Annotated in this window: 211 protein-coding genes, 2 tRNA genes and 1 pseudogene (1 of these 214 cut by a window edge); 124 read left to right on the top strand and 90 right to left on the bottom strand. The window is 51.5% G+C overall.

The genetic code is table 11. The features are described 5' to 3' along the window. The 3 genes from FH871_RS11995 to FH871_RS11985 all read right to left on the bottom strand — a co-directional run. Positions 1-602, bottom strand: partial view of a GMC oxidoreductase gene (locus tag FH871_RS11995; protein WP_138991670.1) — the beginning only. Its footprint begins 1141 nt before the window's first position; 602 of the gene's 1743 nt are visible here — the first part of the coding sequence; its start codon is at positions 600-602; the stop codon falls past the left edge of the window. 143 nt (positions 603-745) lie between these two features. Then, complete coding sequence (locus tag FH871_RS11990; RefSeq protein ID WP_138991669.1) at positions 746-1984, bottom strand: RNA polymerase sigma factor; 1239 nt, start codon at positions 1982-1984, stop codon at positions 746-748. Positions 1985-2111: 127 nt separating this feature from the next. Continuing rightward, positions 2112-2465: a YciI family protein gene (locus tag FH871_RS11985; RefSeq protein ID WP_138991668.1), complete on the bottom strand. Its 354-nt coding sequence runs from the start codon at positions 2463-2465 to the stop codon at positions 2112-2114. A gap of 149 nt (positions 2466-2614) precedes the next feature. On the opposite strand from FH871_RS11985, the gene FH871_RS11980 reads away from it, so the two are divergent. The 3 genes from FH871_RS11980 to FH871_RS11970 all read left to right on the top strand — a co-directional run bounded on the left by FH871_RS11980 (position 2615) and on the right by FH871_RS11970 (position 8360). Next, positions 2615-3571: an L-threonylcarbamoyladenylate synthase gene (locus FH871_RS11980; protein ID WP_138991667.1), complete on the top strand. Its 957-nt coding sequence runs from the start codon at positions 2615-2617 to the stop codon at positions 3569-3571. Between the two features lie 134 nt (positions 3572-3705). Further along, positions 3706-6345, top strand: a complete 2640-nt coding sequence (locus tag FH871_RS11975) for a VWA domain-containing protein (RefSeq protein WP_138991666.1) — start codon at positions 3706-3708, stop codon at positions 6343-6345. Between the two features lie 38 nt (positions 6346-6383). Further along, a complete protein-coding gene (locus tag FH871_RS11970; protein WP_138991665.1) occupies positions 6384-8360 on the top strand; it encodes a C1 family peptidase in 1977 nt (658 codons plus the stop codon). A 123-nt stretch (positions 8361-8483) separates the two neighbouring features. Here FH871_RS11970 and FH871_RS11965 read toward each other — a convergent pair whose 3' ends face one another. The 10 genes from FH871_RS11965 to FH871_RS11920 all read right to left on the bottom strand — a co-directional run bounded on the left by FH871_RS11965 (position 8484) and on the right by FH871_RS11920 (position 19659). Next, entirely contained in the window at positions 8484-9491 is a 1008-nt protein-coding gene (locus tag FH871_RS11965) for an NAD(P)-dependent alcohol dehydrogenase (protein ID WP_229317240.1), read from the bottom strand. 339 nt (positions 9492-9830) lie between these two features. Beyond that, on the bottom strand, positions 9831-10040 hold the full coding sequence (locus tag FH871_RS11960) for a hypothetical protein (protein ID WP_138991664.1): 210 nt from the start codon (positions 10038-10040) through the stop codon (positions 9831-9833). Positions 10041-10089: 49 nt separating this feature from the next. Beyond that, positions 10090-10503, bottom strand: a complete 414-nt coding sequence (locus FH871_RS11955; protein ID WP_171062829.1) for a response regulator — start codon at positions 10501-10503, stop codon at positions 10090-10092. Positions 10504-10508: 5 nt separating this feature from the next. Further along, positions 10509-10787: a hypothetical protein gene (locus FH871_RS11950; RefSeq protein ID WP_229317238.1), complete on the bottom strand. Its 279-nt coding sequence runs from the start codon at positions 10785-10787 to the stop codon at positions 10509-10511. A 55-nt stretch (positions 10788-10842) separates the two neighbouring features. Further along, positions 10843-11511 carry a metalloregulator ArsR/SmtB family transcription factor gene (locus FH871_RS11945; RefSeq protein WP_138991662.1) on the bottom strand — a complete coding sequence of 223 codons (669 nt, stop codon included), beginning with the start codon at positions 11509-11511 and terminating at the stop codon, positions 10843-10845. Between the two features lie 140 nt (positions 11512-11651). Continuing rightward, complete coding sequence (locus tag FH871_RS11940; RefSeq protein WP_138991661.1) at positions 11652-12899, bottom strand: efflux RND transporter periplasmic adaptor subunit; 1248 nt, start codon at positions 12897-12899, stop codon at positions 11652-11654. A gap of 2 nt (positions 12900-12901) precedes the next feature. Next, positions 12902-17329, bottom strand: coding sequence for a CusA/CzcA family heavy metal efflux RND transporter (locus FH871_RS11935; protein WP_138991660.1), 4428 nt, complete (start codon positions 17327-17329; stop codon positions 12902-12904). A 181-nt stretch (positions 17330-17510) separates the two neighbouring features. Beyond that, the gene (locus FH871_RS11930) at positions 17511-17897 is read right to left on the bottom strand and encodes a hypothetical protein (protein WP_138991659.1); all 387 of its coding nucleotides are present in this window, start codon (positions 17895-17897) and stop codon (positions 17511-17513) included. Between the two features lie 199 nt (positions 17898-18096). Beyond that, entirely contained in the window at positions 18097-18528 is a 432-nt protein-coding gene (locus FH871_RS11925) for a YopX family protein (RefSeq protein WP_138991658.1), read from the bottom strand. A gap of 336 nt (positions 18529-18864) precedes the next feature. Further along, positions 18865-19659: an NIPSNAP family protein gene (locus FH871_RS11920; protein ID WP_138991657.1), complete on the bottom strand. Its 795-nt coding sequence runs from the start codon at positions 19657-19659 to the stop codon at positions 18865-18867. Between the two features lie 414 nt (positions 19660-20073). On the opposite strand from FH871_RS11920, the gene FH871_RS33120 reads away from it, so the two are divergent. Genes FH871_RS33120 through FH871_RS11900 form a run of 5 tightly spaced genes read left to right on the top strand, consistent with a single transcriptional unit; the run spans position 20074 to position 23576 of the window. After that, on the top strand, positions 20074-20247 hold the full coding sequence (locus FH871_RS33120; RefSeq protein WP_165841034.1) for a hypothetical protein: 174 nt from the start codon (positions 20074-20076) through the stop codon (positions 20245-20247). Beyond that, positions 20228-22810 (top strand): hypothetical protein, encoded by a 2583-nt coding sequence (locus tag FH871_RS33475; RefSeq protein ID WP_138991656.1) that lies wholly within the window; start codon positions 20228-20230, stop codon positions 22808-22810. Before FH871_RS33120 ends, FH871_RS33475 begins: the two co-directional genes overlap by 20 nt. A 23-nt stretch (positions 22811-22833) precedes the next feature. Further along, positions 22834-23088: a hypothetical protein gene (locus FH871_RS11910; protein WP_138991655.1), complete on the top strand. Its 255-nt coding sequence runs from the start codon at positions 22834-22836 to the stop codon at positions 23086-23088. A 17-nt stretch (positions 23089-23105) separates the two neighbouring features. Further along, positions 23106-23357 (top strand): hypothetical protein, encoded by a 252-nt coding sequence (locus FH871_RS11905; RefSeq protein ID WP_138991654.1) that lies wholly within the window; start codon positions 23106-23108, stop codon positions 23355-23357. A gap of 18 nt (positions 23358-23375) precedes the next feature. Further along, entirely contained in the window at positions 23376-23576 is a 201-nt protein-coding gene (locus tag FH871_RS11900; protein ID WP_138991653.1) for a hypothetical protein, read from the top strand. 137 nt (positions 23577-23713) lie between these two features. Here FH871_RS11900 and FH871_RS11895 read toward each other — a convergent pair whose 3' ends face one another. The 5 genes from FH871_RS11895 to FH871_RS11875 form a co-directional block, all read right to left on the bottom strand. Continuing rightward, positions 23714-24829: a caspase family protein gene (locus tag FH871_RS11895; protein WP_171062828.1), complete on the bottom strand. Its 1116-nt coding sequence runs from the start codon at positions 24827-24829 to the stop codon at positions 23714-23716. Positions 24830-24839: 10 nt separating this feature from the next. After that, a complete protein-coding gene (locus tag FH871_RS11890) occupies positions 24840-25598 on the bottom strand; it encodes a YnbE family lipoprotein (protein ID WP_138991651.1) in 759 nt (252 codons plus the stop codon). After that, positions 25595-27241: a LamG-like jellyroll fold domain-containing protein gene (locus FH871_RS11885; RefSeq protein ID WP_138991650.1), complete on the bottom strand. Its 1647-nt coding sequence runs from the start codon at positions 27239-27241 to the stop codon at positions 25595-25597. The genes FH871_RS11890 and FH871_RS11885 overlap by 4 nt, the downstream gene beginning before the upstream one ends. Before the next feature lie 229 nt (positions 27242-27470). Beyond that, positions 27471-28229: a LytTR family DNA-binding domain-containing protein gene (locus FH871_RS11880; RefSeq protein ID WP_229317236.1), complete on the bottom strand. Its 759-nt coding sequence runs from the start codon at positions 28227-28229 to the stop codon at positions 27471-27473. Beyond that, a complete protein-coding gene (locus FH871_RS11875) occupies positions 28220-29845 on the bottom strand; it encodes a sensor histidine kinase (protein ID WP_138991649.1) in 1626 nt (541 codons plus the stop codon). Before FH871_RS11875 ends, FH871_RS11880 begins: the two co-directional genes overlap by 10 nt. Before the next feature lie 402 nt (positions 29846-30247). Between FH871_RS11875 and FH871_RS11870 the strand changes: the two genes are divergently transcribed. The 4 genes from FH871_RS11870 to FH871_RS34155 all read left to right on the top strand — a co-directional run bounded on the left by FH871_RS11870 (position 30248) and on the right by FH871_RS34155 (position 34818). Beyond that, positions 30248-31492, top strand: a complete 1245-nt coding sequence (locus tag FH871_RS11870; RefSeq protein ID WP_138991648.1) for a site-specific integrase — start codon at positions 30248-30250, stop codon at positions 31490-31492. A gap of 341 nt (positions 31493-31833) precedes the next feature. Beyond that, on the top strand, positions 31834-32622 hold the full coding sequence (locus FH871_RS11865) for a hypothetical protein (protein WP_138991647.1): 789 nt from the start codon (positions 31834-31836) through the stop codon (positions 32620-32622). Beyond that, positions 32612-34507, top strand: coding sequence for a 7-cyano-7-deazaguanine synthase (locus FH871_RS11860; RefSeq protein WP_138991646.1), 1896 nt, complete (start codon positions 32612-32614; stop codon positions 34505-34507). Before FH871_RS11865 ends, FH871_RS11860 begins: the two co-directional genes overlap by 11 nt. Positions 34508-34635: 128 nt before the next feature. Further along, a complete protein-coding gene (locus FH871_RS34155; protein ID WP_138991645.1) occupies positions 34636-34818 on the top strand; it encodes a P-loop NTPase fold protein in 183 nt (60 codons plus the stop codon). 102 nt (positions 34819-34920) lie between these two features. Here the strand turns inward: FH871_RS34155 and FH871_RS11850 are convergent, their stop codons facing one another. The 6 genes from FH871_RS11850 to FH871_RS11825 all read right to left on the bottom strand — a co-directional run bounded on the left by FH871_RS11850 (position 34921) and on the right by FH871_RS11825 (position 41298). Beyond that, the gene (locus tag FH871_RS11850; RefSeq protein ID WP_138991644.1) at positions 34921-35724 is read right to left on the bottom strand and encodes an IS3 family transposase; all 804 of its coding nucleotides are present in this window, start codon (positions 35722-35724) and stop codon (positions 34921-34923) included. Between the two features lie 209 nt (positions 35725-35933). Then, the gene (locus FH871_RS11845; protein ID WP_138991643.1) at positions 35934-36221 is read right to left on the bottom strand and encodes a hypothetical protein; all 288 of its coding nucleotides are present in this window, start codon (positions 36219-36221) and stop codon (positions 35934-35936) included. Positions 36222-36304: 83 nt separating this feature from the next. Then, positions 36305-37294, bottom strand: a complete 990-nt coding sequence (locus FH871_RS11840; RefSeq protein ID WP_138991642.1) for a DUF3871 family protein — start codon at positions 37292-37294, stop codon at positions 36305-36307. Beyond that, positions 37269-38126, bottom strand: coding sequence for an AAA family ATPase (locus FH871_RS11835; RefSeq protein WP_138991641.1), 858 nt, complete (start codon positions 38124-38126; stop codon positions 37269-37271). Before FH871_RS11835 ends, FH871_RS11840 begins: the two co-directional genes overlap by 26 nt. A 53-nt stretch (positions 38127-38179) precedes the next feature. After that, positions 38180-38773, bottom strand: a complete 594-nt coding sequence (locus FH871_RS11830) for a hypothetical protein (protein WP_138991640.1) — start codon at positions 38771-38773, stop codon at positions 38180-38182. A gap of 905 nt (positions 38774-39678) precedes the next feature. Continuing rightward, complete coding sequence (locus FH871_RS11825; protein ID WP_138991639.1) at positions 39679-41298, bottom strand: PAS domain-containing sensor histidine kinase; 1620 nt, start codon at positions 41296-41298, stop codon at positions 39679-39681. A gap of 751 nt (positions 41299-42049) precedes the next feature. Between FH871_RS11825 and FH871_RS11820 the strand changes: the two genes are divergently transcribed. The 4 genes from FH871_RS11820 to FH871_RS11805 all read left to right on the top strand — a co-directional run bounded on the left by FH871_RS11820 (position 42050) and on the right by FH871_RS11805 (position 45564). Continuing rightward, positions 42050-44044, top strand: coding sequence for a PAS domain S-box protein (locus FH871_RS11820; protein ID WP_138991638.1), 1995 nt, complete (start codon positions 42050-42052; stop codon positions 44042-44044). A 129-nt stretch (positions 44045-44173) separates the two neighbouring features. Further along, complete coding sequence (locus FH871_RS11815; RefSeq protein ID WP_138991637.1) at positions 44174-44563, top strand: response regulator; 390 nt, start codon at positions 44174-44176, stop codon at positions 44561-44563. Positions 44564-44648: 85 nt separating this feature from the next. Then, positions 44649-45080, top strand: coding sequence for a response regulator (locus FH871_RS11810; protein WP_138991636.1), 432 nt, complete (start codon positions 44649-44651; stop codon positions 45078-45080). A gap of 142 nt (positions 45081-45222) precedes the next feature. Continuing rightward, positions 45223-45564, top strand: coding sequence for a hypothetical protein (locus FH871_RS11805; RefSeq protein ID WP_138991635.1), 342 nt, complete (start codon positions 45223-45225; stop codon positions 45562-45564). Here the strand turns inward: FH871_RS11805 and FH871_RS11800 are convergent, their stop codons facing one another. After that, positions 45565-46833 carry a phage integrase SAM-like domain-containing protein gene (locus FH871_RS11800; protein WP_138991634.1) on the bottom strand — a complete coding sequence of 423 codons (1269 nt, stop codon included), beginning with the start codon at positions 46831-46833 and terminating at the stop codon, positions 45565-45567. A 75-nt stretch (positions 46834-46908) separates the two neighbouring features. Between FH871_RS11800 and FH871_RS11795 the strand changes: the two genes are divergently transcribed. From FH871_RS11795 to FH871_RS33470, 3 genes are read left to right on the top strand one after another with little or no spacing between them, the layout of a single operon-like run. Next, entirely contained in the window at positions 46909-48207 is a 1299-nt protein-coding gene (locus FH871_RS11795; protein ID WP_171062827.1) for a site-specific integrase, read from the top strand. A gap of 2 nt (positions 48208-48209) precedes the next feature. Next, positions 48210-48809, top strand: coding sequence for a Uma2 family endonuclease (locus FH871_RS11790; RefSeq protein ID WP_138991632.1), 600 nt, complete (start codon positions 48210-48212; stop codon positions 48807-48809). Between the two features lie 20 nt (positions 48810-48829). Beyond that, the gene (locus FH871_RS33470; RefSeq protein ID WP_212768221.1) at positions 48830-49201 is read left to right on the top strand and encodes a hypothetical protein; all 372 of its coding nucleotides are present in this window, start codon (positions 48830-48832) and stop codon (positions 49199-49201) included. Here FH871_RS33470 and FH871_RS11780 read toward each other — a convergent pair. Next, entirely contained in the window at positions 49184-49447 is a 264-nt protein-coding gene (locus FH871_RS11780; RefSeq protein ID WP_138991631.1) for a hypothetical protein, read from the bottom strand. The genes FH871_RS33470 and FH871_RS11780 overlap by 18 nt on opposite strands. A 145-nt stretch (positions 49448-49592) precedes the next feature. Then, positions 49593-50021, bottom strand: a complete 429-nt coding sequence (locus FH871_RS11775; RefSeq protein ID WP_138991630.1) for a response regulator — start codon at positions 50019-50021, stop codon at positions 49593-49595. A 751-nt stretch (positions 50022-50772) separates the two neighbouring features. On the opposite strand from FH871_RS11775, the gene FH871_RS11770 reads away from it, so the two are divergent. Further along, positions 50773-51381, top strand: a complete 609-nt coding sequence (locus FH871_RS11770; protein ID WP_229317227.1) for a cupin domain-containing protein — start codon at positions 50773-50775, stop codon at positions 51379-51381. A 624-nt stretch (positions 51382-52005) separates the two neighbouring features. Here FH871_RS11770 and FH871_RS11765 read toward each other — a convergent pair. After that, a complete protein-coding gene (locus FH871_RS11765; RefSeq protein ID WP_138991629.1) occupies positions 52006-52473 on the bottom strand; it encodes a response regulator in 468 nt (155 codons plus the stop codon). 405 nt (positions 52474-52878) lie between these two features. Here FH871_RS11765 and FH871_RS11760 point away from each other — a divergent pair, with 405 nt between their 5' ends. After that, the gene (locus tag FH871_RS11760; RefSeq protein WP_138991628.1) at positions 52879-53133 is read left to right on the top strand and encodes a hypothetical protein; all 255 of its coding nucleotides are present in this window, start codon (positions 52879-52881) and stop codon (positions 53131-53133) included. Positions 53134-53269: 136 nt separating this feature from the next. Here FH871_RS11760 and FH871_RS11755 read toward each other — a convergent pair whose 3' ends face one another. Beyond that, positions 53270-54013 carry an SDR family oxidoreductase gene (locus tag FH871_RS11755; protein WP_138991627.1) on the bottom strand — a complete coding sequence of 248 codons (744 nt, stop codon included), beginning with the start codon at positions 54011-54013 and terminating at the stop codon, positions 53270-53272. A 92-nt stretch (positions 54014-54105) separates the two neighbouring features. Here FH871_RS11755 and FH871_RS11750 point away from each other — a divergent pair, with 92 nt between their 5' ends. Beyond that, positions 54106-54444, top strand: a complete 339-nt coding sequence (locus FH871_RS11750) for a helix-turn-helix domain-containing protein (protein WP_138991626.1) — start codon at positions 54106-54108, stop codon at positions 54442-54444. 141 nt (positions 54445-54585) lie between these two features. Here the strand turns inward: FH871_RS11750 and FH871_RS11745 are convergent, their stop codons facing one another. Next, positions 54586-54936, bottom strand: coding sequence for a hypothetical protein (locus FH871_RS11745; protein ID WP_171062826.1), 351 nt, complete (start codon positions 54934-54936; stop codon positions 54586-54588). Between the two features lie 10 nt (positions 54937-54946). Between FH871_RS11745 and FH871_RS11740 the strand changes: the two genes are divergently transcribed. Beyond that, entirely contained in the window at positions 54947-55831 is an 885-nt protein-coding gene (locus tag FH871_RS11740) for a DNA/RNA non-specific endonuclease (protein ID WP_138991624.1), read from the top strand. Between the two features lie 445 nt (positions 55832-56276). Here FH871_RS11740 and FH871_RS11735 read toward each other — a convergent pair whose 3' ends face one another. The 6 genes from FH871_RS11735 to FH871_RS11710 form a co-directional block, all read right to left on the bottom strand. After that, entirely contained in the window at positions 56277-57785 is a 1509-nt protein-coding gene (locus FH871_RS11735; protein WP_138991623.1) for a hypothetical protein, read from the bottom strand. 105 nt (positions 57786-57890) lie between these two features. Next, the gene (locus FH871_RS11730) at positions 57891-59393 is read right to left on the bottom strand and encodes a DUF3987 domain-containing protein (protein ID WP_138991622.1); all 1503 of its coding nucleotides are present in this window, start codon (positions 59391-59393) and stop codon (positions 57891-57893) included. 7 nt (positions 59394-59400) lie between these two features. Continuing rightward, positions 59401-59673, bottom strand: a complete 273-nt coding sequence (locus FH871_RS11725; RefSeq protein WP_212768220.1) for a helix-turn-helix domain-containing protein — start codon at positions 59671-59673, stop codon at positions 59401-59403. Positions 59674-59917: 244 nt separating this feature from the next. After that, on the bottom strand, positions 59918-60928 hold the full coding sequence (locus FH871_RS11720; protein ID WP_138991620.1) for a hypothetical protein: 1011 nt from the start codon (positions 60926-60928) through the stop codon (positions 59918-59920). Positions 60929-61085: 157 nt separating this feature from the next. After that, a tRNA-Leu gene (locus FH871_RS11715) sits at positions 61086-61169 on the bottom strand. 156 nt (positions 61170-61325) lie between these two features. After that, positions 61326-62564, bottom strand: coding sequence for an ABC transporter permease (locus FH871_RS11710; protein WP_114408919.1), 1239 nt, complete (start codon positions 62562-62564; stop codon positions 61326-61328). Between the two features lie 96 nt (positions 62565-62660). On the opposite strand from FH871_RS11710, the gene FH871_RS11705 reads away from it, so the two are divergent. The 8 genes from FH871_RS11705 to FH871_RS11670 all read left to right on the top strand — a co-directional run bounded on the left by FH871_RS11705 (position 62661) and on the right by FH871_RS11670 (position 70441). Further along, positions 62661-63923: an asparagine synthetase B gene (locus tag FH871_RS11705; protein ID WP_114408918.1), complete on the top strand. Its 1263-nt coding sequence runs from the start codon at positions 62661-62663 to the stop codon at positions 63921-63923. 243 nt (positions 63924-64166) lie between these two features. Continuing rightward, on the top strand, positions 64167-64547 hold the full coding sequence (locus FH871_RS11700) for a cupin domain-containing protein (protein ID WP_138991619.1): 381 nt from the start codon (positions 64167-64169) through the stop codon (positions 64545-64547). A 111-nt stretch (positions 64548-64658) separates the two neighbouring features. Further along, on the top strand, positions 64659-65417 hold the full coding sequence (locus FH871_RS11695; RefSeq protein ID WP_138991618.1) for a hypothetical protein: 759 nt from the start codon (positions 64659-64661) through the stop codon (positions 65415-65417). A gap of 32 nt (positions 65418-65449) precedes the next feature. Continuing rightward, positions 65450-66790 (top strand): glycosyltransferase, encoded by a 1341-nt coding sequence (locus tag FH871_RS11690; protein ID WP_138991617.1) that lies wholly within the window; start codon positions 65450-65452, stop codon positions 66788-66790. 92 nt (positions 66791-66882) lie between these two features. After that, complete coding sequence (locus FH871_RS11685; protein ID WP_138991616.1) at positions 66883-67401, top strand: hypothetical protein; 519 nt, start codon at positions 66883-66885, stop codon at positions 67399-67401. Between the two features lie 152 nt (positions 67402-67553). Next, positions 67554-68093 carry a hypothetical protein gene (locus FH871_RS11680; protein ID WP_138991615.1) on the top strand — a complete coding sequence of 180 codons (540 nt, stop codon included), beginning with the start codon at positions 67554-67556 and terminating at the stop codon, positions 68091-68093. Positions 68094-68107: 14 nt separating this feature from the next. Continuing rightward, a complete protein-coding gene (locus tag FH871_RS11675) occupies positions 68108-69061 on the top strand; it encodes a hypothetical protein (RefSeq protein WP_138991614.1) in 954 nt (317 codons plus the stop codon). 99 nt (positions 69062-69160) lie between these two features. Further along, entirely contained in the window at positions 69161-70441 is a 1281-nt protein-coding gene (locus FH871_RS11670; protein ID WP_212768219.1) for an acetylxylan esterase, read from the top strand. Positions 70442-70528: 87 nt separating this feature from the next. Here FH871_RS11670 and FH871_RS11665 read toward each other — a convergent pair whose 3' ends face one another. Both FH871_RS11665 and FH871_RS11660 read right to left on the bottom strand, forming a co-directional pair. Further along, on the bottom strand, positions 70529-70978 hold the full coding sequence (locus FH871_RS11665) for a helix-turn-helix transcriptional regulator (RefSeq protein ID WP_171062825.1): 450 nt from the start codon (positions 70976-70978) through the stop codon (positions 70529-70531). 174 nt (positions 70979-71152) lie between these two features. Beyond that, positions 71153-72220, bottom strand: coding sequence for a DNA/RNA non-specific endonuclease (locus FH871_RS11660; protein ID WP_138991612.1), 1068 nt, complete (start codon positions 72218-72220; stop codon positions 71153-71155). Between the two features lie 107 nt (positions 72221-72327). On the opposite strand from FH871_RS11660, the gene FH871_RS11655 reads away from it, so the two are divergent. The 3 genes from FH871_RS11655 to FH871_RS11645 all read left to right on the top strand — a co-directional run bounded on the left by FH871_RS11655 (position 72328) and on the right by FH871_RS11645 (position 75241). Beyond that, the gene (locus tag FH871_RS11655; RefSeq protein WP_138991611.1) at positions 72328-73563 is read left to right on the top strand and encodes an NAD(P)/FAD-dependent oxidoreductase; all 1236 of its coding nucleotides are present in this window, start codon (positions 72328-72330) and stop codon (positions 73561-73563) included. A 38-nt stretch (positions 73564-73601) separates the two neighbouring features. After that, positions 73602-74417, top strand: a complete 816-nt coding sequence (locus FH871_RS11650) for a purine-nucleoside phosphorylase (protein WP_138991610.1) — start codon at positions 73602-73604, stop codon at positions 74415-74417. Positions 74418-74515: 98 nt separating this feature from the next. Next, a complete protein-coding gene (locus FH871_RS11645) occupies positions 74516-75241 on the top strand; it encodes a peptidase M10 (RefSeq protein ID WP_138991609.1) in 726 nt (241 codons plus the stop codon). Positions 75242-75269: 28 nt separating this feature from the next. Here FH871_RS11645 and glgP read toward each other — a convergent pair whose 3' ends face one another. Both glgP and FH871_RS11635 read right to left on the bottom strand, forming a co-directional pair. Next, positions 75270-76928 carry an alpha-glucan family phosphorylase gene (gene glgP / locus FH871_RS11640; RefSeq protein WP_138991608.1) on the bottom strand — a complete coding sequence of 553 codons (1659 nt, stop codon included), beginning with the start codon at positions 76926-76928 and terminating at the stop codon, positions 75270-75272. Positions 76929-77073: 145 nt separating this feature from the next. Next, the gene (locus FH871_RS11635) at positions 77074-77400 is read right to left on the bottom strand and encodes a tetratricopeptide repeat protein (RefSeq protein ID WP_138991607.1); all 327 of its coding nucleotides are present in this window, start codon (positions 77398-77400) and stop codon (positions 77074-77076) included. 167 nt (positions 77401-77567) lie between these two features. On the opposite strand from FH871_RS11635, the gene FH871_RS11630 reads away from it, so the two are divergent. The 5 genes from FH871_RS11630 (at position 77568) to FH871_RS11610 (ending at position 82167) form a co-directional block, all read left to right on the top strand. Then, complete coding sequence (locus tag FH871_RS11630; RefSeq protein WP_138991606.1) at positions 77568-78305, top strand: electron transfer flavoprotein subunit beta/FixA family protein; 738 nt, start codon at positions 77568-77570, stop codon at positions 78303-78305. A 143-nt stretch (positions 78306-78448) separates the two neighbouring features. Then, entirely contained in the window at positions 78449-79411 is a 963-nt protein-coding gene (locus tag FH871_RS11625; protein WP_138991605.1) for an electron transfer flavoprotein subunit alpha/FixB family protein, read from the top strand. 113 nt (positions 79412-79524) lie between these two features. Then, a complete protein-coding gene (locus FH871_RS11620; protein ID WP_114408903.1) occupies positions 79525-80121 on the top strand; it encodes a bifunctional nuclease family protein in 597 nt (198 codons plus the stop codon). Between the two features lie 64 nt (positions 80122-80185). Further along, positions 80186-81919 (top strand): glutamine--tRNA ligase/YqeY domain fusion protein, encoded by a 1734-nt coding sequence (locus FH871_RS11615; protein WP_138991604.1) that lies wholly within the window; start codon positions 80186-80188, stop codon positions 81917-81919. Positions 81920-81963: 44 nt separating this feature from the next. Further along, positions 81964-82167 (top strand): hypothetical protein, encoded by a 204-nt coding sequence (locus FH871_RS11610; RefSeq protein WP_138991603.1) that lies wholly within the window; start codon positions 81964-81966, stop codon positions 82165-82167. Here the strand turns inward: FH871_RS11610 and FH871_RS11605 are convergent, their stop codons facing one another. Beyond that, positions 82168-83136, bottom strand: a complete 969-nt coding sequence (locus tag FH871_RS11605) for a YihY/virulence factor BrkB family protein (RefSeq protein ID WP_138991602.1) — start codon at positions 83134-83136, stop codon at positions 82168-82170. It lies immediately after the preceding gene. 252 nt (positions 83137-83388) lie between these two features. Between FH871_RS11605 and FH871_RS11600 the strand changes: the two genes are divergently transcribed. Both FH871_RS11600 and FH871_RS11595 read left to right on the top strand, forming a co-directional pair. Next, positions 83389-83859 (top strand): Dps family protein, encoded by a 471-nt coding sequence (locus tag FH871_RS11600; RefSeq protein ID WP_138991601.1) that lies wholly within the window; start codon positions 83389-83391, stop codon positions 83857-83859. Between the two features lie 214 nt (positions 83860-84073). After that, positions 84074-85144 carry a hypothetical protein gene (locus FH871_RS11595; protein ID WP_138991600.1) on the top strand — a complete coding sequence of 357 codons (1071 nt, stop codon included), beginning with the start codon at positions 84074-84076 and terminating at the stop codon, positions 85142-85144. A 6-nt stretch (positions 85145-85150) separates the two neighbouring features. Here FH871_RS11595 and FH871_RS11590 read toward each other — a convergent pair whose 3' ends face one another. The 3 genes from FH871_RS11590 to FH871_RS33775 form a co-directional block, all read right to left on the bottom strand. After that, positions 85151-87016, bottom strand: a complete 1866-nt coding sequence (locus FH871_RS11590) for a CocE/NonD family hydrolase (protein WP_138991599.1) — start codon at positions 87014-87016, stop codon at positions 85151-85153. A gap of 172 nt (positions 87017-87188) precedes the next feature. After that, positions 87189-89609, bottom strand: coding sequence for an ABC transporter permease (locus FH871_RS11585; RefSeq protein ID WP_138991598.1), 2421 nt, complete (start codon positions 89607-89609; stop codon positions 87189-87191). A gap of 121 nt (positions 89610-89730) precedes the next feature. Beyond that, entirely contained in the window at positions 89731-89835 is a 105-nt protein-coding gene (locus FH871_RS33775; RefSeq protein WP_229317225.1) for a transcriptional regulator, read from the bottom strand. Between the two features lie 457 nt (positions 89836-90292). On the opposite strand from FH871_RS33775, the gene FH871_RS11575 reads away from it, so the two are divergent. Beyond that, complete coding sequence (locus tag FH871_RS11575; RefSeq protein ID WP_138991597.1) at positions 90293-90619, top strand: helix-turn-helix transcriptional regulator; 327 nt, start codon at positions 90293-90295, stop codon at positions 90617-90619. Here FH871_RS11575 and FH871_RS11570 read toward each other — a convergent pair. The 3 genes from FH871_RS11570 to FH871_RS11560 form a co-directional block, all read right to left on the bottom strand. Beyond that, a complete protein-coding gene (locus FH871_RS11570; RefSeq protein WP_138991596.1) occupies positions 90613-92076 on the bottom strand; it encodes a leucine-rich repeat domain-containing protein in 1464 nt (487 codons plus the stop codon). The genes FH871_RS11575 and FH871_RS11570 overlap by 7 nt on opposite strands. Positions 92077-92175: 99 nt before the next feature. Further along, on the bottom strand, positions 92176-94866 hold the full coding sequence (locus FH871_RS11565) for an ABC transporter permease (protein ID WP_229317223.1): 2691 nt from the start codon (positions 94864-94866) through the stop codon (positions 92176-92178). Continuing rightward, complete coding sequence (locus FH871_RS11560; RefSeq protein WP_138991595.1) at positions 94821-95159, bottom strand: PadR family transcriptional regulator; 339 nt, start codon at positions 95157-95159, stop codon at positions 94821-94823. The genes FH871_RS11565 and FH871_RS11560 overlap by 46 nt, the downstream gene beginning before the upstream one ends. A gap of 579 nt (positions 95160-95738) precedes the next feature. On the opposite strand from FH871_RS11560, the gene FH871_RS11555 reads away from it, so the two are divergent. The 9 genes from FH871_RS11555 to FH871_RS11515 all read left to right on the top strand — a co-directional run bounded on the left by FH871_RS11555 (position 95739) and on the right by FH871_RS11515 (position 106769). Then, positions 95739-96128, top strand: a complete 390-nt coding sequence (locus FH871_RS11555) for a BlaI/MecI/CopY family transcriptional regulator (RefSeq protein WP_138991594.1) — start codon at positions 95739-95741, stop codon at positions 96126-96128. Beyond that, positions 96115-98031 (top strand): M56 family metallopeptidase, encoded by a 1917-nt coding sequence (locus FH871_RS11550; RefSeq protein ID WP_138991593.1) that lies wholly within the window; start codon positions 96115-96117, stop codon positions 98029-98031. Before FH871_RS11555 ends, FH871_RS11550 begins: the two co-directional genes overlap by 14 nt. Before the next feature lie 174 nt (positions 98032-98205). Continuing rightward, the gene (locus tag FH871_RS11545; RefSeq protein WP_138991592.1) at positions 98206-99585 is read left to right on the top strand and encodes a glycoside hydrolase family 88 protein; all 1380 of its coding nucleotides are present in this window, start codon (positions 98206-98208) and stop codon (positions 99583-99585) included. Further along, positions 99585-100448, top strand: coding sequence for a sugar phosphate isomerase/epimerase (locus FH871_RS11540; protein ID WP_138991591.1), 864 nt, complete (start codon positions 99585-99587; stop codon positions 100446-100448). The genes FH871_RS11545 and FH871_RS11540 overlap by 1 nt, the downstream gene beginning before the upstream one ends. 45 nt (positions 100449-100493) lie before the next feature. After that, positions 100494-101639 carry a Gfo/Idh/MocA family protein gene (locus FH871_RS11535; RefSeq protein ID WP_171062824.1) on the top strand — a complete coding sequence of 382 codons (1146 nt, stop codon included), beginning with the start codon at positions 100494-100496 and terminating at the stop codon, positions 101637-101639. Between the two features lie 107 nt (positions 101640-101746). After that, a complete protein-coding gene (locus tag FH871_RS11530; RefSeq protein ID WP_138991590.1) occupies positions 101747-102517 on the top strand; it encodes a 3-ketoacyl-ACP reductase in 771 nt (256 codons plus the stop codon). 127 nt (positions 102518-102644) lie between these two features. After that, positions 102645-103949: a Gfo/Idh/MocA family protein gene (locus FH871_RS11525; RefSeq protein ID WP_138991589.1), complete on the top strand. Its 1305-nt coding sequence runs from the start codon at positions 102645-102647 to the stop codon at positions 103947-103949. A 119-nt stretch (positions 103950-104068) separates the two neighbouring features. Continuing rightward, complete coding sequence (locus FH871_RS11520; protein WP_138991588.1) at positions 104069-105313, top strand: MFS transporter; 1245 nt, start codon at positions 104069-104071, stop codon at positions 105311-105313. Beyond that, positions 105297-106769: a hypothetical protein gene (locus FH871_RS11515; RefSeq protein WP_229317222.1), complete on the top strand. Its 1473-nt coding sequence runs from the start codon at positions 105297-105299 to the stop codon at positions 106767-106769. The genes FH871_RS11520 and FH871_RS11515 overlap by 17 nt, the downstream gene beginning before the upstream one ends. Here the strand turns inward: FH871_RS11515 and FH871_RS11510 are convergent. Next, the gene (locus FH871_RS11510; RefSeq protein ID WP_138991587.1) at positions 106766-107311 is read right to left on the bottom strand and encodes an acyl-CoA thioesterase; all 546 of its coding nucleotides are present in this window, start codon (positions 107309-107311) and stop codon (positions 106766-106768) included. The two genes, FH871_RS11515 and FH871_RS11510, sit on opposite strands and share 4 nt — an antisense overlap. A 200-nt stretch (positions 107312-107511) precedes the next feature. Between FH871_RS11510 and FH871_RS11505 the strand changes: the two genes are divergently transcribed. The 5 genes from FH871_RS11505 (at position 107512) to FH871_RS11485 (ending at position 110289) form a co-directional block, all read left to right on the top strand. Beyond that, entirely contained in the window at positions 107512-107961 is a 450-nt protein-coding gene (locus FH871_RS11505; RefSeq protein WP_138991586.1) for a DUF2147 domain-containing protein, read from the top strand. Between the two features lie 127 nt (positions 107962-108088). Next, the gene (locus FH871_RS11500) at positions 108089-108274 is read left to right on the top strand and encodes a CsbD family protein (protein ID WP_114408876.1); all 186 of its coding nucleotides are present in this window, start codon (positions 108089-108091) and stop codon (positions 108272-108274) included. Between the two features lie 359 nt (positions 108275-108633). Beyond that, the gene (locus tag FH871_RS11495; protein ID WP_138991585.1) at positions 108634-109020 is read left to right on the top strand and encodes a hypothetical protein; all 387 of its coding nucleotides are present in this window, start codon (positions 108634-108636) and stop codon (positions 109018-109020) included. 35 nt (positions 109021-109055) lie between these two features. Then, positions 109056-109241, top strand: a complete 186-nt coding sequence (locus FH871_RS11490) for a hypothetical protein (protein WP_138991584.1) — start codon at positions 109056-109058, stop codon at positions 109239-109241. A 133-nt stretch (positions 109242-109374) separates the two neighbouring features. After that, positions 109375-110289 carry an EamA family transporter gene (locus FH871_RS11485; protein WP_138991583.1) on the top strand — a complete coding sequence of 305 codons (915 nt, stop codon included), beginning with the start codon at positions 109375-109377 and terminating at the stop codon, positions 110287-110289. 39 nt (positions 110290-110328) lie between these two features. On the opposite strand, the gene FH871_RS11480 is transcribed toward FH871_RS11485, so the two are convergent. Further along, positions 110329-111090 (bottom strand): SDR family NAD(P)-dependent oxidoreductase, encoded by a 762-nt coding sequence (locus tag FH871_RS11480; RefSeq protein WP_138991582.1) that lies wholly within the window; start codon positions 111088-111090, stop codon positions 110329-110331. Positions 111091-111278: 188 nt separating this feature from the next. Here FH871_RS11480 and FH871_RS11475 point away from each other — a divergent pair, with 188 nt between their 5' ends. From FH871_RS11475 to FH871_RS11460, 4 genes are all read left to right on the top strand, one after another. Beyond that, the gene (locus FH871_RS11475; protein ID WP_229317221.1) at positions 111279-112355 is read left to right on the top strand and encodes a sensor histidine kinase; all 1077 of its coding nucleotides are present in this window, start codon (positions 111279-111281) and stop codon (positions 112353-112355) included. A 128-nt stretch (positions 112356-112483) separates the two neighbouring features. Beyond that, positions 112484-113551 (top strand): sensor histidine kinase, encoded by a 1068-nt coding sequence (locus tag FH871_RS11470; protein WP_138991581.1) that lies wholly within the window; start codon positions 112484-112486, stop codon positions 113549-113551. A 170-nt stretch (positions 113552-113721) separates the two neighbouring features. Continuing rightward, on the top strand, positions 113722-114264 hold the full coding sequence (locus tag FH871_RS11465; RefSeq protein WP_229317220.1) for a gluconate 2-dehydrogenase subunit 3 family protein: 543 nt from the start codon (positions 113722-113724) through the stop codon (positions 114262-114264). A 32-nt stretch (positions 114265-114296) separates the two neighbouring features. Continuing rightward, positions 114297-116000: a GMC oxidoreductase gene (locus FH871_RS11460; protein ID WP_138991580.1), complete on the top strand. Its 1704-nt coding sequence runs from the start codon at positions 114297-114299 to the stop codon at positions 115998-116000. A 364-nt stretch (positions 116001-116364) separates the two neighbouring features. Here FH871_RS11460 and FH871_RS11455 read toward each other — a convergent pair whose 3' ends face one another. From FH871_RS11455 to FH871_RS11425, 7 genes are all read right to left on the bottom strand, one after another. Beyond that, positions 116365-117222: a dienelactone hydrolase family protein gene (locus FH871_RS11455; RefSeq protein WP_138991579.1), complete on the bottom strand. Its 858-nt coding sequence runs from the start codon at positions 117220-117222 to the stop codon at positions 116365-116367. Between the two features lie 41 nt (positions 117223-117263). After that, entirely contained in the window at positions 117264-117956 is a 693-nt protein-coding gene (locus FH871_RS11450) for an NUDIX domain-containing protein (protein ID WP_138991578.1), read from the bottom strand. Positions 117957-118078: 122 nt separating this feature from the next. Further along, positions 118079-119734, bottom strand: a complete 1656-nt coding sequence (locus tag FH871_RS11445; protein WP_138991577.1) for a sodium/sugar symporter — start codon at positions 119732-119734, stop codon at positions 118079-118081. A gap of 48 nt (positions 119735-119782) precedes the next feature. Further along, entirely contained in the window at positions 119783-120481 is a 699-nt protein-coding gene (locus FH871_RS11440) for an L-ribulose-5-phosphate 4-epimerase (RefSeq protein WP_138991576.1), read from the bottom strand. 13 nt (positions 120482-120494) lie between these two features. After that, positions 120495-122138, bottom strand: a complete 1644-nt coding sequence (locus FH871_RS11435) for a ribulokinase (protein ID WP_138991575.1) — start codon at positions 122136-122138, stop codon at positions 120495-120497. Between the two features lie 88 nt (positions 122139-122226). Then, a complete protein-coding gene (gene araA / locus FH871_RS11430) occupies positions 122227-123726 on the bottom strand; it encodes an L-arabinose isomerase (RefSeq protein WP_138991574.1) in 1500 nt (499 codons plus the stop codon). Positions 123727-123944: 218 nt separating this feature from the next. Next, on the bottom strand, positions 123945-125198 hold the full coding sequence (locus FH871_RS11425; protein ID WP_138991573.1) for a DEAD/DEAH box helicase: 1254 nt from the start codon (positions 125196-125198) through the stop codon (positions 123945-123947). 194 nt (positions 125199-125392) lie between these two features. On the opposite strand from FH871_RS11425, the gene FH871_RS11420 reads away from it, so the two are divergent. Genes FH871_RS11420 through FH871_RS11410 form a run of 3 tightly spaced genes read left to right on the top strand, consistent with a single transcriptional unit; the run spans position 125393 to position 127621 of the window. Continuing rightward, a complete protein-coding gene (locus tag FH871_RS11420) occupies positions 125393-126550 on the top strand; it encodes a serine hydrolase (RefSeq protein ID WP_138991572.1) in 1158 nt (385 codons plus the stop codon). Positions 126551-126584: 34 nt separating this feature from the next. Beyond that, entirely contained in the window at positions 126585-127112 is a 528-nt protein-coding gene (locus tag FH871_RS11415) for a DinB family protein (protein ID WP_138991571.1), read from the top strand. Positions 127113-127135: 23 nt separating this feature from the next. Further along, complete coding sequence (locus FH871_RS11410) at positions 127136-127621, top strand: VOC family protein (RefSeq protein WP_138991570.1); 486 nt, start codon at positions 127136-127138, stop codon at positions 127619-127621. A gap of 75 nt (positions 127622-127696) precedes the next feature. Here the strand turns inward: FH871_RS11410 and FH871_RS11405 are convergent, their stop codons facing one another. The 3 genes from FH871_RS11405 to FH871_RS11395 form a co-directional block, all read right to left on the bottom strand. After that, entirely contained in the window at positions 127697-128761 is a 1065-nt protein-coding gene (locus FH871_RS11405; RefSeq protein WP_138991569.1) for an NADH:flavin oxidoreductase/NADH oxidase, read from the bottom strand. Positions 128762-128918: 157 nt separating this feature from the next. Further along, on the bottom strand, positions 128919-129254 hold the full coding sequence (locus FH871_RS11400) for a hypothetical protein (RefSeq protein ID WP_212768218.1): 336 nt from the start codon (positions 129252-129254) through the stop codon (positions 128919-128921). 412 nt (positions 129255-129666) lie between these two features. Then, entirely contained in the window at positions 129667-131136 is a 1470-nt protein-coding gene (locus FH871_RS11395) for a M48 family metalloprotease (RefSeq protein WP_138991568.1), read from the bottom strand. 245 nt (positions 131137-131381) lie between these two features. On the opposite strand from FH871_RS11395, the gene FH871_RS11390 reads away from it, so the two are divergent. Then, positions 131382-132527 (top strand): TlpA disulfide reductase family protein, encoded by a 1146-nt coding sequence (locus FH871_RS11390; protein WP_138991567.1) that lies wholly within the window; start codon positions 131382-131384, stop codon positions 132525-132527. A 127-nt stretch (positions 132528-132654) separates the two neighbouring features. Here FH871_RS11390 and FH871_RS11385 read toward each other — a convergent pair whose 3' ends face one another. Then, entirely contained in the window at positions 132655-135075 is a 2421-nt protein-coding gene (locus FH871_RS11385) for a PAS domain-containing protein (RefSeq protein ID WP_138991566.1), read from the bottom strand. Positions 135076-135086: 11 nt separating this feature from the next. Then, positions 135087-135488: a response regulator gene (locus FH871_RS11380; protein WP_138991565.1), complete on the bottom strand. Its 402-nt coding sequence runs from the start codon at positions 135486-135488 to the stop codon at positions 135087-135089. 170 nt (positions 135489-135658) lie between these two features. Here FH871_RS11380 and FH871_RS11375 point away from each other — a divergent pair, with 170 nt between their 5' ends. Further along, a complete protein-coding gene (locus FH871_RS11375) occupies positions 135659-137365 on the top strand; it encodes an IlvD/Edd family dehydratase (protein WP_138991564.1) in 1707 nt (568 codons plus the stop codon). 100 nt (positions 137366-137465) lie between these two features. On the opposite strand, the gene FH871_RS11370 is transcribed toward FH871_RS11375, so the two are convergent. Continuing rightward, entirely contained in the window at positions 137466-138401 is a 936-nt protein-coding gene (locus FH871_RS11370; protein WP_138991563.1) for a sugar phosphate isomerase/epimerase, read from the bottom strand. A 200-nt stretch (positions 138402-138601) separates the two neighbouring features. Between FH871_RS11370 and FH871_RS11365 the strand changes: the two genes are divergently transcribed. After that, positions 138602-139171, top strand: coding sequence for a DUF4126 domain-containing protein (locus FH871_RS11365; RefSeq protein WP_138991562.1), 570 nt, complete (start codon positions 138602-138604; stop codon positions 139169-139171). Between the two features lie 11 nt (positions 139172-139182). Here the strand turns inward: FH871_RS11365 and FH871_RS11360 are convergent, their stop codons facing one another. Next, positions 139183-140262 carry a dipeptidase gene (locus tag FH871_RS11360; protein ID WP_138991561.1) on the bottom strand — a complete coding sequence of 360 codons (1080 nt, stop codon included), beginning with the start codon at positions 140260-140262 and terminating at the stop codon, positions 139183-139185. Positions 140263-140317: 55 nt separating this feature from the next. Continuing rightward, positions 140318-141034, bottom strand: a complete 717-nt coding sequence (locus FH871_RS11355; RefSeq protein WP_138991560.1) for a membrane or secreted protein — start codon at positions 141032-141034, stop codon at positions 140318-140320. A gap of 277 nt (positions 141035-141311) precedes the next feature. On the opposite strand from FH871_RS11355, the gene FH871_RS11350 reads away from it, so the two are divergent. After that, positions 141312-141626, top strand: coding sequence for a GNAT family N-acetyltransferase (locus FH871_RS11350; protein WP_138991559.1), 315 nt, complete (start codon positions 141312-141314; stop codon positions 141624-141626). A 16-nt stretch (positions 141627-141642) separates the two neighbouring features. Here FH871_RS11350 and FH871_RS11345 read toward each other — a convergent pair whose 3' ends face one another. Next, positions 141643-142536, bottom strand: coding sequence for a sterol desaturase family protein (locus FH871_RS11345; RefSeq protein WP_138991558.1), 894 nt, complete (start codon positions 142534-142536; stop codon positions 141643-141645). 233 nt (positions 142537-142769) lie between these two features. Here FH871_RS11345 and FH871_RS11340 point away from each other — a divergent pair, with 233 nt between their 5' ends. The 8 genes from FH871_RS11340 (at position 142770) to FH871_RS11305 (ending at position 152488) form a co-directional block, all read left to right on the top strand. Next, complete coding sequence (locus tag FH871_RS11340; RefSeq protein WP_114409477.1) at positions 142770-143327, top strand: outer membrane beta-barrel protein; 558 nt, start codon at positions 142770-142772, stop codon at positions 143325-143327. A 124-nt stretch (positions 143328-143451) separates the two neighbouring features. Next, the gene (locus tag FH871_RS11335) at positions 143452-144483 is read left to right on the top strand and encodes a low specificity L-threonine aldolase (RefSeq protein ID WP_138991557.1); all 1032 of its coding nucleotides are present in this window, start codon (positions 143452-143454) and stop codon (positions 144481-144483) included. 96 nt (positions 144484-144579) lie between these two features. Beyond that, positions 144580-146175, top strand: a complete 1596-nt coding sequence (locus tag FH871_RS11330; protein WP_138991556.1) for a bifunctional GNAT family N-acetyltransferase/carbon-nitrogen hydrolase family protein — start codon at positions 144580-144582, stop codon at positions 146173-146175. A gap of 102 nt (positions 146176-146277) precedes the next feature. Beyond that, positions 146278-148209, top strand: coding sequence for a sialate O-acetylesterase (locus FH871_RS11325; protein WP_138991555.1), 1932 nt, complete (start codon positions 146278-146280; stop codon positions 148207-148209). Positions 148210-148363: 154 nt separating this feature from the next. Beyond that, positions 148364-149050 carry an NUDIX domain-containing protein gene (locus tag FH871_RS11320; RefSeq protein WP_114409481.1) on the top strand — a complete coding sequence of 229 codons (687 nt, stop codon included), beginning with the start codon at positions 148364-148366 and terminating at the stop codon, positions 149048-149050. A 195-nt stretch (positions 149051-149245) separates the two neighbouring features. Then, a complete protein-coding gene (gene xylA, locus FH871_RS11315) occupies positions 149246-150577 on the top strand; it encodes a xylose isomerase (RefSeq protein WP_138991554.1) in 1332 nt (443 codons plus the stop codon). Between the two features lie 65 nt (positions 150578-150642). Beyond that, positions 150643-151521: a transketolase gene (locus FH871_RS11310; protein WP_305036397.1), complete on the top strand. Its 879-nt coding sequence runs from the start codon at positions 150643-150645 to the stop codon at positions 151519-151521. A 10-nt stretch (positions 151522-151531) separates the two neighbouring features. Next, entirely contained in the window at positions 151532-152488 is a 957-nt protein-coding gene (locus FH871_RS11305) for a transketolase family protein (RefSeq protein WP_138991552.1), read from the top strand. A 65-nt stretch (positions 152489-152553) separates the two neighbouring features. Here FH871_RS11305 and FH871_RS11300 read toward each other — a convergent pair whose 3' ends face one another. Both FH871_RS11300 and fumC read right to left on the bottom strand, forming a co-directional pair. Continuing rightward, positions 152554-153420, bottom strand: a complete 867-nt coding sequence (locus FH871_RS11300; RefSeq protein WP_138991551.1) for a glycerophosphodiester phosphodiesterase family protein — start codon at positions 153418-153420, stop codon at positions 152554-152556. A 109-nt stretch (positions 153421-153529) separates the two neighbouring features. Next, the gene (gene fumC, locus FH871_RS11295) at positions 153530-154933 is read right to left on the bottom strand and encodes a class II fumarate hydratase (RefSeq protein ID WP_138991550.1); all 1404 of its coding nucleotides are present in this window, start codon (positions 154931-154933) and stop codon (positions 153530-153532) included. Positions 154934-155091: 158 nt separating this feature from the next. Here fumC and FH871_RS11290 point away from each other — a divergent pair, with 158 nt between their 5' ends. From FH871_RS11290 to FH871_RS11280, 3 genes are read left to right on the top strand one after another with little or no spacing between them, the layout of a single operon-like run. Further along, entirely contained in the window at positions 155092-155532 is a 441-nt protein-coding gene (locus FH871_RS11290; RefSeq protein WP_138991549.1) for an antitoxin Xre/MbcA/ParS toxin-binding domain-containing protein, read from the top strand. A gap of 16 nt (positions 155533-155548) precedes the next feature. After that, positions 155549-155998 carry an RES family NAD+ phosphorylase gene (locus FH871_RS11285; RefSeq protein WP_138991548.1) on the top strand — a complete coding sequence of 150 codons (450 nt, stop codon included), beginning with the start codon at positions 155549-155551 and terminating at the stop codon, positions 155996-155998. A gap of 6 nt (positions 155999-156004) precedes the next feature. Beyond that, a complete protein-coding gene (locus tag FH871_RS11280) occupies positions 156005-156622 on the top strand; it encodes a 3'-5' exonuclease (protein WP_138991547.1) in 618 nt (205 codons plus the stop codon). Here FH871_RS11280 and FH871_RS11275 read toward each other — a convergent pair. The 6 genes from FH871_RS11275 to FH871_RS11250 form a co-directional block, all read right to left on the bottom strand. Then, on the bottom strand, positions 156611-157129 hold the full coding sequence (locus FH871_RS11275) for an AAA family ATPase (RefSeq protein ID WP_138991546.1): 519 nt from the start codon (positions 157127-157129) through the stop codon (positions 156611-156613). The genes FH871_RS11280 and FH871_RS11275 overlap by 12 nt on opposite strands. Continuing rightward, positions 157126-157794 (bottom strand): nicotinamide riboside transporter PnuC, encoded by a 669-nt coding sequence (gene pnuC, locus FH871_RS11270; RefSeq protein WP_138991545.1) that lies wholly within the window; start codon positions 157792-157794, stop codon positions 157126-157128. The genes FH871_RS11275 and pnuC overlap by 4 nt, the downstream gene beginning before the upstream one ends. Further along, on the bottom strand, positions 157791-158585 hold the full coding sequence (locus tag FH871_RS11265; RefSeq protein WP_138991544.1) for an exodeoxyribonuclease III: 795 nt from the start codon (positions 158583-158585) through the stop codon (positions 157791-157793). Before FH871_RS11265 ends, pnuC begins: the two co-directional genes overlap by 4 nt. Positions 158586-158610: 25 nt before the next feature. After that, entirely contained in the window at positions 158611-161421 is a 2811-nt protein-coding gene (leuS, locus tag FH871_RS11260) for a leucine--tRNA ligase (protein WP_138991543.1), read from the bottom strand. Between the two features lie 145 nt (positions 161422-161566). Next, positions 161567-163114, bottom strand: a complete 1548-nt coding sequence (locus FH871_RS11255; RefSeq protein ID WP_229317219.1) for a sorbosone dehydrogenase family protein — start codon at positions 163112-163114, stop codon at positions 161567-161569. Beyond that, positions 163111-164184, bottom strand: coding sequence for a plastocyanin/azurin family copper-binding protein (locus tag FH871_RS11250; protein WP_138991542.1), 1074 nt, complete (start codon positions 164182-164184; stop codon positions 163111-163113). Before FH871_RS11250 ends, FH871_RS11255 begins: the two co-directional genes overlap by 4 nt. A gap of 207 nt (positions 164185-164391) precedes the next feature. Between FH871_RS11250 and FH871_RS11245 the strand changes: the two genes are divergently transcribed. From FH871_RS11245 to FH871_RS11190, 12 genes and pseudogenes are all read left to right on the top strand, one after another. Beyond that, entirely contained in the window at positions 164392-165567 is a 1176-nt protein-coding gene (locus FH871_RS11245) for a S8 family serine peptidase (protein WP_138991541.1), read from the top strand. Between the two features lie 131 nt (positions 165568-165698). After that, a complete protein-coding gene (locus tag FH871_RS11240) occupies positions 165699-166757 on the top strand; it encodes a sulfite exporter TauE/SafE family protein (protein WP_138991540.1) in 1059 nt (352 codons plus the stop codon). A 95-nt stretch (positions 166758-166852) separates the two neighbouring features. Continuing rightward, the gene (locus FH871_RS11235) at positions 166853-168046 is read left to right on the top strand and encodes a PLP-dependent aspartate aminotransferase family protein (protein ID WP_138991539.1); all 1194 of its coding nucleotides are present in this window, start codon (positions 166853-166855) and stop codon (positions 168044-168046) included. Between the two features lie 93 nt (positions 168047-168139). After that, positions 168140-169207, top strand: coding sequence for a Gfo/Idh/MocA family protein (locus FH871_RS11230; protein ID WP_229317217.1), 1068 nt, complete (start codon positions 168140-168142; stop codon positions 169205-169207). A 67-nt stretch (positions 169208-169274) separates the two neighbouring features. After that, the gene (locus FH871_RS11225; protein ID WP_138991537.1) at positions 169275-169988 is read left to right on the top strand and encodes a phosphoadenylyl-sulfate reductase; all 714 of its coding nucleotides are present in this window, start codon (positions 169275-169277) and stop codon (positions 169986-169988) included. Between the two features lie 79 nt (positions 169989-170067). Further along, a pseudogene (cysD, locus tag FH871_RS11220) lies at positions 170068-170991 on the top strand (sulfate adenylyltransferase subunit CysD); the annotation flags it as partial. Between the two features lie 12 nt (positions 170992-171003). Beyond that, positions 171004-171237 (top strand): hypothetical protein, encoded by a 234-nt coding sequence (locus tag FH871_RS11215; RefSeq protein WP_138991535.1) that lies wholly within the window; start codon positions 171004-171006, stop codon positions 171235-171237. Further along, the gene (locus FH871_RS11210; protein ID WP_138991534.1) at positions 171237-171665 is read left to right on the top strand and encodes a PIN domain-containing protein; all 429 of its coding nucleotides are present in this window, start codon (positions 171237-171239) and stop codon (positions 171663-171665) included. The genes FH871_RS11215 and FH871_RS11210 overlap by 1 nt, the downstream gene beginning before the upstream one ends. Before the next feature lies 1 nt (position 171666). Next, positions 171667-172920 carry a sulfate adenylyltransferase subunit 1 gene (locus tag FH871_RS11205; RefSeq protein ID WP_138991533.1) on the top strand — a complete coding sequence of 418 codons (1254 nt, stop codon included), beginning with the start codon at positions 171667-171669 and terminating at the stop codon, positions 172918-172920. Between the two features lie 214 nt (positions 172921-173134). Continuing rightward, positions 173135-175279 carry a HEPN domain-containing protein gene (locus FH871_RS11200; RefSeq protein ID WP_138991532.1) on the top strand — a complete coding sequence of 715 codons (2145 nt, stop codon included), beginning with the start codon at positions 173135-173137 and terminating at the stop codon, positions 175277-175279. Between the two features lie 86 nt (positions 175280-175365). After that, positions 175366-176115 carry a uroporphyrinogen-III C-methyltransferase gene (gene cobA, locus FH871_RS11195; RefSeq protein ID WP_138991531.1) on the top strand — a complete coding sequence of 250 codons (750 nt, stop codon included), beginning with the start codon at positions 175366-175368 and terminating at the stop codon, positions 176113-176115. Positions 176116-176238: 123 nt separating this feature from the next. Then, entirely contained in the window at positions 176239-176808 is a 570-nt protein-coding gene (locus tag FH871_RS11190) for a bifunctional precorrin-2 dehydrogenase/sirohydrochlorin ferrochelatase (protein ID WP_138991530.1), read from the top strand. Here the strand turns inward: FH871_RS11190 and FH871_RS11185 are convergent. Beyond that, positions 176805-177140 (bottom strand): hypothetical protein, encoded by a 336-nt coding sequence (locus FH871_RS11185; protein ID WP_138991529.1) that lies wholly within the window; start codon positions 177138-177140, stop codon positions 176805-176807. The genes FH871_RS11190 and FH871_RS11185 overlap by 4 nt on opposite strands. A 90-nt stretch (positions 177141-177230) precedes the next feature. On the opposite strand from FH871_RS11185, the gene FH871_RS11180 reads away from it, so the two are divergent. Beyond that, positions 177231-177692, top strand: a complete 462-nt coding sequence (locus tag FH871_RS11180; RefSeq protein ID WP_229317215.1) for an OsmC family protein — start codon at positions 177231-177233, stop codon at positions 177690-177692. A 161-nt stretch (positions 177693-177853) separates the two neighbouring features. After that, complete coding sequence (locus tag FH871_RS11175; RefSeq protein WP_138991528.1) at positions 177854-178648, top strand: thymidylate synthase; 795 nt, start codon at positions 177854-177856, stop codon at positions 178646-178648. A gap of 4 nt (positions 178649-178652) precedes the next feature. Here the strand turns inward: FH871_RS11175 and FH871_RS11170 are convergent, their stop codons facing one another. Next, on the bottom strand, positions 178653-178937 hold the full coding sequence (locus tag FH871_RS11170) for a 2TM domain-containing protein (RefSeq protein WP_114409509.1): 285 nt from the start codon (positions 178935-178937) through the stop codon (positions 178653-178655). 143 nt (positions 178938-179080) lie between these two features. On the opposite strand from FH871_RS11170, the gene FH871_RS11165 reads away from it, so the two are divergent. The 11 genes from FH871_RS11165 to FH871_RS11115 all read left to right on the top strand — a co-directional run bounded on the left by FH871_RS11165 (position 179081) and on the right by FH871_RS11115 (position 192719). Then, on the top strand, positions 179081-180775 hold the full coding sequence (locus tag FH871_RS11165) for a helix-hairpin-helix domain-containing protein (RefSeq protein ID WP_138991527.1): 1695 nt from the start codon (positions 179081-179083) through the stop codon (positions 180773-180775). A gap of 114 nt (positions 180776-180889) precedes the next feature. Beyond that, positions 180890-183292, top strand: coding sequence for a TonB-dependent receptor (locus FH871_RS11160; protein ID WP_138991526.1), 2403 nt, complete (start codon positions 180890-180892; stop codon positions 183290-183292). A gap of 6 nt (positions 183293-183298) precedes the next feature. Continuing rightward, complete coding sequence (locus FH871_RS11155) at positions 183299-184393, top strand: DUF4249 domain-containing protein (protein ID WP_138991525.1); 1095 nt, start codon at positions 183299-183301, stop codon at positions 184391-184393. A gap of 205 nt (positions 184394-184598) precedes the next feature. Further along, the gene (locus tag FH871_RS11150; protein WP_212768217.1) at positions 184599-185225 is read left to right on the top strand and encodes a hypothetical protein; all 627 of its coding nucleotides are present in this window, start codon (positions 184599-184601) and stop codon (positions 185223-185225) included. A 162-nt stretch (positions 185226-185387) separates the two neighbouring features. Continuing rightward, positions 185388-186410 (top strand): glycosyltransferase family 9 protein, encoded by a 1023-nt coding sequence (locus FH871_RS11145; RefSeq protein ID WP_138991524.1) that lies wholly within the window; start codon positions 185388-185390, stop codon positions 186408-186410. A 17-nt stretch (positions 186411-186427) separates the two neighbouring features. Next, the gene (locus FH871_RS11140) at positions 186428-187300 is read left to right on the top strand and encodes a carbon-nitrogen hydrolase (RefSeq protein ID WP_138991523.1); all 873 of its coding nucleotides are present in this window, start codon (positions 186428-186430) and stop codon (positions 187298-187300) included. Positions 187301-187308: 8 nt separating this feature from the next. Beyond that, positions 187309-188979, top strand: coding sequence for a hypothetical protein (locus FH871_RS11135; protein ID WP_229317213.1), 1671 nt, complete (start codon positions 187309-187311; stop codon positions 188977-188979). Positions 188980-189163: 184 nt separating this feature from the next. Beyond that, positions 189164-189895 carry a hypothetical protein gene (locus tag FH871_RS11130; RefSeq protein WP_138991522.1) on the top strand — a complete coding sequence of 244 codons (732 nt, stop codon included), beginning with the start codon at positions 189164-189166 and terminating at the stop codon, positions 189893-189895. A gap of 30 nt (positions 189896-189925) precedes the next feature. Beyond that, a complete protein-coding gene (locus tag FH871_RS11125) occupies positions 189926-190951 on the top strand; it encodes a hypothetical protein (protein ID WP_138991521.1) in 1026 nt (341 codons plus the stop codon). A gap of 123 nt (positions 190952-191074) precedes the next feature. After that, positions 191075-192109 carry a hypothetical protein gene (locus FH871_RS11120; protein ID WP_138991520.1) on the top strand — a complete coding sequence of 345 codons (1035 nt, stop codon included), beginning with the start codon at positions 191075-191077 and terminating at the stop codon, positions 192107-192109. A 106-nt stretch (positions 192110-192215) separates the two neighbouring features. Beyond that, positions 192216-192719, top strand: a complete 504-nt coding sequence (locus tag FH871_RS11115; RefSeq protein WP_138991519.1) for a hypothetical protein — start codon at positions 192216-192218, stop codon at positions 192717-192719. Here the strand turns inward: FH871_RS11115 and FH871_RS11110 are convergent. Further along, a complete protein-coding gene (locus FH871_RS11110) occupies positions 192716-195877 on the bottom strand; it encodes a leucine-rich repeat domain-containing protein (RefSeq protein ID WP_171062823.1) in 3162 nt (1053 codons plus the stop codon). The genes FH871_RS11115 and FH871_RS11110 overlap by 4 nt on opposite strands. A gap of 186 nt (positions 195878-196063) precedes the next feature. Here FH871_RS11110 and FH871_RS11105 point away from each other — a divergent pair, with 186 nt between their 5' ends. The 8 genes from FH871_RS11105 (at position 196064) to FH871_RS11070 (ending at position 206515) form a co-directional block, all read left to right on the top strand. Beyond that, positions 196064-197143: an agmatine/peptidylarginine deiminase gene (locus tag FH871_RS11105; protein ID WP_138991517.1), complete on the top strand. Its 1080-nt coding sequence runs from the start codon at positions 196064-196066 to the stop codon at positions 197141-197143. Next, positions 197143-197481, top strand: a complete 339-nt coding sequence (locus FH871_RS11100) for a n-acetylglutamate synthase (protein ID WP_138991516.1) — start codon at positions 197143-197145, stop codon at positions 197479-197481. Before FH871_RS11105 ends, FH871_RS11100 begins: the two co-directional genes overlap by 1 nt. Positions 197482-197491: 10 nt before the next feature. Next, the gene (locus tag FH871_RS11095; RefSeq protein ID WP_138991515.1) at positions 197492-198172 is read left to right on the top strand and encodes a hypothetical protein; all 681 of its coding nucleotides are present in this window, start codon (positions 197492-197494) and stop codon (positions 198170-198172) included. Positions 198173-198206: 34 nt separating this feature from the next. Further along, positions 198207-200540, top strand: coding sequence for a peptidylprolyl isomerase (locus FH871_RS11090; protein WP_229317211.1), 2334 nt, complete (start codon positions 198207-198209; stop codon positions 200538-200540). A 100-nt stretch (positions 200541-200640) separates the two neighbouring features. Continuing rightward, the gene (locus FH871_RS11085; protein WP_138991514.1) at positions 200641-202002 is read left to right on the top strand and encodes a peptidylprolyl isomerase; all 1362 of its coding nucleotides are present in this window, start codon (positions 200641-200643) and stop codon (positions 202000-202002) included. 89 nt (positions 202003-202091) lie between these two features. Continuing rightward, positions 202092-203057, top strand: coding sequence for a MoxR family ATPase (locus FH871_RS11080; RefSeq protein ID WP_138991513.1), 966 nt, complete (start codon positions 202092-202094; stop codon positions 203055-203057). Between the two features lie 204 nt (positions 203058-203261). Next, positions 203262-204047, top strand: a complete 786-nt coding sequence (locus FH871_RS11075; RefSeq protein ID WP_138991512.1) for a hypothetical protein — start codon at positions 203262-203264, stop codon at positions 204045-204047. Positions 204048-204064: 17 nt separating this feature from the next. Continuing rightward, the gene (locus FH871_RS11070; RefSeq protein WP_138991511.1) at positions 204065-206515 is read left to right on the top strand and encodes a TonB-dependent receptor; all 2451 of its coding nucleotides are present in this window, start codon (positions 204065-204067) and stop codon (positions 206513-206515) included. Positions 206516-206554: 39 nt separating this feature from the next. Here the strand turns inward: FH871_RS11070 and FH871_RS11065 are convergent, their stop codons facing one another. The 6 genes from FH871_RS11065 to purL form a co-directional block, all read right to left on the bottom strand. Further along, positions 206555-207127, bottom strand: a complete 573-nt coding sequence (locus FH871_RS11065) for a dihydrofolate reductase family protein (RefSeq protein ID WP_138991510.1) — start codon at positions 207125-207127, stop codon at positions 206555-206557. A gap of 112 nt (positions 207128-207239) precedes the next feature. Beyond that, the gene (locus tag FH871_RS11060) at positions 207240-207830 is read right to left on the bottom strand and encodes an NTP transferase domain-containing protein (RefSeq protein WP_138991509.1); all 591 of its coding nucleotides are present in this window, start codon (positions 207828-207830) and stop codon (positions 207240-207242) included. After that, complete coding sequence (locus tag FH871_RS11055) at positions 207827-208804, bottom strand: XdhC family protein (RefSeq protein WP_229317209.1); 978 nt, start codon at positions 208802-208804, stop codon at positions 207827-207829. Before FH871_RS11055 ends, FH871_RS11060 begins: the two co-directional genes overlap by 4 nt. Before the next feature lie 84 nt (positions 208805-208888). After that, positions 208889-209665 carry a tRNA pseudouridine(38-40) synthase TruA gene (truA, locus tag FH871_RS11050; protein ID WP_138991507.1) on the bottom strand — a complete coding sequence of 259 codons (777 nt, stop codon included), beginning with the start codon at positions 209663-209665 and terminating at the stop codon, positions 208889-208891. Then, positions 209662-210267, bottom strand: a complete 606-nt coding sequence (locus FH871_RS11045; protein WP_138991506.1) for a Uma2 family endonuclease — start codon at positions 210265-210267, stop codon at positions 209662-209664. The genes truA and FH871_RS11045 overlap by 4 nt, the downstream gene beginning before the upstream one ends. A gap of 65 nt (positions 210268-210332) precedes the next feature. Continuing rightward, a complete protein-coding gene (gene purL / locus FH871_RS11040) occupies positions 210333-212585 on the bottom strand; it encodes a phosphoribosylformylglycinamidine synthase subunit PurL (RefSeq protein ID WP_138991505.1) in 2253 nt (750 codons plus the stop codon). Between the two features lie 187 nt (positions 212586-212772). Here purL and FH871_RS11035 point away from each other — a divergent pair, with 187 nt between their 5' ends. Beyond that, positions 212773-213567 (top strand): HipA family kinase, encoded by a 795-nt coding sequence (locus FH871_RS11035; protein WP_138991504.1) that lies wholly within the window; start codon positions 212773-212775, stop codon positions 213565-213567. Next, entirely contained in the window at positions 213548-213928 is a 381-nt protein-coding gene (locus FH871_RS11030) for a DUF3037 domain-containing protein (RefSeq protein WP_138991503.1), read from the top strand. The genes FH871_RS11035 and FH871_RS11030 overlap by 20 nt, the downstream gene beginning before the upstream one ends. Positions 213929-213968: 40 nt before the next feature. Here FH871_RS11030 and FH871_RS11025 read toward each other — a convergent pair whose 3' ends face one another. The 5 genes from FH871_RS11025 to FH871_RS11005 form a co-directional block, all read right to left on the bottom strand. Continuing rightward, on the bottom strand, positions 213969-214193 hold the full coding sequence (locus FH871_RS11025) for a hypothetical protein (protein WP_114409533.1): 225 nt from the start codon (positions 214191-214193) through the stop codon (positions 213969-213971). Continuing rightward, entirely contained in the window at positions 214177-214410 is a 234-nt protein-coding gene (locus FH871_RS11020; RefSeq protein ID WP_138991502.1) for a hypothetical protein, read from the bottom strand. The genes FH871_RS11025 and FH871_RS11020 overlap by 17 nt, the downstream gene beginning before the upstream one ends. Positions 214411-214517: 107 nt before the next feature. Next, positions 214518-214745 (bottom strand): hypothetical protein, encoded by a 228-nt coding sequence (locus FH871_RS11015; protein ID WP_138991501.1) that lies wholly within the window; start codon positions 214743-214745, stop codon positions 214518-214520. 107 nt (positions 214746-214852) lie between these two features. Next, positions 214853-214926: transfer RNA gene (locus FH871_RS11010), tRNA-Arg, on the bottom strand. A 74-nt stretch (positions 214927-215000) separates the two neighbouring features. After that, positions 215001-215468, bottom strand: a complete 468-nt coding sequence (locus FH871_RS11005) for a VOC family protein (RefSeq protein ID WP_138991500.1) — start codon at positions 215466-215468, stop codon at positions 215001-215003. Positions 215469-215658: 190 nt separating this feature from the next. Here FH871_RS11005 and FH871_RS11000 point away from each other — a divergent pair, with 190 nt between their 5' ends. Together FH871_RS11000 and FH871_RS10995 are read left to right on the top strand one after the other, a co-directional pair. Beyond that, positions 215659-215898: a hypothetical protein gene (locus FH871_RS11000; protein WP_138991499.1), complete on the top strand. Its 240-nt coding sequence runs from the start codon at positions 215659-215661 to the stop codon at positions 215896-215898. Positions 215899-216330: 432 nt separating this feature from the next. Next, positions 216331-218667 (top strand): hypothetical protein, encoded by a 2337-nt coding sequence (locus FH871_RS10995; protein ID WP_138991498.1) that lies wholly within the window; start codon positions 216331-216333, stop codon positions 218665-218667. A 123-nt stretch (positions 218668-218790) separates the two neighbouring features. On the opposite strand, the gene FH871_RS10990 is transcribed toward FH871_RS10995, so the two are convergent. Further along, positions 218791-219636: a DUF1206 domain-containing protein gene (locus FH871_RS10990; protein WP_138991497.1), complete on the bottom strand. Its 846-nt coding sequence runs from the start codon at positions 219634-219636 to the stop codon at positions 218791-218793. 641 nt (positions 219637-220277) lie between these two features. Further along, positions 220278-220886, bottom strand: coding sequence for a hypothetical protein (locus tag FH871_RS10985; RefSeq protein WP_138991496.1), 609 nt, complete (start codon positions 220884-220886; stop codon positions 220278-220280). A 160-nt stretch (positions 220887-221046) separates the two neighbouring features. On the opposite strand from FH871_RS10985, the gene FH871_RS10980 reads away from it, so the two are divergent. From FH871_RS10980 to FH871_RS10935, 9 genes are all read left to right on the top strand, one after another. Further along, complete coding sequence (locus FH871_RS10980) at positions 221047-221298, top strand: hypothetical protein (protein WP_138991495.1); 252 nt, start codon at positions 221047-221049, stop codon at positions 221296-221298. 932 nt (positions 221299-222230) lie between these two features. Beyond that, positions 222231-222449 carry a hypothetical protein gene (locus FH871_RS10970; protein ID WP_138991493.1) on the top strand — a complete coding sequence of 73 codons (219 nt, stop codon included), beginning with the start codon at positions 222231-222233 and terminating at the stop codon, positions 222447-222449. A 464-nt stretch (positions 222450-222913) separates the two neighbouring features. After that, positions 222914-224425: a serine hydrolase gene (locus FH871_RS10965; RefSeq protein WP_171062822.1), complete on the top strand. Its 1512-nt coding sequence runs from the start codon at positions 222914-222916 to the stop codon at positions 224423-224425. Positions 224426-224495: 70 nt separating this feature from the next. Continuing rightward, the gene (locus FH871_RS10960) at positions 224496-224675 is read left to right on the top strand and encodes a hypothetical protein (RefSeq protein ID WP_138991491.1); all 180 of its coding nucleotides are present in this window, start codon (positions 224496-224498) and stop codon (positions 224673-224675) included. A 67-nt stretch (positions 224676-224742) separates the two neighbouring features. After that, positions 224743-225060 carry a hypothetical protein gene (locus FH871_RS10955; protein WP_138991490.1) on the top strand — a complete coding sequence of 106 codons (318 nt, stop codon included), beginning with the start codon at positions 224743-224745 and terminating at the stop codon, positions 225058-225060. Between the two features lie 216 nt (positions 225061-225276). Beyond that, positions 225277-226146: a hypothetical protein gene (locus tag FH871_RS10950; protein ID WP_138991489.1), complete on the top strand. Its 870-nt coding sequence runs from the start codon at positions 225277-225279 to the stop codon at positions 226144-226146. A gap of 230 nt (positions 226147-226376) precedes the next feature. Next, positions 226377-226595 (top strand): hypothetical protein, encoded by a 219-nt coding sequence (locus FH871_RS10945; protein ID WP_138991488.1) that lies wholly within the window; start codon positions 226377-226379, stop codon positions 226593-226595. A 57-nt stretch (positions 226596-226652) separates the two neighbouring features. After that, positions 226653-228050: a DUF4337 domain-containing protein gene (locus tag FH871_RS10940; RefSeq protein WP_138991487.1), complete on the top strand. Its 1398-nt coding sequence runs from the start codon at positions 226653-226655 to the stop codon at positions 228048-228050. Next, positions 228050-229459 carry a hypothetical protein gene (locus FH871_RS10935; RefSeq protein ID WP_138991486.1) on the top strand — a complete coding sequence of 470 codons (1410 nt, stop codon included), beginning with the start codon at positions 228050-228052 and terminating at the stop codon, positions 229457-229459. The genes FH871_RS10940 and FH871_RS10935 overlap by 1 nt, the downstream gene beginning before the upstream one ends. Here the strand turns inward: FH871_RS10935 and FH871_RS10930 are convergent. Beyond that, positions 229456-230616, bottom strand: coding sequence for a hypothetical protein (locus FH871_RS10930; RefSeq protein WP_138991485.1), 1161 nt, complete (start codon positions 230614-230616; stop codon positions 229456-229458). The genes FH871_RS10935 and FH871_RS10930 overlap by 4 nt on opposite strands. Positions 230617-230686 lie beyond the last annotated feature (70 nt).

Genomic DNA, 230686 nt, shown 5'->3' with positions numbered 1-230686 from the left:
GAGGGAATAACCGGCACACCGATGCTTTTCCCGGCTTTCTTGATCATCAATTCGTGCAGACGTGGTTTGGGTGGCGGCAAAAACCGGCCATCGGGTGCATCCCGAAGCCCTTCTTTCGAGCCAAATACCCCAATCAGATCGTCTACTTTGTCGTAATAGGGCGCGTAATCTTCGTAGCTCAGTGGCCAGTCTTCGCCAATTCCCGTTAAACTTTTCCGTTTGAAATCGTCGGGACCCATCCGTAGGGAAATTCGGCCCCAGTGGTTGGTCCGACCGCCGAGCATCCGGGAACGGAACCAGTGAAATTCGGTGCCTTTGACGGCCGAATACGGTTCCCCTTCAATTTCCCAACCGCCCCAGGCTGCATCGAAATCACCAAACGCACGCGTTGTTCCGGCACCACGACGGGGCGACTCATACGCCCATTTTAACTGGTTAATATACTTAGGATCAGCCGGATCGAAATACCCCCCGGCTTCGAGCAAACAAACCGTGGCACCCGCTTTGGAAAGCTGATAAGCCGCCATTCCGCCCCCGGCTCCTGAGCCAACAATAACAACGTCGTAAACTTTCGCTGCCTTTTTTATTTGTGGAACATCCATTGAATTTTGGTTTAGTGAGTAGGTCACTGAAGTGATTACGTGAATACGCTGCTAAAAGTAATACCGAATGGGATAAATATCCATTTTTTTAACAGAAAAGCAACTATCCACTTCCATCATTACTCCTAAAACCGTTTGGGAGACTACAGCAACGGATCGATTTTTTTGCGGAGCAACTGCTTTTCGGCTCCGGACGAGGTGAGGTGCAGGGCACGGTGGTAATGCTGGCGGGCGCGGTCGGTCTGGTGGAGTTGGGCATACAGGTCACCCAGAATCGCATGATAATACTGATTCGTCTCCAGTTCCTTGATTTGTAAAACCGCCAGCAGGGCCTCCATGGGGCCGTCTACTTCGGCGAGCGCGACTGCCCGGTTCAACGCAACAATGGGGCCGGGTTTCCGGTTGAGCAGCAAATCGTAGTAGCTAAGGATGACCTGCCAGTTCGTTTTCTCGTAGGTGGGTGCCAGACAATGTTGCAGGGCAATGGCGGCTTCGAGGTGGTATTCAGAGAGTTCGCTGCCTCCCGCCGAAGCCGCCAGTTGGCGTTTTCCCTGCGCAATCAGCGCCTGGTTCCATTGCGTCCGGTCCTGGTCTTTCAAGAGAACGATGGCGCCCGTTGCATCCGTCCGGGCTTCGAAGCGGGCCACTTGAAAACACATCAATGCCAGCAGTGCATGGGCCGAAGGGGTGGTGGTCCGGGGTGTTTGGGTGAGGAGCAGCGTCAGGCGCATGGCTTCCTCGCACAAATCCTGCCGGATGAGCGTGTCGGGGTGCGACGAGGTGTAGCCTTCATTAAACAACAAATAAATACTTTTCAAAACCGCATTCACGCGGATGGGCAACTGCAGCCCGGTCGGCACTTCCAGCCGGATTTCTTTGGCCCGAATCTTCTCTTTGGCCCGGTAAATCCGCTTGGTGATGGTTTCTTCGCTGGTCAGAAAAGCGTTGGCAATTTCGCGGATGCTCAATCCGCAAAGAATTTTCAGACACATCGCCACCTGCGACTCGAATGGCAGCGACGGGTGACAGCAGGCAAACAGCATCCGCAACTGGCTGTCGTTGATCTCGTCTTCGAAAAAAAACTGCTCCATCATGTCTTCTTCCTGCCGTTCACTGGCCCAGTCTCCGCTGATTTGCCGGAACAATTTCTCGCGACGAACTACGTCCAGCGCCTTGTTTTTAGCCACCCGGTAGAGCCAGGCCGAGGGGTTTTCGGGAATGCCCTGAAACGGCCAGCTTCGCAGGGCCTGCACCATTGCATCCTGCACAATATCCTCCGCCAGCTCAATCCGGTCGAACCCCAGCATGGCCGCCAATACCGAAACCATCCGGCCTGCTTCATGCCGGAAAAGGTGCGCGACGAGGGTGTTGGGTTCAGACATGGATTGAGAATAATTTCTAATCATAAATGTAAAATGATGAATGCTAAATGTAAAAGTTGGTCGGTGCCCAACTCACTTTTGCATTCGACATTTATCATTTTACATTTATGATTCATTCATCATTCAATTACTCAAATTTCTGAATCTGCCGCACTTCTACTTTTCCGCCGGTTTCAAACATAGGGCAGCCCTGCGCCAGTTCGATGGCTTCGTCGAAGGTGTCGGCGGTTAAGAGCATGTAGCCGCCGACGATTTCTTTGCCCTCCGTAAACGGGCCATCGGTGACCACTTTGCCGCCGTCGGTCAGCACTTTCCCGGCGGGCAACAACGCTTCGGTTCCGATCATCTTTCCCTGAGCGGCAATTCCGCCAATCCAGGTGTTCCATTTCTCGATTTCGGCCTGAAAGTCTTCGGGTGACAGGTCCTGAAAGGCGGTTTCATCCATTTGTTGTCCGTGGAAGATCAGCATGAATTTTTCCATTGGTGTACTTCGGTTTGAGGTGATTATTTGATTTTTGACGCTAAGACGAACGAATGAATGGAAACCGGACAGAAAATTAAAATTATTTTTTGGATGGGGACACCGCCGGGTCGCGGATGCGTTCCCATCCAAAATTGTACCTTTGCGGCATGGCACAAATTGGAACTGACGTTCAGCAGGCAAAAGACTTCCTGGAAGCGGGGAAAGTGATTGGATTGCCCACCGAAACCGTATATGGACTGGCGGGCAACGCCCTGAATCCGGATGCCGTTCTGGACATCTTCAAGGTCAAAAACCGCCCTTCGTTTGATCCGCTCATCGTTCATACCGATTCGATCGACAAGGTCGAGTCGTTCGTGGCACGGATTCCGGAACCGGCGCGTCGGCTTGCAGAGCGGTTCTGGCCCGGCCCGCTGACGATTTTATTGCCCAAAAAACCGATCATTCCGGATCTCGTCACCTCGGGTCTGGAAAACGTCGCGATCCGGATTCCCAACCACCCGATGGCCCTCAAATTGCTGTCTCTGCTCGATTTTCCGCTGGCGGCTCCGAGTGCCAATCCCTTCGGCTACATCAGCCCAACCACCGCCCGGCACGTGGCCGATCAGTTGGGCGACCAGATTCCGTATGTGCTGGATGGTGGCTCCTCCACGGTGGGCATCGAATCGACCATCATCGGGTTTGTCGAAGGTGGTCCGATTGTGTACCGGCTGGGCGGCATGACGCTGGAAAAACTGGAAGCCATTGTCGGGAAGGTATCGGTCCGCAGCCATTCGACTTCCAACCCGAAGGCGCCGGGGATGTTGAGCAGCCATTACGCGCCCCGCAAACCGCTTTTACTCAAAACCCCGGAGCAGGCGCTGGCGACCCACAAACCCGAGCGCATCGGGGTGCTGGCCTTTGATGCCATGACGCGGCTGATTCCGTTGGAGAACCAGCAGATTCTGTCGGTTACGGGTGACGTTTCCGAAGCCGCCAAAAACCTGTTCGCAGCCCTGCGCGCGCTCGATCAGTCGAACGTCGATGTTATTATAGCCGAACTGCTCCCCGAAACCGGGCTGGGCCGGGCCATCAACGACCGCTTGCGCCGGGCTGCGTTCAAATAGAAAGAGTTGTTCGGGGTTTTTCGTAAACGGTAATCGGAACATCGATCAAAGGTTAGAACTTGCAGACCAATTGATTAGCGTCACCATCAGGACGCTTCAACAGACTTTGCTAGCTGCTATCATCCCACCCCACCATGAACACGTCTCTTTTTCTGGCCCTCCTGGCCCTCGGCGCGTATAGTTCGTACAATCCTGAAGAAAAGCCGCCCCAACAGGCACTCAATCAGTACGTTGCCTTCCTGAACCAGTCGGTCGATGTCGTCTTTGACCGGATGCAGGTGCTGCAATCGTATTATGCCGCCACGAAGCAGTTTCGCACCCGGTCGGGCACGCTGATCCGGCTGCCGTCGTCGGGACCGCTGGAAGAATACTACTACCGGAAAGCCCTCGAAACGACCAACAATGGCCTCCGTGCGGAAGAAAGCCAGCAACTCAACGGGGAAGCGGAAGCCCTCTGGCAATTGCTCGAAGCGTTCGACCAGTCGGGCAAAGCGCTGGAAACCTACGTCCGGCTGAACGATTACCAGCGCGACGGCTTAAAAAAATCGGATGCGTTACTGGCCGACCTTCAGAAACAGGCCGGGCAGATCAGCCGCAAAAGGGACGCTTTTTACCGCCAGATTCAACGGATTTACCGCGTTTATCAACCCTACGACGCCACCGATCCGTATCTGAAACTGGAACGGGAAATGGTTCAGATATTGATCCGCGAAAAACAAACGCTGGCGTCCTGGCCGTTTTCCCTCAACGAAGAAGCTCCTTCGGGCTGGCCGGTGGATAGCCTCCGCGATAGCATGCTGCACGACGCCGACCTGCTGGCCGGTTTTGGCAAAAGCGAGTCGGCCATCGCCTACCCGGCTTCCAGCATGATCGGTTCGTTCAAAAGTGCGCTGCAATCCATTCTCGGCCTGAAACAGGACGCCATCAATACCTATACCTTTGAGGCCAAAAAGTCGTCGCAACACGGTAACCGCGTGTATCTTAGCCTGATCAATCACTACAACAACGATCTGCTGTCGAATTACCAGGCGTTTGTGAAGTACAGTATTTCGGCCAAACACCTGCTGGATTACCCCAAATTCTGCCCGGTTTTTGTCCTGGAATCTTCGGGAACGGCAGCACAGAAAACCGCCCGGACCGAACCCTTCCGGGATCTTCCGCTGGTTCCTTTCAAAACCAAACCGTCGACTGCTCCGGCTTCCGACGCTACTTTCCATGCCCTGAACGCCTACATCGACTTCATTAACGAGTCGCTCCGACAGATGAATCACCTCCAGGTTCAGGTGCGCAACTACCAGTCGTCGGCCGAATACCACCGTTATCCCGATCCCAACCGGCGACGGGGTCAGTTGACGTATTCGCATACGGAATACAAAATGCCGCTGGCCGATTACCAGCTTCTCCTCAATGGCAGCAAACCCATCCCGGCGGAGTACCGAACCGCGATTAATGCACAGACGGAGGTGCTGATGAACATGCTGAAGGAAATGGATGGGCTTAGCATCGAACTGATTGGCTACACGCAGGAAAAACAGTATGAACAGGACGGCCTGAAACTTTCCGACGCCATTCTGGACCGCTACGCCGTTTTGTTCGACCTGTTCGATCAAAAAAAAGAGCAGTTGTATCATGACGTCCGGCGGATTCACGAGAGCTACAAACCGGCGAATCCGGCCAGTTCGTGGCACCTCGCCGGCAACGCGCTGCTCAAAGCCATCGACGACAACAAGACAGTTTTGTTCGGCCTTCGGTCGTTCTACGGGAACGAAACCACTCAGCCTCCCGCAACGGAAAAGCTGGAGGAAAACCGCCGGGCGCTGATCACGGATGAATACAAAAACCTGAAAGGATTGACCCGCTACGGTCGCAGCAACGGCCTTTGCCCCTATTCGCCCTACGAGGACGTGGCCGAAAATACCGGGCGGTTTGCCGAAAAAGCCCGAATGGTCAAACCGGCCTCACCGACGGGTTCGCATCCCTACGAGTCGTTCTATTATTTCTACAACAACGAACTGGTTTATCAGTATAACAAGTTCAGCGAACTGGCCAGAACCGGCGTTCTGAAAACGATCATGGAACCCAACCTGTTTGCGTTCCGGCGACCGGTGACTGCCAGACGTGTTGAGCCGGTTGCTGAAAAAGTCGAACCAGCCGCACCCGTTCCGACCCGTCCGGCACCGGTTTCTCTCCCGACACCTGCACCCTCCGAAGCGGCTCCCACGCTCGACGGTTTTGCGACCAACAACATGGTGCTGCTGCTGGATGTTTCGGCCTCGATGGAGTCGCCGTATAAGATGCCGTTGCTGAAAAAATCCATCAAATCACTGCTGCCGTTGCTGCGGCCCGAAGACCAGGTTTCGATTGTGGTGTATTCGGGAAAAGCCAAAGTGGTGTTGCAACCCACCTCCGGGTCAAAAACCGCCGAGATCGCCACGGCCATCGACCAGCTCCGGTCGACTGGCGAAACCGACGGCAACGACGGCATCAAAACCGCATACAAACTGGCCGAAAAGCACTTCATTCCCTGGGGAAATAACCGGATTATCCTGGCCACTGATGGCGAATTCCCGATCAGCGAATCGGTGTATGACTTAGTCGGACAATCAGCCCGTAAAGACATCAATCTTACAGTGTTAACCTTCAGTCGAAACGTAGTTAATTCGGCCAGTCTGAAAAGGTTAGCCACCTTAGGGCAAGGTAGTTATGAGCATGTTACTGAATCAAAAGCTCAGTTACAATTGATTCTCGAAGCCCAGGCCCGAAAAGCCCCCTGAATCTCCATTAATGCTTAACTCCTAACTCTTAACTCCTCATGTCTGCCCCAACCAACGCCGTCGAACGCACGTATAACGCGCGGCCCGACACCCTGGATTTTCGCGATAAAATCTACGTTCCCAATCTGTATGAAGTGCCGATCAAGATCACGCTCAACGACTACCAGGCCTGGGAGGTTCCCATTCTCGACCAGGGTCAGGAAGGCGCCTGCACGGGGTTCGGGTTGGCTACGGTTGCCAATTATCTGCTGCGCCGTCGGAAGGTCGTTGCCGATCCCAATCCGGTCAGTGCGCGGATGCTCTACGAAATGGCCCGGCGCTACGATGAGTGGCCCGGCGAAGAATACAGCGGATCGAGTGCGCGGGGTGCCATGAAAGGCTGGCACAAACACGGGATTTGCGCCGACGAACACTGGCCCTATCAGGCCGCGGCCCAAAACGAGCGATTGACAGAACAGCGAACCTCCGATGCCCTGAACCGCCCATTGGGAGCCTATTACCGGGTGAATCACAAGGATCTGGTGTCGATGCACACGGCAATGGCCGAAGTCGGCATTCTGTATGCGACGGCCACCGTTCACGAGGGCTGGGAGAAGGTTGGTGCGGACGGCTTGATTTCCTTTCCGGGAAAAACCCTGGGTGGTCATGCCTTTGCGATCGTCGCGTATGACCAGAACGGTTTCTGGATTCAGAATTCGTGGGGACCGGATTGGGGGAAAGGCGGTTTTGCCCAGATTTCCTACGACGACTGGCTCACCCACGGCACCGATGTCTGGGTAGCGCGTTTGGGAGCACCCGTAATGTTGTATAAACCCCAATCCATCGCCATCAGCAATTCGGCCTCCTCCGGCAAATCGAACGCCTACGCCTTTGCCGACCTGCGTCCGCACATCATCAGCATTGGCAACGATGGCAAGTTGAACGAAGGCGGCAGCTTCGGAACCTCCGCCGACGAAGTGCGAACGATTTTTCAGGACGATTTTCTTCGCGTAACCCAGAACTGGAAAAAGAAACGGCTGCTTCTATACGCACACGGGGGTTTGGTCGGGGAAGAATCCGCCGTGCAGCGTCTGGCTGATTACCGGGCCTCGCTAATGGATGCCGAAGTGTATCCGGTTTCGTTCATCTGGCATACCGATTTCTGGACAACAACCACCAATATTTTGCAGGATGCCCTCAAACGCCGTCGACCCGAAGGCATTCTGGACGCCAGCAAGGATTTCATGCTGGACCGGCTCGACGACGCGCTGGAACCGGTGGCGCGGATGCTGATGGGAAAAATGCAGTGGGATGAAATGAAGGAAAACGCCTTTCTGGCCACGACGAAGGCAACCGGCGGGGCCCGAATTGCCTTGCAGGAGATTGCCAAACTGGCGAAACAGACGGATCTGGAAATTCATATTGTCGGACACAGTGCCGGTAGTATTTTTCACGCCCCGTTTATCCAGGCACTCACGAACGAATTTGGTTTGAAGATCGAATCCTGCACCCTCTGGGCACCGGCCTGTACGGTCAAACTGTTCAAGGAAGCCTACGTACCCGCTATAAAAGCAAAAAAAATTAACCGCTTTGCGCTCTACACCCTGACCGACCAGGCCGAACAGGACGACCACTGCGCCCGGATTTACAACAAATCACTGCTGTATCTGGTCTCGAATGCGTTCGAAACCAAAGGTCGAATTCCGTTTTTCCGCGAAGGAGAACCCATCCTCGGCATGGCAAAATTCATCACAAAAGTGTTGGACAAAACTGATAAAAAATACTTTGATCAGCATCTATCCGATCTGTTTAAAGCCAAAAATGTCGACTGGGTTCAGTCTCCCAACAACGAGTCCAAAGATCCGAAGAAGCGGTCGACCTCGCTTCATCACGGCGATTTCGACGATGACCGGCCCACGGTGGAGTCTACCCTGGCCCGGATGCTCGACAGTGCAAAACCGGAGGTAAAAACGGAACTGGTTTTCAATCGTTCAGCCTCATCCAACCGGGAGAAGCGGGAGCAGTTGATGCATTGATTGATCGGCTTTTGTTGAAGACGGGTGATGGAAATTATAAATGTAAAATGTTGAATTCTAAATGCAAAAGTACACTGATGTTGACCACATTAACATTTAGAATTCAACATTTTACATTTATGATTAACGATTACCTACCGTAATCACCACATTGCCAACTTTTTGGCCGGTTTCTACATACCGATACGCATCCACGATCTGCTCCAACGGATAATGTCGGTCGATCAGCGGTTTGTATTGACCCGTTTCGACCCGTTTTTTCAAATAGAGCACATCGGCCTGGCTGATGGTTGGAATGGGAAACAACACTTTTTTGCTACCCACAAAAGGAGTTATCAGGGCAAGGAAAGGATTTTGGGACATATATCCCAATTCAGTCGACAGGTAAATACCACCTGTTTTGAGCAGCGGTTTGCACTTTCCAAACGAACTTTTGCCGACCGCATCAAACACCACATCAAACGTTTGGCTGATTTTTGTAAAGTCCTCTTTCGTGTAATCGATGACCACATCGGCCCCCAGGGATTTCACGAGCGCAACGTTTTTCGTATCGCAAACCGCCGTAACGGATGCCCCCAGCACTTTGACCAGTTGGACCGCGGCCGATCCGATGGCACCGGTTGCGCCATTGATCAGAACGGCTTGTCCCTTCCGGATTTTTGCCGCCCGAATATCGCAGAGCGCGTAATGCCCGCCTTCGGTGATCGGGGCAGCCTCTTCGTAGGTCATCGCTGGCGGCATGGGCGCAACAGCGTCATTCTCGGCCATCACCATGTATTCGGCATGGGCGCCAAACTGGCTGTCGTTATACCCGAAAACCCGGTCGCCCGGTTTAAATGCCGTGACGGTTTTGCCAACTTCGGTAACTTCCCCGGCAAATTCGTTTCCTAAAATGGGGTTTTTGGGTCGGAACAACCCGCTGAAGAACCGAACAATGAAATATTCTGCGCTCCGAAACCCGCAATCGGTGCGGTTGACAGTGGTCGCATGAACTTTGATCAGAATTTCATTGGCCTTCGGAACGGGTCTGGCAACTTCTTTGATTTGAACGATTTCGGGAGGACCATAGGCCGTGTAGACGCCAGCCCGCATCGTAGGCTTGTCCGGTATAGTCAGTTTTGCAGGATTCATTTTGGATCATCAGGGTGCTAAGTATCAGTTGTTACCAGTCACGAATGAAACCAATTTTAAAAGATCCTGCCCCGCCAATTGTACGGTCGGTCGCCCGGCGTTACGGTCGGCATCAGGCGGTTTTGCGACGATCGGCTTAGCCTTTTCCCATTTTCACCCCCTCAATTTCCTGAAGACATGGCTGTTGCTTTCTGCTCCGCTTTTGCCCCCGGACTCTAAAGGGAAGCCTGGATCGTGAGAAAACTCCCCCTTTCGGAAACCGGGCTGGGAGGCATTGCCGTAACTGGTCAGCACCATCGCTTTCAGGGTTTGGAAAACCCGATGGCCGCCACGTACCTGTCATTGAATATCTACATGCTTTCTCGCAAAGCGAATAGCCAGGTAAAGATACAGGATTTGAGCGCCCGTCTCCAGCAGGCCCTCCACCCGGTTGTGCCGGTAGACACCGGTTTGAAGATCCCGCACCCAGTCAATGACCGAGGCACAATAGCCTGCGAAACACAGGAGACTCGTTAGTATCAGGACAATAAACCAGAGGGTGTTGCGCATGACTGTTCAGGTCGTTTATGATTCCAGTCCCTTACCGGACAGGTGGTTTTCAGCAATCGGGTACCAGTTTCCAGTCGGATACCAGCCGGAAAACCGTTTTCTTCAGTTCTTCGATGGTCGACGGTTTGATCAGATACGCACTGGCCCCCAGATCGCGGGCGCGTTGTCGGTCCGACTCCTGAACGGAGGTGGTGAGCATCACAATCGGGGTCGTCTGATACATTTTCTTGCTGCGCAACACCTTGAGCGTTTCAAAACCATCCAGTCGGGGCATGTTGATATCCAGAATGATCAACGCGGGATTCGCTCCTGAATCAAGCAAAAGATGGAGCAAATCCAGCCCGTCGATGGCAAATATTGGTGCGGAGTCAAACCCCAGTTCCTGAAAAGCGAATTGCAACAGAAAACGATCATCTTCATCGTCGTCAGCGATAAAAACACAACCGGTAAGTGAATTTTTCAAATGATTTACGCTATTGAAATACCAAATTGATTAAAGTCCGTCTGACTGAGATACCGATCCAGCCGGTCGATGCGCGAAAAGGAACAGATGCAAGTCAGTTTTCCGTTCAAATTATCGTAACACATCTCCACGTAGAACGTATTGAAACTGTATAAATACCGGGTACGGCAACAATCAATACTCCGGGCCAACAGCCCCCCCCAGAGTTCGATGGCTCCCTGGCGAATCATCAGTGGCTGACGATCGTATTCTTCACGCGAAATATACATTGCCGTAGCAGTCATGAACCCAAATCGGGGGTAGTGGATGTCCCTATTTTACGATGGAGTAAACCGGATGTCAGTCGGAAAGGGCGTGAAACGGGAGCTGACGGATTTTCCAGTCGGGAAAACCCTCTTCGAGTCGACTGGCTGCAAAGCCCTGGTTTTGAAGCAATTCCACTGCTTCATCCGCATAGACACAGAAAGGCCCCCGGCAGTAGACCACCACCTCCCGACCCAAAGGCAAACCCGCGATTCGTTCCAGAAGCTGATCGATCGGAATCGACAGCGCGCGGGGAATGTGGCCCGCCCGAAATTCTTTTTCCGGTCTTACATCCAGAATCACCACATTATCCTGCTCTATTTTCAGCAGCAGTTCATCGATCGTAACCGCCTTGAACGCATGTTTCTGTGACCGAAAATCGTTCAGCGTCCGTTCAATTTCCGCCAGCCGCTCCATGCCCAGTTCGCGCAAAGATTGCCAGACGGTAACAACGTTGGCATCGGCCAGGTGGTAGTGCGCATAATGCCCTTCTTTCTGAACATGAACCAGATTGACGCCTTTGAGAATTTGCAAATGCTGGGACGCATTGGCCGTACTGAGGCTCAGTTGGGCCGCAATTTCCTCGACGGTCCGGCTGCTTTGCGCCAACAGATCGATTATCTGCAGGCGGAACGGATGGGCCAATGCTTTCGCCAGCCCGGCCAGTTCGCCGAACACCTTTGCTTTAAATTCCTTTTTTTCCATTCACCTGTGCAAATAAGTAGTAGCAAGATAAAAAATGCTCAATTAATCAATGAATCCATTGAATAGGTTTCCCCATTCTCTTATCCAATGGCCGCTGTAGACTACCGGAGGACGCTATACTGAAGACCTGATGTCTTGTCTTATTCTTCTTCGCTGTTGTTCAGTTTGGACAACAGGCTGTAGGCTCCTTTGACAACGACGGGTGTTTGTTGCGGATCGACACCCGGCGGCAACATGATCGCAATGTACCCGTTTTCCCGGACCCCGGTTTTCACACCAATTTGCCGGAACGCATACGAAACTGGATTCGTCTGTTTTTTCTCCAGCACATAAATAAACGTTTGCCCCCCAAAGCTGACCACCGCCGACTCGGGCAAAGCAGGCAGGGGTTGTGTTTTGATATCAACCTCCGCCGTTACGTAGCCGCCCGGAATAAAACCGTCGGCATACGCGTCGGGATGTGCCAAAACGGACACTGTGCGGTCGGCCGAGAGCGATTTGCCAATCAGGAAAATCGTTCCCCGGTGGATCGGTTTCGAATCGCCCCCAACGCCGAAACGTACGGTTTGCCCGGTATGAATCCGGCTGAGGTCCTTCTCAAAAATACTCAACTGAACGTGCATGTGATCGATGTTGGTGATCTCGACAACCACATCGGCGGGGTTTACGAACCGGCCGTTGTTGACGGGAACTTTGGTAACAAAACCGGACACCGGCGACGGAATCGCCACCAGCCGCGTCAACTGACCGGGGCTGAGTTTGGCCGGATTGATCCGCAACAGAGCCAGCCGCTGCGCCATGCCCGCCAGTTGCGCCTGCAAACTCTGCCGGTTGGAGCGGACCTGCTGAAACACCTTCAGGGCGTTGACGTTGTCACGGCTTAACTCCTGCTGCCGGGCAAACTCCAGATCGGCGTAATCCAGTTTGGCTTTGGTGTCGAGGTAATCCTGCTGAAACTGAATGTATTCCGGATTTTCGAGCACCACCAGTGTCTGGCCTTTCTGAACGCGCATGCCCGGTTCGAGCCTGATTTGCCGGATATAGCCGCCAAACGGGATGGAAACGGACACCACTTGCTGCGCCGGTACGTCGAGCATTCCATTCACTTTCAGGGTGGTGCTCAGAGGTCGCAAAACGGGCTGCCCGAGTTGAATGGCGGCCACGTCGTATTGCGCCTGCGTCAGCGAAACCAGCACCGGTTCAGCCTGGGCCGAATCTCCCGCGACTTCGGTGAACGACGACGTCAGCGGCTGTTCAGCCCGGGCTGTGTCGTCTTCACCCCCGCCCGACCCGCAACCCGACACACCGAGCAGCCCAACCAGTAACACCGGCACAAGGTACTGATTTTTAATCCATTGAATTCCGTATACTTTACCTATTGTTTGCATGATCAGGGATTGCCGAGCAGATAATGGATGGAAAGAACCGATTGATTGTATTGATGAAGCAGGTCGAGGTAACTGGAACGGATGGTCAGCGCCTGCTGCAAGGCGAGCGAAAACTCCACGTAGCCAATGTCGCCCCCACTGAAGGCCCGCCGGGCGTTGGACTGGATGAGCGCAGCCTGAGGCAGTCCGCTTTCTTCATAATAGGCCAGGGCCGTCCGGTACTGGTCAAATTGCTGCACCGCCTGCTTCACCTGCTGATCGAGGAAAAACCGCTGGTTCTGCCAGTCGGTTTGGGCAATTTGTTCGCCAATGCGGGCGGCATTGATCCGCGCTTTCTGTGCCTGCCCCAGCAACGGAAACGAAACGCCGATTTGCCCGCCGTAGAACCGGTGTCCGGCCCCGAAAAACAATTCCCGCCCGTCGATCAGTTGATTTCCGATGAGCGTCTGGCTGAACAACCCCACCGAAAACTCCGGCCTGAGACGCGCCTGCTCGACCTGCCGGTTTTGCTCCACCCACTGAATTTGCTCCTGAAGCTGGCGCAGCAGCGGATTGCGCGATGCCGTCAAGCTGTCTGTCGCGACCGTCAGCGTAAGTTTGGGCAGTGGTTCAGGGCTGATGTCCACCGGCTGTGGGCTGTAGAGCAGGGTTTGCAGCCGGGTCCGGCTGGCCGTCAGACTGGCTTCGTTCTGGGCGAGCCGCACCCGCTGGTCGGCGCGCTGGCTTTCGGCGGTGGCTTTTTCCAGACTGCCCGTCTCCCCGGTTTTGAAACGGAGGTTGGCGGCTTTCACAAATTCCGCCAGCACCGTGTCCTGTTCCCGAAACAGGCGGTTTTTCTGGTACAGGTAATTGATCTCGTAATAAACCGACCGAACCTGATACTGGACGTCGTGACGGGTGACCACCACGCCCGCTTCCTGCACCCGGACGGTCTGGTCATTTTGTTCGGCCAGTCGTCGCATCAGCGTTGGATTGGGGATGGAATGCGTTATGGTCAGGTTGTTATCGAACCGCCGGGTGTTGTACTGGCCCAGCATTGCCGTGGCCGAAAACCGTCCGGCATCGTAGGCCGTTCGCCGGAGCGCCTGCTGCTGGCTGACCGTCAAACCCGCGAGCTGGATTTGCGCATTGCGGGTTCCGGCCTGCTGCAACGCCTGTTCGAGCGTCAGCGTTTGTCTGGAAACGCTGACCTCGCTTGCCGGTTGGGCCCAGCCAACAGACGCCATCAGAAACAGGATTCCGACGGTGGCCGTCACAACGGTTTTCGGTCCGCCCGCTTGCTTAGCCGCTTCCGCTTCTTTCATTACGGCTTTTTTCTCCGACAGGGAATACAGTACCGGTAAGATGATCAGGGTTAGCAGCGTAGCCGTCAGCAGTCCGCCGATGACGACGGTCGCCAGCGGTTTTTGCACTTCGGCCCCGGCTGAATTGGAAATCGCCATCGGAATGAAACCGAACGAAGCCACCAGCGCCGTCATAATCACCGGCCGCAGCCGAACCTCCGCCCCAAGCAGGATGATTTCGGTCAGGTCGGTCAGCCCTTCCTCCTGACGAAGCCGGTTGAACTCGGCAATCAACACAATGCCGTTCAAAACCGCCACCCCGAAAAGCGCGATGAACCCGACGCCCGCCGAAATACTGAACGGCATTCCGCGCAGCAACAGGGCAAACACGCCCCCAATGGCCGCCATCGGAATGGCCATAAAAATCAGCAGGCTTTGGCGGATGGAGCCGAACGTAAAAAACAGCAGGGCAAAAATCAGCGCCAGCGCAATCGGAACGGCAATGGCCAGCCGCTGTTTGGCATCGACCAGGTTCTGAAACTGACCGCCGTAGGTGATGGAATAACCGGGTGGGAATTGAATGCGGGACCCAACTTTTTGCTGCAATTCCGTAACGATGCTTTCCACATCGCGCCCCCGCACGTTGAACCCCAGCGTGATGCGCCGGTGGGTGTTGTCCCGCTGGATTTGGTTGGGAGCCTGTTCGATGGTGACCTGCGCAATCTGGCTCAGCGGTATTTGCTGGCCGGAACCGGATGGGCTTTTTGGCGTAGTTACATACACATTGCGCACGTCGTCTACACTTTGTCGCTTGTCGGCCGCCAGCCGAACCACGAGGTCGAATCGTTTTTCACCTTCAAACACCAGCCCCGCTGATTGCCCGGCAAAAGCCGTGTTGATCACCCGGTTGACGTCGGTTACGTTCAGGCCAAATTTGGCAAGCTGCGCCCGGTCGAGTTTGATCAGGATCTGGGACAAACCGCCCACCTGCTCCACGTAGAGGTCTTTGGCCCCGTCGATGCTTCCGATCAGGGTGCCAACCTGACCGGCCAGTTTGGTCAACTGGCCCAGCTCTTCGCCGTAAATTTTGAGGGCCACATCCTGGCGCGCGCCGGTCATGAGTTCGTTAAACCGCATCTGCACCGGCTGTTGAAAGCCAAACGTAACGCCCGGAACCACCGAGAGAGCTTCGGCCATTTTGCCGGCCAGTTCGTCGCGGGTGGTGGCCGACGTCCACTGATCACGCGGCTTCAGGATCACCATCAAATCGGAAGCTTCGATCGGCATCGGGTCGGTTGGGATCTCACCGGAACCGACTTTGGCCACCACCTGCTCGACTTCCGGAAACTGTTTGAGCAAAATACGTTCGGCCTTCAGGGTGGCTTCCACGGTTTCGGAAAGCGAACTTCCCGTCAAGGTCCGCGTATCGACGGCAAAGTCGCCTTCATCGAGTTGGGGAATGAACTCTCCCCCCATTCGGTTGAAGAGAAAAACCGCAACGGCCAGCAGGGCTCCGGCACTGACCAGAATAACCAGCCGGTGTTTCAGGGCCGCCAGCAGGGCCGGTTCGTAAAACCGCTGAATCCGTTTCATGATTTTGTCCGAAAACGTTTCTTTGTGGACCATTTTCTTGTTCAACATCAGGGCCGAAATCATCGGCACGTAGGTCAGCGACAGGATGAAAGCCCCCAGAATGGCAAACGCAACGGTCAGGGCCATGGGCCGAAACATTTTCCCTTCAATGCCCGACAGGGCCAGAATCGGCAGGTAAACAATCAAAATAATGATTTCACCAAAAGCCGCCGACGACCGAATCCGGGCTGCCGACTGGAAAACTTCGTCATCCATTTCGGCCTGGGTCAGCGTTTTGTTTTTATTTCGGCTGGTAATGTGGTGCAGCGTTGCTTCGACAATGATGACGGCACCGTCCACAATCAGTCCGAAGTCGATGGCCCCGAGGCTCATCAGATTGCCCGACACCCCGAAGAGGTTCATCATCGCAATGGCAAACAGCAATGCCAGCGGAATGACAGAGGCTACGACAAACCCCGCGCGGAAGTTGCCGAGCATCAGCACCAGCACAAAAATGACGATGGTAGCGCCTTCCAGCAGGTTGCGCTCGACGGTTCCAATGGCGCTGTTGACCATTTTGGTACGGTCCAGAAACGGAACGATCTGCACCCCTTCGGGCAGCGTTTTCTGAATTTCGGCAATCTTTTCCTTCACCCGTTTGATAACCGCCGATGAATTTTCGCCTTTGATCATCATCACGACCGCCCCCACGGTTTCGCCCTCGCCGTTGCGGGTGACGGCCCCGTAGCGCACCGCCGAACCGATGTTGACCTGCGCCACATCGCGAATCCGAACGGGCAACGACTGGTCGTTCAGCCGGACAACGATGTCTGCGATGTCGCTGGTCGAGCGAATCAGCCCGTCGGAGCGAATGAAGTAGGCGTTGGGCTTTTTGTCGATATACGCCCCGCCCGTGTTCTGGTTATTCTGCTCCAGTGCCTTAAAAATATCGGTGATCGTGACGCCCATGCTCCGCAGCCGGTCGGGATCAACTTCAATTTCGTATTGTTTCAGCAGGCCCCCGAAACCGCTGATGTCGGCCACGCCGGGGGTTCCGAGCAACCCGCGCCGGATGGTCCAGTCCTGGATGGTGCGCAGGTCGGTGAGTGAGTATTGGGTTTCGTAGCCTTTTTTGGCCAAAACCGTATACTGGAAAATTTCGCCCAAACCTGTCGTCACGGGCGCCATGACGGGCGTTCCGACGCCGGGCGGAATCTCTCCCACCACATTTTGCAAGCGTTCGGCAATCTGCTGACGAGCCCAGTAAACGTCCGTTGCGTCGGTGAACACGACGGTTACAATCGACAGCCCGAAGCGCGAAAACGACCGCAGCTCAGTAATGCCCGGAATATTCGACAGGCTGACTTCAATTGGAAAAGTCACGAGCCGTTCGATGTCTTCGGCCGCCAGCGACGGGCTGCTGGTGATCACCTGCACCTGGTTGTTCGTAATGTCCGGCACTGCATCGATGGGCAGTTGGGTCACCGACCAGGCGCCCCACCCCACCAACGCCAGCACGAACAGGCCAACAATGAGTTTGTTGTGAATGGAAAAATGAATTATGGCATTCAGCATAAGGCGTTATGAAAGAGGAGATTAACGAGAAATCAGGAAGAAAAACCGGCCGGATGGCGGTAACCAGCGAAACGGTTCACACCCATTCAACACCCGTTATGCGGGTAGAACGACAGCATATGCGGCAGAGAAAGCAGGCCCGTTTTCATCAGGACACACCTCGGCCAGGGGCGGCTGGTAACTAGCGTCGGGGGGGATTGATGAGCGCGAAAACCCCGAGAAATGAATACAAATCGGCCTTGCGAAAGAAATCGGCTTCGGAAACAACCAGCACCTGACAGAATGTGGGTGCCGACAGCCAGACGGTGTTGGGGGTAAAAACCGGTGCGGAATGGCCGACCGAAGGTAAATTCTGGTGACTGTGGTTGGGGTGTTTCTGGTGTTCCGAATCAGCCCCGTAATGCATTTTGATGAAGTCGATGAAACTCAGCCGGGCGTCCGTGGCCCGGTGTTGCTGGTAGTGCTGCACCAGATCACCCCAGTGGGAGGTCTGGTCGATGCTGAAGCCGGGGAGCAAACTCCCGCCCAACATCCAGCACGCGAATACCAAAGCAACAAACGGTTTCATAGGGATCTGATCGTACCCGGAAAACAAACCTGACGGGCGAAAGTTTCCCCGAATCATGCCTTTGCCTCAATTTGGAAGTAATCTAATACCAGCCTGCGACTTACGACGTTTTTCGCCCGGATTCCATGAAAAAAGCCGCGCCGGTTGAACGGGCGTGGCTTTTGGAAAGTAAACGGTATGGATATGAGGAAGATTCAGATCAGGCTGCCGCCTGCGACAAAAACCGTTGTTCGAGCAGCTGCGGATGTTCATAGCGGTTTCCCAGTACCCGCAACTGGCGGGCGTGCAGGGCACTGAGTGAAAATGCCGGAAACTCGCCCGTTCCCAGGGGCTGAAAAAGCGCGTAACCGCAACGATGATTCGACCAGCCAATCTCAAAAATCCGCCCGTCCCACTCTACCAGGTCGCTTTCATACAGCAAAATACCCTGCCGATCCGACTGTCCGATAGTGCGCATCAGCCGCCAGGAAAAGCTGGTGGGCTGCGGCAATTCGTCAACCGCCGACACCTGGCTCACCAGGGCAATGGCTTCCTGTAGCCAGATGGATAAATAAGGCTCCGGGGTCATGGGCAGCCCGGCCAGGTAGAGCATTTTCTGGCCGTCCCAAATGCGGGATTGGATTGGTTGCATCGTCCTTTCTATATTTTAGTTATACGATAATGACTAACAAATATATACTATAAAGACGACATTTAGAAGTCAAAAGTTACTTATTTATATCATTTTGTACACATTTAGTAAACGGCACAAGCGTTTCCTTGGACCAATACCCGCAGGATCCAACAAAAGTATGCTATATACAAAAAGAGTCCTGCCTGAACTTGACTGCGTACAATTTTGCCGACCGGTCATTGGCAATCCCGACCATCCAGACAAAAATTACTGAAGGCACAACCGCTTCGTAAAAAAGAGGCTGTGCCTTCGGCAATTTTCATTCAATCACACCATGCTCCTGGTGGGCGTTTTTTAAATCTGCGAGAAGGCGGTCGGAATCAGGAAGGTCCGGGTGATGTTCGAAACGATTCGGGCGTTGGCATATTCAGGCATGGAACTGATTTTTTTCCATTCCGGATCGCTGCCGAACGTCTTCCAGTTCTGATCGTGCTCTTCCATGTTGTCGAACGTCAGCAGGTACGTCAAATTCGGGCGCATGGGGCCAATCAGCGTTTCGCCGAAGAAAACCGGTGTGAGGCCAACGCGCTTGAAAATGGCAATTTCTCCGCCTTCATTGAACATCTCGATTTTCTTCTTCCCGGCGGTTTCGTTGTGGCTTTCGTAGCGACGCAGCTCGAAAATCCGCGTTTTTTTCTCCGGAGCTTCCAGTTTGGGCATGTAGGCAAACGATTTCAGCAACGAGCTTTCAATGCGTTCATAGGCCGGATCGGTTGCCTGCGCCGTCAGATAATCGGCACCCGCCTGTTGGTAAGCGGCATCGCCGGCCAGTTTTTCGGGCAACTTGAAATAATCGTCCAGAGAATTAAACGGGATCACCGTCACCAGTTTCGTGAATCCCTGCGGGAGATATTCCGTAAAAACGCCAATGTTTTTGCTCCCCAGCCGGTTCAGGGCCGGGATGGCGGCATTCTGAAAATAGCTTTCCACCATTTTCTGCTGTTTGCCGTTTTTTAGGGTATAAATCCGCAGCTCATAAAATTCAGAACCGGCGTTTTGATGGGGCGTTACCACCTCACGCAAAGGATTCAGGAAACTGACGGCGGAGGTGGTAACCAGGGTTGTTTTAACAAAATTACGTCTTTTCATAGCGGTTTTTTATACGCGGACTTACGCACGGTTTTACTGTTAGGGAAAGCACGGTCGCCATCTATTCTACCTCATCCGCTTCTTTTTTCACCGGCCCCACCCTCTTCTTCGGGTTTGTTCCGGCCGTCAGAAAGGACAGGCCGGGTGCCCGCTTCCGGCCGGGCGGCAAATACTGCTATTTTTTCCACCGATCCTTATATACTCTTTTAACCGCTCCCTCAAAACTTTGCGGCCTGTTTTGATAATTACGATTACCTTGTTGTCGGTTATTGCGTTACACGCAGGCCCTCCTCAACTGTACCCATCTACGACCGTCTGCTTGGTCCACTCACATCAGGTGGCCACCCGGGTGATTTCCTTTGTATTCTAACCTTTTTTCTGACTACTATCCTCTATCCACAAATCTGTTATGCTATGACCAAACGACGACCTGACGAACCGGACAACAAAGCAGCCGAACGTCTGAAACAGTTTAGAGAAGCCCGTGGTATTCCGGAAAATTTCCCGGAAGAAGAAACTGAATCCCCCGAGGAAAAACCGAAAAAACCAACCAAAACGACTCAGTCAGATGAAGGGACCGAAGGATGACCTCTTGAACCAGGCCGACCAGGCCGCTCCGGCGGTTCGGGGACGGGCCACGCTTCCGAAGCCGCCCACCAGTAAGGTGCTGCAACGGTTGCTCTACTTTTCGGAAGAACGTGGCCTGCCGATCACGGAAGCGGTTGCCGACGAAAAGCCGAAAGCAAACCGACGCCGTTCGGCCACTGCAGCCCTTTCAGTCGAAGGACCACCGGAAGTGGTTTCCAGCTATGCCCAGGCGCTGGTTGATGCCGCCCTGGCCCTACAACCCGCTCTTGTTGAACCGGCAGAAAACGAAAACGGTGAGTCAGAACCGACGGCTGCCATCACGACCCTTTCCGGCCCGTCGCTCTCACCCCCTACCGGCTTCGGTCCTCAATGGCGGTTTCTGGGTCCCACGATGATGTCAAACGGGCAAACCTACGGGGAGAGCCGGGTGGTCGTTTCGGGCCGGATTTCGGCAGTTGCCGTCGACCCCTCCAATGCCAATCATATTTTGTGTGGCGCAGCAAGTGGAGGCATTTGGGAGAGCTTCAACCGGGGAACCTCCTGGAGTCCGCGCACGGATTATGCCGCTACGCTGACGGTCGGCGCACTGGCCTTCAATCCATCGGCTCCGGCCACGGTCTATTGCGGCACGGGAGAAGGAAATTTTTACGCCTGGCTGGGTGCCGGTTTACTGCGCTCGACCAACGGTGGCAGCACCTGGACGATGCACGCAACGGCTCCTTTCGTGGGACAGGGTTTTTATGATTTGCTGGTCGATCCCGCCAACGGCAACCATTTGCTGGCTGCCACCACCCACGGCATTTATGAATCCACCGATGGCGGAACGGCCTGGACACTGCGCCGGTCGGGACGCTGCTGGGACCTGGCCGCTCATCCTTCCGGCGGTGCCACGGCGGAGGTGCTGGCGGGCTGTCAGAGTGGGCTTTTCCGCTCCACAAACGGCGGTCAGACCTGGGCGGCAGTCGCTTTACCGGGTGGCCCGGCGGCCTATGACCGGCTGGCGGTATCCATTTCCCGCACAAATCCGGCCGTTGCCTACGCGTTCGGCGCAGCCGGTGCCACTATGTATCTCTACCGAAGGGCCAGTACGGGTACCTGGGCGCGCATTACCGGACCGGCGGGACTATCGACCGGCCAGGCATGGTATGACTGGTTTCTGGCCGTGGCTCCCGATACGGATGCGGAAATTTACCTGGGTGCCATTGAAGCCTATCGCGGGAACCTGTCGGGGAGCACCTGGACCTGGGTGACCATTTCGAACAAAACCGGTGACGACATTCACCCCGACCAGCACGCCATTACGTTTGATCCCACCAATGCCAACATCGTTTATGTGGGCAACGACGGCGGTTTATTTGTGTCACCCAACCGGGGTACCAGTTGGACGTCGCTCAACAACGGTTTGGGCATTACCGAAATCGAATACATGGCCCAGGATTATGGTTCGTCCCGCTGGCTGATGGCCGGAACGCAGGACAACGGCAGCATCCGCTACACGGGCAATCCGGCCTGGGATCACATTGCCGACGGCGATGGGGGCGACTGCGGGGTACACCGCACTGATCCGAACGTGGTGTTTCATTCCTACTACAGCATGGGCATGGAGCGCTCCACCACCCGGGGAAATTTCGGCTCGTTTGGCTGGATCGGCCCCAATGTTCCCGATGGCTACAGTGCCCTGTTTTATCCGCCGATGGAAGCGAACAACGACACGGTGGCCCAGGCAGGTCAGAGCGTGTACATTTCCCGAAACCGGGGGACCAACTGGACCGAAGTGGCCCTGCCCGCGGGTCAGGTAGCATCGGCGATGTACATTCCCAATCCCGATACGGTTTTTGTCGGAACGACAACGGGTCAGGTGTACCGCATCAGTTGGTCCGGTACAGCCTGGTCATCGGCGACGGCCCTGACAACGCCCCGCGCCAGTGCTTATGTCAGTGATTTACACGTGAATCCGACTAATCTGAACCGCATCTGGGCAACGTCCACCTCGCTGAGTGGCGACCGGGTGTTCCGGTCCGACAATGGCGGCAGCACCTGGGTCAACTGCACGGCGGGTTTACCCAATCTCCCCATCACGGCCGTAGAAGTCGATCCCGGCAATGCCAACCGGGTGTGGGTTGCGGCCGACGTGGGTGTCTACCAATCCCTGAATGCCGGGGCCTCCTGGAGTGCCTTTGCCAATGGCCTGCCGAATGCGCTGGCGGTCGATCTGCTTTATCATCCGCACGCCCGCGTGTTGCGGGTGGGGATGCGCAACCGGGGCGTTTGGGAAATCCCGGTCGATGGCTGGCTGACGGCCCCCATTTGCGGGGTGCAATGGAACGGCAGTTTGGCCCCGAACCAGACCCACCGCTGGTTTACGCATAGCTGGCCGGCGACCTGGCACATCATCTGGACCATTATGCCCACCTCGCCCCTGCCCGGCGCCCCGCAGCTGAGCTGGAAAGTCCAGGTGGAACGGGCCTCCGCCGAATTTGTCACCTACTGGATCAGCGTTACCAACCACACCGGTTCTCCCGTCAGTTTTGAAGGCCGGTATGCCATACTAAGTTTCTACTAATCAACCTTTTACTATTCATACCGATGCGAACAGGAACACAATTTACCGGCACACTGGCCCCCAATCAGACCCACCGCTGGTTTACGCATAGCTGGCCGGTTGGCTGGCATGTCACCTGGTATATGATGCCCACCTCGCCCCGCTCGGGGGCGCCCCAGATCGACTGGGACATTTTCGTGGAACGGGCCAATGCGACGCACTGCACCTACTGGATTACGGTGAAAAACCTGACCAACACGCCCGTCACCTTTGAGGGTCGCTATGCTGTTTTGAACTAAATTAACCGCCTATTCCAATGCGAATTACGATCGAAATCGATACCAAAGACCTGCCCAATGTGAGCGTAACGCCCGAGGTCGACGTTCAGCAAGCAGAGGTCAGCACATCCCGTTCATCGGCTACCGACGCGGGAGCCGCCCCCGGCGCCGGGGTTGAAACGGAAGAGTCGCCAGCAACAGTCCCGCCAGCGGAAGCATCGGCCCAACCGGCGGTCGATATGACCTCGGCGGGGGGCGCGCCCTCGCTCACGAATGATGTCCCATCCTAATCCACTGACCACAAACCCATGTATACATTGATCCGTTCGTTGCCGTGGTTCAGAATCGCGACCGAACAACTCCCGGCTTTGGTGGTGGCGATGCTAACGGCTGAGGTATTTTACAAGTTTCACAGTTTTGTGCTCGAATGCCTCGCGTTTTTGCTGACGTGGTTCATCACCGACGGTTTAATCCAGTTCGGCCGCAAGCTGTTTCGGGTGAGAAAGTAGGTTTTTCGCCCACTGAGAAAGAATGCTAAATAAAAAATGATGAATGTTAAATGTAAAAGTGCTGACTTGGGAATCACTTTTACATTTAACATTCATCATTTTTTATTAGCATTCCCTTTTTTAAATTCTAAACTACCTCACGGTTTGATAACGGGGTTCAAGATGAGTTTGCCCCGTAACCGCCCTTCAATGTAGGGCGGTTGCTGGAACCCCCGCTTTTCAAGGCCCCGATCGATCCGGTCGATCAGTTCAAAAATATCCAGATTCGGTTCTTTGATATTATTCACCAGTTCGCTGGTAAACAGACCGTTTTCATTGCCATCACTGGCGGTTTTTCCCGGTTCGGTAGCATACACGATCAAGGTTCCGACCGGCGGATTGATGGTGGTATAAACCGGTTGTCCGGCACCCCGTGTCCAGGAACGATAGGGATTGTTGCGACAGGCGTCCCAAAAAACCAGATTGGAACCGTTCGGATTGGCGGTTTTCATTCGGGCCACTACGCGTTCCAGCGAGTAGCAAACGTACCGGGCATCCACTTCAGTCGATGGATCGGCGTCGGTGGGTTGAATAAAGTTCTGGTTATCCGCCATGATGCCATGTCCCGCGTAGTAGAACAAGCCCACGTTGTTGCTGTCTAATTCCGAATAAAATTTTTCGAGCGCCTGATCGGTTTCCCGGAGTTTCAGGTTTTCCAGGAGGGTCACCGTAAATCCCAGCTTTTCAAACTGCTCCCTCACGCTGCGACCGTCGTTGACGGGATTTTTGAGCGGGTGTTTTTCATAATTGGAATTGGCAACGATCAACGCCACCCGCTTTTGTCCGATAACCGTATCTTTTTTCGCTTCGTAAACGATGTGCCGCACCGTGGACGTGCTGGTTCCCACCGAGTTGGTGGCCGTAATTTGGAGGACATTGTCGCCCGCCTGAAGCAACACTTCCTGGGAAACCTGTTCACCGCACACCAGGCGTTTCATTCCCCGTTGCTGACCAAACGCTTTCCCGTTTAGGAGCACCTGATGCTCCTTCAACGCTTCAAAGGACTGAACACAGGCCGAAACCGTGAATGCGGCCTGCTTCACCTGCAGGTAATCGGTGCCCGGAGATTGCCAGGTAATCACCGGCGGCAGATTTTTGGGCGCTTCTCCCTTCAGTTTCAGGGGTTGACTTTTTGCGGAAATCACCGTGGGCGACTGGGCTCCGGCCAGGAAATGGACGGTTAAGCCGCCCAGAAGAAGTAGTATTTTTTTCATAAGAGTGTGGTTAAAAAGTTCGACGAATGCCAACGAGGGGTGTGTTGCCCTGAAAGCCCAGGGTAAGCTGATTGGATTTCCTGCGATTACGACTTCCCTTGATAGCGCTGTAGATGACATCCGAAACCAGAATAAGGGCCGCGGCACGGGTCGCAATCAGGTATTGATGGCGCAACTGGTTTGCTTTCGTGAAATACGGTTCTGCCTGGTTTTCATACGGTTGGGACTCATAAATTGCATACTGGTCCATCGCCTTGCTTCGCTGCATGAGCCCATACACCAGCAAGCCCCCGTAAGCAACCGTGATCAACGGGCGGAATCCAATCTTTTTATTCGGTTGAACCAGCACATTGCCGAGCCCCGGAACCAGAATCGAGAGCAGGGCATTGGCGGGGCCACCCCCCAAATCCGGTGGCGCTAGTTTGACATTGACAACCACCTGGACTTCATCTTCCGCCAATAAACCATCCGCCTGAATATCCCAGTAAACCACTTTTCCCTTGCCGGAACCAACGCCTTTTCCAACCGCTCCCGTCACCGACCGGGCGATTAAAACCCGGTTATTCTGATTAACCGCCTGAATAAAAACCGAATCATTTTTTACCAGACTTTCTACATCATACGTAACCTTTATTCTGGTTTCCTGCTGTTCGATTTTGACGTTGGTGACCGTAACTTGACGGGTTGACTGACTCATGGCCGGCGTCAGAATGAAAACGCACAAAACTACCAGGGCGTAGAACATCTTTTTATAAAACATCCTTTTCATAAAGCAAACAGAGATTGAACGTCAACAAGGGTTAAAGCCCGGTTATAAAATCGCAATTCATCCACACTCCCCTGAAATTTATTGGGGAAAGCCTGACTGAGTAACCCAAGCCGAACATCACCACCCGGACAATTATCGATGTTCGAAATCGGCAGATTTTCCCGACTGGCTACCAATTTTCCGTCCAGGTATAATTTCAACGAGCGACCTTCATAAACACCCACCACATGGTGCCAGTTATTGAGCCATTGGGCGACGGTATAACTCGCATTTTCCCAGCCGGCACCCGAAATACAATTGCTGTTTTGTTTGACATCGACGTTCAAAACATGGTTGCTGGAATTGCCCGCCAGGGGACGAATGCTGATGCCATATTGCTCATCTCCACCCGTATAACGCGACTTCACCAGCAGCTGCATCGGCTGGCTGACGGTTCCTGTTGGTTTTACCCAGAAACTGACCGTCATGGCGTTCGTAAACCGCAGGACGGGATGATCCGGAATCTCAACAAAGTCATTGTCACCATCCAGAAAAACCGCACTGTTGGGCGCATCTTTCCGATCCGTAGTCGAGGGCGGTTGATTCACCAGTTTCCCGTGATTGGTACCCGCGAAATCATTCGCATTTCCGTCCAATGGATAATACGCGACCAGTCCGCTCGTAATCGATGAAGCCAGGGTATTGAACGTCAAAACCGCCCCGTATACCGTGCCAGTTGCGTTGATGGCAAAGGCCCGGTAATAATACAACGTATTGGCCTGAAGGCCGGAAACGGTAAAATCGGCTTTGTTACCGGGCAACGAAGGCGCAATCCCCTGCGTATCCGTATTAAATGTCTGATAACTGCCCGTTTTGCCCGGGTCCGTGGAGGTAGAAGACACGTACACCCCGTAGCGCGTTAAAACGGGCGTTCCCGGATTGGTCAGCGACAGGGACAGAACGGCACTGGTACCGGTTATGGCCGTGGCTGCCAAGGTGTTGACAACCGGCTGGGATGTAGTTAAAAACGTCTTGACGACGCCATAGGAAGTACCGGCTTCATTCGTTGCGAAAGCCCGTACATAATAAAGGGTATTGGGCAGCAGTTGAGTGGCCTGAAAAGTCTGATTATTATCAATTACCAGACCCGTTTTTGAGGAAAGGACGGTGGAATTATTAATATCCGGCACACCCACTACGTTCGAATAACACACGCCGTATTGCGAAATGGTAGCGTTTCCGGCATCATTTACTTTTACGCCCATTAACGCCGAATTGCTGGAAACGCCCGAGGGATCGAGTGTCGTGACGGAAGCTAAAGAGGCATTGGTTATTTGGGCGGTCAGGGTTGCTTTGTACGTATCTCCGCAGGGGTTTTTAAGCTCGGCATTGACGGTATAAGTGCCTGCTCCCGAGTACGTAAAGGTCTGCTCCCGTTCGGATGAGGTGACGGGATTACCGGCACCAAAATTCCAGGAAACCGTGGTAAAATCGCCCTGAATATCGACGAGTTTATACGTTACCCTTAATTTTTCAGCCGTAAAAGAAATCTGGGCCGAAGGCTTCGCACAGGATTGAAATGATTTCCGCTCAAAATCCCATCCTTCACATCCGAAAAGAAAAAAACAGACTAAAGTAAAATACGCCGGTAGTCGTAAATTCATACCAAAGAATTAAGAAAAAATCCTTATATACTCCGCAATACTTTTTTTTATAAGTATTTATAGCGTATAAAATTACGACAACTTTAATGCAGTTGGGGAATATTTTCCGTATTTATTTTTAACGGATAAGTAGGCTAATTTTTGATTTAATGACAAGCTTGGTAAAGATCTGAAGTATTGTTTTAAAACAACCTGATTCCCTGTCATTCGACCCGGTGTATGCCCGGCTTTATGACAAACGCAGTGCTTTTCTCAGGTCTTCTTTTTTAGCCCTCGAAATGGGAACTTCGGAGCCATTGGTCAACACCAGAAAGTCGCCGAACTCTTTTTTCCAGCTCCTGATAAACTGCTTATTCACCAGGTGCGACTGATGGCAGCGCACAAAACCGTAGTCCTTCAACAACTCATCATACCCGAAAATGGGTTTACACACCAGCAGGGCTTCTCCATCGATCAGGTAAAACGTCGTATAATTGTTGGACGATTCGCAGCGAATGATTTCACCGGTTTTTACAAACCGCGTTTCCTTTGCCGTCGCCAAAGCAATTCGCGGCTCTTCGGGCGGCTGACCGGCTTTCAGGAAGTGCATCAGGTTTTGCAGGAGTTGATTCTGTTCTTTCAACTGCCGTTGTTGGCGGGCTCTTTCTACGGCCGCCTGTAATTCGTCAATCGCAATGGGCTTCAACAGGTAATCCACCGCGGCAAACCGCAGGGCCTGGATGGCAAACTGATCATAGGCCGTGACGAAAATCACCGCAAAGTCGTAGGCAGGCAGGCTGCGCAACCAGTCGAATCCGTTTTGCCGGGGCATCTGGATATCCAGAAATACCAGATCGGGCTGGAGAACGTGCAGCCGGTTGGTAGCCATTTCCGCGTTCAGGGCCGTACCACAGACTTCTACCTGCGGACAATACGCGGCCAGCAGGGCCTGCAGGTTCTCCAGATTCGGTTGCTCGTCGTCGATCAGCAGTGCTTTCATCAAAACCATGACCCAAAGGTAAGGGTAATCTGCGTTCCCGATGGGGTGGCTTTCTGAATGGACAAGGTAATTGGCCCGTCGGAATGGAGTTTGTTCAAGCGCTCAATTCGGTCGCGGGTGAGGCTCAATCCCAAACCGTTACCGGCCTTATCCTCCATAAATCCGCGGCCATTGTCGGTAATGGTCACGGTCATGACCTGAGACAGCCGACTGAAAACCACAGCAATAACACCCTTTTCCTGTTGGGAAGCGACGCCGTGTTTGACTGCGTTTTCGACCAAAGGCTGTAGAAGCATCACCGGGATAGCCGTTTCATACACATTGATCGCAGCATCGGCGCGGATGGAATACTGAAACCCAAACCGGAGCTGCTCCAGCTTCAAATACGTATCCAGCATCTGGATTTCTTCGTGCAGGGAAAGCTCGTCTTTGTGGGCATGTTGCAGCGACTCCCGCAGGAGCCGGGCAAAATCGGACAGGTACCGGTTGGCCCCTTCGATGTCCTCTTTGTTGATGAGGCCCTGAATCGAGCTGAGGGCGTTGAAGACAAAATGCGGATTGAGCTGGGCGTGAATCGCCTTCAATTCGAGCTGCAAGCGGGTTTTGCCCACCTGTTCCTGCCGGGTTTTCCTCCGTTGCCGGATAAACAACAGCAGGAAAGAACCCGCGCCCAGGAAGGCCGCCACAAACATGCCCGCTACCAACCGAAACCGGTTTGTTTGATACCAGGCCGGTTGAACGGCAAAGCGGTATTCCACAACGTGCTGCGGCTGAGCCGAATACCGAATCCGGATCATATACGCTCCGGGGGGATGCGCTTTGAGCCAGACAAAACTGTTGTTGTATTCATTGTCACGCCAGGGGCTGTAGACGCTGCCGTTTCGGACCAATTCGTACTGAATCTGTTTTTTACTGAATTGACCCTTTTCGAGCGCAAAAATCAGGTTTTCGTTCGTGGATGGAACCGTAAAAACCGGGGAAAAATTGCCCGTGGATTGCCGGTCGGGCAGCCAGGGCGATTGCAACTTCTGAAAAAAATCACCGATCGTTTCGGACGTATACACACTGGTAATCACCGGCTTGACCGACTCCCAGGCCACCAGCGAAGTCGCCACAATCTGGTTTTGTCGGGTGTTTCTGACATCCACGATCAGCATCTTCCCCAGCCGGGTTCTGTAGCCGCCAAGATACGCCATTGCCGGCATCCCCGAATCGTGGATCACGGTTGAATCGGTAAACCGGTCGATGCCCTGCCAGGGAACCAGCACCCGATGGCCCGGATATTCCATCACCCGAAACTGGTACTGCCGGGCCATTTGCGGCCCCACGCCGTGCAGAAAGAACTGCGCCCGCGCCGTATCGAACGTGGTGCGGACCACGAATCCCTGGGGCCGTTCCCGTTGAAAAACCGGGTTTTTCGCCAGATCAATTTCATGGCGGCTCTTGTCCCGGATTTCCCAAAATGCATTGTTCTCTTTTCGAATGGCCAGAATCAAGCCCACCGCTGAGGGCCTGTTTCCGACCTCAGCCGGAAAACTTTGGGAGTAGTCGCCCCAGTTGATTTGCGCCTGGACTGAAGTCAGGGTCAGACTCCCGGCGATGATGGCGAAGATGGTCTTTTTCATGTTGTCGAATTTGAGACATCAAAAAAAGGATCTTTTTTAACCATCATGTTGGGCAATGTGAATTCGGTCAGTCTCAGTGTGAATTCGAACCAGCGATCAGGCTACTCTGCGACTTATCGTGTTTTCCACGGAATATAACAAACCGTTAGAAACCAAAAACACCTTACAAATCACTGAAAATCAGCTTTTCGTAAGGTGTTTATTGTACCGGGAGCCGGACTCGAACATTTACATTAAGCTGCTTTAGTTTATTGCAAAATACCTTCAAATTAGCTCTAAATAGCACATTTTGAAGCAAGTGGAAGAAGGCTTTATCAACCAAAAGTAAGAAATGTTTCAGTAATGTTACAGTAAAATTTCCAAATTGGTTATCTTAGCAAGGCTAACATTTGCTCTAAAAATATGTCTGAGTACGAAGCTTTACCAACAAAAGGCCGCAAGAGAACCAACTCTATTTCCTTTACGGTTGAAATCAGCAACAAGCCTAAAAAGGGAGACCTTTATCCCCTATTTCTGCGGATTACTGAAAATCGAAAGCACCGTCGGGTATATATTGGATTCGATATCCCTCTCAAAGACTGGAACCCTAACAAAAAGGAGGTACGGCGTACATTCCGCCTTCACGCTGTAATTAATGCAAAAATCGATTCTATCAAATCGGAAGCAACCCAGCTAAAAGCCGAAGTCAAAAACGTCTCGTCTGCTGTGATTGCCGAAAACCTAAAAGGAAAGTCTTCAACTTACTTTTTTCAATACGCCTATGGCTATTTAACCAATAAGCCATATAATACTGCCCGAAATGTTCGTACAGAAATCAACAAGTTTTTGGAGTTTATTAAGGAGGAGAAATTACTCTTTGCAGACATTACTGTCAAGGTGCTGACCGATTATGAAAGCTGGCTCCGTAAACAAAAGGGTAATAGCACAAATACAATTTCAAAAGGTCTGTCTAAAATCCGTACTATTTTTAACCAAGCCGTTAAGGAGGGTATTCTCCCAATCCAAGAAAACCCATTCCTTCAAATAAGAATCAAGGAAGGAAAACCCGAAAGAGTAAGGCTCACCGAAGAAGAACTCAAACAATTCTGTGAAATTGCCCTTCCCACCGACTCCCTGCTGTGGCATACCCGTAATTATTGGTTGTGTGCTTTTTATTTAGCCGGAATGCGCTTCAGCGACATTGCCTGTTTGCAATGGAAAAATATCGATAGTAAGCGGTTGTCCTATGTGATGCGCAAAACAAAAAACACCGTTACCCAAGGCCACTCGATTCAAATACCAGCACAAGCAGAAGAAATCATTCAGCAGTATAAACCTTTAAAAACTGATCCTGAAGCCTACGTGTTTCATATCCTCAATCAGAATCGTACCTACACCACTGAAGCGGAACTATTGATCGAAATTAGCCGGAAGAATGCTCTCATTAATAAATACCTCAAAAAGATCTGCTCATTGGCTGGCATTAATAAAGAAGTATCCTTCCACTCTGCTAGGCATACATTCGCTGATCTGGGACGTAGGAAAATTAAGGATGTCTATGCTATCTCGAAGCTGCTCAGACACTCTAAAATCAATATCACAGAGAAGTACCTTTCCGAATTTGATACAGATACAACTGACAAAGCACTAGAATCTATTTTCGGTTGACCTATGTTTCAAAATCATGATTTTGCAGAAATTGCACACTTTGTAAGGTTTGCAACTTTGCAATACGCTAATATTTTATTATTCAATTTCAGCCCAATTCAACTGCTGCCAAGCAGGTTGACTAAGCTAAACACAGCGTCGTCTCAGGGCTTAGTAATCAGATTAATTGTAATTTGCCATTATAGCAAAAGCACTATACATAACAGACTTACTCGCGCATCAATAAAAGCACCACCGTATAAAAAATTTGTTGAGTTGTATATTGATGATTACCAATAAAAAATACATTTTGCACTTGTCAAAAGACAATAACTTTAATTAAACTAATATTCTTCAACCTAATGGGACACGAGCGTATAAGCCACCTTCCAAGCACGAAGCAATGGCGCAACATCGTGGCTCAATTAACCGAATTCTCACCACAGAATAATAATGTGGCTTCTATTGCCACTAACACCACTAAGAATGTAGCCCAGCAGATAGAACGAATGAATCAGGATAAAGGAGTTTTGGCTTCATTTTCCTATTTGCTTATTCTACTGCATGCGTCGAAACAGCGTGATCCACATACTTTTTTACTGCAGAATGGTATCACTTTATCTTCATCATTTTCCTTATTGGAATTAGCTAGGTCGATAAAACAATTCAATCTGACTAATAGCGAAAACACGGAATATGCTACAATATCATCACAAGCACTGATAGATACTGTCAGTATTTGGACAAAAAAGGAACAACAGCAAACAACTCTATTTTTTGGTGGTGATGCCGATCCATTTGAGCCGTGGCGACGGGCAGCTGATGCAGGTGGTTTCAGTGAGATATCGAGGATCTACTTCTCTAATTTCCTGGGCCGATATCTAAAATACTTTCTTGAGCGGGAGGCGTCTGCTTCATTCAACAATCTTTTTGATCGCAGTAATTTTAATAAACGTCTCGATTCTCATTTAGATGACATATCTCGAAATGCATTTGAAACTACTAAGGTAACCCAGCAATTTGCAGCTGGCTGGTACAATAACAATGCCGCTAAACGATTCCCAAAACATTCTGAAATTCAAGGTTTTGTAGGCTACGCATTGAAGAAACTTAAGAGAAACCTCGTGTATAATCTTGATCTTGAAGACTGATACACGACATATTATTCTCTGCGACAACGTAGCACTACCAGACTCCCTGGCTGGTACGACGCCAAATCATCGTATTTTGAAGCTTATAAACCGTGAAGGTCTGGCCAATCGGAATATGATCGTCAAAATTCATAGTTTCGCTTCCCATTTACAATCAAAAATGCCGGATCGAACTCGGGATTTGATCGAAATAGCTGCCTTTATTTACGCAGCTGACAGACAGATAAAGCGTGGGACAACTGATCAAGTCGAATTCACAAGTTGGGCACGTGAACTCATATTTTGCATACCTGTCCGTGATTTATCATTTTGGCAACAAGCTGATATAAACAAGAAACTAGAAGATGCATTGATATTTATTACGGGGGATAAATCATATCAGTTTCATTTTACAAAACGAATCGGATCAGACCCCCTAACGAGTCTATTTCACAATGATGAAATCGTTTCGATGCCGATGAATACAGCAGCTACATACCCAGTAGCTTTATTTTCTGGTGGATTAGATTCATTGGCTGGGGTAGTTTCACTTTTAGAAAAAACGCCTGATAAGGTAATAATTACTAGCCATCGATCTAATTCATCTACAACCCGCGTACAAAGAAGAGTATACGATGCTTTAAAACAAGCCTATCCAAACCGTTTGTTTTATCACCCCCTTGAATGCACACTGAGTAGTGTTCGTGCTAGCGAGGAAACCCAAAGAACACGGTTTTTCCTTTACACCGCCGTTGGATATGCCCTAGCGCAGGCTTACGGACAGAATGAATTAAATATATTCGAGAATGGCATCACATCAATAAACTTAAGTAAGCGCCAGGATGTAATTAATGGTCGAGCCAGCCGAACTACGCACCCAAAAACACTTGGATTACTTCAGGAAGTATTTTCATCTGTAGCGATCAAATCGTTCAAGATTTTACACCCATTCCTTTATTGGACGAAGACTGAGGTTGTTGCTTCGTTAAAACAGTATAATCAGCAAGGCTTAATAGCGGCTACGGTTACCTGCACAAAAACATTTTTGGGTTTTAAAAATCGAACGACAGCCTCTCATTGCGGTTATTGCTCTCAATGTGTTGATCGGCGGTTTGCAATGTATGCCAGTCAATTAGATAAATATGATGCCATATATGATTTCGATTTGGCTACAGAAGCTTTTCCATGCAATGATGCCCGAACGCATGTAGTTGATTATATGCGTCATGCTCATTCCTTTGCTACTACTCATTTCGGTGAATTCTGCGAATCTTACTTAGACCCACTTGCCGACTTAACGGCTTATACACCGACTTTTAAGGAAGAAGAAGAGGTAACAAAATTGCATGATTTATATCAGCGGCATTCGGCTGCCGTACAGCGGGCTTATCGGGGCATGGTCGACACGCACTATTCAATTTATGGACCACCCCTGCCAAATTCAATTTACGAAGTTGTGAATGAACGGCGCTTCCAGCGTGATCAGGCAGAATGTTTGGCTGATGACATTGCTAAAATTTTGATTACTGCCATCCCAATTGCCCTAGCAAGTACGAAAGTTAATCACGAAAATGCACTTAATGATCAAATCCAAGCGCTCTTGAAACGTGACGAAGTCGCCTACGAACGAGAATACCCTGCCGTTCGCTTTTCTTTCTCAACTGTAGTTCCTGACCATTCGTCGACAAATGCCGATTCGGATTTGTTTATTGAAGCTAAATACATCCGTAGAAGCACTCCACCGAGTAAAGTTACCGATCAGCTTGCCGCTGATATAATGAAATACCCGCCAGGAGCCTACAAGCTATTTGTGATATATGATCCGGAAAGGCGCATAAAAGATGATAGAAGTTTCAAACGTGATTTTGAGAAAAGGAGCAATTCTACTATTTGCATAATACGTTGAGTATCGAAGTTTTAAGATTTTTGTTATATACTTAATCCTAATTGATTAACACCTATGTGAGCTGACAACGAATCAACTCTAGATCAGCTAGGGTTTAAAACGCATGCGGAGCTGGTCTACCAATAGTGATGAATGATAAGATCCTTCCTGTTACTATATGTGTATTCGGTGATTGGGGCAGCGGCAAATCAAGCATTATGCGGATGTTAGAAGCAGACCTTGAGGCTAGCCAGGATGATACAGTTTGCCTTTATTTTAATGGGTGGATTTTTGAAGGGTATGACGATGTGTCTCGTCCTGAATTCCGTTGACCGTTGTCCGATCCTGAAAAAAAGTTGTCAGTTTTGTGTCAAAAATTATTCGTCAATCTTAATCCTGATATAGCGTTGTCAATTTAGATAAAACAAATGAACTCACCCAAATTGGCCTTGGTCCTGAACAGACTTTGACCGTTTGTAAACTTTGGGCTTCCAGTGCTTTTTTAGTGGGTGCTCGCTCTGATGAGCCACTGCCGGAGTTAGGTAATCGCAACTCATGTGGGGCCGTAAATGATTATAATTATAGATACTTTTTTCAACCGCTTTCTCAGCCTCCTCAAAATTAACGAACACTCGGTTCAGGCGGAAATCTGTCTTAAGTATTCCGTTTACTCGTTCAGCGATGGCGTTTTCATAGGGATCACCTTGCTGAGTCATACTGATCAAAATGTTAGCCCCTTTTAGCTTACGAACGTAGTCAAAACTACAGTATTGACTGCCTCGATCTGAATGATGGATTAATTCTTCTCCCCTTTCCAAATGGGTATCTAGGGCCATATCCAAAGCTTTAAGGCTGCCTTCTGCCGTCAAGAAGGGATGAAGACGATAGCCCACAATAAGCTTGGAATAGGCGTCAGTTATCAACGACAAATAGCCAAATCCTAAACCGATGAACAGGTAAGTAATATCACTCACCCAAACCTGGCGGAGCGCTGATATCACCCTATCAATAAGTAGGTTAGGGTTCTTATGTAGGCGGTGATTGGAATCCGTTGTTTGAGGTATCTGTCGACCCTGACGGATGATAAACCCGTGAGTCTGTAGGATCTTGTACAACTTATCTCGACCTAACTTGATGCCACTTTGGGCCAGCGGCTCTGCCAGCAAAAGGTGCAATTTCCGGGTTCCCAAGCCAGGAACGTCGCGCCTTAGGACCGTCACCAGGTCTAGTACTAACATCGCATGGCTCACCGAACGCTGGGAGCGTTATTTTCTAGCGTGAAAAGCTTGTCGGCTCACACCCAACAGTCGGCAAAGGCTTCCGACGCTTGCCTTTGCTATCTCGTTCTCACGAAGATTCAGGACCGTTTGGTGCCAGACTTTTTTCGGATCGGCACATTTAGTTCTTTTTCAGCCGTCTCAATCATGGTATTGAGCGCCAAGATTAACTAATTGGCTTGATGTAAAGTCTTCTCCAACTCCTCGTTGCGCTGCTGTAAGGCGGCCATGTCGCGCTTTTGTGCTTGCTTCATGGCGGGTAAAGTTAGCAGACCCGTCTGCATCTTCTGGCGATAGAGTTGCACCCAGCTACGAATCGTGTACCCACTGTGAATACCCAAATCCGTCATCACTTGGTTTACATCTTCTCCGCCGAAGAGAATACGAAATACAGCAGTCTCGCGTAATTGTTCGATGTACTGGAAGCGGCTCAAAAGGTCTCGAATGTGATCTTGCATAGTTGTCGATTTTAGGTGAAAATCTGACAACCTATATCAGGATAAGACAGTAAGCAGGGGCCAAATGACCCCTGCCATATTTTTTATTGCAAAAACCAGCCTTGCGAAGCGTGCAAACCTTGCAAACTCTGCAAAATTCCACCCGTTATCTCCAATGAATTCACATTCCGATCCAGAAACGTATCAATATAACTGCTCTTCACCGCTCCTGTAAACAGATTGTACAGTTTCCACAAACTGATCCGTCCATCAGCTTCCCGGCAAAACGAATGATCCCGGTAGTAATCTCTGGCTATCATACTGATCTGCTGATCCGTTATCAAAAGTGGTGCAATGTCTCGTTTTTGGGCTTGAGGCAGGTAATTGTACAATCGACACCGACCGATCAACTGGGCAAACTGCTGCTCAGTCAAGTAATAACCCGTTAGCTGCCTCATCAACGACAAGTGTTGGTTGAGTTGATACCTACGAATCAAGTCTTCAATTGCCGTAATGAGTTGAGCCACGGACTTTACCCGAAGATCAGCCAGATAACCATCCGTCGAAACACACAGGTTGGTACATACCAGATTTTGAAATCCAATGAAGACTTTGAAATGCTCATCAACACCTTTCTTCTGGTGAAGGCTATCGTGATTGTAGGCCTTGACGCCACCAATGGTTAACGAGAGCTGGTTGTCGCCTACCTTCTCTTGAATTGACGGTATTTCAATCACAAAAGCAGCGCGTTCATAATATAAGGTTCTCTCCCACTCCTCCAGATCTTTCGCTGGTTTGTTACGAGCCGATGGTATACGGCCTTTGATCGGGTGTGACACTCGGATCGATGGTTCCAGGATGCTTTCGTGCGGGAATAACCGTTCGACAGTTTCCAGTGCTGACTCGATAAAATCACCGTGGGAGATTAACGGTTCATTATCTCTACTGTAAACTGGGATAATGTGCTTCTCCTGCATCTCCCGCATTGTTGCGGGTATGGTATTAGCCAATAAAAAAGCCCGTTCCGAAGAAGGGGCTGAGTCGATAACAACGGCTTCGTAGCTTTCTTCAAGCTGCATGATTTGAGTTTCCATAATATTTGGGATGTTTGGGTAATGAGAGTAATTGTAATTGGTTTTTGCGTTCAGTAAACAAGGGCGTTAAAGCCTCCCGGAATTCCGGATACAAGTCGTAGAGGTCTTTTAGTCTGGTCGTATCCTTCGCTGCATTGATCATCTCTTCTACTTGCGCTTGAGTGGTACCCTCCTGACACCAGCGTAGAATCTGATGACCTGTCTTCGGTGAGATGGAGAAATCAGGTTTGTCAGTAAATAATCCAGTACGATCTTTGGTAGCTCGGGCGTAGTGGCGGTTATCCAACTCAAATACCAGCGTGAATTCGTAATCCATCCCTTCTCGGGTAATGCCTTTCATGCCCACTTTTTCAGGTACTTGCCGATGGTTCTTCTCCACCAGGACGTAATCCTGTTTGGCTCGGACGGTAGCAATCAGGTGGCAGTTACTTTGCAGCAGAGCGTTCACAAGAGAATCATGCCGAGGTGTTAATTTACTCCAATTGGTGTAAGAGTTACCACTCATCGCCGAGTGTTCGTCCAATAGGCATTGCCACTCATGAGAAAGCGAATCCAGGATGATCACCTGCACACCTGCCAGTTCACATACTTTCAGTGCTTCGATGTAACGTTCAGGAGTATACGGAGGCTCCAAGACCAGCACTCTATACTTACCTAAATGCTCAAAAAGATCAGCGGATTTGTTCTCCGTGTCGATAATGGCGATACTCGACCAGCTACCCGTGAGACCATAAGCTAGCAGTAATGAAGAGTAGGTTTTTCCAGAGCCTGAAGGCCCTTGCAATAAGACACGTATTCGTGCCTGTCTGCGTTCAGCATAGCGTAAATGCATAAAAAAGGATGGTCAAGTGAATGAAAAAGAAGAAGCCTAATTGAAGATTCTGGTCAGGCAGGTAGAAAGACAAATTCGGCACCGATAAAAAGGATCTCGCTATCGAAATCAGCTTTTATGTAATTGATAAAGTGCTGAGTGATTGAAAGACAAAGCCCATTAGAGGTGATCTCGCCTACCAATTCCATGTACGTGCTAGTCTTCTGCGGATCAGGATAAAACCGAAAACTGATCTTTTTGCCATCGAGTGTGTAGTCTGTAACGTCAGGCGAGACTTCTTGAAGATAATCACCGGAATTGCTATCCAACACTTGTCTAACCTCACCCTTTGTTAAGGTGACCACAAAGTCAGCCTCAAACTTGCAAACCTTGCCAGCTTCGAACAGGAGCCCCATTGAGATACCGGAGATATACCCATTTGGCCCATTGCCTTGATAAGTCCACAGGTACAAACCATCTTCCCGAATACGGTAATTGGTACGCAGGTTCATTCCTTGGTTCTGCTCAATCATCCTGGCCGTTTCAGGATCTTGCTGCTTGAGTTTCTGCCAGTCTTTTTCGGCGTTGTCGGTTAAAAAGTTGTCGTAGATGAATTTGAGGATGAACAGGGCAAACGCGATGCCCAGTACTGTGAAGAGAGTACTCATTTTTCTGAATGTTTTGAATGTGAAAAGATGACTGGAATGAAATTCGTGCCGTAATTAAACACCGGGGGTAGGTGACGACACGAGGTTGAGGCCGGGAGTCGTTAATACCGCCTCGTCTCTTTTACATGTAATTTATAGTTCGGAAGGATATTGCTACCTATGTAGTACTTCACCTAGCGGTCATGGTATAGTGTACTAATAAGCTGTTAGCTCGTACCAGTTCGTCCTCTTCGTACTGGTACGATTGGTTCGACAAGGTACGGGTCTTGGAAACCTTTCAAATTTACCTATCTTGATTATGCGATTTGTCTTTCAAAGAGCCCATTGTGGTTGAGAACCTGAGGCATTTTGCAAAGTTGCAAACCATGCAAACTTGCAAAAACGACAGAAGCCAATCAATTTCCCGTTCTCCAACCCACCCAGATCACTCTACACGTTTTATTCCTGACTGAAGTGCCGGGGATATGCAGCTTCAACCATAGGAATGGGGTAAAGTTAAGACAGGGTCATCCCTTTTACGCCCATGGAATAATTCTGACTCAACAATACTTCATATTAAGTACACAACTTACTCATATTCAATTAATTACTTAATTTTGATTATTTTCTAAGAAGCGAATAATTGTTTTTGAGTAACTAGGTGACGCTTCAACTTGTTAGATTACCTTCAGGGTACAATTATGGTAGTTTCAACATATAATTTCTCAAGGAGCTGTTTGATTTGCTCGAACACGCTCCTTTCGGCAATCAGATAGTTGTAGTAGAACTTAGTAAATAATGCCATAATACGCGAGTAAGTAAGTTACTTTTTGGCGTAGAGGAATTGGCTTAATAGTATACTATAATCAATAGCTGCGCTTTTGTTTGCATATAAACACAAGGGCTTTCATTCTCAGTATTAACCCTCACACTCTGATTCCTAGAGTAGACTTGGGCAACCTGACGGTACATAGAGTATAACAACCTTCTTCACTTTCAATAGTAAGCTGTCCACCATGCATCTTGACAAAGCGGTGCGAGAGCGAGAGCCCTAATCCAGTACCGGGGTAAAGGCTCGTATTCGTAGCCCGGTAAAAACTTTTGTTGACGTGCTTGAGCTCGTGGGCTGGAATTCCGATTCCGTAATCTTTAACGGCTATGATCCATCCATTCGGCGTTTCCTCCAGTTTTACTTCCACAGCCCTATCCGAGTCGGCCGAATACTTTAAAGCATTACTCATCAGATTTTCCAATATTTGTTCCAATAACATGGGATCAGCCCACAGGAACACCGTTTCTCTTCCACTAACAAAATTCACTCGCTCGTAAGAGGGATCATGCTGTCGTTGCTGGTGGATCAAGTTTCGACAATAGGATACAAATTCCAATTGTTCTTGATGAATCTCAACCTGGCCTGATCGAATCCGTTCATTGAACAGCACTTCCGAGATGAGCTTATTGAGCCGGTGAATATCCCGACCAACCTGCTCTGAATACGCCACCACTTTTTGAGCAAAAGTTCGATCATGACATCCTTCACTTAACCGTTTCATGGCCTCCGATTTCAGGTAAATACTGGTGAGCGGATTGCGAAATTGGTGGGAAACCAGGTTCACAAACTCCGTCTTGAGTCGATTCAGTTCACGCTCGGTTTCCAGGGCTTTGCCCACTTCCTTTTCAGCTAACCGGATCCGAACTAAATCGATATCAACCTGATCTTTCGCTTCTTGTAGACTACTCAGCTGTTTCTCCATTTCTAGTTGAGCTTGTTTCTGCTTGGAAACATCCAGACAGATCCACAGCACCTCATTCTCCAGCTTATAAAATGTTCCATCAATCCAGATATCCAGCCCATAGGCGATGTAGTGCCCCGTAAGGTGCTGTGGATGGCCCGAATGGTAACAGGCGATTAACTTTTGCCAAAATAGATTGCCTTCGATGCCAGCGAACTGTGTTTTCAGGGAATACTTCGTTTGCTGCTCCACTGTTTGGGCACTGGTGGCTGCATTGGCGGGGTTAGTTAGTTTGTAGATAAAATCAGTGAGCTGGCCTTGAGAATTAAAAGTGGGTTCTAACAGGGCAATACCCGCCGGTGATTTTTCGACGATCATCATCAACAACCGTTCCTGTTGGTGCTTTTGCTGCTGAGCACTTTCGTACTGCTTGGTACGGGTCAAATCATGGATAATTTTTACGAAGCCTGCCAACTGGTGTTGATGATCATAAACGGGCGTGATAATATGGTTCGCCCAGAAGGAGTCATGACCCTTCTTTATTTGCCAGCCTTCATGCTCGAATCGTCCCTGCTGAAGGGCTCGTTCTAATTCCTCCTTAAATTTGGCTTCCCCTTTTTCAGGCGGGGGATCAAGAATGGAAACCGTTTGCCCAATAACCTCTTGTGTTGAAAAGCCTGTGGTTCGAGCAGCTCCTTCATTCCAGGTCTGGATCAAGCCCTGTGGATCGAGCAAAAAAATACCATATTCCAGGACATTTTCCACAAATAAGCGGTATTGTTCTTCCGTCTGCTGATGAAGGGATAATTTCATGGCGGAAACTACATTTTGCTGAATTCTTTATCTTTATAAATTTATACAATAAATTTATATTATACAATAAGTAGGCACAAAAAGTATTTTGTAGATCTTTCATGATAATGCTAAGAAGGGAGAAGAGTTAGATATTGTGAATGTGTATTCGCTTTTCAAACAAGGTCAACAGAGGCTACTGTTAAGGCTGATAAGCTCGGAATTGGTAGCATGACTTACCGACTAAAGTAACATAAGTTTGTCTGGGCTAGCGCTATTGAACTTAATGGAAAATATTTATCTTGACTCCTCTTTCACACCAAATCCTGTCATCCACGTAATGCTAGTCTGTCGGAAACTTAATTCCGTTCCATGAAGATATGCCCGAACGGTAACGAGTATCAATTTTTGATTACAACTAGTCTTTACGAGTTGAAAGCCTAGGCCCTCCAAAGCAGACTTTACCCTGGATAAACACTCTCTTACACCCAGGTGATGATAAGGTGAAAGTAAATTCTACTTTAATTTCTCATTTTACCGGATCGACTTGCCGGCTTCTTCTGGACTTACGTTCAACCTATACCGTTACTATATAATAGAGGTTTGGGCAACTGTGCATTCTTTCACAGGAAACTTTCGGATGTTATTGAAAACAGGTTGCAATGAGACCATAAAAAAGGATTGCAGACCCGTATGACTACTATTTCGGCATGCATTCATTACTTTGTGATGCTTTCTTTTCCCCAACGGCTTTATAGCCTATGCATCCGTTATGTTCACCCATTTCCACCTGTTACTTCAAAGTGTCAGCGAAGGCGTATTGATGCTGAATCCCGAGGGATATATCACCTATTTCAATCCGGCCCTCACCGCTTTTACGGGCTACACGGCCCAGGATTTGATGAATCAATCGGTTACGCTTCTTTACCCCAATGACGATGACCAGATTAAACTGGAGTACGAGTTGAGCCAGGCCCGAAAAAATGGCAAATTTAGTACCCAGGGATGGAAAGTAAAAAAAGATCAAACGCTGTTCTGGGCAGCGACGACGGTAACGCCCGTTTACGATGAACGAACGACCTTGTTGGGCTATAGCTGCTTCGTACAGGATGCTTCGCTGCAGCTAAAAGAGCAACTCGAACTTCGCCAGCGGGAAGAACGGTTCCGGCTCATGGTCGAAGGAGTAAAGGACTATGCTATTTTTATGCTGGACGGGGACGGAAACATTCTGACCTGGAACGAGGGCGCTCAGCGCACCAAAGGCTATTCGGCCAGTGAAATCATTGGCAGGCACTTTTCCACCTTTTATACCCGCGAGGACCTCGAAAGCCAGAAGCCCGAACGCGAATTGAAGATTGCCAGGGCAACCGGCAAGTACGAAGAAGAAGGCTGGCGGGTTAAAAAGAATGGCTCGCTGTTCTGGGCCAATGTGGTCATCACAGCGCTGTTCAATGACCGCAATCAACTGATTGGTTTTTCGAAAGTGACCCGCGATTTGACCGCCCGCAAAGAGATGGAAGAATCCCTTCGCCTGAGTGAAGAGCGGTACCGCTCCCTGGTGGAGCAGGTAGTCGACTATGGCATTTTCATGATGGATGAAAAAGGCCGCATTGTGAGTTGGAACGAAGGGGCCAAACGCATCAAGGGGTATAGCGAGGAAGAGATCATCGGGAAATACTTTACGATCTTTTATCCTGAAGAAGATATTCTCAATGGCAAACCCGCGCATGAATTAACCATAGCCCGGCAGGTCGGGCGGTATGAAGAAGAAGGCTGGCGGCTGCGGAAAGATGGCAGTCGGTTTTGGGCCAGCATCGTTATCACGGCCATTTACAATACTACCGGTACGCACGTTGGTTTTACCAAGGTATCCCGGGACCTGACGGAACGAAAAAAGGCCGAAAAAGAACTACATGATAGCTATGTTCGGCAGCAGTTGTTGGCGGAGGAATTGAAAGCCATCAATGAAGAACTGGCCGCTAGCAACGAAGAATATGCGGCCCTGAACGAGGAGTTGGAAGAAGCGAATCAGCTCCTGATGCGCTCGAATGAGAACCTGCAGACCTTCGCCTATGTGGCTTCCCATGATTTGCAGGAGCCCCTCCGCAAGATTCAGCAGTTTGGCGACATGCTGAAAGAGCAGCACTGGGAAAAGTTAGGCACCGGACAGGATTACCTGGAGCGCATGCAATCAGCCGCCCATCGGATGTCTTTATTGATCAAAGGTCTGCTTCATTTTTCCCGCATTTCAATCCAGCGGGATCGGAGTACGACCGTTTCGCTGGGTAATTTGGTTAATCAGGTCCTGATTACGCTGGATCTGGCTATTCAGGAATCGGGGGCCCAGGTGAACGTCGGGCCGCTGCCAACGGTTTGGGGTGATGCAACCCAACTGGAACAGCTGTTTCAAAACTTACTGAGTAATGCCCTTAAATTCCGCCGGCCGGATGTGATTCCTCAACTTAGCATTCGTTCAGGCATCGTCCGGCAGGTTGACTTACCTCCTTCGGTGAAGCCTACCCGGCAGGTTGATGAGTATAACCGCATTGATGTGGTAGACAACGGCATCGGGTTCGATGAAAAGTATTTGGGACGCATCTTTCAGGTCTTTCAACGCTTACATACCCAAAAAGAGTTTGCCGGAACCGGTATTGGTTTAGCGATCTGTGAGAAAGTGGTTACCAACCACGGGGGCGCTATTACCGCAACGAGCCAGCCGGGTCAGGGTGCCACTTTTACGGTCTACTTGCCCGTAATCTCACTTTAACCGTAAGCAAATTTAATCATTCCACTACACTTTCTCATTAAAGCAAACAAAGCAGAACATAACCCGTTGTGGTAGAGTATTGTTTTCATCATAAGATGATAAAATTATTTATTTCAACTCTACACGTTAATGGAACTTCCGGTAGTGCTCTTGATTGAAGACGATGAAGATGATTTGTGGATTCTGGAGGAAGCTTTTTCAGTCCTGGAATGGCCGTGTCAGCTAATGACTTTTCGGGATGGCGAATCTGCCCTGACATTCCTCAAAAACACGGCGATATCACCATCGCTGATTTTGCTGGATAATCGAATGCCGGGCCTCGGTGGCCTGGAAGTTCTTTCCCTCCTGCGGCAAATGGCGGGCTTTGAGAATACCCGGGTGATTGTCATGAGTGGAGAGACCCCTTCCTCCTTTGCCTCCAATATTGAACTTATGGGAGCAAATGGGTATTTGCCAAAACCCTCTTCTATGGCTCAGTGGCAGCAAGCTTTACGGCAAATTATTCAGGAACTACCCTAATCAATTAAGACCCAAAGGTAGGTTTAGGGAATTCTAAGCTCTTCCAGCTATCTTTAGCACCGATAACCCTTGCAACACCCTCCTGATGAATACGAAACCCACTTTTGTCATTCTGGCTGCCGAAGATGACGAGGATGATCGCTTTTTATTAAGTGAGGCCTTCGCCCGGCATCAGCCCGGTTGTCAACTCCAGTTTTTCCAGGATGGTCAGCAGCTCCTGGATGCCCTGGCTGAGCAGGAAACCAGTCCGCTTCCTGCCGTTATTCTGCTGGATTTAAACATGCCGGTGTTAAACGGACTGGACACCCTGAAACTACTCAAGGCAGATGTCCGCTTACGTCAGGTGCCGGTTCTGATGCTGACAACCTCCAACCGGGATGAAGATATTGAACAGTGCTATGCTGCGGGCGCCAACGCTTACATGACCAAACCGTCGACGTATTCAGAGTTGGCCCGTCAGCTTGACTGCACCCTGCAGTATTGGTTAAAGACCGTCCAACTACCTTCAGGACGTTAAGGGTGACCGCTGCCTGATTCAACTAAACCTCCGATCAACATATTGCCACTTTTTAACTACCCAACGAACACAGTACAGAAAATCCGAATATCTTACGGGCCCGGTTGATAGCGTCAATTAAACCCGCCTTCCGTATTCCGCAATGACTCGAAAAGATAGACTGGATCGCCAGTCTGAATGTATTTCCGTAGCCCGAACCGTACCAGCGGCCTTCGAGCGGTCAAAGAATCAAACCGGAATCCAGCCAATTACCCCATTCGACCTAACGTCGTACACGCTGTTTTACCATCTGCCAACGGGCGTGGTAACGTTCGATCTGAACTGGAGCCAGGGGGATGCTTTCTCCCCGGCTGAGCAGCAGTACTGCCAGCAAGGCAAGTTAATCGTGGCGGGTTACTTTTCCCAATACGAAATCAGCTCCCTCAATCAGTTTCAACTCGGGGAGCGCATCTACCAGTTCCTGAAATCGGTGAATATGGAGTGATTACCTTATGTAATCTCCCGACCTTGATTCCGAGTCCTGCACCCGTTCCATATTGTCATCGACTACCTCCTGCCAGGTTGTCAGATAATGCCGTTGGAACGTCCTAAAATCCTTCAACCCCAGGATCTTCTGCACCGCTTCCATCCGGTAGCCGCGGTGAATAAACAGTGCTCCTGCCGTTTTACGGCATACTTTGGTGGTAAATCGAAACGGTAAATCCAGCCGACCTTCGATCTTCTTTAGATTCTCATTTAGGCCGGTGAACGAGGGTGCCCGTAAGGACTGCATCCGGGGCAGGAGCCGCTGGGTCTCTTCCAGCAGGGGAATGTGGCAAACCGCCCACTCGGGATACGCCTGATGCACCTGTTTCACTTTCAAGCGCTTCCAGACAATTTTGTCTCCCTGCGGCAAACGGACCAGGTGAGCTTCCGGGCTTTTGGCAATCACGATGGCATCGGGGTAATCCAATCCCGTATAACAGCAAAACAGAGCCCACCAACGAGCCCGATCCAGGGGTTTGGGTAAGTCGAGTTGTTCCAGCGTCTGGAGTTGCACCAACGACAAACAGTGGATCGCTTTGCTCGCCTGCCAGGTCAGCTTCAAAGTACTCAACTTATTTTCGGGGATCAATTCGTTTTCCAGGGCAAACTGGAGAATTTCGCGCACGTTGCCGATCAGTTCCGTTGAATAGTTGATGGCCAGTGGACGAGCCCGGAGCCACTGGTAGTAGTCTTTCGCCCACCCGATGGTAACCCGATTCAAGGGTAATTCGGTCTGGCCGGTGGATTCCAGATACGTTCTCAGATACCGGTAACTGAGTTGCCATTTGTAGAGGGTACCCACGGCCCGGCGCTCCGGCTCGGGCATGGCTAGTAACGTGGTCAGGTATTCATCATAAACGTGGATCAACCGGGGCGCAATGGGTTCCTCGCTGATCCAATGGTGTTGTACGCGCTGGGCATTCACCGGTAGGCCGGCGCGAATCAACGCCTGAAAAATCGAGAGGTGACCCGCCCGAATATCCGAGAGCAATTGACCAACGATGCGCGCTTCGGCGGAGTCTCCATCCGGGCATTGCGTGGTGGTATTCCACAAGGCGGGTAAGATGAAAACACCCGATCCGTAGGCTTCCACCGTGGTCTCATTCACCGTCAACTGGCACTGTAATTCGGCCAGGCCCGGAGGGGAGTGAGCGGCAAAGTCGAACCGTAAAACAAGAGCAACACGGCTGCGAAGGGGTAAGGAAGGGGTTAAGGTCAACGAATCCATGCGGCAAACCTACTAATGAATCGCCGGTTTATTCATATGATTGAAATATATTCGCGCTCATTTTTGTCGAACCCCATGCCCCCACCGTCCCGATTACCACCCCGCCCCTCTCGCCAGCGGGTAAGCCTGAAGCTGACATTTGATTTTCTCCCGAATTCGCAATCGGCTTTTGATGAACTGCAATGCTTTCTGCGCGTCGATGATCAGGATTGGCCACCGTACGGGTCAGGGATCTACCTTTTACGCTCGCTTTGGAATCCTGCTTGTCAGCAGGCCCAGGGACCCACCCGGGAAGCCCGCATTGTCAACCGGTGTCTGTCGGATATTCGGGCGGATCACCGCAGCATCCTGCTGGACTTGCAACGATCAAATCAGGGAGTGTCACCCGCCTTGATTCAACGGTACTGGCTCTCGGGAGAACGAATCTCGGTTCAACTCCTATCGGTGTATGAAGAGTACCTGACGAAATTACACCAGGCCCCGCTACCCGAGCGCGGCTCCCCCGGCACGCTTTACAAGTGGAACCGGGGGTATCACCTCCTGGCCTCGTATTTGAATACGAATCAGCTACCAGATCTGTCGCTGGACGCCATTTCCATTGGCTGGGCAAAAGCCTACTATTCCTGGCTCCGCCAACGCCCCTTATCCGTCGATTCGGCCTCCCGGCACATTGGTCAGATTCGGGAGATTCTGCAATATAGTGTCGAGCAGGAACTGATCGCTCGAAACAAGCTCAGCGAGTTGCACCTAACGGCCGAGCCCGCCAAAACGATATACTGTCTATCTCCCCAGCAAGTTCAACAATTAGGAGAGTTGGTTCTACCCGAACAATTGGACACTGTGCGGAATTGGGGCCTGCTGAGTTGTTACACCGGACTGGATTTCAAAGATGCCGTTAACTTGGCTCGGAATCCGGCGGAACACCTGGTGGAGTTAGCCTTCGGACAAAAGATTGTCATCCGACGGCAGAAATTCCAGGCCGTCCACCAGGCCAGACCCGATTGGGGCGTTTCGCATATTCCCCTCCTGCCCGAAGCCAAAGCCTTGCTGGAGCAGGCTCCTCACTGGCCTGCCGTGACGATTCAGCGGGTGAACCGCAACCTGGAGATCATCCAGAAGATGATGAACCTTCCCTTTCGGTTAACGACCAAGATCTGCCGAAAGACCGCCGGAGCGTTGTTCCTGCTCCGAGGCTACCGAACCGAAGCCGTACAAAAGATTTTAGGTATTCAGCACCTGAGGACCCTGGAACGAAATTATTTGCACATCTTTAGTGAGTTGGTCGATGAGAATATGCAGCGGTTGGGATCAATCAACCGCGCGGAAACCCGGACAACGGAAGAAGAAAGCAATCAATTCTCTATTAACTCCTAACTATGACAACGATCACCGCTCCTTCGCAACTGGATCTGAACAGGCAGTATTCGTATGCTGACTACCTGACCTGGGAGTTTGGTGAATGGTTCGAGATTATTGGCGGACAGTGTTCGGTTTTCAGCCCCCCCGGCAAAACACCTGCTCACCAGCAGGTGGTGGGTCGCATCGGGATGCAGGTAACCCAGAAGTGGCCTGATCCGGCGTATGAAACATGGTCTTTACCCTTGCCACTAATCCTGGGGTATGAAGAGCCCGAAGATAGTTTCAACCTGGTGCTTCCCGATCTATACGTCATTCGGAAAGAATCGCCGAATTACCTGGACGAGCGCGGCTGGCATGGTGTACCGGACTGGATTGTCGAAGTAACCGACGCCCGAACCCAGGAAATAGATCGTTTGGCGAAACACCGCCTTTACCAGTATTTTGGCATTAAGGAATATTGGATTGTTTCACCGGAGAAACGGCAGATCGACCAGTTCGTTTTGAACCCAAATGGGATTTATCAGCCCATAACCAAACAAGACCGTGCAGGCCAACTTCGGGTGCAGACCTTGCCGGCACCGGGGCTGGAGATGGATAGGAATGAAATTTTTAGTTAACTGGCTCTGCCTTTGTTTGCATGAATCGCATCATTGTTTACCTCCTCTCCGCCGTTTTCTTCCTTCTGGCTCCAGCCTCCTGCAAGAAAGCCGATCAGCCGGGTTCGGATACATCCATACCCACCCGCGATGCCAACTTAGCCCTCGGCAACCCCAGCAATGCAAACGCTTCACAGGAAAACAACTACCTCATCGAGCACCCTGCATACGCCCTCAGCTACAACCGCAGCGCCGGTATTGCCAACTGGTGTTCCTGGCACTCGTCGGCCGGACCTGTTTTCGGACTTTTGATTGGTAGAATGAGTTGCTTTTCAGTTCTGAATACCAACACTTTACAGTCCAAAGTTTCAGTCAATTGTCAACAAATCCACGTTTTATGGACGGTTATTTAATATTTTTTTCCATTCTTCCTGAAGCCGCAGAATATAATCCCCCATAGGCTCACCATCAAAAACTTCGATGGGCAATGTTATTTCATTTCCATCAAGCTCCTTTAAACCAGCCGACAGAATGGTATATCCGAGCTTGACATAGTAATTGAGTAGATCAATACTGGCCTCAAGGCGTTCTGAATAAAAAACCAGAGATCGTATATCGCTGTCGTCGGGGTGAAAAACAGTAAAAATAAGTAACAACATTATCTGTCGGTTTATGAGGTGCTAGACCGACAGCATGGAAAACAAGGGCGGAAAAGAGACTCAATGTAAATTGATTAAGCTAAAGTTAATCTATTCAACCCATTAAACAAACCTCCGCATTTTACACACATTAACCAGAAGTTAATCAATATCGAATCAGAGGCTTTTCAGGTAGTTGCACCACCTCAAACCAGTATTCACACAGAATTTCAAGTTGTACGATCATTTCGTCCCATTTATCAGATATTTCAAGGAACGCATTAGCACCCAGCAGGTAGCATTCATGGATTTGTTCGGGAGTTAGGTGACTACTCCATAAGATCACAGGAATGGTTTTCCAATCTATATGGTGCTTGAGTGCGCTTAAAACTTGGATTCCTCCCTGATTGGACTCACGATAGTCAAGCAAGATTAAATCAGGAAAAAGATGACCAATCGATAGAAAGTCAAGTAATGAATCACCGCTGGTGAAAACCTGTAGTCGGTGAGGGCTCTTGATCTGTTTAAAGGCAAGTTGAAGCGTGCTAGCCAGCGCGGTTTCGCCCTCAATAATGAAAATTTGTTTTTGGGGCATCGCTCAATCAAGGTTAGGAACATTTTTAATATCTACCAACTTACTGGGTGGAAAAATAAAGAACCTGCTGTTTTTTTCAAACCATAAAATAAATAAAACGTCCGATATGAAAGTCAAGATCACAAAAAATAAGATTAAGTTTCACGGCTCATTCGGGAAGGGTATAACGCCCCGGCAGATTGCCGAACAATTGAGTATGATCAAGCCTGAAGAATAAAGGCGAGTTCGACGGCATTTGTAACCGTACCGCCTGTGATCGGGACCGGGCTATTTGGTTCAATCACTCGACTGAAAAGTACTACTGTACCAGTTGCGCCCGGTTGATCAATGAAGCCAACCACGCCGACGCTATGCGGATGTACGGCCATGAACTATGTACTTTAACCGAGTCAAAATAACGTCCGTTTTATATTAAGCCCATTTGACGGTTTAGAAAGAAGTACTTCTTATCAATAGCCATATTTGAGTCTATCCATAGACTGATTCAAAAACATCAGGGCGAAGGCAGATGCCCATAGGGTTTATAAGTGTACAAAGACAAATGTCTTTGCACCCTTATAGATTGGAAAATTTCGATCAAAGTCACCTTTGCCTTTCCCTTTGCATCGAGATGGGGGCGGGTTCTAAATTTCATTTTATCCAGGTTTTTTATAAACCATTCGATACGACAAAAATGCAATCTACCTTTTAATAAAAGCTTTACATGTTGACTTTATCTGGAGTGTATCTTTCGTAAGTATCACTTCCTGCTTTGGCATTGGACCAATTCGCCAAAAATGATAGTTTGACTACAATTGGTATGAAACGTAGAAAATTTATTCAGGCCGCCTTGGCAACAGCTCCGCTGACCACGATTGATCCTCCCCTTGCCATCCCGGAGCGAGCGGAAAAAGGCTTTAAAATTTCAAAAGGAGAAGGACGCTATCATGGCCATATCCAACTCAAAGGGGTCAATGCCAATATTCTGGATGTGAAAGTATCTGGAAAAGATACCAACGGTGCGCTGGCCGTATTTGAACAAACTTCGCTTTCACCCAAAAGAGGTACACCTTTGCACGTGCATCCCAATCAGGATGAAGTATTTCATGTTCAGGAAGGCCGTTACGCATTTCTGGTGGGTGAGGATCGCTTTGAACTTCAAACCGGAGACAGTATTTTTTTGCCCCGAAAAGTTCCCCATGCCTGGACGCAGATCAGTGAAAAAGGTCGAATGACCGTAATGCTTCAACCAGCAGGCAAGCTCGAGGAATTTTTTGTAACCATGGCAGGTTTAACGATTGAGCCTTCTCAATCGGAAATATCAAAAATCTTTGCCGACCATGAAATGCAGGTCGTTGGTCCTCCTTTAAAGGTGGATTGACTTCAACAATTTCAGAAATAACATAATTTTTTTGCCAGGATTAGTTGCAAAGGACTTTTAGTAATTCAAAAAAACAGATTATCAAAAATCAAGTTGAACGACTTTTTGATAAACTGTAACTAATTGTCATACTGGATCAGTTTGTCTCGTTCCGCAAGGGGGGCGCTGGTCCAACCAGAACATTGCTTGCCATCCTACAAGGAAAACGTTTTGCGTTTTTTCAGACCCGTATATCAAGATTCCCCTGTTGAGTTAAAAAATGATTGGGATTCATTTCTGAAGTTGCAATCTAACAAATGTCCGAAAAAGAAAATCCGGCCAATAGTCGGATTTGTAGGGGAGAAAATAGGCAGCCCTTGAGGCTTATAATATCTATCGTGTGGATATATACGTAAAAGCGTACGTCTTGAATTTGTGATTCAGAAAAACTTCATACTCTTCATAACAAACCCCGGCCAAATGACCAGGGCTGTTCTCGGAAACGTGTATTCATTTAAGATTACCCCTGCGCATACCTCCATATGGTCGGGGTGCCATACACGCCACTAATATACGTCAACTCTATAAACATCAAATTTTTATTCAATAAAACTTCCGGTATGCGTCCTGTAGCTTTCTAGTTCATTAAATTCTTGAAGGCGCTATAACCTTCTCGATGGTTGCTAAAAGAACATCCGGTTGGAAGGGTTTGATCAAGTAAGGAGTGCGGGAAGACTGTGCTATTGTTTTAGCCGCCATCGGCAGCTCTGCGGCCGACATCAATATGACGGGTATGGCCTGAGGAAGGCCTTTTAGCTTTTCAATTATTTCCAGACCACTCAACTCAGGCATCAATAGGTCCAGCAATAGCAAGTCAGGTGGTCGGTTGGTCTGAAGAAGGCGCAAAGCGTCGCCCCCATTATTTGCAACGACCACCTCATACCCGGCCTTTTCCAGTAGGAGAACCACAAATCGTCGAAAGATCGCGTCATCCTCAGCAAGTAGGATCCGAGGCTTTTGGTTCATTGGTAACATAAAGCTTTTGTTGAGAAAGGTCAGACCTAATGGATTGATCGCCCAATATTGATTAATGATCTTTTCAGAACCAATCATTTACTATAAAATATTATTCATCTATTATTAATATATCATTAAAGTTCAAATTAACCGAATTATGTCAATTTTAACTTTAAATCGGACCGATGACTTAGTACCTGTTGAAGGGCTTTACTTACTGAAAACGTCCAAAAAACGAAACCCGGTAGAATCTACCAGGCTGTAGTTAGAATAAGTGTGTATTAATTTTTCATTCTCAAATGAGCAATTTTGATGCCACTCTGAAGGTCATAATCTGATACAAAAACAAAACCCGGCAAGATTGCCGGGAGCTGTAAGTCGGAAACTTAAATCATTAAAATTCAGGAACAAACCTCCATTTGCCCTTGATGCCACACACGTAATTAAAAATACAGACAATTAAGATACCAGAATTTAATGGGAGCTAAACCTCCGATAACTATGCCACAATTTCAAAAAGGTGCTGTCTTAGTGGAAGCGATGCAGTTCACAGACGAGACAAAGAATCAATGCTTCAACTTCGTAAGCTGTAACAGGTATGCGGAGTTTGATGGAAATGGTCAGCCCGTATTGAGAATCCAAACACCTCACGGCGGAGAGGTTGCGCGTTTTGGGGACTACATCATGAAAGACGAAACCGGATTCTATCCGGTCACTGAATCAGCATTTCTCCAGTCTTACATTCCAGTAAACTAAACCTCCCACTTAAGACGATTGGATCTTCAGGGTTTCTGCTTTAAGAAATAGCTTTTAGGTACACCAGTGCTTGGCTAAAAATTGAAATTACACATGGCCGGAACCCTGTCCGGCCATGTGTAGGCTGATAAATCTATTATTTAAGCATATACTGAATTGATCCCCCGTCAATAGCAATATTAGCACCGTTCACATACCCGGCATCCTCTGAAGCCAAGAACAAAACGGTGTTGGCCACTTCGTCCGCAATGCCCAGTCGTTGAAGTGCACTCCTGGAAGCCAGATAGGCTTGCGTTTCAGTGGTGGCCAGAGAAAGCAAGCCAGGTGTTTGAATCGGGCCAGGGCTGACGACATTCACCCGGATTTTTCGTTCCGCTAATTCATTGACGGCAATATCGGCGATCTTATTCAAAGCCGCTTTGGTGGCCGAGTACACACTGCTTGCTGTACCCGCGGCACTCACTACGCCAGAGGAGGTAAAGATCACCGAAGCCCCATCCGCCAAGTGCGGGATGAGCTTTTGAAGCGTAAAGAAGTGGCCCTTGACATTGGTATTAAATTGCGCATCGAAATCCGCTTCGGTCACATATTGAATTGGGCTATAGATCCCAATAGCGGCATTGAGGTAGAGTACGTCGACGGACTTGCCGCTTTGAGCTACCATATTTTCCAACGCCGTAATTCCGGCCATGTTTGAGGTATCGGCGACCAGCGTTTGTAAGTTTGGGCTATTGATTTCGTCGGCTGCTTTTCGCAGGCTTTCTGCCTTTCTGCCCGTGATCAAAACAGTAGCCCCATGCAGAATAAAGGCTTTTGCTGTCGCTAAGCCGATACCCTGACTTCCACCGGTTATGACGACATTTTTAGTGTTAAAATCCATTGCTTTATTTTTTTTAATTATATCCCAGGAACATTTACTTTGGTAACTAAGTTACCAGAAGTAACGGTATATTTCCGGTAACTAAGTAACTGATGGCTGATCAAGTATGTCACAAAGCAGACATCCGGGCGATCCACGACGCTATGGATGTGTTGAATGGGAAATGGAAGATTTCCATCCTGTCCACAATGTGTTATTATAACAGGCGAAGGTTTTCCGACATATCGACCGATTTGGCGGGTATTTCCAACAAGCAGTTAAGCAAAGAGCTTAAAGAATTGGAACAGAACAAACTCATCGAACGAACCGTCCTGGCAACGCAGCCTGTGACAGTCGAGTATAGTTTGACCGAGTATGGCTGGACCTTACAAGGCATCATTGAGGATTTAGCGAAATGGGGATCAACCCATCGCAAGGTAATCATGGTGTGACCGCTAACAACCAATGTCTCAACTAAAGCTCCCAGCGTGGGACGAATAAGTGCCCGCATTGGGATAACGCAGCCAGATTTAGATTCGATAAGCGACGCTAGCAATGAGCCGCAGCCGTGTTGTGACGCTTGTATTGAGGTGCTATATCTGCTTCGCGTAGCCAAGTCTCAGTAATAGCTTTACCACTGGTGCCATTTTTACTCGTGTAGGCTGCCGCTTTTCGGCTTCTTGTTCAGCGATCTTTTCAGCCGTCAACAGTTTCCCTTCCAGTTCGCCGAAATCGATTTGAATCTCATCGTGAATCGGAATGCCGGATACAAGAGCCAGGATGCGACAGTCCTTTTCGGAGACTTCAACGGCTAACTCGCAGGCTACGCCGTGGGCGAGGAAGGATTTTGAATAACTTTCCATGAAACGAAGATAAGGCTGTAGGGTAATTCTCACGACGGGCAAGAGAATTAAAACGCGGATCTGCTTATTTTGTCGATCCATCCACACGTCTATGAACCGCATCGTCGTTTACCTCCTCACTGCCGTTTTCTTTCTTCTTGCTCCTGCCTCCTGCAAGAAAGCCGACCAGCCGGGTCCGGACTCTTCTAGACCCACCCGAGACGCAAATCTTGCCCTGGGCAACCCCAGCAACGCAAACGCCAGCCAGGAGAATAATTACCTTATCGAGCGTCCAGCCTACACCCTCAGCTACAATCGCAGCACCGGTATTGCCAACTGGTGTTCCTGGCATTTGTCGGCCGCCTGGAAGGGCTCAGCAAAACGGTACGCGGGACTCTTTATTCCGGATCAGGCGTTACCAAATGGCTGGTACCAGGTAAGACATGATGATTACACCCTCAGCGGCTTCGACCGTGGACACCTCTGCCCAAGCGATGACCGGGACTCAACGGCGGAGGAGAACCGCACCACGTTTTTTATGACAAACATCGTACCCCAGGCTCCCCGCCATAACCGCGAAAGCTGGAACCTGCTTGAAGGCTACACCCGGAAGCTCATCGCCGACGGCAACGAAGCGTATATCATTGCGGGGACGTATGGGAAAGGTGGCATAGGCGATAACGGAAAGGCCGAAAGTATCGCAGGCGGCAAAGTCGCCGTCCCCTCTGCGCTCTGGAAGGTGATTGTAGTCCTACCAGTAGGAAGTGACGACCTTAACCGGATCAACGCTCAGACGCGGGTTATTGCTGTGTTTATACCGAATACCAACGCCTTCGGCGAAATGCCCTGGAGTGATTTCCGGGTCAGCGTCGATGAGATTGAGCGGTTAACCGGGTATGATCTGCTGGCTAATGTGCCAGATGCGGTCGAGCACGAGATTGAAGGGCAGTCGGATAAGGTGACGGTGCAGTCTGTCTATCTGTATCCAGATTGGTAAATAATAACTGTGACAACTTCGTTCCCTTTACCTGGGCGTAACTCTATTCAAGTCCGTTACAGCGTAAATGTGATTCGAATCTAAAAAAGCCATTCGAGCCTCAAACTGGTAGCGAAAATTACCGGTTTACCCGACGCCATCCTTAATTATATTTCAAAATAATTTTACTTTTTAGCCAGGCAATACCGAAGTTCATAAAATTTGATGTAAAGAGGAAATAGTTTGGACAATATCGGCTATAAATAAAATCAATAAATTTATCAATTGATCGGATTTTTACTACAATAACACCTAAACTATTTCCTCATAAACCAGAAAATATTTCTGCAAGGCAATCTGAACTAATTTCTTTTTTATATTAGCTCATTTTTAGACTATTTAAGACATTTAAAACTCAAAACATACTCTGTATCAACTTTAATAAGATAATCGATTCTAGGGGTATTTATGAAGCTTTTACGGCATAATCCAAACTCTCTGGTATCCACACTTCTGTTTTAAGGTCAGGAACGACTCCAATTGCCCTCTCAAGCTCCTCGATCATCGTGTGTTTTACATACTCAGCATACTGTTCAGTCGTGGCTAGGCAATCATGGATTGAAAAGAGAGGCACTTCAGGATGTTCATGCGTGATTCGGGAAACAATCCGGTTCAGGAAAACTTCTGCCTCGATCGACTGCAAGAGTAAAGCAAGTGTGCGATGGCTCTCTGATTTGAGCAGGGTAAGACACGCTGAGATTTGTGGAAACACCCGCTCGAACGCCTGCTTTCTTTCTACGATGAAGGATCTCCTTTCATCGTTGCGGGAAAAAAGTACCGAAAAAACCATATTTTTAAGTTGCTGTCTAGACTTTACTTTCCTGTCAGTTATACGCTCAACCTCTTGACCTAAATACTCATAGAATTGCCCTTTACTAATACTTTCAATAAACCTCGTTACTTCTACCAATAATTGCGATTTATCTTCTACTATCTCAACTTTTTCAGGCATTTTATACAAAGTAGTTAAATGATTACTTTCTGAATCTGCGCACATAAGGGTACAGGGGGGAGAGGGAGGGGAAGCATTACTATTAGTAACTATAGTATATACTAGTATAGCAGCAATAATTTCATCAGATAATAAGCCCTGAATATCTTCTGGCAATTGCCTTAAATAAAGCATTTCAGCACTTTCTATTGGTTGATAAAACGCTGTTTTAAGCAAAACAGTCGAAAAGTATGGCTGTGAACAGCTTAGGTCGATACCCACTAATGGCTCTCCTTTATAAGTCAAAAAGTTACGTAACTCTTTTTTTAAATTGGTCAGCGGCGAATGAAACCGATGCCCGCGTTGATCCACCCGAAACTTACCAGACTTCTCGACCAGGTGATTGATCATCGTTTGGTAGGCACTATACCGACTAGCTGCTTTCTCTCTTACCTTTCGTTCCGGTGATTGCGATTCTTGTTCATACAACTGATCGATATATTGCTGAGCTTGTTGTTGGTCAATCTCCAATCCTTCAAAATGGCGAATTAAATGCGGGTACTGCTCATTGGCTACTCGGTCTAAAGCGTGTTCAAGCATTGTCGGCCTAACCAGTTTTGGTGTCGTTAACTCCTCCATTACTGTTCTGACTCGGTATGGCTCTGTAAAGCGGTAGGCTCTTGACTTAAAACCAGCCGTGTAAGAGTTATCGCTCTCCAATACGCCAACTTCTAACAAGTACCGCAGGTAATGTTGATAATCCCGTATCTTGGCTTTCAGCAGAACTGAATACAAAGGAATGAACAAAGCATCGTCAGCTTCGTCGGTGGCCAATAATCGATGGTCGTATGCCGGTAATTCGCTGATTAACCCAATGATGTATTTGAGATTTTCGATTCGTAACGGAACTTGTGGAGGATGTTCTTCTAGAAGCTGCTCCAGGTTTAGGTTTTCCGGTAGTAAGATTATTTTTCTCGTTGTCATTGCTCTGTTTTATTGTATTGTGAATAAATTCATTAGCTTACTAACTTACCGAGTTGCCAACTACCACTTCAAAAGAGCAGGTTGGCAACCCGGTAAGATGCCTACTTATGTTTTTTGGTAGTGACCGTAGCGGGGTTGCATCAGCAACCCTTCGTTAACGAGTCTGGCTAAATAGTTCCCCACCGTTCTTTCACTGACTGGTATGCCACCACCGATCGCGACAGCTTCGTCTCTGGTGAATTCTCTTCCACTCGGCAAGAATTCTAATAACCTACGCCGATCCGTTTTTCTGCCCGAATTTCTTTTGTTAGGTAACCCATCGTAGGTTTCCATGGCGTGCGCATAAAAGATTTTAGCCAGTTCCAACGCTGCTTCAAATTCAGAATCTACACAGGTCAATTTCCCCTCTCGGTAGCTCCCAAATGGTAAGCGGTGAATTGCACTCAACACCATCGCGATTCGGAAGGTCATAAGGCCTAATCTTTTGACGATGCTGGTTGCCGAGGGCCCGAATCGAATCATGCAATCCTCCCATAAACTTCTTTGCTGATCGTTGAGAAGCTTTTCTTGCTCCGGTGTCAACGCAAACTTAATGGGCTGATTCCCCAAGGCCTGAAGTTGATTGGCAACCTGTTCGCCTAGTTCGGTAAACTTCCCCTCTAAATCGGCCTCACCCGCTTCTGAATTATATTCCTTCAACTCGGTTTCCTCGCTAAAACCATAATGCAATACCCGGCTATACATCCCATCGTTCACCGAAGGCATTAACTCGTTCACCTGCCCGGGAACCGCCGTCAACAACATCGACACGCGAGGTCGAGGCACTTCGATATACATTTGCTTAGCCGTTATACGACCGGAGGCAAAGGGCTCGTGATGGAACGCCATTAAGAATAGGTTGGTATGATTTGCCCAACCCTGTTTCAGCGTCTTGGTTAAGGTGGCCGCTTCCGTCTCACAGACGATTCCACAACCTCCGTTTTTCGCTAAGAGGGCAAGAAACATTGCAGAACTCGTATCAGCGGGGATTAATAGAAGGTACGGCAATTCTGACTCCTCAGCCTGGTTGGTTTCTTCTTCTACATTCTGAAATGGGTTACCATTTGACTGCTGGATTCGTTTGTGCCAAGGTTCCACTAATTGCCGGGCATATACCATTGATCCCTTCCCACTGGCAGGAGGTGCAGAAATTAATAGGAACAAGTTGCTGTGGACTCTGCGCCCCCGGTAAAGCCCTGACACATTGTCAAAGCAACCACTGAATAAACCCAGCATAGAAATTAGGACAATGTCCCTCTCCCTGGGATCAGAAAAACAGGCCGCAACATGTCTCATTAACACGGGCAACTTGGGGATTACTTCATCAGGAATGGTGGGACTAGCATCCTGGCTTAACTTAACCTTCTTTATATCAGAATTGAGTCTTAAAAAAGCTAAGATATCTTCCTTCGATTTTCTGGCAAGGAACTCGGCTATGAACTCTTCCCGATCCCCTGTCCAATCGATATTTGTATTGCCACGAAGTTCGCTTTCCGCCGATTCTTCGTCCCTATTCTCATCCTCCGATCCATTAACAGCTAGCTCCTGCTGAGGTTTGCTGTCTGGCATGTTTGACTTACTGATAGCTTCCACGATAATTACTATTAGAACTTTTAACCTTACTTTTTTCCAGCATCTGATTGACCGCCTTTTCGGTATAGTAGATCTTGTGACCGATTTGGCTGAATTCGATCAACCCGTCATCGCGCCAATTCTGAAGGGTACGTTTGCTCACATGGAGCTTTCTGCATAGAGCGTCTGTATCGTAGACGCCTTGTTCACCGCTCTGGGTAATCCGTGTGGCTTCCTGGATCATCGGTACCAGGTTGTTCCTAACCCAGTTTTCCATGTCGGTTTTGGTGACTAACTCAATTGTCATTTAGTTTGATCGCTGCTTGACCGAGCAGCCCGGTTTTGATTGTTTTCGATCAAATAAACAGCAACTACTAGGAAAAATATTAGTGCAGAAAGAGGGGGTTAGAACAGGGTTAGAAAAACGAAAAGACCGAATGGAGCTCCCAAACGGCCTTTATTAAGAGTTTAAATGGATTTTAATACATTTTGAGAATCCTCAAAATGAAAATTTCAATTTTTTATTCTTCAGGCGTTGCCTGATTTGTATCGCCTTTTCTCGCGTGAATGATTGATCTCAATTTTTTATCTATTCCTTCCAAAATGGTTTTAAATGGCTCGACTGCTTTATGACTATTGGTCATAATATCATCTGCATCAAATTCTTTTTTTGGCCTCTTAAAGCATGCCGCTGTAACATGCCAGTGGTTAACACGGACAATCATTCCTGCGTCAATTAATGTCAAAATCAGATTATGGAGATTATTTATAGTACTCTTCCAGATTATTTTCTTGGGTAACGGCTCGCTGAAGGCTCTTTTGAAAAGCACCTTTACATTTCCTACTAATAATTTGTGCTTATCAAGATCTTCATAAACGGCATCAATACATTTTTTTAATTGACGAAGGGTAATATTTGCAATAGTGAACCCTACTACGGGCTCAACCCACTGCTTCTCTAATCGATTTTCATTTAGAACAGTTTTGATGCTTGAACTGCTACTATCAATTATTTCCGGGAAGGTTGTCTCAATTGTTCGCTTTATTGACTGATCAAGTCGACTTAATGAATTAAGAAGCGTAGTTTTGTAATTAAAAGACGAACCTAAAACTAATCGATACAACAAAGTCATATAACCCAAAAGAAAAGGGGCTTGGATCTCAACTTGGCCGGTCGTAGAATCTTGACGAACTTCGGATTCGAACTCATGCTGTGTATTTAATTCAGCTAGCCTAGCAAGCTTCTCAATGTAATTATTAAAATAATTATTTACAATTAACCAAGAACTACCAGACTCTAAAGGAATAGAATCTGCAAACTCATCGTTAAATCCCTCATTATCAACGCTTTCAAATTCAATAAGATCTCTGGTTATTATTAAACCATTTGGTTTGTCAATTTTGAGGATTTCGGAGTATTCTTCAATTCCAAGCACCAATTCTCTTTCAAACTGCCGAAAGTAGTTATCATAGCCTTCAGGAGTTAACAAATCAATGTACAAATCAAGGCTTTGTAAAAATTTTGGTTGCATTTTCCAAATAGAGAGAGCTCAATATATCTTATAAAAATCTTTTGAAAAAGATGGCGAAACGGAGAGATATAAATGAATTGTTTCAGTAATGTTACAGTAACAAACCAAAAACACCTTACAAATCACTGAAAATCAGCTTTTCGTAAGGTGTTACTTGTACCGGGAGCCGGACTCGAACCGGCATGCCCTTGCAGACATTGGTGTTTGAGACCAACGCGTCTACCGATTCCGCCATCCCGGCATTCCTACGGCGCGTGTCGCTCAAGCGAACGTGGGTGCAAAAGTAGGATTAATACTGAATAATGAAACCATTCATGTTGAATATTTTTTTGGGCTTCGTTACTTTCAACCGCCGTTTTGAAGCGCATTTGACGGTTTTGTGCTCATTGACAACCCCTTACTCATACCGCAGGGCTTCGATGGGGTCGAGACGGGAGGCTTTGAAAGCCGGGTAAATGCCCGAAAATAAACCAACGCTCACGCACACCAGAATGCCAATGGCCATCCAGAACCAGGGCACCACGAAGCTGCCGTTGCCCTGACTCACCACCGTCGAAATCAGGTTGCCAATGCCAATGCCCAGAATAATACCGCCGATACCACCCATGATGCAGATGACCACGGCTTCGATCAGAAACTGCTCCCGGATGCGTTTGGGGGTGGCTCCCAGCGATTTCCGGATGCCGATTTCGCGGGTGCGCTCCGTCACCGACACCAGCATGATGTTCATGAGCGCAATGGCTGCGCCCAGCAGGGTGATAAAACCGATGCCGAAACCACCGATCCGGAGGTAGCTCGTGATGTTTTCAAAATCCTTCGCCAGCTCATCCGCCCGCTTGATTTCAAAGGTGTCGGGTTTCCCCAGCGGGTCCCGGCGAATCTGGCGCATCAGCCCCCGGGCCTCGTCCACCGCCGTTTCGGCATCCCCCATATTGGGCACCGAGCCCGTGATGTCGAAGGTAAGCGTGCGCGTGCCGGCCATGGCCCGGGCATTTTCCAGCGGCACCAGCACCATGCGATCGTCTCCCCCACCCGAAAAACCGCCTTTCTTCTCCAGCACCCCCACGACTTTGTATTTCCCACCCAACACACTGATCTCCTTGTTGAGCGGATTCTGGCCCTTATCAAACAGGGTCGTCGCCACTTCGTTGCCGATAATGGTCACGTTGAGCGAATTTTCAAGGTCATTCGGTGAGAAATTGCGGCCCGATTGCATCTTCAGGGCTTTAATGCCCATAAAATTATCATCGATACCGATCAATTGCACGTTGGGATTGGTCTTCTTGGATGCGTATTTAATCTGGGCGGCTCCGGTCACGGCGGCATACACCGCAATGTTTTCGCCCTGCTGAAACCGCCGTTTGAAAGTCATCGCCTGGTGGTAGTCGATCGGCGGCACCCGCTTTTCGGACCGGCCGCCGAACCGCCGGTACATTTGCGGCCCCTGAATATCGAAGGTATTTGCCCCCAGTCCGGCAAAACTATTGTCAACCGAACTTTGAATGCCGTCGATGGCTGTTAAAATCCCAACCAGCGACGTGATTCCGATGGCGATGATAAGCGAGGTCAGAATGGTTCGCAGGCGGTTGGAAATGATGGAGCGCAGTCCTTCGCGGATATTTTCGAGGAGATTCATAGCGTGTCAGGGTGAAGATTTAGCATAAAATTTGCTTATCTTCGTTGAATACGAGTACGTACAAAGCTACTCAAAACAGCTAAAAAACGATTACCGATGAAAAGGCTGCTATTACCGCTCATCCTGATTTTGGCATTGACGACCCCGGTTTGGGCGTCGAAAATCCTGATTCCAATGGATGAAAGTCAGAAGAATCACCTGAAGGCCTACGGCATAGCGTACTGGGTATTACGCCAGTACGACACCGAAGTGGACTGGTTGCTGAATTACCGGGGGGGCAGTTTCATGATGCCGCATACCCAGAAATTTGTCAACGAACTGGTGATCCGGGGCGTCAGCTACGAGGTCATTTCCGACGCGCAGGGCGGGCAGATCATCGCCGAAGTGTCGTCGCCCGATGCCAACATGGACGCCGTCAAATTGCAGAAAGCGCCGAAAGTGGCGGTCTATTCGCCCAAAACCAAGCAGCCCTGGGACGATGCCGTAACGCTGGTGATGACCTACGCCGAAATACCATACGAAACGGTTTTTGACGAGGACGTGATGGATGGCAAACTGGCGCAATATGACTGGCTCCACCTTCACCACGAAGACTTTACGGGACAGTATGGCAAGTTTTTCCAGTTTCGCGACCAGCCCTGGTACCAGGCCCAAAAGCGCGAATCGGAACTGATTGCGAAGAAATACGGCTACACCAAAGTGTCGGAACTGAAACGCAACGTGGTCAAAAAAATCCGGGATTATTGCCTGGGGGGCGGTTACATGTTTGCCATGTGCAACGCCACCGATACCTACGACATTGCACTGGCGACCCAGAACACCGACATTGCGGAGTCGATTTATGACGGCGATGCCGCCGATCCGGCAGCCAACAGCAAACTGGATTACAGCCAGACCCAGGCTTTCCGCAACTTTCAGGTCTACATCAACCCGTACCAGATCGAGTTTTCGAACATCGACAACCAGCCCGAAGAGCGCGGACTGATCGAACAGAACGACTATTTTACGCTGTTCCAGTTTTCGGCCAAATGGGACCCCATCCCGACCATGCTGACCCAAAACCACATGAACATCATCAAGGGGTTTATGGGCCAGACCACCGCCTTCAAGAAAGGATTTATCAAACCGGAGGTGGTGATTCTGGCCGAAAACCGGGCCGCCAACGAAGCCCGCTACATTCACGCCCCCTACGGCAAGGGCTTCTTTACATTCTACGGCGGGCATGATCCCGAAGATTACCGGCACGAGATCAACGAAGAACCCACCGATCTGAACCTGCACCCCAACTCCGCCGGTTACCGCCTGATTTTGAACAACATCCTCTTCCCGGCAGCTAAAAAGAAGAAGCAGAAGACGTGAAAATGGTTTACGGTAGCTGCGCATGCTTGCCAGGCCATAGACTGTAAACCGTAACCATAAACGCGAACAACGGGCATTTTGAGGGAACGGTTTCACGCCTGAAAGTTTCCAGTTCAGGCGTGAAAGTTCCGTGTTCATCGACACGGGTATTGAAAAGACCTCGTTCGTTTTCCAACTTTGAATCATGAAGTATACAACTTCAGATTATTGGTAAACAACAACGATATTCATACTCGGAAACTCATGAACCCTTTTGCCACCACGCAGGCAACGCTGAACCTTTCGCATGTTGCCATCCGCGAGGCCGATCTCGATCTGTCTTCGACCTGCGGTATTAAATACTGGTTTTTGCCAACACTGCCGGATTCGAAAGTCGACACCGGCGTGGTCTGGCTGGCACCCGGAGCCAGCGGAACGGCCCTGCACACCCACTCCGAAGAAGATGAATATTTTTCGGTTGAATACGGCGAACTTGAAATCTATGCCGGCCACCGCTGGGTGCGCCTGACCGCCGGTCAATCGCTGACCATTCCCGCCGGAACCCAGCACACCTTACGCAATCAGTCAGGTCACGCCTGCCTCTACTTTTACAGCATTTCACCCCAATTCGCTTCGCTGATCTAGCGGTTTTCGTTCCCGCCTTATCCTGCGGATCAGGTTCACAGACCCACACTAAAAACCGGTGTGTCAGGACCGTATTGCTTCTGTTTTTTAACGATCCAACAACGTATACCCATGAACGCCAACACGACTACACTGAATGCGTTATTAAATTACCAAAAAACCGCCGGATGGCTGGCCATTCTTTCGGGAATGCTGGGCTTCGGTTCGCTATACATCGGGAGCTGGGCAACCCACTTTAATCCGGATGTATTTACGGATCTGGGTCTGGTTCTGAGCATTCCGAACGTCAATATTGCGGGGGTGCGCTGGTCGATGATCTGCGATATGCTGGGCTATTACCTGCTCCTGATTCCGACACTTTTCCACCTGCACAATGAGCTAAAGTCCCGAACACCCTGGGCCGCGGTAGCCACCTACTGCGGGGGTGCGTACATTCTCATCGGCGCCATTGGAGCGGCCATTCTGGCAACCGTCAATCCTTATATTCTAACCGCGTATTCCCTTGCTTCCGAACCCGACCAGATCGTTCTAAAATACAATTACCTGATTATAAACGAACTGGTATATGGTGGTTTGTGGAATTTGCTGGAAGAACTGCCTGCCGGTATCTGGTGGCTTATCGTCGGAATCACACTTCGTCAGGCGTCGGCATCGCTCGGCTGGGTGACGATGGTACTGGGCATCTGCTCCGCAGCCGACAGCGTTGGCGAGATTCTCGGCATCAAAGCCATTGCCACCATCGGCCTGAACGGTTATTTAGTGCTGGCGCCAGTCTGGGCCATCTGGATGGGCATTCTGCTCGTCAAACGTCGTCAGGGATTATTTTCAACGGGCCAGGTTCCGGGAAGGAAACCAATGGCTATGGTCTAATCAATTTACGCTTACCAACCAAACAACAACTCATGAACGCCAAAAAAATCTTATTCGCTACCATTCCCGCCGATGGTCACTTCAATCCGCTGACGGGCCTTGCCAAACACCTGCAGGAACGGGGGCACGACGTTCGCTGGTATACCGGCGGATCGTATCTCACCAAAGCCGAAAAGATCGGCATACCGGTTTTTCCGTTTAAAACCGCCCAGGTAATCAACCAGGAAAATTTCGAAGCGCTGTTTCCTGAACGGCAGCAGATCAAAGGAACCATCGCCCGGCTTCGGTTCGACATCAACCAGGTTTTTCTGAATCGTGCGCCCGAATTTGTAGCAGACATCGTCGAAATCCATCAGGAATTTCCGTTTGAACTCCTCGTTTGCGACGCCCTCTTTACGGGTGCGCCTTTCATCAAACAGTTGCTCCATGTGCCGGTGGTAACGATCGGCATCGTTCCCCTTTCCGAAACTTCCCGCGACCTGCCACCCGCCGGCATGGGCCTGGAACCGGCAACCGGTTTCTGGGGAAAACGCAAACAGGATGTGATGCGGTATGTAACCAAAAACTTCCTCTTTAAACCGTGTACGGACCTTTACAACCGCTATTTGATCCAGCACGGGCTGACTCCCACGCAGGATTTTGTGTTCGATTCGTTCATTCGCAGTGCCGATGTTTATTTACAAAGTGGCGTTCCCGGTTTTGAATACGCCCGGCGGGATATGAGCCCGAATGTCCGGTTTGTCGGTCCGCTCCTGCCCTATACCCAGGGTGCCCGGAAACCTTTCCGGCACTACGATACGCTCAAAAAATACCGGAAAGTAATTCTGGTAACCCAGGGAACCGTCGAGCGCGATCCCGAAAAAATCATCGTTCCAACGCTTGAAGCGTTCAAGGATTCGTCGTATCTCGTGATTGCCACCACCGGCGGTTCGCAAACGGAAGCCCTCCGCGCGCGGTTTCCGCAACCCAACCTCATCATCGAAGACTTTATTGATTTCAACGAAATCATGCCGTATTGCGATGTTTACGTCACCAATGGCGGTTATGGCGGGGTGATGCTGAGTATTCAGAATGGTCTGCCGATGGTGGCTGCGGGCATCCACGAAGGGAAAAACGAGATTACGGCCCGGATCGGCTACTTCAAACTCGGCGTCAACCTGAAAACGGAAACGCCCACGCCCGACCAGATTCGTACGCAGGTGAAAACCGTCCTGAATAACCCGGTTTACCGCCAGCACATCGCAAAATTGCGTACTGAATTTGCGGAGTACGATCCGAATGAATTGTGCGAAAACTACATCGCTGAGATTCTGGGAGAAACCCTCCGCCCTCACGTCCAGTCCTTCCCTAAAACACAACCTGCTCTGGCGTAACCTTCCCGTAAACCCCTCCCCAAAGGGGCTTTAAATCCAGTCGTTTCAATGCCCCTGTTGGGGAAGGGGCTTACTATGTCTATCACACAACCATGAAAAAAGTAGTTTTAACAGTAATCAGACCGCTCATGGTCATTCTGCTGGTCAGCACGATCATCAGTTGCAAAAAAGAATCCGAACTCGGGCCGGGCGGTTTTGTGCCCAACGATTTGGCGGGTAAATGGCTGCATGGCAACTTTGCGATGGCCAATTTCTGGGGATACGACGGCAGCTACCAGGGCAATCCGTTTGAGCAGTCCGTCGCTTTCGATTTCAAGGCCAGCGGTCATTTCGAAATGTACTACATCGGTGTTGCCAACGACTACGGATGCCGAACCGAAGCCCTTTCTCATTACAAAGGAAAAGTCGATTTTAACGAAGCGGCCAAGACCTTCACCATCACCCCAACCGAAGGCACGTTCCGGGGGTTTTATTCCTGCGCTTCTAACCGGAATTTCAACCGAAAAGCCAGTTCTGACGACCTGAAACCGCAAACCTTTTCGTACGAATTTACCGATGATGGCAAGTGGCTGATGATCAACGGCAGCTCGTTTAAAACCACGAGCTGGTAAGAAAAAGTACAGTTTTATACCCTGCCATGACTCAATGAGCGAGCGGTCGGGACATGTCGTGATTTGCGTGTTTTCTGCGTAAAATGACACGTCCCGTGCCGTTTTTCACCCCTACCTTTGCTGCCAACAAACAACAACTACAACGAACGAAAATGAAAAAATTAACACTCCTCACGATTCTGGCGTGGCTGGTTGCCGTCGCCCTGATGCCTTCTGCCAAGGCCCAAACCATTGAACAAGGCACAAAACTGATTAATGCCGGTATTGGTCTCGGCACGTATACTTACCGGGGTTTGCCCATCGGTGCCTCCTTCGAATACGCGGTCAAAGATAATTTTTCAGTCGGCGGCTCCTTCGATTTCTCCCGTTACGGATACAACAGCGGGGGGTACAAATGGAATTACACATTTCTGTTTTTTACGGCCCGTGGCACCTACCATTTCGGTGAGCTCCTGAACGTCAGCGATTCCAACTTCGATCCCTACGCGGGCCTCTCGCTGGGCGTCCGGACGTCTTCGTACCGCGATTCTTACGGTTCTTCCAGCGATTATTACAGCCCTTACGGCAATTCCCTGTTCCTCGGTCTTCACCTGGGTTCCCGGTATATGTTCTCCGAAAAATTCGGCGGTTTTGCTGAAGTGGGTTACGGCGTGGCGGTTTTGCGCGTGGGTTTGACGGCTAAAATCAAGTAGTCCGCAGCCCGGCCATGAAAAAGAACTTTTTTGTAGTAGCGTTCATAGTGGTCGCCGGTGGGTGGTGGATAGCCGCCCGTCCCGGCGACATTGTGACCGACCTGGGTCTGACCACCGAACAGGTTCAGGAAACGACCTTTGCCAATGTCACGTCCGCGGAGTTCAGCACGCCGTATACCCAGAAGGTCCGGCAACTGGCGAAGAAAATTCCCGAGGGTTCCCGGGCGGCTGCCGTTCAGGCGCTGGGTGCCGTGGTGCGGTCGTATGCCAGCTCCGCTGATTTTAAAAACCGCTATCAGGACTGGCTGAAGAATAAATACCAGATCAGCGACGACCAGACGCGCGAAGCGGCCCAAACTCAGAGAACGACGATGAACGATGTGAAGTCGGCCTACAACCAGCAGGCGGCCATGGTTCAGAATGCTTACAGCCAGATGCCACCGTCATCGCTGGCGATGATGATTCAAAGCCAGATTCAGGTGGCCCAACAGGAACTTTCGGAAACCGAAGGGGCCGAAAAAACCGCCAAGACGCAGGAGCTGACGGAATTGAAACGATTGCAGGCGTTATCGAAAACCAAACCGGACGAGTTCAAAAAACAATACGTGGCCCATTTCGACAAAATGCTTCAGCGCGAAATGGCGAAGAACATGGGCAAGGCAGAGAGCGAACTGAACGAATCGAAGCAGAAGGCTCAGGATTACCAGAAACGACTGGCCGACTACAAAGCCGCCCCGTCGGTCCATGCCGCCCTGAAACAACGCCTGACCGACTTCATTGCTCTGGCTGGCAGCGTTGACTTCGACGCCCAGCTCACCAAACAGGGGTACAAAATGGAGTTTGTCAATCCGCAATACCGCAACCAATCCAGCCAGTGGAAGCTGTTGTATCGGATGGGCAAAGAACCGGTTCTGGCTGCGCGTTCATTCGCTCAAAACTGGGTGAAAGAACTGGAAAGTAAAAAGTAAACGTTGGTAATTAATTTTTCAGGTAAACTGCAGAAATTCTGCCGACACTGTTGGCAGAATTTTCTCTTTTTAGCGGACGTTTTGAGCATGATCCGGAAAATGAGTAAACTGCACGCCATGAAAACCGCCCTTTTCGCCCTTTTCCTGCTTGCCAACAGCCTTGTTATTCAGGCTCAGATCGTTCCCCTGCCCGATCCGTTCACGATGCAAGACGGTCGCCGGGTCACGTCCGTCCACCAATGGAAAACCGCACGACGCCCCGAGTTGCTGGCGATGTTTGCCCATGAGATGTACGGTCAGTCGCCCGCCAAACCCCTGCAAATGACGTTCAGCGTGTTCGATACCGATCCGAAGGCACTGGGCGGAAAAGCAACCCGCAAACAGGTTGCCATCTTTCTGAACGGGCAGGCCGACGGTCCGCGGATCGATGTGTTGCTGTATATCCCGAATCAGGCAAAAAAACCGGTTCCGGCCATTCTGGGGCTTAACTTCTGGGGCAACCACAGCATCCATGCCGATCCCGGCATCCGGATTTCGACGAGTTGGATGGAGTCGAGCCGCCACAATCCGTACGTCGATGTCTCCTGCGTGGTCGACCACCGTTCCACCGAAGCCTGTCGGGGCATCAATGCCCGGCAGTGGCCCATCGACAGCATTCTGGGCCGGGGGTATGCCCTCGTGACGGCCTACCGCGAAGACATTGCGTCCGACGAGCGGACCACCGGCTTTTCGACGGGCGTTCACACGCTCTATCCCGACTTTCAGAAACAGGGCGATAATTTTGGCACCATTGCCGCCTGGGCCTGGGGCCTGAGCCGGATTATGGATTATCTGCAAACCGACCCCGCCATCCAGGCCAAACGGGTGACTTTATTCGGATGGTCGCGGTTGGGAAAAGCGGCTTTGTGGGCGGGGGCTACCGATGAGCGGTTTGCGATGGTGCTCAGCAACGAGTCGGGGGCGGGTGGGGCCAAGCTGTTCCGCCGGGGCGTGGGCGAAAACATCCGACGACTGAATACCGTCTTTCCGCACTGGTTCTGCGGCAATTTTCGGAAATACATGGATCAGGACACGCTGCTCCCCTTCGATCAGCACCTGGTGATTGGCCTGGTGGCCCCGCGACCGGTTTACATTGCCAGTGCCGAGGACGACAAAGGCTCCGATCCGGTGGGGGAATTTGCCTCAGCCCAAGCGGCCGACGCGGTCTACCGGTTTTTAGGGACCGATGGTTTACCAACCCAGACGATGCCCGCCCGCAACGTGTCCGTTCAGGGCCGGATTGGCTACCACATGCGGTCGGGCGGCCACGATGTCTTATGGTACGACTGGGCTCAGTATCTGCGGTTTATGGATAAGCATTTCAAAACCGCTGTCCGGTGATGACGGTTTACGGTATTCGGTTTACGGAGGCTGACGCATACATGTGAACGCGTCAGCCTCCGTAAACCGTAAACCGAATACCGTAAATTAATACGTCGCCAGTTGGTAGGCTTTCGGGTTGTGGCCCGTCCATTTTTTGAAGGCCCGGCGAAATGAACTCGGTTCATCGTAGCCCATAACAAAGGCAATCTCGTTGATATTGTGCTGATTGGTGCGGATCAGACGCAGGGCAATGTCCCGGCGGGCGCGGTCGATAATTTCGCGGAAGGTGACGTCCTCCGCCTGCAACCGGCGTTGCAGCGACCGAACCGACAGCCCCAGTTCGTCGGCCACATCTTCGATTTGAGCGGATTGCTGATTATCGAGCCGGCGCAGCACGATGGCGCGGGACTGCTCGGCGAGGGGCTGGGTTTGCAGGTACCCCGTTCCGTACTCCATCGCCTGACACACATGATCGTATAATTCGTTCGGATTGATGCCCATTCGTTGGCAAATGGCCTCGACGTGGTCTTTGTTGCCGTTCAGAGCAATATTCAAAATCGTTTTTAACGAGTTAAAAGGAGTCGGTCCTGCGTACATGTCGATAAACGGGATGGGTGAATTACTTAAATCGGTTACAAGTAATTCAACTTTCTTCGTCAGGGAAACGCAGAAATCTTTAAAGTGCAGGAATCAGTATCTGAAATGGTATTTTAGGGTGCTCAACCGCTATTAGAAACTAAACCAGTTTGCCACCTGCTGGGAAGGCCGGGCGCTTTCCAGTTGCTGTTCCATTTTGTCGGGAATCGTGGGGAAGAAGTCGATCCCGGTTCGTTTTTCCACTTCATCGACCGTAACCACAAACTGTTTCAGGGAGCGATCCGACTCCTCGTTTTTCAGCAGAAAAGCAATCATACGGATGTCGGGGTTGTTGCAGTACAGGATCACTTTGTAGTAATATTCCGGAACAGCGATCTGGTTTTTCTTGCCGATGGTCGGCAATCCGGGACGCAAAACCGGCCCTGTAACGACATACAGCCCTTTGTCGCGCAATGCCCAGACCCGCACCTGCTCTTCCAGTTTTTTCCAGATGCCCCGGTTAAAATCCGGCACCTGCGGACTGATGTTGCTCATGTAAAACGTTTGCTGCATCATCTCCTTCGAGAATTTGAAGTCGCCCGCCGGGGCCAGGTGACCCCGGTCGTAGCCGGATCGGGTGTAATCCGACGACAGCGCCGAGCCGGTTTCAACCAGCGGATCGGGCTGAAACTGCTCGTTTTTCCGGTCGGCGTCTCCCAGAATCTCGTCTTCCAGCAACGGATACGACACCCAATCGGCCTGTTCGTATTCTTCCCGGTAGCGCAGCGTATAGCCGTCGTGCCGAATGATGGCGTCGGTGGGCTGGAAAGCGGGCAGCGTAAAATCAACGGCCTTTTCAAAATCAAACAGCTTCTTTCGCTCACTTTTTTTCGGATCGGTTCGCGTTGTTCTCCCCTCCGACTTCGCTTTTTCCAGCATCGAACGGTCGTCACTCGCTTCGGTATCGGTGTTGTCCGTGGCCACCTCCGGCGTGGGTTCGGGGGCTTTGTAGGGATTACCCTGCGATTCATGGCGGGGCGATTTGAGGCCCACCAGACTTTTGACATCGTTCCAGAAAGCCACAACGGGCTCAGTCCGACCGCCGTAGTGGAGAAACAATCCAATCAGAAAAAAGACAAACAACAGCAGCAGCGTATTGCCACGCAACCGAAATCCGCGCTGGTGATAGCGTCGGGCACGAAATGACGAACGAAAAAACATGGTGCTAAGTTACGAATACAATCAATAGATGACCGCCGATAATTGTTACCGAATACAAGATAAAGGTTATTAATTTTGTCTTTCTTGCCCACTCCCAGTTGAACCGCATGCCAACCTTAAAAATTGTTGTTATCGGTGGCGGTGCTGCCGGATTTTTTGGTGCCATCACAGCCGCCGAAACCTTTCCGGATGCCGAAATCACCTTACTCGAAAAAAGTAAAGCCGTTCTGAACAAGGTCCGGATTTCGGGCGGAGGGCGCTGCAACGTCACCCACTCGTGTTTCGATAACCGCAAACTGGTCAAAAACTACCCGCGCGGGGAGACTTTCCTGCGGCCGCTCCTCAAACAGTTCGATGCCACCGCCACCGTCACCTGGTTTGAGAGCCGGGGGGTCCGCCTGAAAACCGAAGCCGACGGCCGAATGTTTCCGGTTACCGATTCGTCCGAAACCATTATTTCGTGTTTACTCCAGGAAGCCGCCCGGTTAAAAATCCGGATTCGGACCAGTTGCGGAGTCAAAACGATCACCCGACCGGATGACCAATGGCAGATCGAAACCCTTACCGACGAAATCCTCCTGGCCGACCGCATTCTGGTGGCCGTTGGCGGTTATCCGCAGGCGGCTTCCTACGGCTGGATTCCGGGACAGGATGAACCCGAAAAGGAAACACTCGTTCCGCCGGTGCCGTCGCTGTTTACGTTCAACACCCCCGACAATCCGTTGCTGGCGCTGGCGGGGGTTGCCGTGCCGGACGCGGTGATCCGCATTGCCGGCACGAAGCAGGAACAACGCGGGCCGGTGCTGATTACGCACTGGGGTTTCAGCGGTCCGGCGGTGCTGCGGCTTTCGGCCTGGGCCGCCCGCGATCTGGCGGAGGTGCAATACTGCCACGAAATCCGCATCAACTGGCTCGGTGCCCTGAACGAAAACCAGGTTCGGGAACAGATGCAGGCATTCCGGCAGCAACATCCGAAAAAGCAGGTAGCCACCCAATCGCTCTTTGGCTTGCCTGCCCGCCTGTGGTCGGCACTGGCCACCGAAGCCGGTATTTCGCCAACCGAACGGTGGTCCGATCTCCCCGCCAAAGCCCAGAACCGGCTTATCAACCTGCTGACCAACAACACCCATACGGTTTCCGGAAAAAGTACGTTCAAAGAAGAATTTGTGACCTGTGGCGGGATTCCCACCGACAACGTCAAGCCCGAAACGCTCGAAAGCCGGACACAGCCGGGCTTGTTCTTTGCGGGCGAAGTCCTGAATGTCGACGGGATTACGGGCGGTTTTAATTTCCAGAATGCCTGGACCACGGGGTATGTCGTGGGAAAAAACATTGGATTGTAAACCCTCCATTTTACTGATCATTCAAATCCTAACCTCCTATGATTGAGTCTGTTCTGAAAGCCGTCGACCTCATCCGGTCTTTCCATCCCACGCAACCAGCCATTGGCATCATTCTCGGCACCGGTTTGGGAGCCCTCGCCAACGAAGTAGAAATCGACGTGGCCATCCCGTATGCCTCCATTCCGGGGTTTCCGCTCTCCACCGTCGAATCGCATTCCGGCCAGTTGATTTTCGGCACGTTGTCAGAAAAACCGGTCGTGGTGATGCAGGGACGGTTTCACTATTACGAGGGCTATTCGATGCAACAGGTGACGTTTCCGGTGCGGGTGATGAAGTGGCTGGGCATCGAAACCCTGCTCATTTCCAACGCCAGCGGTGGACTAAACCCTGCTTTCGACGTCAGTGATCTGATGATCATCGAAGACCACATCAGCCTGTTTTTACCCGAAAGTCCGCTGCGGGGTCAGAATTCGCCCCAGTTTGGCGACCGGTTTCCCGACATGAGCGAACCCTATGGTAAGGATATGGTCTGGCTGGCCCGGTCGATTGCGAAAAAACTGGGATTTCCGATTCAGAAAGGCGTGTATGCTGGGGTGACCGGCCCCCAACTGGAAACCAAAGCCGAATACCGGCTGCTTCGCCAACTCGGTGCCGATGCCGTTGGCATGTCGACCGTCCCGGAGGTAATTGTTGCGCACCAGATGGGTTTGAAGGTGTTTGCCTGCTCGGTCATCACGGATTTGTGCATTCCCGAAATGCTCGAAAAAGCCAGCCTGCCGAAAATTCTGGCCGCTGCCGCCGTGGCCGAACCCCGCCTGACGGCCTTGATGAAAGAATTGGTGGCCCGACTTTAAGATGCGTTTTTTTGGGTAAAACGCAGACTGTAACACCATAGCTGCCCCACCATCGTTAGTAGATCAGGTTCAAGTGTGTATCTCTCTGTCGCAGGAAAATGCCAACGCTGTTGCTCCCCCAGATACTGGGAAACTATAATGTTTATAAAAACGAATCCGAACAGACCCTGACGGTTTTCGCAGAACTGTATCTCTACGGGTCGGTTGCTTCGGACGATCTCGCCCAGCGGATTGCCTACAACGTCGGGCGGGTTTGGGATCGCCCCGAAATCATTCTGTCGCTGGATGATACGGATTACCTCATCCGGTTTCAGGTGAGCGGTTTTTACAGCGAAGACCCGCGACCGCTGCTGCACAAAAACCGCGACTATAAAAAGCTGTTTTTCCGGATCGAAACCGAAACCGACAACCCGCTGGGCGGTATTTCCTACATGGATGGCCGCAACAGCAACACCGGTTTTTTCCGGCTCGACAATGTCGGTTTCGACGGTTCGACCACCGAAGCCCACGAAGTCGGCCACGGCTGGGGGCTGGTTCCGGGAACGCCCGACGGCCACCCGCTCGACCTCAACCTGATCGGGAAAGGCCAACCGGGCATCATGTATCCGCGCGGGACGCTGGTCGATCCGCAGTACCAGTGGAACCCCTCAGCCCGGCCCGGTGAGTTTGGCGGCACCCTCAAACCGGACAAACGGATCGTCACCCTGGAAGACATTGCCATGCTGGGCCTCGACCAACTGGACTACGACTGGCAGGGACGCGCCCGGCTGGGCGGTTTGACGAATGTCTACCACGAAGGGCAGTCAACCTGGCCCATTGCCTGATTGCAAGCCCGTCAATACTCACAGCGCATCAATACACTTTCTGATAATACTCCGTCGCCATGCGGTTCGAGTTGAAAAACGCGTTGACGTCGTTCATGCTTTGCAGCGTCAGGCGATGCCAGTCAGCCGGTTTTTCGTAGTAGAGCGGCATGATTTCGTGTTCCAGTTGATCGAAGAAGTGGTTCCGGTCGTGCGCATCCCGTTCTTCGGGCGACAAACCGGGTTGGGCCACCGGCACGATGAACGCATTTTTCTGATGCTCGGCAAACTCGCATATCCAGCCGTCGAAGGTGGAAAAATTGATTCCGGCATTCATGGCTGCCGTCATACCGCTGGTGCCGGAAGCTTCGCGGGTCACCACGGGCGTGTTCAGCCACAGATCAGCACCGTCTTTCAGCTGCTTCGATAACGCCAGTTCGTAGCCCGTCAAAACCGCCATGTTTTTGTGGAGGTGACTCCGGTACACCAGCGAATTGAAGATGTGCGTGGCACTTTCGTCGGTCGGGTACGGTTTTCCGGCCCAGATGAACTGAATGGGATAGTTGGGATGATTCATCAGGTGGTGAAACCGTTCGTCGTCCTGCACCAGCAGATCCGGGCGTTTGTAGCCCGCAAACCGTCTGGCCCAGACAATCGTCAGCACCTCCGGGTCGAACAATTTGCCGCACTGATCAGCCACCGTTTTGAAAAGGGTTGCTTTCAGGCTTTTCTTCCGTTCCGCTATGGCTTTTCCATCGCTCTTTTTTCGGGCCTGTTCCAGTTCTGCGTCAGCCCAATACCGTTGGTTCTGGGCATTGGTCACGTGCGTTATTTCGGGAATGCCGCTGTATGAACCCCACAGGTGCCGCGACACCTCACCGTGCAGTTTGGAAACCGCGTTGGCCTTCCGGCTTAGTCGCAAAGCTGCCAGCGAGTGATTGAACACATTGTCTTCGATACCGGTGATTTCCCGCACGGTTTCGAGCGGTACTTTTCCAAAGAAACTCATGACATTCAACTGGTTGATGTCGTGCTTCTCGTTGCCGGCTTCTTCGGGGGTGTGGGTTGTAAAAACCATCCGTTTGCGCACTTCGTCTGCGCTACCGTATTTCTGGTACAGGTGAAAAGCCGCCGACACCGCGTGGGCTTCGTTGAGGTGATACACGTCCGGTTCGTACGTCAACTCATCCAGCAATTTCGCCCCGCCCAGGCCCAGCACCATACACTGCGCAATTTTAGCCGACGTAATGCTGTCGTATAAACGGTGCGTAATGGAGCGGGCCATCCAGTCGTTGCCTTCAATGTCCGTGGTCAGAAAAAACATCGGAACCGTGTTGAAGTGTTTGGGATTGAGGTAATAGGCCTTGACCCAAACCGGCGTATGGTGGACGTCGATGGTGAATTTGATGTCGGTATCTTCCAGAAAACTGTAGATTTTTTCCCGGAACAGCACATCCATCGCGTTGTCGGTTTTGCGGGTCTGGTCGTAATACCCATATTTCCAGAGCATGCCGATACCGATCACATTCTGCTTCAGTTCATAGGCACTCCGCATGTGCGATCCGGCCAGAAAACCCAAACCACCGGAATAGGTCTTTAAAGCCTGGTCGATGGCAAATTCCATTGAAAAATACGCAACGGATTTCTTGAATTGGGGATCAAATTCGTAAGGGTGGCGAAACGCCTGGGGCAAGTTTGATTTGGTCATTCGGTTAGCATTTGAATGGGAACACGGATTGAACGGATCAAAACGGTTTTTAATCTGTGTTAAACCGTTTTGATCCGTTCAATCCGTGTTCCCATTCCATTAAAATCGTTTTCTGTACAAAGATAATCAAATGGTCAACGCATCGTCAGTAATCGTCATCATCCTGAAACGCCCGGTAAGCCCGGCTCAATTCCTGAACAGCCTTCTCATTTTTTTGCGCTTTGGCGAGTTCAATACCCCGCTCATAAATTCCTTCAGCCCCCGAACGATCCCCCTGTTCCGCCAGAAGTGCAGCCGCGTGGTAATAAGTCGCCAGGTAGGTCGGATGTTCCGCTAGCAACTGTTTGAGATACAGCAGCGCCTGGTCGGGCTGCTCGTCACGGTACTCCATTGCCAGGGCGTAAACATTGAAAGGATCTTCGGGTTGTTCTTCTATGTAGCGAAGCAACAGTTGAATTCGATTGTCATTCATTTTTTCTTTCATTTACAGTTTGCGGTTAATCGGCGTAATACGAACAAAGGGTCTACAAACGGTATACTAAACCCGAATAGCCCATTACCAAATATTAGTATGCACGCATACGTTTTATTGGAGACAAGTTTGTATTTTTGCCGCCATCACCTCTAAACCACAGCAACATGAAGATTTTAGTGTGTGTCACCAGTGTTCCGGACACGATCACCAAAATTACCCTCACGGATAACAATACCAAACTGAATAAAGCCGGTGTGCAGTTTATTACCGGCCCTTACGACGATTACGCCCTTTCGCGGGCCGTCGAGTTGAAAGAGCAACTGGGCGGCACCGTCACGGTTTTGAACGTGGGTGAATCCGACGCCGATCCGGTGATTCGGAAGTGTCTCGCCATTGGGGCCGACGATGCCATCCGAGTCAACGCCGAGCCTACCGACGCCTATTTCGTGGCCGAGCAAATTGCCGCGATTGCCAAAGAAAACAGCTATGACCTGATTCTGATGGGCCGTGAATCCATCGACTACAACGGCGGTCAGGTCCACGGCATTGTGGGCGAAATGCTGGGGCTTCCGTCCATCTCGCCGGTTATGAAGTTGGCCATCGACGGTTCAACGGCGAAAATCACGCGGGAAATCGAAGGCGGTCACGAGGAACTGGAAGCCGGTCTGCCGCTGGTACTGGGCTGTCAGGAACCAATTGCCGAATGGAAAATTCCGAACATGCGCGGCATCATGAGCGCCCGGACCAAACCGCTGAAGGTGGTGGAACCCACGGGTAAAGATACCCTCACCCACATTGCCAACTACGAACTCCCGCCCGCCCGCGGTGCCTGCAAAATGATCCCCGCTTCGGAAGCCGAAACGCTGATCAAGTTGTTGCGAACCGAAGCGAAAGTGATATAAATGAGAGTTATTACACAGGGTTAATCAGAGAAAATCAGACGGGGCCGCCCGGCGGTCAATCAGGTTTTACTCTCTGATAACCTCTGATGTCCCCTGATCACCCTGTGTACTAACCGATTCCCAACCTTTAAAGCCATACTAAAATGTCAGTCTTAATTTTTGCAGAACTCGACGAAGGTGCGTTGAAGAAATCATCGCTCGAAGCTATATACTACGGTTCAAAAGTAGCCGCCCTTACCGGCACATCCGCCACCGCCATTGTCCTGGGCGAAGGCAAGGCCGACGAACTGGCGAAAGCCGGTCGGTTTGGTGCGACCAAAGTGCTGCACGCCAGCGATGCCCAACTGAACGAAGGCAACGCGATGGCCTACGCCAGTGTGGTGGCCGAAGCGGCCAATCAGGAAGGAGCCGACGTGATTGTGCTGGCCAAATCATCCCTGGCCGATTCGATGGCGGCCCGGCTGGCCGGAAAACTGAAAGCCGGCCTGGCAGCCAACGTGATCGAGTTGCCGGATGTGAGCAGCGGTTTTCGGGTGAAGCGCAGCATTTTCACCGGAAAAGCGTTTGCCTTCACGGAATTGACGGCGGAGAAAAAAATTCTGGCAATCAAGAAAAATACCATTACGCCGGAAGAAACCGAAGCCACCGCGACGGTTGAAGCATTCAAACCGGCTTTGAATGACACTGATTTTGCTGTTAAAGTGACCAACGTTGAAAAAGCTTCCGGCGACATTCTCCTGCCCGAAGCGGATCTGGTTGTTTCGGCGGGTCGTGGACTGAAAGGCCCGGAAAACTGGGGAATCGTCGAAGATCTGGCGAAGGCGCTGCACGCGGCCACGGCCTGTTCAAAACCGGTTTCGGACCTGGACTGGCGGCCCCACCACGAGCACGTCGGACAAACCGGGATCAAAATCAGCCCGAATCTCTACATGGCCTGCGGGATTTCCGGTGCCATTCAGCATTTGGCCGGTGTGAACTCATCGAAGGTCATTGTAGTTATCAACAAAGACCCTGAAGCACCGTTTTTCAAATCGGCGGACTATGGCATCGTCGGCGATGTGTTCGAGGTACTGCCCCGCCTGACGAAAGCGGTACAGGAGTTGTAATTTGGGGCATTGGGACGTTTAACGGTTGGCGAATTTGGATTTTTTTAGTTTCTGGTGAAAAAACTCCTAAACCCGCCAACCGCTAAACTCCCAAACTCTATTAACTTTGCGCCGTGGAGAAGATTAGACTTGAAATCTTAGGTTTGTCACCCAGCCAATCGCAGTCGGGTTCGTTTGCATTGGTGTTGGGAGAAGAATATGGGAACCGCCGGTTGCCAATCATCATCGGTATGTTTGAAGCTCAGGCCATTGCCATCGAGATCGAGAAGATTGTGCCCAACCGCCCGATGACCCACGACCTCTTCAAATCATTTGCTGACAAATTCGGCTTTACGGTTCGCGAAATCGTGATTTCCGACCTGCGGGAAGGGATCTTCTTCGCCAGAATCGTTTGCACCGACGGCACACGGGAAACCGTGGTCGATGCCCGCCCGTCCGACGCCATCGCGATTGGCATCCGGTTTAACGTTCAGATTTACACCTACGAATCCATCCTTTCAGAAGCCGGCATCACCGCCAGCGTCACCGACGAAAGCGAGGAACAGGAAGAACTGGTTCCCCAGCCCGCGTCCCGCTCGTCCCGCTCGCTGACCGAACAACTGAAAGACATGACGCACGACGAGTTGCAGCAATCGCTGGATGAAGCCCTGAAAAAGGAGGAATACGAAAAAGCCGCCAAGATTCGGGACGAAATGAGCCGTCGTAATTAGTCTTCCTTTTGCCAAAGCCAACCGAAGGCTGTAAATTAGTCCTTTCACCCCTGATTCAAGCGGTATGCCTGAAGTACCCAACGATACCAATAACCGTATTTCCAACGAATCGGAACGCCGGAGCGATGCCCCTGCGGAACGTTCGCTGAATTTTATCGAGCAAATTGTTGAAGAAGATATTGCCAGCGGTAAAAACGGAGGCCGTGTTCACACGCGCTTTCCGCCCGAACCCAACGGCTATTTGCACATCGGTCACGCCAAATCCATTTGTCTGAATTTTGGGCTGGCCGATAAATACGGCGGAAAAACCAACCTCCGCTTCGACGACACCAACCCCGTTACGGAGGATACCGAGTACGTTGAGTCGATCAAAGCCGATGTCCGCTGGCTGGGTTTCGAATGGGAAAATGAGTTCTATGCGTCGGATTATTTCGATCAGCTCTACGCTTTTGCCGAGAATCTGATTCAGAAAGGATACGCCTACGTCGATGACTCGACGGCGGAAGTGATTGCTGCTCAGAAAGGTACACCAACGGAACCGGGAAAAGATAGCCCGTACCGGACGCGTTCGGTCGAAGAAAATCTGGATCTGTTTCGTCGGATGAAAGCCGGAGAATTTCCCGATGGAGCCAAGGTATTGCGCGCCAAAATCGATATGGCGTCGCCCAACATGCACTTCCGCGACCCGATCATGTACCGGATCAAACACGCCCATCACCACCGGACGGGCGATGCGTGGTGCATTTATCCGATGTACGATTTTGCCCACGGGCAATCGGATTCCATCGAGCAGATTACGCACTCGCTTTGCACCCTGGAGTTTGAAGTTCACCGGCCGGTTTACGACTGGTATATCGAGAAACTGGGAATTTTCCCGTCCCGGCAAATCGAATTTGCGCGGCTGAACCTGACGTATACCGTCATGAGCAAGCGGAAACTGCTGCAACTGGTCAACGAAGGTCACGTCAGCGGCTGGGATGATCCGCGGATGCCAACCATTGCCGGGATTCGCCGTCGCGGCTACACCTCCGCCAGCATTCGGGAGTTTGCCGACCGGATCGGGATTGCCAGGCGCGACAACCTGATCGACGTGGGTCTGCTCGAATTCTGCATCCGGGAAGAGCTGAACAAAACCACAACACGGGTGATGGCGGTGGTCGACGAACAACCGATCAAAGTGGTGTTGACCAATTATCCGGAAGGTCAGGTCGATGAAGTAGCGATTGAGAACAACCCCGAAGACCACGAAAGTGGCCACCGCAACGTGCCTTTTTCGCGGGAACTCTACATTGAACGGGATGATTTCCTGGAAAATCCGCCCAAAAAATACTTCCGGTTGTCGCCCGGCGGCATGGTACGGTTAAAAGGCGCTTACATCATCAAATGCGAGGAAGTCGTTAAGAATGATGAAGGAGAGATTGTAGAACTGCACTGCGTATACATTCCCGAAAGCCGCAGCGGTTCGGATACGTCGGGCATCAACGTGAAAGGTACAATTCACTGGGTTTCGGTGGCCCACACCATCGAAGCCGAAGTCCGGCTGTATGACCGGCTGCTGACGAGTGAAGACCCCTCATCCGAAGACCGTGATTTCAAGGAGTTTATCAACCCCAAATCACTCGAAGTTGTGCGGGCTTACGTGGAGCCTTCCTTGAAAACCGCCCAGGCTGGGGATCGTTTTCAGTTTATCCGCAAAGGGTATTTCTGCATCGATCCGGACTCATCCAACGAAAAACTGGTGTTCAACCGGACCGTCACGTTGAAGGACACCTGGGCGAAAGAGCAACGTAAATCATAACTTTTACGGTTTACGGTTTTCAGTGTATTAAGATTTCTACCCCTATGACTCCACAGCAGGAAAAACTACAGCAGGACGCAGCCGAGGTGATGGAAAAACGCATGCCTTTTCTGAACAAAGAGAAAAAGCATGCCATAACCGTTGAACCGGACGCGTCGGATTTGACCATCGACGGTTTGGACGACGAGGAAGAAACGATTGTAAAGGAAATTCTTCGAAAAGAATACGGGTACACGGACCTGGTCTAATTAGTCTTCTTTGACGGGTTCGGTGTTTTTTTGCGGGGGCAACGTTCGCACTTCCCGCTCTTTCTCCTGTTGTTCGACATACACCGCATAATCCGCAGGCTCGATTTTGATGCCGTAATGCTCTGCATACACCTGCGTGAATTCAGCACCGAAATACAGGATGGCGGCCGTATAATAAATCCAGACCAGAATAACGATTAGTGATCCAGCGGCCCCGTAGGTGGAGCCGGTGCTGGTGGTTTCGATGTAAAGTCCGATCAAATACCGCCCCAGCATGAAGAGCAGGGCGGTGAAAATAGCCCCCCAGCGAATGTCTTTCCAGGCAATTTTGGCATCCGGCAACACTTTGAAGATCACGCCAAATAAAACCGTGATGACAGCGAAGCTGATCAGGAAATTGAGGGCTTCTACAAAGATGATGGCCAGCCCCGGAAAATAGCGGGTGAGCGTGTCACTCAGGGCCAGGACAATCCCATTGACAATCAGGGATACCACCAATAAAAAGCCCAGGCTGACGATCAGGGAAGAGGATAATAACCGATCTTTCAATATTTTAACCCAGCCGCGTTTCGGCTTGGCTTTTACCCGCCAGATCAGGTTGATCGAATCCTGGATTTCCACAAAAATGCTGGTAGCACCCAGGATCAGGGTGAAAATACCGGTAATTAAAGCAATGTTCGTTTTTCCGGAAAGCTCCACACTTTTGATCATTTCCTGGATCTGACTGGCCGCCTGATTGCCGACCAGTCCATTAATCTGCGAAAAAACCTGGCCCCGGATGGCTTCTTCACCGTAAAATATGCTGGTAATCGAAATCAGTAAAACCAGCAGGGGTGCCAGGGAAAAAACCGTATAGTAGGCCAGCGCGGCACTCAGTTTTAAGCCGCGGTCGTCCATAAAACCGTTGAAAGTTCCCAAAAGCAGCGTCCACGCGTCGGTGAAGAACTTTTTGTATTTTGATTGTGCCATACCGTTGTTAAAACTGGATTTCAGAAGTAAGCGTAGAGAAATCCGACAAGAGAAAAACAAACACCGTTCGTCTCATTCCACTGCCCCTTCTCTCCTCCCGCTACTCTTGTCTTTTTTCTTTATACTTCCTGTCTTCTAAACCGGAATGCCAGCCTGTTGTTTGGGTCATTTGATAAACAAACCGGCGTTTCAGTGGTTTTAGAAAAGGCTGCTGATGGAAAGCCGCCCTTTCATTTTAAGACATCACACAACATGAAACTTAACATTGGTCTTGATCAGGACACCCTCAAACAAGTCAACGAGCTGTTGAATGCTCTTCTGGCCGATCAGCATGTGTTATACATCAAAACCCGGAAATACCACTGGAATGTCAGCGGCCCGAGCTTTCTGGAATACCACGAGTTTTTCGAGAAACAATACACCCAGCTTGAAGCGGCCATCGACGAAGTGGCTGAACGCATCCGTACCCTGGGGGGGCGGCCATTGTCGACGATGGAGGATTTCCTGAAACACACCAGTTTAAAGGAAGATAAAAGCAGCGAAGTGAAGACCGAAGATATGTTCAAACGGCTGCTGGACGATCACGAACAATCGATCCGCGAGCTGCGGGAAGACGTCAGCAAGTGTGAGGAACTGGAAGATGCCGGAACCGCCGACTTCCTGACCAATCTGATGGAAGAGCACGAAAAAATGGCCTGGATGCTGCGGAAGTATCTGTCGTAATGCCCCGATTTTGGAGAAAGCCCCGGTTTCCTGACGGATGCCGGGGTTTTGTCGTTTATTTAAGATAGTGCATGCCACCTTCTTGCTCAACTGTCAGATTACCATTCCAGTAATCGTTTTACCGTTTCCTAATAAATACGATTTCCCAGACGAAAAAGAAGGTAGTATTGTACCGATCATACCGGTATGACTTCATCCTAACTCCTTCAAAGCCATGTGGAAACGTCTCGCCTTCGTTGCTTCGGCGCTGCTGATTCTGTCGGTTTTCCGTTGCACGCCCACCCCCCATCAGGTTCCGAATGACTCACTCAAAGTCTGGCTGGTAGGACTGGATGGGAAAACCCTTTTGCTTGATCAGAAAGCGGCTGAATCGGTTCCCCCGCCACCGGTTAAACAGGATAAGAACGGGGGTTATTACGGCACGCGGTTCGCTCTCAGCCCGGAGCAATATTCACGGTTGAAACAGGCCAAAAATCCGGCGATTATCCGGGTTCTCTACGGCGAAAAAGATCAGTTTCTGAGGGCGGAAGCCTTCCCGCTTTCGAAGCTTCTCAAAGAAGGCAACATCGATCTGCCTGATGTCCAGCTCATTCCACCCAAAGCTGTTCAGATTGATTACCAGGTACTGGACTACTCAACCCCCTTACCGTTGCCGATGATTATTCAGGAGTTGGATCTCCGAAAATATCCGTGGAGTATCTATGGAAGGCTTATTATCCGACTTCCGAAAAACATTTATTGCTACTTTACCACCACCTCCCCCTGCGAACTGGAACGCTGCCTGCGGTATCCGCCGGAATTCAATTTTGAAAGCATCGAGATCCTGGCCAATGCCGGCCCGACGGTCATCAAAACGCTGACGTCCGCCGATTGTGCCGTTACCCTGGCAGCCTCCCAGGCTTTCAGCACCGCGGGTCCGAGTGCCACCTTTAAAATCCGGGCTACACTCAGACGCTTACGCGCGGTCCCGGCAAGCCCGGCGCCGGTGTATTCGTTCCGGTTTTCCAACTCAGCCCTGCCCTCGCGTATCGAAGCCTCGAATCTGGTGAGCGTCGATCTATCCAGTCTGGCCACCCTGGCGGTTGGGGCCACCCAAACCGTTGAGTTCCAACTAAGCTGGATTTTGCCCACGGGCATTGGGGCCAAAGATTTCTTTATCGTCAACAATGCCACGTACGACGCGATTGTGGCCAAAGGCGGTTGCACCACCCCCAACACCATGCAATATTATGCCGAAGACCGGTTTCGCTTCAACCTGAACGGAGCCGTTGGTGGCTGTTTGTAAAGGAATTTACTCCACAACCCGAACTTTCAAAAAGCTGCTGCCATACACCCGATGGATGGCTTTTTGAAAGTCGGTTTCGCTGGCATTGTGGATATTGGGAACAAACTTCTGCGGATTACGGTCGTAGAGCGGGAACATCGTGCTTTGCACCTGCACCATGATGCGGTGGCCTTTTTTGAAGGTATGCAGCACATCGATCAGCTCGTAGTTGACGGCGGTAATCTCGCCCGGCTTGAACGGTTTGGGTTTCGTTTTGTCTTCCCGGAACTTGCCCCGGAATGCGTCATGCCGGATCATCTGCTGAAAACTGCTCATCTTCTCGTTTTTAGCGGTATTGGCGTTGTCTTTCGCATCGCCCGGATACACGTCGATCAGCTTCACGATCCAGTCGGCATCAGTTCCGGTGGTCGAGACCTTCAGATTGGCGAGCAGGTTACCGGCCAGCGTGACGTCTTTGTCCAGCACGTCGGTCTGGAACACCAGTACGTCGGGACGGCGGGCGGCAAACCGCTGGTCTTCCACCATATAGTCGCGGTTCATGTCGAGCGAGATGGTTTCGGTAAACGGCACCGGTTTCGCCGGATCGGAGACAAATTCTGAAAAACCGGTGTTTTTTGCCGGAGCTTCAAACGCCAGTTTTCCACCCGGCAGCAGGTATAGGTCCTTTTCGACGGCGGCTTTGGGCGGCCAGGCATCGAAGCTGCGCCATTGGTTCGTTCCGGTTTCAAAGACCTGGGCTTCGGGGAACTTGGCGTCGCCCTCCCCTTTCAGGAAATACGCGAAGAATTTCCGCTCAATGTTTTCCTGAAAATAAGGCCCGGTTTTTTCACCAAAATTTACGCTGCCCAACTGTTCACCCGTGTCGTTCCAGCCGCCGTGCGTCCACGGACCGGCCACCAGAATATTGTAAATGCCGGGGTTCTGCTTTTCAATGGCCGCATAGGTTTTGAAAATGCCGTGTAAATCCTCGGCGTCGTACCAGCCGCCGACAATCATGACGGCGTGTTTGATGCCTTTCAAATGCGGCAAAATATTCCGCGACTGCCAGAATTCGTCGTAATTCGGATGCGCCAGATTGCCGTTCCAGTACGGATCTTTTCCGCCGTACAATTCCGGTTTCTGCGAATTTTTCATCGGGCCGAGGTTCAGGAAGAACTCGTAACCGTCTTCGGTGCCGTACTTAAATTCGGTCGTCGCTGCGGTTTTCGTCGGCTTCCCGTCCGTCCGGTTCGTAAAATAGGGGTAGAAATTGAAGTTATGCGGGATTAGAAAAACGCCATTGTGGTAGCTGTCGTCCCGCCAGAGATCGGCCATCGGGGCCTGCGGGGAAGAAGCCACCAGCGCCGGATGCCCGCTCAAAGCCCCAACCGACGCGTAAAAACCGGGGTAACTGATGCCCCACTGCCCGACTTTTCCGTTGTTGTTCGGAATATTTTTAATCAGCCAGTCCACCGTATCGTAGGTATCCGTGCTTTCGTCTACGTCGGTTTTGGACTTTTTATTGACAAGCTGCGGGGTCATTTCCTGAAAAACACCCTCACTCATCCAGCGACCCCGAACGTCCTGATACACAAAGATGTATTTGTCTTTCATGACAAACTCGGAAGGGCCAAACCGCCGGGTCGGAAACTGGTCTGCGCCGTAAGGCCGGCAGGAATACGGCGTCCGCTGCATCAGGATTGGATATTTTTTTTCGGCCGAAATATCTTTCGGAATATAGACCGCCGTGAACAGTTTGACACCATCCCGCATCGGAATCTGGTATTCAACCTTGGTGTAATTTTCTTTGATGAAGGGATTGGCAACCGGTGCCTGCGCGTAACCGCCAACGGAAATGACCAGGAAAAAGCCTATCAATAATCGTATTTTCATAAATGGATTTACAGATCGAAGTCCGTGAGTTTGGTACTGGTTATTGAATTAGATGATTGGCCGCGTAGCGACGGTCGGCCGTTGCCGTCGAATGTTTATAGCAAATTAGTTACCCGAATCATTATCAACTATTTAACCTTAACGTTAAATCCACAATCGGGGCATTCTAAAATCATTCATTCTGCAACGATTGAGTCGGGTTGGCCAGTGCCGCTTTCACTGTCAGGTAGCTAATGGTTGCCAGAGCGATCACCACCAGAATCAGCATCGGCACCAGCCAGTGAATCGGGTTTAGTTCAATCCGAAAGGCGTAAACCGACAGCCATTGCGTCATCAGATACCACGAGACCGGAATCGCCAGCAGGCCCGCCAGCAACAGCAAGCGGACGGATTCCCAGGCCAGCAACCGCAACACGCTGGTCACCGACGCCCCCAGGACTTTCCGAACGCCAATTTCTTTGGTTCGACGGGCCGTGCTGTAGGACGTCATCCCGAACAAACCCATGCAGGCAATCAAAACCGCCAGCGACGAAAACAGGATAAATGTTCGGCCAAACTGCCGGTCCTGCCGGTATTGCTGGTTGAAAAAATCATCCAGAAAAAAGTAATCCATCGACGATTCCGGAAAAAACCGCCCCCACACGGTCTGCACTTTTTCGACCAGCCCATCTACCTGACTGGTACTGATTTTCAGCGAATAAAAATCTGTCGGCAGCCAGCGATAGTCGGGGTCCATGAACAGAATCAGGGGCGTGAATTGCTTTTGGAGCGACTGCTGGTGGTAATCTTTGACGACGCCAATGATCTCGTTCGGCCGGTCGTGCGTCGATTCCAGCAGCACTTTTTCGCCGATGGCCTGTTCGTTGGACTGAAAACCGAACTGCTTCACCGCCGATTCGTTCAGCACCAGCCCCAGCGAATCGGCGGGGCGGCTGCGGTCGAACGAACGACCCGCGACCAGTTTCAGATCGAAGGTTTTGATAAAATCGAAGTCGATCATCAGCATTTCATACAGCCGGTCGGCGCTGGGTTCTTCGTGCAAACGACGGTTGGCCAGCATCTGCCCCACTTCTTTGCCCGGAACCGCACCCGAACCCGTCACCTCCGTGATCCCCGGAATGGCTTTCAATTCGTTTTTCAGCGTCTGGGTTTTCCGGCTGTAGTTCTCGGTTTTCACCGGTGCTTTCAACACCAAAACCTGATCGACCCGAACACCCAGACTCTGGTTCATCATGAACGAGAGTTGATGCCAGGCGACAAAGGTGCCCACAATCAAAACCATCGAAGCAGTAAACTGAAACACGACCAGTCCTTTGCGCAAAAACGCTCCGCTGCCCGTAAACCGGTATTGCCCCTTCAACGCCAGCGCCGGTTTGACCTGCGACAGCACCAGCGCCGGATAAATCCCGGAAATGGCCACGCCAAACCAGAAAATCAAGGCAAAAAGACCGTACTGGCCGGGTTCCGACCAGTCGAACGATGCGTTTTGCAGATCCAGAAAGACGGGCAAAACGAAATGAGCCACAACGACGAGCATAACCGCCAACACCAGCGCCAGCCCATTGAGCAGCAGCGATTCGAACAAAAACTGAAATACCAGCAGGGCCTTGTGTGAACCTACGGTTTTCCGAATCCCGATTTCTTTGGCCCGATCCATCGCCCGGGCGGTCGAGAGGTTGATGTAATTGACCCAACCGATGATGAGGATCACGAAGGCAATGGCCGACAGAAACTGAACTGCCCGCCGATTGCCTTTCACCTCGATTTCGTTCTGCGTAGCCGGGTTCAGGTGAATGTCGTGCAGGGGAACGAGGTAAATCGCCCAGACATGATCGCGCAGGGCTTCGGCGGTTTTGTATTTTTCGGACAAAGCCGGAAACTTGGCGATCACCCTGGCGGGATCGGCTTGCGGACGAAGCCGTACAAAGGAATAACTTTCGTGCTGGTACCAGAAATCCCAGTTCCGCCGGTTCGACGTAGTCCAAGACAGCAACATGTCGAACTGCATGGTGGAGTTGGGCGGCAGATCGGCAAAAACGCCCGTCACCTGACAGTGGTACGAACTGGCAATGGTGCTGACATCCAGGTATTTTCCCAACGGATCGGTGTTGCCAAAATACCGCCGGGCCGCCGATTCCGAAATCACAATCGTGTTCGGAGACGCCAGAAAAGTGTTGCGATCGCCTTTGAGAACCGGATAATTGAAAAACGTAAAAAAATTGGAATCGGCAAAACAGACGTGGTTCTCCCGAAACTTGGTTTCTTCGTGCCGCACCACGCGGGTCGAACCGCGCCAGGCGATGCGGGTGTAGGTCTCGATTTCCGGAAAGGCCTGCTTCATGGCCGGCACGTAGCCGTTGGAACTGGTGGCCCAGTGATCGGTTTCGGCACCATTCTTGAAAAACACACTTTCGACCCGGTAAATCCGCTCGCCATCCGGGTGAATCCGGTCATAGCTCTGTTCAAAGCGAACGTAACCGGAGATGAGCAGGAAAGCCGCCATGCCCAACGCCAGACCGGTTACGACGATGCCGGTGTAGACTTTATTGCGGAGAATGGTTCTGAAAACAACGGTACAGTAGTGTCGGAGCATTGGCCGGAACGGGAGGATATGAAGATGAAAAGGATTCCAGAACGCTGGAATCGCCTGTTTGCTCCGTAAAGTACAAATTAAATGAGAGAAAAGGCCGCTGACTGACGACAAAAGTTGAAGGTCACTTTTTGATGTATTTTTCCAGCGCGTTTACGTAATTTTCAAAAGCCGTAAGACCCAAATCTGTAATTTCACAAAGGGTTTGGAGGAAATTATCTTTCGTCACTTCAATGTATCCCGCGTCTTACAGTTTGGTAATCTGAACGCTCAGATTACCCGCCGTGGCCCCGTTTTTTCGTGCAGAAACGTAAACACCGCTTCCTGAATGCTGATCAACAAGGACACACGACCAGACGCAACTGCTGATGCAGCAAGGTGTCCCGTTCTTCAAGCATCTCATTTCCTGTCAATTAACCGTATCCAATGCCCGGAAATGATGGAACTGCAGGTAATGCGTCACACTGTCGACTAACACCAGCCAGCCCCACATCAGGTAGAGGGTGCCGTTTTTTCATGATAAAGTGGTTGGTGTATGACATCAACTAAATAGCTGCACTAAAAAATCATCCGGAATGAATATTCCTGACCAAAAGTGAATTAATTTTAGCTACCCGATCGTTGTATTAGCAATTAGTGTATCTACACCTTTTTTGATTTACGGGCAAAATGAAAGGAAAAACCGCATGAAGCAATACCAACATCCCACCATCGACCAGATTACGTTAACCGGTATTTTACACGCGCTGAGTGATCCGGTGCGGCTGAATTTTGTGCGAAGTCTGGATCAATACGCGACGGAGCAACGTTGCGGGGCCATTGCGACCCCCGTTGCCAAATCGACGATGTCGCACCATTTACGGGTATTGCGCGAGGCTGGCATTATTCGCACCCGAACCGAAGGTACGCAGTGCCTGACTTCCCTCCGGCTGGACGAGTTGGAAACAAAATTTCCGGGTGTGGTGAAGTCCGTTCTGAATGCTGTCGACCAGGCCGCGTCCATTCTTCAATAAAAAACCTCCGTTTTGTTCCCTTCCAACTGTTTGATCAGGTTGGCAGAAACGGTTTTTTGCTCGCTGACGGGATTGCCGCGAACGAAAAGTTTCTTAAGCGTTTGAATCCGGGTCAGACTGGAAGGCAGGTCGGTCAGGCGGTTGTGGCTCAGGTCAAGTTCTTCCAGGTAAGGAAGTGTCAAAACCGGGTCGGGAACCGTGACGAAAGCGTTGTGACTGACATCCAGAATCCGTAGATAATAGAGTTTCTGAAGGCTGGCGGGTAAACTACCCAGAAAATTATGGTGCGTATACAGCACCTGAAGTTTCCGCAAACGACCCAGGTTTTCCGGCAATGTATTGAGTTTGTTGTTGGAAATGGCCAGTTGCTGGAGCCGTGGCAGGCGGCACAGGCGATCCGGTAGTGTGCGTAAGTTGTTGTAATACAGATCCAGAACCTCCAGCCGTCGCAGCCTGCGGATTTGATTGGGCAGCACATTCAGCTTCGCTTTGTACAGATTCAGGTCTTTCAGTCGGCGGAGTCGGCGGAAGGGTGCCGTATTGAGTCCTCCCGAAAAATCATTCAAACCGAGCCAGAGACTTTCCAGCCGCCGGTTGCGGGTGACGGCTTTCGGAATCGCCGTAATTTTGGTCGACTGAATATTCAGAATTTTCAAATGTTTGTTGCGGGCTACGTGTAGCCCCTCGTTGCCCAGCGGATTAGAGGAAACATTGAGTTGCTTTAAAGTCGGAATCAGAAACACTTTTTCCGGGATCACGCTGAGGCTGTTGACGCTCAAATCCAGAATTTCCAGATTCGGAAACCGGTAGATCACCTCGGGGACTTCCTTCAGTTCCAACGTATTCAATACCAGATTTTTAACGGTGTCCGGACGAGCGGTTTTTTCGGCTTCTGCCAGCGTAGTCATAATCCCCGGCCCTTTCCGCAGTTTTCTTTTGGAAGGCAGTTTGCCAATCGCCAGCGCGGAGGAAAAGCGGTACGGTTTGTCGCCGGTAACGGGGAAACGATAGGTCGAAAACCACGGGCACAACACCGGGTCGATGCGCGCTTTCAACCGGAGCGTAGCCAGGCTGTCGGAACGCATAACGGAGAAATTCCGGCCCACTTCATAAAAAACCCGGTTTAGGGAGCCATCCGGGTTGGCATACAGGTTGACAATCAGGTAACAGGTGGTGTCCTGCAAGACATTGGCCTGCTTAAACATCTGGTTGAGGTCTTTCCCAAACTGCTCACTCAGTTCATACCATTTTTTTTCGCTCGGCTCCATTTCATCAACCGTCCGAAAACCGGGTTGGCGCGTTCGGAAACCCGGATCGATGATCGTTTGTGCCTGAACGTATTCTTTCGCCAGCTTTTTAGAAGCCGCATCGTGCTCCGCTTTGGTCAGGCAAACGGTTTGGGCCGACAACGTCCCGGTGATCAGGATTCCGGCGAGTACTACGAGGTAATTGGGCATGAGAAAAAGCCTTTAACGTATCGTTTAGGTGAACAACGGTAAATATAGTTGAATTATTGACATCTTCCACTTTTTTACCGTTGCCACCAACGAAAACCGTTATTCCGACCGGAGAGATTTCACCGGATTGGCCAGCGCTGCCCGCAACGATCGATACCCCACAGTGAGGACCGCAATGATAGAAGTGATGGCAATCGCGGGAACGAAAATACCGGCTCCCAGTTCAATCCGGTACACAAAATCATTCAGCCAGCGACTCATGACCCACCACGCCAGCGGAGCCGCCAGCCCGAAAGCGATCAGCAGCAATTGGAAGAATTCTTTCCCAAATAACCACAAAATACCGAAAACGCTGGCTCCCAGAACTTTGCGAACTCCGATTTCCTTGGTTTTCTGGGCAGCCATATACGATACCAAACCGTAGAGACCCAGGCAGCCAATCACGATGGCAATGAGGGAAAAGGCCTGAATCAGCCACAGAATCATGTTGTCGAGCTTGTAAAACCGGGCAATGTCCTCGTCCAGAAACCGGTAGGTAAAAATGGACGAGGGATACATCGCCGACCAGTTTTTTTCAAGCCCGGCGAGGGTCGGCCCCAGATTGGCGAGACTTACTTTTACCCCGCAATGGCTGTAATTCTCGCTGCGTGTCGTGATGCAAAGCGGGTCGATAGCCGCGTGAAACGACCGGTTGTGAAAATCTTTCATGACGCCGACGATGGTTCCCTTCCGCCCGTTGATCGAAGCATCTTTGCCAACAACAGCCTGGTTAGAGGGCAATCCAAGGGCTTTTACGGCACTTTCATTCACGAGGTATTCACGGATCGTGTCCGAAGGATGTAGATTGCGCCCGGCCAGAATCTGCAGACCAAACGTGGGGGCATACTGATCGTCAGCGGCTTTAATCGTTATGGGAAACGTTTCGCTTTCGGTTCGGGTGTCAAAACGGATGCCGGTGCTTCCCGCATCTTCGGATGCGGGGGCGGTATCGAAAAACGTTACGTTTTCAACCCCGGCCACTTCGGAAAACTGCGAACGCAGCGTATTGATGTTCGACTTCTGGTTGTTCGGAACGGGTAAAATGACCATCGCGTCTTTCTGGAAACCCAGATCGGCCTGCCGGGAGTACCGGAGCTGATTCGCAATCACCAACGTACCGATGATGAGCAGTTGCGAAATGGCAAACTGGGTGACGACCAGGCTCTTTCGCAGCGAAAAACCACCCATTTGTCGTGGCGAAATCTTTCCTTTCAACGCCAGCAAGGGCTGAAAACGCGCCAGAATCAGGCCGGGATAAGTACCCGAAAAGAAGATGACGATCAGAAGCAAAATGGGTAAGAAGGTGACCAGATAAACATTCTTCAGTGGATTCAGGCTCAGCTCAATTTCGAACAGGCGGTTCACGGCGGGGAGGGCCAGATAGGCCAGCAGGAAAGCGAAAACCGTAGCCAGCCCGGCCATAACCGCCGTTTCGGTCATAAACTGCCAGAAAAGTGCCCCCCGCCGACTGCCCAGTACTTTTCGAACCCCGATCTCCTTCGAGCGGCCGAGGGCCTGAGCCGTGGACAAATTGATGAAATTAACACAGGTGGTAACGATCAGAAAAAAGCCAATCAAGCCAAAGGCCCAGAGATTTTTTTTCTCGGTGTATCCCTTCAGGTTGGGGTTAAAATGCACATCGGCCAGGGGTTGCAGCTTAAACCGGAAATACTTCGCCATGTCCTGGTTGTAGTATTTATCGGAAATCGCCGAAAGCACCGTGGCATCGATCGTTGCGGCCGATGCGCCCGGTTTCAGCCGGGTGAAGCACTGCATCTCACTATTGACACTAAACCACCAGTCTTTTTCCACCATCCAGGGCGTATGATCTTTCAAATTGTCGAAGGGAATAAACATTTCGGAGCGAAAATCCGTGTTGGGCGGAAGGTCGTGCAGAATGCCCGTGATCCGGACCACCAGGGAGTCATCGACGTGGACAAGTTTGCCGATGGGATCTTCGTCACCAAAATATTTCCGGGCGACCCGTTCTGTTAGAAGGGCGGTGTTCCGTTCGTGCAACACGGTTTTTGGATTTCCCTGCACGAGTGGGAAATTGAAAATGTCCAGAAATTCGGGGTCGGCAAAGGCAATGTCTTCTTCAAATTTCTTCGCTGGCGAAACCTCCACCACTCTTTTTTTCAAAAAAGCGATTCGCCCCACGTGTTCGACCGCTGGATGTTCATTCCGAAAAGTCGTTCCAAGCGGATTGGGAACGCCGGTATTGTACCGGATTTTGTCATCGTGAAATTCCGTGTAAATCCGGTAAATCCGATCCTGGTGCGCGTGGAAGGTGTCGAAACTCAGGTGGTAGGTGATCAGCGTGAAAATCAGAATGACACAAGCCATGCCGAGGCTGAGACTTAACACATTGATGAGGGCATGCGACCGGTTGCGGTTGAGCTTCCGAAGGGCAATTTTGAAATGGTTGCTGAGCATATTCATTAAGGCAGGGTTTGAATAATCAGTGGTTTGAGGATGCCGGGAGTGTTGATTGGCGGAGTTCCGGCGCCAGAGTCGGGGATGCAAAAGCAGCAGCACATCCAGCCCATACAGCCAGCGGGCCTGGGAAGACCCGAAGCGACGAACCCGTTTCTGAAACAATTCGTACAAATCCCCCAGCAGCTCTTCGCGAAGGTGGGGCGCGATGATCCGTTCCAGCAGTCGTTCGGCCCAGCGGGGCGGCTGGGGTGTGTTCGGTTTCTGACTCATGACATACTGCCGCCGAAAGCGGTTTTTGGAATCCCATCCCACAACTCGTTGCGGATTCGTCGCACTTCCTGCAAGGCCTGTTCGCCGGCCACGCTCACGGTAAACAGGCGTTTCCGACGACCCCCGCGCTCGGCAGTCGATTCGCCAAACCGCGAACTGACCAACCCTTTTTCTTCCAGTCGTTGCATGGTGCGATGAACCGCTCCCAGGCTCATGGGCCGCTCCAGTCGCTGGCCGAGGGCTTCCACGACGGCCACGCTGTAGGCATCGTCATACAGAAACGCGATGGTGAGCAATACCAACTCCTCAAATTCCCCCAGTTGATCTCCTTTCATTCGTTCACAATAGTATCTTTCTCTTTTGTATAGCAAATAGCAGACCAATCATTAAAAACAGGGAATAGATTGAAACAAGGCCATTATATAATGGAAAACAGATTGAACGCTGTCCAGAAACGGACAGCGTTCTGTACAAAACTGGACAGCCGAGTCGGGTGATTCAATAAATGTTTATGATAATCCAGCGCACGGTTTTCATGCCACCGTTCTCGCAGCCCGTCGACCTGCCCCGTTAGGGGCTCAACAGCGCAGCGTCGGTAGCACGAAGCCAGGAATCTTCGTCCAGCGTGCCGATAGGTACGCGACCCACCGCCAGTTTAATGCGAATTGTCGCGTACCTATCGGCACGCTGGCGTCAAAAATAACCCCATTTTCTACCGACGCTGCGCTGTTCAATCCCTATGGGATAAATAACGCGGATGAAAAACGGTTTTAACATTTATTACGAAAACTTTCGTATCAAAAACTTGACTTCTACGAAACGATTCGTATATCTTTGTTACGAAATAGTTCGTAGGTTTAAATTCGTTGTCGACAACCGCGCAAACTACCGTTTCGAACAGTAAACAAAAAACCATGAAACCAACCGAATCTGAACTGGAAATCCTGCAGGTGCTTTGGGAAAAAGGCCCCAGCACCGTGCGGCAGGTGAACGAACACCTGAGCCAAACGCGCGACATCGGGTATACGACGACCCTCAAACTGATGCAGATCATGCACGAAAAAGGACTCCTGAGCCGCACCGAAGAAGGCCGTTACCACGTTTATCAGGCTTTGATCGGGGAAGAAGAAACGCAGCAACACCTGCTCGACCGGTTTGTCGATACGGCTTTTCGGGGTTCGGCCATGAAACTTGTAATGCAGGTGCTGGGCAACAGCAAGGCAACGCCCCGGGAACTCGAAGAATTGCAAAAACTGATCAACCAACTGAATCCCGAAAACAACGAACCCGATGAACAACTTTAACGTGTTTTCAGAACCCTTTACGAATGCGCTGGGCTGGGCTTTGGTGCATACACTCTGGCAGGGAACGCTGCTCGTGGCTGCGGCCGCGCTGGCATTGCGACTGACCCAAAACCGCCCGGCCTCGGTGCGCTACGGCATCGGCATCGGAACGCTGTTCCTGCAACTCCTGGCATTTGTGGCAACCTTCTGGCTGGGTTACGAACCCGTCCGAACCACCCTGTCGATCCAGGGCGACCGTCAAACCGCCATCGTTCAGGATTTGTCGTTCACCAGCGATTGGTCGGGTCAGCTGATGAGCTGGCTTCATCCGCATTTGTCCCTGCTGGTGTCGGTCTGGTTTTTGGGTGCGGTTTTGCTGATGGTGCGGTTGTTGGGCGGCTGGGTGTTCGTTCAGCGATTGACGCGGAGGAATAACAGTCCGGCACCGGAAGCCTGGCAGACGTATGTGCAGAAGGTGGCCGATCAGCTTGGCATCATGAAGGCCGTCCGGCTGGTGGAGTCGGCGGAAATAGCGGTGCCGATGACCATTGGCTGGCTAAAACCGGTCATTCTAATTCCCGTCGGTTTGCTGGCCGGTTTGTCTCCCCGGCAGGTCGAAGCCGTGCTGGTCCACGAACTGGCGCACATCCGGCGGTATGACTACCTGGTCAATCTGGTGCAGTCGGCGGTCGAGATTGTGTTGTTTTTTCACCCTGCCATCTGGTGGCTCTCGGCCCGGGTTCGGGAAGAGCGAGAGCATTGCTGCGACGATGTGGCCATTCAGTTGCGGGGCGAGCGCGCCAGTCTGGCACAGGCGCTGGTTCAGATCGAAGAACGTCGGCAGGCGTTTGCTTCGACGCCCACGCTGGCAATGGCTTTTGGTGCCCGCAGGCCATCCTTTGTTCAGCGCGTAAAACGGGTCATCGGCGTGAGTGAACAACCGTCGTCCAAACCGAACGGGTTGCTGGCAGCGGGTTGCCTGGTGTTGCTCGCCGGTTTGGTAACGGGCCAGCGTGTCGATCGTCCGGCAACCACCAGCCGTCTGCAAGGCGACGCCAAGGCGTTCAACGACTGGCATTCAGACACGAACGTTCAACGGTCGGTTCCGGAAGAAATCAGCATCAAGGTCGTTGAAAAACCGGAACCGCTTTCTTTTTCAGTCGATACGGATGCGGTTGACCCTGTGATGCGCATCCGGCTGGAAACAGAACTTGATCACCACCTGGAACAGGTGGAGAGGCTGGGGCGCGAAATGGAGAAAATTCACCTGCCCATGATCCAGCTTGAGAAGCAAATAGAACTGCAAACCAAACTGGAGCAACTGACCGATCAGGAAATGGAAAAGGTAAACCAGCAGATGGCGAAGCTCCAGTCATTGACTGATGGGCAGTTGCGGCTCTTCACCGATTCAATGGGGACTTTTTCGGCGAAAATAGCGGGCATGGCCGAAAAAGCGAGTTTTCATGCCATTGAAGTGCTCCGGTTGCAGGAAAGAGCGCACCGCCTGGATTCAGTGCCAGCCATTGCGCCGGTTCCCGCTGCGCCCCCCCGTCCTGCCCGGATGCCCAAACCGGCGGGTGTAAAAGGGCAGTATTGGTACAACGGCAAACGCTACAACCGTCCGGAAGACATGCCAAAAGCGCCCAATCCACCGGCTCCACCGGCTGCCGCTGACGCCCCCGATCTGCCAGCAGCAGCCATGGCCCCAGTCCCACCCATTCCACCGGCAGCCATGGCTCCCCCACCAGTGGCCCCGGAGCCGCCTGTTCCGCCCGCACCGGCAGAAGGGGATGAAGTCACCACCTGGTCAACGACAGAAGGAACCGTGATTCATATCAAAACGAAGAATGATCCCAAAGCAAAATCCGTGAAAACGGCCAAGCCGGCGAAATCGAAAACCGCTCCGAAAAAGCAGGAAGAGTAGAAAAGGAAAGCGGATCAGTCACCAGAAGGCCCCTGAAAAAGTAGACCCACACCCGTCGGTCTGTTTTTTCAGGGGCCTTGTTTCAACTTATTTCCACCCAAACCGGTAATTCCCGGCCCATCCTGTCTTTTACTGGTAGTTCAATGGATTTCCTTCCGTTTCCAGTATCGACCAATGATTCAAATCAACTACGGCCTTCAACCGGCCGACTTCACAACCCGACTCAAGCAGTTCTGGGATTTATCCGCCCAAAAAATCAACCTGATCGATTCCCATTACGATACCGCCAAAGGGTCACCGGTTTTTACGGTGCAGGGACACTACACCACCCGCGGCTGGACCGAGTGGACGCAGGGCTTCCAGTTTGGCTCCTCCATCCTCCAGTTCGACGCCACCGGCGACCCGCATTTTCTGGAAACGGGGCGGCAAAAAACGCTCGGCGTCATGGCCCCCCACATCAGCCACATTGGCGTTCACGACCACGGTTTCAACAACGTGAGCACCTACGGCAACCTGCTGCGGCTGATGCGGGAAGGCAAAGTAGAATTCGACGAGTGGGAAAAGAATTTTTACGAACTAGCCCTCAAAATTTCGGGAGCCGTGCAGGCCAGCCGCTGGACGACCGTCAAAACCGGTGGATTCATTCACTCCTTCAACGGACCACATTCGCTTTTTGTCGATACGATCCGTTCCTGCCGGGCCGTCGTGCTAAGCCACAGCCTTGGTCACGTTTTTCAGGGGGAAGGCGATGTAAAAATCAATCTGCTCGAGCGGGGGTTGGAACACATGAAAGCAACAGCCGAGTACTCGGTTTTTTACGGCGAAGGACGTGACATCTACGATCTCTGGGGCCGCACGGCGCACGAAAGCGTTTTCAATACCAAAGACGGCAATTTCCGTTGCCCCAACTCCCAGCAGGGCTACACCGGTTTTACGACCTGGACGCGCGGCCTGGCTTGGGCCATGTGCGGTTTTGCCGAACAACTGGAATACCTGAACACACTCGAAGACGTTGATCTGGAACCGTTCGGTGGACGGCAGGTGGTGGAAGCGTATCTGCTCAAAGCCGCCCGCGCCACCTGCGACTTTTACATCGAACACACGCCGATCGACGGCATTCCATACTGGGATACCGGCGCACCCGGTTTGTCGCAAATGGGTAATTACCTCGACCGGCCCTCCGATCCCTACAATGATTTTGAGCCGGTAGACAGTTCGGCAGCCGCCATTGGGGCGCAGGGATTGCTGCGTCTGGGCAACTACCTGACCGAACGGGGCGAAACCGAAAACGGCTCACGGTACTGGCAGGCGGGATTAACGGTGTTAGATTCGCTGTTTAAGGAACCGTATCTCAGCACGGACCCTAACCACCAGGGACTGATTCTGCACTCGATCTACCACCGGCCCAACGGCTGGGATCATGTTCCGGCAGGGAGCAAAATTCCCTACGGCGAGTCGAGCATGTGGGGGGATTACCACGCCCGCGAAGTCGCCTTATACCTGCAACGGGTGGTAAACAACGAACCGTATTACACCTTTTTCGGAGCCCTGTGATGAGCACAACACCACTAGCGGAGTCGACGCCTGGGGAACCGGCATTCCAGGATTTTTCAAAACTGTGCATTCACACCATCACCACCCGCCCGTGGGCCATTGAGGAAGCCGCAAAGCACTATTCCCGATCGGGGATTGGCGGAATTTCAGTCTGGCGGGATGCGCTGGCCAATCGCAACATTCGGGAAACCAGCCAATTGCTGCGGGATCATAACCTGTCGGTGGTTTCTCTCTGCCGGGGCGGTTTTTTTCCGCACCTCGAAGCCGCTGGCCGACAAACCGCCCTGGACGACAATCGCCGGGCGATCGACGAAGCCGCCGAACTGGGTGCCCCCCACGTCGTACTGGTGTGCGGTGCCGCACCAGGTCAGTCCTTGACGGAATCCCGCAAACAAATCCGGGACGGTATTGCCGCACTGCTGCCCCATGCCGAAGCCAATGGCGTCCGGCTGGCGATTGAACCTTTACATCCGATGTATGCCGATAACCGCTCGGCTGTCAACACCTTAGGACAGGCTAATGACATGGCCGAGGAACTGAATTCACCCTACGTTGGTATCGCCGTCGATGTCTATCATTTGTGGTGGGACCCCGATCTGGAACGGGAAATCGCGCGATGCGGTAAAAACGGGCATTTGTATGCTTTCCACATTTGTGACTGGAAAACCCCAACGCTCGATCTACTCAACGACCGCGGACTGATGGGCGAAGGCTGCATCAACATCCGCCAGATCCGGTCGTGGGTCGAAGCTGCCGGTTTTTCGGGTTTCAATGAAGTCGAGATCTTCTCAAACCGGTATTGGGCGGAAGATCAGGCGGAATTCCTGGAAAAAATCAAACACGGGTATTTGTATCATTCGTAAATAACCGCTTAACCATTCAACCATCTTTTAGCCATTTATTTAAAAGTGAAAGAACACAAAGTCGGTATTATCATGAACGGCGTAACCGGCCGGATGGGTACCAATCAACACCTGATGCGTTCCATAGTTGCCATCATCAAACAGGGGGGCGTGAAGGTTGGACCGGACGAAGTCATTATGCCGGACCCCATTCTGGTGGGTCGGGACGTCAATAAACTGGAGAAATTGTGCCAGCAATCGGGGGTGCAGAAAATGACGACCAACGTCGATGAAGCCCTCGCCGATCCCCATAACATCATTTATTTCGATGCCCAGACGACGGGTCGCCGGGCGGAGGGCGTTCGCAAAGCCGTGGCCGCCGGAAAGCACGTCTACTGTGAAAAACCGACCGCCGTCAGCACCGAAGTGGCCCTGGAACTGTATGAACTCTGCAAAGCCGCCGGGCTGAAAAACGGCGTCGTGCAGGACAAATTGTGGTTACCCGGTTTGTTGAAACTGAAACGCCTGATGCAGAACGATTTCTTCGGAAAAATCCTGTCGGTTCGGGGTGAATTTGGCTATTGGGTGTTTGAAGGGCACTCCATTCCGGCGCAACGGCCCTCGTGGAATTACCGCAAGGAAGACGATGGCGGGATCATTGTTGATATGTTGTGCCACTGGCGCTATGTGCTTGACAACGTATTTGGTAAAGTAAAAGCCGTATCTTGTCTGGGTGCAACCCACATTCCGGAGCGCATCGACGAGCAGGGCAAACCGTATGTCTGTACCGCCGACGATGCCGCCTATGCAACCTTTGAACTCGAAGGGGGCGTCATCGCTCAGTTCAACTCTTCGTGGACCACCCGCGTTCGTCGCGATGATTTGCTGACCTTGCATGTAGACGGCACCAAAGGATCGGCGGTGGCGGGTTTGCGGGAGTGTTACATTCAGCATTATGGCAACACACCCAAACCGGTCTGGAACCCCGACATCGAGCAGCCGATCAAGTTTTTTGAAGGCTGGGCCAAAGTACCGGAGCAGGAAGTGGCCGAAAATGCCTTTAAGGTGCAGTGGGAGCTGTTTTTGAAACACGTCGTGAAGGATGATCCATTTCCGTGGGACTTGCGGGAAGGAGCCAAGGGCGTGCAACTGGCCGAAAAAGGCATCGAAAGCTGGGAAAAACGCTGCTGGGTCGACATTCCGGAACTTTAATAGGAACACGGATTGGGCGGATTGAACGGATTTCCACAGATAAAATTTCATAAAAATCAGTGTTGATCCGTTCAATCCGCCCAGTCCGCGTTCCCATCCAACATAAAATGAAGAAAGTAGCATTTATAACGGGCGGAAGCCGGGGAATTGGATACGGGATTGCAGAACACCTGGCGAAAGCCGGTTTCGATCTGGCCATCAATGGCGTACGGCCCGAAGAAGCGGTTGCAGAGGCCCTGACTGGTCTTCAGGAATTGGGCGCTGAAGTGATTTATTGCCAGGGTGATATTGCGTCGAAAGAAGACCGCGTCCGCATGCTGGAACAAATCAAGGCCCGTTTTGGTCGGTTGAACGTATTAGTAAATAACGCGGGGGTGGCGCCGAAGGAACGCCGGGATATTCTGGAGGCAACGGAGGAAAGTTTCGAATACGTGTTGTCGACCAATTTGCAGGGGGCCTACTTTCTGACCCAGGCTGCGGCCAACTGGATGATTGCGCAAAAGGCTGATCAAACGGACTTTACGGGGTGTATAATAACGATTTCCTCGATCTCCTCGACGGTTATTTCGGTGAACCGTGGAGAATATTGCATTGCCAAAGCCGGACTCAGCATGGCCACGCAATTGTTTGCTGCCCGACTGGGTGAATACGACATCCCGGTTTTTGAAGTACGACCGGGCATCATCCGTACCGACATGACGGCGGGGGTCGTCGGGAAATACGACAAACTAATCGATGAAGGGCTGACGGTCCAGAAACGCTGGGGTTTTCCTGACGATGTGGGCCGGGCGGTGGCTGCTTTGGCCCGTGGTGACTTTCCGTATTCAACCGGGCAAGTCATCATGGTCGACGGCGGCCTGACCTTGCCAAGACTGTAAAAGAAAGAGTTGTTTCGCAGAGTTAAGCAGAGTTTTTCTCTCTTTCTCTGCTTAACTCTTTTTACTCCGCTCAACCGCCGGGCGGCCCCGTCTGCGAAATAACTCATTTTCCTAAACCGCTTGATTCATGAAAAACCAATCCGACTCCCGGAGGACTTTCCTCAAAACCGCTGCCACCGGCTCCCTCGCCGTAATGGGATTGCCGACCCTGATTCCGGCCCATGCCTTTGGTGCCAACGACCGCATCCGGGTCGCCGTCATCGGCGTCAACGGACGCGGGAAAGACCACATTTCCAATTTCTCCAAACTGCCGAACGTCGAGGTCGTCACGCTCTGCGACGTCGATAACGTGGTTTCGGCCCAGCGCGCGGCTGATTTTGAGAAAACGTACTCCCGAAAGGTGAAAACCGAACAGGATTTGCGAAAAGTGTATGACGACAAAAACATCGATGCCGTCAGCATTGCCACACCCAACCACTGGCACGCACTGGCGGCCATCTGGGCGTGTCAGGCCGGAAAAGATGTGTATGTCGAAAAACCGGGTACGCACAACCTGCGCGAAGGCAAAAAACTGGTGGAAGCTGCGTCCAAATACAACCGGATTGTGCAGCACGGCGTGCAATTGCGCAGTTCGACCGCCATTCAGGAAGCCATCAAACACCTCCGCGACGGTCTGATCGGGAAAGTGTACATGGCGCGCGGATTGGTCTACAAATGGCGTCCTGACATTGGCAATCAGGGGCCCAGCGCTGTTCCGGCGGGTTTGAACTGGGATTTGTGGCAGGGACCGGCCAAAGCGCGCGAGTTCTCCAAAAACTACGTTCACTACAACTGGCACTGGTTCTGGGACTACGGCAATGGCGACATTGGCAACCAGGGCATCCACGAAACGGATTTGGCCATGTGGGGGCTGGACGTCGGTTTTCCGGAAGAGGTGACGTCGGCGGGCGGCAAATACCTCTGGAAAGACTGCAAGGAAACACCGGAATTGCTGACATCCACCTATAATTACCCCTCGCAAGGCAAAGTGATTCAGTTTGAAGTGCGTCCGTGGATGACCAACCGGGAAGACGGCGTGGAAGTCGGCAACCTCTTTTACGGCGACAAAGGCTATATGGTCATCAACGGCTACAACGATTACAAAACGTTTCTGGGCAAAGAGCGGACGCCCGGACCGGCGGGTCATGCCGGGGGCGACCACTACCTGAACTTCATCGAAGCGGTTCGGGCGCGGGACAAATCGAAACTGAACGGCCCGGTTGAAACCGCCCATTTGGCGTCGGGACTGGCCCACATCGGTAACATTGCCTACCGCCTGGGTCGCACCCTGAAATTTGATCCGAAGAAAGAAGAATTCATCGGCGACTCGGAAGCCAATTCGCACCTGAGCCGTCAATACCGCGCGCCCTTCGCGCTTCCGAAGCAAGTATAATTTACGGTTTATCGGTTTACGGTTTTTAGTTTAGGGTGGCTGACGCGCGCATTTTGAATGCTTCAGCCACGCCAAACTAAAAACCGTAAACCGATAACGATAAAACTGAAACCGAAAAAATGATTGAGCAACCGAAACCCCAACAAAGCCTGAGTAAACAATTGCTTCAAATTCCGGTGCTGGTGGCCGCGCTGGGTTATCTGGTGGATATGTACGACCTGTTTCTGTTTAGCGTCGTGCGGGTTCCGAGCCTGAAAGCCATCGGTGTGCCTGACGACCGGCTACTTCCCGACGGCATCATGCTGTTGAACTGGCAAATGGCCGGGATGCTGCTGGGCGGTGTTTTCTGGGGCATTCTGGGCGACAAACGGGGGCGGCTTTCCGTGCTCTTCGGGTCGATTCTGATTTATTCGCTCGCGAACATTGCCAACGGATTTGTCGACAGTCTGCCCATGTACGCGGCTCTGCGGTTTGTGGCTGGCGTGGGCCTGGCCGGTGAATTGGGAGCGGGTGTCACGCTGGTAACCGAAGTGTTACCGAAGCAGATTCGCGGGTATGGAACCACGATTGTGGCTACCATGGGCGTTCTGGGCGCTATCATGGCCTATTTCGTGGCCGATTTGTTTGCCTGGCGGATCTCGTATTTCGTGGGGGGCGGTCTCGGTTTGATGCTGCTGGTGCTGCGGATGAACGTATTCGAATCCAAGATTTTTGAAGTGGTGAAAGAGCGTCAGGTGAAGCGCGGTGATTTGATGATGCTGTTCAACAACCGGGAGCGGTTTCTGAAGTATATTCAGTGCATTCTGGTCGGTTTGCCCATCTGGTTTGTCGTCGGGATTCTGGTGACGTTTTCGCCGGAATTTGGTCAGGCGATGGGGTTGACCGAACCGGTGGTGGCCGGAAAAGCCGTCATGCTGACCTTCACCGGTCAGGTTTTTGGCGACATTGCCAGTGGATTGTTGAGTCAATATTTCAAAAGCCGCAAAAAAGTCATCGGCAGTTTCATTGCCCTTTCGCTGGTTTTCGTGCTGGTCTACCTGCTGGCTCCCATGAAAGACCTCTCGGTTTTCTACCTGGTTTGTGTTTTCCTTGGCGTTGCCAACGGCTATTGGGCGCTGTTCGTGACCATTGCCGCCGAGCTTTTCGGAACCAACCTGCGGGCTACAGTGGCTACGACGGTTCCCAACTTTGTGCGGGGAGCGGTGATACCGTTAACGTCGCTGTTTGTTTACGGAAAAGGCCAGGTCGGAACGCTGAATAGTGCACTTGGGGTCGGATTATTGACGGCAACCCTGGCGTTTATTGCGCTGTACTTTATGGAGGAAACCTTCAAAAAGGACATGAACTATGTGGAAACAGACTAGAAAACCCGGTTTTTTTTGGGCAGGGTTCCTGGTATTTTCTACCGCGTGGTCCTGGGCGCAAACCTCCGGACCCTTCCGGTTGCATCCGCAGAATCCGCATTATTTTCAATACCGGAACAAGCCGATTCTGATGGTCGGTTCGGGAGAACACTACGGTTCGGTGATCAACCTCGACTTCGATTATGCCCGGTATTTGCAAGCTACAGCCGCCGACGGCATGAACACCACCCGGCTTTTTACGGGGGCTTACATCGAGAAACTGGGTGACTTTGGCATCCAGAAAAACACCCTGGCAGCCGCCGAAGGCCGGTTGATCTTGCCGTGGCGACGGAGCAGCGAACCCGGTTATACGCTGGGCGGAAACAAGTTTGACCTCAACCAGTGGGATGTTGCTTATTTCAACCGCTTGAAGGACTTTATGACCCAGGCCCGCCAGCGGGGCGTAATTGTGGAAGTGAATCTGTTTTCGGCGCATTATAGCGATGGCTGGAAATACAGTGCGCTGAATCCAAAGAATAACATCAATAAAACCGACAGCATCTCATCCCGGTTGGTCAATACGCTGGAGAATGGAAATTTGCTGGCGCATCAGGAAAAATATGTCAGGAAAATTATCCGGGAACTGAACGGTTTCGAGAATTGCTATTTCGAGATTCAGAACGAACCCTGGGCCGATCAGACGGACATTGTTCTGAAACGCAACGAATACGGCCCCGAAAAAGACTGGCGTTCAACCCTGCAGGTGGTTTCGCAACGCTCGAACGACTGGCACCGGCAGGTGGCCCGCTGGATCAAAGACGAGGAAAGCCGACTACCAAACCGGCATCTGATTTCGCAGGATGTCAGCAATTTCCACTATCCGATTGCCAACGCTGATTCCAACATTTCGATTTTCACGTTTCACTACGCCCTGCCCGAAGCCGTCACGGAAAATTACCATTTGAACCGCGTGATCGGATTTAACGAAACCGGTTTTGCCGGTCGTGAAGACGCCACGTATCGTCGGCAGGCCTGGCGGTTTTTGATGGCCGGGGGCGGTTTATTCAACCACCTGGATTACTCGTATTCCGTCGGTGCCGAAACCGGTCAGGACACGTCGTATAAAGCTCCCGGCGGAGGCAGTCCGGCCTTGCGGTCACAATTCAAAGTGATGAAAGACTTTTTTGAAAAGCTAAATTTTGTGACCTACAAACCCGCTCCCGGTCTGGTGGCTTCGGCCCCGGGTGCGCTGACGCAGGTGCTGGGCAACGGGAAAACGGAGTGGGTTCTGTATTACGAACCGATGGCCGTACAACCGCATGACCTGAACCTGAATTTGAAAAAAGGCACCTACCAGGCCGAGTGGCTGGATGTGGTAACGGGACAGAAACTCAAATCGGAAACCGTCATAAACGGTCGGATGGCCGTGCCGGATGGCGCAAATGATAAAGTCGTTATCATCCGGGTATCCCGCTAATCTCCTCCGCTCTCGCCTTCTATTTTGTCCTGCACCAGTTCTTCCTTGATCTGCCGGATCCGGTCGTTGAAATTCAGGTTGTGGAAATCGACGTCGCGCACACAGATGGCCGCGAGAAACGCCATGACGTCGGGATCGTGGGGAATTCGACGGCCCGTTACAACGCTGACATACTTTGAGGTCATCCAAAGCACATTCTTCAACTGCCGGCCGGAATCGTCGGTCATGTAATACTCCGTGACAATCGTATCGTCGCTGACGTAAATGATGCGGGATACGATCCGAAGCCATTCATTGACCATAGCCGGACGGACGTAAGCAATCTGGTGCTGGTAAACCACCCAACTCGTCTTGTATTCACGAAACAACTGCGCCGGGCTGAAGTTATACTGGGTAGCAACCTGGTCTTCGCGTGCGTTGAAATAGTAGTCGAAATACTTCGCGTTGTTGAGGTGCTGCAACGGGTCACAATCCTGAAAACGGACAATGGTGCGCGATTCCGTTTCGTGCGGGTAAGTTCTGGTTGGATCAAGTTTGATCATAGCGTGGTGGTCACTGATGACCTTTTTGGCAAGTTTGGATGCAAAATCCGGCCGGAACGCAGAGGCTGCCGCCGGATTCTGTCCTGCAAAAATCAGTGTAATTCCGCAAACCAGCGTAATCCGGTAACACACATTTTTAATTATTTTTACGTTTTAATCAGTACACTGGTCAACGTTTCCATCAACATCTTAAAAATCGAATGAAGTCGCTTTTTTTTCTCGTTCCCCTTCTTCTGCTCGCCCACTCGCTAACCGCATACACGCCCCAGTTTCATCCGGATGCGGTGGTAGGTACCTGGCTCAACGGCACCAAACAGGGGCAGATCCAGATTTACAAAAAAGGCAACCAGTACTACGGGAAGCTGGTGTGGCTGCGGGAGCCCAACAACCCCTCGACCGGAAAGCCTAAAACCGACCTGAAAAACAGCCAGGCCACGCTGCGTTCCCGGCCACTCATGGGGCTGGATGTGATGCAGGGCTTTGTACACGATGGCGGCAAGGTCTGGGAAGATGGTCATATCTACAACCCCGAAGACGGCAAAGAGTACAGTTGCAAAATGACGCTAAAAAACCCCAATACGCTCGACGTGCGGGGGTATGTCGGAATATCCCTGCTGGGCAAAACCCAAACCTGGACCCGCGTAAACTAACAATTCCGGTGATGGTGCGGCTTTTTTTGGTCCAAAATCTCAAACATTTTCCGCTTGTCGCCGGTTTATACCCTATGATTCGGAAGAATCATTTACTAGATCACTCACGTTATAACGATTATCAATCATGAACGAGACAACCCTTAAAGGCGGATGGAATGAGTTGAAAGGCAAGATCAAACAAGCCTACGGCGATTTGACCGACGACGATCTGACGTATGCAGAAGGCAAGGAAGACGAAATGTGGGGCAAACTCCAGCAAAAAACCGGTAAGACAAAAGACGAAATCCGGAAGGCTGCCGCCGACCTGTAATTCATACAAGTGTCCGAATTGAAAACGCCGGAAGCCACAAGCTTCCGGCGTTTTCGGTTGACAGGACTTAATATTCTTTGGTTAAACGGTTTTCCAAAGGAAGCAGACCGGCAAAAACGATGGTCAATTTGTGGTAGACCGAACGAAATACCGTATTTGTCTTTTGGGCGGGGCGTCCTAATTTCCAGACACTGAGTACACTATTTCCGGATGACGGGTTGCTCCCGAATTTTATTTAAATAGGCGACCGAAATGCGTGTTACTTTTTGGGAGATGTGACATCTAAATGGGTGACGAAGCGGCACAGAGGAATTCCCGGTCCTTCGTTACTTGTCACCAACCAAAACTCCATCCACTGAATGAGTACCTATCAAAGCCCTAATCCACTGATTCATTTTAACAACCTACTGCCCGAATGGGGTCAGGCGGCTGACGAAATCTACCACAATTATCACTTTCTAAACCACGCACTCAGCCAAAGCGACCGCCTGCTGATCCCGGAAGAAGCATTGACCAAACTAGCAGGGTTAAAAGCGACTCTGGTCATGACCCTGGCCCGACTGATTCAGGATTTGCCGCCTTCCACGCACCGCATTTCCAATGAACCGGTTGATTCCATAAGCCGATTTATCGCACACATCAATACATTAAAAACCGTTAATTTACAGACAGATCATACGTTTGATGATTTGCTGCAACAGCATCCCTCGTTAAAGAACTGGTTTGAGTCAGCCGTAAACGATTAAAACGCCCCTATTTCTCTCTCTAAATCCAGGAAAAAATGAACGATACTGTCTACGTAACTGAATTGCTCCGGCGTCTGAAAACCACTGACGATCCAACCCTCTTCAACGCCATGTTTACTCTATACATATACCGGTACCGCCAGGTCCTCAGCAACAGCGTCCAGTTCACGGTCGTCGAAAAAGCCCCTCTATCGCTGTATACAACCGGAAGAGACAACTAAACCATTCGTTAATCCCGTTTTCATTCTGACTATTATTAAAATTAATCACTTCCATTAAAAAAATTTGCGGTTCATCTCTGGAAATATTTCTATTCCTTTGGTGTTGTAAAAACAACCAAGAGAAAAGTGAGTGATGAATCCGGTTTACGTTAATAAAGTACAGCCTCCGCGCCTGACACTTTGGATGGCCCTGATCTCCGTGTATGTTTTGTGGGGGTCGACCTACCTTTTTGTTCATTTCATGACCGAGAAAATGCCGCCCCTGTATATGGCATCTTTGCGGCTCAGTACGGCGGGGCTGATTTTATTTCTGTACGCCCGGCTTACCGGCACCCCCGTTCCGGCTCCGAAGCAATGGCTGTCGGCAGGAATCATCGGGGTCTTGCTGCTCACGATTGCCAACGGCAGCATGTCGGTTGCGCTGCAATACGTGCCGTCGAGCATTGCCGCGCTGTTGGCCGCGCTGGTCCCGCTCTTCATCATTCTGTTCAACTGGGTGGGTTTCGGCCACATCCGACCCACCAACTTATCGCTGGCGGGTCTGGTGCTCGGGTTGATGGGGGTTTCGCTGCTGGTGCAGCCCTCCGGTTCCGGAATGGCGTCGACGGGTAATACCTGGATAGGCGTTGCACTGATCATGGTGGCGAATGTTTCGTGGGCGGTCGGCACGCTGCTTTCTTCCCGGCTTACGCTTCCTTCACAACTGATTTCCAGTGCCATCCAGATGCTGGTAGGCGGTCTGGTGTTGTTTTTACTCAGCATGATCACAGAGAACGTCACGCTGACGAGCATCGGACATGCGCCGGTAAAAGCCATTGGATCTTTGATTTACCTCATCATTTTCGGCTCCATCATCGGGTTTTCGTCCTTTGCGTGGCTGGCCCGGAATGCCCCCCCCCAACTGGTTTCGACCTATGCCTACGTCAATCCGGTGGTTGCCATGCTGCTGGGCTGGGCCTTCGCCGGCGAAACCCTGAACGCGTATTCCATCCTGGCCGCCCTGGTGATTTTATCGGGTGTGGTCTTGATTACCCTGGGCCGGAAATAAATGATCGCTTCGCCCCAACCCCTGAAGGGGGCGAAGCGATCATTCAACCGGTGGCGGACTCACTGCCGTCCAGCCACCATCGACCACCAGGCTTTGTCCCGTGATGTGACGCGATTGGGGTGAAACGAGAAACAAGGCGGCATTGGCAATATCGTCGACGGTGGCGGGTCGTCCCATCGGCGTAATCCGCGACCAGATCGGCACATAGGTCGGATCATCGAGCGTCCGCTCGGTTTGGGTGGCGCCCGGAGCCACGGCATTGATGTTGATGCCGCAGGGCGAAAGATCGAGCACGAGGTTTTTGGCCAGCATTTCCAGCGCAGCTTTGGTCATGCTGTAGGCAGCCAGTCCCGGATGCGCCTGATGGCCCGTGACGGACGACATCAACAAAATGCTGCCTCCTTCGTTCTGGCTCTTCATCTGACGGGCAGCCCGTTGGGTCAGGAAAAAACTGCCCCGCAAGTTCAGATCGACCACTTTTTGAAAGGCTTCGGGCTGGTAATCGAAGAAATCACCAAAGATGGTAATGCCGGCATTGGCAACGACGATGGTCAGTTTGCCGAATTCAGCAACCGCTTTATCGACCATGCCCTGAATAAAGGCGACGTCGGAAGCATCGCCGGGATAGGCCAAACAGCGGCCGCCTTCCTGTTGTATGCGATCGGCTGCCTGCTGAGCCGCTACCTCATCGAGGTCATTGAGTAAAACGGAGGCACCCTGGCGGGCAAGCTGACGGGCAATGGCAAAACCGATGCCGATGCCTGCGCCCGTTACGATGGCAGTCTGGGTTTGGAAAGTCATGAAAAAATGCTGGTGGCAAAAAAGGTTGCTGCAAAGATGCCCCAAATTTGAAAAAAAAGTCAACGTTCCAGTCGAATACTGATCAAATCAGGAAGCCGTTCGCTTTTTCTCCGAATTGAAGCATCCTGTAAAAAACCGTACCTTTAAGCGAAAATCAGCAAAACCGGTAGCCCCGACGGCTTTTTCGAATGATTCCAAGGTCTTCCCGCCGATTGACACCTTTTTTCTCCCGCTGGGAGCTTTGGTACCACATCCTGATGATGCCGGTGTTGTTTCCCGTTGGCAATTATTATTTCGTTGGCCCCCGCTATTTCAGCGATGTGCGGGTCTTTTTGTTGGGAACATCGGTGGTTTTCGGGCTCTACTGGTTTTCGGTCATCACCCTCACGCTGGCCGTTCGCGGGGTCATTCGCCGGTATCCCGACGTACTCCGGGCCACGCACCGCACCCTGGTGATGCTGGCGGTTGTGGGCCTGATCACCGTCGGATTGGCGGTTTTGGATGTGTTCATCTACAGCCTCTTCCCCCTCCTGCATGTCCCGTTTACGTGGGATGCCATCCGTCCCATTCTGATTTTGGGGCTCATTTTCGATCTCTGTTTCTGTGTGGCGCTGAATGTTTTTTATACCTACAACCAGTGGCACCGCGACCAGACCGAAAACGAGCTGCTTCGGCAGGCCACCCTTCAACACCAGCTCGACTCGCTGAAGATGAAAATCAATCCGCATTTTCTCTTCAACAGTCTTACTTCGCTGTCGTCGTTGATTGGGGAGGACCAGAAACAGGCTGAGCAATTTGTCGACCAACTCTCGAAGGTGTACCGGTATCTGCTTCAGGCCAACACCCACGAACTGGTCAGTTTACAAACCGAACTGGACTTTATGGGACAGTATTCGGCCTTATTGCAAACGCGCTACGGCCCGGCCCTGCGCATCGCCCTGCCGACCGATCCAACTTTCCCCGACACCCAGCTTCCTCCGCTGACGCTCCAGCTTTTGATCGACAACGCGATTAAACACAACGTCATGAGCGTCACGAAACCGCTGAAGATCCACCTCGAAATGACCCCAAATGGGCGGCTGCTGGTTCGGAATACGCTCCAGCGAAAATCGGTTAAAATGGATCTTTCGCAGGCCAGGCTGGCTACCCTGATGGCTAAATACCGGCAATTGGGTCTGGAAGAGATCCGGGTGGAAGAAACCGGAACGCATTTTGAAGTATCCCTGCCCCTGCTGCGTTTTACGCCCCCCCACAACGCTCCCTGATGCCCACGGAATCCTTCGCAATTCATCCCGCTTTTTTCGCAGTTCAGACAGCCAATCAACCAATTTACGCACTATCTTCGGGTTTCGCTCATTCAAAATCAGTAGATTAAGGCGAACACGGTCGGTTTATGAAGTCATTTATTTACAGCTTGTTTCGTCATTTTCCGCGTCTTCGGAAACAGAGCCAGTGGCACTTTTTGCTGCTGTTTCCGTGGTTCATCCCGCTTATTTCGTACTGGGTGGTAGGTGATCGCTATCTCGCTCACCTGGGTACTTTTCTGTGGGCCACCCTCCTGAACCTGACCATTGGCAGCCTCTGTTTGTTCACCCTCGATCAGTTGACCCAGTGGGTGATTCAGCGGTATCCGAACCTGGGCCAGACCTGGCAGCGGGTCTGGCGTTTGCTGCTGGTGTTTGTGCTGGTGACACCCTGCTTCGTTCTGGGGGGTATTTTCATCTATGAAACGTTCCACTTGTTTGGGTATCATCACAATCCGGAAGCCACCGGGCAAATCCTGCTGCTCAATCTGGCGGCCAATCTGGTGTCGGTCGGTATTGATGAGAGCGTTTACTCGCTCAATAAATGGCGCGAGAACACGTTGGAAAAGGAGCAATTGAAGAAAGTCAACCTGCAAAGTCAGTACGAAAGCCTGAAAAGTCAGGTCAATCCGCACTTTTTGTTCAACAGCCTCAATTCGCTGTCGTCGCTGATTGCCGACGAACCTGACCGGGCGGAGGAGTTTGTCGATGAAATGTCGAAAGTCTACCGGTATCTGCTCCAGACAAACGAAGGCGAACTGACAACCCTGGAAACCGAAATGACCTTCATCCAGTCGTATTTTCATTTGCTTAAAACCCGCTATGGTGCCGGTATTCGACTGGAAATAGTGATCGCCGAGCCATTGCTTGCCTACCAGCTTCCTCCGCTGACGCTACAGATGCTGGTTGAAAACGCCGTCAAACACAATGTGATTCACGCCAGCAAACCGCTGTTGATCGAGATCAAAACCACACAGGTTGGTCGGCTGGTGGTTCGAAACAACCTCCAGCGGAAAACCGGGCGGGTGGCTTCCAACCAGGTAGGGCTTTCCAACATTCTAGCCAAATACCGCCTGCTGGCCCAAAGTGACCCGATCGTCACCTCCGACAGTTCTTATTTTACCGTAGCGCTGCCGCTGATGGTTCCGCAGCCCTGACATCGGCACTGCTCCCAAGCGCTGGCCTGACGGCTCCGTAAACCGGATTCCCTATCCGCTTTCCCCCTTCTTTTGAACCCCGGTGAGTAAACCGGAAGCATTCCCCGCTTTCCCCCCATAGTAGCTCCAATCTTGCTTTTTACCAACTCTCTATTAAATTGATCCAAGTAATGTCAACTCCTTTCATGCCTCGCCGGGAGGCTTTGCAACGACTGGCTCTACTGGTAGGGGCCACCTTATCACTTCCGGTTCAGGCCGCCCTCCGGGGCGAGCCCACCGCCGGGGTTCCCCTGATCTTTTCGGATGCCCAGCAAAAACTCATGGCGGATCTGGCAGACATCATCCTTCCAACCACGGATACACCCGGGGCGAAAGCCGCGGGAGTTCATCAGTTCATTGGACATGTCATTGGCCATTGTACGGCCCCAGCCCAGCAGGATTTGTTTTTACAGGGACTGCAACAAACCGACGCCCTGAGTCAGGCGGCTTTCCAAAAACCGTTTTCACAACTCGGCATCCCGGAACAAAAGGAGATTGTCAAACAGCTAACCCAGCGCGAAAAGCCCTTTTTCCTCATCCTTCGCGAACTCACCATCGTCGGTTATTTTACCTCGGAAGCCGGGGCCACCCAAACCCTGGCCTACCTCCCCGTTCCGGGCCGGTTCCAGGGCGACGTCCCTTTGAAACCGGGTCAGAAGGTTTGGGCCTTGTAAACGAACAAATGGCTGCTTATCAGTAAAATACTATGAATCTCAACATCGATGCGGTAAAATCACAAACCTACGACGCCATTGTGATTGGGTCGGGCGTCAGTGGTGGCTGGGCCGCCAAGGAATTGACGGAGAAAGGATTACGGGTCCTGATGCTGGAGCGGGGACGTCCGCTCGAACACGTTACGGGCTATACCGAGGCCCTGAAAGCGCCCTGGGAAATGCCGGAAGCAACCCGGCTGGGCGATCTGGCTCAGAAATACCCGCAGGCCCCGCCGGATGCCGCGAAAACCGTTCCGACCTACTGGATGCCCGGTGCCGACGCATCCTACCGGCAGGAAAAACCGTTTCGCTGGCTGCGCCCCGACATCGTGGGCGGCAAATCCATCATGTGGGGGCGGCAGTCGTACCGATTCAGTGACATCGACTTTGAAGCCAATGCCAAAGAAGGCATCGGCATCGACTGGCCGATCCGCTACAAAGACATCGCTCCCTGGTATTCTTACGTGGAGAAATTTGCGGGAATATCGGGCGAAAAGCTGGGGTTGCCGCAACTTCCCGACAGTGAGTTCATCGCTCCGATGGATATGTTCCTGGTCGAAAAAGAGGTCCGGAAAAGCATTGAGAAAAACTATCCGGGCCGGGTGATGACCATCGGACGGACCGCCAATTTGTCGGAAGCCCAAAAAGTCCACGTCGACAACGGCCGGTCGCCCTGTCAATACCGAAACCAGTGCATTCGGGGGTGTCCATATGGCGCCTATTTCAGCACCCAATCCTGCACGCTTCCGCCCGCCGTCAAAACCGGTCGGCTCACCCTCCGCCCCCATTCGGTGGTGACGGAGGTGATCTACGACGCCCAAAAACAACGGGCCTCGGGCGTTCGGGTGAAAGACGCGCAGACGCTGGAAAGTCAGGAGTATTTTGCAAAAATCATCTTTGTATGTGCCAGCGCCATGGCCTCCACGGCCCTGCTCATGAACTCGGTTTCTGACCGGTTTCCGAACGGTCTGGGCAACGATTCAGGGCAACTGGGCCACAATCTGATGGACCACCACTTCCTGATCGGGGCCAATGGGCAGTGGGAAGGCGGACAAGATCGGTATTATTACGGACGACGGGCCAACGGCATTTACATTCCCCGCTACCGCAACATCGGGTCGGACAAGCGTGACTACCTGCGCGGTTTTGGATACCAGGGCGGTGGGGGTCGGCAGGGCTGGCAGCATCAGGTGGCCGAACTGGCTTTCGGAGCCTCGCTGAAGGAAGAACTCACCAAACCGGGGCTTTGGAACATGGGCCTGATCGGGTTTGGCGAGCAACTGCCCGAATACAAAAACCGGATGTATCTGGATAAACGCAAACTGGATAAATGGGGACTGCCGATGCTGGTCTTCGACGCGGAAATTGGTGAAAATGAAAAGAAAATGCGGGTCGATATGCTCAACGATGCGCAGGAAATGCTCGAAAAAGCCGGGTTGATCAACGTAAAAACCTACGACCGGGGTTCGGTCATCGGGCAGGCCGTCCACGAAATGGGTACCGCCCGCATGGGCCGTGATCCCAAAACCTCGGTGCTCAACGGCAACAACCAGATTCACGCGGTTAAAAACGTCTTCGTTACCGACGGGGCCTGCATGACCTCATCGGCCTGCGTCAATCCGTCGCTGACCTACATGGCACTTTCGGCCCGCGCGGCTCACTTTGCCGTTCAGGAGTTGAAAGCGATGCGAATTTGAACGAATTACGTTGATCCAGTTTTATTTTTTTGATAGAAGCAAACCATGTTTCGCCCCGTAGGGGCTCAACAGCGCAGCGTCGGTAGACAAATTTTATTGATGCCGCCAATCAGCGTGCCGATAGGTACGCGACCGTTGCGGTGAAGGGTTACGTACCTATCGGCACGTTACAAGAGAAACATTGCCCCGAATTGCTACCGACGCTGTGCTGTTTCGCCCCTACGGGGTAAAAGCAATTTGGCTACGGAACCCTGCAAAACCGGGCAGGTAATGAAAAATGGTGAATGAAAAATGTAAATGTAGGCTGGCGCATTCCAACACTTTTACATTTTTCATTCACCATTTTTCATTTATAATTCATATTTCAACCCAGTTTCTCCTTAAAAAGCGCAATGGTGCGCCCCCAGGCGAGTTTGGCAGCGGCCTCGTTGTAGCGTGGACCGGCGGTGTCGTTGTGAAAGGCGTGTTGCGCCCCTTCGTACACATACAACTGATACGGTACATTCGCTTTCTTCAGGGCTTCCTCGTAGGCCGGAATCCCCGCATTTACCCGCTCGTCCATCCCGCCATAATGCAATTGAACCGTCGCTTTGATTTTGGGCACATCAGCAACATCGGGCTGGCGACCGTAGAAGGGAACGGCGGCTTTCAGATCCGGGTAGTTGACCGCCAACTGGTTTGACATGGCCCCACCCCAGCAAAAACCGACACAACCGAGTTTGCCGTTGCTGTCGGGGCGGCTTTTCAGGTAATCCAGGCCTTTCAGAAAGTTCTGCTTCGTTTTTTCGGCATCCAGTTTCCCAAACAACTCCCGCATCTGCGTTTCGTCGGTGGGCGTTCCTCCGGCGGCTGAGAGCGCATCGGGGGCCATGGCCAGAAAACCGGCCAGCGCGAGTCGGCGGGTGACGTCTTCGATGTGCGGATTCAGACCCCGGTTTTCGTGAATGACGACCACCGAGCCGTATTTTCCATTCGCTTTCGGGCGGGCCAGATAGCCTTTCATGGTGGTGTCGGAACCCGGATAGGTGACGCGTTCGGTGATGATCCGGTCATCCTGACCCGCAACGGTTTGCGCCTGGGCATAATTGACTTCCAGGGTCGATAAAACCGCCAGAGCTGCGGTCATGCCGCCGGTCAATTTGGCCAGGCGTGACAGAAAAACATCCCGCTTCAGCGGTACGTGGGTGTATTCGTCAAATAGGTTGATGATGCGCTGATCCATGGGTCAAAGGTTTAGCAGGAAAGATACAAAAAGTTTACGGTTTACTTCAAATCAAAACTACTGCCTTCCTGCACCAGCTTCTGGTACAGATCCTGATCGAACTGGTAGTAAAAGGCCCCTTTTCGGGAAGATGCTTTGTCTTTTTCGTTCAGTCTCACCAGCCACTCCATCGAATTGAGCCGTTTGCTGAAGTTCCGATGATCGAGCGGCTGGTTGTTGATCGCTTCGTAGAGGCTCCGCAACTGGGGAATGGTAAATTTCTCGGGAAGTAACTCAAAACCAATCGGTTGGGTGCGTGCCCGACGCCGAAGCCGGGCCAGGGCTTTCTCCACCATGTCGTTGTGGTCAAAAATCAAATCCGGTCGTTGGGAAACCGGAAACCACCTGGCATTGTGTGATTCGGCCAGGTCTTTGTTATACTGATCGGTGCGAATGAGAGCATAATAGGCAATCGAGAGGGTACGGGCCACCGGGTCGCGCCGGACTTCGCCGTAGGCATATAGTTGCTCCATGTAAACGCTGGTCAAACCCGTCAGGGTTTCCAGAATCCGCTCAGCGCCTTCGTCGATGCTTTCGTCACCTTTCAAAAAACCGCCCATCAGCGACCAGTTGCCCTGTTCGGGTTGAAACCCCCGTTTGATCAGCAACAATTGCAGTTCCTGCTGATCGAATCCAAAAATAATGCAATCCAGGGCCACAAAGTGTTTCTCGTGCTGGTCGTATACGATCTCCATAGTCGGTACCTCCTTCAAACAGCCCACTCGGCTGAGTCCGTGTATTTTTAATTAACTCCCTGCAAGATTAACTAAAACACGGACCAAAGCGGCATCGAACACCCGACCGTGGGTACGTAATTTCAATAAAATATTGAGAATACCACGATCACCAGTCCGGTAATGACCGCAGCACCAATCAAAAAGGATCTTGAAACCTTGAACCAACGGGCTTCCACGGCAAAGGCTTTCGGCGAATCCTTGCCTTTCGATTCGGCCAGACTGATCACGACCTGCAAGGCAACACACGCCCAGAAAACCAGCCCCATCCGGTTCAGGAATGGAATGTCGGTTGCATTGAATTTCAGGTAAGCCGACAGCGGAATGCTTAACAACGCAGCCGCCAGCGCTCCATTGGAAGTGGCTTTTTTCCAGAAAAAACCGAGCAGAAAAATCGCCAGAATCCCCGGTGAAATGAAACCGGTATACTCCTGAATGTATTCGAAACCCTGTCCAAAGTTCTTCAAAAACGGGCTGATTACCAGGGCAATGAGAAACGAAACGACAATGGCAATCCGCCCCCGCCACACGGTTTGTTTTTCCGTCAGGTTGGTATTGAAAAACTTACGGTGAATATCGAGCATGTAAATCGTCGCGATGCTGTTGGCTTTCCCGGCCAACGACGCGACAATGGCTGCCGTCAAAGCCGCAAACGCCAGCCCTTTCAGACCCACCGGCAGCAGGTTAAGCAAAACCGGGTAGGAATTATCCGGTTTCACAATACCACCTTCGGTAATGCCCCGAACGATCGCCGGTTCGGCGTTTTCCTGAAACAAGACGTAAGCGGCCAAACCGGGCAGCACCACAATCAGGGGCATCAGGATTTTAAGAAACGACGCAAACAACAGACCGTTGCGGGCCGTGTTGAGGTCGGCCCCCAAAGCGCGTTGCGTAATGTATTGATTACAACCAAAGTAATTAAAATTGACGATCCATTGTCCGCCAATCACAAACATCATCAATCCGGGCAGTTGGGTGTAGGCATCCGTAAAACCGCCCTTCCCGTCATGAACCTGGTACTGCCCCTTGCTGAAAATCATGTGCAGATGGTGGTCGGCTTTTTCCCGAATCAGGCCCAGTCCTTCAAAAATACCCGCGCCGGTGCCGACCCGGTCAGACAGCAGATCGAGGGCCAAATACGTGGTGGCCAATCCACCCACAACCAGACAAACGACCTGAATGACGTCCGTATAGCCAATCACTTTCATGCCGCCCAGCGTGATGAAAACCGCAAAAACCGTCAGAAAAACGGCGCAGGTCATGAACCCGAAACCGGTCATTTTTTCCAGACTCAAAGCCCCCAGGTAAATGATGGACGTCAGGTTGACGAGGATGTACAGAAGCAGCCAGAAAACCGCCATGATCGTTGCCAGCCGCCCGTCGTAGCGTTTTTGCAGGAACTGCGGCATGGTGTAAATCCTGTTTTTGATGTACATCGGCAGAAAATACACCGCAATGATGATGAGTGAAAAACCGCCGACCAGTTCATACACCGAAATCGCAAGACCGAGTTGAAACGCCTGTCCGCTCATGCCGATGAATTGCTCTGCCGAGATGTTGGACGCAATAATCGACGCGCCGATGGCCCACCACGTCAGGGAACCTTCGGCCAGAAAGAAATCTTTCGAATCGGCGGTTTGCTTGCCTTTGTGGGTGTAGACCCAGTATCCGTACACCGCGACGATGACGAAGTAGATGAGGAAAATGAAATAGTCAACCGATTCGAGGCCGAGGGTCATGATTACAGGAGGGTTTAGGGGTAAACCCAGACAGGGCCGCTGTCTGGGTTACTGTCCGTAATAGGCGTCTTTGCCGTGTTTCCGGAAATAGTGTTTGTCAATCAGGCTTTGCTTGATGCGGGGTGTATCGGGGTTGATGGTCAGCGTGAGGTAAGCCATTTTGGCAAGTTCTTCCAGAACCGTCGCGTTGTAAACGGCTTTCGCCGGATTTTTTCCCCAGGCAAACGGGCCATGACAGGCGACCAGCACCATCTCGACTTCGCTGGCCGAGAGGTTTTGTTCCCGGAAAACATTCAGGATTTGGTTGCCGGTTTCGTGTTCGTAATCACCCTGAATCATCGCGTCGGACATCACCTCCGTCACTGGAATGGAAGCCACCAGGTGGTCGGCGTGGGTGGTGCCCAGATTCGGAATTTCGCGCATAGCCTGCGCCCAGGCGACCGCATACGCCGAATGCGTGTGGCAAATACCGCCGATGGTTTCGAAATGGCGATACAGCAAGGTATGCGTTTTGGTGTCGGACGACGGCCGCATTTTTCCTTCCACCAACTGGTTGTCCAGATCCACGATAACAATGTCATCGGTCGTCAGTTCGTCGTACGGAATGCCGCTCGGTTTAATGCCCACCACACCCGCCTGCCGGTCGATTCCGCTGACATTGCCGAAGGTGTAAATCGCCAGCTTCTGCCGGGGAATTTCCATATTGGCTTCGTAAACCGCTTCTTTCAGGGATTGGTATAGACTCATAAACGACTGATGATTATCTTTTTTTCTCAATAAATCCACCCAAACTCAAGTACCGCCCGTACAGCACATCATATACGGCGGCCCGTTCGGGACGGGGCGTATACACCGCATCGAAAGCGGAAGCCATGGCTTTTTGGGCCTCGGCGAAGGTCGGATAAATACCCGCGGCCACGGCGGCACACACGGCGGCTCCCCGGGCGCAGCACTGGTCGGATTCGGCTACTTTGATCGGTACGTTCATGACGTCCGCCAGCGTTTGCATGACGAAGGCCGACTTCCGGGCCACCCCGCCAATGGCAATGACCTGCTGAATCGGAACACCTTCTTCCACAAACCGTTCGGCAATCCGGCGGGCGCCATAGGCTGTGGCTTCGACCAGCGATTTAAAAACGTGCGCGGCACTGCTGCCCAGATTCAGACCGGAAATAGCGCCTTTCAGCGTGTGATTGGCATCGGGCGTGCGTCGGCCGTTCAACCAGTCGAGGGAGACAATGTCGGTTGAACGGACGGGCAATTGGCTGGCCTGTTCGGCTAAGTACGGAAGCAGTGCGGTTTGCAGCGACGGAATCATACTGGCCTGTCCCTGTTGCGCCAATAAACCGGCGACCGGTTCCAGAATCAGCCGGGCAAACCAGGCGTAGAGGTCGCCAAACGCCGACTGACCGGCTTCCATCCCGAGCATGCCCGGCACAATAGAGCCGTCGACTTGTCCGCAAATGCCGCGAATCAGCAAATGACCGACGTCTTCGGAAGGCGCCATGAGCATATCGCAGGTGGAAGTTCCAATTACTTTCACCAGGGCGTAGGACTCAATATTGGCCCCAACGGCCCCCATGTGCGCATCAAAACCGCCAACGCCAATGACCACCGTAGCCGGAACGCCCAGTTTTTCTGCCCATTCCGCCGAAATGGTGCCCATCGGCTCGTCGGACGTGTAGGTGTGGCGAAAGAGACGGTCGCGCAGTCCCGACAGCAGCGGATCGAGCGTGGTTAGAAATTCTTCGGACGGCAATCCGTCGAACTCGGCGTGCCAGAGGGCTTTATGACCAGCCGCTGTCCGGCTTCGTTTAAGCGTCAGCGGGTTGGTGTTGCCGGTCAAAACCGCCGAGATCCAGTCGCAGTGTTCGATCCAGGAAAAAGCCGCCTGCCGGATGGATTCATCGACCCGCAGGGTGCGCAGGATTTTCGACCAAAACCACTCGGAGGAATAGATTCCGCCCACGTATTTCGTAAAATCCGTATCCCAGCGGTGCGCCAACTGGTTGATTTCTTCCGCTTCCTGGTTGGCCGTGTGGTCTTTCCAGAGAATGAACATGCCGTTTGGATTGTCGGCAAACTGGGGAAGCAACGCCAAAGGCGTCCCGTTTTCATCGACCGGGCCGGGCGTAGACCCCGTCGTATCGACCGAAATTCCCCGAATGTCGGCAATTACCTCCTCCGATACCGCACTTAGTGCGCTCTGAACCGATTGCTCCAGCCCTTCCAGGTAATCGAGCGGGTGTTGCCGGAACTGCGAACGGGAGGGGTCGCAATAAGCACCGGTTTTCCACCGAACGTATTCATGAACACCGGAAGCCAATTCGTCGCCGGTTTCGGCATCCACCAGAACCGCCCGCACCGAGTCAGTTCCAAAATCGACTCCAATTACGTAAGCCATAAAGAGTTATGAGTTATGAATTAAGAGTGAAGAGGGATGAGTTAAGAGTGTATGCGTCAGCCAATTCTTAACTCATCCCTCTTCACTCTTAACTCTTCAAGTGATAGTAGGCTTCGTTCCAGCGCAGTTCCTGCTTAAAGGCGTGGATGCGGGTTTCTTCGTTGATCAGGAGGTATTCGACGCCCGCGATTTCGGCGAAATCTTCCATGTATTCGGAGGAAATCGCTTTGCTGAAAACCGTGTGGTGCGCCCCTCCGGCCAGAATCCAGGCGGCTGCGGCCGTTTTCAGATTGGGTTTGGCATCCCACAACACGCGGGCGACCGGCAATTTCGGCAATGGGTTTTCCGTCGGGACGACATCCACTTCGTTGACGATCAGCCGAAACCGGTTTCCCATATCGACCACCGACGCGTTGATGGCCGCGCCGGGTGCCACATTGAACACCAGCCGAACCGGATCGGCTTTGCCGCCAATCGACAGGGGATGAATTTCACAGGACGGTTTTCCGTCGGCAATCGATTCATCGATTTCGAGCATGTGCGCCCCCAACACCCGCTGACCGTTGGGCGACAGGTGGTAGGTGTAATCTTCCATGAACGAACTGCCGCCCGGAAGCCCCGCTCCCATCACTTTAATGGCCCGGCCCAGTGCCGCCGTTTTCCAGTCGCCCTCGCCCCCAAAACTGTAACCATCGGCCATCAGCCGTTGTACGGCAATTCCGGGCAGTTGATTCAGGCCGTGCAGGTCTTCAAAGGTATCGGTGAATCCTTTGATCTGGTGATCGTCCAGAAAACCGCGTAAACCAATTTCGATTTTGGCAGCATCGCGCAACGAATCGTGGCGTAACCCGGCTTTTTGTAGTTCGGCAACAATTTGGTACCGTTGTTCATATTCGCTTACTAAGATGTTGATTTCCTGATCGGTTACCTGGTTGACATACGCGACCAGATCACCCATTCCGTAGCCGTAAACCGCATAGCCAAACTTGATCTGGGCTTCCACCTTATCCCCTTCCGTGACGGCCACTTCTCGCATGTTGTCGCCAAACCGGGCAAACCGGGCGCCCTGCAAATCGTGCCAACCGGCGGCCACCCGCGCCCAGACGTTGATGCGTTCCTGCACCTCGGAGTCTTCCCAATGTCCGACAACCACCTTGCGCTCCAGGCGCAAGCGGGCGTTGATGAATCCAAACTCCCGGTCGCCGTGCGCCGACTGGTTGAGGTTCATGAAATCCATGTCGATGGTTTTCCAGGGAATGTCACGGTTGAACTGGGTGTGCAGATGCAGCAGCGGTTTCCGCAAAATCTTCAGGCCGTTGATCCACATTTTGGCCGGCGAAAACGTGTGCATCCACGTCATCAAGCCAATGCAGTTGGGTGCCGTGTTGGCTTCCAGACACAGTTTATAGATTTCATCCGGTCCGGTCAGTACGGTTTTAAAGACAATTCTGACTGGAATGACCGACGACTGATTGAAGGCGTGGACGATGGTTCGGGAATGTTCCGCGACCTGTTTGAGGGTGTCTTCACCGTATAAATGCTGGCTGCCGGTAACGAACCAGACTTCTAAATGGTCAAAAGAAATCATTGGCGAATGGGGTATTGAGGTAGCCTTTCAACGATTGATCAGGCTTTGGTGGGCAAATATAAATAATAAATGTATTTTTTACGTTTATGGAAAGATAAAATTTATACTGGAAATAATCCACTGCCTGAAAGCCGTTTTTGAAAAAATAAAGGATTTTCAATTTGAAAGGGCATAAAAAAAACAGGAATGCGATTCCTGTTTATATAAGATAAACGCCGTCAGGCGGGTCTTTCTGACCGGCCACCGCCCCCTTTCGGGCGGCTGGATGGCCCTTTTCGGGGGCCGGGCCGCTTTTTGCGCGGGGGAAAAGCAGCACTTTTCGACGGGTTATATTCCAGCGTTTCACCCAGATGCGCAGGCAACGGGACCTTGGTTACCGGCACACCCAGTAACCGTTCAATGGCTGCGAATTTCCGCTGTTCGGTTTCGCTGATAAACGTGTAGGCAATCCCGGTGGTTTCGGCGCGGGCCGTGCGGCCAATCCGGTGAACGTAATCTTCGCCGTCGTGGGGAACGTCGTAGTTGATGACGAGGTCGATGTTGTCGATGTCGATTCCGCGCGACAAAATATCCGTTGCCACCAGAATTTTCAGTTTCCGGCTTCGGTAGGCCAGCAGAACCTGCTCACGTTCATTCTGTTCGAGGTCGGAGTGAATCGCTTCGGCGGCAAAACCGGCCTGTTTTAGTTCGCGGGCCAGTTGCTTGACGTTTTCTTTCCGGGAACAGAAGATGAGCACCGACGGAAAATTATGTTCTTTGAGCAAGTATTTGACCAGTGCTATTTTCTGTTTCTGATAAACCACAAATGCCTCCTGGACAATCTTGGCCGGGGGTTTCGAGAGAGCCAGCGTAATTTCTTCGGGGTCGTGCAGAATTTTCCGCGCCAGTTCCCGAATCTTGGGCGGCATGGTAGCCGATAACAGCAAACTCTGCCGTTTGGCGGGCAAAAACGAAATGATTTTTACAATATCGCCGTGGAAACCCATGTCCAACATGCGATCGGCTTCATCCAGAATCAGGTACTGCAACTGATCGATTTTGGCATAGCCCATGTTCAGGTGACTGATCATCCGGCCCGGCGTGCAAATCACAATGTCGGCACCACCCGCCAGGGCCTGCCGCTCCGTGCTGTAGGAAGCCCCGTCGCCCCCGCCGTAGACGGCAATCGAGCTGACCGAGGTGAAATACGAAAAGCCTTCCAGGTTCTGGGCAATCTGAATCGCCAGTTCGCGGGTGGGCACAATGACCAGCGCCTTGATCTGATCGTCGGGACCGGCCGACGTAATTTTGTGAAGAATAGGAAGCAGGTACGATGCGGTTTTGCCAGTGCCGGTTTGGGCCGAGACAATGAGATCTTTACCAGCCAATATAAGAGGGATAACTTGTTCCTGTACAAGCGTGGGCGTATCGTAATTCATGGCGTCGATACCTTCCATCAACCGATCATCGAAGCCAAAGTCTGAGAATTTCAAGCTAAAAAACTAGAGGTTAAGTGTAGATTTTGGTCAATATAACACTATTTTAGGCATTAAAGCAAATTCCATGTGGATGTTGAGGCCGATTTGCCCCCGCCCGGCTCTTCTTCTTTTCCTTTGATTCGCTTACATTGCTAAATGAACCGTTCTTTTAGCCCCTCATTCCCATCGGGCCATCTGGCCCAAATTCTATGATTCGTCTCAACCTTTCCGCTTTTGCCATTCTACTGGTATTTTCCACCTGCCAACGCCCTGCCCAACAAGCGATTAACCAGACTTCGGCCTATTACCCGGCTCCCGGCGATGCCTGGGAACGTCGAAAACCGGAGCAGGTGGGCCTGGATGCGGCTTTGTTGCAGCAGGCCGTAACCTTTGCGCAACAACAGGAAACAAAACAAATGCCGCGCGATTTTTCGACACAGGAAGAAATATTCGGCACCCTGCTGGGGCCCATTCCCTCGGATCGCGCCCAAACCAATGGTTTGATCCTCAAACACGGTTATATTGTGGCTGAATGGGGCGAAACCGGACGGCCTGATCCGACCTATAGTGTAGCCAAAAGTGTACTTTCCACCATTCTGGGATTGACCATCGACCGGGGTCTGATCAAAGATGTCCATGATCCGGTGGCGAACTACATCCAGGATGGCGGGTACGACTCCGAACAAAACCGCAAAGTGACCTGGGAACACCACCTTCGGCAAACCAGCGAATGGGAAGGCGAGTTATGGGGAAAGAAACACGATTTTGTTGGAACGGCAGCTTACGGACGCGGGGAACGCAAACCGCGAGCCTTGCAGGCCCCCGGCACGTTCTACGAATACAACGACGTGCGCGTGAACCGGCTGGCGCTTTCGCTGCTGCGATTATGGAAAAAACCGTTGCCCAACGTGCTGAAAGACGAAATCATGGACCCGATTGGCGCATCGAACACCTGGCAGTATGTGGGCTATCCGAATGCGCGGGTGAAAGTAGACGGAACAATGATGTCGTCGGTCAGTGGTGGAACGCGCTGGGGCGGTGGACTCTGGATCAACACCCGCGACGAAGCCCGGCTGGGGTATCTGGTGTTGCGAAATGGCCGCTGGAATGATCGGCAACTGGTTTCGGCCAATTGGTTTAAAGAATCGGTCAAAAAGGGGCCAACGGGTCAGGATTACGGCTATCTGTGGTGGCTCAACACCGAGAAGAAAGCCTGGCCCAACGCGCCGGCAACGAGTTTTGCCGCCATTGGGGCTGGCTCCAACATCATCTGGATCGACCCGGAACATGATCTGGTGATCGTCTGGCGGTGGCATAACGGAAATCCGGATGAATTATTCAAACGGGTTCTGGCCGCAGTAAAGTAATTATAATCCATCCACACATACTCAACAAACAAGAATGTCAAATCCAAAGCCTGAAGTCTGGCAACGTGGCCCCGTCGCCGGTATTCCTTCCCTGTTGCAACCCGTTGCCCACGCCCTGTTGCAGGCACGGGAAGAAGTCGATGCGCTGATGAACGATTTTCCGGGCCGCTATCTGTGGCAAAAACCGGCCGGTGTGGCGTCGGTTGGTTTTCATTTACAGCACCTGACGGGTGTGCTGGATCGGCTCTTTACTTACGCCCGGAACGAAAGTTTGTCACCCGCCCAGCGTGAGTGGCTGGCGGCAGAGGGCAAGTCGTTCGAGTCCGAAAATCCGGTTCTGGAGTTGATCACCCGGTTTAACCGCCAGGTCGATCAGGCGCTCCAGCAACTGGCCAACACTGATGAACAAACCCTGACCGATTTTCGGGGCATTGGCCGGGCGCAACTGCCCTCCACGGTTCTGGGTCTGTTGTTTCATTCCGCCGAGCATACGCAGCGGCACGTCGGGCAACTTTTTGTAACGGTTCGCGTGTTGCTCACGTATCCAAAACCGGATCATTAACGGACCTCTTTATCACCACTGATATGGCCTACACCATTCCCGATCAAACCCGTATCGGACACGTTCACCTGAAAGTTGCCAACCTGGAGCGCGCCCTGGGTTTTTACTGCGATCTGCTGGGCTTTACGCTCGTGACGACCTACGGAAAAGATGCGGCTTTTATTTCTGCGGGCGGCTACCATCACCACATCGGTTTAAACACCTGGTATAGCAAAGACGGCCCACCGGCCCCGGTTCGCAGCGCAGGTCTGTTCCATACGGCCATTCTGTATCCGACCCGCCGGGATTTATCGGTCGCGTTTCGGCGTTTAGTCGAAGCAAAATATGCCATTACCGGGGCTTCGGATCACGGCGTATCGGAAGCCATTTACCTGAACGACCCCGACCAAAACGGCGTTGAATTGTACTGGGATCGTCCGCGCGACGCGTGGCCCCAGAAACCCGACGGCTCGCTGGAAATGTATACACGACCGCTCGATCTGGAAGCGTTGCTGCGGGAATCGTTGTAGTTTTTTTGCGTTGGCGATTTGGCGTCACCCCTGGCAGCGTCTTCGACCGCTGCCAGGGTAACGCCATATTGCCGTTTACTTCGCTCGTACGTATTGGGGTGGCCATGCGGTTTCAGCCCCCAGCTTTTGGGCGGCATGAAGTGGGAAATAGGGATCGCGCAGGAATTCACGAGCCAGCAACACCAGGTCCGCCTGACCGCTCTCCACGATCTCATTGGCCTGTTCGGGCGTGGTGATTAAGCCTACTGCACCCGTCAGAATCCCACTTTCCTTTTTGACTTTTTCGGCAAAGGGAACCTGATAGCCAGGTCCGAGCGGAATTTTAGCCCCCGCCACGTTACCACCCGTCGAGCAATCGATCAGGTCGACGCCTTTGTCTTTTAAAACCGTGGATAAGGCCACCGCATCGTCGGCAGTCCAGCCACCTTCGGTCCAGTCGGTAGCCGAAATCCGAACAAACAAGGGGTAGTCTTCCGGCCAAACCGTCTGCACCCGTTCGATCAGTTCGAGCAAAAACCGGATGCGGTTTTCAAACGAACCGCCGTATTGATCCGTCCGGTGGTTACTGAGGGGCGACAGAAATTCGTGTAACAGATAGCCGTGGGCAGCATGAAGTTCGATGACTTTAAAACCGGCTTCCAGCGCCCGGCGGCTCGCGGCCACAAAATCGGCGAGTATTTTCTCAATGGCTTCGGTCGTCAGTTCCAGCGGAACCGGCTCAACCGGAACAAACGGAATCGGGCTGGGCGCTACAGTTTGCCAGCCACGTTCGGCATCCGGGGCAATAAACTTGCCGCCGTCCCAGGGTCGGTGGTGGCTCGCTTTTCGCCCGGCATGCGCCAGTTGCATGGCCGGTACCGCACCGTGGGCTTCAATAAAAGCCGCTATGCGTTTCAGATTGACCAGATGCTCGTCTTTCCAGATGCCCAGATCGTCGGGCGAAATCCGGCCTTCCGGCGAAACCGCCGTGGCTTCCGTCATCACCAAACCCGCCCCGCCCACGGCCCGACTGCCCAGGTGAACGAGGTGCCAGTCGTTGGCAAAACCGTCTTCACTGGAATATTGACACATGGGCGAAACCGCAATCCGGTTTTTCAATTGAACACTTCGGATGATTAACGGACTGAATAAGTTTGGCATGATGCTTTATGATTGTATGCTTTTTTAACCAACAGCCCCCATAAGGAGTTCTAAAAACCACCGATTTTTCATGCGTCCTGTCACCTCAGGCACCTGGCAGGTGTTCCGGTCCAAGTGCCCGGCAACACATTCTACAACACCTGTAAGATCGGGTCCATCAATCATGAATCAGAAAAAGGGGGCGCTGAAGGATGTCGGTCGGAAGCTGGGTTTCATTGGGCACCCAGTGGTCGTCCCGGCTTCGCAGGCTCTGGGCAATGGTAATCATCTCATTACCCACCTTGCCCTGCTCCTGTACCGTCAATCGATCAAATTTTTGCTGCCGGACAGGCTCCCAGTAAAAAAGCTCGGTTTTATCGTCGTAAATGCCAACGGGAATTTTCTTTTTCTTCGTGAACAATTTCCGAAGTTCGGTGTCGGCTTCAGCGTGGGTTTCACAGAGAATGTGGTGGTACTGTTTTTTAACTAGATATAAAACTGAAAATCGTTTCATGCTGATGAAAGTTGATGAGAGAAGTGGTTCGGCTGATGATCGAACCCAAAACCAATTGGGGATCATTCGTGGCTTCCTGTTACTTGCTTCGTATGCTTTTGGGAAGTGGGGTCAGCCGGTTGTGTCCCGGAAATGCTGACAGGAGGCTAAATTTTGGATAAATAGAATATGGCAGCCTCAATGCCGATGTAGTATGTATTGTAAAAGTATTTACTAATTCGCAGAATAACAAGTAGTTCTTGAAAAGATTATAGTAAAAATATATAAAATTTTAACCCATTAAATATAACTATTCTACTATATTTTTTATCTCGACAAAGCTTTTTAATCAATGTATAGCGACAGCAGAACTTCCGTCTGATGACTCTGAGTTCCGTTTTGGGAACAAGTTCATCAGACGGAAGCGGTAGTGTTAGCGTCCGATAATTTTGACGAGGGTGCCCCGCGCCACCTTATCGTCGGGACGCAGGCTATTGAGTACGCCCAGTTCTTCGACGCGATTGGCCGGCATTCCCAGTGTTCCCATTACTTCGCGAAATGAGCCTTCGCGGGAAACCGTCCGGATCTGAACCCGTTCGGGCTTGCGGTTGATCTTCTCCTGATCGGTCAAAGCCCGAAAATTTTCGGCCACCGGACGAAAAGAACGATACGCACTTTCAAAATTACCGGCCGCCGACAGGCCGTGCAGGGCATAAACGGCGTTGTTATACTGAATCAGCCAGGTTCCGATTTGCAGGGCGGTTTTCGGATCCTGCTGCTGCTGAGGCTGCCCTTGTTGTTGCTGCGGTTGCTGCTGCGAAATCAGCACGTAAGCGGGGTTGCCGTTGATGGTAGTGCGGTTGCTTTCGAGAACCTTCAGACCCAGTTCCTTCACCAGCGTCTGGGACGCTTCTTCCAGCGAATTCCCTTTGGCCAACATCAATATCATGGCTGATTTTCCATCTTTGGGGCCCATTTGAAATTGAGCCGGCGAATTCTGGTGCTGCCAGCCTTTGGGGACCGGAAACTGAAAGCGCAACTCCGGATGGTAGAACATGTCGTTCTCGACAAAACCCTGTTTGGGGTCTTCCCCGTAGAGAATACCGTCGATCATCCGCAAATACCGTTCGCGCTCCACCTGATAGGTCGCTTTGTTCTGGGCCTGATAAGCCGTTGCCATTTCCTTCACTTTCCGGTTGCGGTCCGCCGGATCGGGGTGCGTCGACATAAAATCGGGCACCTGCTGCCCTGAATTGTCGGAAATGCGCTTGATGGTACTGAAAAAATTGGCCATCTGGTTGGCATCATAGCCAATTTTGCTCGAATACTCCACGCCAATTTTGTCCGATTCCGACTCGTGGTCGCGGCTGTATTTCATCAAAAACAGGCCCAATCCCTGTTGCAGTGCTTCCAGGTTCTGGCCCAGTTGCGGCACCAGAATGGCCCCGCCAATCATGCCAATGGTTCCCAACATCTGAGTAGCTTGCTGACGGGCCGAGTGACGGGCCGTAATGTGTCCGATTTCGTGCCCCAACACCCCGGCAAACTCCGCTTCGTTGTTGAAGTGAGCCATGATGCCCCGCGTGAAGTATACGTATCCGCCCGGTACGGCAAAGGCGTTGACGACCGGCGAATCGACGATGTAGAATTGATAGGGCAAGTCAGGCCGGTGCGAAATTTTGGCCATCTCCTTCCCTTTCAGGTTGATGAAATCGGTCAATTTTTTATCGTCGTAAAGCCCCATTGTGGCAACCACCGAGGGGTGCGATTCCTTGCCGATGGCAATTTCCTGCTCGGTCGACATTAACGACAATTCCCGTTTTCCGGTTACCGGATTGCGGGAGCAGGCAGAAAATACAAACAGGGTACCGAAGAGTACGAGGTTGGAAAATGTTTTGTTCATACCGATGGAGATGGTTTCTTTTCTTATTTTTGAGTTTATTGGCTCCTACACCAGGGGTTAATCACCTTGATGCAGAGGTCATTTCAACATGAACTATCAACGCCCCCCCTTTTGTTTTGGGATCAAGCCAATCTATTTTAAAAGGTAATTTTTCCGCATAAGTTACATATTAACCTAAATTTTGCGGTGACGACGTATACAGCTGGCGACTTTGGCCGACGTTGTTGCTTAAAAACACTTGAATCATGAAATTCCTGTTCACTAGTTTGATTTTGTGCCTTTTTTTTGTCGACGGTTTTGCTCAGTCGAAGTCTGATAAAAAAACGGCACAGCAGCCTGTATCGGGCGGTTATACGATCACCGGCACATTAAAAAATGCAGGCAATCGAAAAATCATTCTGACCGAAAATTCCTTTTACAAAACCAGGCAGCAGTCCGATACCGCCACGGCAAATGCGAAAGGTCAATTCTCTTTCAAGGGCAAACTGGATGAGGCCACATTTTTCAGCCTCCGTGTTGCAGGCAAAACCAGCCCTCAATACTTTTTTCTGGAAAACTCCCCCATCACCATCACCGGAAATGCCGATTCACTCTGGGCGGTCAACATTAGTGGCTCGAAGGAAGAAAATATCCGGCAGAAAATCCAGCAAATGATGATGGACACCGCCATTGCCAACCGCTACAAACGGGCCGAACTGAAATACACCAATGCCCGGGCTGTCAATGATGTCGATGCGATGAAAGCCGCCATCAAAGATCGCGAGCAAGCCGTTGCGCAGGAACTGGTGCGGGTTAAAAACATTATTTCAACCTATTCCTCGTCCGCTGTCGGCGTCAATGTGCTCAGCGTGCTGATGAGTCTGGGAGATCTGGCCGGCGCCGATAGCCTGCTGACGATCATGGAATCGAAGGAAATAGGAAAAACCGCCCAGGCGAAATATTTCCGGCAACAGATCGACGTCATGAGTCGGCTGAATGTTGGCAAGGTGGCCCCGGAATTTGCCCAAACTGACACGCTGGGCCAGGTGGTCAAACTCTCTTCCTTCAAAGGCAAATACGTCCTGGTCGACTTCTGGGCAAGCTGGTGTGGCCCCTGCCGGGAAGAAAACCCCAATCTGGTGGCTACTTACCAGGCGTTTAAAGATAAAAACTTCACGATTTTTTCCGTTTCCCTCGACAACAATCGCCAGAACTGGCTGAATGCCATTCGAAAAGACAACCTGACCTGGTCGCACGTGAGCGATCTGAAAGGCTGGAAAAATGAAGTGGCGCAGCAGTACGGCATCAACAGCGTTCCTGCCAACCTCCTGGTAGACCCCACCGGCAAAATCGTGGCCCGGAATCTACGGGGTGAAGATTTGAATAAAAAAATCAGGGAGTTGGTTCAGTGACAGGGCTTTCGGTTTATGGTTTTCAGTTTACGGTATACGGTGGCTGACGCGCGCTTAAGGAAGAATGCTTCAGCCACCGTATACCGTATACCGTATACCGTAAACTGAAAACCGTAAACCGTAGAAATCACCGTTTCACTGGCAGGTAGATGTGAAACGTCGTGCCTTTGTCCAGCACACTTTCGGCCCGGATGATGCCGCCGTGGTTCTCCACAATTTTGCGGCACAGGGCCAGACCGATGCCGGTGCCCGTGTAGGACTTGCGGTGGTTCAGCCGTTGGAAAATTGTAAAAACCCGTTCGGAATATTCCTGCTCAAAGCCGATTCCGTTGTCCGTAAACTGAATGTGGACGTAGTCAAAACCCGGATTTAACCCGCTTGGCTGGGCCGTATCGGTCGGCCGGAAAGCCTGCGAAGCAATGGCAATGCGAGGGTCATTCACGGAGAATTTGAGGGAATTGCCCATCAAATTCGAAAAAAGCTGGTTCAACTGCATCGGTATTCCTTCAATGACCGGTAGCCTGTCGCGTTGAATCGTAGCCCGTTTCTGTTGAATCAGCAACTCATAATCGGTTTCGACATTTTCCAGAATCTGGTTGAGGTCGGTTTCGACAAAAGGGTCGGCGGTGTTCGACAGGCGGGAATAATTGAGGACGGATTTGATCAGTTCGGCCATGCGCTTCGCCGACGAACTGATTTTAGTCAGGTACTGACCCGCGGCTTCTTCATCGTTCAAATTAGCCTGGAGCAGTTCCGAAAACGATTGAATTTTGCGCAGCGGCTCCTGTAAATCGTGGCTGGCGATGTAGGCAAACTGTTCCAGTTCATGATTGGTTTTGATCAATTCCTGGTTACTCCGCTTCAGTTCCTCCGTTCGCTGCTGCACCATTTGCTCCAGCTTGTCCGCCATCTTTTTCTGGTCGTCGATGTCAGTGCTGGTGCCAATCCACCACTGAATCCGGCCTTCCCCATCCCGCATGGGCACGGCGCGGCTGAGTTGCCAGCGGTATTCCCCGTCGTATCGCTGAAACCGGTGTTGAAAGTCAAAATCCTCCCCGGTTTCCATCGACTTCATCCACCGATCGATATTCGCCTGACGATCATCCGGATGAACGATCCGAAGCCAGCCATGATCGGCCATTTCCGTGCTGGTCAGGCCGGAATAGTCATAAACCGCCTGATTGAAATAGTTCAGCGTTCCGGACGAATCGGAAGCCCAGACAAACTGCGGCATAAAATCCGCCAGCAACCGAAACCGCTCTTTGCTTTCTTCCAGGGCCTTCTGCACTGCCAGTTCGGGGCGCAAATCCCGCATTACCGCCCCAATCGCCAGGGGCAGGCCCGTGTTCCGGTCGTCGACCCGCAGGCAGTTGTTATAGAGCGGAATTGTCTCCCCGGTTTTTACATTCCGGGCGGCAAACCGACCCGACCAGCGGCCCGTTCCCATGACTGACGGGATAATTTCGGCGGCAACAAATTCAAATTGCTCCGGCGTATGCAAATCCGAGATCGGAATCAGCGAAACATCCTGATCGCAGTCGATGCCCAGCAGTTCTTTCCCGGCTTTGTTGATGTAGGAATTGGTGCCATCCAGTTCCAGAATCGACATCAGATCGACGCTGTTTTCAACCAGCGTCAACAATTTATGCTGTTCTTCCCGGCCCCGAACCTCCTCTGTGATGTCCTGCAAGGTTCCGTTAAACCGATAGGCTTTTCCTGACTCGTCAAAAAACGCCTTGCCTTTCGCCTTGACTAAATGCTCCCGTTTATCAAGGCGGTTCACAATGGTATACTCAAGGTCATACTGTCCCGGCGAACCCGGTTTCAGAGCCCCCTGAATGGCATCGGCGACCCGCTGCCGGTCTTTGTCAGCGATGACATCCAGAGCCATCGACAAATCGATTTCGACATCGGGAGCCAGCCCAAACCACGATTTTAGCCGGTCATTTCCGGTAAAGCGGTTTGTGGACGGGTTCAGGTCCCAGGTTCCTAATTCAGCCGCATCGATGGCAAACTGCAACTGATCCTTACTTTCTTCAATCTTTTTAAGAGTCAGAATTTTCTCCGTCGTTTCTGTACAGGTGACAAAAACCCCGCCCACGGCACCCGATTCCACATTGACCGGGCTGTAGCTAAAAGTCCAGTATACCTCCTCGATGCCGCCATTCCGGTAGATCGGAAGCAGTTGATCTTCGCTCCAGATGGCTTCGCCACCCCGCATCACCTGATCGATCAGCGGCTGAATCGTTGACCAGACTTCCGGCCAGATTTCAGCACCCCGTTTTCCCAGCGCCATAGGATGTTTACCGTTGCCACCCAGGCTGGGCCGAAAAGCATCGTTATAAAAACCGATTAGTTCGGGGCCCCAGAACAGAAACATGGGGAATTTGGAATTCAGGACGATGCTCAGCGTCGTCCGCAGGCTTTGGGGCCAGTTTTCGATTGCACCCAATGGCGTTTCCGACCAGTTGAACGAATGGATCAACCGGCCCATTTCGCCCCCACGAGCGAGAAATTGGAAGGGAATAGGCAAGGTTTTGTGTTCCATGAAAAGCTCTTTCAAGCCATCGGCTGATTAAACAACAGTTTAGCCAGGCGGGTAGTCAGAGTTGAAATGAGGGGCGGTTTGGTCAAAAAATCGGTTGCTCCCAGGGCTTTGGTTTCGTGAATATCTTTGGGTTCCGACGACGTAGTATAAATAATGATGGGAATGTGTTCGATGCGCGCAATTTTCTTCAACTCCATCAAACACTGCTTTCCGTGCATCCGTGGCATATTCAGATCCAGAAAAATGAACTGGGGCATGAACGCATCTTCCTCGCGCAGTTTTTGGATGGCTTCCCCACAATCGTCAGCCACCACACACGTCAGCGTTGGATCCACTTTTTTCAAAGCCAGCGTAAACAATTCCTGATCGTCTTCGTCATCGTCGATCAGAAAGCAAGTGACGGGTGAGTTCATTCCATGTAACGATTGAGTAATCTTGCGAAGATATTAAACTTATTGATGAAAAGTGCAAAGGCCTTCATTTACCAAAAACTTTCTAACTTACTGCCCCAAATGATCCGATCACTCAAATTTCAGTTCCTAAAAGTCACGAAATCCTTCACTCACTAACCTCCAATTCAACAATGTACCTTCGTTCCCAAGAATGGTTTGGCCGCACCGGCAAAGACGGTTTTATCTACCGGGCCTGGATGAAAAACCAGGGATTTCCACACCATCTATTTGAAAGTAAGCCCGTTATTGGCATCTGCAATACGTTTTCAGAATTAACACCCTGCAACGCCCATTTCCGCGACCTGGCCGAAGCCGTCAAACGGGGCGTGTGGGAAGCAGGCGGTTTTCCGCTCGAATTCCCCGTCATGTCGCTCGGCGAGTGCCAGATGAAACCAACTACCATGCTGTTCCGAAACCTCGCCAGCATGGACGTGGAAGAGTCGATTCGGGGCAATTCGATGGACGCCGTGGTGCTGCTGTGTGGCTGTGACAAAACCACGCCTTCGCTGGTGATGGGTGCCTGCAGCGTCGATATTCCCACCCTCGTGGTATCCGGCGGCCCCATGCTGGCCGGCAAATACAAAGGCCGCAACATTGGTACGTCCGACCTCTGGCGGTTTGCCGAAGCCAACAAAAAGGGCGAAATGTCGCAGGAAGAGTTCGTGGCCGCCGAAGCCTGTATGGCGCGGAGCCAGGGCCACTGCGCCGTGATGGGAACAGCCTCCACGATGGCCGCGATGGTCGAATCACTGGGGCTGGCGTTGCCCGACAATGCTACGATTCCGGCGGCTGATTCGCGCCGGAAAGTGCTTGCCCACATGGCCGGGATGCGGGCCGTCGAGCTGGTGAAGCAAAACATCCGGCCGTCCGATATTCTCACCCGCCAGGCCTTCGAAAACGCGATCATGGTCAATGCCGCTTTGGGCGGATCAACCAATTTCATCATCCACCTGACCGCCATTGCCGGCCGGATGGGCGTGCCGCTGTCGATCGATGATTTTGACAAATTATCGGCTCAAATCCCGTTGTTAGCCAATTTGCAGCCTTCCGGGGAACATTTCGTGGAGGATTTGTTCTACGCCGGTGGTTTGCCTGCCATCATCAAGGAATTGCGGCAGTTTTTACACAACGACGCCATGACGATCAATGGCCGGACGCTGGGCGAGAACAGCCTGGCGGCCGAATGTTACAACCGGGATGTGATTGCGTCGGTGGCCGAACCGTTCAAACCGGAATCGGGTGTGGCTATTTTGAAAGGCAATCTGTGTCCGAACGGGGCGGTTTTGAAACCCTCGGCGGCTTCTCCCGAACTGATGCAGCACACGGGCCGGGCGGTGGTTTTCGAGAACATCGACGACTACAAAAAACGGATCGACGACCCGGAACTGGACGTCGATCCGTCGTGCGTTTTGGTGCTGAAAAACGTGGGACCGAAGGGCTATCCCGGCATGCCCGAAGTGGGCAACATGCAGCTCCCGGCCAAAATTCTGGCGCTGGGCGTTCACGACATGGTGCGGATTTCGGACGGGCGAATGAGTGGCACCGGTTTTGGAACGGTGGTTCTGCACGTTTCGCCGGAAGCGGCCATCGGCGGCAATCTGGCACTGGTTCAGGATGGTGATCTGATTACGCTCGACGTCGAAAACCGCCTGCTGAATCTTCATGTCGACAACGAAGAACTGGCCCGGCGGCTGACCCATTTCAGACCCATCGACCTGGGCTACGAGCGCGGCTACACCCGGATGTACATCCGCCACGTTTTACAGGCCCACGAAGGCGCCGACTTCGACTTCCTGCAAGGCGGTTCCGGCCCGGTGGTGAAGCGGGACTCGCATTGAGTTATGAATCAGAGTTTATCAGAGGACATCAGAGTTAATGAGAGTTTTTCTCTGATAAGCCCTGATTACCTCTGATAAACCCTGATTCATAACTCAATTTTCAAATTCCCTCCGCCACTTTTTTCATTTTCTCCAGCCCGGTTTTTGCCACCAGCAGCGCGTCCTGCGCGTAATAGGTCTTGTTGAACAATTCGAGTGACAACACGATTGTTTTGCCGGGTGTTTTCAGTTGCTTGAGCGTATCGCGTACCGGTCCAATGCCATCGCCCGGATACACGCGGTCGGCATCGACGATGGTTTCGCGGGGCGGATTTGCGGGGTAATCGTTCAGGTGGAAAACCTCGATGCCGGGTTTACCCACCAACGGCAGGCTGGCAGGGCTCGAACCACCTTTATACAAGTGGTAAATGTCCAGCAATACCCGCGCCGACGGATGTCCGCTCTCGACAGCGATGAACATCACTTCACTCAGTTTATTCAGGTTTTTAGAACCGCCCCACAGTTCCAGTTGCGGTACCACGCCCGTTTTATCCCCCAGTTCCAGAATCGTCCGGTAGCGCTCGGCGGCTTTCCGTAGATCCAGACCGGGTTGCTGGGTCGCTCCCATCGGCGGTGCTGCGGTGCGTTTGCAGCCAATCTGCGCCAGCAATTCCATTTCCTGCTTCAGTTGCTCCACGCCTTTGGCCCGGGTGGTTTCATCATCCACAATCCATTGCGCAAACCCGATGGCGTTTTCAACTTTGATTCCCAGATCGCCCAGCAGTTTGCGAACATCGGCGACGGTATGGGTTTTGAGGTATTCCTGAAACGAGTTCATCCAGATTTCGACCGAGCGAAAACCGGCTTTCGAAGCGACTTCCAGTTCTTTCACAAAACCGAGATTTTGCCCCCGGATGGTGCTCATATTCAGAGCAAACGTAAATGGTGGAGGGTCTTTTACCACTTCGGGTGCGGAATGGGCTAACAACGTTGAGGGCGACATAACGGCTCCACCAGTCGTGGCGGCTAAGGCGGCAAGGGTCTGACGACGGTTCATGAAAGGTTTGGGAATAAGAACGTTTTGGAGCGAAAAATACGGAATTCCTGAGACTATACGACCCTCAACGTCAAGATTTCGGGCCTGATTTGTACTTTTCTGATTTTGAATGGAAAGCAATCGCCCGGATTATCGGCTTTCCGGCTTGTCTATTGGTTTCCATCTCCTATCTTTCTTCCCGGATTACAACCCACGTTTGTATGGAATGGATACTCAGTTTTTGCCTCGGGATTGCGCTAAGTGCCTGCTGCGGTTTTCGAATTTTTGTACCCATGCTCGTCGCCAGCCTGGCCGTCAAGGTGGGCTGGATCGCCGTAACGCCCGGTTTTGAGTGGCTGGGAACCTGGACTGCTTTCTTTCTACTGGCGACAGCCACCCTGATCGAGGTCGCAGCGTATTACATTCCGTGGCTCGACAATGCGCTGGATACGGTGGCAACGCCAATTGCATTTGTCGCCGGAGCCATCCTGACCACCTCGTTCGTTGCCATCGACGAGCCGGTTTTGAAATGGGGATTGGGCATCATTGCGGGCGGAGGCACGGCGGGACTGATTCAGGCCGGCACCAGTTTGCTGCGCATCGGTTCGACGGCCACGACCGGCGGTTTGGGCAATCCGGTGGTCGCCAGTGCCGAAAACGTCGCTTCCTTCGGGCTTTCATTCCTTGCGGTTTTTCTGCCGCTGCTGGCCGCTTTTGTAGTTTTGGCCATTTTCGTATTCATCATCCGGCTCATGCTCACCCGAAAAAGGCAACCCCGCCAGCCTGTTTGAAATCCACAGGGTCAACGCCAGGCATTCCGCAGAAACCGCAGCCAGTTTTTGTAAAAGATGTTTTCAATATCAGATTGAGAATACCCCCGTGCGGCCAGTAATCCGGTCAATTTCTGCAAATCGGCGATGGTATCCAGGTCGGTGGGCGACTGCTCGGTGCCATACGTTCCGTCCAGGTCACTGCCGATGGCGATGTGCTGGCTGCTGCCGGTGAGCTGGCAAATGTGGTCGTAATGCTCGATGATCGTTTCGATGGTGATGCCAAAATCGGCCGGATTGCTGGTGCGCTGCGTAAAACCGGGCTTCATCATCCAGGCGTCAAAACATCCGCCAATCACCCCACCGCGTTCGGCCAACTGTAGAATCTGGTCGTCGGACAACTGCCGCTGATGCGGTACGAGCGTCCGGCAATTGTGGTGGCTCGCCCAAACCGGGCCTTTGTAAAGGGAAAGCGCTTCCGAGAAACCTTCGTCGGTCAGGTGTGTCGCATCCAGAATGATCCCCAGCCGATCCATTTCCAGCACCAGTTCCCGGCCCAGGGGTGTCAGCGGACCGCTCAATCCCGTTCCGGGTGCATAGCGACCGGTGCTATAATGCGCTGGCCCTAAAGCTCTCAAGCCGTACGCGTAGGCTTTTTCCAGATACGACAAGTTCACCAGCGAATCGGCTCCTTCCAGGCTCAGGATATACCCCACCGGTTTTTTCTCGTTCGAAATCGATGCATCGAGCCAGAGGGCAACGTGCTGATCGAGTCCGGCGAGGTCGTGAATCTGAATCATTTCACCCGCGTCCTGCATGGCCTCATACCACGCCCGCTGCGCCTGGGTCATGGCCCAGGCCTGGTGGGGCGAATTCCAGCCCGCGCCGGGCAGATTGCCGTTGCTCTGGTTAAACCGGGCGATTTGCGTAGCGACCACAAGGCCAATGTCACCCCGGCGAAGATCGGGCAGTGAAACCGTGCCTCTGGCCCGGTCAATTTTATCGGTCATTCCCGCTTCCACGTCCCGGATTTCGTGGGCCGACAGCCGGTAATCGCGGTTCCATTCAATCGCATTCAGGGAAATATCCAGGTGGGCATCAATCAAAAACATGGCAGGTACTTTTCAGTAAAAAGGGCTGAAACGGTTTTTCAGCCCCAAGGTAAGCTTATTTTTCGCGGCTCCAAACTTCACTGACCTTTCCGCCGGTCGAGCTTTGCCCCCGGTGATACCAGTCATTCCCCTTCAGTTCGGCCTCGAATGGCAGGGAGCGGCCCACGCGGTTGTTGTCGCGGGAGAAAAATTCCAGTTTTTCGGTGTATTTGCCGTTTACATAGGTATACGTGCCACCGCCCGTTCCCATAAATTGTTTGGTTTCCGGATTGATGGCGGCCCACTGAAACCGGTTTCCGGTCAGGAGTTTCAGGGTTTTCCGGGCGGTTCGCTGACGGGTTTTCACCTGCCCATTGTCGTCAATATTGCCCGTTATGCGCCACAAACCGGCCATTGGGGTTTGGGCCGTCGGGGTGTCGGTGCGTTCGTAGGTATCGGTTCCGTCGTCGGTTTTCACAACCAGGCGGTTGTCTTTGAACGAATCAATGGTCAGCGTTTGCGTGGTTCCTACCTGCAGGCTGTCTTCAGTATTGAACTCGTAGGTGATTTTCAGTTGCTTGCCATCGGTTTGATACGTTCCACCCTGCGCCCCCAGAAAGCGGCCGTTTTCGTGAAAGGCCCCCATCATATAGCCTTCCGAAAGCACAAAGTCGACCGTGGCACCACCACTATCGGTCAGCCGCCAGGAACCGGCCAGCGAAGGAACGGACTGGCGGGAGGCTGTGGCCATCCACAACACCAGCAAAAGGGATAATACGGCTTTGATTTTCATGATTTGAAATGGTTAGGGCTGATTGACGCTTTGGATAGGAACACGGATTGAACGGATTTCCACCGATACTTCTCTGTTTTGATCCGTTCAGTCCGCTCCATCCGCGTTCCTATCCAAAGCGTTAATTTCAGGAAAACCGTCGATTATGGCAAGAGAATTCTCAACGCGTGGGGCGGTAATTGACAAATAGCCATATTTTCCTCATAAATTACCACAGAATCGTAACATATTATTTCTTCAATGGTTACCTACGTACAAAACCTAAAAACTCCTCATCATGAAAACTCAGGAAAAAGCGGTTTCCATCAATCGGGCGGAAAATCGCTTTGAACTCGAAAATTATGGACAGCTCTCTTTTATCGCCTACACCCCGAAAGACGAAAAAACGCTGGTGCTGACGCATACGGAAGTGCCCTCCAAACAGGAAGGCGCTGGTTTAGGCTCTCAATTGGTGCAAGGCACGCTGGAATACATCGAGAAATACAACCTGGAAATAATCCCATCCTGTTCATTTGTAGCAACTTACATTAAAAACCATCCGGAATATAATCGGTTGATTAGTCAGGAATATCGGAAAAAAGCAGGAATGTAATTGCGGGCATCTTGTTTTATTGCCTTTCAGAACCGTGTTTTTCCGGAACTGAAGCCTCCCTGCGCAATTGCCGGGTAGTTTGGCGTGAACCGTCGTGACTCCAGCCCGGTGGACCGAACACATACTGAATAGCCCGCCGAAAAGAACCGGATTTGGCCACATCCCGGCCCATGTCTACCCATTCGTGAAACGCAATCCGGAAGGGGTTGTGGGTCTCAATATTTTTGGTCAGCCCATAGGTGGGTTGTTCTTCTTCCTGTTGAAATGTGCCGAAAAACCGATCCCAGATAATCAACACCCCGGCATGGTTTTTATCCAGGTATTTCAGATCCGAACCGTGGTGAACACGGTGGTGTGAAGGCGTATTAAAAACCGCTTCGATGAAAGCCGGAAACCGGTTAATGTACTCGGTATGAATCCAGAACTGGTATAATAAGCTGATAGACTGCATGGTTAGAACTGCGGCCGGATGAAAACCGAGCAGCGGCAACCCGATCCAGAAAACAAACGCCCCGCTCAGGTTACCCGTCCACGTTTGCCGGAGCGCCGTTCCCAAATTGTATTTCTGCGACGAATGATGCACCACGTGGGACGCCCAGAAATACCGGCTGCTGTGGCTGATCCGGTGAAACCAGTAGTAACTGAAATCGTCGGCCAAAAACAACGCGACCCATGCCCACCACCGGGTCATATCAATGGTCAAGAGCCGGTATTCATACACCAGCGCATAGGCTCCATACACAATAATCTTGCCCAGCAAGCCGATGATGACATTGCCAATGCCCATCGTCAGACTGCTCAGGGTATCCCGGGTTTCGTAATAATCTTTCTGTTGAACCGCCGTTACCACGACTTCCGTCAGCAGCAGAAGGACAAACCCCGGAATAGCGTAATGGATCAGCTCATCCATACCTGTTGTTTAAAACCAAGAAAGACGGATTCGGCTCTCCTCTAATCATTTCTGCAAATCCGGTGCCGGATTTGTACCAAACGAATCGGACACCCACCCTGCCGACCGCCCGCATATCGCGTTTTTGTGCCGTTTAAACCGTTTTTTTTCTAAAAATGTAACTTTTAAAAATTTCTACGTCTCAACGTAAACCCTTCGAAAAAAGGGCATCATCTTACAACCAGACAGAAGAAATGAAAAAAGTAGTGATGAGTTTGCTGGTTTCCGCCTTGAGCGTGGCCGGCGTTTATGCCCAGAAAAATACGGTATTGGTGTATGGGTCGATCAAAGCCGAATCGCAAAAGACCAGCGAGAGTAACAAGGTCAATACCTTCGGTTTTTCACCTGCGGTTGGTTACCAGTTTACCGACAACTGGACGGCTGGCTTGTCGCTTTCAACCGAAAGCTGGAAAACCACCACGAACGCCGTCGAGTCGAAAACTTCGGCCTTTGCCGTTGGCCCCTTTATCCGGTATGCTGTTCCCCTTTCGGATATTTTCGCCCTCTATGGCCAGTTTAACGCCGATATTCTCTCAGGCAAAACCGGTGGCATATCGGCAAATGGGTTTCGTGGCACTTTCTTCCCGGCAATTGGTGTTAATATGAAAAACGGGTTTGCTTTAAATTTTAGCTTCGGCGGTTTGAGCTACGCATCCCTCAAACCCAAGGGTGCTTCTGAAAGCACGACGAATTTTAAATTCGATTTTGGCAGTGGGGCGTCGTTCGGAATTTCGAAAAACTTTGGTTTATAACGATATAAGTGAGAGTAGAGTAGTATTTGTTGTTACTGTTTTAGAAAGCCGTCTCCTTTTTAGGGGACGGCTTTTTTGTTTTCTTTGTAAGCTGTATACAACCGAAAAATTTTTCTAACAGGCTATGCCGATCGATTTACGAAGTGATACCGTTACCAAACCCAGTCCGGCAATGCTGGAAGCCATGTTCACCGCCGAAGTGGGTGACGATGTACTGGGCGACGACCCCACGGTGCTGGCCCTGGAAGAGAAAGCCGCCCGTTTGTTCGGGATGGAAGCGGCTCTTTTCTGCACTTCCGGCACGATGACCAACCAATTGGCGGTTCGCACCCATACCCGCCCCGGCGACGATGTGATTTGCGACCAGCTTTCGCACGTTCACCTCTACGAAGGCGGGGGCATCGCCGTCAATGCGCTGGCGTCGCTCAGTCTGGCGCAGGGCGAACGCGGCAAACTAACGCCCGACCTGGTTCGCGACCATATTCAGCCCGATGATCTGCACAAGCCGATTACGCGGCTGGTCTGTCTGGAAAATACCGTCAACAAAGGCGGGGGCTGTTATTACACCATTCCCGAAATTGCCGCCATCCGGCAGGTGTGCGACGAACACGGATTGAAACTGCACCTCGACGGTGCGCGCTTGTTCAATGCGCTGGTCGAAACCGGAGAAAGCCCGGAAGCCTACGGTCAGCTCTTCGATTCAATCAGCATTTGCCTGTCCAAAGGGCTGGGTTGTCCGGTGGGGTCGCTGTTGCTGGGGAAAGCGGAGGTGGTCAAACAGGCCCGTCGCTACCGGAAACTGATGGGTGGTGGCTGGCGGCAGGCCGGTTACCTGGCCGCTGCGGGCATCTACGCCCTCGATCACCACATAAACCGCCTGAAACTCGACCACGCCCGCGCCCGAAAAATCGGCCAGATGCTGCTGGCGTTGCCCGAAGTGGAAGAAATTTATCCCATCGACACCAATATTGTCATTTTTCGACTGAACCAGAACATCTTAGCCGCCGATTACGTTGAAGAATTAGGCCGTAAAGGAATTTTAGCCATTACCTTCGGGAAACATCTGGTCCGCTTCGTCACGCATCTGGACTTTACAGATGAACACCTTTTGAGTTTAGAAGAGAAAATTAAAGAAGGCGTTGTTTCGCAGAGTTGAGCGGAGGAAAGAGAGTTAAGCGGAGTTTTTATTTAATTTTCTCCGCTTAGCTCTCTTCCCTCCGCTCAACTCTGCGAAATAACGCCAAATACAGATATGCATATTCAAACCAGAACACTACAGAAATCCGATTACGCCGACCTAAAGGAGTCCATGATCGAAGTCTACAGCGGCATCGGCGGGGATTATTGGGAGAAGAACCTCATCGATAAACTGCTGAAAATCTTTCCGGAAGGTCAGTTCTGCGTGGAAGTCGATGGCAAAGTGGTGGCCTGTTCACTCGCGATTCGGGTGAAGTACAGCGATTTTGGCGACAACCACACCTACGAGGAAATAACCGGCAATTACAGTTTCGACACACACAATCCGAAAGGCAACTGGCTGTATGGCATCGAGTTGTTCGTCCACCCTGAGTACCGGGATTTGCGACTGGGACGACGGCTGTACGACGCCCGAAAGGAACTTTGTGAGTCGCTGAACCTGAAAGGCATCATGGCGGGCGGGCGCATTCCGAACTACGTGCGCTATGCCGGCGAAATGTCGCCCCGTGAATTTATTGCCAAAGTAAAGCAGAAGGAAATTTACGACCCCACGCTGACGTTCCAGCTTTCCAATGATTTTCACGTCAAGAAAGTGCTGCGCGGTTATTTGCCCGGCGACAGTGAATCGCTGGAATATGCGACCTTGCTGGAGTGGAACAACATCTATTACGTCGATGAAAAGAAGAAAAAACCGCATACCAACGACATCATCCGGTTGGGTGTGGTGCAGTGGCAAATGCGGTTGTTTCCGAATATGAAGTCACTACTCGAACAGGTCGAATTTTTCGCCGATTCTGTCAGTGACTACAAAGCCGATTTTCTGGTTCTCCCGGAATTTTTCAATACGCCGTTGATGGCCGATTACAATGACCTGCCCGGCCCGGTTGCCATTCGGAAACTGGCCGAAGTCACGCATGAAGTGCGTCAGCGGTTGTCAGAATTAGCAATTTCGTACAATGTCAACATTGTGGGTGGCAGTATGCCGCTCATCGACGAAGGTAAACTATACAACGTAGCCTATCTCTGCCGCCGGGACGGGTCGTTCGAAGAGTACCGGAAAATTCACATTACGCCCAATGAAGTGCGGCATTACGGCATGGTGGGTGGCAACGAAATCCGGACATTTGATACGGACTGCGGCAAGATCGGTTTGCTGATCTGCTACGACGTCGAGTTCCCGGAACTGAGCCGGATTCTGGCCGATCAGGGCATGCAGATTCTGTTTGTCCCTTTCCTGACCGACACCCAGAATGGCTACAACCGGGTGCGGCATTGTGCGATGGCGCGGGCCATTGAAAACGAGTGTTACGTGGCCATTTCGGGCTGTGTCGGCAACCTGCCCCGGGTGGCCAACATGGACATTCATTACGCCCAGTCGGCGGTGTTCACGCCTTCCGATTTTCAGTTTCCCAACAACGCCATCAAAGCCGAGTCGACACCCAACACCGAAATGGTGCTGATCACCGACGTCGATCTGTCGTTGCTGACCGAGTTACACGAACAAGGCTCGGTTCAGATTCTGAAAGACCGCCGAACCGATCTGTACGACATTACCATGAAACGGCAGGCGCGTTCTAAACCGGAGAAGAAGAAGGAACTGTCGGCCGAGGAAGAACAGAAAGTGCTGCCACCGGTTATTGTGGTAGAGTAATCAATGAAGATCAGCGTAAAAATGCCGCCGTTTCAGTTGAAAACGGCGGCATTTTTATGGCAAACTTTTTATCGTCGCTACAGAATTGATTGAACCTAACCCATGTGCGTAAATACAAAACAAGTCCTTAATCTCCTAACGGTTCTTTTGCTGGCGTCGGTCGTGTGTTTCGGGCAGGTGCGCCTGCCCAAACTCATCAGCGATGGCATGGTGCTCCAACGCGACGCCCCCCTGAAGATTTGGGGATGGGCAAAACCGGGCGAAAAAATTTCCGTCCGTTTTAAAAACCGGAATTACAAAACCGTCACCGATGCCACCGGTCAATGGCAGATTAGGCTGCCCGCCACGCCGGCGGGCGGGCCCTTCACGATGGATATTGTGGGGAGTTCCCGGCTGACCCTCCAGGATATTCTGGTGGGCGACGTCTGGTTTTGCAGCGGGCAAAGCAACATGGTGCATCAACTCAACATCCATGACGTCACGTATGCAAAAGAAATTGAACAGGCCAACAACGCCCAAATCCGGCAGTTCTGGGTTCCCACGCTGACGAACCTGCAAACGCCCCAGAGCGATCTTCCGGCCGGACAATGGAAAGCCGCCGTGGGCGAAGATGTCAGGGCTTTTTCGGCAGTGGCTTATTTTTTCGCTAAAAAACTGTACGCAACCTATAACATTCCCATTGGCATCATCAACGCCAGTGTTGGTGGGACGCCCATTGAAGCCTGGACGAGCGAAGCGGGATTGGCCGGTTTTCCGGCAATGAAAACCACCATCGCGAAGAACAAGGACACCACGTATTTCAACCACCTGAACCGAAGACTACCTGCGCCGGCCATACAACCCGAGGATGTTGGACTAACCGGCACCCCAAAATGGTCCGACGTTTCGTATACGCCGAAGGGCTGGCGCCCGATCAACATTCCCGGGTACTGGGAAGATCAGGGATTGAAAGACTTGAATGGCGTCGTCTGGTATCGTAAGGAAATCGACGTGCCGGCTTCAATGACCGGCCAGCCCGCCAAAGTCTTTCTGGGTCGCATCGTGGACGCCGACGAACTGTATATCAATGGAAAACCGGTCGGAAAAACGACGTATCAATACCCCCAGCGCCGGTATAAACTGCCTGCCGGAGTTCTGAAAGCCGGGAAGAATGTGCTGGTCATCCGGGTCACCAACACGGCGGGGAAAGGCGGTTTTGTTCCCGACAAACCTTACTGTCTTTTTGCCGGAACCGATACCCTCGATCTGAAAGGCACCTGGCAGTATAAAGTGGGCGTGGCCTTCCGGCCTTCAGGGGGCGGTTCCGGGGGCGGAATCAGCGCGCAAAATCAACCCACCGCCTTGTATAATGCGATGGTGGCTCCGGAAACCAACTACGCCATCAAAGGTTTTTGCTGGTATCAGGGGGAAAGCAATGCCGGTCGTCCTGCCGAATACGCCACGCTGCTACCGGCCTTGATTTCGGACTGGCGACGGCATTGGAACCAAGGGACGCTACCCTTTCTGTATGTGCAGTTGCCCGGTTTTATGGACTACAACTACCAGCCCTCCGAAAGCTATTGGGCGGTTTTGCGGGAAGCACAACTCAACGCCCTGAAGGTTTCCAACACGGGGATGGCCGTGGCGATTGATCTGGGTGAGTGGAACGACATTCACCCGGACAATAAAAAAGACGTGGGCGAACGGCTGGCTCTGGCGGCCTTGAAAACCGCTTACCACGAAAACCTGGTTTCTTCCGGCCCGATCTACCAATCATCAGCGATTGAGGGGCATACAATCGAAATCAGCTTCACCCATACCGGTGGAGGATTGATCACGCAGGACGGGGAAGCACCGGGGGAGTTTGCCATTGCGGGCAGCGATAAAAAATTTGTGTGGGCAAAGGCCCGTATCCAAAATGGCAAGGTGGTGGTCTGGAGTGATGAGGTGCCGGAGCCCCGGTATGTGCGCTATGCCTGGGCCGATAACCCCGTGAATCCCAATCTGTATAATAAAGAAGGGTTGCCAGCGTCCCCATTCCGAACCGACCAGTAAAATCAGCGAAATGACCGGAAGAAGGAGCGGTTCTTTACAGGACTTCGATCAAACGATGGGGTCGGTTGCGGAACGTTGCGTTTGGCAAACCGTAAAAATGAGATGAATTCCCTACTTTCGCCTTTATTCGAAACCGCCGGCTTTCCAACGACTCATGTTAGACCAATATAAACAGCAACATCCCTATTTAGTGGCTCTGGATTCCATCATCTTCGGTTTTGACGGGGAAAGCTTGAAAGTGTTACTCGTCAAACGCGGCATGGAAGAGCGTACCTGGTCGCTGATGGGTGGATGGCTGCAACCCGTTGAAAGCCTCGAACAGGCAGCCGCCCGCATCCTGTTTGACCTGACCGGCCTGACCAACGTATATCTGGAACAGTTGCATGCTTTCGGTGACCCGCACCGCGACCCCATAGTCCGAACGGTTTCGGTGGCGTATTTCTCGCTGGTAAAAGTGGCAGATTATGAATCGAAAATTACGGAGACGTATCAGGCCCGCTGGTTTTCGATCTATAATTTGCCGCCCTTGTTGTTCGACCACGGCGATATGGTCGACCTGGCCATTAAACGGTTGCGCTACAAAGCGGCCCAGCATCCCATTGGTTTCGAACTGCTGCCTGAGAAGTTTACGATTCCCCAACTCAAAAAGCTGTACGATGCCGTCTACAACACCGAATTCGATAAACGAAACTTCAGCCGGAAAATCCTCTCCACGAACCTCCTCATCAAACTGGACGAAAAGCAGAAAGGGTTTTCCCGGAAAGGGGCCTATTACTACCAGGTGGATCAAACCAAATACCAGCAGGCCACCGACTCCTTTTTAAATTTTATTCCCACCTAGCTAAAATTTCCAGCCAGCGATATCGTCTCTTGGCGCGCAACGACTTCCTACTTTGCGGCCCGTTACAGGGAGGAGCTCAACAAAAAAATAGTAGGTGTCGTTTTGACATTTATAAAATAAGTGTCAACTTTACACCATTAGAAAATTCAATTGAAATTAGATTGAATTGAAAACCGCTTAACCAGTTTACAAACCATGTCAACCATCACCCTGGGCGACCGGGAATTTTTCCCCGGCATTGGCGCCATTGCCTACGAAGGCCCCAAATCCAAGAATCCGTTAGCGTTTAAATGGTACAATCCTGATTATGAGCTGGGTGGCAAAACACTGCGGGAACAACTCCGCTTTGCCATTAGCTACTGGCACACCTTCTGCGGAGCTGGCGGAGATCCGTTTGGTCCCGGAACGCGGGTTTTTCCGTGGGATCAGGATAACGACGCCAACGTGCGGGCGAAACTGAAAATGGATGCTGCTTTTGAGTTTTTCACCAAAATTGGAGCGCCGTATTATTGTTTCCACGATATTGACCTGGTGGATGAAGGCCCATCGGTCAAGGATTACGAAAACCGCCTGCAGGCCATTGTTGACTACGCAAAACAGAAGCAGTCGGCCAGTGGTGTCAAGCTGCTGTGGGGCACGGCGAATGTGTTCTCCAACCCGCGCTACATGAACGGCGCGTCGACCAATCCGGATTTTGCGGTGTTGGCCTATGCGGGAACCCAGGTTAAAAATGCCATCGATGCCACCATCGCTCTGGGTGGAGAAAACTACGTGTTCTGGGGTGGCCGGGAAGGCTACATGTCCCTGCTGAACACCAACATGAAGCGGGAAGTCGAGCATCTGGCGAAGTTTCTGACCATGGCCCGCGATTATGCCCGCCAGCAAGGCTTCAAAGGCACCTTCTTCATTGAGCCGAAACCGATGGAACCCACGAAACACCAGTACGATTACGACGCGGCAACGGTTATTGGTTTCCTGCGTCAGTACGGTTTAGAAAATGATTTTCAATTGAACATCGAGGTCAACCACGCGACTTTGGCCGGGCATACCTTCGACCACGAATTGCAGGTAGCGGCTGATGCGGGCATGTTGGGCAGCATCGACGCCAACCGGGGCGACAACCAGAATGGCTGGGATACCGATCAGTTCCCGATCAATCTGTATGAACTGGTCGAAGCGGCTCTGGTGATTCACCAGGCCGGAGGGATCAAACCCGGGGGAATCAACTTCGACGCCAAAGTGCGCCGGAACTCCACCGATTTCGAGGATTTGTTCATTGCACACATCAGCGGTATGGATGCATTTGCCCGTTCTTTTATCGTGGCAGATGCCATTCTGAAAGATTCAGACTATCTCAAATTCCGGACTGAACGTTACCGCTCTTTCGATGGCGGCCCCGGAAAAGCGTTTGAAGAAGGCAAGCTGACGCTGGAAGATCTGCGCAGCTACACACTCGAAAACGGGGAGCCGGCCGTTCGCAGTGGCAAACAGGAATGGCTGGAGAGCCTCATCAACCAGTATATCTAACGTTTTTCCTTTCCTATTCGCCACTCAGGTCCAAGGTTTTTGTGGCCTGAGTGGCGGAAATCCGGATGATCCTAAAAAATAAACGCATGGAAACGAGTGAATTAGCAAAAGTCGCTTCGCAGGTACGCCGGGATATTGTCCGCATGGTGCATGGCGTCGCATCCGGGCATCCGGGTGGTTCGCTGGGGTGTACGGATGTACTGGTGAGTCTGTATTTCCAGGCCATGAACCTGAAAACGGACGATCAGGGTTCCGTCGTGTTCGATATGAGCGGTTCGGGCGAAGACCTGTTCTTTTTGTCCAATGGTCATATTTCGCCGGTGCTGTATTCCGTGCTGGCCCGTCGTGGTTATTTCCCGGTTTCCGAGCTGGCGACGTTCCGCAAACTGAATTCCCGGTTGCAGGGCCACCCTGCAACGGCAGAACACCTGCCCGGAATCCGCATTGCTTCCGGTTCTTTGGGGCAGGGGCTTTCGGTCGCGGCTGGTGCTGCCTATGGCAAAAAAATCCGCAACGACCCACACCGCGTCTACTGTCTGATGGGTGATGGCGAGCAACAGGAAGGGCAGATCTGGGAAGCCGCAGCTTTTATCCCGCATCGCAAACTGGATAATCTGATTGCCATTATTGACTTTAACGGACAGCAGATCGACGGCCCAACCGATGTGGTTCTTAACAACCGTGACCTGGGTGCCAAATACGAAGCCTTCGGCTGGACAGTGCTCCACATGGACGGCAATAATCTCGAAGAGGTGGCATCGACCCTGAAAGCCGCTCAAGAGGCTGGTGGCCAGGGCGCTCCCGTTTGCATCATCATGAAAACGGAAATGGGACAGGGCGTTGATTTCATGATGCACACCCACAAGTGGCACGGAACGGCTCCCAACAACGAACAGCTCACCGCAGCCCTGGCTCAACTGGAAGAAACCCTCAGCGACTATTAATTCTGACCTCATGAAAACCTACACGTTTACCGAAAAGAAAGATACCCGTTCCGGTTTCGGCGCGGGCATGGCAGAATTGGGCCGCTCGCATCCGGATGTCGTTGCCCTGTGCGCCGATCTGGTAGCTTCCCTTAAACTGGACACATTCATCAAAGAAAATCCGGACCGGTTTATCCAGTGCGGGATTGCCGAAGCCAACATGATTGGGGTTGCCGCTGGTCTGACGCTGAATGGCCTGATTCCGTTTGCAACGACCTTCGCCAACTTTGGTTCAAGCCGGGTGCTGGACCAGATTCGTCAGGCGGTTGCGTATTCGAATAAAAATGTTAAAATCTGTGTCTCGCACGCGGGACTCACCCTGGGCGAAGATGGCGCAACGCACCAGGTGCTGGAAGACATCAGTATGATGAAAGCCCTGCCCGGCATGACCGTGATCAATCCCTGCGATTTCAACCAGACCAAAGCCGCCACCATCGCCATTGCCGATTATGAGGGGCCGGTTTACCTCCGGTTTGGACGTCCTGTTGTGCCCAACTTTACCCCCGCCGACCAACCGTTTGAAATCGGGAAAGCCATCCTTCTCAACGAAGGTGCGGATGTATCCATTTTTGCCACCGGGCATATGGTCTGGCAGGCACTGGAGGCCGGTAAGCTGCTGGCCGAACAGGGCGTAGAAGCCGAAATCACCAACATTCACACCATCAAACCGCTGGACAAAGAGGCAATCCTCGCATCGGTTTCGAAAACGGGTTGTGCCGTAACGGCCGAAGAACACCAGATGAATGGCGGTTTGGGCGATAGCGTGGCGCAGGTTCTGGCGCTGAACCATCCGGCCCCGCTGGAAATGGTGGCCGTCAACGATTCGTTCGGCGAAAGCGGAACACCGGAGCAACTGATGGAAAAATACGGATTAACGGCGGCTTCGATTGTGGCCAAAGCGCTGGCGGTTATTCAGCGGAAAAAGTAAGCTCTGGTCTTGATCCGGGTCGTCGTGAAAGACCCGGGTCAAGACGTTCTCAGCCTGGAGGTCTGTTATTTTACCGCCTGATAGACCTCCAACGGCCGATCCGTCGACATCACGTCCGCGCCGTTTTCGGCAAACTTTTTATAGACCTGATCGCCTTTCGCAGCGGCCTGCTTGTCGAGGTTACCGAGCGTTCCGAGGATGCATGAAATGCCTTTTTCGTGCAAAAACCGGTATAAGTCGGGGGTCGGTTCTTTCACACCAACAAACGCCACCATGTTGCGGTCGGGAATGCCGAGGTCGTGCAGCCGCTGGTAATCTTCTTCCTTCAGAATCGTTACCGACAACATCAGGTTCGGGTCCAGGCGGAACACTTCGGCCGCTTGCGTCGCACTGTAGGTGATCACCACCGAATAATCAGACGCTCCCGCTCGCCGAACCATTTCGACGACTTTGGCAAACGGCACATTTTTCTTGACATCCAGCGTGTAAATCACCTTGCCTTTCCCCCACCGCAGCACCTGCTCCAGCGTCGGAATTTTGAAGTTCGTCACATTGCCGAAGTTGTCTTCCAGGCGGTATTGCTGCGTTTCTTCGTAGGTTTTCCCGATGAGTTTACCGGTTCCGGTCGTCGTCCGGTCAAGGGTTTGGTCGTGCATCATCACCAGCACACTGTCGCGGGTCAGGTCGATGTCACATTCGATGATCACGGGCAGTTTTTCGGCCAGATACGCGAACGATTCAATGCAATTTTCGGGGTAGCCTTTGATATCGCCCCCACCCCGGTGGGCACTGATCATGGCGGTTCTGCCGGGCGTGTATTTGAAAAAAGTCGACAGCCCACCCGCCGGAACGCGGTAGGTGTTGAGGACGTTTTTGGGCGCACAACCGGTTAGTAAACCGATCGTAAAACCAAGCCATAAAATTCGTTTCATGTTGTGAAGTGTACTTACAGCTGTCAGGTTTTGAAAACCTGACAGCTGTATATAAGCGATTCATTTCCTGAGACCTGAAAGGTTTTGAAAACCTTTCAGGTCTACGAATCTATACATCAATCGTACCCACCATGTCTTCCGGTTTCACCCATTCGTCAAACTCCGCTTCCGTCAGGTAGCCCAGTTTAATGGCGGTTTCTTTCAGTGTGCTGCCTTCGCGGTGGGCGGTTTGGGCAATTTCGGCGGCTTTGTAATACCCGATTTTGGTATTCAGAGCCGTTACCAGCATCAGCGAGTTGTTGACGTGTTTCCGGATATTTTCCTCAATCGGACGAATGCCGACGGCGCATTTGTCGTTGAACGACACGCAAACATCCCCGATCAGCCGGGCTGAGTGCAGGAAGTTATAAATCATCACCGGTTTGAAAACGTTCAGCTCGAAATGACCCATGGAACCGCCGATGTTGATGGCGACGTCGTTGCCAAACACCTGAGCCGCCACCATCGTCATGGCTTCGCACTGCGTCGGATTGACTTTTCCCGGCATGATCGACGAACCCGGTTCGTTGTCGGGAATGAAGATTTCGCCAATGCCGGCGCGCGGTCCCGACGACAACATCCGCACGTCGTTCCCGATTTTCATCAGACTGGCGGCAACGGTTTTCAACGCCCCGTGGGCTTCCACAATCGCATCGTGGGCGGCCAGGGCTTCAAACTTGTTTTCGGCGGTAACGAACGGCAATCCCGTCAGGTCGGCGATGTGTTTGGCGACGTTTTCCGAATAATTCGGGGGCGTGTTAATGCCCGTTCCGACGGCGGTTCCGCCCAGAGCCAGTTCGCTCAAATGTGCCAGTGTATTTTTGATGGCTCGTAAACCGTGCGTCAACTGGGAAACATAGCCCGAAAACTCCTGCCCCACGGTCAACGGCGTGGCATCCATGAAGTGCGTCCGGCCAATTTTGACGACATTTTTAAACTCCTTCGCCTTCGCATCCAGTGTGTCCCGCAGTTTCTCGATCCCGGGAATCGTCACTTCGATCAAAATCTTGTAAGCCGCAATGTGCATGGCCGTCGGAAACGTATCGTTCGATGATTGCGACTTGTTGACGTCGTCGTTCGGATGAAGCGCTTTCTTTTCGTCGGTCAACTGGCCGCCCTGCAACACGTGCGCGCGGTAGGCTACGACTTCGTTGACGTTCATATTTGACTGCGTGCCGGAACCGGTTTGCCAGACAACCAACGGAAACTGATCGTCCAGTTTGCCGTCCAGAATTTCATCGCAGGCCCGCCCAATCAGGTCAGACTTCTCCTGCGACAACACACCCGCGTCGAGGTTGGTCAGGGCTGCGGCTTTTTTCAGATAGGCAAACGCCCGGACGATTTCGCGGGGCATTTTATTGATGTCTTGCGCAATTTTGAAGTTTTCAATCGAACGCTGGGTTTGTGCGCCCCAATACACATTGGCCGGTACCTGAACCTGGCCCATCGTGTCTTTTTCAATCCGGTATTCCATTGTGAAGACTAAAGATGTTTAGACTTGAGAAAAAGGTGCCGGCGGGATTACCCGGCGCTTCCGGGGGCAAAGGTAGAACACAAGCCAATAGATACGCATGGAATTTATATATTTGTCAGGATGTTGTCAAATGACAAGCCTAGGGCAATCAAATAACCATGCAAATATCGATAAAACAAATTGTAACGGCATTAGGCGGGGAGCAGCTTATGAAGCGTTCGGTTCGGCATGAACTTGATTTAATGGAGATTGTACGGGCAGGATTGCCCATGGAATCAGTCGCTCATCTCCAGAAGAATATGGGATTTACCAATAAAATGATGAGCCAGATTCTCGCCATTTCAGAAAGCACCTATCAACGGCGTATCCGTTCGGGCACGAAATTGTCACAGGACGAAACGGAAAAAGCAATTTCGCTTTCTGAAGTTTTTGAAACCGGTAAAGAACTTTTCAAAAAACCGGAAGATTTCCGGTTTTGGCTGGAAAGCAAAAATTACGCATTAGGCGGTGAAAAACCCATGGACTTGCTCGACTCAGCATTTGGCCGGGCGCAGATTTTGGAAATTCTGGGTCGCATGAAATACGGTATTTATTCATAACGCCGAGACGATTGTTATGCTTCTATACCGAATCGCACCAACGTTATACGCTGATGATTTGAGCGGAACTGGTGGACTCTATCGTTCCGGTCGTTGGCATACTGTGGGAACCCGTATCATTTACACGTCAGAGCATGTATCCTTAACCATGCTGGAAACACTTGCCAACTGGACAAGGTTACCTGAGGGTGTCTCTCTTGTAACGCTTGAAATCCCCGATTCAGCTTCCGTTCGCAATCTGGAGCGAAATACGTTTCCCAATGATTGGAACTTAACCCCGGCCCCTTTCCATCTATCCGAAATAACGGACGAGTGGATCAAAAAACGACAACACTGGCTTATGCGCGTCCCGTCAATCCACTCGCCTACCGAATTCAACTACCTGCTCAATCCACTTCACCCGGAACATAAGACGTTGAAAGTTGTCAGTATAGAATCCATTATATTCGACCCTCGATTAAAATAAAACACCATGCCTTTTTTAGTCCTTGACCTTGAAATGACCGGCCCGGAGCCGGATTGGAACGAAATTATTCAGGTGGGTGCCGTGCTTTTCGATGATAATTGGGTCGAAAAAGGCCAGTATCTGACCAATGTGTATCCCGAAAATGAAGACGCGTTTTCGAGTTCGTCCGAAAAGATTCACAACCTGTCGCTGGCCGATCTGGAAGATGCGCCCATGATTTACGACGTATTGCCGGAACTGGAAGAGTGGATTATTACCCAGTTGGGAATTCGGAAAACCCAGACGACAACCGACAACAACCCGTATCTGCGCGACGTCATCATTTGCGGGCAGAGCGTGATCAACGACATCAATTTTCTGAAGGAAGCCTACCGCCTGGAGAAACTCAAATGGCCGTATTCCCGGACGTTAATCGATCTGCACACGCTGAGTTATTTTTCGTTTCGGATTCTGAAAAAAAATAACAAACCGGTTCCGCAACGACTGAGCCTGAAAGACATTGCCGGCCATTTTGGCTTCGAACGCGAGTCCGACATTCACAACGCCCTCGAAGATGCGGTTTTAACGGCGAAGTGTTTAAAAGAGGTTTTTAAACTCGCGGATCACCTGAAGTTAGGCGAGTAAACGATCAATTTCTCCCGTCACAATCGCCCAGCGCGTGGCCCAATCGCCCGACACATCAACGTAATCGATGTTCCGTTCGGCCAGGGCGGTTTTGAAGCGGTTATACATTTCTTCCCGCCGATGCCCCAGATCGCGCAAACCGTCGGCGACCCAGGGCACGTCGATGTTCAGCAGGAAATACCGGTCGTAGGTAATCTGTTTTTCCAGTTCGTATAAAACCGGCGGAACTTCCTGCAAATAATGCTCGGCGTATAATTCAGTCGTAATCAGATCCGTATCGCAGATCAGCAGTTTGTTCGCTTTTTGGGTTGCCTCCAGAACCGCCTTCGTCTGGGCGTGGCCGATCGTCACGTAATCGTCGAGCGTCAGGTCGTTGGACGTAATCAGATCACGGGCCACTTCCTGCACAAAAACCGTCTGGTAATGCGCAGCCAGTTGCTCCGCCAGGGTGGTTTTTCCAACGCTTTCAGAACCATACAGGCAGATCAACTTTACGTTTCCGATCATCGGGCGGGCTGGGGATAACTTCGAAACTCCTTCGTAAAATGATACGCTCCGACCAGGGCAATCAGGCAGTAAAACGCGTATTCGATACCAACCACTTTCAGCCCTTTCACAAAATACATGTAGGCACTGATGGCATCGACCAGCAGCCAGACATACCAGGTTTCCACTTTTTTCCGAATCAGCAGAAACGTGGCCACAATGCTCATCACCGACGTAAAGGAATCCAGATACGGAAACGAGCTGGGTTTGTTGAACAATATCGGAAACCATTCGTGCAGATTTCCGGCAATTGTCCCGAACAGAACCGTCGCCAGCGATCCGGCGAATAGAATCACGGCAAACTGTTTCTGTGACAATTGACTGACTTTCAGTTCACTTTTCTGGTCTTCTTCTCCGGTTTTCGGGTGCGTCCACTCCCACCAGCCCACGAGGTTCATGACAAAAAAGAAGATTTGCAGGAACATGTCGGGATACAACTGAATCTGATAAAACAGAAAGAAAAACGTCGTCACGCTAATCAGTCCAGCGGGCCAGCTCCAGATATTCGCTTTGGCCGACCACCAGGTGGCAAAGGCGCCAACGACGGTTCCGACAAATTCCAGGTAGCTCATCGGATAGCCGAGAACCGTAAAAAAAATCGAGTCAATATCGAAAAAATCCTTCATCGCGCGACTTCGAGCCAGACCGGGCCGTGGTCGGAATGAACGGCGTCGGGCAGGTGTCCGGCGGCCACGATGTGGTCTTTGTAGGGCTCGCTGACGGAAATGTAGTCGATCCGCCAGCCCTTGTTGCTGCTGCGCGCACCGGCCCGGTAACTCCACCAACTGTATTCGATTTTGTCCGGATTTTTGTAACGGTAGGAATCAATAAAACCGCTGTCGAACCACTTCGATAGCCACGCCCGTTCTTCCGGCAAAAAACCCGACGACGTTTTGTTCCGAACCGGATCATGAATATCAATGGCGGTGTGCGCAATGTTGTAATCGCCGACGACAATGACATTCGGTCGGGTTTGGCGCAACTCCTGAACGTAGTCGAAAAAATCATCCAGAAACTGCATCTTGACGGTCTGCCGAATTTCGCCGGTCGTTCCCGACGGAAAATAGCAGTTCAGCAGCGTCAGGTCGCCAAAATCGGTGCGCAGAATCCGGCCTTCGCAGTCATAAACCGAGATGCCGCACCCCAAAACGACCAGATCCGGCGGCAGTTTCGAAAACGTAGCCACCCCGCTGTAGCCCTTCTTCTCGGCCGCATGCCAGTGATACTGATAACCCAGTTCTTCAAACGGCAGCAAATCGACCACATCGTGGGTGGCTTTCACTTCCTGAAAACACAGGATGTCGAACGAATTTTGCGAAAGCCATTCGACCAATCCCTTGCTCAGTGCCGACCGGATGCCGTTGAGGTTGTAAGTCAGAATTTTAACGGTTTCGGTAGATACGTCGGAGCTTATCATTTCGGAAAAGTTTTCGCTTTAACCTTTACATCACCACGTTCACAATCCGCTTCGGCACCACCACCACTTTTTTCGGCGTTTTCCCTTCCAGCCACTTCAAAACCACCTCATTCGCCAGGACTTCTTTTTCAATATCCGACGCCACCGTATCCACCGAAAACACCAGCGTCGTGCGGACTTTGCCGTTGATTTGCACAGGGTATTCGATGGTGTCTTCGACCAGATAAGCCGGATTGAAAACCGGGAATTCGGCGTAGCTCAGCGTACCGGCTTCGTTGCCCAAAGCGGCCCAGAGTTCTTCCGTGATGTGGGGCGCAAACGGAGCCAGCACCACGACCAGTTCCTGTAAAACCGCCTTTTTATTACACTTCAAGGCCGACAACTCATTGACACACACCATGAAGGCACTGACCGAGGTGTTGAACGACAGGTGTTCAATGTCCTCCGCCACTTTCCGGATGGTTTTGTGCAACGCTTTCAGTTCGGCGGGCGTCGGTTTTTCGTCGGTCACCAGCCAGCGACCGGGGCGCGTTTCGGTCGGTTCTTCGTAAAATAACCGCCAGAACTTTTTCAAAAACCGGTACACGCCGTCGATGCCATTCGTATTCCAGGGTTTGGCGTCGGTCAGCGGGCCGAGGAACATTTCGTACAACCGCAGCGTATCAGCCCCGTAGCGTTCCACAATCGTATCGGGATTGACGACGTTGAACTTCGATTTCGACATCTTCTCGATTTCGACCCCACAGATGTATTTGCCGTCCTCCAGAATAAATTCAGCGTTCTCTGCAAAATCAGGACGTGTTTTGATGAAGGTCTCCACATCCAGCACATCATTTTCAACAATATTGACATCGACGTGCAAGGGTGTCACGTCATATTGACCCTTTAGACCGTTGGAAACAAAAACCGGTATTTTGCCTTCACCAACCGATTCTTTCAGTCGATACACAAAATTCGAGCGGCCCAGAATCATGCCCTGATTGACCAGTTTTTTAAACGGTTCTTCTTCCGGCACATAGCCCCGGTCTTTCAGGAATTTGTTCCAGAACCGGCTGTACAGCAGGTGGCCCGTCGCGTGTTCGGAACCGCCCACGTACAAATCCACATCGCGCCAGTAGTCGATGGCTTTTTGATCGGCAAATTCCTGGTCGTTCTGCGGGTCCATGTAGCGGTACCAGTACCAGCTCGAACCCGCCCATCCGGGCATGGTGCTCAGTTCATACTCAAAATCGCCTTTATATTTCCAATCTTCGGCACGCGCCAACGGCGGTTCACCGGTTTCGGTGGGCAGGTATTTATCGACCGGCGGCAATTCCAGCGGCAAATCCTGTTCGTCCAATAAATAAGGAAGACCGTCTTTGAAATAAACCGGAACGGGTTCACCCCAATACCGCTGGCGACTGAAAACCGCATCGCGCATCCGGAAATTGATTTTGGCTTTCCCAATCCCGTGTTCTTCCAGAAATTTGACCAGAACCGGCAACGCTTCCTGATACGTCAGACCGTCGATGATTCCGGAGTTGATATACCGGCCTTCTTTGGTGTTATCGGCCTGTTTATCAATATCTTTCTGACCATCCAGAATCGGAATGATCGGCAAATCGAAGTGCTTGGCAAACGCCCAGTCGCGTTGATCGCCGGAAGGAACGGCCATCACGGCACCCGTTCCATAACCCGCCAACACGTAATCGGCCAGATAAATGGGCACACGCTCGCCGTTGAACGGATTGATGCAGTAGCTGCCCGTAAACACGCCCGAAACCGTTTTGGCATCCGCCATCCGGTCGCGCTCGGAGCGCATTTTAGCAGCCGTAACGTACGCATCAACGGCCGGTTTTTGCGCCAGTGTTGTCAATTCCGCCACCAGTTCGTGCTCTGGTGCCAGCACCATAAACGACACGCCAAAGATGGTGTCCAGCCGGGTTGTAAAAACTTTGATCTGTTCAACGCGGTGCTCAATCTGGAAGCTCACTTCCGCTCCCGTCGATTTTCCGATCCAGTTGCGTTGTTGTTCCTTCAGTGAGTCCGACCAATCGACGGTGTCCAGCCCGCGCAATAACCGGTCGGCATAGGCCGTAATTCGCATCATCCACTGGCGCATCAGTTTCTGCTCCACCGGATAACCACCCCGCTCCGACACCCCGTCCTTCACTTCGTCATTCGCCAGAACCGTTCCCAGAGCCGCACACCAGTTGACGACCGCATCGGCCACGTAGGTCAGGCGGTATTTCAACGTGATTTCGTATTGCTCGCGTTCCGGTTTGGCGTTCCATTCTTCGGCGGTGAAATGGGGCACATCGTCGTCGGACACGGCCTGAATTCCATAAGTACCCGCGGTTTCAAACTTGGCAATCAGCGTCTCGATGGGTTCGGCCTGGTCGGTTTCCTTGTTATACCAACTGCGGAATAATTCCATGAAAATCCACTGCGTCCATTTGTAAAATTTTGGGTCGGACGTGCGAACTTCGCGGCTCCAGTCGAAACTGAAGCCAATATTTTTCAACTGCTCAATGTAGCGGGTCGCATTTTCTTCGGTCGTAATCGCCGGATGCTGACCGGTTTGAATGGCGTATTGCTCGGCGGGCAGACCAAAGGAGTCGAAGCCCATCGGGTGCAGCACGTTGAATCCTTTCAGCCGTTTGTAGCGGGTAACAATATCGGAGGCAATGTATCCCAGCGGATGGCCGACGTGCAAACCGGCGCCCGACGGATAGGGAAACATGTCGAGAATGTAATATTTTGGTTTTGAAGCGTCGTTTTCGGTGCGAAAGGTGTGGTTCTTTTCCCAGAACGCCCGCCAGTTTTCTTCAATCTTTTTGTGGTTGTATTCAGACATATAAACTTCTTTTTATGCGCTTTAAAGAAAGTTGTTTCGCAGAGTTAAGCGGAGGAAATCAGAGTTTATCAGAGTTTTCTCTGCTTAACTCCTTTTTACTCTGATTAACTCTGCGAAACAACTCACTCGCAAAAGTAGGATTTTCTTATGGATTCGCCTGCGTATTTCTCTGAAGTCGGTTGAGGGTATAACAAACCAGGTGATTCAGAAGGTTTTGTTGGGTCGTGGAGCGGAGTTTGCCCAGTTCGAGTTCGTAGATGTACCCGGCCTTGAGTTCCGACAGTTTCAGCGTCACGGTTTTTCCATCGGCCGAGAGTTCGGCATTCGAAACCGCCACAGGCTGCACATCGAACTGCTTGGAGCCATAGGCTTCGTGGTATTCGTAATAATAGCGTTTGAACTGAAAGTTAGCCACTTGTTTCGCCGTAACCGCATCGAGTGGCTGCGTGAACGTCAGTGCAAAACCAGTCGGCGTCAGTTTCATGTCGGCCAGTTCGAGCGGTACTTTCCCCTTCCAGCGAACGTGCTGAATGCCCCGGTCGCCCGCCCAGCCGTGGTCGGTTTGGCCAATCCACAGGCTGCCATCGGCCGCAAAAGCCAGCCGGTTATTTCCTTTCCGCAAACCACTTCCAACCAGAAATGGCGCACAGGCCCCCTGAATATGCCCATCGACGGTTTCGAGCATCAGCCGAACCAGGTACGGATGGTTCATCTCGCCAACCAGCATTTTCCCGACAAACGGCCCAAACTTGCCACCGGTATTGTCCAGCACCGGCTGTGTAGGGGAATCCGCAATCCGGCTGTGTGGAAACGCCACGCTCTCGACCGTCCGCAGACTATCCAGCATTTTGACCGGCAATTTGATGGGCGTAAGATGCGGAAACCCTTCCTTCCACAACAGGCTCGCCGGATGGCCGTAGTGTTTCCCTTCCTGAACGTGATACAACTTGCTCGTCCCCAACCAATCGCCCTGATTATCAGACGCAAACAGATTTCCATTGGCATCAAATCCGATGCTGTTGGGCGACCGGAAGCCGCTGGCATAAGGATGCAGTTTTCCGTCGGGTGTCAGCTTCATGATCCAGCCCCGGTATGGTACCGCTGAATACATCCGGCCCGGTCGGCCCAGGGTGTCCAGTTTCCCGCGTACTTCCGGGAAAATTCCGGCTCCGTTCGACGCACAATTCAGGGCAATGAACAGATTTCCCTGTTTATCTTTCACGGGTCCAAAGGCAAATTCGTGGTAATTGCCAGACAGCCCAAAGTCATCGGTCACGGTGAGGTATTCATCCGCCACGCCGTCGCCGTTGGTATCTTTGATGCGGGTTAGTTCCGGTCGCTGCATCACCAGAATCTCGCTGTTGTTCACCGCCATAATCCCCAACGGATCGTGAATCCCTTCGGCAAACAGCTTCCAGGTTTTTGTTTTGGGGTTATACATCATGATTTCTCCCCGGTGAAAACCGGCCACAATCCGGCCATCGGGCATAACCGCCAGACCATCCGTTTCTGCCGTCAGCCCTTTGGGCATCTGAATGGTTTCCACTTCGTAATAATCCGTAATCGTATCGGCGGGGAAGTTTTTTGATGGGAACGCAGATGATACAGATAGAACGGATAAAAACAGATAAATTAAAATCCGTCCAATCCGTGTCATCCGTGTTCCTATCAGACTCGTAGTTGTCGTTTTCATTCCGCAGTCATCGTTATCGTGAAGTTCCTTGTTCCGACCGGCAAGCGTACCATACCGTCCTGAATTTTGCCCACCGATGGACGGTATTTGACACCATCGCCGGGTTTACACGCAAAATAAATCGGGCCGGAAACCGCTCCCAGACTGAAATGCCGCACCAGCCCCCGGCCCGTTGGCAACGGTTTGATCATCTCCCGAACTTCAATTCCATTCACAGTATACCGAAATTCCGGGTAGCGGTTGATGAGTTTATAGCCTTTGAAATGGACTTCCGGCAACCGGTCGGCGGTACCAAAGCGGATCGGAAAACCGCCCTGATCCCGAAAATAGACGTCGCCGACCACGTGCGTCGGTTTTTTACCATTCCCATCCCAGTGGTCGCTTTGGTCGATGAATCCCCCCGTCCAGGCGTAACGCAACCGGCAAGCCCCGGCATCCCAGCAATACGCCTGTTTGGGCGTCAGTCCAACCGCAATGGAAGCCGGGCCGGAATCGGGCATGAAGGTTCGATACACTGCCGGGTATTTGAGTTCGTACGGATGGTCGGGCATGTGTCCGGCATGACCAGCCATATCGTCTTTGCGGTTGGCCGCTACGTTGGGATCTTTGTCCAGCGGGGGAACCGTTGCGGGCCGTCGGGTGACGTAAATGACGCCATACATCACAAAACCGTGCCCGGGATACGTGCAGACGTAGGAGTAAATCCCTTCCTGCGACAGCACAAAGCTGATTTTTTCCGATTTGCCCGGATCGACCGTTGCCGTGTGTGCCACGACATCCGGGGTGCGGGGAACGTAATTAAGTTTGACGGCCTGATCGCCGAGTGCCAGCGACGTATTGACCACCCGCAACCGCGAATTGGGCAGCGTAACCACCAGATTGTGAGCCATGTCGTCGTAATTATCGAGGGTCAGATGGACCCGGGTGCCGGGGCGCACCACGAAACGCGGAACATCGTACTTCAGGCCTTCAATGGCCCGAATTGTCAAGGTTGTATCCTGAGCAAGGGCTACCGGAATTTTTAGGCCGCAAAGTGCAACGAAAAGCACTACAACTGCGTATTTTCTCATGAGGGAAAAGTATAGGAAAAAAAGCAAATTAACGGCTTTTTCTACTAATCTGGTTTCATTTCTGCAAAATCGCAACCGCATGAAACCGGGTACAATTTTCGATTTTTCCATTCGTTAATCAATGAGGTCTTTTCACTGTAACTACATGAATCTTATCGATCTACCGCTACTTTTTTCATTTCCCGGCTTTCTTAGAAATCAATTCGTATGCGGTGGACATTTTTATCGACTTGTTCTGTCAATGTCGCAATTCTCTCTCTATTAATTGGGTGTCAGTCTGATCAGGATGCCATTGGGCCAGCGGGTGATTGCCTGGTTCAGTCGTCCGTTACCAACGGGCAGGCCATTGCCGGTTCGTATATTGTAACGTACAAATCTGCGGAGAACTTACCGGTAGCGCCGAATGCGCGGGTTGGTGCCGCCGTTCAGCAACTTTTAACCCGCCACGGCCTGAACGATCCGAATGCCCAGGTGCTTTTTTCCGGCGAATCGACCGGTTTTCTGGCGCACGTCAGTGCCGCTGAAGCGGAAACGCTGAAAGCCGACCCATCCGTTGAACTCGTCGAACCCGACCGTATTATCTCCCTTTGCAGTTGCGTCGATGTGGCCGTCACCTCCACACTGACCTGGAATGTGAAGCAGACTGGCTACGGACGGGGCGATCTGAATCCCGACAAAACCGCCTGGATTCTCGACACGGGTATTGATCTGGATCACCCCGATCTGAATGTCGATTCGGGCCGGAGCCAGTCGTTTCTGACCGGCAAAACCGCCGATGACGAAAATGGCCACGGCACCCACATTGCCGGCATCATCGGTGCGTTAAACAACAACATTGGCGTAACCGGCGTTGCTTCGGGTGCCACGCTGGTGGCCCTGCGGGTGCTGGACAATGAAGGCGAAGGCAAACTGTCGGCATTGGTTCAGGCGGTTTCTTACGTCAATACCAACGGCAAAGCAGGCGATGTCGTCAACATCAGCATTGGTGGCGAAGGAACGTCGGCGAGCCTCGAACGGGTCATCAAACAAGCGGCCGACAAAGGAATTCTGTTTGCGATTGCGGCCGGGAACGAAGGAGAATCTGCCGAAAAATACGCGCCGGCCAATGTTAATCATGCCAATGTATTCACGGTCTCGGCCATGGACCAAAGTGGTAATTTTGCTTCGTTCTCCAATTTCGGCCCGACGGTCGACATCTGCGCGTATGGCGTTCGGATCACGTCGACGTATTTGAACGGTCGCTATGCCACCCTGTCGGGTACCTCGATGGCGTCTCCGCACGTGGCCGGTTTGCTGCTGATCCGGGGTCGAACCATCCCGACCAACGGCTTTGTCAAGAATGACCCGGATGGAACCGCAGATCCGATTGCCGGGGGTGAATAATCAGGCGTGGTTCTTGCTTTAATCCAATCTATTGCCCACCTTTGCAGTCTAATTCAATGATCACGGCGGCATTTCTTAATGCCGTTTTTCATGAGAACAATTCTCTACTAACTATATATAGCTAATTACCTATGCAGTCTATCTCAGCCTCCGACTCTTCGCCAGAAGCCTCTACCCCCGTCGGGCTGAACCTGAATGGATTGAAAATAACGGTTCAGGGTGAATCGGCGGCTGAGCAGGTGAAAGCCCTGCGGCAGGCGTTTCCGGAATCGGAGGTTGATCTGGTTGCCGATGGCCCGGCCCGGTCTGTCATGCTTCGCCGTCGTAACCGAACCGAAATTGCCATTTATATTTCTTCGGCCCTGGCCCTGATGATTGTCGGGCATTTGCTGTTCAGTTACCTCACGCTCGACCGGCTGACGCTGGTGATGACATCGCTGGAACTGAACAGTGATTTCTGGTATTACGTTGCGGGCGGTTTTGTGGCCCAGATGATCGACGGGGCGCTGGGGATGGCTTACGGCGTGACGGCTTCGACGCTTCTGCTAACCGTGGGCGTGAGTCCGGCGGCTGTCAGTGCCAGCGTTCACAGTTCCGAAATATTTACCAGCGGAGTGTCGGGCTATATGCACCTGCGGTTTGGGAATGTCAACAGCAAACTCTTCAAAGCCGTCCTGATTCCCGGTGTCATTGGGGCCTGCATGGGCGCCTATGTGCTGGTGTCGCTGGAACAGTATTCGATTTACATCAAACCCGTCGTGGCGGTTTATACCGCTATTTTGGGGGTACTGATTATCCAGAAAGCGCTGACCAAACGCATCAAGAAAAAGCCCATCAAGAAAATCGGGTTGCTCGCCTGGTTTGGCGGAACGATGGACGCCATTGGGGGCGGAGGCTGGGGGCCTATCGTGTCTTCGACGCTGATCGCCAGCGGACGGCATCCGCGTTATACGATTGGCTCGGTCAATCTGGCCGAATTTTTCATTTCCCTATCCAGTTCCCTGACCTTCGTTACGCTCATCGGTCTGACCCACTGGCAAATTATCATCGGTCTGGTTCTGGGCGGTATGATTGCCGCCCCCATTGCCGCCATTCTTTCGACCCGATTGCCGATAAAAGCCATGATGATTATGGTCGGCGTTGTCGTAATAATCGTAAGTTTGCGGAATATTTTTACAGTTATATTTTGAGAGAAAAGAGGGTAGACAAGAGAGAAAAGACGCAAATCACCTGCTGCCATTTTCTTGATTCTCCTGTCTCCTCTCTCTTGTCTACATTTCGATTCATGAAAAGACAAACGAAAGCCATTCGTATCCAGACGAAGAAATCGCAGTACCGCGAACATTCGACGCCTTTGTTTTTGACATCCAGCTTCACGTTCGAAAGCGCAGAGCAGGGAAAAGCCCTGTTTGAGGAAACCGAAGAAGGGAACATTTACTCCCGCTTCTCCAACCCGAACGTGACGGAATTTGTCGATAAGGTGTGTATGCTTGAGAACGCCGAAGCCGGCATTGCCACGGCAACCGGTATGGCTGCGGTTTTTGCCAGCATGGCGGCTTTGCTGAAATCCGGGGATCACATCGTCGCCTGCCGGGCGTTGTTCGGGTCGGCGCACCAGATCATTTCGCAAATTCTGGTGAAGTGGGGCATCACGTACACCTACGTGGACGCCGACGCATCGGAAGCGGACTGGGAAGCGGCCATCCGGCCCAACACCAAAATGGTGTACCTGGAAACGCCCTCGAACCCGGGTCTGGAACTCGTGGATCTGGAAATGCTGGTCCGTTTGAAAAAGAAATACGGTTTTATCCTCAACGTCGATAACTGTTTTGCCACGCCGATTCTGCAAACACCGCTCGATCTCGGTGCCGACCTCTCGGTTCATTCTGCGACGAAATACATGGATGGACAGGGACGTGTGCTGGGTGGCGTTATCGTCGGCTCGGAAGAGTTGATGGCGCCGATCCGGTTTTTTGCGCGGCATACCGGCCCGTCGATGTCACCGTTCAACGCCTGGACGCTGTCGAAGAGCCTGGAAACGCTGGAGCTTCGCATGGATCGCCATTGTGCCAACGCCCTGAAACTGGCGCAGGCGCTGGAGCAACACCGGGATGTCCACGCCGTGAAATACCCTTTCCTGCCCTCCCATCCGCAGTATGAACTGGCGAAACGGCAGATGGAAGCCGGTGGCGCCATCGTCACGTTTGAGGTGGAAGGCGGTTTTGAGCGCGTAAAGGCCCTGTTTGAATCTTTGAAAATTGCCTCGCTTTCTTCTAACTTAGGGGATACGCGGACGATTGTGACGAATCCGTTTACGACCACGCATTCCAAACTAAAACCGGACGAAAAAGCCGCCTTGGGCATAACCGAAGGGTTGATTCGGGTATCGGTTGGACTGGAAGATGCGGATGATCTGGTCGAAGATTTTGAACAGGCGGTTCGAAAGTCGGCGGAAACCGTCAAGCCAATTACGGCCTGACAAAGATTATGGATTGAGGTGTACATAGTGTTGGTATCTACTCAAATGTATATGCGTGCGATTTCTTGTGTATTCCTCTTTCTACTGGCTTTTATGACAGGCCTGAACAGCAAGGCTCAAACCACCAAAAAACCGCTTCGGGTTGGTGTCGTCGGCCTGGTGCATTCGCACGTCGGCTGGATTCTGAACCGGGCGAAGAAAACCGGCGACCCGGATATCGAAGTCGTTGGCATTGCCGAACCCAACCGGGAAGTGGCCGAGCGGTACATGCAACGCTACGGTTTACCGATGAGCCTGGTCTATTCGACGGTGGAGGAAATGCTGGACAAAACCAAACCGGATGCGGTGACGGCATTCAACGAGATCAGCAACCACCTCAACGTCGTAAAAATCTGCGCCCCCCGCGGTATTCACGTGATGGTGGAAAAACCGCTGGCGGTCAGCATCGATCAGGCCCGGCAGATGGAAGCGTTAGCCAAAAAGCACAAGATCCATCTGTTGACCAACTACGAAACCACCTGGTATGGCAGCAACCACAAAGCCTACCAGATTGCCGTAAAAGACGGCGCCATCGGCCCGATCCGCCGGATTGTCGTGCACGACGGCCACGATGGCCCCAGCCGGATGAACAAGGAATTTGTGGCCTGGCTGACCGATCCGGTTACCAACGGCGCCGGAGCCTTGTTCGATTTCGGGTGTTACGGCGCCAATCTGGCAACCTGGCTGCTAAAAGGGGAACGGCCTACCGCAGTGAGTGCCTTTACCTTACAGATCAAACCGGATGTGTACCCGAAAGTGGACGACGATGCGACCATTGTGCTGACCTATCCCAAAACGCAGGTCGTTATTCAGGCGTCTTGGAACTGGCCGTTCAGTCGCAAGGACATGGAAGTCTACGGCGAAACCGGGTATGTGTTTACGCTCGACGGTACGCGAATGCGGATTCGGCTGAAGGAAGACAAAACCGAACAAACGGCGGAAGCGGCCAAAACCGATGCGCCGGTTACCGATCCGTTCGACTATCTGGCGCAGGTGGTGCGGGGTGAAACTAAATCCGTCGATGATTTGTCATCGTTGCAAGTGAACATGATTGTGATGGAAATTCTGGATGCGGCCCGTCGTTCGGCCAAAGAAGGAGGCAAACCCATCGCTTTGAAGTAGGATAACTATAGCTTACTATAAATTTTGCGGACCAAACGGGGTGACCCGCGCAATCCGTCGGTAGAATATGATCGCGGAACCTTCCTACACAATCGACAGCCTGGCGGAACGCCTGGCGGGCAAGAGCGAAGTTGAAAGCCTGCAAACGCTGGCCGAATTATTTCCCGGCCAGGTGGTTTTTTCAACCAGCCTGGGCTACGAAGACCAGGTGATTACGGACATGATCCTGGCCAACAACCTGCCCATCCGGATTTTTTCGCTGGATACCGGCCGGATGTTCAATGAAACGTATCAGGTCTGGCAGAAAACAAACAGCCGGTACGATACCAAAATTGAAGCCTACTTCCCAAAAGGCGAATCGGTGGAGAAACTGCTGAACGAAAAAGGACCGTTCAGTTTCTACGAATCGGTCGAAAACCGGAAAGAATGCTGTTTTATCCGGAAAGTAGAACCGCTCAACCGGGCGCTGAAAGGCAACAAAATCTGGGTGACCGGTATTCGCGCCGAACAATCGCAAAACCGCCAGACCATGACCCAACTGGAAGCCGACGATGCGCATCAGTTGATCAAATTTCATCCGTTGATGAACTGGTCGTTTGACGAAGTGAAAGCGTATGTGCGCCAGCACAATGTGCCGTACAACCCGCTTCACGACCGGGGTTTCGTGTCGATCGGTTGCCAGCCCTGCACCCGCGCCATTCAGGAAGGCGAAGACTTCCGGGCCGGCCGCTGGTGGTGGGAAGATAATTCGAAAAAGGAATGTGGATTACACGCAAAATAACCTCTGATGTACTCTGACAAACGCTGTGTAACAATTAAAAAGTTATTACACAGCGTTTGTCAGCGAGCATCAGAGGGAATCAGAGATAAAAATGAGTACCTACAAACTTGATTATTTAGATCAACTCGAATCGGAAGCGATTCAGATTATGCGCGAAGTGGCCGGCCAGTTTGAACGCCCCGCGCTGTTGTTCTCGGGTGGAAAAGATTCCATCACGCTGGTGCATCTGGCGCTCAAAGCCTTTCGCCCCGGCAAATTCCCGTTTCCGCTGGTTCACATCGACACCGGCCACAACTTTCAGGAAGCCCTCGATTTCCGGGATTGGCTGGCCGAAAGCCTGGGCGAAAAGCTGATTGTCCGGTATGTGGAAGATACCATCCGGGAAAAGAAACTGAAAGAACCGACGGGCCGGAATGCCAGCCGGAATGCCCTGCAAACGTTTACCCTGCTCGACACCATCGAAGAATTTGAGTTCGATGCCTGCATTGGTGGGGCCCGGCGCGACGAAGAAAAAGCCCGCGCCAAAGAACGCGTCTTTTCGGTCCGTGACGAATTTGGTTCCTGGGACCCCAAACTTCAGCGCCCGGAATTGTGGAACATCTACAACGGCAAGATTCACAAAGGCGAAAACGTCCGGGTGTTCCCGATCTCGAACTGGACTGAACTCGACGTCTGGAATTACATCAAACGGGAGAAAATCGACTTGCCGAGCATTTATTTCGCCCACGAACGCGAATTGATTCTGCGTGACGGCAAATTACTGGCAACGGCCAAAGGCGTGATTCAACCGGAAGAAAGCGATCAGATTGTGACCCGGCGGGTTCGTTTCCGAACCGTTGGCGACATTTCCTGCACCGCAGCCGTTGAATCGGATGCCGATACGCTCGAAGCCGCCATTGCCGAAATTCAGGCCACCCGCATCAGCGAACGGGGCGAAACCCGGATCGACGATCAGGTGTCGGAAGCTGCTATGGAAGACCGGAAAAAGGGTGGGTATTTTTAATGACATACGGATATGCAGGTTCTGATAGAGGTCCCCGACGAAAAAGCTTCCTTTGTGATGGAATTGCTTAAAAATCTCTCATTTATAGAGATCAAAGACGATCCTTTTCTGCACCCATCGGAGGCAACTTTGCAGACTCCGCATTCTTTGTCACCCAAAACGGCGTCTTTGTTGGGGGCCTTCCCGGTTTTAGCGAACGATAGTTTCAATGCGCGGGAAGATGCCATCGTAAGAAAACACCTTTAATGAAACCGATTGTATTTATTGATACAAATGTTGTAATCGATTTACTTGCCAAAAGGGAGCCCTTCTGGAATTCTTCCGCCAGGGTTTTTGATTTAGCAGAGCGGGAAAAAATCCTGGCAATTGTGAGTCCCCTCACATTAGTAACGGTCTATTACATACTTCGGAATTATTATAAGGTACCTCATACAGATATTGTTCATCAGTTTGAGGTACTGTGTAGCTACATCGGCATTTCCACCATCTCTAATCAACATACTGCATCGGCCATAAAGTCGAGTTTTACCGATTTCGAGGATGCCGTTCTTTATGAAAGTGCAAAAAACATTCCTGACCTTACAGACCTTGTTACCCGCAATCCGAAGCATTTTTTAGTTAGCGATGTAGCGATCTGTACGCCCGATGAATTTTTAACAAAATACCTTCTTTAAAGTGGACTTACTCCGATTTATTACCGCAGGTAGTGTCGACGACGGCAAAAGCACGCTGATCGGCCGCCTGCTATACGATTCAAAATCCATTCTGGCCGACCAGATGGAAGCCATCGAACGCGCCAGCAAAAGCCGTGATGACGGTGAAATTGACCTGGCTTTACTGACCGACGGTTTACGCTCGGAACGGGAACAAGGCATCACCATCGATGTGGCTTACCGATATTTCCAGACCACGAAACGCAAGTTTATCATCGTCGATGCACCGGGGCATATCCAGTATACCCGAAACATGGTGACGGGGGCTTCCAACTGCCAACTGGCGGTGGTGCTGGTCGATGCCCGTCACGGCGTCGTGGAACAAACACGCCGGCACTCGCTGATTGCGTCTATGCTGGGCATTCCGCACCTCGTGGTGGCGATCAACAAAATGGATCTGGTTGGGTATTCGCAGGATGTCTTTTCCAACATCTGCATACACTACAACGAACTGGCCCAGAAGCTGAATGTCGGCGAGGTGACCTACATTCCGCTGAGTGCCTTAAATGGTGATAATGTAGTCGACAAATCGGTCAACATGCCGTGGTATGAAGGTGAACCGTTGCTGAGCCACCTCGAAACCGTCGTACTCGATCAGGATGAAAACCTGACGGATGCCCGTTTTCCCGTCCAATACGTCATCCGGCCCCAAACCGCCGAATTGCACGACTACCGTGGGTACGCCGGCAAAATTACCAGCGGTATTTTCCGCAAAGGCGATGCCGTAACGGTTTTGCCGACCGGCGAGACGTCGACCATCGACGCCATCGAAATTGCCGAAACCCACTATGAAGAAGCCTTTGCCCCCATGTCGGTCGTTCTGCATCTGGCCGACGATGTGGATGTGAGCCGTGGCAATCTCATTGTAAAATCGGACAACTTGCCGATTGTGAGTCAGAATGTCGAAGCACTGTTGTGCTGGATGGATGCCAAACCGCTGAAGGTCGGTAGTAAATACACGCTCCAGCACGGTACGTTCCGGACCCGCTGTGCCGTGCGCGAAATTGTGTATCAGTTGAACGTCAACACCTACGAAGAATTTACAGATGCCGAGAGTCTGAAACTGAACGACATTGCCCGCGTCATTCTGAAAACGGCGAAACCCGTCAGTTTTGATCCATACGGCAAAAACCGGGTCAACGGTGGTGCGATCCTCATCGATGAAACCTCAAACGTAACCGTGGGCGCGCTGATGCTGCAGGGTGAAGCAGCGTAAGTGATGCATAAACTATTGATGGGAGAATCGGTTTTCCTATAACCGCAAGTAATGACCAATAATAAAAAGTAGGTCTGTTTACGACGGGACAGGAACTCATAAATGAGTACATTTGTATGTAAACCATACATAAAAGTGCCGGAATACCTTCCGGCCTTTTATTCAGAATATTAGTCTTTTAATTCTATCGACTATCTCACTAAAGCACTACACCATGTCAGTTCAATTCACCGATAACGTCAGCGCAGCCGCTAAACGGGATATTCTGGTTCTTCAGGAAAAAATTGGCAGTTTTGCTTCCGGCGACATGGCCGAAGAAAACTTCCGCAAATTTCGTCTGGGACGCGGGGTGTATGGCCAACGCCAGCCGGGTGTCCAGATGATCCGGATCAAATTGCCCTACGGACGCATTACGGCGGATCAGTTGATTCGGATTGCCGATATTTCCGACAAATACGCTACCGGAAACCTGCACGCCACCACACGGCAGGATATTCAGTTGCACTTTGTCAAACTGGCCGATACCCCCCAACTCTGGTCGGACCTGGAAGATGCCAAAATTACGCTGCGGGAAGCCTGTGGAAATACCGTCCGGAACGTAACTGGCTCGGCTAAAGCGGGCATTGATCCGGAAGAACCGTTTGACATTACGCCCTACGCCTATTCGATCTTCGATTATTTACTCCGCAACCCGATCTGCCAGGAAATGGGCCGGAAGTTTAAAATTGCCCTGTCATCAAGCGAAAAAGATGCCGCTTATGGCTACATGCACGATGTCGGCCTGGTTCCCCGCATCAACGAAGAAGGCAAACGGGGCTTTAAGGTCATGGTCGGTGGCGGTTTGGGCGCGCAGCCTTACATGGCCGAAACCGCGTTTGAATTTCTGGAAGAAGACAAAATTATTCCCTTTATTGAAGGCTGTATCCGCGTTTTCGACCGCTACGGCGAACGGACCCGTCGGCACAAAGCCCGGATGAAATTCCTGCTCCAGGACATTGGTCTGGAAGAATTTCTACGCCGGGTGGAAGAAGAACGGCTGGCGTTAAAGAACAAAACGTACGCGATTGATACCGATCGGGGTTTTACGTTCACCCCGGGCGAACCGTCATCCCAGGTAAATCCGGCGGAATTATCAACCGACGCGCCGTATCAGGCGTGGTTGAAAACCAACGTTTTCGAGCAGAAACAAAAAGGCTGGTATGCCGTTCAGTTGCGCGTTTTGTTGGGTGACATGCACTCCGACAAAGCACGGGCCCTGGCGTCGCTGGTGAAACAATACGCGGGGGATGACATTCGCGTGACTGTCAACCAGGGGTATTTGCTGCGGTTTGTAAGTCCTGAAAACCTGCCCGCACTCTACGCCGGGCTTGATACCCTGGGTCTGGCAACACCCGGTTTTGACTCGACAGCCGACATCACCACCTGTCCCGGTACCGATACCTGTAACCTCGCCATTTCGAGCAGCTACGGCATTACGCGGGTACTCGAAAAAATGATGACCGCCGAGTTTCCAGACCTGATTTACAACAGCGACATCAAAATCAAGATTTCGGGTTGCATGAATGGCTGCGGGCAGCACTCGGTGGCCAACATCGGTTTCCACAGCAGTTCCGTAAAAAACGGCGCTTACGTCATTCCGGCTTTGCAGGTCTTGCTCGGCGGTGGTTTCAACGGCAAGGGTGAAGGGCTTTTTGGCGATAAAGTCGTCAAAATTCCAACCAAACGCGGCCCCGACGGACTGCGGATTTTGCTGAATGATTACGAAACCAACGGATTCGAAGGGGAATACTACAGCGACTACTACGCCCGTCAGGGGAAAAATTACTTTTATACCCTGCTGAAACCGCTGGCTGATCTGAAAACCCTGTCGCAGGAAGACTATACGGACTGGGATCACACCGAACAGTTTGTGACCGAAATTGGAATCGGCGAGTGCGCGAGCGTCATGATCGACCTCGTTGCTACGACCCTGACCGAAGCCGCCGAAAAACTGGGCTGGGCCAATGAAGCCTTCCGAGAAAGCCGCTGGGCCGACGCCATCTATCACGCGTACAACGTGTTCATTACCGGGGCCAAAGGCAGTCTGATGACGAAAGATATCAACACCAATACCCAGCACGGTGTCGTGAGCGATTTCGACAAAAACTTCATCGGCGAACCCGGTTTCCATACCGAAGAAGGTGGCTTCAAAGCCCTGGTGTTCAGCATCAACAAAAACGAACCGACGGAAGAATTCGCGCAATCGTTTATTGCCAAAGCCGAGTCCTTCATCGAAAACGTGAAAGCGTACCGCGAACGCCAAATTGAACAGGATGGCCTGCCGGAATTGCGGGAACTGGTCATTGCGAAAGATAGCTAAGAATGATGAGTTAAGAGTTAGGAGTTAAGAGTTGGCCGACGCATACAACTCTTAACTCTTTACTCTTAACTCCTAACTCGTTATTCATGAAATTAACGTTGGTAGGTGCGGGTCCCGGTGATCCGGATTTGATAACTTTGAAGGGAGTGAAGGCATTGCAACAGGCCGCTGTGGTCATGTACGACGCGTTGGTACACCCCGATTTACTGGACTATTGCAAGCCGGATGCGCTGAAAGTATACGTTGGCAAACGCTTGAACGAATACTCTTGTACGCAGGAAGAAATTAACCCGCTAATTGTCCATTATGCCCAGAATTACGGCCAGGTTGTTCGGCTGAAAGGTGGCGATTCGTTCATTTTCGGGCGTGGGTATGAGGAGATGGAGTACGCCCGGCAATTCGGCATTGAAACTGAAGTGATCCCGGGTTTATCGAGCAGCTACGCCGTGCCGGCACTGGCGGGTATTCCGCTCACTACGCGGGGTGTCAGCGAAAGCTTCTGGGTGGTTACCGGCACTACCAAAACCGGGCAACTCTCTCAGGATCTGCACCTTGCCGCTCAGTCAACGGCAACTGTTGTTATCCTGATGGGCATGCACAAGCTGGCCGAAATCATGACGGTTTTTGGCGACTGTGGCAAAGCCGGATTGCCGGTTGCCATCATTCAAAACGGTTCGCTTACGGAGGAACAGGTGGTTACCGGAACGGTTTCGACCATTCTCGAGCAAGTAGCTACCTCAAAAATTAGCTCTCCGGCCATCATCGTCGTTGGCGAAGTTGCCCGGCTGCGGGAGTTGCAGTTGGCTGATTTACAGCACTCTCTGGAACGGAATTAAGCTCATTACTCTTACATTTATCATTCATCATTTTACATTTATTATTAGAAAATAATGTAAAATGATGAATGATAAATGTAAGAGTAGGTTGTAAAAAGGTATCATTTGCTTCATTCCCACTCTATGAACTCCCTCTTTCCCATTTTCCTGAAGATTGAAAACCTGCAAACGCTGGTGGTGGGTGGCGGTTATGTTGGGCTGGAAAAAGTAACGGCGCTGCTCTCCAATGCGCCCCATGCACCGGTTACGCTGGTTTCGCCCGAAATCCGGCAGGAAATTGTGGATCTCGCGGAACAACACCCCAATCTTCAGCTAATTTACGATTCCTATGCCATCAAGTATCTGGACAACAACGATTTAGTCATCGTAGCCACGAATGATAAAGCCGTTAATATTCAGGTACAAACCGATTGCAAAACCCGCCGGATTCTCGTCAATGTAGCCGATACGCCCGATCTGTGCGATTTTTACCTGAGTTCGGTCGTCAAAAAAGGGGATTTGAAAATTGCCATATCGACCAACGGAAAATCGCCGACGTTTGCCAAACGGTTTCGGGAAGTACTGGAGGACATATTGCCGGACTCCCTACAGGAAACCCTCGACAACCTGCAAGCCATCCGAAACCGCCTGAAAGGTGATTTTCAGCACAAAATGGAACGGTTGAACGAGATTACGAAAGTAATGAAATCCTAAAACCGGGGCAGCAACTCCGCCAGATTGAGCGGTTCTTTCCGCAAAATGAAAAAGTAGATCAACCCGGCCAGAACCAGATACATCGCAATCAGCCACTTCTTTTTCTGCTCAAACTCAGCGGGGTGATGGTAGTAATCGTAGTACATCGATGCCGACAGAGCCAACACCATCAGGAAGAAAGAGAATACCGCACAATCCGTCCGATACGCCACCAGATCGTGCATAAAACGGGCCCCCATCAGTATATAAAGCAGCCAAAAACCGAACCCGGCGCGGTATAGGTAAACGCTGAACCGCCGGTCGTTTTTTAAATCAAAGAATCGGTCCGACATGATTGTCAGGAATTTATTCGAGTGAAATTACGTAATTTATAAGAAACAAGCAATTTTGTAACGGGTCCGTATACCACTAACGAAAAAACCATGCTAAGTGAGCAATCCAATACCGTTTCTCCGAAAGTAAAAACCATGAAAGTGGAGATAAATCGCGTCGACGACGCTTTCCATTTTGAAGGCACGGGGGTTTCTGATGTTCCCATTCACATCGATGGTGCCGTCGACATCGGCGGTCACAATGCCGGTGCACGGCCGATGGAATTGCTGCTGATGGGGCTGGCCGGCTGCAGTGCCATTGATGTCATTCTGATTCTGAAAAAACAACGCCAGGTGATCGAGGACTTTCGCATTACCGTCGAAGGACAACGACCCGCCGATGTTACACCCGCTCCTTTTCAGTCCATTCATTTGCACTACATCCTGAAAGGCGATCTGGACGAAGACAAGGCACGCCGGGCCATCGACCTGTCCATGGACAAATACTGTTCGGCTACGGCCCAGCTTCGTCCAACGGCCAGCATCACATATTCGCTGACCATTGAAAAATAAAAATAGACAAGAGAGGATAGACAAGAGAAGTTAGACAAGCTGTTCGTTTTCTGACCACTAGCTTTCCATATTCTTTTTTCTCTTGTCCATCTTCTCTTGTCATAAATCTTTTATCTCCCGAAAGGCTTTTTAACCCGAAAGCCTTTTTTTATTTTGGCAGTATGAAACAGTATCACGACCTGCTCCAACACATTCTGGCCAACGGCACCCGTAAAACCGACCGAACCGGAACGGGCACAATCAGCGTTTTTGGACACCAGATGCGGTTTGATTTACAGGAAGGTTTTCCGCTCGTTACGACGAAAAAAATACATCTTAAATCCGTTATTCACGAATTACTGTGGTTCATCAAGGGCGATACGAACATCGGATACCTGACCGAACACGGGGTGAAGATCTGGGACGAATGGGCCGATGAAAATGGCGAACTGGGCCCGGTGTACGGCAAACAATGGCGGAGTTGGGAAGCACCGAACGGCCAGCTCATCGATCAGTTGCAGGACGTTCTGAAGCAACTGAAATACCGCCCCGACTCACGCCGGATGATCGTCTCAGCCTGGAATCCGGCCGATGTTCCCAACATGGCCTTGCCGCCCTGCCATGCGTTATTTCAGTTCTATGTGGCTGAAAATCAACTATCCTGTCAATTGTATCAACGCAGTGCCGACGTCTTTCTGGGTGTTCCGTTTAACATTGCTTCCTATGCGCTGCTCACGATGATGATTGCGCAGGAATGCGGCTATGAAGCACACGAGTTTATCTGGACGGGCGGTGATACCCACCTGTATCTCAACCACCTGGACCAGGTAAAAGTGCAGCTTTCCCGCGAACCACGCGATTTACCGGTGATGAAACTGAATCCGGCGGTGAAGTCGATCTTCGATTTCAAATACGAAGACTTCAAGCTGGAAAACTACGATCCGTATCCGGCCATCAAAGCGCCCGTAGCGGTTTAACGGACTACAGACCGTGGGTCCGTTTGAGTTTTTCATATTCGCGTTCGGCCAGGCTTTTTTCGTTAAAACCGTGGTAAACGCTGAAATAATGAGAGATTAAGCCGATTCCCCAGCCCAGTGTTGTCCAGAGGGGCCACGGGTAAGTGCCCCATTTCTCCTGAAAAACCAAAAAGATAACCAGCCAGATCAGCCAAAGAACAACGTTGACAAACAGATAAGTCCGCAGATGCATTTTAAAGCCGGCACGGGCTTTAGCCTGCTTCCAAAGATGAGGGTCGCGTGTGTCCATGAAGGGGTCTACGAGTGTTGGGAGAATTAAGTTAATGAGATTCAATCCATAATCCATGCGTTAGGCCAACTTTCTTTTGCAGCGGGACAATAAGAAACCGTATTTGAAATCTTGGTAACCAAAACCGCCCTTTACCCGACACCATGACCAACACCGAAATTATCGATATTCTGGAACTGACGGCCAAGCTCATGGAGCTTCACGATGTGGATGCGTTCAAAACCCGCTCGTTTCAGGCAGCCGCTTTCAACCTCGACAAAATCAGTGAAGACCTCACCAAAATGTCGTTTCCGGAACTGCTCAAGTTGCCGGGCGTTGGTAAATCCGTAGCCGGAAAAGTGTTGCAGATTATCGAAACCGGGCGGCTTCAGGACCTCGACGATTTGTTGGCCCAAACCCCCGAAGGTGTGCTGGAAATGTTTCGGATCAAGGGCATTGGAGCCAAAAAAATCCGGGTTATCTGGCGCGACTTCGGAATCGATACCATCCGGGATTTGCGGCTGGCCTGCGAGAGCGGTGAAATCGCCAAAATCAAAGGATTCGGCGAAAAAACACAGCAGGCCATTCTCGAATCGCTGGCCTTTCTGGAAAACCAGTCCGGCAAACTCCGCATGGACAAAGCCGAAGCCTTGTCGAACATGCTGCTGGACGTGTTTGAAAGGGAGTTCAGTCGCGTGGAAGTGGCCGGACAAATCCGGCGAAAAAGCGAGGAGGTCGACACCGTGCAGTACATTGTCAGCACCTCCGATCCGGTTGCCGCCTTTGAATTTCTGAACGGCCTCTCCTACCTCGAACAGAATGAAATCGACTCCTCGCCTTTCATCTGGCGGGGACAAGCCAGCGGCTACGACGTTCAGGTCGAGATCATCACCACGCCGTCCGATCGGTTTGAAAGCCAGTTATTCACCCATTCGGCGGCCGAAAAACACCTGACTACCATCGGCGCATCGGGCCGGACGTTGTTACAAACCAGCCGGGCGTTCCCGGCCGAAGCCGAAGAAGCGGTATATGAACGGGCCGGACTGCCCTTCATCGTGCCGGAAATGCGCGAAGGCGGTTTTGAGTTCGACTGGGCCCAAACCCACTCCCCCGGCGACCTCGTGACCTGGGACGCGCTGCGCGGTATTCTGCACAACCACAGCACCTATTCCGACGGCAAGCACTCGCTCGAACAGATGGCGACCTACTGCCGAGATCTGGGATTTTCGTATTTCGGCATCGCCGACCACTCCCAATCGGCCACATATGCCAAAGGGCTGGAACCATACCGTGTGCAGCAACAGCACGAAGAAATCGACCGGCTCAATGCTCAGTTTGGCGGAAAATTCAAGATTCTGAAAGGGATCGAATCCGATATTCTGGGTGACGGTTCGCTGGATTACAGCGACGACCTGCTGGCCACCTTCGATTACGTCGTGGCATCGGTCCATTCCAATCTGTCGATGACCAGCGAAAAAGCAACGGCCCGGCTGATCAACGCCATTCAGAATCCTTACACGACCATTTTAGGACACCCGACGGGTCGTCTGTTGCTGGCCCGGGCGGGCTACCCCATTGATTACAAAGCCGTCATCGATGCCTGCGCCCAACACGGTGTCGTGATCGAAATCAACGCCAGCCCCTGGCGGCTCGATCTCGACTGGCGCTGGATTCAGTATGCTGTCAATCAGGGCGTTATGCTAAGTATTAATCCCGATGCGCACGAAATGCCCGGTTTTCACGACATGCACTATGGCGTGGCGGTTGCCCGCAAAGGCGGTTTGACCAAAAGCATGACGTTTAATGCCCTCAGTTTAAATGAAATAGAAGCGCATTTGCAGAAAAGAAGGCGTCAGTAGCCGGTTTCGGTATCGATCAAATAACGAATGTAATTTTAATCCTAAGTTTATTCGTTATTTACTATTCATTATTTGATCTTTACAACACGAAACCAATTTTACAACCTGACCTACATGCGATTTTTCTACTTCACCATTGTGTGCAGTTGGCTTATCCTATCGGTTGCGGCAGCCCAGCCCAAAACTGACAAATCCAATCATTCCCTCACGGGCTACGTTCGCGACGCAATCACCAAAAAGCCCATTCAGGGTGTTACGGTTTTTGTTATCGAAAACCGCCGGGGCGTTAACACGAGTCGCGACGGTTTTTTTGTCATTCCCCTCCCCGACGGCACCTATAACGTCAAATTTACCCACATCGGTTTTCGGCCGCAAACGCACACCATCGTCCTGAACAAGACCGTTTTGACGGAAATTTTGCTGGAAGACGATTCCAAGGATCTGGAGGAAGTGACCGTCACGACCGAAGCGCCCGACCGGAATGTGAAGAAGGTGGAACTGGGCGTTACGCAGATGTCCATCAAAACCATCAAGCGCATTCCGGCTTTTATGGGGGAAGCCGACGTGGTGCGGAGTCTGCTGCTGCTGCCGGGCGTCACCACCGTGGGCGAAGGCGCTCCCGGCATCAACGTTCGGGGGGGCAGCACCGACCAGAATCTGGTGCTGATGGACGACGCGCCGATTTTCAATTCGAGCCATTTGATGGGCTTTTTCTCGGTTTTTAATCCGGATATTGTCCGCGACGTTACGCTCAACCGGGGCGGTATTGCGCCGAGTATGGGCGGGCGGGCGGCATCCGTGCTCGACATTCGGGTGAAAGAACCGGAGATCGACAAACTCACGGTGAATGGCGGGATCGGGATTGTTGCCAGTCGATTGGGCCTTGAGGGGCCGTTATTCAACAAAAAACTATCCTTTCTGCTGGCCGGACGGGCGTCGTTCAATGATTTTCTGTTTAAACTCATGCCCCGCAGCATCCGGGAAACGAAAGCGAATTTCTACGATGTAACGACCAAATTAAAATTCCAACCCAATGAAAAACATACCGTTACGTTCACGGGGTACACGAGTCATGACGAGTTTAAACTGGCATCCGATTCGCTGTCGACTGTAGAAGTCAATGCCTCTTCCACGGTTTTTGAATACCGAACCGTCAATGGTACGCTGAAATGGAACTACTTCATCAACGACCGTTTCAACCTGACTACCACCGCCATATACAGCCAGTACCGCCCCGAAACCTCCGCGCCCGACCCGGCCAATGCGTTCCGGCTCACCTCGGAAATTTTGCACCGCCAACTGAAAGCCGACCTGAGTTTTGCCGCCACACCCAATCACCAGTTGCAGGGTGGCATCAGCCTGATCGATTATTACCTCCAGCCCAACAAGCTCGTCCCCGGTTTTCAATCGAACGTGCTGCCGAAGGCGATGCCCATCGAACGGGCGTATGAACTGGCGGTTTATGCCCAGGATGAATGGAAATTGAATGAAGCCTTTTCCATTCTGGGCGGGATTCGCTATTCCCAACTGCTGAACAGGGGACCGGCCAGCGTTCCCGTCTACCAGGAAGGCGTTCCCCGCGAACCCGAAACGACATCCTCTTCCACCGCCCACGCCAAAGGACAGGTTTACCACCAGGCAGGCGGAATCGAACCTCGTCTGGCATTGCGCTGGACCGTGGCCGAAGGTCAGTCCATTAAAGCGGGCTACAACCGCCTGCGGCAATACATTCACCTGATTACCAATACAACAGCCGCGCTGCCCGTCTCGCGCTGGAAGCTGAGCGATTCGTTTGTGAAGCCCCAAATCGCCGATCAATGGTCGGTGGGTTATTTCAGAAACACCGCCGGAAATGCATTTGAAGCGTCGGCGGAAGTGTATTACAAAACGTTGCAAAACGCCATCGATTTCAAGGATGGGGCGGAATTAGTGCTCAATCCGACCCCCGAAACCGAGTTGTTGCAGGGAACCGGCCGGGCCTACGGACTGGAAACCCAGCTCCGCAAAAACAAAGGTCACTGGATCGGCTGGGTCAGTTACACCTACTCCCGGACTTTGTACACCATCAACGGGCCTTTCCCGGAAGAACGGGTGAATAATGGCATCGAATACCCGACCAATTTCGACAAACCGCACACGCTGAATGCCATGACAACCTTTCGCCCCAACAGCCGGGTGAATGTGTCGTTCAATTTCACGTACAGCACCGGTCGCCCCGTAACCCAACCCTACGCCCGGGCCCGCGTCAACGGCATTATTGTTCCGATTTATATAAACCGGAACCAGCAGCGGATTCCCGATTACCACCGGCTGGATTTTGCAGTCGAGTTTAACCAGAATCCGGCCAAAATACGGCGGTGGGAACGGAGTTGGGTCTTTTCGATCTACAACGTCTACGCCCGCAAGAATGCCTATTCGGTGTTCTTCAAGGTCAATTCGGCGTCGCTGTCCGATGGCTACAAATTGTCGGTATTTGGATCAGCTTTCCCGTCGCTGACCTACAATTTCAAGTTTTAATGCGTTATGAAAAGACTAATTACTACCGGTTTCTCGTTGCTGCGGTTCCGCTCTACCCCGGTCATCCTCTTGATTTTGGGTCTGGTCAGCTCGTGCATCAGTCCCTATCAGCCGGATACACAATCCATCGGACGAGCCCTGGTGGTGGAAGGATTGATCACCGACCAGCCGGGGCCTTATGCCGTCAACCTCACACAAACCGCCGACTACACGTATTCGGGTTTGAATCTGCTGGTCAGTGGTGCCACAGTAACCCTATCCGACAATGCCGGGAATCAGGAGGTGCTTCGGGAAGTCAGTCCGGGCTATTACCAAACTTCGGCATCCGGCATCCGGGGCAGGGTGGGCCGTTCGTACAAAATTGCCATCCGTACGTCCGACGGAAAACAGTATGAATCAGCCCTGGAAGTATTAAAAACCGCCCCGCCGATCGCCCAACTGACGTATGAATATCAGTATAATACGGCATCTTTCGAAAACGACAAACGGAACACCTGGGCGGTCTATCTGGACACCAAAGACCCGGAAACACCCGGCGATTACTACCGCTGGGTGTGGAAGAATTACGAGTTTACGGCAGCCTGTCAGTTGAGCCCCAATATCAATTCGGAGGGATACTACATGGGGTTACCTTGCTGCACGGATTGCTGGGACATTAACCAGTGCTACAGCAACTGCATCAACATCAGCTCCGATGCCGCCATCAATGGCAAAGCCATTAGCCGTCAATACATTATGAGTGTACCATTTACGTCGCGCGGTATGTATTACGTGGAAGTGGAGCAGCAGTCGATCAGTCCAGGGGCCTATCAGTTTTTCAACAGTGTCAAAAAACTGGTCAACAACACCGGCGGTTTATTTGATGCGGCTCCGGCAGCCGTTGGCGGGAATATTACATGCATCAGCCATCCGGGTGAGGTCGTTTACGGGTATTTTGGGGCTGCCGGGGTTAGCGTAATGGCTTTAAAAGTTGATCGTTCGAAAGATGCCGTCGGCATTCCAAACGGCAAGAATGTCCTGCTCGATAACTTGGCGCCCTGCCTTGCCTGCGAAAACAGCATCTACCGAACACCCAATAAACCGCGTTTCTGGGATCAGTAGCTTCCCACCCCGTCAGCGGTCGCAGACCCTGACAGCGGTGGGAAGCTACTGATCCCAGAAACGTCCAAATAAACCGCTGCTAGGGCACCAAATAACACCTTCCAAAGTCATCCAATTAGCACCTGTCAGGGTCTTCGACCGCTGACAGGTGCTAATTGGATGACTTTTATTACCGGTTTTCGTCAAAACCTAAAACGTAAAACCGATGGAAGAAATTGAACCCCTCGAACCAGGGCGGTATTACCACATTTACAACCGTGGAATCAATGGAACAGCCCTTTTTTCCACCGCCCACCATTATCGTTTCTTCTTAAAACAATATGCCAACTACCTAACTCCGGTTGTTGACACGTTTGCGTATTGCCTCATGAAAAACCACTTTCATCTGATGGTTCGGGTAAAAGAAGCGCATGAATTTGACCGGGAGACGCTTTTGAGCGAACGGGGCTGGTTGAAAGTCCCCAATGTCAGCCGACAATTCTCCAACCTCTTCAACAGTTATGCGCAACATTTCAATGCCAATACCCAACGAACCGGCAGTTTGTTCGAACGCCCTTTTCACCGGAAAGTGGTTGCGGATGACTCCTACTTCACCCGGCTTATTTTCTACATTCACAATAACCCCGTTAAACACATCTTAACCGGAGATTTAACAACGTATTTGCATTCCTCATACCAGAGTCACCTATCGGCTAAGCCTACTTTATTGATGCGGGAAGCCGTTTTGACGTGGTTTGGCGGGAGAAAAGAATATATTCGTTTCCACCAGGACATGAACAACGAGGACTTTGGCGACATATTCACCCACCCCGTCAGCGGTCACAGACCCTGACAGGGTGGAAATCCGGACCATACTTGATTGTGATACCCCACCGCTGTCAGGGTCTGCGACCGCTGACGGGGTGGGGTATCACAATCAAGTATGGTCGCCATTCGCACAGGTTTTATACCTTTCCTTCAAAAATCTCCCGGCCATATCGTAAATTTGGCGGCAATGCGTACCACCCCTGCCAAGTTTCTGATTATCCGGTTTTCGTCCATCGGCGACATCGTGCTGACGACGCCGGTTATACGTTGCCTGAAACAACAGGTTCCGGGTGCCGAAATCCATTATTGCACCAAGCGATCCTTTCAGTCCCTCATCGATTCCAATCCCTATGTCGACAAAGGAATTTACCTGGATGGAAGCCTGAACGACCTCATTCGCCAGCTCCGAACCGAGCGGTATGATTACATCATCGATCTGCACAACAACCTCCGTACCCGCATCATCAAGCTGCGGCTGGCCGTTCCGTCGCGCAGTTTCGACAAACTGAACTGGGAGAAATGGCTCTATGTCCAGTTCAAAGTGAACACCATGCCACCCCTCCACATCGTCGACCGATACTTGAAAACGACGGAATCATTTGGGGTGGTCAACGACGGAAAAGGGCTGGACTACTTCATTCCTTACAAAGACATTGTCGAACCGGAATGGTTACCCATCACCCACCGCCGGGGGTTTGTCGCCTACGCCATTGGCGGTCAGCACCATACCAAAAAACTCCCTGTAGCGCGCATGATTGAATTGTGCCGAAAAATCAATTATCCGATGGTTTTGCTGGGAGGCAAAGAAGACGCTGCTGCGGGCGAAGAAGTGCTTCAGGCTTTGGGTGACAAACTAATTTACAACGCCTGCGGAAAATACAACCTGAACCAGTCGGCTTCGATTCTCCAGCAGTCGGCACTGGTTTTTAGCCACGATACGGGGCTGATGCACATCGCGGCTGCCTTCCGGAAAAAAATCTACGCGATCTGGGGCAACACCACGCCACAACTGGGCATGTACCCCTACAAAACCAATTTTGTTTCGCTCGAAAACAAACTGTTGCCCTGTCGTCCTTGTTCTAAAATAGGTTACGACCAGTGTCCGAAGGGTCATTTCAACTGCATGAACGAACTGCGGTTCGATTTTGACCTGAAAGAACTGAAACGTGGCCCCGGGCCTTCCACGCGAAGAACCGGCCCGGAACGTTAATCCCATTGAAAGATCACATGTCAAAAAAAGTTAACATTGGCCTGGTGCAGATGTCCTGCTCGGCCGACCTGGACGCTAATCTCGAAAAAGCCATCGCCGGCATTCGGGAAGCAGCCGCCAAAGGTGCCCAAATCGTGTGTTTGCAGGAATTGTTTCGCTCGCTGTATTTCTGCGACGTCGAGGATCACCACAATTTCAGTCTGGCCGAAGCCATCCCCGGCCCTACCACCGAACGACTGGGCGACATTGCGCGCGAAACCAATACCGTTGTCATTGCGTCGTTATTTGAAAAAAGGGCCGCTGGTTTGTACCACAACACGACCGCCGTGCTGGATGCCGATGGCTCGTATCTGGGTAAATACCGCAAAATGCACATTCCCGACGACCCCGGTTATTACGAAAAGTTTTACTTTACCCCCGGCGATCTGGGCTACAAGGTCTTCGAAACAAAGTATGCCAAAATCGGTGTTCTGATTTGCTGGGATCAGTGGTATCCGGAACCGGCCCGCATTACGTCTCTGATGGGAGCCGAAATCCTGTTTTACCCCACCGCCATTGGTTGGGATACGGAAGAAACCGATCCCAAAGTGGATGCAGAACAGTACAGCGCCTGGCAAACCATCCAGCGCAGCCACGCCATTGCCAACGGTGTTCATGTGGTTTCGGTAAACCGGGTCGGGCAAGAAGGGGGACAAAAATTCTGGGGCGGATCGTTTGTGGCCAATCCCCACGGCACCCTGCTGTATCTGGCTCCACACGAAGGAGAAGTCACTCATGTTCAGGAAATTGATTTGAGTCTAACCGACAAATACCGTACGACCTGGCCTTACTTTCGTGACCGGCGAATCGATTCGTACCAACCCATCACGAAACGCTATTTGGACGAATGACCAACCGTATGAAGCTTTTTCTGATTTCTTTAGTAGTTGCCCTGGCCGGGTTCGGTTTATGGTACAATCGTTCAATCAGTGGCCCCGAGCCGGTTATCGTGCCTCATCAGGGTGCCTTACCCGCCCAAACGGCCTTGACCCCAACACCCCGGCAATCCTTTACCCCCACCACCCGCAAAGGCTACTGGAATCCGGATGTTGTCGGGGATTTCACGCTCCCCGCCACCAAATCCGTGACGTTCAGTGGTGCCGGGCGCAACCTGCATGTCGATCAGGATTGGTCGAAACTGTTCCGCCGGGGCTTTTCGTCTGTCGACAAAACCCGTATGGCGCCGGACGAATACCGCAGTGAATGGAATCCCAAACCGGCAGGCTGGACCAGCCGCCTGAAACCGTCCCAGCGGGCGTTGACCATCGGGCAGGGCTACATGGCCGGGGCACCCTTTAACATCGAATGGGCCCGGTCGGGCGACAAAGCGCCGGAAACGTGGTACAAACGTCCGTGGGGTGACCAGGGATTTAAAAATAGTGTCTATACCGCCATGCAGGAACTCAATGGAGAATGCGAAAATTTTGGCGATTGTAACCCGAACAATAAATTAAATACCTACGGAAAAATCTTTTTCGACATTGAAAATGAAGGCGTTGGCAATGTCCTGAACCGGCAGGAACAGGTCAATCTCTATGTTTTTATGATGAAGTCGCTTCGGGAGTGGATCAGTCCCTACACCGAAATCGGCTCCATTGCTCCGGTTCCGCTCAACGGCTACGGGTATTCCCGCGCCCGCGAGTACAAGGGTTCCCCGGAATGGCTCTGGGCGATGCCCGCCCGACATACGGAAACCTCACGCCAACGCGGGATGCCCGACGAGATTGTTGGCAAAACCTTCGCCGACTACATTGATTTTCAGATGCCGGGCACGTATTACATGTACCCGGATTTCGATTATTCCATCCCGCACAGCGACGACGGTGCCCGCCACTGGCTGGGCGCTTTGTTGCACGAACAGGAGGTCAATGCCCGGCTTTCGCCCAAAAAACGCATTGCGTGGCAGTGGCTTTTCAACACCCAAAGCAGTGAATTCCCCAACAGTGAGAAAGCGAAAAATGCGGCTCCACCGGCCGTGGCCGAAGGAATTGCGGTTTTTTACTGGTTTACGGGTGCCTATGGAGTCATGTTCTGGGATGACGCGACGGAACTGAAACCCGACCAGCCAACCCCGGCGGATGTAAATCAGCAGGGCCTGGGCAATGACCGGGTGTATGCCTGTTACGAACACTACATCCATGGCCTATGGCGGTTGTTCAAACACCACAGCGACCTTTTCAATGGCCGCGAAAAATACCTGAACGATCAAACCGAATGCTCGGTCGACGGCGGAAAAACCTGGTATAAGTATACTGCCAATCAGCTAAAAACCAACAACTTGCCGTTTGTCAGAGCCATTATCAACGGGAATCAGATTCTGGTGGCGGCAACCCAACCCTACGGAAAACCCGACCAGCGCGAACAGGTGCTGGTGCGATACATTCAGGATGGGTACCAGTTTTATACAACCATCAACCTGAAAGGCGACGAAATATTTCTGGGTCGGGCAACGATGGCGAATGGTGCCGGAAGCCGGAAGAAAGCCGCCAGCAGTCCAAAGAAAGTCACTGTAAAACAAAAGAAAGCTTAATTCTTCTTCTGCCTTACGATAAAAACCGGAGAACTATGTCGATACATAAAGTTCGGCCCGGTTTTTATCCTTACAGGCCATCAGTAAACCGTTTGGCTTAAAACGGTTATTTTATCATCTTGCGCCCATCTAATATTGTTCCGTCTTTCATCGGCAAGAACGATACGTTTTAACCTAACACAAGATGGCAGAACAAGAAACGAGTTCCGGGCTGGAGGGCTTCGGAAAAAAACTCCTGAATCTCTTTATCAAAGACGAACCAACGACGGCAAAGCCCATACTGTTTCCTCCGCAAAGTCAACCCAACCCGGTTTCCGTGCCGACCCCACCAGCGGACCCGGTTCCGGTTGCAACTGTGCGTGAACCTACTGCTGTAACAGCAATGCCCGAGGGTGCTGTCGATACGAAGTTTGTCGATCATTTCGCGGCTGTGCTGTCGAAAGCCAACCAGCCGGGTCCCGATTATTTCGAGTTTCGGGAAACGCTGAAAAACCTGTCGAATCTCAATCTGAGTGAAGACCAGCAGTATCAGGCGGCCTGGGCCAGTTTTAAGGCAATGGGCGGTTCGGCGAATGTGTCCGGTCTGGTCAGTTCGGCCAACCAGTATTTAACGGCCCTGAACAACGACCAGCAGGCGTTTTCGAAAACCGTTGAAGAAGCCCTGACCGAAAAAGTCGGCGGCTTGTCCAACGAGCAGAAACAACTGCAATCGGAGAACGAACAACTGGCCAAACAGATGCTGGAAATTCAGCGAAAAATGGACGCCAACAACGAACGGCTGGCCAAAATCGGTGGAGAGTTGAATGAACAACGGCAGAAAATCACCCAGAACCAAAGCAATTACGAAGCGACACTGGCCGTCTTCGTCGGTCAGATCAAGCGGGATTTGCTCAAACTGGGAGAGTACATAAAATGACGATTTTAACAATAAACCTTACACTTAACAATGGCATCAACTCCTGATTTTTCACAAGTGGGTGGGCGAACCGAGGACGGCGACAAGCGTTCGTTCTGGAGCCGCCCGGAAGGCATCGCGGGGCTGTTTTTTCTGGCCGCCATCGGTGCCATGGGACTGGTATACTTCAACCGGATCGTTGAATTTCTGATCAAAGTCACCGAAAATACGCTGTATCTGGCGGGTTTGCTGGCGGTTCTGGGCTTCCTGATCTTCCTTTTTACGAGCAAGGATGTGCGGACGGCGGTTTTCTTCCTGTATAAAACGCTGATGCGGAAATTGACGGGCCTCGTGATTCAGCTCGATCCGATTGCGATCATGAAGATTTATGTCAACGATCTGAAAGACAAACGACGCAGCATGCAGGGGCAGATCGATACCCTGGCGGGGCAACTGGTGAAACTGAACCGGAAAATTACCGAGAACAACGAGGTTATCAAGCAAAAGTTTGCTGAAGCCAACAAAGCCAATGCCATGACCGACCGGCCCGGTATGCGGGAAGCGGCCCAACTCGCCACCATCGAAGGTGCCGGTTTGCAGGAAATGAACGAGAAACTGCAGCCGCTTCAGCGCAACATGCGGACGGTGCTGGAATTCATGGAGAAAGTGAACAAAAGCGCCGACTACATCATCAAGGAAACCGAAATCAAGGTCAAACTGAAAGAAGCGGAATACCAGATCGTGAAGGAAAGCTCCAGCGCCCTCCGGACGGCCATCAGCATCTTCAAAGGCGACCCCGACAAGAAGTTTTACTTTGACGAGTCGATGGAGTATATCCAGGACGACATGAGCAAAAAACTCGGTGAAATGAAGCGGGCCATGGATATGTCGATGGACTTCATCAACTCGGTCGACATCCAGAACGGGATTCTTTCGGACAAAGGCCAGGCTTTGCTGGAAGCCTACAACCACGGTGAATTCAAAATCATCAAGCTGGACGAAGCTCCCCCGGCCACGCCCGCCAACCGGCAGGTCAACCCGCCGAAAGACAATGGTTACCGGAGTCTCCTGGATTAATGAGTGAGTTGGGCTTGAGCGATTGAGTGAAAAATCAATGACCTTCCTTTCACTCAATCACTCAATCACAATCCACTCAATAAACAATTCACAAAATCACTAATTCACACAATTGATCAAACCATGCAACGCTTAACCGTAGCCGGAAGGCTTCTCATCACGGCCCTGATCCTGGCCGCTATCTACTTTGGTTTTAAATACATCGGTGGAGTTGATTTACTGAAAAAATTAGCCCCAAAAGAAACCGCACAACAGACCTCCGACTCGCCATCGATGCCGTCGACCTCTTCAGAAGCAACGTCTGAAGAAAGTGCCAAACCCGCCGATACGGAAGCAACCGACGAAGCCGGTTCGCGTCCCACGTTCAACTACACCCCGCCAGCCCCGCAAAACGGCAAGCTGAAAGGTGTCGTGGAATTGGGGGCCAGCGGTTTTAACTCGTTCATCATTACGGTTGACGCGCAGAAAGCCTGGAAACTCGAAAAAGCGGAATTTGGCAACAGCCTGGTGCTGGAAAATATGGCCACCGATCAGGACGTTCGCGAAGGGTTGAAAAAATACATTTCCCAGATGCTGAACTTCGGGGTAGCTGGCCGTGACATTCACTTTGTCGTCAGCTCGGGAGCGGTGAAAGCCGACAATACCCAGAAAATCATCAAGGCGTTGAAGTCCCTCAACTACGTGGTCAATACCGTAACCGCCGAACAGGAAGGTCGTCTGGCCCTGCGGTCAGTCTTGCCGAAAGACTTCGAAAGCAACGGTTTTGTGGTGGACATTGGCTCCGGAAACACCAAGATTTCGTGGAAAGAGGGAGGCAAAACCGCTGCGCTGGAAAGCTACGGCGCTAAATATTTCCAGAATGGCGACGATGATACCAAAGTGTACAACGAGGTGAAAGCACTTTCCGAAAAAATCCCGGCGGCCAACCGCAAGACCTGTTTCATCATTGGTGGGGTTCCTTTCGAGCTGGCCAAGCAGGTTCGGAACGGCAAGGAACGCTACACGGTTTTGAATGCGCCATCGGCGTATACATCCGGTGAAGCCAAAACCAAAGCCGGTGTCAACATCTACAAAGCCATCGCCGACGGTACCAACTGCGACCAGTTCGTCTTCGACTGGGATGCAAACTTTACGATTGGTTATCTGCTGACGTTGTAACAAGTTATTACACAGAGTTGATCAGAGGAAATCAGAGTTTATCGGAGAAAAATCTCTGTGAACCCTGATTTCCTCTGATCAACCCTGTGTAACACCTATTTTAAAAATGACTTTACAGGATTTCTTCGACTCCGTTTCTGCCAACCCAGCCCTTCTGACGGTTTTTCTGCTGGCCATTCCGGCACTGGCGTTTGTCGTCAATATGTGGTCGGGCGAGAAGGCGGAAGAGATTTGGCGGTGGCGGTTTGTGTACGCGACGCTGGTCTACCTGGCCTGTATTCCCGGCATTTTTGCCTTTACATTAAACGTCTATCTGTTCCTCTTCGAACGGCAAAGCATCTGGCGGATGAACCTGGTCACGCAGGTGTTGCCGGTGCTGACGATGGTGGCCACGCTGATGCTCATCAAACGCAAGCTCCCTTTCGCCTACATCCCCGGTTTTGGCAAACTGTCGGGGTTCATGACGCTCATTGCGGCCCTCATCGGCATTCTATGGATCATCGACCGAACCCGCATCTACGCAATCACCTACATTCCCTTTACGTACATTCTGGTTGGCTTCGTCGGACTGCTGCTGCTCGTTCGTTTCGCCTGGAGCAGGTTGTTTTAGTCCATTTTCGGAACCCGTTCCTTCACAAGCTGCGTCATTTGCTGCAAAACCGTTCGCTTTTCCGCCGGCAAATCGGCCATCGCCAGCCAGTTTTCGTAGAGTTCGAAGCTCCACCCCATGATTCGTTCGGAGCGACTGATTACGTACGTTTTCAAATCGTCCAAAATAGCCGCTACCGGTTTTTCTCCCTTCAACACCTGAATGCTGCTTTCCAGGTACTTTTCCAGAATGGCATTCCCGCCCTGAAGCTCTCGTTTGTCAATTTTCTGTAACGCCGTACGCGCCTGATCCGGCTGACCCACGATGAGGTGCAACTCAACCACCGTCAGCTTGATTCCGGTATTGGCATACGGCATTTTTTCGTATTCCTCCAAGGCTTTCCGGTAACTCTGATTCGCTTCCGTCAGTTTATTTTTCAGCGTTAAATACCGCCCCTGCTCGATCAATAAGTTTCCCGTCAGCTCCGGTTTGCCTTTGATAACCGCCAGCCTCTGAAGGGCCTGTTCAATATCCGCCCTGGCCGCATCGATCTGCCCCAGTCTCGCCTTCGCATTGGCCCGACCACGTAACGCCAGCACGGCAGGTTGCTCAAATTGCTGCTTCTGAAACGGCTGTTGCGATGAAACGCTTTTCGTCAACCGGTCTGCCAGCGAAATACTCTGATCGTAATCGGCGATGGCTTCGGCGTATTCTTGCCGAAAAACATGCATGTCGGCCCGTTGTGCATACAGCATCACCCGCATGGTGTCTGAAGCATAGTCGATGGCCTTCTCAAAATTGGCAAAGGCTTCGGTCCAGTTGCGCTGACCGGCCTTCTGGAAAGCCATCTGGAGATACGAATTGGCAATGCCCCGATTGGGTTTGGCTATTTTATCCAGTGCCAGCAAACCAGCCTCACTAAACGCTAGCCGGAGGGCGTCTTTGCTGTTAAAATTGGTGTTCAGGGGTTGCGGTAACAAATTTTCATACAAGGCGATTCGTTGTAAATTAGGACTATTCAGCATTTCAACCGGCAGTTCGGCCAGGCGGTTTTGCATCAGAGAGAGTTGTTGCACCGGAAAACGTTTCCAGTCGATTTCCGGAAGCCGCTCCACATTGGAATGGAATAGGGTCAGATTCCGTAGCTTACGGAGTTTACTAGCCTTCACAAAGGCATCTTCACCATCCAGACTCGTCTGGTTCATGAGTTGTAATTCCGTAAGTTCCTGGCAATAAACAATGCTGTCAGGCAACTGACGCAAACCGGTATTTTCGGCGATTGAAATGTCCTGCATTTCCCCGACCTGCAACGATGTTAATTGCGTCAATCGGCCGATGGATTCCGGCAGGGCCAGCAGTCGGGTTTTTCCTAACCGCAGGGATCGCAGTTTCGAAAGATTACCCAGTGCAGCGGGCAGAATGGTCAGTTCATTGCCGGAGAGATCAAGAGTTTGCAATTTATCTAGGCGAACGATGTCCTGAGGTAATGCTTTTAATTTTGTGTTGGTGGCTAAAAACGTGATGAGATTCCGACACTGCGAAAGACTCTCCGGTAACACCTCCAGTGGATTATTAGCGAGCAGAAGGATTTGAAGTTTTGTCAATTTCCCCAATTCTGAGGGAAGTCCGGACAAGCGATTATCAGATAATCCCAGGTATGTCAATTGGGTTAACTTGCCTACTTCCGAAGAAACCGACGTCAGTTCATTGTTCAGTAGATTCAATTCCTGTAAAGAAGGAAGCCGGAACAACACACCAGGCACAGTGGAAAACCGGTTATCATTCAGCACAATTCCCTCCAGGGAATCCAGTTCAGCTATCGTTTCCGGAAGTTGTGTCAGTTTGTTTGAAGACAGCACAAGTCTCTTTAGTCGATGAAGTTTTCCCATTTCGGAGGGGAGTTGCCGCAATTGATTCTCGGATGCCATCAGTTGCTGGAGTTTGCTTAATTTTCCAATCCCGGCAGGCAAACTCGTTAACTGATTGATCATCAAGATCAATTCGGTAAGGTTCGATAAGTCACCGATGCTTTCTGGAAGCTGGATAAGTTTGTTGTTCGACAAATCCAGACGGTCCAGGGCCGTTAAGCGCCCGATGGATACGGGTAAAAACCGTAACTGGTTGTTGTAGATGGACAAAGCGGTAATCCCGGTTAATTTACCCAGCGAAAAACTCAGCGTATCGAGCTGATTACCAGCCAGATTCAGCACCCTCAGGCTGGTTAACTCCCCCAACGATGCCGGTAGTTTTCGCAATTGACACCCACTAACCTGCAATACTTCCAGTCGCTTTAAATTAGCCAGTTCCGCCGACAACTCGCCCAGGGCATTATTCGTCAGGTTCAACTCTTTGAGACCACTGAGCTGGTACAGGGCCGTAGGAAGTTGCTTTAATTTACAGTTCGAAAGGTTTAGATTTTCAAGCGTTAATAACCCTTCCAGAGTACCCTCTGGGATCGTTAACCGTGGATTACCCTGAACATCAACAGACTTCAGTTTTTTCAAATTCCGAAGATCAGGCAAGGCATTCAGATTGGTGTACGACATGCGTAACGTTTCCAGCTCGGTTAATTTGGAAAGAATGGACCAATCAACACCGGGAGCCAACTGGAGATAATTAAAATTCAACTCTTTGAGCTTTTTCAATTCACCCAGCGATTCCGGAATTTGCACCAGGTTTTTCCCACTTTGAATGGTCACCGATGTCAACTGCCCGACACGGGCCAGTTCCACAGGAAAAGGCGTCATATCTCCATTTCCCGAAAAAATGAGTTTTCGAAGCTTTGGCATTCCAGCCAGCGTCGAAAAAGTTTGCGTCAGATCCGACCGCCACAGGTGTAATTCCAGCCGCTCCAACTGCGTTAGCTGCTGCAACGAAGCGGGGAGCGTCAGGGTCGAAACCCGGACAGCTGCGGGCGAATAAACCTGAACAATTGTCAGTCGCTGTAGTCTTTTGAGTTGGCTAATAGCTTCCCACAAACCCCGAAAAGCCGTTGCGGAATCAACTTCCAGATACAGAACCCGCAAGTCGTTCAGTCCGGATAGTCGTTCACCATGCCCCATTCGCAAAACTTCGGAAGTAATGCGCACGGCCTGAACGGATTCCCGACGGGCTATACTATCCACCAGTTGTGCAATCGTTTCAAAACCGGTAGACCTGAATGAGTCAGGTATTTTCATACCGGGTACACCAGCAGGCTTGTAAACCGGAAACCAGGTTTTGAGTGTATCCAATTCCCTCTCCGTTAGCAATCGGTCCTGGGCCGATGCACCCAAAACCGCCCCGCAAAATGCCATCATCAAAAAGATTCGTATCCGCCATGCCGACATAATTTTGTATTTTTGTGGTGTGAAAGCAAAAGTTGCATGAATATACAATCCGAACATCATTCGTCAAATCCCCATTTCATTCCGGCTCAGAACGGTTTTTTCTTCCCGGCCGAATGGCATCCCCACGTCGCAACCTGGCTCAGTTGGCCGCATACCGAAGCGTCGTGGTCGAGCGAGCGGCAGGAATTGATGTTTCCGGCTTACCTGGAGTTTATCCGGGCCATCAGCGAAAGTGAGCAGGTCTGCATCAACGCCCACAACGAAACCGTCATTCAAACCGCTAAAATGCGGCTGTTAATGGCGGGGATCGATCTGGAAAAAGTGACGCTCCTGCCCCACCCGACCAACGATTCCTGGTGCCGCGACCACGGCCCGGCCTTCCTGATCAATCCCGCTTCGAAGGAAAAAATGATCGTCAACTGGGAATACAATGCCTGGGGCGGAAAGTATCCGCCGTACGAACGGGACGGGCTCATTCCGGTCGAAATTGCGCACTACCGGCAATTGCCCTATGTCAATCCGGGCATTGTCATGGAAGGGGGCGCGGTCGAGTTCAATGGCAAAGGCACGGTTCTGACCAGCCGGGCGTGTCTGCTGAATCAAAACCGGAATTCGCACCTGACCCAGGCCCAAATCGAACAGTATCTGTGCGATTATTACGGGGTCCAGCAAGTGCTGTGGGTGGAAGAAGGCATTGTCGGCGACGATACGGACGGACACATCGACGATACCGTCCGGTTTGTCAACGAAGACACCGTGGTGGTGGCAACCGAAAACAACCCCAACGATGAGAATTACCCGTTCCTGCAGGAAATTCACCAGGAGGTGAAAGCCATGCGCCTGCTCAACGGCAAGCAACTGAACATCGTTGAGTTGCCCATGCCCGACCCGGTCATGAGCGAAGGTAATCGCTTGCCGGCTTCTTATGCCAATTTTTACATTTCCAACGGCTCGGTGATTGTTCCCACCTTCCGGTGCGAGAAAGACCAGACGGCCCTCGATATTCTTACCTCCTGTTTTCCAACCCGGAAAGTAGTGGGCATCGACGCGACCGAAATCGTCTGGGGGTTAGGCACTTTTCATTGTCTAAGCCAGCAGGAACCAACCATTGACTGATGCAGTACGACAAGAAGATCTTTGGCTCGGTTGCCAATACCGACAACGGGGAAGTGAGTGCCGCGACGACGTTCTGGTATCACCAGGAGGGCGGGGTAGTCTGGGCTGAATACCGGGGCGGTTCGGTAGTCAAAGGGTTTCTCGTCGCGAAAGTGCTGACCGACGGGGAACTAGACATGGTGTATCAGCATTTGAATACGGACGGTGACTTCCGGACTGGAGTCTGTCGTTCTACCCCCGAAGTGCTGCCCGACGGTCGCATCCGGCTGCACGAACGCTGGCGATGGACCAACGGCGACGGCTCGGAAGGCACTTCGGTTATTGAAGAAATTGCCTGATCAACCTCGTATGAAATTTCTGTATTTATTTGGTATTCTGTTTATTACCGCCTGCTCCCGTCAAAAACCGCTCACGGCGGAAATGAAACTGAGTCAGCTTAAAGCGGTCAATCTGGAAGAGACGCTGACCCGGAAAGACGAACTGATGATGACGTGGTCGCTCACGGCATTTGACAGTAAAAACCGCCTGGTGGGGGTTGCTTCCAGCGCCTGGGGTGTAGAAAAGGTTCAGAAAGGAGCGGTTTTATCCTTTGAAAATCAGGCTCCTGTGCAAGTGTCCATGCCGAAAGGCGGCAAGGTTGTTGCATCCCTTTTGCTGATCGAAGTCGATGACTACAGCCAGGCCCAGCAATGGATCAAACGCGTTCGCGACATCAACGGCTGGATTCAGGTGCCGGTCGGCTTTTTCGAGATTGGCGCCGAACTGTTGACACCCCTGAAATACGTTACCACCGCCCTGGCAGCCGCCGGAATGGGCGTTCAGTTGACCGACCGGCTGGATAAAGACGACATTCTGGGGCAAAGCAGCGTCGAGTTGCGAGACAGCAGCAACGACCGCCAAAAGAAGGAGACGGCGATGCACGTACCGGCCCGGTTTTCGGGACGACACCTGCGCGATTCGTTTGAATACCAGGTCGACTATGACATTCGACTCAAAAGAATAAAAATAAAGCCCGCTTCCAGTCGTTAAAAAAGTAGATAACTGATTCTAATTCATACCTGTTTTGACTTCAAACCGTATTTCACAAAAAGTGCCCGGTATCGTGTTGCTCTGTCTGCTGGCAGGTTGCAAATCCTCGGCACCCGTCGTTACCAAAGCACCCGAACCGGTTATTCTGAAACTGGGCAACAAGTCATTCACCACCGACGAGTTTTTTCAGTCGTTTACTAAAAATCAAATCAATGGCGATTCGGCCCGCCGGACGGATTTGCGCGAATACATCGATCTATTTACCAACCTGAAGCTGAAAGTGATGGCCGCCGAGCAGGAAGGGCGCGACACCACGGAAGGTTTCCGGGAAGAAATTTCCACCTACCGGAAGCAACTGGCGCAATCGTATCTCAATGACAAAGAAGTCATTGAACACCTGACTGCGGAAGCCTACCAGCATTTAAAGGAAGAAGTCAACGTTTCGCACATCCTGTTTGCCGTAGCCGAGGATGCGGCCCCGGCCGACACGCTGGCCGCCTATAATCAGGCCCTCGATGTTCGGAAACAGCTACTGGCTGGCACCGATTTTTCAACGGCGGCCCGGCAATACTCCAAAGATCCCACGGCCGCGATGAATGGCGGCAACCTGGGTTACCTGACGGCTTTTCAGGTCGTTTATCCCCTCGAACTTGCGGTTTATGCCACCCCCGTTGGCAGCGTTTCGGCACCGGTGCGGTCGCGGTCGGGCTATCACCTGGTGAAAGTACTGGACAAGCGGGCCAACCGGGGCAAGATTCACGTCGCGCACATCCTGGTCCGGATCAGCCCCAGCGCAACCACATCCGGTGGCGGTGACGAGGGACAACGAGCCGCCAAAAACCGCATCGAAGAAGCCTACAACCGGTTGGAAAAAGGCGAACCGTTCGACATGCTGGTGAAAGAATTTTCCGACGACCGCGAATCCCGCAACAACGGCGGTGTTTTACCCGTCTTTGGTGTTGGTCAGATGGTGCAACCGTTCGAGGAAGCGGCCTACGGGTTGTCGCAACCCGGCAGTTATTCCAAACCGTTCCAAACCAACTACGGCTGGCACATTGTGCGGTTGATTGAACGGCAACCCCTGGAATCGTTTGAATCGATGGCGGGAGCCTTGCGGCAGAAAGTGGTGACCGACACCCGGGCCGAAGTGGTGCGGCAAGCACTGGTGCAACGGCTTCGGAAAACGTATTCTGTAACCGAATCGCCCGACGTGCTGGCCAAAACCCTCGCTATGGCCGACAGCAGTTTGCTGACGGGCAAATGGAAACTGCCGGCAACGCTGGACGCTGCCATTGAAAAAAAACCGATTGTGCTGGTCAACAAACAACCCTATACCGCGAATGAATTTCTGGAAACCGTGGTGCGCCGTCAGCAGCCCCGCAAGGACCCGAGTTCTTCGGCCCGGGTGCAAATGGAGCGGTTGTTCCGGCGGTTTGTCGATGATAAAGTGATTGAACAGGAAGAGGCCGCTCTGGAAAAGAAGTACCCCGAATTCCGCTCGCTGATGAACGACATCCGCGACGGCGTACTCCTTTCGCAGGTAATGGAAATCAACGTCTGGGAAAAATCACTGGTCGATTCGGTCGGCCAACGGGCTTATTACGACGCTCATAAAGAAAAATACCGCTACGACCAGCGGGCTGCGGCCACAATTCTGGAAGTTCCAAACGACGATGTACTCAAACAGGCGTCGGAAATGCTGGCGAAGAGCCCCTACCAGCTCCGGCGGTCGGTCGAAGAGCTGAACTACGGCGTCAATCAAAGTGCGCTGACCACCAAGCAGCGGGAAACGCTGTTTGATTTATTGGTGTTGATGATTAAAAACTCCGACTACCTCGTGGAGGTTTCCGGATCAGCCGATGCCACGGAGCGGGATACGGTTTCGGCCAGCCGGATTCGGACGGTGGTGAATTTTCTGACGGCCAACCGCATTCCGATTGTCCGGATCATGGAAAAGGACTACGGAAAATTCCGGCCCGGCCCGGCCAGCGGACCGGGTAAAAATGAGAAAGCCCGGCGCGTGACCTTCCAGTTGTTTTCGACGTCTAAAAAAGATGTGGAGAAGATTCTGAATGCAAAACAACCGGGTGCCGTTAAACTGACGGAGGGGATTTTTGCCAAAGGTGCCAACCCCTTCCTCGACGCTGTGGCCTGGCAACCGGGAACGACCACCATCCGGCGCGACGGAAAAGTGGCGCTCATCAAGATCGATCAGATCGACCCGCCCCGGCTGAAAACCTTCGACGAAGCGCGGGGGGCGGTGATCAACGACTACCAGGCGGTTCTGGAAAAGCAGTGGCTCGACCGGCTCAGGCAACAGTATCCGGTGCAAATGAACGAAGAAGAGGTACGCAAGCTGGCCAAATAGGCTATTTCTTAACATCATTTAACAGATTCACGGTTTCGGCATATCAATAAATCCTGCCGAAATCCGTAATATTGAATAATAAACCTGAATGAAGTTCTTAATGAAATCAATCCTTCTCTCCTCCTTTATTCTGACGGCGCTACTGGTTTCCGTAACGTCTCCCTCCTATTCGCAGGGGAAAGGAGTCAGTTTAAACAAGATCATTGCGAAAATCGATAATTACTACGTGCTAAAGTCGGATCTGGAACAGGCCCGTCAGTCCTACGCACAACAGAATCAGAAGGCTCCGGCCGATTGCCAGCTTCTGGAAAGCCTGGTTGTTCAGAAAGTTCTTCTGGCCAAAGCCGAAATTGACTCCGTTACCGTCGACGATAAGCTGATCGAAAACCAGATGGACGGCCGGATGTCGTACATGATTCAGCAATTCGGTTCGGAAAAAAACCTCGTCGAAGCCTACGGCAAAAGCATCGAAGCGCTGAAAAGTGAACTCCGGACGGAAGTGAAAGAGCAGATGCTGGGGCAACGGATGCAGACCAAAATCACCGACGATGTGAAGGTGAGTCCCAACGAAGTCCGCAAGTTTTTCAACGGCATTCCGAAGGACAGTCTGCCCTACATCCCGGCCGAAGTCGAAATCGGACACATTGTGCGTCTGGCCAAAGTGACCAAAGAGCAAACCGAAGAATTGAAAAAACGGTTGCTGGCCCTGCGGGAACGCGTTGAAAAAGGCGAAGATTTTGCCAAACTAGCCACCGAATTTTCCGAGGATGTTGGTTCCGCCCAGAAAGGTGGCAGCCTGGGATTTGCCAAACGCGGGGCGATGGTTGCCGAATTCGAGGGCGCGGCCATGAAGCTGAAACCCAACGAAATGTCGGACATTGTCCAGTCGGAATTTGGTCTGCACCTGATTCAGCTTATTGAAGTGCGCGGGGCCGAATACCACGCCCGTCACATCCTGCTCCGGCCCGACTACAACCGGCTCGATCTGACCGAACCCCGCCGGTTTTTAGACAGCCTGCGGACGTTGATCGTCGCCGATAGTATCAAATTTGAAAAAGCCGCCAAAGACTTTTCCGAGGATAAAATGACGGCTGATGCCGGTGGCGTGATTCGCGATCAGCAGTCGAACAGTACGCTCATGCCCCACGACCAGAACATGGATTACACCCTGTTCATGACGCTGGACACGATGAAAGTCGGCAGTGTCAGCCCACCGATGGATTACCGGCTGGAAGATGGAAAAAGTGCCGTACGGCTGCTGTATTACAAACGAAAAGTAGCCCCGCACACGGCCAGTTTGAAAGACGATTTTGAGAAGATCGCCAACATTGTCATGGTGAATAAAAAGAACACTGCCATCGATGCCTGGTTCCGAAAAGCCGTCAGCGATGTCTACATTAATGTAGATCCGGAATACCGAAGCTGCAATATTCTGGGTTCCCAAAAAACCGAGGGGCCCTAAAAGAGTTAAGAATTAAGAGTTAAAAGCGGGCTCTTAATTCTTAACTTCCAACTCTTAACTTTTAACTTCCAACTCTTAACTCCTATCCTGTGGTACAATATAATTCTGACGTCGAGGCTGCTGAAGCGCTGAATGAAGCGTATAAACGATTGAAGAGTGAGATTTCGAAAGTAGTCATCGGTCAGGAAGAAACCGTACGGCTTCTGCTAACCGCCATTTTTTGCCAGGGTCACTGTCTGCTGGTAGGCGTTCCGGGTCTCGCCAAAACGCTGCTCATCCAGACCATCGCCGGAGCGCTCGACCTGAGTTTCAACCGGATTCAGTTTACCCCGGATTTGATGCCGTCGGACATTCTGGGTTCCGAAACCCTCGATCAGGAACGGCGGTTTAAATTCATCAAAGGGCCGGTTTTTGCCAACATCATTCTGGCGGATGAAATCAACCGGACTCCGCCCAAAACGCAGTCCGCCCTGCTGGAAGCCATGCAGGAATATTCGGTGACCATTGCCGGACAAAAATACCCCCTCGAACGCCCGTTCTTCGTGCTGGCCACCCAAAACCCGATCGAACAGGAAGGAACCTATCCGCTGCCCGAAGCGCAGTTGGACCGATTTATGTTCAATGTTTTCCTGGACTATCCTTCGTACCAATCGGAGCTCGACATTGTGAAATCGACAACCAACGACGCGAAATACCAGGTACAAAAGGTCTTGTCGGGCAACGAACTGCTGGCCTTCCAACACCTGGTGCGCCGGGTTCCGGTAGTCGATAATGTGGTGGAATACGCTGTCAAACTGGTGCATAAAACCCGCCCGAACACCGAAATGGGTTCACCGGATGCGAATACCTATCTGGAATGGGGAGCAGGGCCACGGGCTTCGCAGGCGCTGATTCTGGCGGCCAAATGCAACGCCCTGCTCAACGGAAAGTATTCGCCGGACATCGAAGACGTTCGCGCCGTTGCCTATCCGATCATCCGTCACCGCATTGTCCGGAACTTCAAAGCCGAAGCCGAGGGAATCACGGTTGACCAACTTATCAAACGGCTTTTGTAAGGATTACTTTTTTGTTCTGATTACGGTGCGGTTTTCCAGACGGGAATCCGCACCGTTTTTTTTGACCGATTAGTAAATTGTCATACTTTCACCGGGATCGTAACGAAATAATTGCAAACTTGATCGACGGATCGTGCTGCTCCTAGTTTCTAATTGCCTTTTTCCGTTGATAAATGGAACCACAATCGCGCGCATCCTGGCCCTATGACCCTAAACTCCCTGGCATTTTTCGCCAGCCGACATCCGAAAGTGGCCGCCGGGCTGATTATCCTGTCGGAGTGTACGAACGCCGTTCTGGGTCTGCTCCTGGGCAGTTCGCTTCTGGCCGACCAGCCGGGCTGGTACCTGTCGTTTCTACTGGGTGGGCTGGTTTTGTTACGATTTCAGTTCAGCCGTTACATCGCCCTTTGCTTACCGGATCTGGTTTCGACGGAACGGTTCTGGTTTCAAAAACACAGCTACACGGTTTTGTTTCTGATCAATTTCCTGGCGTATGGCATAGCGGGTGGCATCAGCGGCCGGACCCTAATTCAACCGGAACCATCGGTCAGTGTGGCCAGCGAGCATATCATTACGTATGCAGAAGTAAGTAAAACAGACACACTGCCTCAACTTACGCCCAATCAGCTTCTTAATTCGAATCAAAACCCTGATCCGGTCGTTCGTGAAAAGCCCCAGACCGGTACCAAAATTGCTTACTTTCTACTGTTTTTGACCAGTCTTTTTTTAGCCGTTGCGGCCAGCGGTTTAGCGTGCCAGTTAATTTGTACCAATCATGGGTTTGCCGCCGTCATGGTCATGCTGCTAGGTTTGGGGATTCTGGCCGGAGGGTTTTATTTCCTCGGTCGGATTTTTACTAAAAATATGAAGCTTTACAAGCACATGACCAGAGCCGAACGCCAACGGGAAAGAAGACGCTTTGGTCGAACCGGTCGGGGAACGGTTATCGGGTTCGTACTTCTCTTTGCGCTATTGTCTCTTGTCAATTAATAGAGTTCTTCTGGTCTATGAAATACATTTCCAGTCTGCTTTTCTTTTTTTGCCTTCATTCTGCTTTCGCCCAATCTGCACTCACCCAAACCGTCCGGGGCCGAATTTCCGACAAGGAATCCAAATACCCTTTAACTAAGGTTACCATTCAGATTTTGACTACGAATTCTACCGGAATCACGGCCGGAGCCCTCACGGATTCTTCCGGGCGCTACCGCATCCCGAATGTTCCGGTTGGCCGACGAACCATTCGAATTACCCGAATCGGTTACAAAGAGGCTCTGCTAAACAACATCATTGTCGATGCGGGGCGCGAGACCATTCTGGACGTCGATCTGGAAGAAGCCATTACGGAACTGGCCAGCGTTACCGTTAAGGCGCAGCGAACCGGCGACGCCCGCAACGAGATGGCGGTGGTTTCGGCCCGGCAATTTACCGTCGATGAGGCCGACCGCTACGCTGGAAGCCGGGGCGAACCTGCCCGGATGGCGTCCAATTTCGCCGGGGTGCAGGGGGCTGATGATTCGCGCAACGACATTGTTATCCGGGGAAACTCGCCGGGCGGGGTTCTCTGGCGAGTCGAAGGGGTCAGCATTCCGAACCCGAACCACTTTGCGGTTTCGGGAACCACGGGCGGACCGGTGAGCATCATCAGCAACAAAATGCTGGCCAACTCCGATTTTTTAACGGGCGCCTTTCCGGCGGAATTTGGCAACGGGATTGCCGGGGTTTTCGACCTCCGCCTGCGCAATGGTAACAACGAAAAACATCAGCGAACGCTCCAGTTCGGTTTCCTCGGTACCGAAGCCGCACTGGAAGGGCCGCTTTCCAAAAAAACCGGCTCCTCGTATTTTGTGACCTACCGCTACGCCAATCTCTGGCTCTTCAACAAAACCGGTATCGACATTGGAACCCAGGCCGTTCCCACCTACCAGGATGCCTCGTTCCGGTTTAATTTCCCGCTGAAAAACAACGCCCGACTGGCTTTTTGGGGATTTGGGGGCACCAGCACCATCGACGTGCTGATCAGTGAGCAGAAAGTTTCGGATCGAAATATTTATGGCCAAAACGACCGCGATCAATATTACACCTCCCGCATGGGCGTTGTGGGCGCGACCTACGAAAAACCGCTCAACCGCCGGACCTTTCTGCGCGCTACACTGGCCCAATCGGGTTATGTGCAGTTTACGCACCACAATTATCTGTTCTTTGAGAACGACGCCGACGGCCGGCCGGTGGTCGAAAACGACCGGTACAAAATAGCGAGTCAGGCCAAGGTACTGGAATACCGTTTTGCCGATACCAAAACCTCCCTGGCTGCGTCGGTGAACCACAAATTCAATCCGCGCAGTACGCTGAAAGCCGGTTTGAACGCCGATGTGTATCGCTTCAACTTTGTCGATAGCGCCCGGACCGTTACGATTATGCCCAATTTGCCGACCCAGTTAGAGCCCTGGCAAACCCGCTGGAATTCACGGCAGTCGGCGCTGCTGGTGCAGCCTTACGTGCAATGGCGCGTCAATCTGGCTGACCGGCTGACGTTGAGCGCCGGTTTGACGAGCCTGTATTTCTCACTCAACCAAAACAGTTTTTCACCCCTAGAACCCCGCGCCGGTCTGGCCTGGGATTTACCAAATCGCCAAAAAATCAGCGTTGCGGTCGGGTTGCACAGCCAGATTCAACCTACTTACATCTATTTTTATCGCTTCGATCAACAGAACGATCCCTCGGGCGGGCAATTCAGCCGGGATCTGGGGCTAACCAAAAGCTGGCACTACGTGACTGCGTACGACTGGCTTCTGGGCCGGAACCTGCGGTTAAAAGTGGAAGCGTATTACCAGAAACTGTTCAACGTACCGGTTGAAGAGCAGAGTAGCTCGTTTTCGATTTTGAATACCGGAGCGAGTTTCTCCCGTGTTTTTCCGGACCGGATGGTTAATAAAGGCACTGGCCGTAACTACGGTGCGGAACTGACGCTGGAGAAGTTTTTCAGCGACGGTTACTACTTTCTGGTGACAGGCTCGCTGTTCGATGCCAAATACAAAGGTTCCGATGGCGTATTGCGGAATACGGACTTCAACGGAAAATATGCCTACAACGCGGTTTTTGCGAAGGAGTTTACGCTCGGCCGAAACACGTTGAGTGTGGGAGCCAAATTCACGGCCATCGGCGGACGCTGGTATGGCCCGGTCGATGAAGCCAAATCGAAAGCGGCTCAGGACATCATTTACCAGTCTGCCAACCGCAACACGCTCCAGTTTCCGGACTACCGCCGGTTCGATTTGAAAGTCGATTACAAACTAAACCGCACCCGGTTGACACACACCATTGCCGTCGATTTCGTCAATGTGCTGGGCATTCAAAATATCCTGAGCCTGAGTTACGCCCCCCAACCCGACGGTACATTCATCAAGCGGGAATACCAGCTTGGCTTCCTACCGGTTTTTTATTACCGGGTTGACTTTTAGGGAAGTTAGACAATAGAATAGAGAGCAAAGAGGTGGGTACTAGCCGCGTTTGGGTTCGTAGTGGAGGACAATTATTCCACAGTCGAAAGCGACCGATTTGACCAGTTTCAGCTTTTGCAGGCCGTTAACTTCACTAAAAATCGGCATTCCTTTTCCGATGGCTGTGGGATTGATCAACAAATGGTATTCATCAATTAAATCGTGTTTGATGAGTGCCGATACGAATGTTGCTCCGCCGTAGGCAATGATGTCCTGACCTTCCTGTTTTTTTAACGCATTGATCTCGTCAACAAGGTCGTTTTTGGCTATCACCGTATTTTCCCATTCGGACTTTTCGAGGGTTTTGGTGAACACAACTTTGGGAGTTTCCGTAAATTTTATCCCGGCCGAAACCTCCGGGTTGTCAGGATTTGCGGCCACAGACCCCCAGTAGGGAATGAACCCTTCTGCCAGTTTACGTCCCAGCACGATGCAGTCAACCGGATCGGTTAATGCTCCCACATACGTTTTCAATTCATCGTCCCAGTCGAACGTCATCCAGTCCATTTCGCCCGTTGGTCCCGCGATGAAGCCATCGACGGTCATTTGCACCTGAAGTTTTAATTTTCTCATCTTTTTGTAAGGTTATTTACAAAAATACGGTGTGCCATGGAAAGAGATGGGTTGTTGATGCGGCTTTAAACGGGGGCGATTGCGACAAAGGCGGTTTTCTACTTAGGTTGCCTTACAACCCCAAAAACCGCTCGACATCCTGGCTTGTATCCAGATCGATGCTTCCCGGTTCAAAAGGCACTTCGGCGCAGTCGTCCGGGTGATTTTTGATGATCCATTTCGCGCCCTGATCACCTTCCAGACTGAGCAGTTCACTGATGTATTTCCGGTCGAACAGCGCCGGAACGCCCAGGCTGTTGGCGTAGCCGGACGCCACGATGCCTTTCCCGGATTCTTCATAAACCTGCACCAGTTGCAACAACAAACCCCGGTCGACGTGAGGCTGATCGGTGAGCAGAAACAAGACAGCGTCGATCTCTTTCTGGGTCAGATACACGGCCGCCAGACCGGTTTTTACCGACGACGACAGTCCCTGCTGCCAGTGCTGGTTGTCGATAATGGTCACGGGCAACCCTTCCAGTTCGGGCGTGATCCGGTTTTTGTTCGCCCCAACGACTACCACGACCGGTCGAAAGGTTGTTGCCAGGGCGGTATCGACCACCCGCCGGAGGAGCGTGCGTCCCTCCCACTCAATCAGTTGCTTGGGTTGGTTACTCAGCCGGGAGGAGGTTCCGGCGGCTAATATGATGATGGCAACGTTCATTCTACCGAAGTGCTAATCGACTGTACCGGCTGGTGGATGGGTGCATTCTTGAATTTCAGCGGTTGCGCGGAAGTCCTGCGGAAAACCGCCTGAATTTCGGCCAGAATCGACAGCGCAATTTCCTGCGGATTATCGGCGCCGACGTCCAGACCAACGGGCCAGAAAAGCCGCTGTTCATCCGTCGGTGCTACAAAATCACGAACATCGTCCAGCAAGGCATCGCCCCGTTTTTTGGGACCCAGCAGACCAATGTAGGGAATCTCGGTTTGCAGCAATTCCTGTAAAACCGCCTTGTCGTATTTGAAGTTATGGGAAATCAACACCGCTGCAGAGTACGCGTCGATCGGAATCTGTTGCCGGATTTCATGCCGTTGAACGGCCAGCATATCGTCGGCTTCGCCAAACCGCCGGGGTTGCAGGTGCGCCACACAGTCGTCGGTGATCACCACACGCCAGCCAATCTGTTTCGCCAGTTTCACCAGCGGAACGGCATCGTAGCCGCCCCCAAAAACCAGCAACTGAATGTCCGGTTTGAGTTCTTCCACAAAAACACCCGCTCCGTCCGGCAAGGCGGTTTCGAAGGTTAAGGGCCTCCTTTCCTGCATAACGCGGTCGAGGGTTTCAAGCGGATTTTCCGAATCGTTGGGGTCGATGGATTGAATCAGGACGTCCAGCACCCCATTGCAGCCCAGCCCGATGCCGAAATTTTCGCCCTCGGGGTCGGACGTATCGTAGGTTACCAGACGGGCTTGCCGGGTCTGCATCACCTCGCGGGCTTTCCGCAGGGCGTCGCCCTCCAGACAGCCGCCACTAATGGCCCCGATCCACTGCCCATCGTCGGTGATGTACATGCGGGCACCCGGCCGCCGATAGCCCGAACCACTCAGCCCCACAACGGTCGCCAGAGCGGCTTTGCGTTGGCTAAAGTCGGTTTTTCGATAGGCCCGGATAATTTGTTGAAATTCGTTGATCACGTTCTTAAATAATGATGACCGGGTCGCCGGTGCGATGATAAACGATGGATGTTGAATTAAGGCTAATTTAGAAACATTCATCGTTCATCGTTCATCATTCATCATTTTCTTACTAAATACTTCCGCCGGATAACCTACTTCGACCAGAAACAGCCCGCTGGCCGGAGCCGAACGACCGGCTTTACGACGGTCATTCGCCAGCAAAATCGCCTTAAATTCGGCAACCGTCATCCGCCCCTGCCCCACTTCCAGCATGGTTCCGACCAGGGTCCGGACCATGCCATAGAGAAACCGGTTGGCCTTGATGTGAAACACCAGTTGATCGTGTTCTACGACCCACTCTGCCCGGTGAATTACGCATCGGAAATGCGAAACGTTCGTCCGTACCTTACTGAAACTCTCAAAATCAGTGTGTTGCAGGATAAGATGGGCGGCTTCATTCATCAGGTCGATATTCAGCTCCGGGCGAAAAACGTAGACCAGGAAATCCAGAAACGGACTTTTTTGCTTCCGAATGCGGTATTGGTAATACCGGGTTGTGGCCGAAAACCGGGCGTGAGAGGTCGGATCGACCGGGAAAATGGACTGAATCGCAATGTCGGGCGGTAACATGCAGTTCAGGGCATGGATCATCAAATCCGTCAGGGCAATGGGTTTTTCGATGTCAAAATGCGCAAACTGCTGTTCGGCGTGAACCCCGGCATCCGTCCGACCGCTCCCCACAATGGCAATGCGTTCTTTCAGAATCAGGCTCAGCTTCTGCTCCAGAACTTCCTGAACACTAATGCCGTTGGGTTGAAATTGCCAGCCGTGGTAGGCCGTTCCGCGGTAGGAAAGTTGAATAAAGTAGCGTTGACTCATGCGTCTTCCTGACCGTCCTCTTCCTCAGGATGCAGTTCAATACCGTTATAGATGTCCTTGTGAGCAATTTCAATATTCAGGCGGGGCAATACAATCAGATCATCCTCATTTTCATAGAGGCTGTTAATCCATTCATCCGTTTCTTCAATTCGGCTTAACAGCTCAATCGTTGTTGAATATTGATCGACCAGCATGTAATACCATAGAGAAGGAAGCTTTCTGTATCGTTGCCACTTTCCTCCCCGGTCAGCCAGCGCAGTAGATTTTGACAACACTTCAACGATCATGCGAGGTTGTTTAATAATCTGATTCGTTCCCCGGAGATCAAATGGATGACAGGCAACTACAATGTCGGGATAGCAATAATAGCCATCCCGAACTACCTCTACTTTTAAATTTTCGGTGAATACGCCACAGCCCTTCAAAGCTGGTTGATTATCCAACAGATTAGCAACACGCCGGGTTAACCGGTTATGGTTAATGGTACCACCCGCCATTGCGTACACTTTGCCCCGATGGAACTCGTGCCTTATTTCGCTCCGTTCTTCCAGGGCAACGTACTCTTCAACCGTGTAGATTGTTTTTTTATCTGATGAGACCATCCGGTTTTATTATCCAGGTTGAACCGATAAAAACAGCTTAGATCACCTTTATTTTCGTCTTGAGATTAGGCTCCCATCTTCTTTCCTAACGCATTGTCATACAACTCCTTCGCTTCAGAAACCGACAAAACCGTCTCACCGTCGATTACAAAACCGCCTTCCGAAACCGTTCCTAACCGCGAAATGGAGACACCCGATTTTTCCAGTGATCCTTCGAATTGGGCCTGTTTGTCCGGCGAAACCGACACCACGACCCGGCTCTGGCTCTCGCCAAACAGGAAGGCATCTTTCCGGAAACTGCCGTCGGTCTGGATCGTAAAACCGGTTTCACCCGCCATCGCCGATTCTGCCAGCGTGACGAACAAACCGCCGTCTGAAATGTCGTGCGCGGACACAATCAGTTTTTCAAGAATAATTCCTTTTACAACCGCTTGCAGGGTAAATTCTTCCTCCAGATCGAAAACCGGGGCCGGAGAACCCTTTACGTTCCGGTACGAATACAGGTATTCCGACGACCCGACATCGTTTTTCGACTCACCCATCAGGTAAATCAGATCACCCGGTTTCTGGAATCCAAGCGTCATGCGATTGTCCGGGCTTTCCATCAGGCCCAGCATACCAATGGTTGGCGTCGGGAAAACCGGTCCTTCGTCAGAGCTTTGGTTGTAAAAACTGACGTTACCGCCCGTTACCGGCGTGTTGAACCGCTCGCAGGCTTTTTTCATCCCTTTAATAGCGCCCACAAATTGCCAGTAAACTTCCGGCACGTAGGGATTCCCAAAGTTCAGGCAATTCGTGATGGCCAGCGGCTCACCACCCGAGCAAACAATGTTGCGGGCGGCTTCGGCCACGGCAATGGCGCAACCCTCTTCGGGGTCAGCATTCACGTAGCGGCTGTTGCAATCAACCGTAATCACGATGGATTTGTCGGTCCCTTTGACGCTAACGACGGCAGCATCCGACGGCGCGTTTGTGCTGCGGTTGGCGGTTCCTACCATCGAGTCGTATTGCTCATACACCCACCGGCGTGAGCAAATATTAGGGTGCGAAAGCAGGTGTTCGGCTACGGTCCGAATTTCGGCGGTTTCCACATCCGGAATGCTATCGATGGAAAACTTTTTAAATTCCTGAAAATATGCCGGTTCGCGGTATTCACGTTCGTATTGCGGTGCGCCACCACCAAGCACCAGGTCATTGGCGGGCACGTCGGCCACCAGTTGACCGTAGCGGTGGAAATGCAGACGACCGGTATCGGTGACGACGCCAATCTGTTCGCAATTCAAATCCCATTTATCAAAAATTTGACGGATCACGTCTTCTTTTCCCTTTTCAATCACCACCAGCATCCGCTCCTGCGACTCCGACAGCAGAATTTCGAACGGTTCCATGTTGAGCTGGCGCGTCGGCACTTTGTCCAGGTCGATGTACATACCATGTTCGCCCTTGGCACTCATTTCGGAGGTCGAGCAGATGATACCGGCTGCTCCCATATCCTGAATACCAATAACATAGCCCGTTGCAATGATCTCCAGTGTGGCTTCGAGCAGCAGTTTTTCCATGAACGGATCGCCCACCTGCACCGCCGGGAGTTTTTCGGTCGATTTATCCGAAATATCTTCCGATGCGAACGTCGCGCCGTGAATACCGTCTTTGCCCGTGGCCGAACCGACGATAAATACTGGATTACCAACGCCGTACGAAGTAGCCTTGGCAACTTTATCGGTTTCGACAATCCCGGCCGAAAACGCGTTTACCAGCGGATTGACGTTGTAACAGTCATCAAAATACACTTCGCCACCCACTGTCGGAATACCAAATGCATTGCCGTAATCGCCGATGCCTTTGACGACGCCTTTCAGCAAGCGCCGGGTTTTGGGCAGCGACAGATTGCCAAACCGCAGTGAGTTCAACTGGGCAATGGGCCGGGCCCCCATCGTGAAAATATCGCGGTTGATGCCGCCAACGCCCGTTGCCGCGCCCTGATACGGTTCGATGGCCGACGGGTGGTTGTGCGACTCGATCTTGAAACTACAGGCCAGTCCATCGCCAATGTCGACCAGTCCGGCGTTTTCTTCACCCGCTTTGGCCAGCATCCGGCTCGGCGCATCGCCCGTCGTGTCGCGGGGCAGGGTTTTGAGCCAGATGATCGAGTTTTTATACGAGCAATGCTCCGACCACATGACGGAGAAGATACTCAACTCTGTAAAATTGGGTTTACGGCCCAAAATGGCAATAATACGGTCGTATTCGTCGGGAAGCAGACCCAGTTTGCGGGCCGTTTCGAGGGTTGGTAATTGATCGGTCGTTTCGGCAGACATGCGGATTGAGCAGAATGTTCGTTCCGACAAAGGTAAGGCTTTTCGGTCATCCTGCCGAAGTCCACACCAAACGAATCGGGAAATCGACCCGGTTTTCTCAAAAAATTGGCCTAAATTTCCCGCAAACTCGCACCGAATACCGGAATCGACCGGTTCTGTCGGGTAAACCCGTTTATGAACGATGCCTATGAACGACCGCGAACCTGAGCTCCGAACCGTCCAGGTAACCCGGTATGTGACGCCCCTTCGCGAAGGCGGTTCGCTGCCCGCCATTGTGGAAGCCGACGATGATTTTCTGTACGTTTTGAAATTTCGGGGAGCCGGGCAGGGCGTGAAAGCGCTGATTGCCGAACTGATCGCTGGTGAAATCGCCCGCACTCTCGGTTTTCGGATTCCCGAAATTGTCTTCGCCATTCTGGACCCGGTGATGGCCCGCACCGAACCGGACGAGGAAATTCAGGATTTGCTGCGAGCCAGCGGAGGGCTCAATCTAGGTCTTCATTACCTGTCCCGCGCCATCACCTTTGACGCCATTGTGAACGATGTCGATGCCCGGCTGGCGTCCCAAATCGTCTGGCTCGACTGCTTCATCACCAACGTGGACCGGACCGCCCGCAACACCAATATGCTGATCTGGCACAAGGAGTTGTGGCTGATCGACCACGGTGCCGCGCTCTATTTTCACCATTCAGGCCAGAACTGGGCCGAACAGGCCGTCAAACCGTTCGGGGCCGTGAAAGACCACGTGCTGCTGTCGAAGGCGACTGAACTCGAAACCGTCGATGCGGAATTTCGCCAGATCTTAACGCCCGAGCGCATTGCTGCCATCGTGGCGCTCGTTCCCGACGAATGGCTGGTCCAGGAAGGCTCTACCGATTCAGCAGAGGAGCAGCGGCTCGTTTACACCCGGTTTTTGGAAACCCGGCTTACCCATTCAGAAATCTTTGTCAAGGAAGCGCAACATGCCAAAACACTTGTTTGAGTACGCCGTCGTCCGGGTCGTACCGCGCGTCGAACGGGAAGAATTTCTCAACGTCGGCGTCATTCTCTACTGCCCGGCGCAGGGCTTTTTGAAAACCGTATTCGAACTGAATGTCGCGCGGCTGAGTGCGTTTTGCCGCGAGATCGACATTCCGGAACTCCACGAACGGCTGCGTGCGTTTGAACGCATCTGCGCGGGTCGTCGGGAAGGCGGGGCCATTGGACAATTACCCATTGCGTCCCGGTTTCGGTGGCTCACCGCCAACCGCAGCACCATCGTGCAAACCTCGCCGACGCATACCGGATTGTGTGACGATGCCGGAGAAAAGCTACAACAACTTTTTGAGCAACTGGTGCAATAGTGGGTATTTTGAACGCCGGTTTTCTCCTATAGCAAACGGATCATTTTTCGGATTTTTCCGGCCGATTCAACCCGTTTTTCAGTAATTGCTGGAGTAAATCAGTCATCAAAAAACCCATTGCTCCTCCCCAGAGTGTCATCGTCTGCCAATGGGATTGAATTGGACAGTGACCGGTTAAACAACCCACTTCATGCCAATACAGAAAACCGCCCAAAGCACCCAGGATGGCTCCGGCTCCCTTCCATCCATTAGTGTATTTCTTCATAATCAATTTCTTTTACCGGTTCATCGATTTTTTTTCGCGCTGCCCGTATACCACACTGACCGCCCGCGCAACCCAGATTCATCATCGCCTGAATGACCAGCAAGCCCCCAATGATACCCATGAGCGGCTGATGATCGACAAAAGAACGCCACAGAATAAGCAGGCCGGCAGAAAAACGGACCATTCGCAAGACCCCCCAGTTTTTAAGATTCATCATCGTTATATTGTTTAAAAGGCCACCGGTTTCTAACCGATTCCAGGACCGTATTTTTAACAAATGACGCCAAATCCATCTGGTTATTCAGTGATAAAAATCACACTGACTCATTCGTCGTCGGAAGCGGGGTGTTTGCCTTCATACACTTCTTTCAGAAAGAGACCTGTCGATCCCGAAAACGACATAATGGCGTATTGGGTAGCGGTATAGCCCTGCTTCCCTTTGGTTTTGGCCAATGCCAGCATGTCTGCCCGTTTCGATTCCAGGTGCAGGTTAAGCCAATGGACCATCTGCCGGTAGGCGTCATTAAATTCTTTCTCTTCCTCCGGGCTCATGGCTCAATCGGATAAATTTGTTCGGTAACGGGTAATTACTGGCCGCAAAGGGTAGGAAAGAAAATAGCCACCCTTCCAAAAGAGCGGCTACGTGACTTGAAATCCGGTGATCCCGTTTGGATTCGAACCAAAGACCGTCTGATTAGAAATCAGATGCTCTATCCAACTGAGCTACGGGACCGAAATCGAGTCCAAAAGTACAGGATTAGCCGCAATTCCACAAGAAAACACCCGTTCATTGTCTAATTCATGCACTTACAGCCCCCCAGCGGCTTGTTTCAGGGTAGCAATATCGATCTTATCCATCGCCATCAGGGCCTTCATCACCCGCTGGGATTTGACGGGGTCTTTATCGTATAAAAGCTCCCCTAAAACGGCGGGAACAATCTGCCACGACAACCCGTACCGGTCTTTCAACCAACCGCACCGCGATGTGGAGCCTCCCTCGGAAAGCTTCTCCCAGAATTCATCCACTTCTTCCTGCGTTTCGCAGTTGACAAAAAACGATACGGCTTCATTAAACGTGAAGTGTGGCCCGGCATTTAAGGTCATGATTTTTTGTCCTTCGAGCTGAAAGGTTCCGCTCATCACCGGCCCATCAGCACCCATGCGGTTCAGACTCAGAACCTCAGAATTTTCAAAGATTGAAACGTAAAAATTCATGGCCTCTTCGGCCTGGTTATTGAACCACAGGAACGGGGTAACTTTTGGCTGGCGTGTCATTGGAGTTGTAGAAAAGGGTCAATCTTTTCAACAAATGTATCATCGTTACCGCTGGAAAGACGGGGGTAAACGCGACAATCTAAAGGGTCGATTACGCCATCGGAACCGGTTTCGGGAAGTAATTAAACCACCAGAGATTCTTTGGTGCATTGGACGGATATTACGAAATGAATCAACCGTATTCTGAACCATGGACAACTTCGATGAACGAAATGACGCAACGGGTAAATGGCCGAATGATCAAGAACCCGGAAACCTCAGAGAATCCCTGATCCAGCTCATCAGCCGGGTTGACCCGACTCTTGACTGGTCGAAAGTTAACTGGGACCAGCGGGAAGAAGACGGTTTTGGTTCCTGCTCCTCAGACGATCAGGAGACGACCCGGAAGCTTGAAGCAGCTTTTTATGCCCTGAAGCGTGAAAAAGAATGACGTTTTGACCTGGTGAATTACCTGAAAACTGACAGAAGCGGTCTCACATGCCCGACTGAATTGGCTGGCATTTCGACAGTAATTTTAACGTCAAAATAAACGTCAATTTTAACCTTCAAACAGACCATCAGAACAGACGTCAAAACATCCGCATTCACTTCTCATTACTATTCAGCCTGATCGCCCCAGCCATTCGTACTTCGGGTAATGAGAACACCTCACAAATCTCCCGAATTAAACCATCTTATAAATCCGGTCGGTTATGCTATCTATCAATACGGTTTATAGCGTTAATGCGTCAGTTTATAGCCACACACAAAATTAATATTAACATAGTTGTATTCTTATTTAACTTTAAGCCAGCGACAACCCTGATCGAGAAGGGCTGGTAGTTTAAACAAGTTTATATTCCGTATTAACCTTTCATTTCTTATGAAAAACAACTACTGTTTAACCCTGACACGCCAGGGGTTATTACTATTCGTCGCACTGTGGGGAAGTATTTCCTCCCTGCTGGCCCAGGTCCCTATTCCACCTGTTTACTGGCAAACGGTTTTCGATAAAACCAATACACCGGACTTTAGCCGGGGCGACCTTTTTAGTTCCTTAGATATAGCCCGCACGCCTGACGGGGGCAGTGTCGTTCTGGGAAATCATTTTTCCTTGGTCAGCTATGTGAATAAACCGTTCGTTACCAAATTGGATCCCAGCGGCAAAGTCACCTGGACAACCGCTCTGCCTGATTTTTTCATCCCCTCCGCCGTCCAAACTCAGCCAAACGGGAACATTGTAGTAGCGGGCTATTTTTTATCAAATTTCGCCCCGCTCAGTATTGGATTTGTTCGTCTTAACCCGGCTGGCTACATAAACTTTAATAGTACCCTCGACCTGCCCAATAAATTCATAACACAGCGGAATCTGGGCGATATGATTCCCGCTCCGGATGGTGGTTTTCTGTTGGTGGGGTATGATACCCCTCTGAATAGCCCTACCCAGCGTCTGGACATTGGGCTGGTGAAGGTCGACCAAAATCTTACTTTAAACTGGTATAAAACGATAGGCGGAAGCGGAGTAACGTTTTTATTTAAAGCCGTTCGGGCTTCGGAAGGTGGTGGGTACCTGATTCATGCTACGTCCAGTGATCCTGCGATCACGGGTAATCCGGATACGAGCTACGGGCTTTCATTCGATTTTAAAATTGATGAAACAGGCACGATTGTCTGGCAAAGTGTAGGCAGACAGAACGGCGTCCTGCGCGCGCTTTCATCGCGGAAAGGCGGTTATTTTGCCATCGGAAATTACGGCTGGATTACATCCAGGGCGGTGTTTAAACTCGATGAACAACTCAATATAATTCAGGGCGTACCATTGCCTGATTTGGATGACAATAACAGTCAAAATTCCATTTCAATAGCGACAACACCCGATGGCGGATGCATTGCTGTTGATAAAATAACAGTCCGCGATGCCAATGGACCTCATTCGGACTACCGGATCACGAAGTACGCTCCCAATTTGGAAATCGAATGGCAGGAACAAGGGGGAGGTTCAGGAAATGACGAAGCCCGTCGTGTCATCGTCAATCCCGACGGAACCTACCTGATAGCAGGAACTACGACATCACCTCAGATATTTGGTGGGGCCGATGACGGAGGAAAAGTAGCCGTTTGGGTCCGTAGGCAGGCGGCTTCCGTGAATGCTTTGCAGCTCAAGGCTCCGACCTACGATTGCAATACCGGGGCCATTACCTTCAATACCATAGGCGGTGATGGCAGTCCCATTACGTTTATGGCTCCAGGCATTAGCAGAGCCACACCGGGTAGTAACTCAGGGATTGTGGAAGCCGGTTTACGGTTTGACCCCAAACCCATCCCCATTCAGGCTATTCAAAGTGGCGTCACGGTAAGCTTTACGTTTGACCTCAAAGCCCATTGTAACGGCGGAGAACCTGCTCTGGGAGGTAGCCTGTCACTGACCCAGCCCACCTACGATTGTAATACCGGGGCCATTACGTTCAACACGACGGGCGGAGATGGAACCACCATTACCTTTGTGGCACCGGGTATCGCTCGGTCCAGTGTCACGAGCACTACAGGAACGGTGGAAGCTGGTTTACGGTTCGACCCCAAGCCCATTCCCATTCAGGCCACCCAAAATGGCATTACGGTAAGCTATCTGTTTGATTTACCCGCTTACTGCAACGGCGGTCAGCCTTCTCCGGGTGGAGGTAGCCTGTCGCTGACTCAGCCCACCTATGATTGTGCCACCGGGGCCATTACGTTTAATACGACGGGCGGGGATGGAACAACCATTTCTTATGTGGCTCCGGGTATAGCCAGAACAAGTACCACGAGTAATACGGGAACGGTGGAAGCCGGTTTACGGTTTGACCCCAAACCTATCCCCATTCAGGCTACTCAAAGTGGCGTCACGGTAAGCTATCTGTTTGATTTACCGGCTTACTGTAGCTCCAATCCGAATGCCCGTCTTGGAGAAAGCGAATCTGGCCAAAAGCTGACGGTCCGAATCCTGGAAAACCCCGTACGTCACCAACTCCGTGTTCAACTGGCTGGGCCCGCTCAGGCACCAATCCACTTACGGATTACTGACTTACAAGGCCATGTCCTCCAAACCCGAACCATCAATCCCGACCAACGAAAAGACAATCAGGTGTTTGGGGTTGATCAGTTGCCGACCGGGCTCTTTATCCTTCAGGCCTCGACAGGTCAACAGGGGCAAAGCCAAAGCATTAAGTTCCTGAAAAAATAACCTGTTCACCGATCAGAACCGGCTCCACTTCACTCACCTCTGGCTTTAAAGCAAGAGAATGCAGTAAAGTGGAGCCGGTTTTTCGACCGGTGAACCGCACTGCTCCCTTCCTAAAAGAGAGACTTAGCTGTTCGTGTTGATTACTTCGTAGCGGGCGCGTACAAACATGAATATACCGTAGCAAAACAAGCCCAGCGCTACGGCACCAAGCAGAAATGAACCGTAACTGGCTTTCTCCAGAAAGGCAAAAGCACTGCTACTGCCTCCGACTTCGCGGGCATTGGACTCCATGGCCGCTTTTATAAATAAGTAGCCGATCAGCCCCCAGACAATTCCCCGCGCGATGTAACCAATTTTCCCGGACCGGATGATCATCTCCTTCAGCTCCGTTTTGATGGAAGAGGTCCGGACATTTTTCAGGTATTTACCAGACATGGCCCGGTAGATCTGGTACAACCCGATGCCAATGATACTGAGGCCAATCAGGCCGACAAGCCATTGACCATACGGTTTCTCCAGGATTTCCCGAACGAGGGTCTGCCGCGAATTATCCCCACCCTGATTACCCCGGCTACCCAGTACCATCCGGAAAGAACCATACGCCAGGAACCCATACACCAACCCACTGAAGGCATACCCTAACCGACGTCCGATGCCTTTGGCGTCGGTCCCCTTGTGCTCATTATCGAGAAAAGCCTGCGTGAGTCGCCAGAGGGCGTAGCAGACCAGCCCTGCGGCCACCAGTGCCAGCAAAAACTGCCCAAACGGTTGGTCCAGTATAAATCGAAAGACTCCCTGTTTGTTGAGATCACGTTCCGAACTGCCGCCGATTTCAAAGGCAGCCATAAACGCCAGAATACCAACCAGGCAGTAAACAACCCCTTTGGCCACCAGGCCAAACTTGGCAAAACGCTTCACCCATTCAGGTTGGGTCGAGGGTATGTGGGAGGAGATGCTGGATAAGTTCATCGTCGAAATCATTATGTGTAATTTGCATTCCGCATAATCGGTCTGCTGTAAATACCATAATTGATTTAGAATACCAAATGTTTTATGTTTCGCTGCAGAACAAGCCGTTGACGGTAGAAATACGAGAAAAGTCATACGATTTGACTTCCACGGGTCACGCTAAATTGTTGTACGCACGCTGACCTGCTAAAATTTTGCTATAGATCAATGCAGGAGACCTGTGTCCTAATCAGCTATTCAACCAGCCTTATTTCTCTTGGCTTTATCACCATCCTTGCACATGGCTTCTGCGTGCGGTAATTTGACCACACCATATTTCTGAGCAGAAAGCTGCACGCTTCCATTTAAATCGATTGGTTCCCCGTTAACCACTACATAGCTTACTTTATCTAAGCATGAAAAGGTGCCGCTTCCCCTAAAGTTTTGCGTGTTGAGATTTACTCTTACCTGGCCTGAACCTGCTGTTTTTCTACTCCCGGAAGTATTGCAAGGCAACATTAACGACAATACGCCTTAACCATGCTTCAAAGGGGCCTTTATTTTCAAAGCTTATTGCTTTACTAAGCGGATAAAAATTCCATTTTTTATGTCGAGATTCATTTTTAAAACAAGGGCTTTTAGTCATCCGGTTAGGTTGCTTTTTATTTCAAATCATGTTGCACTTTGATCCGAAACACGCCCTTTATCTTTTTATTTCCACTCATCCAGCTTTCAAAATTGCCTTCAACCCAAATGAACCGATCATACGTCAAATTATAGAAATAAGCTTTTTTTACTTCTAAAACCCTTACTCTGTCGTCTTTCTGAAGCAAGGTGGTATTTGCTCTCCGATAAGTAGTACTTGTATCCAGTGGAGAGGAGGTAGTAATAACTACTCCTCTCTCTCCGATAGGCTTATAGCTTTTATCCAGCAATAGATAGTCAAATTTTCCAGCGTCGAATAATTTCGTAAAATTCCCCGTATTTTTCTGGTATTCTTCAGTTTTAAAATAAAAAACAATACCCCAATCAATATTATTAATCGAATCCCTCAGTGCTCCGCCCATGCCGACAATAGTGGTGTTATTCAGGAAACTACTAAAATTAGTTGAGGCTATTATTCCTTTCTTACCTTCAACGTAGTTATAGGTTTTCCCATCATATTCGACGCGTATATAAGCCTTTCCTATCGGTGGTTCTGGAACTAAAGGTTCAACTGAACGATGACAGCCAACAAATAGTAATAAAAGAAACACGACGCCATTTTTCATAGTTATTCCCTGTTTTAATATTAATATAACTGTAGGTCCACAATAAACAAAGCATAGTACAAATTTTAACAACTAATTCCTCAATCCTGTCCTGTCGCATCGCCTAATTACCACCCATTGTCGCCGAAAACCATTCAGAACACGATGCTTTCCGGCAATTTTGCTCCAGAACGTCAACGATCTGAATTTCCCGGTACAGGGTGATCTCTACTGGTGGTATTTGATGGTGACGGGCAAAACGGGTCAAACCTACCGCATTGAAGTATTTTCGAATAGAACGGCGCTTATCGACCGTCTAGTCATGCTTAACCAGGAAGGGGCCGAACACCTTTGGCTATTTGGCACGGCTGGCGCGAGTTTCTACAACCCGCCCAGCGGGCCGAAGGTATATGCTAAAATGACCGAGCAATGAGCGAGGATCTGGATTTGCTCGATGAGCTGGCCGAGTTGGCCCAGGAGATTGTGCACGACGGCGTGCAAATGTATGCGGACGGCGGAAGGGGTCAATGGGTGGTATGCTCAGTTGCTGGAACAGGCGGACGGCACTGCGTGAGCGGCAACGGTCTCTCCAAAACAGGGCACTTGCAAGGCGGGGCTTGGTAAACAAAAAATCCCCCCATCAACCAACGGAGGGATTTCCGATTTGCACGTAGCTATGAGTATTTATTTAAATCGTTAAGACTGAGGTTTATCGCTGTAATTTTGGGGTAAATATTTTTTTGTAAGGGTCTATTTCGATATGACCCGCCTGAATAAGGGGTTTTACATGCTTTTTGGGGACGACCCAAAAAACATCGACATCGGCGTGCTTGACGACAGAGTGTTCTTTCCCGAAAGCATACAGACGATTGCAATCTCGCATGGCTTCCAGTCGGTTAAAAAACTGACGTTTTTTAGCTTCTCGAAGGGCTCGGTTTAATTTCCAGTTTCTGAATAGGGGGAACATTTGGGTTAACATTAAGGTGTACACGTTACAGTATTACTACTTACTTGATCGCAAGGTAAACAATGTCTGATAATTATTAAAGAAATTGATCCGATAATGAATTAAGCGGTATTTTATTTTAGATTTCCTATTTTAGATCGACATCAAAATAGATGAAAAATACTTACTTTTTTACCAGTACGAATTCGGACTGAGTAAAAATTCGATGAAGCGTATTTTCTAAAGCCCTCCTGTTTCAACCCGGGGCGGCTTTTCAATTTGGTGGACAGCCCCATACAGTCCCCTACTGCCACCCCATGAACCAGGTTGAAGAGAGTAAAATCAAGCTCATCATCGACTACGAAGATGCCGAACGGAGTCTGGCCGGACCGCGGCAGGAAGCCCGTGAGATCACCTAAATGCGCCGGATGAAGGAAGACGGGATCACCTCGCAGGAAGCCAGTAAGGTCATGTCGCTGCTGAAAAACCAGACCCCGCTGGGGCACATCCTGGAACACTGTTTCGAAAACGGTCGGATTAGTTTCGTCAAGGGTCGCATGGACCGGCTGCCCTCGCTGCAGGGATCGGTCAAGCGGTTTTACGAGATTTTTCAGATCAATCCGGAGCATTGCGACTAAGATGCGGCCTTCAAGCTCGTTGTCCGGACGTACAAACCCAACGGTTACCAATCGCCCACGCGGGCGATTCGACTGAACCTCGAAGACCGGTTTCGGGAACTGACCGGTTTTCGAATCAAGGACTACTCTGCCGCGCATCTGGGCTTTTCGGATCTACCTCTGTTCAATCGTCCAGACCAGGAGCATAATTTGTTTGGCTAAACGATAAATCCCGGAAGCTTTGCATCCGGGATTTTGCCAGCATGATAACTGAAGTTAACGAGCATTTAAAGAGACAGTACATGGCTACCAACATACGATTACTGACATCGAGATTGCTGTACAGAAACGAACACCACCTGTCCGGATTTGGACAAGTGCCAGCGGGTTAGTAAGCTTTATTGACAAATAAAGCCCTATTTTCAGTCATGGCATACGTGTTGCGGTTAACATCTACGAAATATTTCGTATCATATAACTGTCTCATGAAAGCACTGCTTATTCTGCTGACTATTACTTGTTTTAAGTTTGACAATTTCCTCTATGCCCAGCCCCATCTTCAAAAGATTGACAACTTAGTAGCAGGGCAATTTGCGAATGATGAATTGGCGGGTAATATCCTAATCGCCCAAAAAGGAGCCATTCTCTACCAGAAATCACTCGGTTTGGCGGATGTTGCCAATCGAGTGCCGCTGGATGAACACTCTGCCTTTCAATTAGCCTCTGTCTCTAAACTATTCACCTCGGTGGCAATCCTACAGTTGAAGCAGAAAGGAAAGCTCAAGGTGGACGATCCCGTGAAAAACTATCTCCCTACGTTTAGTCATCCGCAGATCACCATTCGGCATTTACTTACTCATACCTCCGGATTAGCTGACTTGCAGATGTTGGAAAAACCCTATGCGGCCGATACGGGTAAAATTTTTACCATCGCTGATTTAGTGCCAGCCATTAATCAGTCCGATAGAGCGATTCGGTTTTCCCCCGGAGAAAAGTGGAGCTACTCCAACAGCGGCTATGGTTTACTGGCGTTAATCGTTGAAAAGGTCAGTGGCCTTGCCTTTCCATCGTACCTGACACGGTACATCTTTCAACCCGCCGGTATGAGTCATACCTATGTTAGTACCCCGCTCCTGAAGGTGCCCGATCCGCATCGGGTGAAAGGCTATGATTCGCCTACCTATGCTCCCTGGCTTCGGCAGCGTGTCGATTCACTGCCACGAAATCGCATTGAGCTGCATAATCTGGGGGGATTACTTGGGCAAGCGAATGTGATTAGTACGACCGGCGATTTGCTCTTATTTGATCGAGCGCTGTATGGATCTAAACTCCTCAAGGCTTCTACCTTACAAGAAGCCTTGAGGCCAACCCGGCTCACTAATCAGGAGCTAGCCACCACCGGTTGGGGAAACACTTCCGCTTATTATGGCCTGGGTTGGATGATATTAAAAGATACGACCGCTGGCAAGGTGGTTTTCCACAGTGGCGGTATGCCCGGAGCTGTTACGCTGTTTTTACGAAATATCACGAAAGATCAAACAGTGATCCTGCTCAATAATGTAACACACCGGGGCACCCATGGCATTGGGGTTAATTTGTTTGAAGTGTTGAATAGTGGGTCCTTCCTGGCGAACAAACAATCTCTGGCGAACATCTATGCCCGAACCCTGATCAAGACTGGTACCGAGTCGGCCTTGGAACAACTCAACGCCCATAAAACCGATACGACTCATTATTATCTGAATGAGCAGGAGATGAATCGTCTGGGACTGCAAATGTTCTATAATGGGTATCAACCGGCGGGTTTGGAGGTCTTGCGATTGAATACGGTTTTGTATCCTGCTAGTTGGAATGTTTACGATAGTTATGCAGAAGGGTTAAAAGGAGTTGGACGTCGACAAGAAGCCATTCTCATGTATCGTAAATCGTTGGAACTAAATCCGAAGAACAAAGCGGCCGAGCGTGCTTTGGCCGACTTAATACCGAATAAAGAGTAGCTTTACACAAGGCTTTTGCTTGTTCGTCTTATTCTACTAAAAAGGCTCCCTGTTTGGATCAAAGTGGGATTTGAAAGTATACGCGAACCCCAAACAGATCAAATTCCTCCGCAGCCGCGCCCGCCGGAAAACCTTCAACGCCGGGCGCGGGTCGGGCAAAACCACCACCCTGGGTTTCAAAGTCGGCATGATCTTCGACCGGTTTCCGCGAAGCAAATGGGGACTGGTCGGGCTGACGATCTGGTGGTGATGCCCGGTCTGAAAGAAGCCCTGGATTCGCCCTTTCGCCCTGGTGGGGCACCGAAAACTGGACGAAGGTGTCCAACAAAGTGCCGGTGTTCAACGACAAGGGGCTGGATAACGGCTATTTCATCACCCACCACATCAGCATTCCCGACGATTATTTCGACGCGGAAGGCTTCGAAAACGAGGACGAGAAAAAGGCCCACCAGAAGAAGGTGCTCGACGCGATGGCCGAAACCGTCGCCAGTTACGAGAACCCCAACAAGGTCCTGTTCACCTTCCACAAAACCGACACGATGGGCAAAGAACTGCCCGGCTTGCGGATCACTTTGATCAGGTCTGCAAACAGAATGTTCACACGGTTTGGATTTTCCTCCGTGACAACAACCTGAAGATCAAACGGGAAACCGAGCGGATGGAAAAGGAGATGGAAGATCACCGTGATTCGTTCGGCGGATAATGCTATCCAATTCGACAGAAGGTTGTATGAAAATAATTTAGTGAAGCCTCCCGTCAGTCTATGGTAAAATATAAGCAATTATCTTTATTTGTACATGATAGTATTTTTGTAAGTTTGAAGTTTCATTCGTTTAAACTTGTACACCTTTATGACTTACTTTTATCGCACAATCCTCCTCCTTTTTCTGATTTCAACTTTTGTAGCATCCTGTATTACCGATCACCGTGAGCTAGTTGACCCGCAGGGGCGAAAGCTACTTCTCACACATATTTCGGAGGTTATCACCACCAACCGGGAATACGACATTCGTTATAACGCCGAGGCTAAACCGATTTCAGCAACTGCTACCTATTCTAATGAAGGGCAAACTGACATTAAATGGGAAGAAACGTATACTTATGATCCGGGTGGGAAATTAATCCAGATAGCGCGGACATTTATTCCTAACTTCCCAGGAAGTGGTGCTCTTTTTATGAATTACACTTACGATGCAAACGGCAGGCCCATTTCCCGCACTCGAATTACCCGAACCTATCCGGGTATAGATAGAACCTACTGGGTTGAACGGTTTGAGTACGATGGGCAGAACCGCATACATAAGATTAATCGCGATTATTATTTTGACCAGGATCGCACCAGTCAATATGGCCCTGATGTTTTTTATACAGAAGTTGAAACTCTGCAATTCGATGCTCGTAACAACATAACCGTTATCGACCTGGTTACAACCGATGCCGTAACAAAACAAGTAATTCTGCGGGGAAGACGTTTGAATGAATTTGATGACAAACCCAACCCACTATACGGTTTTGATCTTTTCGAAACTGCCATTTATCGGTTTATGTCTCCCAATAACCTGACCAGAACCCGAGCTGGTGTAACGAGGGATCTAAATATTTCACTGGATCAAATTAATAAAACTAACCAGGTAAGTACAATACAGTATGCCAATGGTTTGCCCATTTCAGAGGCCGACAACTATGGTAATAGCCGAACTTTCACCTACACGCCCCGCTAGTCTGAGTTTGTGTCAATTACAACTTTAGTTGACTCAGTTGCGGCCACTATTGCGGATTAGAGTAATAAATCCATCCTGTCAACTCACCCGCAGGGGCCCTATTTTCGCCGGAAACCATCCAAACATGATGCTTTCCGGCGATTTTTCATCCTACGCAGACTACTTCCAGCAGTGGGCCACTTCCCACCCCGATCTGAAATTTTTCCTCTACGGCGGGTCTGAATTTCCCGGTGCAGGGGGATCTGTATTGGTGGTATTTGATGGTGACGGGCAAACCGGGCCAGACCTACCGCATCGAAGTGTTTTCGAATGGTGCGGTGGTCATCGACCGGTCGGTGGTGCTTAACCAGGAAGGAGCCGAACACCTCTGGCTCTTCGGCACGGACGGCGTGAGTTTTTATAACCCGCCCAGCGGTGCGAAGGTGTACGTTAAAATGACCGAACAATGAGCGACGATATGGATTTGCTCGATGAGCTGACCCATCTAGCCCAGGAGATTGTGCACGATGGCGTACAGATGTTCCAGCGGGCCATTGAAAAAAAAGGGGTGGTACGAAGCCGACAAAACGACGCTGACCCAGGAGCGCACCGCCCAGCGGCTGGCCAACCAGCAGCAGTTTTTCAATGCCATCGAAGGACTCATGCAGGGAGACTATTCCTCGTTCATGACCCTGCTGAACCAGAAGCTGGCCAACGAGCAGGCCAGGAACCAGAAGGCCCTGCAGGACTTCACGCAGAAAGGCCAGGAAACCCTGCAGGTGGCCGGTCAGGCCGTGGCGGCTCTCCAGCAGCTCAACCAGAAATACCTCGACAGCCAGCTCAAAAAGATCGAGAAAGAGAAGGAATCCCAGCTCAAGTCGTGGAAGGACCAGTACGACAAAGGCAAGATCTCCAAGGAGCAGTACGAGAAAACCATCGCCAAGATCAACGCCGATGCGGCCGAAAAGGAAAAGCAGGAAAAGCTCAAAGCCTGGAAACGCGATCAGGCCATGCAGATTGCCATGGCGCTGATCAATGCGGCTATGGCGGCTCTCAAATCGCTGGCGACGATGGGCTTTCCGCTGGGGCTGATCGGGGTGGCGGCCTCGGCGGCTATGGCGGCCATCCAGATCGGGATCATCAAATCCCAGAAACCGCCTTCCTACGCCCAGGGTGGGTATCTGCGCAACGGCGGGGTGCCGAATGGCCCCGGCCACGGCAGTCAGTACGGCCAGTCGGGCATTGCCCTGGTCCGGCGGGATTCGGGTCAGGAGGTCGGCGAAATGGAAGGGGGTGAACCCATCATGATCCTGTCGCGCAACACCTACCGCAACAACCGGCCCATCATCGACAAGCTGCTCAACTCCTCGCTGCACCGCAACGGCGCGCCGATCATGGCCCGGAGCGGGGCCGTCTTCGGTGACGGCGGTGATTACCGCTCGTATCTGGAACCGCTGCAGGGCGGCCGCATGTACCTGTTTGGGTCGGGCAAAGCGAAAAAAGCCGCCGAGCAGGCCAAATTCGAAGCCAAAATCGCCCAGATGGAAGCCGAGAAAGAGCAGCAGAAGGCTCTGGAGGAAGCCCAGCAGTACGCGGCCGACGCGGGCGGGGGCGACTATGGGGACTACGGTGGGGGTGGCGATGTGGAAGGCGTCGATGGCGATGCGGCCGGGGCAGTTTCCATGACCAACGCCGAAATCACCAAGTCCCAGCAAATGATGACGGCCATCGCCCGGAACACGGAAGACACCGTCGAGATGCTGTCGTCCACCAACGCCACGCTGGTGGGCCTGGCCAACCAGTTGGGCACGGCCAACGGCTACCTCGACCGCATTGCCGCCAAGGAACTGAGCGTCAGCGTGCACAACGTGGTCAACGTCATGAATGCCATCAACGTCGTCAACAACGATAGCAACCTGAAATAATGTTAGACATTCGCATCGAAGGCGTGTCGGTCGACCGCAAACCGGGGATGGTGCTGACGCTGGAGCAATTCAGCCCGCTGTTTGATTTTTCGACCGTGCAGGGCAGCCGCATCTATGATTTCCAGTTGCCCAGCACCCCCACCAACCGGCGGGTGCTGGGGCACCTGCATAATCCCCAGGTAGAAAGCAGTAAACGGCGCTGGTACTGCGAGAAGTACCACCAGAGCACCATCGTCGAGCAAGGCTACGTCAAAATCCGCGAAACCACCCCCGATTACAGTCTGTATTTCACCCAGAATCTGGGCGATATTTTCGGCGATTACCAACTGATCCCGCTTTCGCAGCTCACCGCACTGGGCAGTGAACCGGTTCCGGTGTCGCCGGTGGCCAGCGTCGATCCGCTGGTGAACCGGTATTGTTTTCCCACCATTCACAACCCGGCTTTCTATGGCAATCAGGCCGTGGGCGGTTTTACCAATCAGGTGAACCAGTATACGGCGGGCAGCTATTTACCCACCGCGCGGGTGCCGATGTTTTTTCTGCACCAGATCCTGAAACGCTACGGCGAGTTGACGGACTGGCGCTTTGAGGGGGCCTTCATGGATGATCCGGCGATGCAGCGGCTGGTGTTTTACAATCTGTACGCCCTGGACGAGCAGACCACGCTGACCTACAGCAACCACCTGCCGGAAATCACGCTGGGCGGGCTGCTGATCGAACTGCGGAAACTCTTCAACCTGTGGCTGGACTTCAACGTGCGCCGGAAGATCTGCACGATTGATTTTGTGGACGACGTGCTGGCCCAGCCCACGCTGACCAACTGGAGTTACAAAACGGGTACGGCCCACCTGCGCATTCCCGACCAGCACGGGCGGCTGGAGCTGAGCTACGAGATCGACGGCAATGATGCGACCATGAAGCCCATTCCGGCGGTGATGGACAAGTACCAGACCCCGGAAAACGACGAGAATGCGGGTGGGGTGCTGCTGCCCGTCAAGTCGCGGTTTTCGACCCTGCTGACCGACCCTGTTTCGGGATTGGCCACCACCAGCCAGACCGGATTCAGCGTTTTGAACAAAGACAGCAAGCCGGTGCTCAGCAACCGGCTGTTGTTCTACAACGGTCTGGTGGCCGGGGTACCGACCGCGACGAATGCCCACGCGGGCCAGACGCTGCTGTGGTCGGGGGTGGGCAATCTGGTGGACACCCACTGGCGTCGGTTTGAGCGGTTCAAGGGCCGCACCTTCCCGATCCGGCGGAACCTGTATCTGTCGGCGGCCGATCTGGCCCGCTTCGCCCTGCGCCAGAAAGTCCACATCCAGGGCGTCGATTACCTGATCAGTTCCCTGAAAACCGCCCTGGGCGATGATCCGATTCTGATTTGCGAAGCGGAGCTGTGGCGGGTTTAGATGGTCGGAAACTCGTTGAGCTTTTCGGGACGAATGACTAACCCAAGTTTTTTTAAGTATTGATCCGTTTGTGCGACTGTCGAATGACCGCATTGCCCCTGGATAAGTTTTAAATCCAGGGTAGCACTCCAGAGCGCAATGACCCCGGTCGGTTTCCAGGAATAGATATCGTAATCCTTGCCAAACAGACCCAGTTTCTTCAGGTGCCGGACGTGGCGGTTGTAATAGCTATTCTTTCCGGGGGGAGTCGGTCCGGGAATAACTTTGAAATTGTTGGGATGCCGGGGATTATCAGAATTTTTCTGGTTACTGAACACGTAGTAATCCGGTGGATATTTTCGTAAACCGAGACGAATGATTTCGGCCTCCAGGGCTGGTGAGAGAAAAGGATATCGAAACCGGTTCGTTTTTCCCCGCTTGGCCGTGATCCGGATGCTCTCCGGGAGGATATCCTTTACCTGCAGCAAACGGATCTCCTGCCCCGGCCGGGCGAAGGTGTAATAGATGAACTGGCAGAATAGCCACAATTGTTCATCGCCTTTCCCCAGGATTTCATTTTTAAGTTCCTTTATCTGCTCCGGGGTAAAGGGCAAATGATCTTCGGATTCTTCCACATTCGATTTCTTGATCCTGTTGACCGGATTCTTTTCAATAATTTCCCGGTCGACAAAAACTTCAAAAAACGAGTGGTGAAACCCCAGAATGTTATTTTTCGTTTTCCCAGCCAGTTCGATCTGATCCAAAAATTCCAGAATCAACGGCTTTGTTATGTAACGAAGTAAAATGTTACTTTTCTTCTTCTTTTCCAGGAAACCCCGTAAGTGGTTGACATAAGTCTGATACAATCCTGTAGTGCCTTCTGCTATGTCACGTTTGGTCTTAAAATAATAGGCAACCGCATCTTCATACGTCATATTTTTGCCAAGCCCTCCCCCACTCTGACCAAGTTGCTCCTGATCATTCTCGTTTGTCGGATCGCCACCTACATAAGCCCCGCTTTTCAGTTCTTTCGTTAGCCAACCAATTATTTCGTCCGAATCTTTAAGTTTTTCCTTTTCCGTATGCCCAATGACTTTAACCCGTTTCCGTTCGAGTTTTTCATCATCGATATTCCAAATGTAATAAATGATATACCACCCTTTTGGAGACTGAACCAAGCGAGGAAGCTTGTAGGGATACTGGGGATCAAGAACAAAAGTTGTGGAGCATCTTGGATTAAGCATATAA

This window comes from Larkinella sp. C7, from assembly GCF_006149005.1.
Taxonomy (GTDB): Bacteria; Bacteroidota; Bacteroidia; order Cytophagales; family Spirosomataceae; genus Larkinella.
The sequence above is the reverse complement of the archived record's forward strand: the minus strand, read 5'-3'. Positions and strand labels throughout refer to the sequence as shown.

Bases quoted from the DNA above. Each gene is read 5' to 3' on its own strand.
- FH871_RS11060 (WP_138991509.1), bottom strand. From the start codon at position 207,830: ATGAACGTTGCCATCATCATATTAGCCGCCGGAACCTCCTCCCGGCTG.
- FH871_RS11100 (WP_138991516.1), top strand. From the start codon at position 197,143: ATGCAGTACGACAAGAAGATCTTTGGCTCGGTTGCCAATACCGACAAC.
- FH871_RS11655 (WP_138991611.1), top strand. From the start codon at position 72,328: ATGCCAACCTTAAAAATTGTTGTTATCGGTGGCGGTGCTGCCGGATTT.
- FH871_RS11245 (WP_138991541.1), top strand. From the start codon at position 164,392: ATGCGGTGGACATTTTTATCGACTTGTTCTGTCAATGTCGCAATTCTC.
- FH871_RS11870 (WP_138991648.1), top strand. From the start codon at position 30,248: ATGTCTGAGTACGAAGCTTTACCAACAAAAGGCCGCAAGAGAACCAAC.
- FH871_RS11675 (WP_138991614.1), top strand. From the start codon at position 68,108: ATGAAAAAGAACTTTTTTGTAGTAGCGTTCATAGTGGTCGCCGGTGGG.
- FH871_RS11185 (WP_138991529.1), bottom strand. From the start codon at position 177,140: ATGTCGGACCGATTCTTTGATTTAAAAAACGACCGGCGGTTCAGCGTT.
- FH871_RS11635 (WP_138991607.1), bottom strand. From the start codon at position 77,400: ATGAATGACAATCGAATTCAACTGTTGCTTCGCTACATAGAAGAACAA.
- FH871_RS11515 (WP_229317222.1), top strand. From the start codon at position 105,297: ATGTGGAAACAGACTAGAAAACCCGGTTTTTTTTGGGCAGGGTTCCTG.
- FH871_RS11085 (WP_138991514.1), top strand. From the start codon at position 200,641: ATGAAATCAATCCTTCTCTCCTCCTTTATTCTGACGGCGCTACTGGTT.
- FH871_RS11030 (WP_138991503.1), top strand. From the start codon at position 213,548: ATGCCAAAACACTTGTTTGAGTACGCCGTCGTCCGGGTCGTACCGCGC.
- FH871_RS11025 (WP_114409533.1), bottom strand. From the start codon at position 214,193: ATGAAGAAATACACTAATGGATGGAAGGGAGCCGGAGCCATCCTGGGT.
- FH871_RS11970 (WP_138991665.1), top strand. From the start codon at position 6,384: ATGTCTGCCCCAACCAACGCCGTCGAACGCACGTATAACGCGCGGCCC.
- FH871_RS11495 (WP_138991585.1), top strand. From the start codon at position 108,634: ATGAGTACCTATCAAAGCCCTAATCCACTGATTCATTTTAACAACCTA.
- FH871_RS11140 (WP_138991523.1), top strand. From the start codon at position 186,428: ATGTCAAAAAAAGTTAACATTGGCCTGGTGCAGATGTCCTGCTCGGCC.
- FH871_RS11975 (WP_138991666.1), top strand. From the start codon at position 3,706: ATGAACACGTCTCTTTTTCTGGCCCTCCTGGCCCTCGGCGCGTATAGT.
- FH871_RS11015 (WP_138991501.1), bottom strand. From the start codon at position 214,745: ATGAGCCCGGAGGAAGAGAAAGAATTTAATGACGCCTACCGGCAGATG.
- FH871_RS11020 (WP_138991502.1), bottom strand. From the start codon at position 214,410: ATGATGAATCTTAAAAACTGGGGGGTCTTGCGAATGGTCCGTTTTTCT.
- FH871_RS11285 (WP_138991548.1), top strand. From the start codon at position 155,549: ATGCTTCTATACCGAATCGCACCAACGTTATACGCTGATGATTTGAGC.
- FH871_RS11120 (WP_138991520.1), top strand. From the start codon at position 191,075: ATGCAACGCTTAACCGTAGCCGGAAGGCTTCTCATCACGGCCCTGATC.
- FH871_RS11550 (WP_138991593.1), top strand. From the start codon at position 96,115: ATGAACAACTTTAACGTGTTTTCAGAACCCTTTACGAATGCGCTGGGC.
- FH871_RS11275 (WP_138991546.1), bottom strand. From the start codon at position 157,129: ATGATCGGAAACGTAAAGTTGATCTGCCTGTATGGTTCTGAAAGCGTT.
- FH871_RS11745 (WP_171062826.1), bottom strand. From the start codon at position 54,936: ATGGATCGACAAAATAAGCAGATCCGCGTTTTAATTCTCTTGCCCGTC.
- FH871_RS11335 (WP_138991557.1), top strand. From the start codon at position 143,452: ATGCCGATCGATTTACGAAGTGATACCGTTACCAAACCCAGTCCGGCA.
- FH871_RS11700 (WP_138991619.1), top strand. From the start codon at position 64,167: ATGAACCCTTTTGCCACCACGCAGGCAACGCTGAACCTTTCGCATGTT.
- FH871_RS11200 (WP_138991532.1), top strand. From the start codon at position 173,135: ATGTCAGTTCAATTCACCGATAACGTCAGCGCAGCCGCTAAACGGGAT.
- FH871_RS11070 (WP_138991511.1), top strand. From the start codon at position 204,065: ATGAAATACATTTCCAGTCTGCTTTTCTTTTTTTGCCTTCATTCTGCT.
- FH871_RS11400 (WP_212768218.1), bottom strand. From the start codon at position 129,254: ATGAAACGATTTTCAGTTTTATATCTAGTTAAAAAACAGTACCACCAC.
- FH871_RS11990 (WP_138991669.1), bottom strand. From the start codon at position 1,984: ATGTCTGAACCCAACACCCTCGTCGCGCACCTTTTCCGGCATGAAGCA.
- FH871_RS11345 (WP_138991558.1), bottom strand. From the start codon at position 142,536: ATGGATGAGCTGATCCATTACGCTATTCCGGGGTTTGTCCTTCTGCTG.
- araA (WP_138991574.1), bottom strand. From the start codon at position 123,726: ATGATTTCTTTTGACCATTTAGAAGTCTGGTTCGTTACCGGCAGCCAG.
- FH871_RS11125 (WP_138991521.1), top strand. From the start codon at position 189,926: ATGGCATCAACTCCTGATTTTTCACAAGTGGGTGGGCGAACCGAGGAC.
- FH871_RS11690 (WP_138991617.1), top strand. From the start codon at position 65,450: ATGAACGCCAAAAAAATCTTATTCGCTACCATTCCCGCCGATGGTCAC.
- FH871_RS10935 (WP_138991486.1), top strand. From the start codon at position 228,050: ATGTTAGACATTCGCATCGAAGGCGTGTCGGTCGACCGCAAACCGGGG.
- FH871_RS11820 (WP_138991638.1), top strand. From the start codon at position 42,050: ATGTTCACCCATTTCCACCTGTTACTTCAAAGTGTCAGCGAAGGCGTA.
- FH871_RS11230 (WP_229317217.1), top strand. From the start codon at position 168,140: ATGACAGGCCTGAACAGCAAGGCTCAAACCACCAAAAAACCGCTTCGG.
- FH871_RS11370 (WP_138991563.1), bottom strand. From the start codon at position 138,401: ATGAACCGTCGTCAGACCCTTGCCGCCTTAGCCGCCACGACTGGTGGA.
- FH871_RS11510 (WP_138991587.1), bottom strand. From the start codon at position 107,311: ATGATCAAACTTGATCCAACCAGAACTTACCCGCACGAAACGGAATCG.
- FH871_RS11470 (WP_138991581.1), top strand. From the start codon at position 112,484: ATGAAGTCATTTATTTACAGCTTGTTTCGTCATTTTCCGCGTCTTCGG.
- FH871_RS11180 (WP_229317215.1), top strand. From the start codon at position 177,231: ATGCTAAGTGAGCAATCCAATACCGTTTCTCCGAAAGTAAAAACCATG.
- FH871_RS11650 (WP_138991610.1), top strand. From the start codon at position 73,602: ATGATTGAGTCTGTTCTGAAAGCCGTCGACCTCATCCGGTCTTTCCAT.
- FH871_RS11035 (WP_138991504.1), top strand. From the start codon at position 212,773: ATGAACGACCGCGAACCTGAGCTCCGAACCGTCCAGGTAACCCGGTAT.
- FH871_RS11730 (WP_138991622.1), bottom strand. From the start codon at position 59,393: ATGCCAGACAGCAAACCTCAGCAGGAGCTAGCTGTTAATGGATCGGAG.
- FH871_RS11605 (WP_138991602.1), bottom strand. From the start codon at position 83,136: ATGGCACAATCAAAATACAAAAAGTTCTTCACCGACGCGTGGACGCTG.
- FH871_RS11810 (WP_138991636.1), top strand. From the start codon at position 44,649: ATGAATACGAAACCCACTTTTGTCATTCTGGCTGCCGAAGATGACGAG.
- FH871_RS11255 (WP_229317219.1), bottom strand. From the start codon at position 163,114: ATGAAAACGACAACTACGAGTCTGATAGGAACACGGATGACACGGATT.
- FH871_RS11600 (WP_138991601.1), top strand. From the start codon at position 83,389: ATGAAACTTAACATTGGTCTTGATCAGGACACCCTCAAACAAGTCAAC.
- FH871_RS11815 (WP_138991637.1), top strand. From the start codon at position 44,174: ATGGAACTTCCGGTAGTGCTCTTGATTGAAGACGATGAAGATGATTTG.
- FH871_RS33475 (WP_138991656.1), top strand. From the start codon at position 20,228: ATGAAGGGACCGAAGGATGACCTCTTGAACCAGGCCGACCAGGCCGCT.
- FH871_RS11105 (WP_138991517.1), top strand. From the start codon at position 196,064: ATGAATATACAATCCGAACATCATTCGTCAAATCCCCATTTCATTCCG.
- leuS (WP_138991543.1), bottom strand. From the start codon at position 161,421: ATGTCTGAATACAACCACAAAAAGATTGAAGAAAACTGGCGGGCGTTC.
- FH871_RS11445 (WP_138991577.1), bottom strand. From the start codon at position 119,734: ATGACCCTCGGCCTCGAATCGGTTGACTATTTCATTTTCCTCATCTAC.
- FH871_RS11925 (WP_138991658.1), bottom strand. From the start codon at position 18,528: ATGCAACCAATCCAATCCCGCATTTGGGACGGCCAGAAAATGCTCTAC.
- FH871_RS11705 (WP_114408918.1), top strand. From the start codon at position 62,661: ATGAAAAGGCTGCTATTACCGCTCATCCTGATTTTGGCATTGACGACC.
- FH871_RS11835 (WP_138991641.1), bottom strand. From the start codon at position 38,126: ATGCATTTACGCTATGCTGAACGCAGACAGGCACGAATACGTGTCTTA.
- cobA (WP_138991531.1), top strand. From the start codon at position 175,366: ATGAAATTAACGTTGGTAGGTGCGGGTCCCGGTGATCCGGATTTGATA.
- FH871_RS11680 (WP_138991615.1), top strand. From the start codon at position 67,554: ATGAAAAAATTAACACTCCTCACGATTCTGGCGTGGCTGGTTGCCGTC.
- FH871_RS11475 (WP_229317221.1), top strand. From the start codon at position 111,279: ATGATTCCAAGGTCTTCCCGCCGATTGACACCTTTTTTCTCCCGCTGG.
- FH871_RS11405 (WP_138991569.1), bottom strand. From the start codon at position 128,761: ATGCCAAACTTATTCAGTCCGTTAATCATCCGAAGTGTTCAATTGAAA.
- FH871_RS11505 (WP_138991586.1), top strand. From the start codon at position 107,512: ATGAAGTCGCTTTTTTTTCTCGTTCCCCTTCTTCTGCTCGCCCACTCG.
- FH871_RS11720 (WP_138991620.1), bottom strand. From the start codon at position 60,928: ATGCAACCAAAATTTTTACAAAGCCTTGATTTGTACATTGATTTGTTA.
- FH871_RS11615 (WP_138991604.1), top strand. From the start codon at position 80,186: ATGCCTGAAGTACCCAACGATACCAATAACCGTATTTCCAACGAATCG.
- FH871_RS11480 (WP_138991582.1), bottom strand. From the start codon at position 111,090: ATGACTTTCCAAACCCAGACTGCCATCGTAACGGGCGCAGGCATCGGC.
- FH871_RS11130 (WP_138991522.1), top strand. From the start codon at position 189,164: ATGGCAGAACAAGAAACGAGTTCCGGGCTGGAGGGCTTCGGAAAAAAA.
- FH871_RS11165 (WP_138991527.1), top strand. From the start codon at position 179,081: ATGACCAACACCGAAATTATCGATATTCTGGAACTGACGGCCAAGCTC.
- FH871_RS11570 (WP_138991596.1), bottom strand. From the start codon at position 92,076: ATGCCCAATTACCTCGTAGTACTCGCCGGAATCCTGATCACCGGGACG.
- FH871_RS11390 (WP_138991567.1), top strand. From the start codon at position 131,382: ATGAAATTCCTGTTCACTAGTTTGATTTTGTGCCTTTTTTTTGTCGAC.
- FH871_RS11985 (WP_138991668.1), bottom strand. From the start codon at position 2,465: ATGGAAAAATTCATGCTGATCTTCCACGGACAACAAATGGATGAAACC.
- FH871_RS11155 (WP_138991525.1), top strand. From the start codon at position 183,299: ATGAAAAGACTAATTACTACCGGTTTCTCGTTGCTGCGGTTCCGCTCT.
- FH871_RS11280 (WP_138991547.1), top strand. From the start codon at position 156,005: ATGCCTTTTTTAGTCCTTGACCTTGAAATGACCGGCCCGGAGCCGGAT.
- FH871_RS11965 (WP_229317240.1), bottom strand. From the start codon at position 9,491: ATGAATCCTGCAAAACTGACTATACCGGACAAGCCTACGATGCGGGCT.
- FH871_RS11115 (WP_138991519.1), top strand. From the start codon at position 192,216: ATGACTTTACAGGATTTCTTCGACTCCGTTTCTGCCAACCCAGCCCTT.
- FH871_RS10965 (WP_171062822.1), top strand. From the start codon at position 222,914: ATGAAAGCACTGCTTATTCTGCTGACTATTACTTGTTTTAAGTTTGAC.
- FH871_RS10970 (WP_138991493.1), top strand. From the start codon at position 222,231: ATGCGCCGGATGAAGGAAGACGGGATCACCTCGCAGGAAGCCAGTAAG.
- FH871_RS11670 (WP_212768219.1), top strand. From the start codon at position 69,161: ATGAGTAAACTGCACGCCATGAAAACCGCCCTTTTCGCCCTTTTCCTG.
- FH871_RS11160 (WP_138991526.1), top strand. From the start codon at position 180,890: ATGCGATTTTTCTACTTCACCATTGTGTGCAGTTGGCTTATCCTATCG.
- FH871_RS11895 (WP_171062828.1), bottom strand. From the start codon at position 24,829: ATGAAAAAAATACTACTTCTTCTGGGCGGCTTAACCGTCCATTTCCTG.
- FH871_RS11645 (WP_138991609.1), top strand. From the start codon at position 74,516: ATGCCAACGCTGTTGCTCCCCCAGATACTGGGAAACTATAATGTTTAT.
- FH871_RS11340 (WP_114409477.1), top strand. From the start codon at position 142,770: ATGAAAAAAGTAGTGATGAGTTTGCTGGTTTCCGCCTTGAGCGTGGCC.
- FH871_RS11330 (WP_138991556.1), top strand. From the start codon at position 144,580: ATGCATATTCAAACCAGAACACTACAGAAATCCGATTACGCCGACCTA.
- FH871_RS11765 (WP_138991629.1), bottom strand. From the start codon at position 52,473: ATGATTGGTTCTGAAAAGATCATTAATCAATATTGGGCGATCAATCCA.
- FH871_RS11490 (WP_138991584.1), top strand. From the start codon at position 109,056: ATGAACGATACTGTCTACGTAACTGAATTGCTCCGGCGTCTGAAAACC.
- FH871_RS11610 (WP_138991603.1), top strand. From the start codon at position 81,964: ATGACTCCACAGCAGGAAAAACTACAGCAGGACGCAGCCGAGGTGATG.
- FH871_RS11695 (WP_138991618.1), top strand. From the start codon at position 64,659: ATGAACGCCAACACGACTACACTGAATGCGTTATTAAATTACCAAAAA.
- xylA (WP_138991554.1), top strand. From the start codon at position 149,246: ATGTCAACCATCACCCTGGGCGACCGGGAATTTTTCCCCGGCATTGGC.
- FH871_RS11805 (WP_138991635.1), top strand. From the start codon at position 45,223: ATGACTCGAAAAGATAGACTGGATCGCCAGTCTGAATGTATTTCCGTA.
- FH871_RS11355 (WP_138991560.1), bottom strand. From the start codon at position 141,034: ATGAAAATCAAAGCCGTATTATCCCTTTTGCTGGTGTTGTGGATGGCC.
- FH871_RS11435 (WP_138991575.1), bottom strand. From the start codon at position 122,138: ATGGCTTACGTAATTGGAGTCGATTTTGGAACTGACTCGGTGCGGGCG.
- FH871_RS11840 (WP_138991642.1), bottom strand. From the start codon at position 37,294: ATGGAAACTCAAATCATGCAGCTTGAAGAAAGCTACGAAGCCGTTGTT.
- FH871_RS11135 (WP_229317213.1), top strand. From the start codon at position 187,309: ATGAAGCTTTTTCTGATTTCTTTAGTAGTTGCCCTGGCCGGGTTCGGT.
- FH871_RS11595 (WP_138991600.1), top strand. From the start codon at position 84,074: ATGTGGAAACGTCTCGCCTTCGTTGCTTCGGCGCTGCTGATTCTGTCG.
- FH871_RS11325 (WP_138991555.1), top strand. From the start codon at position 146,278: ATGTGCGTAAATACAAAACAAGTCCTTAATCTCCTAACGGTTCTTTTG.
- pnuC (WP_138991545.1), bottom strand. From the start codon at position 157,794: ATGAAGGATTTTTTCGATATTGACTCGATTTTTTTTACGGTTCTCGGC.
- FH871_RS11320 (WP_114409481.1), top strand. From the start codon at position 148,364: ATGTTAGACCAATATAAACAGCAACATCCCTATTTAGTGGCTCTGGAT.
- FH871_RS11980 (WP_138991667.1), top strand. From the start codon at position 2,615: ATGGCACAAATTGGAACTGACGTTCAGCAGGCAAAAGACTTCCTGGAA.
- FH871_RS33120 (WP_165841034.1), top strand. From the start codon at position 20,074: ATGACCAAACGACGACCTGACGAACCGGACAACAAAGCAGCCGAACGT.
- FH871_RS11940 (WP_138991661.1), bottom strand. From the start codon at position 12,899: ATGCAAACAATAGGTAAAGTATACGGAATTCAATGGATTAAAAATCAG.
- FH871_RS11235 (WP_138991539.1), top strand. From the start codon at position 166,853: ATGAAAAGACAAACGAAAGCCATTCGTATCCAGACGAAGAAATCGCAG.
- FH871_RS11845 (WP_138991643.1), bottom strand. From the start codon at position 36,221: ATGCAAGATCACATTCGAGACCTTTTGAGCCGCTTCCAGTACATCGAA.
- FH871_RS10950 (WP_138991489.1), top strand. From the start codon at position 225,277: ATGACTTACTTTTATCGCACAATCCTCCTCCTTTTTCTGATTTCAACT.
- FH871_RS10940 (WP_138991487.1), top strand. From the start codon at position 226,653: ATGGCGTACAGATGTTCCAGCGGGCCATTGAAAAAAAAGGGGTGGTAC.
- FH871_RS11960 (WP_138991664.1), bottom strand. From the start codon at position 10,040: ATGCGCAACACCCTCTGGTTTATTGTCCTGATACTAACGAGTCTCCTG.
- FH871_RS11825 (WP_138991639.1), bottom strand. From the start codon at position 41,298: ATGAAATTATCCCTTCATCAGCAGACGGAAGAACAATACCGCTTATTT.
- FH871_RS11290 (WP_138991549.1), top strand. From the start codon at position 155,092: ATGCAAATATCGATAAAACAAATTGTAACGGCATTAGGCGGGGAGCAG.
- FH871_RS11795 (WP_171062827.1), top strand. From the start codon at position 46,909: ATGCCCCCACCGTCCCGATTACCACCCCGCCCCTCTCGCCAGCGGGTA.
- FH871_RS11250 (WP_138991542.1), bottom strand. From the start codon at position 164,184: ATGAGAAAATACGCAGTTGTAGTGCTTTTCGTTGCACTTTGCGGCCTA.
- FH871_RS11410 (WP_138991570.1), top strand. From the start codon at position 127,136: ATGGCCTACACCATTCCCGATCAAACCCGTATCGGACACGTTCACCTG.
- FH871_RS11830 (WP_138991640.1), bottom strand. From the start codon at position 38,773: ATGAGTACTCTCTTCACAGTACTGGGCATCGCGTTTGCCCTGTTCATC.
- FH871_RS11170 (WP_114409509.1), bottom strand. From the start codon at position 178,937: ATGGACACACGCGACCCTCATCTTTGGAAGCAGGCTAAAGCCCGTGCC.
- FH871_RS11540 (WP_138991591.1), top strand. From the start codon at position 99,585: ATGAGCACAACACCACTAGCGGAGTCGACGCCTGGGGAACCGGCATTC.
- FH871_RS11750 (WP_138991626.1), top strand. From the start codon at position 54,106: ATGGCTGATCAAGTATGTCACAAAGCAGACATCCGGGCGATCCACGAC.
- FH871_RS11880 (WP_229317236.1), bottom strand. From the start codon at position 28,229: ATGGTTTTGATGAAAGCACTGCTGATCGACGACGAGCAACCGAATCTG.
- FH871_RS11900 (WP_138991653.1), top strand. From the start codon at position 23,376: ATGTATACATTGATCCGTTCGTTGCCGTGGTTCAGAATCGCGACCGAA.
- FH871_RS11850 (WP_138991644.1), bottom strand. From the start codon at position 35,724: ATGTTAGTACTAGACCTGGTGACGGTCCTAAGGCGCGACGTTCCTGGC.
- FH871_RS11265 (WP_138991544.1), bottom strand. From the start codon at position 158,585: ATGATAAGCTCCGACGTATCTACCGAAACCGTTAAAATTCTGACTTAC.
- FH871_RS11150 (WP_212768217.1), top strand. From the start codon at position 184,599: ATGGAAGAAATTGAACCCCTCGAACCAGGGCGGTATTACCACATTTAC.
- FH871_RS11350 (WP_138991559.1), top strand. From the start codon at position 141,312: ATGAAAACTCAGGAAAAAGCGGTTTCCATCAATCGGGCGGAAAATCGC.
- FH871_RS11420 (WP_138991572.1), top strand. From the start codon at position 125,393: ATGATTCGTCTCAACCTTTCCGCTTTTGCCATTCTACTGGTATTTTCC.
- FH871_RS11530 (WP_138991590.1), top strand. From the start codon at position 101,747: ATGAAGAAAGTAGCATTTATAACGGGCGGAAGCCGGGGAATTGGATAC.
- FH871_RS11885 (WP_138991650.1), bottom strand. From the start codon at position 27,241: ATGAATTTACGACTACCGGCGTATTTTACTTTAGTCTGTTTTTTTCTT.
- glgP (WP_138991608.1), bottom strand. From the start codon at position 76,928: ATGACCAAATCAAACTTGCCCCAGGCGTTTCGCCACCCTTACGAATTT.
- FH871_RS11465 (WP_229317220.1), top strand. From the start codon at position 113,722: ATGTCAACTCCTTTCATGCCTCGCCGGGAGGCTTTGCAACGACTGGCT.
- FH871_RS11755 (WP_138991627.1), bottom strand. From the start codon at position 54,013: ATGGATTTTAACACTAAAAATGTCGTCATAACCGGTGGAAGTCAGGGT.
- purL (WP_138991505.1), bottom strand. From the start codon at position 212,585: ATGTCTGCCGAAACGACCGATCAATTACCAACCCTCGAAACGGCCCGC.
- truA (WP_138991507.1), bottom strand. From the start codon at position 209,665: ATGAGTCAACGCTACTTTATTCAACTTTCCTACCGCGGAACGGCCTAC.
- FH871_RS11395 (WP_138991568.1), bottom strand. From the start codon at position 131,136: ATGAACAAAACATTTTCCAACCTCGTACTCTTCGGTACCCTGTTTGTA.
- FH871_RS11945 (WP_138991662.1), bottom strand. From the start codon at position 11,511: ATGGAAAAAAAGGAATTTAAAGCAAAGGTGTTCGGCGAACTGGCCGGG.
- FH871_RS11450 (WP_138991578.1), bottom strand. From the start codon at position 117,956: ATGGAGATCGTATACGACCAGCACGAGAAACACTTTGTGGCCCTGGAT.
- FH871_RS11075 (WP_138991512.1), top strand. From the start codon at position 203,262: ATGACCCTAAACTCCCTGGCATTTTTCGCCAGCCGACATCCGAAAGTG.
- FH871_RS11415 (WP_138991571.1), top strand. From the start codon at position 126,585: ATGTCAAATCCAAAGCCTGAAGTCTGGCAACGTGGCCCCGTCGCCGGT.
- FH871_RS11890 (WP_138991651.1), bottom strand. From the start codon at position 25,598: ATGAAAAGGATGTTTTATAAAAAGATGTTCTACGCCCTGGTAGTTTTG.
- FH871_RS11375 (WP_138991564.1), top strand. From the start codon at position 135,659: ATGTACCTTCGTTCCCAAGAATGGTTTGGCCGCACCGGCAAAGACGGT.
- FH871_RS11095 (WP_138991515.1), top strand. From the start codon at position 197,492: ATGAAATTTCTGTATTTATTTGGTATTCTGTTTATTACCGCCTGCTCC.
- FH871_RS11045 (WP_138991506.1), bottom strand. From the start codon at position 210,267: ATGGTCTCATCAGATAAAAAAACAATCTACACGGTTGAAGAGTACGTT.
- FH871_RS11065 (WP_138991510.1), bottom strand. From the start codon at position 207,127: ATGAGAAAATTAAAACTTCAGGTGCAAATGACCGTCGATGGCTTCATC.
- FH871_RS11380 (WP_138991565.1), bottom strand. From the start codon at position 135,488: ATGAACTCACCCGTCACTTGCTTTCTGATCGACGATGACGAAGACGAT.
- FH871_RS11525 (WP_138991589.1), top strand. From the start codon at position 102,645: ATGAAAAACCAATCCGACTCCCGGAGGACTTTCCTCAAAACCGCTGCC.
- FH871_RS11935 (WP_138991660.1), bottom strand. From the start codon at position 17,329: ATGCTGAATGCCATAATTCATTTTTCCATTCACAACAAACTCATTGTT.
- FH871_RS11215 (WP_138991535.1), top strand. From the start codon at position 171,004: ATGCAGGTTCTGATAGAGGTCCCCGACGAAAAAGCTTCCTTTGTGATG.
- FH871_RS11740 (WP_138991624.1), top strand. From the start codon at position 54,947: ATGAACCGCATCGTCGTTTACCTCCTCACTGCCGTTTTCTTTCTTCTT.
- fumC (WP_138991550.1), bottom strand. From the start codon at position 154,933: ATGGAATACCGGATTGAAAAAGACACGATGGGCCAGGTTCAGGTACCG.
- FH871_RS11520 (WP_138991588.1), top strand. From the start codon at position 104,069: ATGATTGAGCAACCGAAACCCCAACAAAGCCTGAGTAAACAATTGCTT.
- FH871_RS10995 (WP_138991498.1), top strand. From the start codon at position 216,331: ATGAAAAACAACTACTGTTTAACCCTGACACGCCAGGGGTTATTACTA.
- FH871_RS11950 (WP_229317238.1), bottom strand. From the start codon at position 10,787: ATGACTGCTACGGCAATGTATATTTCGCGTGAAGAATACGATCGTCAG.
- FH871_RS11710 (WP_114408919.1), bottom strand. From the start codon at position 62,564: ATGAATCTCCTCGAAAATATCCGCGAAGGACTGCGCTCCATCATTTCC.
- FH871_RS11685 (WP_138991616.1), top strand. From the start codon at position 66,883: ATGAAAAAAGTAGTTTTAACAGTAATCAGACCGCTCATGGTCATTCTG.
- FH871_RS11005 (WP_138991500.1), bottom strand. From the start codon at position 215,468: ATGACACGCCAGCCAAAAGTTACCCCGTTCCTGTGGTTCAATAACCAG.
- FH871_RS11725 (WP_212768220.1), bottom strand. From the start codon at position 59,673: ATGGAAAACTGGGTTAGGAACAACCTGGTACCGATGATCCAGGAAGCC.
- FH871_RS11500 (WP_114408876.1), top strand. From the start codon at position 108,089: ATGAACGAGACAACCCTTAAAGGCGGATGGAATGAGTTGAAAGGCAAG.
- FH871_RS11385 (WP_138991566.1), bottom strand. From the start codon at position 135,075: ATGGAACACAAAACCTTGCCTATTCCCTTCCAATTTCTCGCTCGTGGG.
- FH871_RS11625 (WP_138991605.1), top strand. From the start codon at position 78,449: ATGTCAGTCTTAATTTTTGCAGAACTCGACGAAGGTGCGTTGAAGAAA.
- FH871_RS11590 (WP_138991599.1), bottom strand. From the start codon at position 87,016: ATGAAAATACGATTATTGATAGGCTTTTTCCTGGTCATTTCCGTTGGC.
- FH871_RS11485 (WP_138991583.1), top strand. From the start codon at position 109,375: ATGAATCCGGTTTACGTTAATAAAGTACAGCCTCCGCGCCTGACACTT.
- FH871_RS11905 (WP_138991654.1), top strand. From the start codon at position 23,106: ATGCGAATTACGATCGAAATCGATACCAAAGACCTGCCCAATGTGAGC.
- FH871_RS11305 (WP_138991552.1), top strand. From the start codon at position 151,532: ATGAAAACCTACACGTTTACCGAAAAGAAAGATACCCGTTCCGGTTTC.
- FH871_RS11560 (WP_138991595.1), bottom strand. From the start codon at position 95,159: ATGAAAGGAGATCAACTGGGGGAATTTGAGGAGTTGGTATTGCTCACC.
- FH871_RS11660 (WP_138991612.1), bottom strand. From the start codon at position 72,220: ATGTTTTTTCGTTCGTCATTTCGTGCCCGACGCTATCACCAGCGCGGA.
- FH871_RS11575 (WP_138991597.1), top strand. From the start codon at position 90,293: ATGAAGCAATACCAACATCCCACCATCGACCAGATTACGTTAACCGGT.
- FH871_RS11210 (WP_138991534.1), top strand. From the start codon at position 171,237: ATGAAACCGATTGTATTTATTGATACAAATGTTGTAATCGATTTACTT.
- FH871_RS11310 (WP_305036397.1), top strand. From the start codon at position 150,643: ATGATCCTAAAAAATAAACGCATGGAAACGAGTGAATTAGCAAAAGTC.
- FH871_RS33470 (WP_212768221.1), top strand. From the start codon at position 48,830: ATGAATCGCATCATTGTTTACCTCCTCTCCGCCGTTTTCTTCCTTCTG.
- FH871_RS11875 (WP_138991649.1), bottom strand. From the start codon at position 29,845: ATGAAAAAGACCATCTTCGCCATCATCGCCGGGAGTCTGACCCTGACT.
- FH871_RS10990 (WP_138991497.1), bottom strand. From the start codon at position 219,636: ATGAACTTATCCAGCATCTCCTCCCACATACCCTCGACCCAACCTGAA.
- FH871_RS11000 (WP_138991499.1), top strand. From the start codon at position 215,659: ATGGACAACTTCGATGAACGAAATGACGCAACGGGTAAATGGCCGAAT.
- FH871_RS10985 (WP_138991496.1), bottom strand. From the start codon at position 220,886: ATGAAAAATGGCGTCGTGTTTCTTTTATTACTATTTGTTGGCTGTCAT.
- FH871_RS11440 (WP_138991576.1), bottom strand. From the start codon at position 120,481: ATGAGTCTATACCAATCCCTGAAAGAAGCGGTTTACGAAGCCAATATG.
- FH871_RS11910 (WP_138991655.1), top strand. From the start codon at position 22,834: ATGCGAACAGGAACACAATTTACCGGCACACTGGCCCCCAATCAGACC.
- FH871_RS11800 (WP_138991634.1), bottom strand. From the start codon at position 46,833: ATGGATTCGTTGACCTTAACCCCTTCCTTACCCCTTCGCAGCCGTGTT.
- FH871_RS11780 (WP_138991631.1), bottom strand. From the start codon at position 49,447: ATGTTGTTACTTATTTTTACTGTTTTTCACCCCGACGACAGCGATATA.
- FH871_RS11585 (WP_138991598.1), bottom strand. From the start codon at position 89,609: ATGCTCCGACACTACTGTACCGTTGTTTTCAGAACCATTCTCCGCAAT.
- FH871_RS34155 (WP_138991645.1), top strand. From the start codon at position 34,636: ATGAATGATAAGATCCTTCCTGTTACTATATGTGTATTCGGTGATTGG.
- FH871_RS11790 (WP_138991632.1), top strand. From the start codon at position 48,210: ATGACAACGATCACCGCTCCTTCGCAACTGGATCTGAACAGGCAGTAT.
- FH871_RS11145 (WP_138991524.1), top strand. From the start codon at position 185,388: ATGCGTACCACCCCTGCCAAGTTTCTGATTATCCGGTTTTCGTCCATC.
- FH871_RS11360 (WP_138991561.1), bottom strand. From the start codon at position 140,262: ATGTTTTTGATTGATGCCCACCTGGATATTTCCCTGAATGCGATTGAA.
- FH871_RS11735 (WP_138991623.1), bottom strand. From the start codon at position 57,785: ATGACAACGAGAAAAATAATCTTACTACCGGAAAACCTAAACCTGGAG.
- FH871_RS11760 (WP_138991628.1), top strand. From the start codon at position 52,879: ATGCCACAATTTCAAAAAGGTGCTGTCTTAGTGGAAGCGATGCAGTTC.
- FH871_RS11190 (WP_138991530.1), top strand. From the start codon at position 176,239: ATGAACTCCCTCTTTCCCATTTTCCTGAAGATTGAAAACCTGCAAACG.
- FH871_RS11240 (WP_138991540.1), top strand. From the start codon at position 165,699: ATGCAGTCTATCTCAGCCTCCGACTCTTCGCCAGAAGCCTCTACCCCC.
- FH871_RS11365 (WP_138991562.1), top strand. From the start codon at position 138,602: ATGGAATGGATACTCAGTTTTTGCCTCGGGATTGCGCTAAGTGCCTGC.
- FH871_RS11455 (WP_138991579.1), bottom strand. From the start codon at position 117,222: ATGGATCAGCGCATCATCAACCTATTTGACGAATACACCCACGTACCG.
- FH871_RS11300 (WP_138991551.1), bottom strand. From the start codon at position 153,420: ATGAAACGAATTTTATGGCTTGGTTTTACGATCGGTTTACTAACCGGT.
- FH871_RS11175 (WP_138991528.1), top strand. From the start codon at position 177,854: ATGAAACAGTATCACGACCTGCTCCAACACATTCTGGCCAACGGCACC.
- FH871_RS11775 (WP_138991630.1), bottom strand. From the start codon at position 50,021: ATGCCCCAAAAACAAATTTTCATTATTGAGGGCGAAACCGCGCTGGCT.
- FH871_RS11555 (WP_138991594.1), top strand. From the start codon at position 95,739: ATGAAACCAACCGAATCTGAACTGGAAATCCTGCAGGTGCTTTGGGAA.
- FH871_RS11225 (WP_138991537.1), top strand. From the start codon at position 169,275: ATGATCGCGGAACCTTCCTACACAATCGACAGCCTGGCGGAACGCCTG.
- FH871_RS11930 (WP_138991659.1), bottom strand. From the start codon at position 17,897: ATGAAACCGTTTGTTGCTTTGGTATTCGCGTGCTGGATGTTGGGCGGG.
- FH871_RS11110 (WP_171062823.1), bottom strand. From the start codon at position 195,877: ATGAAAATACCTGACTCATTCAGGTCTACCGGTTTTGAAACGATTGCA.
- FH871_RS11630 (WP_138991606.1), top strand. From the start codon at position 77,568: ATGAAGATTTTAGTGTGTGTCACCAGTGTTCCGGACACGATCACCAAA.
- FH871_RS11460 (WP_138991580.1), top strand. From the start codon at position 114,297: ATGAATCTCAACATCGATGCGGTAAAATCACAAACCTACGACGCCATT.
- FH871_RS11545 (WP_138991592.1), top strand. From the start codon at position 98,206: ATGATTCAAATCAACTACGGCCTTCAACCGGCCGACTTCACAACCCGA.
- FH871_RS11920 (WP_138991657.1), bottom strand. From the start codon at position 19,659: ATGAAAAGACGTAATTTTGTTAAAACAACCCTGGTTACCACCTCCGCC.
- FH871_RS11865 (WP_138991647.1), top strand. From the start codon at position 31,834: ATGGGACACGAGCGTATAAGCCACCTTCCAAGCACGAAGCAATGGCGC.